The sequence below is a fragment of the Haloterrigena salifodinae genome (assembly GCF_003977755.1).
GTDB classification, from domain to species: Archaea; Halobacteriota; Halobacteria; order Halobacteriales; family Natrialbaceae; genus Haloterrigena; species Haloterrigena salifodinae.
Window position 1 is genome coordinate 285,893 of sequence record NZ_RQWN01000004.1, and the last position, 174,519, is coordinate 460,411.

Below are 174,519 nucleotides of genomic sequence, written 5' to 3' on the forward strand. Positions count from 1 at the left end.
ATCCGTCACCTGAACGACGGTCGATCGCGGCCGACCTCGGGTTCGACCACGTATATGACCCAACGGAGCAAGATCCCGTCGAGGTCATCGACAAAGTCACCGATGGTCGTGGTGCTGATGTCCACCTCGAAACTGCAGGTGCTGTTACTGAAACCTATCCAGTCATCCAGGAGACGCTGGCCGAGGAGGCTAACGTCGTCCACGTCAGCAATGCCAGCAGTGCGCCCAATCTCGCGACCAGGAAGTATCAGGGCAGCAGTGCACAACTATACGGCACGGAGGGACACACCGGACAACAGATTTACCCGCGAGTCATCCGTCTGATGAGCGCCGGACGACTCGATAATACGTCAATTATCACGTCGACGTATTCGCTATCGAATGCTGACAAGGCCATCGAACAGGCAGCAAAACGGGTCGACGGGAAGGTACTCATAGAGATATAATACGAACAGGTCCTCGAGAAGAGTCTCTACTGTACCGATTCGATTGGAACCGTCTTTGTTCTAGCTGAAGGTCGCTCCGCTCGACGATCGGCTTGTCCTTACGCGCCGGTCGCGTCGTTCCAGTGGTCGATGTTCCGCTTCGCGTGGACGAGCCTGTCGTCGCGTTCGTTCTCGATCTCGATCGTGATCTGCCCGTCGTAGCCGATTTCGTCGAGCGCCTCGTCGACGGCCTCGAAGTCGATGACGCCCGCGCCGAGGTCGACGAACGACGTCAGGAACACGAAGAGGCTATCGTACTGGACGTTCCCCGCCGAGAGGGTGTCGACGTGGTCCTGGAAGTCGACGGTCGGGTCGATGTCCTTGAGGTGGACGTACGCGATGTCGTCCGCGAACCGGTGGATGCCGTCGATGACGTCGCCGTAGGGCTGGTAGTGAGCCGTGTCGTACAGCAGTTCGAGGTTGTCGGGCGCGCGCTCGAGCCACTCCTCGATCTCTTCGGGGCTCTCGATCTTCGAGGCGCCGTGGTGGTGGATAACGGGCGTGACGCCGGCCTCGTCGGCGGCCGTACAGATCCGATCGAGCCACTCGTCGAACGTCGCGTCGTTGGTCTGGCCCCGCGGCGGCGGCAGAATGCCGAGGAAGCGCGCGTCGAGTTCGGCCGCGATGCCGGCGCCGTCGACCGCCGCTTCGACGTCCTCCTCGTCGTTGAGCCAGCCGGCCATGACGCAGTAGATGTCGAGGCCGTGTTCCTCGAGGGACTCCTGAAGTGAGTCGACGCCGATGTATTCCACTTTCCCGAGCCCGAGTTCGACGCCGTCGTACCGGCACGCGGCGAAGTCACCGAGACCCTCGGACAGTACCTCTGCTGGGTCGTACATGATGGTCGTGTATCCTACGCCCATACAGAGTGGAGGACCGTCCGAGATAATAAATCATGGGGATAGCTGTCGCGGCGGATGGACTCGAGCGCGACGGTCGACCGACCGTCGATAACGCGTTTCGTGAGTGCGGTCGATCCGACCCAGCGAAGTATGCGCCTTCACGGGGTGTGTGAACAGCAACAGATGATGACCCTTTCAGTAGCTTTGTATTACAGCGGCTCGGACTAGCTGGTATGACTGAGAACGTCGTCGTCCTCGGCGCCGGGTACGCCGGGGCCGGTGCTATCGCAACGCTCCAATCGAGACTCGAGACCGACGCTCGGCTGACGTGGATCGCCGACGTCGACTACCACCTCGTGCTCCACGAGGCCCACCGCGTCGTTCGGGATCCGGACGTCCGCTCGGACGTCACCTTCTCGGTCGACCTGATCGCCAATCCGTCGACCCAATTCATTAGAGACGAGGTAACCGGTCTCGACACCGACGAGCGGGTCGTCGAACTCGCCGATAGCCAGGGCGTCGAGTACGATTACGTCATCGTCGGTCTGGGCAGCCAGACCGCCTACTACGGTATCCCCGGTCTCGAGGAGCACTCGCTGACGCTGAAGAGTCTCGACGACGCCCTCGAGATCCACGACACGGTCGAAGACGCCAGTCTGGAGGCAACCCGCGAGGAGCCCGCACAGATCGTCATCGGCGGGGCCGGCCTCTCGGGCATCCAGACCGCCGGCGAAATCGCGGAGTTTCGCGACAACCACCGCGCGCCGATCGACATTCATCTCGTCGAGGCCTTGGAAGAGATCTTCCCAGGCAACGATCCCGAAATACAGCAGGCCCTGCGCGACCTACTCGAGGAGGCCGGCGTCCAGATCCACACGGACGACCCGATCACGGAAGCCACCGAGGATCACATCGAGTTCGACGAAGGCGAACCACTCGACCACGACATCCTCGTCTGGACCGGCGGCATCACCGGCCGCGACGCCTTCGACGACGCCGACCTCGAGGACGAGCACAATCGGATGACGACGGGGGCGAACTTCCGGACCACCGACGAGCGCGTCTTCGCGATCGGCGACTCGGCGCTCGTCGACCAGGGCGATCAGCCCGCACCGCCGACCGCACAGGCCGCCTGGCAGGCTGCGGAAGTGGTCGGCGAGAACGTCGCTCGCGCCATCGAGAACCGGCCGCTGAAGACCTGGGAGTACGAGGACAAGGGAACGGTCGTCTCCGTCGGCGAGGAGGCCGTCGCTCACGAGGTCACGCCGGCGTTCGGCGTCTCCCTCCCGGTCGACACGTTCGGCGGCGTTCCCGCGCAGACCCTCAAAAAGCTGATCGCGGCCCGCTGGATCGCGGACATCACCTCCTGGAACGAGGCCCGCAAGTCCTGGTCGTCGCTGTAAGCGGTTTCAGAATCGCTGTTTTCGATCGGTTGGCTGAGAGTTATCGGCGGGACGCCCGACTGTCCGTCGCGATGTGCTCCGGAGTTCGCGTCGAGCCTCGAGAAGCGCGTCGATAGTACGTCGCTCGCTCGCTGCGGGACTATATTTCGATCAGGACCTTCCCGTCGACGCGTTCGGCTGCCGTTCGAATCGCCTCGTCGGCGTTCGAGAGATCGAACGTCGACGTGATCAGCGGTCGGTTGTCGAGCTGGCCGGCGGCCATCAGCCTGATCACGCGCGGGTAGACCTGCTGTCCGGTGTGGCCCTCGGATCCGTAGAGCTGAGCGTTGTTGCCCTGGTACTTCCGGAGCGCGATGTCAGGATCGCTCGCGGCGTTGCTGATGTGGACGACGTTCGCGCCCTCCGCCAGCGAGTCCTCGATCGCGGGGTAGGTCTGGGAGACCGCGCCGGCGGTCTCGACGTGGACGTCGGCGCCCTCGCCGTCCGTGACCGACGCGATCGTCTCGACCGGATCGTCCTCGATCGGGTTGTAGACGTGTTCAAACCCAAGCGTGCGGGCGACCTCGCGGCGTTCGTCGGACGGTTCGAACGCGATCACCTTTCCGGCGCCCGCGGCCCGGGAGACGTTCATCCCGGTCAGGCCGATCGGGCCCGCGCCGTGGTAGACGTGGTAGTCGCCGGGGAGGACCCCGTCGGCTCGAGCGAACAGCCCGTGGTACGTGATGGTGCTGGGCTCGATCGTCGCGGCGGCCCGAAGCGCCTCGTCGTCCGTCTCGTAGGCGTCCCGGAGCGCCGAGACATCCCAGCAGAGCTTTTCCGGAACGGCGGCGTACTCCGCGAACGCGCCGGGGATCGTGAAGCCGAGCTGCTCGAAGTTCTCGCAGTGGCCCATAAATCCCTGCCGACACATGTTACAGCGGCCGCAGTAGCCGGTAACCTCCGCGGTGACGAGGTCGCCTTCCTCGAACAGTTGCGCGTCGTCGCCCGTCTCAACGACCTCGCCGACGAACTCGTGGCCGGTCACGTTCGGCAACCGGAGGTACGCCGAGTAGTGGACGTAGCCGTCCTCGTCCGTCTCGAGCATCGAGACGTCGCTCCCGCAGATGCCCGCGTAGCGAACGCGGACGAGCACTTCGTCGCCGTCCGGCGTCGGGCGCTCGCGTTCGGTGACGCGAAGGTCGGGATTTCGCCACACCTGCGAGGCGTTCATCGCCTTCTTTGATTCGCGTTCGGCGTTCGAAACGTCGTACTCCGCTCTGGGGTCCCACTCAGCATCCACCACAAGGGATTCCATACCACACCATTTGCCAGCATCCGGTATAAGGATTCGGAGCCGCTGCGGCCGTCGGCCATGAAGAAGAGAGCTCGGCCGGCGGGAACTCGACGGACGGGGGCGGCGCCGTCAGTCGTCCCGTTCGAGGTCGGCGAGGTCCCACTTGCCGGTGACGATCGCACCGGAGTCTTCGTTGTCCGGTTCGACGATGGCTTCGACGAGCGCGGGGCCGTCGTGGGCCAGGGCCTCCTCGAGCGTCTCGGTCAAGTTCTCGGGTTTGATGACGCGTTCGGTGAACTCGACGCCGAACGATTCCGCCATCTGAACGAAGTCGACGCCCTCTTCGAACGGCGTGTTGAGGACGCGGTCCCAGCCGTACTTGTCGACCTGCAGGTTCCGGATCGACTTCCAGCCGTCGTTGTTCACGACGAGCCAGGTGACGTCGACGTCGTGTTCGACCGCGCAGTTGACTTCCTGGTTACACATCATGAAGCTGCCGTCGCCCTCCACGTCGACGACCTGCCTGTCGGGCCGGGCGAGCTTCGCGCCGATGGCGGCGGAGACGCCGAAGCCCATCGTCGAGAAGCCGCCACAGGAGATGTTCGTCCGGGGCTCGTACACCGGGAACTGCGGATTCGTGACCTCCTGTGGCTGGCCAGCGCTTGAGACGACGATCCCGTCTCGTTCGAGCGCCTCGCGCAGGCTCGCCAGGGCGCGCGAGATTGACATCGGCACGTCGTCCGTCTGTCGCTCTTCGACGAGTTCCTGCCACTCGGCCCACAGCCGCTGGATCTCGTCGTAGTACTCGTTGTCTTCGGTACCGACGGGATCGACGCGGTCGGCGACTTCCTCGTGGAGCTGTCGCGTGACGACCTTCGAGTCGCCGAGGATGCCGACCTCGACGGGGTAGTTCTTGCCGATCTCCTCGTTGTCGATGTCGACGTGGATGAGCTTGCTCGGCGGGATCTCGAAGCTCACGCCCTGTTCGAACGAGGACGTGTGCATGTCCGTGAACCGACAGCCGATCGCGAGCACGACGTCCGCGTTGCTCGCGAGTTCGTTGCCGGCCGTCGAGCCGATCCAGCCCGCGTAGCCGACGAACAGCTCGTGGTCCTCGGGGATGATCCCCTTCGCCTGGAAGGTCGGAATGACGGGCGCCTTGAGGTGTTCCGCGAGGTCCTGGACCTCGTCCCAGGCCTCGCCGAGCATACAGCCGCCGCCGGGGACGATAACCGGCCGGTCGGCCTCCGCGAGCAGGTCGGCGGCCTCGGAGACGGACTCCGGATCGCCGCCGGGACGGCTGTGGGTTCGCGTCTCCGCCGGCTCCGGAATCTCGACGTCGGCGGCGCCGCCCTGGACGTCCATCGGCACGTCGACGTGAACCGGGCCCGGCCGGCCCGTCGTCGCGACCTGGAACGCCCGTCTGAGGACTCGAGGCAGGCGTTCGACGTCGTTCACGACGAAGCTCTTCTTCGTGACCGGCTCCATTACGCTCGGGAAGTCGCCGGGTTTCTGTCGTTCGATCTCCTGGAGGATCCCCTGGCCGTACTCGTGGGTCTGAGGCGCGCCCGTGAAGACGACCATCGGAATCGAGTCGACGTAGGCCGTCGCGACGCCGGTGACCGTGTTCGTCGCGCCGGGACCGATCGACGTGAACACGGCGAGCGGATCGCCGCTGGCACGCGCGTAGCCGTCCGCGAGGTGGGTCGCGCCCTCCTCGTGTCGCGGTTGGATGACCTCGACCTCGGAGTCGTTGAACGCGTCGAGGAGGTTCGTGCTCCCGTGTCCGGGAATGCCGACCAGGTACTCTACACCCTCTTTCTCCAGATACTCGGCGATAATCTCGCCTCCGGTAAGCGTGGGCATATGTAATGAATTACCCCGATGTGCCATAAATATTCGCCCTCACGTGTCGGTGGGCGAAGCCGGGCGACTGGAGGTGAGCGGTAGCCGTCTAGGCGCAGTCGTCGCCGCTCGCGTCTCGAGCCGGAATCCGCCGAAGCTGTGGCACCTGCCCACCACGCCGGCGGTCGAGTACGACCGGCTCGCGACCACGGACGCGCTCAGCTATTCGGTCCGGCGTTCGACGCTCACGGACTCCGAACCGTCGACCGTAATCAGATAGCCCTCATACTCGAACCGAAGCGCCAGTGACGACGGGCCCGCTGTGGCGGAATTCACTAGGGCGTCGAGTGCCCCCGGATCGATGGTGTCGTATAATGGCGGTAACTGACTGGCTTCCCGGTCCGAAGCCGTCGCGACGCGTTTGACGACTTTCATCGAGACGGATTCCGCCGGGTGTCCCGCTCCAAAGGGGTCGGTTTTGTTTCTGTGTCCCATCCCGTTGCTCACGATGACGTCGTGCGGGCACAAGAAGATTTTTCAGCGCAGAATGGCACTTCGACCAGCGGATATTTCGCGTTCGCCGGAACGCCGCACCGCTTCAGCGGTGGCAGTCTGTGTGCCTGCAATGTCCCCCGAGAAGCTCGGTAATCAGTGTCCTTCTCCGCCTTCCGCCGATAGCGGCCCGTCGACGCCCGCAGGGATTTCGCGCGGTGGTTCGAACCGGACGTCGTCCCGAACTCGGTCGCACGAATCGGTACGCTCTTGCCCGATTCCGCGCTCACGTGTACGTATGGGAATTCACAGCGACTGGAGCGATTGGCTTCCGCAGGCGATCGAGTCGGCCGAACCGGACGGCGTCGCCGTCTGGTACCTCGGCTGCAACGGGTTCGTCCTCAAGGGTCGCGAGGGAACGACGATCTTCGTCGATCCGTATCTGGGCCTCGGCGATCCGCCGCGGATCATCCGGATGATTCCGGTCCCGTTCGAGCCGAACGACGTTCGCAGCGCGGACGCGATCCTCGCGACCCACGAGCACGTCGATCACGTCCACGGGCCGTCGCAGGCGCCCATCCTCGAGAAGACGGGCGCGTCCTTCTACGGACCGGACGAGTCGGTCGCCGTCGCTCGAGACGACGAGGAGTGGGCAAACGACTACGACGTGACCGACGAGCAGCTGATCGAGGTCACAGAGGGTGACTCGTTCGGCGTCGGCGAGTTCGAGATCCACGTCGAGCCGGCCCACGACCCCGACGCGAGCCACCCGGTCTCGTACGTCGTCGAACACGAGGCAGGCACGTTCTTCCACGGCGGCGACTCGAAACCGGCCGCGGAATTCGACGCGATCGGATCGCGCTACGACATCGACCTCGGCGCATTGGCGTTCGGGACGGTCGGCGTGATGCCCCATCGCGAGACTGGGGCGCCGACCGTGACGAAGTGGTACAACGACGACAATCAGCTGCTCGAGGCCGCGAGCGATCTCCGGCTCGATCGGCTCCTGCCGAGCCACTGGGACATGTGGAAGCGGCTCACCGCGGATCCGACCGCACTACACCATCACGCGCGAAGCTTCGAGCACCCGCAGCGCCTCGAGATCGCCGAAATCGGCGACCGCCTCGACCTCTGAGCGGCGAGCGGCGTCGATCCGGTTCGAACGGCGACGCCGATTCGAGTTCGACTAACCAGCCCACGGCAGTCGGTGGAAACGGGAGCTACAGCGACGGGATGACCTCGTCGTTCATGACCTCGAACAGCTGCTCGGGTTCGGGGCTAGTGTTCCCGACCGCGATCCGATCGAAGCCCATCTCGGCGTACGCTTCGAGCTGGGCCGCGATCTCCGCGGGGTCGTCGGCGATCAGGAACTTCTCCTCGATCTCCTCGCGGGTCGCCTTCTCGCCCTCGGCCTCGATCTCGCGCGGGTCCGCCAGCGCCCGGTCGAAGACGTTCTGGGTCGTCGCGTGCCACGGTCGCGTCGCCTCAAGCGCCCGCTCGTAGTCGGGGTGATAGGATGCCGTCACGAGCAGCGTCGTCTCGATCGCGTCCGGGTCGTTGCCCTCCTCTTCGGCGTAGCGACGGATCGCGGGGTAGAGCCGGTCGGTGTACTCCTCGCCCTTCTTGACCGTGACGAACCCGTCGGCGTATCGCGCCGCGAGCCGGGCGGTGCTCGGTCCGTTGGCCGCGATATGGATCTCCGGCGACCGCTCGGCCATCGTATACAGTTTCGCCTCGTCGAGCTCGAACCGCTCCCCGTCGTAGGTGACGAATCCGTCCTCGTCGATGCGCTCGCGGACGTCGTCGCTGACCCACTCGTCGTCGCCCCAGAGGGCGCGGATGATCTCGAGGGCCTCCTCGAGTCGGTCCCGGCGTTCGGGGTACTCGGGCCAGTCGAACCCGAGCGGCGTCTCGTTCATCGCCTCGCCAGTGGAGAGCCCGAGCAGCACCCGGTCGTCGTGGAGTTGCTGGAGCGTCGTGAACGCCTGCGCGATCATGCCGGGGTGGTAGTGGCCCGTCGCGGGCGTTACGCACGTGCCGATCGGTCCGTCCAGTCGTTCCGTTGCGGCGCCGAGCCAGGACCACGCGAACGCCGACTCCGCGTCCGTGTGGAACCACGGGTGGAAGTGATCCGACGTCCAGACGGTCTCGTAGTCGCCGGCCGTGGCCTGTTCCCCGTAGTCCAGCAGCGCGGACGGATCGTACTGCTCCTGATGAGCCATGTAATCGATTTCGACCATCGTCGACTGACAGTACGGAGAAGAGCGCATTAGGCTTTGTGCTCGGCGACCGCGCGATCGCCGTCGGCGATCCGTTACCGACGGCTCGAGGGCGCGTGCAGTCAGTAGGGACGGGCGGCAAAACAGAGGGACAGTGACGGAAGCCCCGTCGGCGGATCGGCGCGTCGAGCCGACCGCTCCGCGAGGGACTACGAAGGCGGTGGTGCGTTAGGTACGCGGTTTCCGGTGTTCCTCGACGACGTCCCAGTCGAGTTTGATACCGAGTCCCGGTTCGTCGGGGACCTCGAGGCGCCCGTTCTGGATGAGCGGCTCGTCGCGCGCGACGAGGTCGTCCCACCACGAAACCTCTCGAGCGTGGTACTCGACGGCGACGAAGTTCGGCACCGTCGCACCGACGTGGGCGGTCGCGACCGTCGCGATCGGGCTGCCGATGTTGTGGGGGATGAGTGCCTGGTAGTAGGCCTCGGCCATGTCCGCGATCTTCTTCGTCTCGGCGATCCCGCCGGTTTTGGGCACGTCGGGGGCGAGGAAGTCGACGGCCTGCTCCTCAATCAGGTCGCGGAAACCGTGGCGACCGTAGCGGTTCTCGCCGGTCAGCAGCGTCGTCTCGACGCTGCGTTGCAGTTCTCGCATCGCGTCGGTGTTCTCCGGCGGCAGGGGATCCTCGACCCAGGCGAGGTCGTACGGCTCGATCGCCCGACAGAGCTTCTTGGCCGTCTCGGGGCTGAAGTTCCAGTGGAGGTCGACCGCGACCTCGGCCTCGTGGCCGATCTCGTCGGTGACGGCCTCGACGACCGAGCGCTTGTGCTCGACCTCCGGCGGGTCGAAGTGCCGCGAGAGGGTGTCGATGTCGCGGCCGGACGGAACGTCGAGGTCGAACTTGATCATATCGAACCCGTCGTCGACGGCCATGCGCGCGGCCTGGGCGTACGCTTCGGGTTCGTACGTCGTCTCCTCCTGGCCCTCCTCGGCCGAGGAGACCATCGCCTCGCCGGCGTGACAGTCGGCGTAGACGCGGACCTCCTCGCGAGTCTTCCCCCCGAGCAGCTGATAGATTGGCTGGTTGAGCAGCTTCCCAGCCGCGTCCCAGAGCGCGATCTCGACGCCGCTGATGGCGATCGTCCCGACGCCCCACTGGGAGCCCCGCCCCGAGAGGCTCTCGCGCATGAGGTTGTAGAGCCGCTCGACGTCGAGCGGGTTCTCCCCGACGAGCACCGGTTTGAGGTAGTCCGTGACGATCTCGTGGACGCCCGGCGAGGGGTAGGCCTCGCCGATCCCGGTCACGCCGCGATCGGTCTCGACGGTGACGATCGTCCACGGGAAGTTGCCGTCGATGACGAACGAGTCGATGTCGGTGATCTCGGCCGTCGGGCCGTCCCGTTCGGGCTGGTCGTCGAAGTCGGTCCACATCGTCGCCGCGAGCGTGGATGCAAAGTCCTCGTACATGGTCTGTGTCGTGTCGAATGTCAGCGTGTGCGTTTCGCAGTCGGTTCCGTCCGTCGTTCGGACGGTGCGATTCCGTCGCGGACGCGCTCCGCGACGAACCGGCCGTCTGACCGGACCGACGCGGTCTCGCGCGGCGCGTCGGTCTCGCTCCGCCCGGCCGACTCGGAGCGGCGCGACTCGCTTCGACCGTCGCCGGTCCCGCGACCCCGCGTCGGACCGCTCGAGTCCCAGGGGGTGATAGCGAGTCGCATTATCAAGTCGATTGCGGAGACGCCTGTTATAGTTTCCGGTGATCGGAGGCGAGTAACCGCGAGCGCCGCTTTACACGGCGACACCGCTGAGGGCTACGCGACGATCAGTTGCCGAGGCAGTACTGGCGAAAGAAACGCTCGCTCGAGCGCGTATCGCCGGTCACGGTGCTTCGCGGCTCGATGACGCCGGTATCAGCTGTACCAGCGTTCGATCTGGATGGTCTTCTCGGTGTAGAAGTTGACCGCGTCCTCGCCCTGGGCGTGGAGGTCGCCGAAGAACGACGCCTTCCGGCCGCCGAAGTGGAAGAAACCCATCGGGGCGCAGACGCCGACGTTGATCCCGATGTTGCCCGCGTCGACCTCGTACTTGTACTGGCGAGCCTCGCTGCCGGACTCGGTGTAGAGCGAGGAGGCGTTGCCGTACTTCGTCGAGTTGACCATCTCGATGGCCTCATCTAGGTCCTCGGCCTCGGCGAGACAGAGCACCGGCCCGAAGATCTCTTCCTGTGCGATCTCCATGTCGGTCGTGACGCCCTTGAGGAGCGTCGGACCGAGGAAGTTGCCGTCCAGTTCGGGGTGTTCGAAGTCCCGGCCGTCGAGGACGAGTTCGGCGCCTTCCTCGAGCGCGTTCTCGATCAGGCCGAGCACGCGCTCGCGCGAGTCGTCGGTAATCAGGGGGCCGACTTCGGTCTCCTCGTCGACGCCGGCGCCGACAGTGAGGTTCTCCGCGGCGTCGATCAACTGCTCGCGGAGGTTGTCGTAGACGTCGCCGACGCCGACGACGACGTCGTTGGCGAGACAGCGCTGCCCGGCGTTGCCGTAGACGGAGCCGATGATGTTCGGCACCGCGTCGTCGACTTCCGCGTTTTCGGTGACGACGGCGTAGTTCTTCGCTCCGCCCTGGGCCTGGACACGCTTGCCGTGCTGGGCGGCGGTTTCGTAGACGTGCTTGGCGACGGGCGAGCTTCCGACGAAGGAAACGCCGGCGATATCGTCGTGCTCGAGCAGCGTGTTGACGGTCTCGGCGCCGCCGTTGACGAGGTTGACGACGCCGTCGGGGAAGTCGACCGCGTCGACGGCCTCGAAGATGAGCTGGGAGCTCAGCGGGACCTTCTCGCTGGGCTTGAGGATGAACGTGTTCCCGGACGCGACCGCGTACGGCAGGAACCACAGCGGGATCATCGCCGGGAAGTTAAACGGCGTGATGGCGGTGAACACGCCCAGGGGTTGGCGGACGGCGTGCTCGTCCATGCCGGATGCGACGTCCTCGACGTTGCCGCTGCCCTCGCGCATCATGTTGGGCATTCCGCAGGCGACTTCGACGTTCTCGATACCGCGCTTGATCTCCCCGCGCGCCTCCGCGATGGTCTTCCCGTGCTCGCGGGAGAGGGCCGTCGCGATTTCGTCGAGCCGATTCTCGAGTTCGGTCTTCAGGTCGAAGAGGTACTGGACGCGCTCGACGACGGGCGTCTGTCGCCACTCCTCGAACGCTTCGTTTGCGGTCTGTACTGCGTCGTCGACGGTCTCGACGGTCGAGTGCTCGACCGTCGCGAGTTCGTCTCCCGTCGCGGGATCGACGACGGGCTGGGACGTCTCGCTCGCGGGCGTGGTCCACTCGCCGCCGACGTAGTTGTCGACGTGGTCACGAACGGCTGGTGAAACGGCTCGCTCTCTTTGCTCGGACATGCGAGTGAGTGGTTGTGGTACGCACACAAATACGTTACGCTCGAACCGATGTTATCGCGCGAGACACCCCCGACCGCTCCCGTCGAACGGGGCTCGGGACGAGTCAGATTCTCGATGACGCTCGAGAGCGCACGTTTGAATCGATCAAACAGTATTCTCGTTTGTCACACACAAACAATTTAGTGGCAGTGAGTGTTTGTCTGGCGCATGGCAAAGACGACGAAACCGAGAACGATTCAGGCGGTGGGGATTACGCTCGAGATTATCGACTACCTGCACGAGCACGATAGCGCCCGGATCACCGAGATCGCGAACGAACTCGGACGAGCGAAAGGCACCATCCATTGTCACCTGGCCACCCTGCTCGAGAAGGAACACGTCATCAAGAATGGGAACGAGTACCAGCTCAGTCTCCGCTACCTCGAACTCGGCGAGGGAGTGAAGGATCGGCTGGGGTTCTACGACGTCGTCACCGACGAACTGGACGAACTGGCCGAAGAGTCCGGCGAGTTGGTGCAGTTCGCGACGGAAGAACACGGCCGCGCGGTGTACCTGTACAAGACGGGCGGCGAGCGGGCCGTCCAGACCGCCTCGTCGGTCGGGAAACGGGAGTACCTCCACTGCCTCGCGCTCGGCAAGGCCATCCTCGCGTACACCCCGCGCGAGCGCGTCGAAGAGATCATCGATCAACACGGGTTGAAGCGGTACACGCCCCAGACCATCACCGACCGCGAGGAACTCTTCGACGAACTCGAGACGATCCGCGAGCGCGGGTACGCACTCGACAAGGAGGAGAAGATCGAGGGACTACACTGCGTCGCAGCGCCGGTCATGGCCGACGAGGACGACGTCCTCGGCGCCGTCAGTCTCTCCCGACCCTTGAGTCGGATGACGGGCGATCAGTTCCAGGAAGAAATTCCGAATATGGTCACCCGCTCCGCAAACGTTATCGAGATCAACGCGAAGTACTCCTGAACACTCCCTATTTGAAGCTGTCAAACGGTGCTTTACGATAGTGGAGTGTGAACAAGTCCCGCGGTTGTTCGAAACCGACCGGTCAGTAGCGGGCGTCTGAAGGCTAATTTCGGCCCTTTCAGGGAGTATTGTCCGTGACTGCTCGATCGGCTGATGGAGCACCGCTCCCCCTAGGAACTACCGAGATAGTGGGTCAGCGATCGTTGATCGATTCTATTTACAACTGTATGGGTGTAATATATAGGAGAGTAACTGGACTCGCGTTCGGAACAGACAGCGCGACCCGTGATCAGGGGAATTTGAACCTCTCAAACGACGGTTGTCGCTCCGTTGCAAACGGGATTCGAACGTCTATGTAACTCGAGTAGCCGATCAGCACGACGACGAGGCTAGCGAACGAGCACGGAGCGGCCTCATCGCAAAACCGTCGGGGAGACTATATGCAATCGCCGAAAAGAAGCGCACGTACCCATGCGCGCTGTCGCACTGTTTCCGGACGGCCCAGAACTGCGTGTCATCGAAAAACCGAGACCGACCCCCGAGAAGGGCGAGGCGCTGATCCGAACCGTCGCCGTCGGAATTGATGGCTCGGACAGGCGCATCGCGGCCGGCGAAATCGGCGGCGACGTTCCCGACGGCGAGGACCACCTCGTCATCGGCCACGAGGCGGTCGGCGTCGTCGAAGAGCCGAACGGAACCGACCTGACGAAAGGCGACGTCGTCGCCCCTCTCGTGCGACGACCCGTCGACGATGAGTCGAGATTCGCGGCCAACGGCGAACTCGACATGGCTCCACCCGAGAGCCTTCACGAGTGCGGAATCACGGGGGCACACGGGTACATGGCAGAGTTTTTCACCGCTCGTTCCGAGTATCTCGTTTCGGTCCCCGAATCGCGTGCGGCGTACGGGTTCTTCGTCGAACCGACGAGTCTCGTCGAGAAGGCGCTCAATCAGGCGGCCGCGGCGCGGTCCGGGTTCGAGTGGCGGCCGTCGAGCGCGTTCGTTCTCGGGAACGGCAACCTCGGACTGCTCGCACTGACGCGACTCGAGACCGGCGACGAGTTCGAGCGAACCTACTGCCTCGGCCGCCGGGACCGACCGGATCCGACGATCGACATCATCGAAGGCGTCGGCGGTACCTACGTCGACTCGAGGGAACTCTCGCTCGACGAGTTTCCCGCGGTTCACGAACCGGTCGATTTCGCCTTCGAAACGACGGGACACCCCGCCCACGCCGTCGAAGCGGTGGACGCGCTCGCTCCGAACGGCGTCGTGACGCTCCAGGGGATTCCGGGCTCGTCGTCGACGTTCGACATCGACGGGGGCGCATTCCACACGGAACTCGTCGTCACCAACAAGGCTATCCTCGGCGTCGTCAACTCACGACGGTCTCACTTCCGTGCCGCCGCCGAGTGGCTCCGCGACACGCCGGAGTCGGCGCTCGACGCACTCGTGACCGGCGTCTACGGACCGGACGAGATAGACGAGGCACTCGCTGACTCCGAGGAGACGATAAAGACGGTCGTCTCGTTCGATCGCCTAGATCGAACGAGTCGGTTCCGTCTCGAGTGACCCGATTCGCCACTGGCAGACACACTGTCGACGCGTTTCCGGCCGAGCGCCGCACAAACGACCCATGAACCGTCGGAAGCTATTTTTCCATGGAAGACATTCGCTATCGCATGGGAACCGGGTACACAACGATCATGTACGGCCCCGAGTCGATCGAGGACGCGCTCGGCGATATCGCCGCCTGCCGGTACGACGGCGTCGAAATCAGCCTCGAGAAGATCCGTGCGAACGACCCCGAGACCGTCGGTCGGTGGCTCGAGGAGTACGATCTGGAGTTCTACCTCGCGATGAGCGAGTGGATCGAAACCGAGGACGCGGTCCGGCGAGTGATCGACGACGTGCCGGTCGCGGCCGACCTCGGAGCCGAGTTCGTCGGGATACTCCCGCCCCAGCGGGCTCGCCACGACGGCGACACCGTCGAGGACTGGCTCTCTCGGATCAGTGACGCGGCCCTCGAGGCTGGACTGCGGCCGCTCGTCCACCACCACGGGGCCACGACAGTCGAGCAACCGGACGAAATACGGCACTATCTCGACGCCGTCGACGGGCTCGAGCTCCTGTTCGACACCGCTCACTACTACCCTTACGGCGACAACTTCCCCGACGGCAACGTGACCGACGGCATCGAGCGGTTCGCCGACGACATCGGCTACGTCCACCTCAAGGACGTGGACCCGGTCAAGGACTTCGCGGCGAACCGAGACGCGCTCACTGACGCCGACTTCCACCTCGACAACGTCATCAACTATTTCCGGTCGTTCACCGATCTCGGCGAGGGGATCCTCGACTTCGAGGCGATCTTCGAGACGCTCTCGGACGCGGGGTACGAGGGCAACTACACGATCGAGATCGAGAACCGGACCGAACGACCGCTCGTCCACGCCAAGCGGAACTACGATTACTGGGCCGCCGTCCGGGACGCCTGACCGGGAGGCGGTCGTCTTCCGACGCAATCGACGGACTACCCCAGTTGCATCAGCGTCGCACCGGCGATGATGACGGTGATGCCGCCGAGGAGCCGCGGCGATCGCGGCACCTGTCGGACCATCGCATAGGAGATGCCGACGATGACGAGGGGGTAGACGTTCGAGAGCGGAACGACGGTGATGACCGTTCCGCTCTGGAGCGCCGAGAACCAGGCGAGCCAGTTCGCCGCGACGAAGACGCCCGCAAGCGTAAACGCGCCGAGCGCGGTTCGGTCGCGAATTCGGACGCGCGAGCGGACGTCCGGCGAGACGCCGAAGAGCGCGACGAATGCGATGAGCGCGGCCGTTTGGCCGACCGCCGTCCCGACCAGCGGATCGGAGTACCCGTTCAGCCCGATCGCGACGAGCACGAACGACGCGCCCAGCATGACCATCGCGGCGACCGGAACGACCAGGTCCCGCGCCTCGAGTCGTGCGAACTCCGCGACGAGAAGGTCGTCACCCCAGTCACTCGTCGATCGCGAGATTTGCAACACGACACCGCCGGCGACGATGCACAACAATCCCACTCCGGAGGCGACGGTAAACGACTCCCCGAGGACCGGAACAGCGAGGAGCGCTGCGATGGCGGGGTTCGCGCCGACGACGGCGGCCGCGACTCGAGCGCCGACGCGGTCGATACCGCGGAAGTAGAGCAACCGAAACGCGGCCGGGTTGCCGAGACCCGCGAGCGCGAACGGCGCCAGCTGTCCGACGGTCACGCCGTCGAACGACACGCCGCGAACGAAGAGCAATCCCCAGAAAACGGCGACGCTGACGACGATGGTGACGACCGTCGCGGCGAGGGCCGGCGACGTGTGCTCGGTATCGGTGCCGTTTTTCAGTCCGTATTCGACCGAGACGGCCTGTAGTCCCGAGAACACCGACGCGAGCAGTGCGAGGACGGCACTCAGTTCCAGCAGCATCGTCGATTCAGATGGCTCCCGGTCGCGGATTCCATCGAGCCTCCCTCTCCGTCCGATCGGTACGACTCCGCCTCATTCCTGAACGAACGTGACGGGACAGGTGGCGTTCAGCAGGACGGTCTGGGCGGTACTGCCGAAGAGCGCCTTACCGGTCGGGCTGCGCGAGCGGCCTTGGATGAATACCAGATCGGCGTCGGCCGCGTCGGCCAGCGAAACGAATTCGGAACCGACCTCGCCGACCGCGCCGCGGACCTCGTGGGGGACGTCTACTGCCTCGAGTGCGGTCACGAGTTCGCGCACGGACTCGCTGCGCCGAGCGACGTCGTCCGGCACCGGTTGCGCGTCGAAATCGAGTTCCGCGAGCGTGTCTTCGAATTCCGATTTGGTGTAGACCCTCGCGAGAACGACGGTCGCCCCGGTCGGAACGGCGATGTCGCGGATGGCGTCGATCAGCGGCGTTCTGTCGTCGGATTCCGTCACGGCGACGGAAATCGTATCTACGGACATGATTCGAATGAGGGATACGTTATTGAATCACATATAAGTATTGTCTTAGTAGTGCGGCTAAGACGGCCGGCGACAAATGACGGCCGCGACGACCGTTCGAACGGGACGTGATGCGTCGCGTGCAAGCGGTGCGATGGCCGATCAGACTGCGGTGACGGAAACGGGTGCCCTCGAGTCAGTCCGACGTGGATTCGGCGTGCCGTTCCGTCGCCTTCGTTCGCGCGACGTTCCCGTCCGCGAGTCGCTCTCCGGTCCGGCTATCGAATCCGTGGACAAGCGGGTCGTCCACTGTGAGCCAGATCGCTTCGTTGCGCATGGCTTCGACGGTACTCGGCGCTTTTATGGTGAGTTCGACGTGGTCGTCGTCCTCGTCGCCGATGAGAACGTCGATGATCTGGTCGTCGCCTTGCGGCTCCGTCACTTTCACCTGGCCGCGGATCGCGTTGTCTACCGGCTCCGTGTGGGCGGTGAAGTACTGCGGTCGGATGCCCAGGGTCAGCTCCTCGTGGTCCACGTAGCGGTCGGCGACGTTCGGCTCCAGCCGGTATTCGAATCCCTCCGCGGCGTTCATCGGACGGACCGTTCCCGAGTCGTCGATCGTGACGTCGATGAAGTTCATCGACGGCGAGCCGATGAAGCCGGCGACGAACCTGTTCTTCGGTTCGTGGTACACCTCGTCGGGAGTGCCGATCTGTTGGATGTGCCCGTCGTTCATCACGATGAGCTTGTCGCCGAGCGACATCGCCTCCTCCTGATCGTGGGTTACATACAGCGTCGTGATGCCGAGCTCGCGCTGGAGCACCTTGATCCGACTGCGCATGCTCAGCTTCAGCTTCGCGTCCAGGTTCGCCAGGGGCTCGTCCATCAGGAAGACCGAGGGCCGGCGGATGATCGCCCGCCCGAGCGCAACGCGCTGTTGCTGGCCGCCACTGAGATTGTCGATATCCCGATCGAGTAGCTCCGGAATCTCGAGCATCTCCGCGACCTCCTGAACGCGCTCCGTGCGGATGTCGCCGTCGACCCCCTCAACTTTGAGCGGGTAGCCGATGTTCTCCCGGACGGTCATGTGCGGGTAGAGCGCGAAGTTCTGGAACACCATCGCGGCGTTCCGGTTCTTCGGGTGGACGTCGGTGACGTCGTAGTCGCCGAGTTTGATCGTCCCGCTGGTCGGTTCCGTGAGGCCGGCGAGACAGCGAAGCGTCGTCGTCTTGCCGCAGCCACTGGGACCCAGGAGGATGGCAAACTCGCCGTCCTCAACGGTGAGATTGATGTCCTCGACCGCGATCGTGTTTCCGTATCGCTTCTCGACCGAATCGTACGTGACGTTAACCATTGCTGTATACCTCCGTGAATCGCTGCGTGCGAGCCGCGTTGGTTCGAGTGCTGTGCGTCATTTGCCGACTGCCCCCATGCTGAATCCGCGAACGAGCTCCTGGCGCGCGATGAACGCGAACAGGAGCACCGGAACGAGCGCGATCGTTCCGGCGACGCTGACGTTGATCCACTGGACCGAGTACTTCGTGACGAACGACGAGAGGCCGACCGGCAGCGTCATCGCCGCGACGTCCTGGGTCAGGATGATCGCGAACAGGAGCTCGTTCCAGGTGATGATCGTCGTGAAGATCGCCGACGCGAGCAGGCCGGGCTTGACCAACGGGAGGACGATCTTGAAGAACGCCCCGATGTGGGTGTGACCGTCCAACATCGCGGATTCCACAAGGCTGGCCGGAACCTCCTCGAAGAATCCCTTCATCATCCAGACGGCGAAGGGGATGTTGAACATCACGTACACGCAGATCAGCCCGTACAGCGTGTTCACCAGCTGGAGATTCCGGAAGATGACGAACAGCGGGATGATCGTCACGATCGGCGGCATGAACCGCGTCGAGAGGATGTAAAACGGCAGGTGGAAGTCCAGGTTGTACGGGAAGTCGAAGGTGACGAACCCGTACGCCGCCGCCGCCCCGATGGTCGTCGCGATGATGGTCGTCACGACCGTGACGACGATGCTGTTGAAGACGTACTGGTAGAACTCCGGGCGCTGGGCGAACAGCTGGACGAAGTTGCTCACCTGGAACTCCGTCGGGATCCAGGCCGGCGGAAACGACAGCAGCGTCTGTCGCGATTTCAGTGCGCCCGAGACGAGCCAGTAGACCGGGAACAGCGTCCAGAGCAAGAAGAACCCCAGCACGCCGTAGATGACCGCTTTGCTGATGCCGTTCTCTGCGAGGGTCTCCTGTAGTCGTTCGATTCGCGACGGTTCCCTGAACGGAACGTCCGGTTGTTGTTCTGTTGCCATGGTTAGAACTCGATGTCCGCGATTTTGACGAAGCTCATCGCCAAGATCAACACGACGACGAGCAGCGAAATCGCCATCGCCGAGGCTTGGCCGAAGTTGCTAAACCGGAACGCGGTCCGGTACATTTCCATGCTGATCACGTTCGTCGCGTTCGACGGCCCGCCGCGGGTCAGGATGTACACCTTCGCGAAGACGCGCAGCGCGTCGACGACGCGGATGATCAGCACGAGCACGATCAGCGACTTCAGGTACGGGAACACGATGTCGACGAACCGTCGCCACCGCGGCGCCCCGTCCATGATCGCCGCCTCCTGAATGTCGTCGGGCACCGACTGCAGCCCCGCAAAGATCACCAACACGACCAGCGGGGTCCACTGCCAGACGTCGGTCGCGACGACGGCGTACAGCGCGACGTCGGGATCGCTGATCCAGCCGACGTTGCGCCCGATAAACGGCGCGGCCATGAAGTCAAGCAGCCCGTCGGGCGTGTACATGAGCCGCCAGATCAGGCCGATCACGGTCGGCGAGAGGATCATCGGAACGAGGATGAGCGTCTGCCACAGCCCGCGCATCTTGATCTTCTTGTTCAACACGAGCGCGATCCCGAAGCCGAGCACGAACTCGAGTCCCACCGCCAGTCCGATGAACTTGCCGGTCACCACGAGCGACTCGAGGAACGCGCCGTTGTTTAACAGATTGACGTAGTTCTCGATGCCGACGTAGGTCGTCCGCCCGCCGGGCAGGTACTGCTGGGTCGACATCCGGATCGCACGCAGGAGCGGGTAAAACGTCAGCGCGAACAGAAGGAACACGGCCGGAAGGGTCATCAGCCACTTCAGCCGCTCGTCGACCCACAGGAGCACGCGCTCCCGGGTCGATTGCTCCGCGCCCAGTTGCTCGTCGAGATCGGCCGTCGAACGGACGTCCGTTCCTGTTTCAGTTGCCATTGTTTGATCCCGTTGGCGTCATCTAGTAGTATCCCGCGTTCTCGAGGATCGACTCGGCCTCGTTCTTGGTTTGGCTCACGACATCGGACGGGCTCATGTCGCCGGTCAGCGCGCTGTTGAGGTACTCCCCTTGGGTCACGTCGATTTCGTTCCAGAGGGGCGTCCGCGGCCGCGGTTTGGCGTTTTGCAGGCTCTCGTACAGCGCTTCGTACCACGGCTCGGCGTCCATGTTGTCCTGGAAGGTGTCGTGGCGGAAGGGGACGCCGCCGAGGTCCACGTAGCGGTCCTGTGCCTCCTTGGAGATGATGGACTGGATGACCGTGCCGGCGTCTTCCTTCCGACTGTCGGAAACGTTCGAATTGATGCCGAGCAGCCAGTTGCCCTGCATCGGCGCCTGTTGCACCTCGCCTTCGGGGATCGGAATGAACTCCAGGTTATCGGCTTCCGCGGTGTCGTCGTCGAGCAGCGTCGACGCCGCGGCCGGCCACGCCATCCCCTGGGCGGCCGACCCCTCGCCGATCCGATTCAGCACCTGATCGCTGTTGAACGATCCGACGCCGTCCGGCGAAATCGATTTGAGATCATCGACGAAGAAACTGACTACGTCTTCGCCCTCGCTGGAGTCCCACTGGTACTTCCAGTCTTCGTCGAACATGTCTCCGAGGTTCGACCACCCGATGCTCATGAAGTTCGTGTTCGCCGGGTTGCCGCGCTGCCCGCGAATCACGTACCCGTTCGTATCGCTGATCCCCTCGTCGATGCTCTTTCCGGCGCGCAACACGTCGTCCCACGTTTCCGGTTCCTCTTCGCCGACCTCCTCGTAGTAGGCCGTGTTGTAGACGAACATCTGCGTGTTCCCCACGACGACTTGCCCGCGGATTTCCTCGTCCATCCCCTCAGCGGACGGAACCGTCGGGGCCCCGGGCGTCGGCCACGTGGTGATGTCGACCGTCGTGTCGATGAGTTGGTCAGTGGGCAGCCCGTCGGGAAGCCACTGCTCGAGCGGATCGAGGTACGTTGCGAACTGCGGGAACCACGTGTCGTCCATGAGGATGGCGTCGTACCCCGTCCCGCTGGTCGTGAGGACGCTGCTGACGCGCTCGTAGAGGTTCGCGTACGGGAACAGCGTAACGTCGATCGAGAGATCCGTCTCGTCCCTGACGTAGTCGTCGATCAGATTCTCCACGAGTCGCCCCTCGCCCTCGACGGCGATGATGCTGACGTCGCTGTCGTTACCGCTACCACCGAGACACCCGGCGAGGCCGGTTACGGCCGCCGCACCACCGACGCCGGCCAGAAACCGACGGCGTGACCTGCGCTTCGTGGTCGCTGCGGAACCGCTATTCTCGGACCTATCATTCCGATTCGTTGCCCTGCCACTGGTTGGCATATGGACAGTGTTATTCGCACCCAAGTATAAATCATGCGGTTAATGGGATCTCGGGAATATGTGGAATGAATATACTGTCACTCCGACCGGCGGTCGAGCGGGTACCGGCGTCATTCGACGAAATTCACCGGCGGCGGAACAGTTGCTGAGAGGTAACTCGAACGAAACCGCTTGACCACGCCCGGCCTCGATCGAATTCGTCAGCTTACAATCGCGTGCACACCGGGGGCGACGACAGCAGTAGCGACCGCGACATCCTCTGCGCTTACGTCGAGTCGCTCGTTGCACGGTCCGTCTCGAGGGAGCCCAAACGATGTCTCGACGACCACGACGGCAACGGCGACGCTGGCTCGAGCCGGAATATCCGTCGATGTGCGGACAGACGCGCAACCGGAGCGGCACAATCGGCGGTGAGTGCGACAACTGCCGAAGTAAGTATCTGAATTACCCGCACTCGGCCGGACAGTTCGTTACGGGGTTAAGTATTTATGTATGATTCACTAAGACTGGAGCACGCTGGTCAAGCACACGCTCTCGGGCTCCGTCAACGGATCCGAGTACCGATTGACCGTTCCGGAGAGCGAGCCGTCATGAACACACTATGAAGGACCTCAAGCAAAAATTCCACACGGAAACGGATATCGCCGGTGCATGGCTCTCGATCGGCCACCCCACCGTCGCAGAAGTAACGGCAACCGAAGGATTCGACTTCGTCCTCATCGACACCGAACACACGCCATTAACGCTGGAAACGGTCGAAAACATGTCGCGTGCCGTCGACGGCGCCGACGGAGAGACGGAGACGCTCGTTCGGGTCCCGTCGAACGATCCCGTCCGGATCAAGCGCGTCCTCGACATCGGCGTCGCCGGAATAATGGTCCCGATGATCGAAACGGCCGACGAAGCCCGCGATGTCGTGGACGCGGTCACCTATCCGCCAAACGGTATTCGCGGGGTTGCGTCGGGCCGTGCGTCGGCATATGGCGACGACTTCCAGGAGTACGTCGAGACAGCCAACGAGTCGATCGCGACTGTCGTCCAGATCGAGACCCAGACCGGTCTCGATAACGCTCGAGAAATCGCCGCGGTCGACGGCATCGACGCCGTGTTCGTCGGCCCGGCGGATCTGTCCGCGAACCTCGGCATCTTCGGCGAGTGGGAGAACGATCGGTTCGACGATGCAATCGAGCGCGTCGTCAGCGCCAGCGACGCCGCCGACGTCCCGGTCGGAACGTTCGTCGTCGATCCCGACGACATCGAAATGCGCGTCGAACAGGACTTCGACTTCCTCATCGTCGGGAAGGACACCAACCACCTGTCGTCCGGCAACGAACAGATCCGCCGGCGCTACACTGAAACGGTTTCACAGCAGGCGGCGCCGTCTATGAGCGAAGACTGACGCGCCGATTCTCCGCTCTTTTGCGAGACGACGTTACTCGAGCGACTGCGTGAACAGCGACGCGATAAGCTCGACGTCGTCGCGCGCCTCGCTCACGGGCGTGGGGACGTTTCGCTCGCCGCGAACGCACGCCATGAACCGCTCGAGTTCTCGCTTGAAGCTCTCTTCGCGCGTCGGGCTGTACTGGCAGTCGACCGTCTCCTCGGCGCCCTGTCGGACGGAGAGCGTCGCCGAGTTGTACTTGACGAAGGGGTGATCGAACTCGAGACGGAGGGTGCGATCCGGCGCGTCGATCCGGACGAACTGCTCGTGCCAGTGGCGTTCGGAATCCCCCGTCTGGAGGAGACACCGTTCACCGCTCTCAAACACGAGGTGTGCGATGCCGAAGTAGCCGTCCCGAACGAAGTCGACGTGATCGACGGCGGCGACGTCGCCGAATAATCCGCGGAGCGCGTTGATGTCGTGACAGACGTGCTCGAGCTGGAAGTCGTACGCCGCCGCAAGCTCGTCGTCGTCGGTCCCGATGGCCTGCTTGCACTGCTCGCGGCGGCGGTCGGTACTTCGCTCGATGAATGCCGCGTCGAGCTCCGGCTCGACCAGATCGTAGATTTCTGGGAGCGACTTCGAGAAATCCGCGTCGACGGCGTAGGCCGTGACGCTGTCGATGTGCCCGACGTCGGCGAGTTCGTCGGCCAGTCGCTCGTAAGCCAGTTCGAACCGGCGATTGTACGCGACCATGGCCGTCGCGTCGCTTTGCGCTGCGACGTCGGCCAGTCGGTCGGCGTCGGCCGGCGTGACCGCCAGCGGCTTCTCGACGAGGGTGTGCAACCCGGCCGTGAGCGTCCGTTCGACGACGTCGGCGTGCGTCTGCATCGGCGTCGTGACGATGACCGCGTCGAGGTCGGCCGCGGCTTCGTCGATCAGTCGCTCCGGATCGCTGTACCGTCGTTCGGAAGCCACGTTGTAGCGTTTCCCCAGCTCATCGGTGACGTTCTCGGCGGGATCGCACAGCGCCGCAAGTTCCGCGTCCGGCACCTCGAGGACATTCGGGATGTGCATGATCTGTGCGATCGTTCCGCAGCCGATAATTGCGAACTCCATGAGATCGAGTACCGTGGGGCGGCGACTAAAAGGTTTCTTTCGATCGGGTTGGTTTCGCTCGCCCATCGCGAGGGGTAGCGACCCGTGTCGGCCCAGTCCGTTCCGTTTGGAACAGTCAAACGGTTCGCGAAACAGGACGGCTCGGGCAGAACCGGGCTCGACCGCGGCTTCGCTTTCGCTACGTCGAGCGGAACGCTCAGCAAACTCGAGAGACTTGCTCTCGGAATTCCCAGCCCATTCACCCGGTCGGCTCGATCCGATAATCCGACGGACGGTCTCTCTCGAGTCCAAAAATCCGAAAAATGCTTGATAGTGGAGGAAGTGCCTCCGGTACGGATGACCGTACTCTGGTTAGACGAAATTAGCAGCGGCGACCTGGAGCGGGTCGGCGGCAAAGGAGCGTCACTGGGCGAACTTACGGGCGCCGGGCTGCCCGTGCCCCCGGGATTCGTCGTCACCGCCGGGGCCTACCGATCGTTCATCGAAGAAGCCGAAATCGACGAGGAGCTGTTCGCGGCCGTCGACATCGACGTCGACGACTCGTCGGCGCTGGCCGAGGCGGCCGACCGCGCTCAGGAACTCATCCTCGAGACGCCGTTCCCCGACGAACTGCGCGAGGAGATCCTCGAGTCCTACCGGCAGGTCGGCACGGACGGGGCGAGCCCGTCCGATCGCGGGACGTCGTCCCGCGCAGGCGAAGCGTTCGTCGCGGTGCGGTCGTCGGCGACGGCCGAGGACCTGCCGGACGCCTCCTTCGCGGGCCAACAGGAGACGTTCCTCAACGTCACCGCCGAGGACCTGTTAGACCGCGTTCGGGAGTGTTGGGCCTCGCTCTTTACGCAGCGAGCGATCTACTACCGCCAGGAGCAGGGCTTTGACCACTCGGCGGTCAACATCGCGGTCGTCGTCCAGCAGATGGTCGACGCAGAGAAGTCCGGCGTGATGTTCACGAGCCACCCCTCGACGGGCGATCCGACGATGATCATCGAGGCCGCCTGGGGACTAGGCGAAGCGGTCGTCTCGGGTGCGGTCTCCCCGGATAACTACGTCATCGAGCGCGAGGATCGGTCGATCGGCGTCACCGTCGCCGAGAAGAAGGTGATGCACGAAAAGGACGAGGAGACCGGCGAGACCGTCGAGCGTGAGGTCCCCCAAGACAAGCGGAACGAACGGGTCCTCTCCGACGACGAGATCAGCGCGCTGATAGACCTCGGCGAGCGCGTCGAGGACCACTACGATGAGCCCCAAGACGTCGAGTGGGCCATCGTCGACAGCGATGAGCAGAGCTCATCTGGCAGCCGGACGCAGTCCGGCGATGGCGAGGTCTACATGCTCCAGTCCCGGCCGATCACCACCATCGACGAGGCGGCCGAAACCGGCGATGTCGACGCCTCGAAGGGGCTGACCGACGGCAGCGGCGGCGTTCAGGCCGCCAGCAGCGGCGCCGGCACCAGCGGCGCGGACTCGAGTGGGTCTGGCGAGGTAATCGTCGACGGACTGGGCTCGAGTCCGGGGACGGTCAGCGGGCCGGCCCGGATCGTCACGAAGCTCGACGACCTCGCGAAGGTCGGCGAGGGAGATATCATCGTCACGGAGATGACGATGCCCGACATGGTGCCCGCGATGAAGCGGGCGTCGGGGATCATTACCGATGAGGGCGGCATGACTAGCCACGCCGCCATCATCTCCCGCGAACTCGGAGTCCCGGCTATCGTCGGTACTACCAACGCTACCTCCGTCCTCGAGGACGGCCAGGTCGTCACGCTCGACGGCAACAAGGGCGCGGTCCTCGAGGGGACGGAAGTCGAGCCCGACGAAGAGACCGAACCAGTCGAGGAGGTCCGCCCGCAGTCGCCAGTCAAGCCAATGACCGCGACGGAGGTCAAGGTCAACGTCTCCATTCCGGAGGCCGCCGAGCGCGCGGCCGCAACCGGCGCCGACGGCGTCGGCCTCCTCCGGACCGAGCACATGATCCTCTCGCTGAATCAGACGCCCGAGAAGTTCATCGAAGAAAACGGCACGGACACCTACACGCAGGAACTGATCGACGGCATCCGCGGCGTCGCCGACGAGTTCTACCCCCGGCCCGTCCGCGTGCGTACGCTGGACGCCCCGACCGACGAGTTCCGCCAGCTCGAGGGCGGTGCGGACGAGCCGAAGGAGCACAATCCAATGCTGGGCTATCGCGGCATCCGGCGCTCGCTCGACCGTCCCGACGTCTTCGCCCACGAACTCGAGGCGTTCCGGCGGCTCTACGAGCTGGGCTACGACAACGTCGAAATCATGTTCCCGCTGGTCAACGACGCCGAGGACATCTACCAGGCCAAGTCGCTCATGAAGGAGGCCGGCATCGATCCCGAGAAACGAAAGTGGGGCGCGATGATCGAGACGCCGGCCGCGGCGCTGGCGGTCGAGGAACTGGCCAAAGCGGGTATCGACTTCGCCTCGTTCGGCACGAACGACCTGACCCAGTACACGCTCGCGGTCGACCGGAACAACGAGCACGTCGCCGACCGCTTCGACGAACTCCATCCCGCCGTCCTGCGGCTGCTCGGCGACGTCATCGAGACCTGCCGCGAACACGACGTCGACACCAGCATCTGCGGCCAGGCCGGCTCCAAGCCGGAGATGGTCCGGTTCCTCGTCAACGAGGGTATCAGTTCGATCTCGGCTAATATCGACGCCGTCCGCGACGTCCAGCACGAGGTCAAACGCGTCGAGCAGAAGTTGCTGCTCGAGTCGCGGCGGGCGGAGTGAGTTCGATAGACCGGGTCTCGACTCCAGCTGGTGGACAGTGAGCGGATGAGTTCACGGACTGCAATCGTCCATCGGTCCACGAGAAATCACATCGGCTCACGAGACGGAGTCGATTCGGTCGCCGGAGCGATATTTTGTGCGAGCTTCGAGAATTAGCTTCCTCGAGACGCCCGCTTTGCGTGTGACCGAAAACGCCGGGCGCCGAGCGCCGCTCAACGACTGACTGTCGGCGTCCGTCCGTTTCGCAGTAACTGCCGGTCGGTTCTCAGCGATCGCAGGAGTACGGACTACTACGGGTCGGACGAGATGGGGCTAAACGAGTGCCCCTCGAAACGTCTACGGTACGCGGATATCGGATCGGTGGGCGGTTCAGTCGTTTGCGTGATCGGTCTGATCGACCTGCTCAGTCGGATCGACCTGCTCGGCCTGCTCGCTGAGCGCCAGATTATCGTCGGCGACGCCAGTTTCACGCAGATCGGCCTCGATCTCCTCGAGGGACCGGCCTTTTGTCTCTGGGACCAGCGCGTAGACGAAGACGAACCCGACCGCCGTGATTCCCGCGAACACGCCGAACGCGACCGTGGGACCGATCTCGAACAGCGACGGGAAGAACTGTGCGACGAGGAAGTTCGAGAACCAGAGGACCAGCGTCGTCACTCCCATCGCGGCCCCGCGGACGTTGAGCGGGAAAATCTCGGAGATTATCAGCCAGACGACCGAGCCGAGACTGACCGCGTGGAAGCCGACGAACAGCATGAGGCTCACGACCGTGATCGGGCCGAGGACCCCACCCATGCTAGGCAGCATGTAAGCTCCGGCGAGGATAGTCACCGAGATACACATCCCGACGAGACCGAAGAGCAACAGCGGCCGACGGCCGACGCGGTCGACCAGGAACAGCGCGACGATCGTCAGCAGCACGTTGATCGAGCCGATCCCGATCGTCCCGAAGAGGGACGCGATGTCGCTGTATCCGGACGACTCCAGTATCGTCGGCGCGTAGTAGACGACCGCGTTGATGCCCGAGACCTGCTGTAACATCGCGAGGCCGAGGCCCACGATCAGGACCGGGCGAAGCCACGGCTGGAGGAGATCGCGAAAGCTCCCCTGCTCGCGTTTGGACATCTGCATGATATCCTTCATTTCGGCCTCGATATTCGCGCCGTTCCTGACCCGGCTCAGGATGGATCGAGCCTCCTGCTCTCGGTTCTTTTCGACGAGCCACCGCGGACTCTCCGGCATGAAGATGATCCCGCCGAACAGGATCATGGCCGGAAGCATCCCGAGCCCGAGCATGATTCGCCACGAGAGGCCGGCGTCGAAGGCCATGTTCGCGATGAACTGGTTCGTGATGTAGGACACGAGGATCCCCCCCGTGATAGCGACGTTGTTGAGCGTAACGAGCGATCCGCGGATCTTCGCCGGCGCCATCTCCGAGATGTACAGCGGTCCGACGACGGATGCGAAGCCGATCCCGATTCCGTCGAGGAGCCGCCCGAGGATGAGCACCTCGACGGTAGGAGCAACCGCCATGATGAACGACCCAACGAAGAACAGGACGGCCCCGAGCAGGATGAGCCGGCGCCGACCGATCCGATCCGCGAGCCGGCCGCCGAAGGCCGCGCCGACGATCGCGCCGACCATCGCACCGCTGACGACGGTCCCCTGCAGGAACGCGTTCGCCTCGAGTTGCGGGAACGTCTCGGACATGTACAGCAACGCTCCCGAGATAACGCCGGTGTCGAACCCGAACAGTAATCCGTTCAGCGCAGCGAGCGCGGAGATGACGATAACGAACGGCCCGATATCATCGTCTTCGAGCGGCAACAGTCGGTGAATCAGACTCATCGTTTGACTCTATTGGTAGCGCACAACTCCGCGGCACTCGGAATTACACTATACATCGGGCTGTATGCCCATGCCTCGGCTTGGCACCTCATATCAAGATCGCACGGTGATATCGCTAATAAATCCTCCGATAAATAGATGAGGAATAGTGTCTTCGCCATCCGGACGACGGAACGCGACTGTACAGCGTCACCGAACACAGGGAAACCAACGCGACGAACCCGCCAGGGAAGCCGTAGGAGTTCAGTTCGTCGTTCGCTCGAATAGAACGGCGCATCGAGAGTCACGGTTCGCGTGCTCAGTTACGCGGGATCCGTTTGTGAAGTTCAAACAGCGACGGTCCAATCACCGGTGTCGCCGACGGATCCGAATCGCCGATCGCACCCGGAATCAGTGATCGGTTATCCCTGATCACGGACGAACGTCACCGGACAGGGCGCGTTGAGAAGCACTTTTTGGACCATGCTGCCGAAGATCGCTTTCCCCGTCGGACTCCGCTGTTGCCCGCCGATGATCACCCGATCGGCGTCTACCTCCGCGGAGATATCCACGATGCCCTGGCCCTTTCTGCCGGTGGTGGCGCGGACGTCACAGTCGATCGAGTTCTCCGCGAGTCGGTCGGTGATCTGTTGAACGACAGCCATCTGAGAGGCCAGTTCGTCGGGTTCGATATACTCGTCGCCCGTGTTGGAGATACTCTGGACGGTCTCGGTGTACGAGTCCTTGTCGAACACGTGGACGACGACCACTTTCGATCGTTCCGGCGTGGTAATTTGCAGCGCTACGTCGACGAGTCGCTTGACGCGATTCTCGTCGCGCCCGCCTACGGCGAGGACGACGGTCTCGAGTCCAAACGGGTCCGTGGAACCACGGTCATTTGACATCACAGTAGCACACTGACCGGTGAGATATAAATAATTATCTCCATTCGAACGCGATCGCGCCGTTAGCCGTCGGATTCGCGACGCGCGGGCCATCGTCTCCGTAGAAAGGACGGGACCACACCGCCGCGCGTTTGAAGTAGACGAACGAAAATTCCGATTCGGGCGAATTTTCCGGACTATCGACGGGCCCATCGGGAGGAATTCTCGCGCTATCGAGCGGCTACTGGCCAATCGGAGGACGGATACCAGCCGATCGCTGGGACGAGTACCTCAAGTGCCAGTCCGAAAACGCATCTCGAGTCTTACGAGACGGTGTTAGTAGTCGTCAAACGGAATCGACGCTCCGTGCGCGAGACACATCGACAGAAATCAGCTAGATCGGTCGAATTAGTGCGGACGGACTCAAGCGAGTTGCGGCTTATCCCGAGGGAACGAGCAGTGGCCGCACGGAACGATGCGACGCGTACTCGCGCTACCCGGTTCCTGTAGAAGTACGCGAAACGCGTTTTCAGACGGGTCAGACCCACACCGAAACCGGCGGTAGACTCTCAGCGAACTCCCTACGACGGCCGACCGATGAGCAAACAGCTGGCGCCCGAACACCCCGTCGACTGCGAAAGGCCCATTCAATCTGTTTGTAACTCTCAAACGATTGGTCGGGACGCTAGAGGTTGTGAGATGCCTCATCCCCTGCCTTAGAGTCTGCCAGAAGGTTTTACAGGAGTACATCTGTAAATATACACTCTTGTATGCTGCATTCGTTCTCATCCGTTCTCGTTCGTCATGGGATGAGATGCGCGACAACACTGAACTCGTAAGTTCCATCTCTCGACGGGTTCACTGAATCGAGACATCATCCTCTTTAGCGAGGTGCGAACCGAAATTCTATCCAGGTGACGGATAGGGTGCTTCCAACGGATTAGTGATCCCTTCGAGATGCCGTTCATAGAGTAAATACCGAGATTCTGTTTTCGATCTGGATAGAACGTCATGAAGTATCTTCGCGGTTAGGCGAATAGACAATCCAGCCTGTCTTCCCCGTCAGAGAATTAGCGAGAAACGAATTTCGATCGGGCTACTAATCCCGGCATCCTCGAGAGAGCGATCCGCAGTCCTCTCGAGCCACTGGTTCGAATAGACCTGGACAGTCACGACGGAGAAACAACTATAATAATGCGGGTTATGAGAACTGATTATGGTGATCGTTGCAGCAGTCGACCGTTCGAAGCGAGCGTCAGACGTCCTCAAGCAGGCGGCCGCCTTGGCCGACCAGCTCGGAGAAACCCTACACGTTGTCCACGTGATGACGAGATCGGAAGCCATCGATGCCGAAACCACGGGCATCAGCAAGGACGAGGGTGTCGAGATATCGGAGTTGCGTGCAGTTGCTGCGAGCGTGGTGACGGACCTACTCGAAGAACATCCCGTTGCGGTCGAAACGACGGAAATCGGACGGATCGGCGATCCGGCGGACGAAATCGTCGAGTACGCGGACGACCACGACGCGCGATACATCGTCGTTGGTCCGCGACGGCGGTCGCAAACGGGGAAGATGCTCTTTGGGAGCGTCGCTCAGTCTATCCTTCTCAACACGAATCGGCCGGTGGTGTCCGTGTTGGGCCAGTGAACGAGCCGAAGTACGGCCCGTAGCGGTCTCTCGTACACTTCGATACCAGTCAGCGATCGTGCGCCGCGGAGAACTACAAGCAGTGATGCGACACGAAGACAGCCGGTCCGCAATATCGCGACGTGTATCGCGGCAGATTGCAGGGTTCGACTGCTCGAGTGGACCCGTAGACCGGGTGGTACACGAGCGTCGCTAACCGGTGTTGACACCGTCTGGCTTCGCGAGATGCGAAGGCGGATAACCGGTACGGTGCGAACGGGTCCGTCTACCCCTTTCAGGTCATATTCGCTAGAGTGGTTATCGATACGCCTCCTCTCCGGCCAGTTTCTCGGCAAAGAACTCTGGAGCGCTCCATCGGAAGTGACTCCGAGCGCTGGTCGGCTACTGCCGTTCTACACGCGTATGGAAAGGAAAACTTAGGACCAAATCATCAGGATCCCTACCCTGTTCGACGGTACGCTCCATTCGTTACTCACCCGGTATTGATACGGATCTGAGCTCCTCACTGGCAGAGTGTGCAGCTGATCCCGACGCGCTTCGGTTGGTTCGGCTGTGCGACATATGCAACCTTCTAATGAATTAGAACCGGATAATCCCCCAATCTTTATGCATAATTAGCTGGTTGTGTAGTATGGGTTACCATGGCAGAACAAGGACGGCGACCGCTATTGAAAGCTATCGGTGGCACGGCAGCACTCGGTATCAGCACGCTTGCCGGCTGTATCGGCGACGGAACGTCGGGAGACAACTTCAAGATCGCTGCGACGTTCGGGCAAGACCACTCGCAAGTGCAACTCCTCGAGCGGTGGGGAGAGAACCTCTCGAACGAGACCGACGGAAGTCTGAGCATCGAGTACGTGAGCCTCGGCGGGGAGGAAGACCACATAAGCGCCACGTCCTCCGGGAGTATCGCCGGTCACGGCGTGGCGATGACGGCGCTCACCCAGTCGTACGGCACCGAGTACGGGTTCCTAGAAGCGCCGTTCGTCGCCGAGGACTGGGAGCACTTTCAGGCGCTCATGGACGAGTACGTCTACGGCGACGGCGGGTTCAACGATCAGCTGATCGAGGACGCCAACCAGCGAATCCTGGGGTCGGCGTTCCGCGGTCTTCGAGGAACGACCGCGAACAAAGAAGTGAGCGAGCCGTCCGATATCGAGGGCGTCAAGATGCGACTCCCCGAGTTCGAGACGTGGGTCAACAGCTGGGAAGAGATCGGCGCCGAGGCGACGCCGGTTCCGTACGACGAACTGTACCAGGCGCTTCAGACGGGCGTCGTTTCGTCCTCCGAGGGGCCAATCGCGCAGTTCGTGGATTCCAGCCTGTACGAGGTGCAGACGCACTTCTCGCAGACCGATCATCTTCTCCAGACGCAGAACTGGGTGATCAACGAGGATCGGTGGCAAGGGCTGGACGAAAGCGAACAAGAGGCGATGCAGACGGCGCTGGACGAAGCGATCGAGTGGGGTAACGAAGAGACCCGATCCCAAGCGGACGAACTCCTCCAGATGGTGCAAGACGAACACGACGTAACGGTCGTCTCCAGTGATGACGTCAACCAAGACGCGTTCCGGAGCGCCGCGGAACCGCAGTTAGAGGAGTTCTTCAGCGACCGCTGGAAGCCGAGCCTGGAAGACGTACAGTCGTTAGCCTAACGTGGATGGACGTGAATAGAGAACACCATGACTAGCATACGAGATATAGTCACCCTGAATTTCGCGATGTCCGTCCGACCCCTGCTGGACAGGATAGAACAGCTGCTGGGCGGCCTCGGGAAGCTCACCCTGGCGACGATGGGAGTTATCGTCGGACTACAGATCATCTTTCGATTCGTTCCGGTGAGTTTCCCGAGCGTTTGGACGACCGAGGTCGCTCGATACATGCTCGTGTTCATGACGCTAACCGGCGTTCCGTACGCGATGCGGCGCGACAATCACATCTCGGTACGGCCGCTGTTGCGGATGGTATCCGATTCGATCCGGAACCTCATGATCTCGCTTTCGAACGTCTTGGTCGTCGTGATGTGCTCGCTCATGATACTATCCGGTTTCAGCGTCCTGGAACGAACGATGTTGCAGTCGCTTCCGACGGTCGGCTGGCTGAAAGTCGGATACCTGACGGTCTACCTCATCGTCGTGTTCGGCCTCTGTATCGTGTTTATCTTCGAGCAGACGGCGCGGATTTGGACCGGCGAAGTCACGGAGCCGGACGCCCGGGTGGTCGATGATGACTGATCCGATACTGCTGGCCGTGCTGTTCGTCGTGCCGTTGCTAGTCATGTACGTGTTCGGCGTTCACGTCGCGTTCGCCCTCGGGTTAGTCTCCGCGCTGGTGATGCTGCTCGGCGTCGGTCCGATGTGGACCGTCAATACGTTTGCAAATCAGATGTACAGTTCGCTGAACAGCTTCACGCTGCTCGCGATCCCGTTTTTCCTGTTCGCGGGACGAATGATGAACTCCATCGGCCTGACGGACGACATCTTCGACTTCGCCGAAGCTCTGGTGCGTCCGCTCCCCGGCGGACTCGGCCACGTGAACGTCGTGGTGAGTATTATCTTCTCCGGGATGAGCGGCGCAGCGGTGGCCGACGCCGCCGGACTCGGATCCATCGAGTACGAGGCGATGACCAGCCGCGGGTACGACGGCTCGACCGCGGCCGGAATCACCGGCGCGTCCTCGACCATCGGACCGATCATCCCGCCGAGTATTCCGATCATCGTCTACGGCGTGACCGCGCAGGTCTCGATCGGGGCCCTCTTTCTCGCCGGGATCGTCCCCGGTCTGGTGATGGGCCTCGGCCTCATGGCGTTCATCACCGTCGGCGCGCTGAGGAGCGGCACGGCATCCGTGGAGTCGTTCAGCCTCCGCGAACTCTTCGAGTCGAGCGTGCGGGCGCTGCCCGGCCTCATCGCACCGGCAATCATCATTGGCGGCATCGCGACCGGCCTGTTCACGCCGACCGAGGCGGCCGCCGTCGCCGGAATCTACGCGGTAGCGCTGGGCGGGCTCTACTACCGGAACCTCGATCCGAGCACGCTCTGGTCCATCCTCGGCGACACGTTCGAGGACACCGCCGTGCTGACGCTCATCATCGCGTTCGCGAACGTCTACGGGTTCGTGCTCACCATCTCGGGCCTGCCGACGGTCCTCACCGAGCAGCTCCTGACCATCTCGTCGGAGCCGACGGTCCTGCTCCTCCTGTTCGCCCTGTTCTTCCTGATCCTCGGCACGTTCATGGAGACCATCGCGATCATCATGATCGTCGTCCCGATCGTCGCCCCGATACTCCCGCAGATCGGCATCGATCCGATCCACTTCGGCATCGTGATGATGGTCGCCCTGATGATCGGCCTCATCTCGCCGCCGTTCGGCGTCGTGCTCTTCGCGCTCGAACGCGTCACCGATCTGGATATCGAGGACATCATCAGAGGGATCATCCCGTACTACGTTCCGTTGCTCGGGGCCCTGGTGCTGCTGATCCTCTTCCCCTCGGCTGTCCTCGCCGTCCCTCGCTACTTCGGTCTCGTGTAGCGAGTTACCCCCTCTTCCGTCACCCCCTTCGCTTCAGCCGACGAGCCTGCGGCGCTACCGAATACGTCGCTCACCGATGGCTCGAGGAAAAAAGCACTCGAAAACGCGCGTGGATCGTGCGACCGGACGATCCGGACCGTAACTCCGATTAGTTGTCGACGAGGTCCTCGAACTCCGCTCGCGCCGCGTCGCTCCCCTCCGAAAGGTAGACGATGTCGGCGCCGGCTATCAGGAAGTCAACGTCCGCGTCGGTCCAGCGGTGGATACTCTCGCGGTCGGTGGCCAGCATCCCGACGGCCGTGTCGTAGTCCCGGGCCGTCGTCACGATCGAGTCCAATGCCGACTCGAACCGCTCGTTCTCCCACTCTCCGAAGACGCCCAGCGAGGCAGAGAGGTCTCCGTGACCGATTATGACCGCATCGACGCCGTCGACGGCGAGGATATCCGACGCGTTTTCCACGCCTCGTTCCGTTTCGATCTGGAGGATCGTAGTCAACTCGTCGTCGGCGGTCTCGAAGTACTCGCCGAAGGTCCGGCCGTAATCGGACGCGCGTGCGGGTGCCACTCCGCGCGTTCCCGCTGGCGGGTACTGCATCGCGTCGACAGCCTGCGCCGCCTGCTCGGCGGTTTCGATCATCGGAATCATGAGCCCCGCAACGCCGAGGTCGAGGACGCGCTTGATCCACCCCGGGTCATTCAGCGGGACGCGGACGATCGCCGCCGCGTCGTCGTCGACCGCCCGGAGCATATTCCCGATCGTCTCGAGGCCCATATCGGTGTGCTCCATATCGATAACGACGAAGTCGAATCCCTCGGAACAGATTTCCGCGACGGCCGGATGGCCGATCGAAATCCAGTTCCCCGTCGCAGACTCGCCTGGCTGGAACAGTTGCGCTGTGTCGTCCGTCATGAGTGTACGAAACACCACTGACGATTAAAAACTTGCTGTCCGAGGGGCCTCTCCGCGGGATCCTCGACCGTGTGATCGGACCGGAGAGACGAGACGGCCGGTACCGAAACGGACGGCTTCGACGGCTCGACTGCGGAGTTCGGATCGACCGCGAGTCGTTCGTCCGTGCTCGGTTCATCGTAGCGCCCTCCTCGAGCATTAGACTCATCTATAGCGAAACTGCACATCGAACCGCTCCTTTGCTATCAGCGCTACACTTATATAGGTGGGAGAAGAATTCCCACAGGAATCATGCCCGATTGGTTAGCGGATGATGTAGCGGTAGTTACTGGCGGCTCGAGCGGTAACGGACGAGCGATCAGCCTGACGTTGGCAGAACACGGCGCAAACGTCGTCGTCGCCGACCTGCAGTCGGACCCCCGCGGCGGGGGCGTTCCGACCCACGAGAAAATTCAGGAAGAGTACAGTCAGGAAGCGGCCTACGTCGAATGCAACGTCGCCAACGTTTCGGACCTCCGCGACGCGATCGACGTCGCCGACGAGTTCGGCGGCGTCTCGATCATGGTCAACAACGCCGGCATCACGCACAGCGACGAGTTCCTCGAGACGACCGAGGAGGACTTCGACCGAATCATGGATATCAACGTCAAGGGTGTCTTCTTCGGCGCCCAGGCGGCCGCCGAGAGCATGGTCGAAGCGGGGCGGAGCGGCTCGATCATCAACATGTCCAGCGTCACGTCGTTCATCGGCCGCGGCGACGGCGTGCGGTACTCCACGTCAAAGGGCGCGGTCGAATCGATGACGTACGCGCTGGCGGATCGACTCGGACACGAGGGTATTCGCGTGAACTCGATCCACCCGAGCATGATCGAGACGCCCATGACGGCGGACGACCTCGAGCTGATCGACAACGAGTCGTCCGAGGAACACGAGCAGGCGACGCCGCTCGGTCGGATCGGCCAGCCCCAGGACGTGGCGGACACCGCGCTGTACCTCGCCAGCCCGCTCGCGAGTTTCATCAACGGCGAGACGATGGTCGTCGACGGCGGCGTCACGACCACGATGGGCGGCGGCTACTGATCGAACCACCGTATGGCAGCGACGATTGCGTCACTAAAAGCGGATTCGCCCGGCGAGCACAGGTAGCCGCGGGGTACTACCTGAGACCGTCGCAGTGATCGTCTGGATCAGTTCGGCGCCACTCGCGTCGCCGTGCGATTGCTGTCGTTCTTCGGGCGGTTGAGGGTACTCGATGATAGTCTCGCCCACCGAGTAGAGCGACCTCGAACTCGTGATCCTCGAAGGAGGCCTTCTACGAGTTCGTTCACGTTCGAACGAAAATATTTATCATGATACATCCGTTATAATTGTCAAGTATGGTGCATTCCACCTGGGGAGATGCGTTCCTAAAGCGGGAAGTCGAAGCGAGCGAACCGGACCGGCTTACCGTCTGGTATATGGGCTGTAACGGGTTCGTACTTCGGTCGCCCGAAGCGACGGTTTACGTCGACCCGTATTTCGGGGACGGCGATCCGCCGACGTGGTACCGAATGATACCCGTCCCCCTCGATCCCGAGGACGTGACCGACTGTGACGCTGTCCTCATCACACACGAGCACTTCGACCACTTCCATCCCGATTCGTACGGTCCGATGGTGGAGAACCTTGATGCGGACCTGTACGCGTCCGAGACCTGTTTCGAGTCACCGCAGAAGGACTACGCTGAGTTACGCGCCCCGAAGCCCCGGCGCCGGATCGTCGAACCCAACACCTCGTACACCGTCGGCGATTTAGTGATCCACGTTCGCGAAAGCAACGATCCGGACGCGGTCGGCGATGTCTCCTACGTTATTGAGCACGAGACGGGCACTTTCTTTACGCCCGGAGACAGCCGATTCACCGAAGCGTTTCACGAAATCGGCACGGAGTTCGATATCGACTTGGGTTCCCTTGCGTTCGGCACTCACGCTCAGGTGTTCTACGGCGACGACTGGGCTTCGTTTACCGGAGCGGAGCGTCCGCACTCGTCGGCCGGAAAGCTCTACATGAACGAGAACGACGTGATCAAGTCGGCGAATGCTCTCCGACTCGACCGCTTACTCCCGTGCCATTATGATATGTGGAAGGGCGGATTAGCAGACCCGAAATCGCTGCACGAGCACAGGGCTTCGTTTCCGTTTCCACGGAGTATCGAAATCGCAGAAGTCGGAGACAGGATGAACGTCGAGGAACACGGCGTGACTCCAATGCGCGATCTCGTCAAGCACTGAGATCCGATTCTCAACCGAAGCCTGATATCTTCGATGAGGGGGCAGGCCGTACCGACCCGGCGCCTTCTCCGCTCTCGTTTCCGACGACGTTTCGTCGAGAACGGATGGCTTCTCGATAGGAAGTGTAACCCGAACCCTCTTTTTCCGTTACGCGCGCTCGTCGACGGGCCGCGGATCTTCGACGAGCTGCATGGGGAGCGGCGTGTCGTGATAATCGAGCGTGGTGATCTTCCAGTCGATCCCGTCTCGTATCTCGTCGACGAAGCCGTACCCCAGTTCCTCGAGTTCCGCCCGCCGCTGCTCGATATCGTCGACCTCGAACGCGATGTGGAAGAAGCCGGGGCCGTGCTCCTGGAGGTGTTCATAGTGCCAGCCGCGTTCGCCGGTCGGAGACGTGAACTCGATGATGGTCTCGCCGACCGAGTAGAGTGCGACCTCGCAGTGGTCGTCCTCGAAGTGGACCTTCTGAATCCGCTCCATGCCGAAGTCGTCCTCGAACACGGCCGTATATTCGTCTATCTCTCGCTCGACGCCGCCGATAAGTATCGCTATGTGGTGGATTCGTTCGAACACATCGAAGAGTGCGTTCCTCGGTCACAAATAACTTTTCCCGCGGTAACGCCGATCACACGAGACGTTTAGGGTGGAGGGAAACGTACCAGCAAATATTGCAACAAGCAAAGTATTCTTACAATTTCGGACCGGCGTATGAACCACGATGCCAAGAGACATTCGACTAGTCGATAGCATCACCCAGCCGAAAGAGTCGCGAGGGTCGGCCATCGTCGCCGGCAGTCACGGCGGCATCTCGTCGGGGCGATACGCGGCACAGCTCGGGCTCACCGGGATCGTCTTCAACAACGCCGGCGTCGGGAAAGACGACGCCGGCATCGAATCGCTCTCCTACCTTGAGGAGCTCGGCCTGCCGGCCGCGACGGTCGACAACCAGAGCGCGCGAATCGGCGACGGCGTGGATATGTCTCGCGGCGAGATCAGCCACGTCAATAGCGTCGCCGAAGACTGCGGTTGCGAAGTCGGCCAGTCCGCCCTCGAGTGCGCGGCGACGATGCACGACGCGGACGTCGAGCCCGTCGAAGAAGACGTCGGAAGCGAGATGACCCAGACGAGGGTCGAAGACGGCGAGGTGCCGGTCTGGACGCTGGATTCGATCGGGCTGATCTCCGAGGAACACGAGGGGGCGATCACGGTCACCGGCAGCCACGGCGAGCGCCTCGCCGGCGAGTTCGACTCCTACATCCAGGCCGACATCGCGGGAATCACGCTCTTCGACGCGGGCGTCGGCAAAGACGACGCCGGCATCGGTCGGCTTCGAACGATGAACGACCGAGGGATTCCCGCCGCGACCGTCGACGTCGAGTCGGCACGGATCGGCGATTCGAAGTCGGCACTGGACGGCGGCGTTCTCAGCCACGTCAACGATGTCGCCTCGGATCTCGGCATCGAACCCGGCGACAGCTGTTCGAGCTTTGTCGAAACCGTTCGCGCGTCCGTACAGCAGTGACGACGAGTTCGTGTGGAGACGGGCGAGCGGACGCCAAACGAGGATCGAGCGACCAGCAACCTACCAACTGAGTACATGTCACGGATACGCGCAACCTACCGAATCGAAACCCCCGACGAGCCCGAGCACGCGGCCGAGGCGATCGCAAACGAACAGTCCTCCGGGACCTTCGTCGAGGTCTCGACCGAAACGGACGGCCTCGCCGAACGACACGGTGCGACGGTCGAGTCGATCACCGAACTCGAGGTCGTTGACGAACCGTCCCTTCCGGGCTCCGCTCCGCCCGCCGGCGCCGCGGAGTCACCGACGTACACGCGAGCGGAGGTCGACCTCTCGTACCCCGTCGGGAACATCGGGACGTCGCTGCAGAATCTGATGACGCTGATCGCGGGGAACCTCTTCGTGCTGAAGGAGCTGTCCGGCGTTCGGCTCGTCGACCTCTCCCTGCCCGAGGAATTCGCGGCCGCCCAACCGGGACCGCAGTTCGGCATCGAGGGGACCCGCGAACTCCTCGGCGTCCAGGATCGACCGATCATCGGGAGCATCATCAAGCCCAGCGTTGGCCTCTCTCCGGAGGAGACCGGCGACGTCGTCGAGACGCTCGTCGAGGCGGGCGTCGACTTCATCAAGGACGACGAACTCATCGCCAGCCCGCCCTACTCTCGGGTCGAAGACCGCATCGCGGAAGTGATAGACCCCATCCGCCGCCACGAAGCGGAGACCGGGAAAAGGGTGCTGTACGCCTGTAACGTCACCGGCGACGTCGACGAAATGCTGGAGCGACACGACGCGGTGAAGGAAGCCGGCGGCAACTGCCTCATGGTGAGCCTCCGCAGCGTCGGTCTCGCTGGCGTCCAGAAACTCCGCGAGGAGTCGGACCTCCCGATCCACGGGCACCGAAACGGATGGGGCGCGCTCTCCCGGTGTCCCCAGCTGGGGTTCAGCTACGAAGCGTGGCAGAAGCTCTGGCGACTCGCCGGCGTCGACCACCTGCACGTGAGCGGCATCCGAAACAAGTTCACGGAATCGGACGAATCGGTCGTCTCCTCCGCCATAGAGTGCCAGACGCCGATCGCTTCCGACGACGACACGGTGATGCCCGTGTTTTCCTCGGCTCAGTGGGCCGGACAGGCGCACGACACCTACGAGTCCGTCGGGAACACCGACCTCATGTACCTGGCGGGCGGAGGCATCCACGGCCACCCCGACGGACCTCGAGCGGGCGTCGCTCACCTCAAGCAAGGGTGGGAAGCCGCGATGAAGGGCGTCCCGCTCGACGAATATGCAGAGACGCACGACGAACTGCGAACCGCGATCGAGTACTACGGAGACCATGACTGATACCGACCTACTGCTGACGTTCTACGGAGACGACTTCACGGGATCGACGGACGCGTTGGAGGGATTGGCCGACAACGGCGTTCGGGCAGTCCTCTTCACGAGACCGCCGACTACGGAAGACTTGGAACGCTTCGATGACCTCGACGCCGTCGGTGTCGCGGGCGTGAGTCGCACCATGACGCCGGAGGAGATGGAGTCGGAGCTCCCGTCGGTTTTCGACGCGCTCGGCGAACTGAACGCTCCGATTGTCCACTATAAGGTCTGTTCGACGTTCGATTCCTCGCCGGAGGTCGGGAGCATCGGGACCGCGATCGACGTCGCTCAAGACGCGTACGACTCGCCGTTCGTGCCCGTCTCTCAGGGAACAGAGGTCCCGCACGGGCGCTACGTCGCGTTCTCGAATCTCTTCGCAGAACGCGGCGGGGAGATGTACCGGATCGACCGCCACCCGACCATGCGCGACCATCCGGTCACCCCGATGCACGAGAGCGACCTCCGGCGCCACCTCGGAGAGCAGACGAGTCGTCCGATCGGCCGCGTCGACCAACGGTTCCTCGACGACTACGAGGCCGCCGAGGCGGAGCTCACGGGGACGATTCGCGAGAACGAGGACGAAATCGTCGTCCTCGACGCGCTGGACACGGACCACCTCGAGACGATCGGACGCCTCCTGTGGGACCGCGCGACCGACGCGTCGGGCCCGCTGTTCGCGGTCGGCTCCTCTGGTCTCGAGCATCACGCCCTCGTCAGTCACTGGGACGAGACCGGCGAGATCGATCGGGATGCGACGTACTTCGAGAAGCGAGAGCCGGCGGACAACATCGCCGTCATGTCCGGCAGCGCCTCCGAAGAGACGGCGGCGCAGATCGACTGGGCGAACGAACACGGGTTCCGCCTCGTTTCGATCGACACCGAGCGTCTGGTCGACCCCGACCAGAAGAGCGACGCGCGGGCCGCCGCAGTCGAGGAGGCCCTCGCCGCGCTGGACGACGGCGAGAGCGTCGTCCTCTACTCCGCCCGCGGTCCGGACGACCCCGCTATCGACGCCACACGAGCGGCGTTCGAGGAGCACGGGACGGCGGAGAACCTCGAATCGTATCTGGGGCACCAGCAGGGGGTCATGTTCCGCGAACTCCTCGAGCGATCGGACGTGACGCGCGCCTGCGTCGCCGGCGGGGACACGAGCAGCCACGTGATCTCCGAGCTGAACCTCGACGCGCTCGAGGCGATCGCCCCGGCCGCGCCCGGCGGGCCGCTGTGCCGAGCGCACTCGGCGACTACGGCGTTCGACGGCCTCGAGCTCGCGCTCAAAGGCGGGCAGGTCCATACGGAAAACGACGAGTTCGACTACTTCGGCGTCGTCGAGCAGGGCGGACTCGAAAACGCCGACTGACCGACTTCCCGTTCTCGTCTCGTACTGAGTACGCTGTGACGGCGACGGGCGTTCCGCTCTCGAAAGCGAGTCACCGGGCAACGAGATTTCGAGAGCGCTAGCCGGCGTTTCTACGCCACTTCGGACGCGATCTCCTCGAGCTTCTCCTCGGAAAATACTCGGTCTTTCCAGTCGGCCCTGAAGAGGTCCCGTTCGGTCTCGTCGATGATCTCCCGCGCGCCGTCGGAGAACGGGAAGTCAGTGAATCCGAACACGATCCCCAGTTCGACCCTGAAATGGCCGAAGAGGAAATCCCGTGCCGCCTGTTCGGGGACCCCCTGCTCGACCACGTGATCGTACGCTTCCCGGACGGCGTACAGACACGAACCGAGCACCATTTCGACGAGCGCCGGCTCCAGCAGGAACATCTGCTCTGTCGTCAGTTCGTGGGCGCGGCGGACCGGCGCATAGATGTCGCGTGCGAGGGCCTCGCCGCGCTCGTAGTCCTCGTCGGGGCCCTGATGAAGGGCACAGACGATGTCCTGTTCCTCTCGACCCCGGCCGCCGAACCAGTCCGGATCGTCGCGGCTCAAATCCGAACTCGCATCGATGATCGACGGGTGGGCGGGGTGGGTGATGAAGTAGGAGATATCGTCCCGCTCGGCGAGCGTGTCGGCGTACGCCGCCGCGGGGTCCAGGAGCACGACCATCGTTCCGCTGTCGATCTTCGGGACGATATCTTCGGAAATCGGCCCGATGAGGTCGTCCGGAACCGCCATGACGACGATCCCGGCGCCGTCGAGCGCCTGCGCTTCGTCGACCGCGGAGACGCCTCGATCGGCGAGTCTCTCCCGGCCCTCCTCGCTCGGTTCCACGTACCGCACGTCGTATCTGGCGTTATCCTTGAGGCGGTCGGTGATTCTGCAACCCATCTTTCCGCCGGCTCCCAGAAGAGCGACTCGAGTAGTCATGCTTACTGATCCATGTCCACCAATACCGTCCGGCGAGTTAAACATTGTTGCTACGGCGCGAATGCGGCAGATTCGCGAGAGACGATACCAGTGACTGAACGATATCGTCGAGGAGGTTCCTCGCAGAAGCTGACGGAAACTCCGTGAGACGACTTTTCGCGAGTGACAGAGAAAATATGCCGCGCAGTGTTCCAATGACGGATATGAAGGGTGATACAGACAAACATGTACACAGCAGTTCGTTTTCCTCCTCGCTAACCGACCTTCAGTCCGAGGCCGAATCTCAGACACTCCTCGCTTCGACGATGATAGTGGACCGAACGGTTTCGGGCGACTCGAGTCTGTAGTGTCGTCGATTTCGACCCGAAATGAAAACAACTCGAGCGAATAATAGGAATATCTGCAGCGAATTATCCGAAGTATTTTGCCGGTAGAAGCTAGAGGTCGACTATGGACGAAGATTTTAGCGAGATGCGAACGGTGCAGGCGACGGAGACGGCATTCGACATCGTGGAGTACCTCCAGACGGAAAACGGGGCGAAACTCCACGAGATCGCGGAAGCGCTGGGCCTGGCGAACAGCACGGTGTACCACCACTTGAATACCCTCCTCAAGCGGCGGTACGTCACCAGAGACGGCGACACGTACCATCCCGGCTTGGAGTTTCTCAACGTCGGGGGACTAGTTCGCGACCGACGGAGAGTGAACCGCCTCTCCGAGTCGTTCGTCGAAGCGCTCGCGGAGGAAACCGGCGAACAGGTGCAGTTCATCGTCGAGGAGAACGGGCTCGGCTACCACGTGTACACAGCGACCGGCGAACACGCGACGTCGATCGATAGCCGGCCGGGGAAGCGAATTTTCCTCCACGCGAACGCGGCGGGGAAGGCGATCGTCGCCTACGACTCCGAGGATCGCCTCGACGAAATCATCGATACGGTGGGGCTGCCCGCACTCACCGAACATACGATCACGGATCGAGAAGAACTGGTGGCCGAACTCGAGCAGGTCCGCGAACAAGGATACGCGTACAACTGGGAGGAGCACGTCGAAGGGTACTGTGGAATCGCGGTTCCCATCCGGCCGGAGGACGAGGTTCTCGGAGCGCTCGCGCTCGGCGGGCCGATCGAGCGAATCAAGAACGAACAGTCGAAGGAAGCGTTGACGCAGCGACTTCGCGAAACGGGTAACGAGTTCGAGCTGGAGCTCAAGTTCCCCGATTTATAGCCGGTTCTAACGGGCGATTTCGGCTATCGAGACTTGGGGCACTGATTGCTCTGGGGCCTTTACACGCATACATATGTAAATAAAAGATGCTAGGAAAGACAACTGTCCACCTGACGATCGGACATCCGAAACGGAGCGTATCGAGCCACTCGAAAATCCTCTCAGCACAGCGATTGCGGTTTCGTCGGGAAGTGGTGCCCTCTTCGCGTTTCGACTTCGGCTAGAGGAATGCCTCGATCGCGTTCGTTCAGAATTCGCGTGCGATCGGTCTCTCGAGGTCGTCTCCGCCCGAGGTTCATCGATTGCGATCCCCAGAGGGGACGTACCCACGCAAAATCACACTTGATTATCGAAGTAATCACGTGTGTTTCCTTCAAAGACGATTCGGCCGGTTTCGGCGATGAAGAGCCGTCAGTACCGCAAACTCATCATTCATAAATCCCATACTGCTATAGAAAATTCCGCCAGCAACACGATACGGCAGAATCCGGAGAGGGAGGTCGTCGTTCGCGAGCAATGGTGGTAGCCGTCTCGAGAAAGTGGTTCCGAGTGGCCCCGTACTGCTCGCCAACCGTCCCGTGGTGTATACCCACGACCACCGCATCACAGCGCGGATCGGTGACGAAGAACAATAAGATGACGGTTGTCCCTGACGCTTTTCACAGCACGGCGTGAGAGGCCAGTAACGAGTCCGATACACAATGGAAGACGTCCCCGAACTACAACCGATCGATATCGTAACGCAGCGCCTTCGTGACGGCGCTCACGAGAGCGTCAGCACGTCGTTCCGGGCATATCAGCGAGCGGAACCCAAACGACGGAAGGAACTGCTCCGATCGATGCGATCGGTCGCGGACGATCGCCCGGACGTTCTCGCTCCACACGTTCACGAACTGGTCCCATTTCTCACCGACGAGACGCGATCGGTTCGGCTGAACGCCGCGAAACTGTTCGTCGCCCTCTCGAGGGCGAATCCGGACACCGTGATCGACGACGTCGACGCGCTCGCCGGTCGACTCGCCGACGAGGAGGAGTTCTACTACGTTCGGGCGCGCTCCGCCGAGGCGCTCGGCTACATTGGAGCCGACTACCCCCAGGACGTCGCGACGCCGGATCTACTGGCGAACCTCGTGATCGGACTGTCGTTCGACGAACCGGAAGTGAGGGAGAAACTCGCCAAAGCGCTCGCGTATATCGCGCTGGGTGATCCGGGCCGGTTGCGTCACCGAGTCGCGGATCTCGCGGCACATCTCGACGCCGAGGAGGAACTCGTGCGCTATCACCTCTGTACGGCGCTCGTCGCGGTCGGCAGCGAGTATCCGGCTGCCCTGTCCGATGCGGTCGACGCCCTCTCGACGCGCCTCGAGGACGAGCGTCCGCACGTTCGCGGGCGCGCCGCCGAGGCGCTCGGGTTGGTCGCTCGGACCGCTCCGAACGGATCGCCACTCTCATCCGAACGACTCGCGACGCTCGCCGAGGAGAGCGACGAACCGTTCGTAACCGAACGCGCACGCTTTGCAACGGCTACGGGGAAGAACACGGCCGGCGATACCGACGAGATCGGGTCGCTCGGGTCGATTCGCGAACGGACGGACGAAATCGTCGACGAAATCACGTCTCCTGACCACGAATGTCCGCATTGCGGGGCGGCCGTGCCGGAAAACGGATCGCCGCTGTGTCCGCACTGCGGCGGCCCATACTGAGAGCTGGGCCACTCGTCGGTGCAGACGGGTCGATTCTCCGATGGCGCCCGCAGTTGCAGAACTGGGACCAGTTTTCCAGTAGGATCGCCGCTCGCCAGCCGCCTATCGCCTGATCGAACGGACCGATAAATCGGATGGAGACGAAGCGGAACCAGAACAAAATGTACCGTAGAGAGCCACAGCGTGATTACCGACCAGTGATTAGGCTTGCCTAAAACCAGAACGATTTTATATTTTAGGCTGGCCTAAATAGATATGAGACGCAAATTCGGGTGGCTGGGGACGTCGGTTCAGCAACGTCGTCTGCCGTCCGGCGGTGGAGTCAGCGGCGGCGTATCACTCGAACGGCGGCTGGAACCGTATGGAAACGGTGGCAACGCGCGCAACGAAACCGAGCGCACCGGAGAGCCGCTCTCGAGCGAACCGGCCGGAACGATTCGAGGATGAGCGAGAAGAAGTCGAACGTCGGAACGGGACGAACCGCGAGCTCGCGGCTAACCGAGTCGCGGCTCGGGTGGCTCCTGGATCCGAAACTCGCCACCGTGGTACTCGCCAGCGTCGCCGTCGTCTTCGTCGGCGGGCTGATACAGATCAGTTACGGCGCCTACTCGATGACGTTTTTCGAGGCGTGGCGTGCGCTGTTCAATCCGGACGTGGTGTTCAACCCGCAGGCCTGGGATGCGTTCTTGCTAGGCGAAACGATGCCCGAGATGAGTTCCGAGAGCCTCATTGTCTGGAACATCCGGCTGCCGCGGGTCTTCGTCGCAGCTCTCGTCGGCATGAACCTCGGCGTCTCGGGAACGATATTTCAGGCGGTGACCCGAAACGAACTCGCGAGCCCGTTCATTCTCGGCGTCTCCTCGGGTGCCGGGCTCATGATTCTGTTGACGCTCGTCGTCTTCGGGAGTCTGACGGCGTTTCTCCCGATAATCGCCGCGGTTGGCGGTGCCGTGGCGTTTCTGATCGTCTACGTAATCGCCTGGAAGAACGGAACCTCGCCGATTCGGCTGGTTCTCGCCGGCGTCATCGTCGGAACGGTCTTCGGGTCGCTCCAGACGGGGCTGTTCTTCTTCGCGGACGATATCGGAGTCGTGCAGTCGGCCATCGCGTGGACCACCGGGTCGCTCATCGGAACCGACTGGGATCAGGTGAGACTCATTCTCCCGTCGACAGCCGTAGTGGTCCTATTCGCTGTCGCCGGTTCGCGCCAGATGGACGTCCTCCTCTTGGGCGAACAGACCGCGCAGTCGCTCGGCATGTCGATCGAAAAAGCCCGATTCGCGCTGTCGGGCGTCGCCGTTCTCGCGGCGTCAGCGAGCATCGCCGTCGCCGGAATCGTCGGGTTCGTCGGGCTCATCGTGCCGCACATGGTGCGAAACCTCGTCGGCAGCGACTCCAAGAAGCTGATCGTCGGGTGCCTGTTCGTCGGGCCGGCGTTGATGGTCAGCGCCGACGTAGGCGCACGGCTGGCGTTGAGCCCGACCCAGATTCCCGTCGGAATCGTCACCGGTCTCCTCGGCGGCCCGTACTTCCTCTATCTGATGCGGAAACAGGAGGATATGGGTGAAATCTGAACCGAATCGACCGGTGTGGATGCACGCAGGACAAGCGACTCGAGGTACACAGCGGGCGCCGATATCGGCAATCCAGCCGAGACGTTCGCTACCTCGCCTTTCACAGACCGACTACCGGAAGATTTTAGGCTCACCTAACAATCGGAGGCTTTATTATATTTTAGGCTAGCCTAAATCCATGAGGAGAGACGAGATGAGACGCGTTCGCCGACGCGGAGACCAGCTGATAACGGAGGCAGCCAAATGAGAGATACTGACGACAGCACGACTGAGACGCCGACACGAAGAGACACGCTGAAATACGGCGGCGCGCTCGCGGCCGGTACCGCCCTCGCGGGCTGTTCGGAGTTGCTCGGACAGAGCGAAACGGACGAGACGCCCGCAGAGGGGACCTATTCGGTCTCGATGGAACCGATGGGGTCCGTCGCGTTCGACGAGGTACCCGAACGGTGGGCCGCGTACGACGGCGGCTACGCCGACATGGCCGTTGCGCTCGGACAGGCCGACGGGCTGGCGGGCGTCGGCGGCGCAGATCGTTACTACACGTACGTCTACGACGAACTCCCGGACGTGACCGTCGATCGAGACGTCATCGAGCAGTATCCGGAGGTTCGAACCAAGGAAGAGTTCTACGCGCTCGAGAGTGACGTACACCTGTACGACCCCCAGATGCTGATCAACTGGTTCGACTGGGACGAGGACGACGTCAACGAAATCGCGTCGACCGTCGCGCCGTTCGTCGGGAACCTGATCTTTCGGCGCTCCGACGACTGGCACGACTATCGCTACTACACGCTGTACGAGGCGTTCGAAAAAGTGGCCGAGGTGTTCCAAGCGCGAGCGCGCTACGAGGCGTTCAGCGAACTCCACACCGAGTTCATCGCGTCGATACAGGAGCGACTCCCGCCGACCGACGAACGGCCGGACGTCTTCCTCACGTTCGAAGGGGCCGACGAACCGGAGGCGTTCTCTCCGTACCGGCTCGACGATGCGGGGACGAGCAAGAAGCAGTGGCGGGATCTCGGCGTTCACGACGCCCTGACGGGGACGGGCACCGACAATCTCAGCACCACGAACCGCGGAAAGCTCGATTACGAGAACCTGCTCGAGATCGATCCCGACGTGCTTCTCATTCGGGGTCACGAGCGAAAGTCCGCGGCAGAGTTCCGCGATACCGTTCTCGACTACATGCAGAGCCACCCTGTGGGGAGCGAACTCACCGCCGTCCAGAACGGGCGCGTGTACCGCGGCGGCTACCTCAACCAGGGCCCGATTCACAACCTCTTCCTGACCGAGCGAGCGGCGAAGCAACTGTTCCCCGACGAGTTCGGGGCCGTGACCGGCGACGACCAACTGTTCGACCGCCAAGCCGTTGCGGACATTATCAACGGAGACCTCACCGATGACTGAGAACGCAGACCGGACGACCGGAGAACCGACGCGAAGAGACGCACTGAAGTACGGCGGGGCACTCGCAACCACCGTTTCCCTCGCAGGCTGTTCGGAACTGGTCGGACAGGGTGAGGACGGGAACGACCGCTCCGACGGGGCCTATTCGGTGACGATGGCCCCGATGGGCGAGGTGTCGTTCGATTCGCCGCCGGAGAGCATCTTCACGCGGCTGACCCACCACGCCGGCATGGCGTTCGCCCTCGGACGCGGCGACGACGTCAACGCGATGCACGCGCCCGAGTATTACGACCAACTGTGGAATCAGTTCACCGAACGGCTCCCCGGCGTCACGCTGGACTGGACGGGCCTGTACTCGTCCTGGGATCCGAGCAAGGAGAAACTCTACGAACTCGACAGCGACGTCCACCTCGCCGATCCGGCGAGCGTGAACGCTCTCGACAGCAAGGACGCGTCGGACGTCGAGGAGATCCGAGATACCGTCGCCCCGTGGTTCGGGAACAAGTTCAGCGACAGACACGACGAACCGCCGGCCGAGTGGGCCGACCGGTACGAGTATTACACGCTGTGGGAGATGTTCGAGAAGGTTGCCCGGGTGTTCCGCGAAGAGGAGCGGTACGAGGCGCTCGCGGAGATACACGGGAGGCTGCTCGAGACGATCGAGGAAAAGCTTCCGCCCGAACAGGAGCGCCCGACCGCAGTGCTGGCAGGGATGAGCGACATCGATAGCATCTACGTCTACACGCTGGACACGCCCGGATTTCTGACGGCGCACATGCGCCCGCTCAGTCCGGTCGGCGCTCTGAGCGACAATATCTCCTCCGGGGACACGATCGATATGGAAGTATTGCTCGAGGCCGATCCCGACGTGATCTTCTCGCTGGGCGGGCTACACCCCGAAACCGATATGGCCGGGATTCGATCGTCGCTGCGAGATCACGCCGCCGGACAGAAGCTTGCCGCGGTCCAAAACGAGCGCGTCTATTCGCAGGGCGCCCGCTACCAGGGGCCGATCCTGAACCTGTTCCAGTTGGAGATGACCGCGAAACAGCTCTACCCCGACGTCTTCGGCGAGTGGCCGACCTACACCGAGGGGCCGTATCCGGAGATACCTGACGGCGAGCAACTGTTCGACCGCCAGGCGGTCGCGGAGATCATCACGGGTGATCGGTGAATGCGCGCTCGAGAGTGGGCGATCGCCGGCGCCTTCCGCGAGCCGGAAGCGTACGACATCCCCGACCTGCCGTCGTGGCGCGTTTGTCGTACCGAGTGCGGCGGACTGGCCTTCGCCGACGGAGACGGTGAGCCGTTCATCGCTGCCGACCGCCCAATGAAGGTCAGACGCTGACGACAGCCCATGATCGGTACCACTACCGAGACGACACCGCGAGCGCCGTTCGAGAGACTGCAAGCGGCGGACGGCACAACGGAGGCGGTCACCAGTGAGTGAGAGAGATAGCACCCGAACGGAGGCAGCGTTCGATCACGACGTCGTCGTCGTTGGCGGCGGTCCAGCGGGTTGCGCGGCGGGCGTGTTCACCGCTCGCCACGGGCTGGATACGGTCATCTTCGATCGCGGCCGCTCGTCGATCCAGCGGTGTGCACACCTCGGGAACTACCTCGGCTTCCCCGGGGGGATCGACATCGAGACGCTGTACGGGTTGATGCACGACCATGCCGAGGAGGCGGGGTGCGAGATCGTTCCCGCCCTCGTCGAGTCGATCGAGCGCAATGACGGCGGTGAGGGATTCGTCATCGATCTGCAGGACGTGGTACCGGTCACCGCCCGTCGAGTGATCGCGGCCACGCGCTACGACGGCGAGTACATGCGGGGGCTCGACGACGAGGGTGCGATGTTCGAGACGCACGAACACGACGGCGAGGAACACGAGTACTTCGACAAGGACTACGCCGAGCGCGACGGGACGACGCCGGTCGACGACCTGTTCATTGCGTCGCCGTACGGGGATACCGGCTACCAGGCGCTGATGGCCGCCGGTCGCGGCGCTCGGACCGCAATCTCCGTCGTCGAGGCCGTCCGCCGAGAGCGGGGCTACCCCGACTCGCTGGCCAACTACTACGACTGGGTGCGCCGAGAGACGGAACTCGAGGACGAATCGGCCGCCCGGAACCGCTGGCGCGAGCACTTCGACGAGCGAGTGACCGAAGATCACGACCTCGAGGAAGACCGGCTCGCGGAGCTACGCGAGCGAAAGATCGATCGCAAGATCGGCATGTACATCTCGGATGACGAGATCGAGCGTCGGCGGGAGCGCGGGCAGGAGCGGCTGCTCGAGCACATCGACGACGACTTGATCCTCGACGCAGCGCGGGCGATCGAGGCCGAGAAACGGCCTACACAGCGACAGCAGGGAGCCGACGGCAAGTGATTCGCGTCGGGGGCATTCTGTAACTGTACCACCCTGCGACCGTTCTCCATGAAAGATCTATCTTACATCCATCACTAAGAATCTAATGTATGAATCATAGATTTAGATCTTAGGGGGAAGAAGGGGTCGCGATGGTATCGGAGTCGTCGTGACATGAGTTCAGCGGCTTTGTAGCACCCTACGTTCGCGACTAGTGGAACTTCCGCAGTCGTAGATACGACGTACGTTCGCGGAATTACACCACACGGGCTATCAGACGTGGTCCGACAACGCCGTCAAAATGAGAAGCCTCCTCGACGGGCGAATGCGAACGAACAAGTAAGGGGATACCAGCGTGAGCAGCCCCAAAGTGCCCGAATCCAACTTTCAATTACGCCCTACCGTCGAATTCTATCCGTAGCCGTAGCGACGTCACGGGACTACTGACGGTCTGTGCAATGCGAGCGCGCCAGACGTCGCGCGTCCCGTCGACCGTCTCGAGAGCGTCCGCAAGCCGTTCGACGCTACGTTTGGCGTCCGGATCGTCCGGCGTTACTCGCAGGCGACCGCGTTCGCCGTCGACAACGAGCCTCCGCTCGTCGATTCGAATCGGGAACGTGGAGATAAGCGTGGACTCGAACGTGTTGTCCCCGTTCGCGAACACCGCGTCGTCGTCGACCGAGACGACGCCGTCGGTTCGGTCGAGCGTTACGGTCCGGCGGAGCGACTCGAGTCCGGCGTCCTCGGGGTAGCAATCCGCGAGTTCCATCTCGAACGCGTCGACCGTTGACGAGGAGCGTCGGTCGAGTACCGTCGCGGCGAACTCGTCGCCGGCGGCCTGTTCGACGCCGTTCACGTACGGAACGGAGTGACCGAGAGAATGCGCAGCGACGTATTCGTAGCGAGCCGGACCGAAGTAGTCTCGGTCGTACTCGGGACGCCCCGGGTCGGTGAGGAGCGACTCGCCGTTCTCGTGAACGACGAACGAGCCGCAGTCGTTGTGGTTGTGTGGCTCGCCGTTGTGGCCGGCTTTCGCGGCGACAACGAGACCATCCGGGTCGGCCGGGTTCGACCGTGTAATCCACCACTCACAGCCTCCGAAGTATCGACGGGTCGGCGGGGTGGCACGCGTCCACGACGCGGGGACCGTCCGCGTCCAGTGGAGGTCGCGGACGATCTCAGGGAGCGACGCGACGTTCGGGCCGGCGAACGCGTCCGTACGGCGCGCCATCTCCCACCGTCCGCGAGCCGCCAGACCCGGCTTATCCAGGCGGCGTCCGAGCCACGCAGCCGCACGCGGCGCGACGGCGCTCTCCTCGTCCGAGTCCGAGAACGGAACGAAGTGTCCGGGGCTGAGTTCGATGGCGAGGGGATACGCGGCGAGGCGCTCGAGTTTCGGGGGCGAGCAGAGCGAGTACGAGCCGTCGGTCGCGCTCTCGAGGGCGTCCGCGAGCGCGACGTAGTTTCCCACGCCGTAATTCCAGTAGCCAACTCCTTCCGTCGTCCCGCCGTCGACGCCGAAGCCGTCGAGGTAGTAGCCGAGACCGTCGGCGACGCGTTCGACGATGCGCGCCTGTCGGTCAGCGTCGTCTATGAGGTGGAGCGCGGCGAGCGCGACGCCCGCGCTACAGACCGCGTTCCAGTTGTTCGTCGCCGTCGTCCACCAGAGATCGTCGCGTTTCTCGTAGGGGGTGAAGACGCGACGGTCGACTTCGGAACGGATGCGCTCGCGGAGCGCGGGATGGAGACGGTCGCCGAGAATCGCGTCGACCTCCGCGAGGAGGAGCGCCGCACCGACGGTGAAGAGCGCGACCGTCCGCTCTTCGTTCGGGACGGCACCCGGGAGCCCCTCCCGAGATTCGTCTCCGAGGTGTGCGGGCCACGTCCACGTCGCCTGCTCGCAGAGCGCCCACGCGTAGTCCAGAATCGGATCGAAGTCGTCGTCGCGCTCGACGCACGCGGCGATGACGAGCGCGGAGAGGCGACCCCGGCGTTCGCGGGCGGCGGCTTCGTAGCGTGTCCGGTCGCCCGTTCGCTCGTAGTCGAGATACTGGCTGGCCGTGAGCGACGGGATGTCGCCGTCGCGAGCCGATTCGGCGTCGTCGAGCAGCGCCTCGACCGGCTCGCGGGTCAGTTCGTCCGTGCGGAGGGCCGTCCACGCCGCTTCGTCGTCGTACGTCGGGAGCGTGAACGCCTCCCCGGGGCCCTCGAGGGCGTCCCGGAGGCCGCCAACCGTCCAGTCGCCCGGTGGATAGTCCTGATCGTGCGCCGTCGGCATACGCACTAGGACCGACGGTATGCCAATAAATCCCGAGGTAGTAACCGGACTCGATACCAGTCGGTACTGTTTCATAAAAGCCTACGTACGATTGGCGAGTTGTAGCGACCATGCAACTCGCACTGTCGACGCTCGGGTGCCCAGACTGGGACCTCGAGCGAATACTGTCCGTCGGTCGAGACGCCGGCTACGACGGCGTAGATTTCCGAGGCTACCGGGACGAGATCGACGTCACGCGCCATCCCCTGTTCACCGACCGAGCCGACGAAACACGGTCGAGACTCGAATCCGCCGGGCTGAGCATCAGTGCCCTCAGCTCGAGCATTACTCTCTGTGAAACCGACGACCGTGCGGCCCACGTGGCGGAGGCGCGCAGACTGGTCGAGGTTGGTGACACGTTCGACGTCGACCGTATCCGCGTGTTCGGCGGCGGCGACCCCGAGGACCGCTCGAGAGCCGAACTCGCGCGTGCCGGGGGCGAAACCATGCGGGAGATCCTCTCGATCGACGGCGCGGAAAACTTCCAGTGGGTCCTCGAAATGCACGATGCGTGGACCGCCTCAGATGACTGCCAGCAACTCTTAGACGAGCTTCCTGCCGACAACGTCGGCGTCCTGTGGGACGCCGCGCACACCATTCGCCTCGCCGACGAGACCCCACGGGAGACTCTCGACGCGCTCGGCGACCGGATCGAGTACGTCCACCTGAAAGACGCCGTCTACGAGCCGGATCACAACGACGCGACCGACGACGGCTACGTGTACGCGGTCCCCGGCGAGGGCGACCTGCCGATGGCCGATGTCGTCGCGGCGCTCCGCGAGCGGGGCTACGACGGCTGGCTCGTCTTCGAACACGAGAAACGATGGCACCCCTCTATCGCCGATCCTGACGTCGCCCTCCCGGCGTTCGTCGAGTGGTTCCGCGACCAGCGGTGAGCGGACATATCCTTGCGTTTATACTATCGGAGAAGTTACGAGGGATATGAACATTCTCGTCACGCTACCGGAAGGGGAACTTCGGGACGACTTCGTCCCGAACGAAGTTCAACACCGACTCGAGTCGCTGGGCGCTGTCTCCTGGAATCCGTCGACCGACGACCTCTCGGAGGACGCCCTCCGCGAGCGTATCGACGGCGTCGACGTACTGGTCACGGGGTGGGGCAGTCCGCAGGTCACCGCCGACGCCCTCGAGGCGGCCGACGACCTGCAACTGATCGCCCACACCGGCGGGAGCGTTGGAACGCTCGTCTCCGAGGCGGTCTACGACGCGGGGATCCGCGTCGTGAGCGCCAACGACGTGATGGCCGACTATACGGCGGAACACACGTTCGGCTCGATCGTCGCGAAACTGCGGGCCGTTCCGGAACTCGACGCGTCGATGAAAGCGGGCGAGTTCGGCGCCGACGACGTCGACATTCGGACGCTCTACGGGAAGGACGTCGGCCTCGTCGGACTGGGAACCATCGGTCGGAAATTGCTCAACCACATGGCCTCGTTCGACGTGTCCGCCAGTGTCTACGATCCCTACGTGGACGCGGAAGAGCTAGCGGAGTACCCGTTCGCGACGCTAACGGATCTGGAGACGGCGCTGGACGCGGAGATCGTCTCCGTCCACGCGGCCCGAACCGAGGAAACGATCGGCATGCTGGACGCGGATCGACTGGCACGGATCCCCGACGGGGCGCTGTTCGTCAACACCGCACGCGCCGAGATTGTCGACGAAGCGGCGCTCGTGGCGGAACTGCGGTCGGGTCGACTTTCCGGCGTTTTCGACGTCTACCATCGGGAGCCGCTTCCCGCCGACCACGAACTCCGAGAACTCGATAACGTCTTGCTCACTCCGCACGTCGGCGGCTCTCAGATCCGCGGGCCGCTAACCGAGGCCGTCATCGACGACATCGAGCGGTTCGAGCGGGACCAACCGCTCGAACACGAGATCCCGAGACGACAGTGGAAAACGATGACTCGATGAGACGGACGTAACGACCGGTTCCTCTCGGCCGGAATCGTCGAGTCGACACGTCTCACGCGTTCGATCAGGAGACGAGTTCGTCTCGAGCGGTACCGCTCTCAGTGTCCGCCACCGACGAAAAAAGACGACGACTAGGCGTAGTCAGGAGATCCCGCGCTTCGAAACTGGGATCGGCGCCCTCCGACAGACATGCGCAAACCGACGTCCGGTAATACCGGAAATTTCGCTGCTATCAGTGGACGCTCTTCGCACATATATTACAGGCATACATCTGTAAATACCTCCTGCTCTACCGACGGGGTGTCGTTCTACCGACCGAATTATAGTGGGAGAAGCGTTCGGAAGCGAAGTTCACTGCTGTCCGGCAGCACCGGACAGCCGTGACAATTTCTATCACGGTTCGGTCACCAGCAAGTCGACGATTGGCGCAATCGTCGATCCCGCCGAGAAGAAGGGCGGGCGTGGCGATCCGAAAGCGACCGGTTCGCACGATTTGTCGCGCCCGTCAGATCATTCGATACACCTCGTCCATCCACTGGTCGGCGTCGTCGTCGAGAATGATCCCGTCCATTTCCTCGTCCCAGCGGGCCTGTGCGTCGCTCGTCTCCATCACGTCTCGAATCGCGTCCGGATCGTCGAGTTCCATGAACCCGAAGACGTGTCCGTCCGACTCGAAGACGCTGTAGGTCTCGAGCCCGGCGTCGGAGTCGAGATACGCCTCCTCGAGCCACGTCGGGACGTCCTCGTGGGCCTCGCGGTACGCCTCGCGCTGTCCGTCGGCGAGTTCCAGATGGAACGCAATGCGTGCCATACGGGAGACGAATCGAGCGGGAGTCCCATAGCTATTCCCCTGACCCTCACCCACTCGAGCGGTACTCGCCGATATCGGATAGCCGGCAGCACCGGATGCCTCTCGGACGCGCCCAGAACGGACCGGCGGCGGCGGAGGAACAGCGAACCGCTGCAAAAACGAGACCGCGATCGACGATCGACGGCTGCAACGCGGCGCTACCGGAACTGCGGTATCACTTCGTCGGCGAACAGTTCCATCCCGCCGGTGTCGGGGAAGTCGACGAACCAGCACTGGAACTTCGTGACGCCGGCGTCGATCCGCCGCTGGATTCCTTCGGCACACTCCTCGGGCGTGCCCATGAGGAAGTAGTCGCTGGCGATCTCCTCGGTCGTGATATCGGCCTGATCGACGTACTCCTCCTCGAACTGGATCGGAATCATCAGATCGAGCAGGCGCTCGTATTTCTCGGGGTCGCGCGTGCAGATGACGTGGCCGTCCCAAGAGTACTCGATCTCGTCGGGGTCGCGGCCGACCGTCTCGCAGTGGTCCTCGATGACGTCGATCTTGTGCGCTACGGTCTCTGCCCTCCCGCTGAACACATCGGTGTTCCAGACGTCGGCGTGTTTGGCGACGAGTTTGAGCGTCACGTCTTCGCCCTGGCCGCCGACGAGGATCGGCGGATGCGGGTCCTGTACGGGACCGGGGTTGCAGTAGGCGCCGTCGATCTGGTAGCGATCGCCTGCGAAGGAGGCGCCGTCGCCCGAATCGGCGGTCCACATCGCTTTCATCAGCCGGATGCTCTCATCCAAGCGCATCAGTCGCTCGAAGCCGTCGCGGTACTCCCAGCCGTAGGCCTCGTACTCGGGTTCGTGCCAGCCCGCGCCGAGCCCGAGCTCGAGCCGGCCGTCGGAGATCACGTCGAACGTCGCCGCCATCTTCGCGACGAGCGCGGGGTTGCGGTAGTCGTTACAGAGGACGAGCGAACCGAGGTTGATCTCGTCGGTGAGCCCCGCCAGCGCGGACAGCAGCGTCCAGCACTCGTACTCGGCGTGATCGCGGCCGAGCATGATGTGGTCGGGCGCCCACGCGGCGTCGAAGCCCAGTTCCTCGGCCGTCAGGACGCCCTCCTTCGTGGTCTCCCAGTCGAGTTCCTCGTAGCACGGCGTGTCGCGGTGGGTGGGGTCCGTTCCCGACTCCGGCGCGCCCGCGAACACCGGTACGTTGAACTCGAAGGTGACGTCGGTCATGGATCACTCCACGCTGTAGTGCTCGAGGGCCTCGGGGTTGGTCGCCGAGCTCAGGCCGACGGTCTCGGGGAGCGGAACGGTGCCGCCCTCGGCCTGGGGCGGGTTGGCGTAGATAGCGTCGGCGTAGGTCGACTCCTGCTCGCCCTGGCGCTCCTTGTACCACTCCGGAATGGGGAAGTACTCCGCCATCGGCGCGTTGGTCGAGGCGGCGATGAAGTGCAGCGTCGGGTTCGTCCCGGAGTGGGGGATCACCGGCACGTCGCGGGCGCTGGCCATTGAATCGATCTTCAGCAACTCGGTGAGGCCGCCACAGCGGTGGATGTCGGGCTGGAGGATATCAACGGCCTCGCGCTCGAGCAGTTCCTTGTGGCCCCAGCGGGTGAACTCGTGTTCGCCGCCGGAGATCGGCACGTTCGAGGCCTCGCGAACCTCGGCGTAGCCGTCGATGTCGTCCGGGATGACCGGCTCCTCGACCCACTCCATGTCGTAGCGCTCGAGGCGCTTGAGCATCTTCTTCGCGTAGCGGACGTCCCAGCCCATGTAGGCGTCGCCGGCGATCGCGATCTCGTCGCCGACGGCGTCCCGGACCGTCTTCACGATCTGCTCGTTTTCCTTCATCCCCTTGCGGCCCGCTTCTGGCCCGTAGCGAAAGCGCAGCTTCATCGCGTCGAAGCCCTGCTCGGCGTAGTTCTGGGCCTCCCGCTCGAGTTTCTCGTGATCGACGGGGTGGAGATTGCTCGCGTAGCAGGGGATCTCGTCGGTGACCGGGCCGCCCAGCAGTTCGTAAACGGGCTTGTCGGCTTCCTTGCCGGCGATATCCCAGAGTGCGAGGTCGACCGCGCTGATGGCCTCGATGGCCGCCCCTTTCCGACCGAAGGGAATCGTCGCCCGGTACATCATGTCCCACAGTCGTTCGCGCTCGTGGGGATCCTCGCCGACGACGAGCTTCGAGAGCGTCTCGTCGACGATCGTCTCGATCGACCCCGTCGCCCAGTTGCCGACGCCGACGCCGGTGATTCCCGCATCCGTCTCGACCTCGACGACGACGTCGCCGACCGGCCCCATCCACTTCCGGCGGGCCTGCGGATTGTCGCCATCGGCGTTGTTGTACTCGTCGAACTTGCTCATGACGGTGACGAGCGGGAACTCGACGAACTCGCCCCAAGAATCGGTACTGACCTTCGTGACGGTAATGTTCGTGATCTCCATGGTAGTCAAGCCCAAGACTCGTATCGAGATGTGAGAAACAGCCATATAAGTGTTCGCGATATTGCCCGAACGCCCAACAGCACCGATCGGTCGAACGAAAGGAGGTGGCCTCCCAGCGGACTCGGTCGGCGAACTAGCCGACCGATCATAAGCGCCCCGCCCGGCGGAGGAGCACGAGACCGACGAGCACGTAGATCGTCCCGCTGATGAGGTTCATGGACGTGGGTCTCCACGGCGCGTCCGACGGCATGTCGGTAAACAGCGGCGTCACGAGGACGAGAACGCCCATGATCAGGATAATCGCACCCGCGTACAGGTCGATCGGGAGGTCGTACTCGTCGGTTCCGGACGCCGTCTGCTCCCGCGGGTCGTCGATCGGTTCGTCTTGCGTCTGCGTGAGTGAGTCATCTGACATGGTGTTACGCTTGGAAGATGATGATCGCGGAACCGAGTAACGCGAACGCGACGCCAATCGTTACGACGGCGATTCGCTTCACTCGCGGGGTCAGAGTGGCTGAATCGCCGGTAAGCGACGATTCGACGAAGTTGGTCGGCGTTTCGTGCGCTTTCGGGGTCGTCAGGAGGCTAACAGCCACGACGATGCCGATTACGAGGACGAAGGCGTACAGTGAGCGAGAGTACAACGCCTCGTGTCCGAGCGTGAACCCCATGTAGACGCTGACCGCCAACCCGATCGCGATACCGAGTATCGCACCCGTGCTCGTCGAACCGTCCCAGAGACCACCGACGATCGCCACGGCGGCGAACGTCGGCATTATCGTCGCGAGAATCGACTGCGCGACGAGGTACATCGAATCCTCCATCGAGAACAGGTACGCGACGCCGATACAGGCGACCATGAAGACGATCCCCGCGATCCGACCGACCCGAACGTAGTGGGACGGCTTTCGGTCCGACGCCACGTAGCGACGGTAGATCCGTTCCGTGAACAGCGTCTGGAAGTTGTTGAGTTGCGAGTCGACGCTCGAGAGGACGCCCGCGATCAGGCCGACGACGACGACGCCGTACAGACCCGGTGGCATGACGTCGCTGATGAGCATCGGCATCGCGTGATCCGCGACCTCGAGGTTCGGGTAGAGGACGGCGGCGACGAGCCCCGGGACGAGGATGAAAAGCGGGACGAGGATCGCGTACCAGATGCTCGTGTACAGGTAGCCGACCTGCGCGGATTCCGGATCTTCGGCGGAGAGCGGGCGCTGGAGGACCTGCGATTCGGCGCTCCAGTAGGAGATCGCCGACGCGAGAAAGCCGAAGTACAGCAAGAACACCGCAATCGGGCCGCCGACCGGGAATTCGGCTGCCAGCGGGTGATCCGACGGCGTCATCGACGCCTGATGCGTCGCCAGACCATCGATCAGGCCGGAGATGCCCCCCACCATGTACAGCGAAACCGGGAGCAAGAGGATCAGCGGAACGAACATGAGGACGAACTGGATGGTGTCCGAGCCGGCGACGGCGCCGAACCCGCCGAGAATCGTATAGGCCGTTCCGACGACGATGATCACGCCCATCGAGAGCCAGAGATTCCATCCGAGGAGCGTGTTCAGAACGAGCGAGCCAGCGTAGATGTACAGCCCCATGTTGACGAACATCCAGACGAACGTCCAGATGAAGTCGTACGCATCGCCGACCGGTCTCGAGAAGCGTCGCGTGAGCCACTCGCCCAGTGAGAACGCCTGTATCTGCCTGATGAACGGAATGATCGCGATGGTCGCGAGGACGATAGCGATCGCGTTCGTAATAGGGCCCAGCAAGACGATGATCCCGTACGCGTACGCGAACCCGGCGAGTCCGAGGAAGTCGTTCGCGTTCAGATTGGTCGCGACGGTCGAGAACGCCTGTACCGATGGCGGAAGCGACCGGTCCGCGAGGAACGTGCTCGCGGAGTCAGCGGTGTTCCGACGCATGTACGCGCCGAACACGACCAACCCGACGATGAACACGCAGATAGCGATCCATTCGGTCAGGACGAGCGTCTGTCCGCCGATACCCTGGAGCGGAGAGGGGCGTGCAGTGGTAAGTGCAATCATTGCACACACCGACGATCGATGCGCGTTGCATTAAATATTTGTATTAATAGTTAATAATAAGTGTGATCGCACGCTAGAAGATCGCTCGGAAGTTCGCGCCGCAGTGACGAGTCGGCGCTAGCGAACCGCGAACTCGTACGTGCCGGATCCGAGTTCGACGACGAGGGCATCACCGTCTTCGCGAACCGACTCGATTCCCGCGGTCTCCTCGGAGGATAGCGACGATCCAGACTCGGCCATGTCGGCCTCGGCGGCGTCCGGCAAGCGAACGGTCGCGTTCGTGTTCCAGGGAATGGTGACGGACAGCTCGTACGACCCGGCGTCGGCATCGCGGCGCCACTCGGTCGCTAACTCGCCGTTGCGCGTCTCGAGACTGGCGGTGACCCACGAGAGATCGTCGACGAGCGCGGGAGCGACGGTCACGCGGTCGGTGACGGGACGGTCGCCGATCCGAATGCCCGCGAGTACTTCGTAGAAGAACTCCGAGACGTGGGTGAACGGCGAGTGATTGAAGGAGTTCATCCCGTCGCCGACGCGGTCGTCGCTGTCCCAGCGTTCCCACATGGTCGTCGCCCCGTTACGAGCCATATACACCCATCCGGGTCGGTCGGGCTGACTGACGACGTCGTACGCGACGTCCGCGTGACCGTGTGCGGCGAGCGTGTGGAGGAGCGGCCTGGTCCCGAGGAATCCCGTTTTGAGCGTACAATCGTCGGCTTCGACTTTCTCGACGAGGTTGGCCACCACCGACTCGACCCTCGAGTCGGGAACCAGACCGAGAAAGAGCGGAACCGCGTACGACGACTGGGTTTCCGGCCCGTACGCGTCCTCGTCGACATCGAAGAATCGCTCGTTGAACGCGTCCGCGATCCGATCGGCGCGATTTCGATACGCTTCCGCGTCCGCATCGTTCTCCAAGACGGCGGCGATCTTCGCGAACGTATCCGTGACCTGGTAGAGGAACGCCGTGTTGTACAGGTCGTGTGGGAGTCCGCGTCGGTCGTCCACGTTCTCGAAGGCGAGCCAGTCGCCGAACTTCCCGTAGTCGTCCGTCAGAATGCCGTCCTCCGCGACCGAGAGCCAGTACTCGACGTATTCTCGCATCCCTTCGTACTGCTCCCGAAGGAGGCGCTCGTTCCCGTCGTGGCGGTAGAGATACCAGGGGATCATCACCCTCGTAATCGACCACGTCGGATCAGCGGGATCCTCGCTCGCCTTGTTCGGAATCACGTCCGGAACGTAGCCCATCTCCGAGGCGACGTCGTCGTGATCGCGGGCCCACTTCTCGTCGAACCGGGCGGCGTCGAAGTTGAACAGAAGCGACCGCGTGGAGATGTGAGCGTCGCCCGTCCACCCGAACCGTTCGTCGCGCTGGGGACAGTCCTCGGGAACGGAGTGCGTGTTGCCGCGAAGCCCCCACACGGCGTTGTGTTGGACCCGATCGAGATCCTCGTTAGAACACGAAAAGGTTCCCCGACGGTCCATCGCGGTGTGGACGACCTTCGCCGTGACGAGTTCCGGATCGAACTTGCCCGGATAGCCCGTGATCTGTGCGTACCGGAAGCCGTGGTAGGTGAATCGCGGCTCGTACCGCTCTCCCTCGGCGCCGGCGGCAACGTAGACGTCCGTCGCGTCCGCGCTCCGAAGGTCGGTCGTCGACAGCTCCCCGTCTTCGGTGAGTCGTTCGGCGTGGCGAAGGATGATCTCGTCACCCTCGTCCGGATCCCGGATCTCGATCTCGAGCCAGCCGGTCAGGTTCTGGCCGAAGTCGAGGATCGGGCCGTCCGGGTGCTCGTGAACCTCCGCCACGTCGAGCGTTTCGACGACGCGCATCGGTTCGACGCGCTGCGGTCGAAGCACCCCGCCGGGATCGGCGACGACGGATGCGGGATCCCAGTCCCCGTCGTCGAACCCGGGCGAACGCCACCCGTCCTCGGACAGTCGGGCGTCGAACAGTTCGCCGTCGTAGATATCGTTCTCCCGGATCGGACTCGCCGTCGCCCGCCAGTCACCGTCGGTCGCGATCGTCCGCGTCGAACCATCTTCGAACGTCGCAGTCAGTACGAGGCGGGCGCGCGGAGAGCCGTCGGGAACCCAGTAGGCACCTCCCTTCGAGAACCAGCCTCGACCGAGCCACACGCCGATCGCGTTCTCGCCGACCGCGACCCGATCGGTCAGATCGTAACTCGAGTAGCAGACGCGCTTCTCGTAGTCCGTCCAAGCGGGATTCAGCCGGTGATCGCAGACCCGTTCGCCGTTGACGTGGAGTTCGCCGTAGCCGACGGCGGCGAGGTGGGCGCGGACCGATTCGACCGGTTCCTCGATAGCGAACTCCGTCCGCAGCAGCGGCGACGTCGCCGCGAGTTCGGACTCGACGCGCCCGTTCGCGAAGTGATCGCGGCCCCACGCGTCGGTTTCGACGGACGACGAGGCCTCGACCGGTCGTCCGCGAGCCAGGTTTTCGTCCCCGTTTCGCACCTCGAGCGCCGCCAACGCGAAACACTGCCAGGCGTCGACGCGTTCGGTCCGCCGACCCGCACTCTGGGCGTGAGACGACTCCTCGGCGAGCGGTTCGAACGCGAAGCGGTCCGTCGCGGTGACCCGCACGTACCGACCGTCGACCTCGAATCCGTCGTGCGTGCGGACGGGTTCCGTCTCCTCAGGGACGCCGTCCGGGGGCTCGCCGTCGGCTTCGTCGGACGCGTCGACCTCGAGGACGGTCGTCGGGGATTCGAATCGCGGGTCGTCCGCGACCTCGATCCGATAGGCGTTCGGAAAGCCGAAGCCGTCGAGCGGGTTGTCGAACCAGGATCTCGTGACCGCCACGTCGTCTGGCGTTCGAACGACGGTGACCGGCGACGACGGGTGAAGATCGACGGCCGTGATCCGTCGGCTGGAGCCGAGGTCCACCTGGACCCACTCTTCGACCGATTCGTCCGCGCTCCGCCACCGGCTTCGCCACCCGTTGGTGTCTCCCGCTCCCGGCTGGTGGGTTATCCATTCGCCGCACCACCGCTCGGGGCGCAGCGCCGTGACGAAAGCGGACAGGTCCGCCCAATCGGTTTCACCCTCGTCGGTCCAGAGTTTCACCGACCAGTGATACCGCGTGTCGGAACCGAGGTCGGGACCGTCGTACGGAACGTTCGTCGACAGCGACGATTCGACGCGGCCGGAGTCCCAGAGCGAGCCCTGACCGGAGCCGACCGCACTCCTGTCGTGACCGATTACGATCCGATACGCCGTCTGGCGAGTTCCGCGAGCATCGGTCGAAACGCGCCATGAGAATCGAGGCGGTTCCGTCGGGTCGACGTTCGTCGGGGCCGGTTCGTACTCGACTCGAAGGTCCGTCGGGCGACGGTCACCCGCGGTATCGGCTACCGAAGACATGGCTCCGATGTCACCGGTTCCGCCCGTAAATGTTTGCCCGAACCCTCAAGAGACGGCGGTATAGCGTGACAGTTCCACGCGTTCGTAATCGAGGGGGAACGGTGAGTCGGCTGGTACCGCCCGCAATCAGTCGACGGCCGGTCGATTGCACCTAAAGTTATATATGTGAGAGTCCCCCACGTATTGATAGCTCGACCAGAGCGAGGTAACCCTAGATGAAGGCCATAGTACATACCGGTCCCAGAGCCATCGAGATTCGCGAGCGCGAGAAGGCCGTCCCCGACGACGACGAGGTGCTCGTTCGTGTTCACTCAGCGGGCCTCTGTGGTAGCGACGCCCACGCGTACAAGTACGAGGACGGCTACGAGTGGATTCCGATTCCCCGGACCATGGGCCACGAGTACTCCGGCGAGGTCGTCGAAGTCGGCGACGACGTCACCGACTTCGCGGTCGGCGACCACGTCGTCGAGGAGCCGATCCACGACTGCGGCTCGTGTTTTCAGTGCAAGAACGGCCAACCCAACGTCTGCCAGAACTTCGAGATCACGGGCATGCACAACGACGGCGCGTACACGGAGTACACGACGGTCCGGCCGCGCGATCTGCACCAGATCCCCGAGGACGTGCCGCTCGGCCACGCGAGCATCACCGAGCCGCTCAGTATCGCGACACGGGCGGTATTCGATCAGTCCGCGGTGACGCCGGGCGATACCGTCCTCGTCGAAGGACCCGGCCCGATCGGCGTGCTCGTCGCGGCCGTCGCGGACTCGCTGGGCGCCGACGTCGTCGTCTCGGGACTGGGCAAGGACACCGCGTACCGGCTGCCGCTGGTCGAAGACCTCGGGATCGAGACGATCGATGTCGAGGCGACCGATCTCGAAGCGATCGTCGACGAGCGGACCGACGGCGTCGGCTTCGACGCGGTGTTCGATACGACTGGCCACTCGAGCGGCGTCGAGATGGCCATCGACCACGTCCGGAAGGGCGGACAGGTCGTCGTCGTCGGCCTCCCCGGCTCACCCAGCGAAGTGTTCATGACGCCAGTCGTCCGCGGCGAGGTCGACGTGAACACCTCCTACGGTTCGACCTGGCGGAACTTCGAACAGGCCATTCGACTCCTCTCGGCCGGCGCGATCGACGCCGACGCGATCATCGATCGCTCGTACAGCGTCGACGAGCCGACCGCCGCGTTCGAGGCGTTCCTCGAGTCCGAAACCTGCAAGCCGGTCTTCTCGTTTGCGGACCACTGAGCGATCGACCCCCACTACAGGTGCGCCCGCTCGCCGGTCGCATCACCCATCATCGACGGCGTCCGACCGGGGTGGCGGCACAGTCCTTGCGTCTACGACACACAAGTCGATTCTTTGATGTTCGTGACTCGCGGACGGTGTGTATGGTTCAGGTTACGGATCCCGACGGGACCATCACGATCGACGTCGACCCGAACGGGGAGTTGCACGTAGATCGATCCAGAGAGACCGTTTTCGAACCGTCTCCCTACGGACTTCCGACGCCGTACGGCTCGTTTCCCGAAGAATTCGAACTCGACGACGTGCAAACCCGTACGATCGACGAATCGTACGAACTCGTTCACGGAAAGCAGTCGAATCCGCATCACCGAGCAGTCGAGAAAACGCTCTCGTTCGAGAGCGACGGCGGCTCGGTGGACCTCCAAGTCCGCGCCGCAGACGACGGCATCGCATACCGATACCGGTTGCGAGGCGAGCGGAACGAGTATCTTCACCCAGGCGACGAGTCCGGCTTCCGGTTCCCGCCAGGTGCCGTCGCGTGGCTCTCGGACTATCAGGCCAACCACGAGGGACACAGCCGGCAAGTACCGGTAACCGCCATCGACGGGGAGTACAATCTCCCCGGGCTCTTCCGCGTCGAGGACACTTGGGCACTCGTATGCGAGGCCGGCGTCGACGGCAATTGGATGGCCGGCCGACTCGTCGGAACGAACGACGACGCGCCGGGCGTCGACATCGGATTCCCCGACTCCCACCCGACGTCACACGTGTGGGCCGACGACCCCGTGACGACGCCGTGGCGCGTTGCGATCATCGGCGACCTCGCGACCGTGGTCGAGTCGACGCTCCCGACCGACCTCGTCGACGGGCCGCGGATCGACAGCGACTGGGTCGAACCCGGTCGCGTCGCGTGGTCGTGGTGGTCGAGTGACTCGAGCGTCCGGTCGCTCGAGGAGGAGCGCGCGTACGTCGACTACGCCGCGGAGCGGGGGTGGGAGTACGTGTTGGTCGACGCCGGCTGGGACGACGAGTGGCTCCCGGACCTCGTCGCGTACGCGAACGACGCCGGCGTCGACGTCGAACTCTGGTCGCACTTCATCGACCTGAACGCGGAGTCAAAGCGCGAGGAACGCCTTTCGAGGTGGGCCGAGTGGGGTGTCGCCGGCATCAAGGTCGACTTCATGGACAGCGATGACCAGGGGCGGATGCAGTTCTACGACGACCTCGCTCGCGCCGCCGCCGAATACGAACTGACCGTGGACTTCCACGGGTCGGCCGTCCCGACAGGGCTCCGCCGGCGCTGGCCCCACATTATGACGTACGAGGGCGTTCGCGGCGCCGAGTACTACAAGTGGACGACGAACACGCCCGAGCACAACGCGACGCTCCCCTTTACCCGCAACGTCGTCGGTCCGATGGACTACACGCCCGTGACATTTTCCGCCGATCGACGCGCGACATCGGCGGGTCACGAACTCGCGCTGTCGGTCGTCTACGAGTCCGGACTCCAGCATTACGCCGACGGCATCGAGACCTACGAGTCGTACCCGATCGCAGAGCGCGTCCTCGAGGCCGTTCCGGCGGCCTGGGACGAGACGAAGTTCCTCCGCGGCCGACCCGGATCGGAGGCCACGTTCGCGCGACGGAAAGGCGACGACTGGTTCGTCGGCTCGATCACCGCCGGTCCGGCGTGCTCGATCGCGGTGCCGCTCTCGTTTCTCGACGGGGAGACGACGGCCGTCGTCGCGACCGACGCCGACGAGGGTACCGGTCTCGAGGAGTACGAACGCGCGGTATCGCCGGACGAATCGCTTCGCGTGTCGACCGCGGGGAACGGCGGCTTCGTCGTTCGACTCTGAGGCCGACCGTCGGGGACCGCTCTCCTGGTCACGATGCGACTGTCGGTTTTCTCACAAAGTTTAGTAGCGTTGGATACGGTATCGTTTGTAAACGATGGTGCTTGACACGCATACTCACGCCTGGGCGCAACCGAACCGGAACCACCCCTGGGTCAACGGCCCGCTCGTCGAGACCGTCGACGAGTTTTCCGTCGACGCGGTCTACACCGCGGAGAAACTCCTCGAAGACATGGATTCCGTCGGTATCGATGAGGCGGTGGTCGTCGGCTACCCGATTTGCGAGTGGACTGACAACTGGTACACCGTCCGGTGCGTCGAGGAGCACGACGACCTCACCGGGATCGTGATGCTCGACCCATTCGCCGACGACGCGGCCGGCCGACTGCGTGAGGCGATGGCCGTCGACGGCGTGCTCGGCTTCCGGCTGGGCACGATCTGCCCGTACGACCGCATGTGGGAGATGTTCGATCCGACGGTGAGCTGGCTGCGCGACGCGATCGACGAGACCGAGTTCTGGGCGGCCGCTCGCGAGACCGACGCACTGGTCCAAATTCTGGCCCACGTGGACCAGCTCGAGCAGGTGCTCGACCTCGTTGAAACCTATCCCGAGCTCTCCTACGCGCTCGATCACTTCTGTCACGCCGGTCCCGACGTCCCGCCCGGCAAAGCGCTCGCCGCGCTCGAGCCCCTCGCCGGCGACGAGTACGACGTTGCCGTGAAAATCTCCGAGGTCGTCCACCGCTCCGAGAAGGAGTTCCCCTACCGCGATATGCACGACCACGTCCGCTGGCTGCTCGAGACCTTCGGGCGCGAGCGGGTCGTCTGGGGCTCGGACTTCCCGAACGTCAGCGATGAGGCGAGCTACGCGGAGAGTCTCGAGTGGCTCCAGCACGTCGACTGTCTCTCGAAGAACGACCGCAAGTGGCTCACCGAACGATCGATTCGGGAGTTGTACGGAATCTGAGCGCTACTGTTCGACGACGTGATTCTCGAGCGTGCCGATCCCCTCGACCTCGGCCTCGACCGTGTCGCCGGGCGAGAGCAGTTCCGGCGGCTCGCGGAAGATGCCGACGCCGCCCGGAGTACCGGTCGAGATGACGGTGCCGGGCTGGAGCGTCATTCGGTGGCTGAGGAACTCGATGGTGTCGCCAACGTCGAAGATGAACTCCGCCGTCGAGGACTCCTGTTTCACCTCGCCGTTGACCCGGAGTTCGACCTCGGCGTCGTTGGCATCGATCGCGTCGGGCGCGGTCAGAGCCGGCCCCATCGGCGCGAACGTGTCGTAGCTCTTGCCCCGGAAGAACTGGCCGTCTTCGAACTGGGCGTCGCGCGCGCTGACGTCGTTGACGACCGTGTAGCCGGCGACGTACTCCTCGGCCTCGTCGGCCGAGACGTCGCAGGCGGTTCGGCCGATGACGACGCCGAGTTCAACCTCGTAGTCGACCTGCTCGACGTCCTCGGGGTGGACGATCGGCGCGTCGGGCCCAGTGACGCTTCCGGGCGATTTCGCGAACAGCATCGGGGTGTCGGGGATCTCTTCGTCCTGCTCTTCGGCGTGGTCGTAGTAGTTCAGGCCGACGCAGATGATCTGCTCGACCGACGGGATCGGCACCAGCCGGTCCTCGTCGTCGGGGTCGTCGATTTCCGGGAGTTCCCCGGTCTCAACGGCGCGCCGGACGCGGCGACGGTAGCCGGGCGTGGCGAGGTCCTCGAGTGACGGTGCTCCGAAGCGGTCCAGCGCGTAGGTCCGGTCGTCGACGGAAACGCCCCAGCGGACGCCGCCATCGGTCGCGAATCGAACGAATTGCATCGTCTCGAAATTCCGGTCCTGGATCTTGAATCTTTCTCTCGACGGTGCGCGAACGAAACCATCCGCCCGATCGCGCGGACTCGCCGAGCGGACGCGGTCTCGTCAAACGGAAGCGGAACCGTCCGGAGATCACTCGGACCCGTCCGGAGCAACGAGAGAAATCGGATGTCGCGGTCGGCGGGCTAACAGTCCGTCCAGTTGCTCGAGACACGACGTCCCGCTGGCCACGACCGTTCGATCGGCGGCCTCGGGCATCTCGAACTGTTCTTTCAGTCGCTCGCCGACATCCACGCTCAACTCGTAGTACTCGCTCTTGTAGCCGAAGCTCCCAGCCATCCCGCAACACTCGACGTCGGAGGTGACGACATCGTACCCCAGCCGTTCGAGGACGTCCGTCGTGTACGCCTCGAGTTCGAGCGTGCGCTGCTGGCAGTGGGAGTGGTACGCGAGGGCGGAGCCGGCGCCGCCCGCGTCGTCGGCGCCGCTCAGCGACGCGGGATCGACCCCGTTCTCGAGCAGGCCGTAGACGTACTCGAACACCTCGTAGCTGCGCTCGGCGATCGTCTCGGAGCGCCGCTCGTCGAGCAGGCGCTCGTACTCGCCGCGGAACATCGCGAGGTCGCTGGGCTCGACGGCGACGACGTCGTAGCCGGCTTCGAGGTAGGGCTCGAGATTCGCGGAAACCTCGCGAGCGTGGTCTTCCGCGGTGGCGATCATCCCCTGCGAGAGCGGCGCGCGGCCCGAGGATGCGACCTCGGGGACTTCGACCGCGACGCCCAGCGCCTCGAGCGTTCGCACCGTCGCCTTCCCGCGGTCGGTCCGAATATAGTTCGTGTAGAGGTCGGGGTAGACGACGGCGTGGTAATCGGCGTCGACGGGACGGGGAACGTCCCGGTTCCGGAACCACTCCACGAACGTCTCGCGCTCGAATTCGGGCAGGTCGCGGCGGCGGTCGACGCCGAGTACTCGCTCCATAGCCAGCCGCGAGGGGAGCGTGTCCGCGACCCAGTTCGAAACGGGCGCGGTCGCGGAGCCGAGTTTGGCCAGCGTCGCAAAGTTACCGAAGAACCGTTTTTGCAGGTCCATCCCGGCCGGCTCTTCGTCAGGCGTGAGTCCCTCGACCAGAAAGTCGAGTTGACCGTCCTCAGCCCCGCGATTGCGCCGGTCGCGGACGACCGTGTTGATCCACGGGATATCGATCTTCACCGGACACTGATTGACACACCGCGAGCAGCCGGTACAGAGGTCGTTGAAGTCGTCGGCCGACTCCCGGCCGTGGACGCCGGCCTCCCAGCCGGTCGCGATGCCTCCGGAGTAGGTCTCGCCGCCGAAGGCGTGGCCGCCGACCGACTGGAAGTTCGCACACGAGTTCGAGCAGGCGCCGCAGCGGATGCAGTACAGGGTCTCCCGGAGCTGGTCGTCCTCGCGCATGTCCATCCGGCCGTTGTCCAGCAAGACGAGGTGAAAGTCTCGGTCGGCCGGGTCGTCGGCGATCGGACCGTCGTCGTCGAAGTCGACCGGCGGCGTCGCGACCGGCGGCGAGAACAGCGAGACGTAGGAGGTGATGTCCTGACCCGTCCCCGAGCGCGCGATCAATTCGACGAACGGCTGGAGGTCCTCGAACGTCGGCACGATCTTCTCGACGCCCGCCACCGCGACGTGGGTGTCGGGCACGGCGACGGTCTTGCGGGCGTTCCCCTCGCTGGTGACCAGCGCCATCGTCCCCGTGTCCGCGGTCACGAAGTTGGCGCCGGTGACGCCGATGTCCGCGTTCTCGATCCGGTCGCCGAGGTACTCCCGTGCGAACGCGGTCAACTCTTCGGCCGTCTCGAGTTCCATATCCGGGTCGAAGTACTCGTTGAACAGGGCGGCGATCTCCTCGCGCGACTGGTGGATCGCCGGCGCGACGAGATGACTGGGCGCCTCGTCGGCAACCTGCAGAACGAACTCGCCGAGGTCGGTCTCCCAGACGTCACAGCCCTCGGCGTCGAGGGCCTCGTTCAAATCGATCTCCTCGGTCGTCATCGACTTGGACTTGACGACGGTCTCGGCCGCCCGTTCACGGGCGAGTTCGCGGACGTACCGGTTCGCGTCGGCGGCGTCGTCGGCGAGGTAGACGGTCCCACCGTTTTCCTCGACCGTCTCGCGCACCCGCTCGATCAGTTCGGGGAGGCGCTCGATCGCGTCCTCCTTGATCGCCCGCGCCCGATCCTTGTACGCGTCGTACTCCTCGAGCCGGTCGACGGAGTCGTACCGGCCCTCATTGAACCCGCGGGTGTTGCGCTCGACGCTGTCGCCTTCCGCGGCCATGATCCGCCGGATCCGATCGGCCGTTCGAGAGCGGTCGGTCGCCATTATTCCGCCGCGTCCTCCACGATGACCGCGTGGGTCTCTCGCGGACCGTGCACGCCGTGGACGAGGTCGCCCATGTCGGCGGTCGCGCTCGGACCGGTCGCGAGCACGGCGTCGTCGTTGCCGTCGCGGAACCGCTCGCCCAAGCGCTCGAACGCCGCGGCCATGTCGGCGACGAGGTCCCGCTCGCGGACGACGACCACGTGTCGGTCGGGGAAGAGCCCGGCGAGTTCGGCGCCCGCCGGCGTTGACTCGAGGACGACCGTCCCGTAGTCGGCGACGCCGAGCGCGGCGGCCGTGACGCCACAGGTCGCCTCGCGGAGCTGGTCGGGTGTCGGCTCAAGGACGACGCCGGTCCCCTCGAGCGAGAGTTCCGCGAAGGGGATCGGCGCGCCGATGGCGGGCTCGTCGATAACGTCACCGAGCACGTCCTGAAACGCGGCCGGCGAGGTCCGGGTAACGCCGGTCCGGACGCTACCGAGGTTCGTCTCGAACGTCTCTAGCTGTGTCTGCATTGCGTAGTCGTGACTAACCGATGCCAGGGATTTGGATCTTGTCATTACCCACCATATCGCGTAACGAACGTACCGATCGGTCACACAGCGGCGGGTCCGCATCAGAGTCGGCGATCCCGGGTTGCAGTCACTCAGACTCGAGAATATCAGATAGATCCGTCCGGTGACACCGAAGAGACGCGATACGACAATAGGGCGGATGCTTCAATATCGGCACTCTCGGTGACGCTCGCACCGTCGGTTTCGACGGAAATACGGGGTCCCCAACTCGATCGGCGTTGTGGCGTCCTCAACTGAACCAGAGGCCGCCGGAACAGCAATATCCGGCGTGGCCGGACAAGTATTAAATATATCCTAGTTGTATGCGAGTGTATGTCGAGCAAACCACGCCAACCGGTGCAGGCCGCCGCGACGACGTTCAGGATCATCGAGACGCTGCACGAACTCAACGGAGCCGGCGTCTCCGAACTCGCGGACGAACTCGAGATGCCCAAAAGTACGGTCCACGACCACCTCCAGACGCTGAACGAGGCCGAGTATCTCGTTAAGCGGGACGGTGGCTATCACGTCGGGGCGCGGTTTCTCGAGTTAGGCGGGTTCGCTCGCAGTCAGATGAAACTGTACCAGATCGCCACCCCCGAAATCGAGAAGTTGGCAGAGGAAACCGGCGAACACGCGAACCTCATGATCGAGGAGCACGGCAAGGGGATCTTTCTCAACAAGGCGAAAGGACGGGACGCCGTGAACCTCGATACGCACATCGGCAAGCGCGTTCACCTCCACACCACCGCGTTAGGGAAGGCGATCCTCTCGAAACGCTCCGAAGCATTCGTCGACGAGATTATCGATCGCCACGGACTCCCCCGCGTGACCGAGAAGACGCTCACGGACGCCGACGAGCTCAAGAGCCAACTGGCGGAGATCCGCGAACGAGGGTATGCCATCGACGACGAGGAACGGGTCGCCGGAATGCGGTGTGTCGCAGCGCCGATCTGCGATAGCGACGAGACGCCCCTCGGAGCGATCAGCGTCTCGGGCCCGACGAACCGATTCAACGACGAGACGTTCAGAACCGAGATCCCGAAGACCGTTTTGAGCACCGCGAACGTCATCGAAGTGAATATGACCTACTCCTGATCCAGCCGCCACACCGGAATAGGGCGCTGATCGGTCGGCTTCGTGTTGGCTACCGAATGTACAGTCAGAGAGCTGTAGAACCGGGAGCGGCGACACGAGTCCGCAGTCAGTGGCTATTCAGGTCGCGCCGAAGCGCCGTGGGAACGAACGTCGGGCGCTACGAACCGTAGCGATACCAGATCCGGTACGCGACGACTCCGACGATGGTCGCGGCGAGGAGCGAAAGCCCCCACAGCCCGAGCACACCTGCCATCGGCCCGTCGAAGAGGAGCAACCCGGCGAGCAGCAGCAGGATCGAGACCCCGATCGATACCTGGACTCCCCGACTACCCGGGAGACGCACGGATCGGCGGCGGTTGGTGTTCGGTTCACTGGACGGTTCCGTCGTGGTAGTATCAGTTATATCGGACATTGCTGTGTTATCGGAACGGCCGCTCACGGTGAGTCAACCGGCGGCTCGTCGGCTATCTCGGGGCTATTCCAGTACTCGTGGGTATCGTCCGCTCGGAAGCAGCGGGCGAAGTTCTCTTCGTTGCCGTTCGCGTGAATCCGCCCCGGATGCTGGCGTTTACACACCTCTCGAGCGTTCGGACAGCGCGGGTGGAAGCTACAGCCGGAGGGGAGGTTCGTCGGATCGGGGACGTCGATTTTCCGCAGGGGGAACTCCTCGTCGTCCTCGTCCTCGTAGAGGTTCGCCGTCGCCCACTGCAACGCCTTCGTGTAGGGATGTTGCGGGTTCTCGACGATCTCCTCGACGGTGCCGATCTCGACGATCTCGCCGAGGTACATCACGGCGATCCGCCCACCGGACTTTTCGGCGATGTACCGCGCGTTCGAGAGATCGTGGGAGATGAACAGGTACGAGGTCTGGAACAGGTCCTGTAGCTCGAGCATGAGGTCCATCATCTCGACGCGCAGGGAGACGTCCAGCGCCGAGATGGCCTCGTCGGCCAGGATCAGATCGGGATTCAACAACAGCGCGCGAACGAGGACCGCGCGCTGAGTTTCCCCGCCGCTCAGCTGGTGGGGGTACCGATTCAGGTAATCGCTCGGTGGCGACATCCCGACGCGTTCGAACAGCGTGTGGATGCGCTCCTCTCGCTCCTCGCGGCTGAGTTCGGGGTACCACTTCTTCAGCGGGAGCATCAGCGAGGTGAGGATCCGCTGGTTCGGGTTGAGCGCGCTCCCCGGATCCTGGTGGATGATCTGGAGCGAGTGGCGGATCTCGTCGAATGGGATCGAGGCGTTACTAGAATCGTTTCGCGCCTCCCAGATGTCCTGGCCGCGGTAGCTGACCGTTCCGCTGGTCGGCTTCTGGGCGCCGATCGCCGTCTTTCCGAGCGTCGATTTCCCGCAGCCGCTCTCGCCGATCAGCGTGAGCGTCTCCTCTTCGCCGAGCTCGAGGGAGACGTCGTTGACCGCGCGGACCGTCTCCGAGTCGCCGAAGAGATCGAGCACGCCACCGTCGTCGGTGAACTCGACGGAGACGCCGTCCATCGAGAGCATCGGGTCGGACACCATCAGTTCTCACCCCCGTCGGTCGCGGCGCTTTGACCGCTCGCCGGGCGGGTCTCGGGCGCGGCGCTGATCGTCACGGCGTCGTCGGCCTCGTCGTAGTAGAAACACGCGGACTCGTGGGAGTTACTTACCGTCATCATCGGCGGGTCGTCGGATCGACATCGTTCGTCGGCCATCGGACACCGGGGGTGGTACGAACAGCCCGGAATGTGGTCGACCGGATCCGGCTTGCTCCCCTCGATGATGTTCATCTCCTCGACCGGCACGTTCAGATCCGGCGTCGTGTCGAGAAGCGCGCGCGTGTACGGGTGCGACGCGTTGTAGAGCAGATCGTCCGTCGTCCCGATCTCGACGATGTTGAACGCGTACATCACGGCGATGCGGTCGGCGAGCTTGGTCAACAGCGGGAGATCGTGCGTGATGAACACGAGCGTCAGATCGTACTCCTCCTGGAGGTCGCGCAGGAGCGTGACGATCGAGCGCTGCATCAACAGGTCCAGCGCGGCCGTCGGCTCGTCGAGAACGAGGACGTCCGGCTCGAGGACCAGCGAGAGCGCGATGAGCGCGCGCTGTTTCATCCCGCCGGAGAGTTCGTGGGCGTACGAGTCGAGGATCCGGTCCGGATCGAGGTAGACGCTCTCTAAGAGTTCACGCGCGCGATCCATGCCGGCGGGAATGTCCCGGTTGTGGTCCTGCAGGGTCTCCCTGAAGTGCGTCCGAATCGTCGTGACGGGGTTGAACGAACTCATCGCCCCCTGGAACACCATGGCGATCTCCTCCCAGCGGAACCGGTTCAGTTCGGATTCGGAGAGGTCCAGCACGGAGACCGGTTCGCCGTCGTCCGGATGGTAGGTGACCTCGCCAGTCGAGACGCCGGGTTCGACGACGGCGTTGAGAAACGACGAGGCGAGCATGGACTTTCCGCTCCCGCTTTCGCCGATGATGCCGAGCGTCTCGTTGCGAGCGACGTCGAGATCGGCGTCGCGGACGACGCGCGACTGCCCGCGATTCATCTCGAACGTGACGTTGAGGTCGCGGACCTCCACGATCGTGTCTGAGTTACTCATGCGTTGTCTTGTCAGTGTGAATTGCGGACAGTGATATAGTACTACCGTTATATCTATTCGTTGTTAGTTTCATGGTTCGGGACCTCCGTCGTCATCGATCGTCGACGAGTGTCGCGCCCTGAGTCGGACGTTGAACACGCTGTCCATCCCCTGGGAGAACAGCACGAGTCCGAACGACATCAGGAAGATCGTCAGTAACGGGAACGCGAGGAAGTGGTACATGCTCGGCTTACTCAGCGCGTTCCCTTCGTACGCGATGTTCATCATGACGCCCCAGTTGAACGTCGTGAACGGGAGGATCCCGAGGAAGTACAGCCCGACGGACTCGAAGATGATGCGTCGGGACGCCAGCGCCGCGTTCACCGTGATGTAGGGCATCAGCTGAGCGAGCACGTCTCGACGGAGGATCGTCCCCGTCGAAATCCCCATGATCTGCGAGGCCTCCACGTACGACTCCTCCCTGATGCTGAGCACCTGGGATCGCACAGTCCTTGCCAATCCGGGCCAGTTGTCGAGTCCGAGCAGGACGCCGATGACGTACGGGTCCTTTGGCTGGAAGATCGCGATCAGGACGATGACCAGCGGGAGCCCGGGGATCGTGATGATGATGTCGGTGATCGACATCAGAATCGTGTCGATCTTCGACCCCCGGAGGAACCCCGAGAGGACGCCGACCAGCGCCGCGAACCCGATGCTCACGACCGCGCCGGCGAACACCATCCGGAACATGTCCGGCGTCGCGTGAATGAGTTGCGCCCCGATCGGCTGGCCGAAGGTGTCCGTCCCGAGAATGTAGTTGGGGTTCTGGAACGGCGGTACGAGAACGGGCGCGACGTTACTCGTCGGTCTGTCGACGAGCCAGACGCCGACGGTCCCCATCAGGACGAACATCGCGATGATTGCCGTCCCAACGATGGCTCGCCAATCGGTCATCGCCACCCGGGCGGGCGCGACGACGTACAGGTCGAACTGTCGCTTGAGCCGCTGGGACCGCGGCGTCGGTTCACGGTCGATGTCCGCGTCGAAGAGCGTCTCGAGGTCGTCGTCGGGTCGTTCGTTACTCATTGTTTCCTCCGGACGAGATTCGGGGGTCGATGAAGCCGTACGTCAGATCCGCGATCAGGATCGCGACGATCGTCACGAGCGTGAAGACGATGAGCGATCCCATGAGGACGGGGTAGTTTCGCACTTGGATGGCGTCGTACACCAGCAGTCCCACGCCCGGGTAGGAGAAGATCTCCTCAACGATGACGGAGCTGCTGAGCACGCCGGCGATGCCGATCATGAACTGCGTGTACATCGGCAGGATGGCGTTTCGGCCCACGTACTGGGTCGCGATACGGGAGTTGCGCAGCCCGCGCAGTTCCGCGACGCGGAGGTAGTCCTCCCCGAGGACGCGGACGGAGTTCCCTCGCATCGTCAGCGCCGTGCCGAGTCCGAGCACGCTCATCGACAGTATCGGGAGCGCGGCGTAGAGCGCGATGCTCTGCATGAACGCCAGGTTGAATCCCGGTTCGATACCGAGGCCGTACCGGCCGCCCGTCGGGAAGAAATTGTTCCGAATGCTAAAGAAGAAGATGAACAGGATCCCCGCGACGTAGTACGGCGTGGAGTTGAGTCCGATAACGACGACGGACGACACCGAGTCGAATCGGGACTTCTCCTTGAAGGCCATCACTGCGCCGAGCACGATGCTCACGGAGTAGCCGATGACCATCGCGTAGACGCTGATGAGCATCGACCACGGGAGTCGCTCGGCGAGGAGCGACGTCACGGTGTCCTCCGAGTAGAGCGACTCGCCGAGATCGAACTCGAGGAAGACGCTGCTCATGTACTGGTAGTACTGCACGTAAATCGGCGCATCGCTCTCGAGATTCGTGTAGTTCTCGACTAGCTGTTCGATTTGCTCCGGATTGATCGTATTCGACGATCCCATCTGCTGGGAGAGGATCTGATTCCGAAGCGCCTGCTCAGGGCCGCCCGGCATCATCTGGTACAGAACGAACGTTAGCGTCACTGTCGCGAAAAACGTCAGTAGCGCCTGTCCAATGCGCTTCGCGAGGTAATTCCCTTGCATGTCCTATAGTCCTATATCCTATTATTACGGGTATTGTGATCGAGACGGTCTAATTCGTCGAAATGCGTCCTCGTAGTAGCGCGAACGGTCCCGGGTTCGGACGGTCCATCCGGAACTCGTCCTCGCTCGGGAAGTCGAAGTTCTCGACGTCGCCGGCGAAGCCGCGGTTCTCCTGTAAGTGGATAATCGCGGGCAGGTCGAAGTTAACCCACTGGACGAGCGTTCGCGTCAGTTCCTTCGTTTCTTCCTCGGACGATGCGCCCTCGAGGTCGACCATGAGCTGGGCCGGGTTGATCTCGACGCCGTTGCTCCCGACTTCCGTCGCGCCGACTTCCTCGGGGATCTCGAGCGAGAACGGCACGCCGGTCGGTCCCGTATCGCTATCGCTGGTGACGTCGCCGGCGAGGAGACCGTAGAAGTCGTTCGAGAAGTACGCCATGGGGTGCCAGTACGGCAGCGCGACGTGCCACATCCAGGCGATGTCGAACTCCCACTCCTGAACCCGCGAGTAGTAGTCCTGACCGACGGCCTCCATCTCCGCGTTCAGCCCGAACGCGTTGAGGTGATCGGTGAAGACTTTCGTCGGCTGGGACTGCGAAACGTCGGATTGCGTGATGACAGTGAAGTCGGTCGCGTTACCGTCAGGACTGATCCATTCGCCGTTTTCCCGCGAGTAGCCGGCGTCCTCCATGTAGGCGATCGCCGTCTCCTCGTCGGCCTCGACGGGGTACTCGATGAGCTGGTCGACGAAGTCCTCGCCGAGGTACTGGTCTTCGATGGTCTCCCTGATCCCCGTCTGGACCTGCGTCGGGCTCGCGAGCATTCCCGTCTGCGTCGCAGCGTCGATGATCGAGGGAATGTCGATCGCGGAGATGATCGCTCGGCGAACCGATCGGTTCGCGAGGTGCTCGTTACTCCAGTTCAACATGTACTTCTGGCAGTTGTAGTGACTCAGTTCGTAGATGTTCTCGATGTTGTCGGGATACTCCGAACGCTGACTCTCGGTGATGTACTGAGTCATGTCGAGCTCGTCGCTCTTCTCGAGTTGCTCGACCTGCGTCCCCGATTCGATGTTCGGAAGGACCCGAATCTGCTCGATATCCGTCTCGTCCGCCCACGGGTGGTCCTCCCACTTGGTCGCCAGCGTCTCCGAGGAATTGAAGTCCTCGATCTTGAAGAGCGAACTGCCGTATCCTTCGTCGACGAACTCCTCGGTATCGATCGTCAGCTGGAGGAGGTCCTCGGTAACCGACTGACGGCCGCTTTCTCCGCCTGCGTCCTCGTAGCGCTCGTAGTACTCTCGGAAGACCGATTTCGGGGCGCTCGTCCCGAGGCCCGCGTTCGATTTGGCGATAACCGGCGAAACCTCGTCCTTGTAAATTCGTTTGACGGTGTAGTCGTCGACCAATTCATGGCCTTCGAAGGGCGAGGCCTCCGGATCCTGGTAGCGCCAGAGCTCCGCCTCGATGAAGTAGTCTTCGGCGGTGATGTCGTTGCCGTTCCAGAAGTTCCACTGATCCGAGAACTCGATCGTGACCTCGCGGCCGTCGACGCTAATATCCTCGAAGAAATCCGTGGACACCGACCCGTCGGAATGCGTCGCGAGCGTTTCCTGTGTCCAGTAGATGCTGTAGGTCTGTCCGTAGTCCGAGGCGTTCCAGGGGTTGAAGTGGACCTCCGTCGGCGGGCGACCGCCTTCGAACGCCGTGACGAACTCCGCACTGTTATCGCCGCCACCGACACACCCAGCTAGCGTCGCTGCAAGCGTTCCGGCGCTTGCCCCGACAAAGTGACGTCTACTCAAATGACTGTGGTCCTTGATCATCTTTCCCACGGAGTATCCGTTACGAGCTATACTTATGTAACTTTTGGTAAGATATCATAGATATCATCGTACATAGTATGGGACTATTCAGCAGAGGATCGTCTCGTTTACTAGTGGTGAAGGGGGGAGCAGGAAGACTGTTCGCAGGGAGTACAGTCTTTCCTGTGTACGGGCGCGGCGTTATTTAGTTGGTCGAGATGTGGCCGTTCAGAAGCGCGTTCGGGCCCGGGTTGGAGCAATCCATGCGGAAGTCGTCCTCGCTCGGGAAGGTAAAGTTCTCCACGTCGCCGGCGAAGCCGCGGTTATCCTGGAGGTGAACGATCACGGGCAGATCGTAGTTGACCCACTGGGCGAGCGTTTGCGTGATCTCGATCGTTTCCTCCTCGGACGACGCGCCCTCGAGGTCGACCATGAGCTGGGCCGGGTTGATCTCGACGCCGTTGCTGTCGACCTCCGTGGCGCCGACCTCTTCGGGGATTTCCAGCGAGAACGGCACGCCGGTCGGTCCCGTATCGCTATCGCTGGTGATGTCGCCGGCGAGGAGGCCGTAGAAGTCGTTCGAGAAGTACGCCACGGGGTGCCAGTACGGGAGGGCGACGTGCCACATCCAGGCGATGTCGAACTCCCACTCCTGAACTCGCGAGTAGTAATCCTGTCCGACGGCCTCCATCTCCACGTTCAGTCCGAATTCGTTGAGGTGGTCGGTGAAGACCTTCGTCGGCTGGGACTTCTTGACGCCCGCCTGCGTGATGGCGGTGAAGTCGGTTGCGTCGCCGTCGGGACCGATCCACTCGCCGTTTTCCCGCGAGTAGCCGGCCTGCTGCATGTACTCGACGGCCGCCTCCTCGTCGGCCTCGACGGGGTACTCGATGAGCTGGTCGACGAAGTCTTCGCCGAGGTACTTCTCCTCGACGGACGATCGGATTCCCGTCTGAACCTGGGTCGGCGTCGCCATCACCCCGGTCTGGTTCGCGGCGTCGACGATCGAGGGAATGTCAATGGCGGAAATGATCGCTCGCCGGACCGGCCGCCTCGCGAGGTGCTTGTTGTTCCAGTTCAAGATGTATTTCCGACAGCTGTAATGGTCTAGCTTGTAAATGTTCTCGATGTTATCGGGGTACTCCGACCGCTGGTCCTCAGTGATGTACTGGGTCATGTCGAGGTCGTCGCTCTTCTCGAGTTGCTCGACCTGAGTCCCCTCGGTGGGCTTTACGCGGATCTGCTCGATATCCGTCCGGTCGGCCCACGGGTGGTCCTCCCACGTGGTCGCCAGCGTCTCCGAGGAGTTGAAGTCCTCGATCTTGAAGAGCGAACTGCCGTACCCTTCCTCGACGAACTCCTCGGTGTCGATCGTCAACTGGAGGAGATCCTCGCTAACGGCCTCCCGCTCGCTCTCCGTGGTGGCGTCCTCGTAGCGCTCGTAGTACTCCCGGAAGACCGACTTGGGCGCGGCCGTCCCGGCACCGGCTTCCGACCGCGCGATCGTCGGCGAGATCTCGTCCTTGTAGATCCGCTTGACGGTGTAATCGTCGACCAGTTCGTGGCCTTCGATCGGCGAGGCCTCCGGATCCTGATAGCGCCAGATCTCCTGTTCGATGAGATAGTCCTCGGCGGTGATGTCGTTGCCGTTCCAGAAGTTCCACTCGTCGGAAAACGTGACCGTGACCTCCCGACCGTCGACGCTGAGATCCTCGAAGAAATCGGTCGACACCGTCCCGTCGGCGTGCGTCGTAACCGTGCCCTGGAGCCAGTAGATGCTGTAGGTCTGCGCGTAGTCCGACGCGTTCCAGGGGTTGAAATGAACCTGCGTCGGCTGGCGCCCACCCGCGAACGCCGTGACGAACTCCGTCGCGTCGCTGCCGCTACCGAGACAGCCCGCGAGCGTGGCCGCGACCGTGCCGGCGCTGGCACCGATAAACTCCCGTCTGTTCACCCGAGTGCGATTATGTCTCATGGCTACAAGTAGTCATTAATTATCGACCCTTATGTAGATTGGGACTAGTAATCGGTCGTCGGTGCACACGGGATTCGATCGCCCGGCGCAGTCGCCGTTAGTCCGCGCGTCGCCCGCAGACGACCATCATCGCAAACGAGAAGGCACCGATCACGGCGAACGTCGCGAGTTGGACGATCGTAATAATGTGCGTTCCGGTCCCTCGCTCGATAGCCGGCAGCGCGGCGCCGAGAACGATCAGCGCCAACACCGAGACCATAAACAGCAGTCGGAAATGATGCCGGAACCGGCAGAACGCGCCGACGAGGGTTTCCTCCGTCATGCCGTCATCGTTTTCGCTCAGCCATCACAAGTGTTACTGTGTGAGTCAGTGGCACGATTATCACGTTCGACCGAGAAACGAGTCCGTCGAACAGCACCTTCGAAGTGATTCGGTTCCCGCGAACGCGTGTGATCGGACGGCGACTCGGACGGTCCGCCACGCGCTCGAGTAAGGCGACCTCGAGTACGTTCTCCAGTGGAGAACGCTCTTCTCATCGTGACTGATTCGGTGTTGTGAGTGTCGCTACCCAAAAATTCTAATAAGATGTCATAAATTGAGAGATCGAGGTGTGGAATTCGATGACAGACGCAAACACGAATAGGAGACGGTATCGACGCGACGTGCTAGGCGGAATCGCAATCGGGACGACAGCAATCACAACCAGTGGTGTCGGCGCAGCGATCCCCGGCAGTCAGTCCCACCGGTCTGCCCGCGGAAACAGGAGTGATACTGAGACGCCGGAGGGAACACGGCAGATGGAGTCACTCGGTCGAGGTCTCGTGGCCGTTCCGGTCGACAACGGAGTGCTCGTCCGCTGGCGACTGCTCGGGACCGACCCAGCTGATCTGGGTTTCCACGTGTTCCGCGACGGCGAGCGGGTGAACAACAAGCCGATCACCGAGAGCACGAACTTCCTCGACCCCGAGGGGACGACCGATTCGACCTACGCTGTTCGACCGGTCGGCGTCGGTCGAGCCGGTGGCGGAAAACACAACGGACGGAAACACGGCAGAGGGAAACACGGTGAGGACGGCAGTGACCGCAAACCCGGCATGTCGGAGTCCGTCAAGGTGTGGGAGAATCAGTACAAGGAGATCCCGCTGAACAAACCCGATCCGGTCGAGGGCGAGGACGGTGAGACGATTACGTACCACGCCAACGACGCCAGCGTCGGCGATCTCACCGGGAACGGCACGCTCGACATCGTCCAGAAGTGGACTCCATCGGACGCAGGGGACAACTTGCCGGGTCATAGAAGCGACGTCCTGCTCGACGGCTACACGATAGAGGGCGAGCACCTCTGGCGGATGAACCTCGGACAGAACATCCGGGCTGGACCACACTACACGCCGTTCGCCGTCTACGACTTCGACGGCGACGGGAAAGCCGAACTGGCCGTGCGGACGTCCGACGGCGCCACGGACGGGACCGGCACGGTCATCGGCGACCCGGACGCCGACTACACGAACGAGGACGGATTCGTCCTCGAGGGACCGGAGTACCTCACCGTCTTCGACGGCGAAACCGGCGAGGCACTCGCAACAGAAGACTTCGAGCCCGCGCGCGGCGACGTCTGCGACTGGGGCGACTGCTACGGCAACCGCGTCGATCGATTCCTCGCCGGCGCCGCCTACCTCGACGGCGAGCGTCCGAGCATCCTCATGACGCGGGGCTACTACGAGAAGACCATGCTGGCCGCGTGGGACTTCCGCGACGGCGAACTCACCACCCGCTGGATCTTTGACAGCACCGACGGCAATCAGGAGTACGAGGGCCAGGGTAACCACCAGCTCGCCATCGCCGACGTCGACGGTGACGGGAAGGACGAGATCGTTTACGGCGCCTGTGTCATCGATCACGACGGCACCGGGCTCTACTCGACCGGGTGGCACCACGGGGACGCCCTCCACGTCGGTGACTTCGACCCTAGTCGGGACGGACTCGAGGTCTTCCAGCCACACGAGTACGGGGAGTATGGAGCGTCGTTCCGGGATGCCGAAACGGGCGAGCTCCTGTGGGGGATCGGAGACGGAAGCAGCGACGTCGGTCGGGGCATGATCGCAGACATCGATCCGAACTACGACGGCGCGGAAGCGTGGGCGGGCGTTCCCCTGTCCGATGGCGGACTCGGCACGTGGTCCGCCAGCGGCGAGCAAATCAACGAAAATACCGTCAACTCGATCAACTTCGGGATCTGGTGGACCGGAGACCTGCACCGGGAGCTGCTGGACCACGACTTCCTCGGCTGGGAGGAAGGATACGGCGTCGGCTGGATCAAGAAGTGGAACCCCGAAACCGAGGAGCTCGACCTGCTGAAGTCCTTCGAGGGAACTCGGTCGAATAACTCGTCGAAGGGGACGCCGTGTCTCTCGGGAGACATCCTCGGCGACTGGCGCGAAGAGGTGATCTGGCGGACCGAAGACAGCGAGACGCTGCGGCTGTACGCGACGCCGTACGAGACTGATCACCGACTGCACACACTGTTGCACGACTCGCAATATCGAACCGCGCTCGCATGGCAGAACGCCGGCTACAATCAGCCGCCGTGGCCGAGTTACTTCCTCGGACACGGGATGGACGACCCGCCGAAACCCGACATCGAACTCGTCTCCAGCGATAACGGCTGAACGGCGTGTCCCGCCGTGGCGCCGTTTAGTTACGGTAGAATTACCCCAAACAGTTATATTAATAGATAATATACCAAATTTCGGAGTATGAGGGAAGATGACTAGTCCAGACGCCAACACTACGGAGTATCGAGGGTATCGACGCGAACTGCTGAGCGGGATTGCGGCCGGAACAACGGTGTTCGCAACCAGCGGGGCGGCGGCTGCCACGAGTCGAAACGACCGATCCGCCGTCGGAAACGACGGGGCTGGATCGCCGCGTCAGATGGAGGCGCTCGACCGCGGCCTCGTGGCGGTTCCGGTCGAAAACGGGGTCCTCGTCCGCTGGCGACTGCTCGGGACGGAGCCCGCCGATCTGGGATTCCACGTGTTCCGCGACGGCGAGCGGGTGAACAACAAGCCGATCACCGAGAGCACGAACTTCCTCGACCCCGAAGGGACGACCGATTCGACCTACGCCGTTCGACCGGTCGGTAACGGACGGGCCGGCGGCAGAAAACACAACGGACGGAAACACGCCAGAGGGAAACGCGGCGAGAACGGCAGTGACCGCAAACCCGGCATGTCGAAGTCCGTCGAGGTGTGGGACGAACAGTACAAGGAAATCCCGTTGAACAAGCCCGACCCGGTCGAGGGGGAAGACGGCGAGACGGTCACGTACCACGCCAACGACGCGAGCGTGGGCGACCTCACGGGCGACGGCACGCTCGATATCGTCCTCAAATGGACCCCATCGGATGCGAAGAACAACGCCTTCGAGGGGCAGACGAGCGACGTCTTACTCGACGGGTACACGATCGAGGGCGACCACCTTTGGCGAATCAACCTCGGGCAGAACATCCGCGCCGGCGCGGCCTACACGTCGTTCGCCGTCTACGACTTCGACGGCGACGGAACGGCGGAAGTAGCGATGCGGACGTCCGACGGCACTACGGACGGCACCGGGGCGGTCATCGGTGATCCGGACGCCGATTACACGAACGACGCGGGACGCATCCTCGAGGGGCCGGAGTATCTGACCGTCTTCGACGGCGAGACGGGTGAAGCACTCGCGACGGAAGACTTCGAGCCCGCGCGTGGAGACGCCTGTGATTGGGGCGACTGCTATGGCCATCGCGTCGATCACTTCCTCCCGACGCCCGCCTACCTCGACGGCGAACGACCGAGCATCGTCATGGGTCGGGGCTACTACGAGAAGACGATGGTGGCGGCGTGGGACTTCTGCGACGGCGAACTCGACGTCCGCTGGATTTTCGATAGCGACGACGGCAACCAGGAGTACGAGGGGCAGGGCAATCACCAACTCTCCATCGCTGACGTCGACGGCGACGGCAAGGACGAGATCGTCTACGGCGCGATGGTCGTTGACCACGACGGCACCGGGCTCTACTCGACCGGCTGGGGCCACGGCGACGCCCTCCACGTCGGCGATTTCGATCCCAGCAGGGAGGGCCTCGAAGTCTTCCAGCCTCACGAGTACGGGACCTACGGTGCGACGTTCCGCGACGCCGGAACTGGCGAGTTGCTGTGGGGGAAGGGAGACGGGGAGAATGACATCGGCAGAGGAATGATCGCGGACATCGATCCGAACTACGAGGGCGCTGAAGCGTGGGCAGGGATTCCTCTCTCCGACGGCGGACTCAATACATGGACCGCCAGCGGTGAACGGATCCGCGAGACGCCAATCGGTTCGGCCAATTCGGCGATCTGGTGGACGGGAGACCTCCACCGCGAGCTGCTGGACCACGACTTCCTCGGCTACGACGAGGGAGGGTACGGTCACGGCTGGATCAAGAAGTGGAACCCTGAGACCGAAGAACTAGAGCGCCTGAAGACCTTCGACGGCACGCGATCGAACAATGGCTCGAAGGGGAATCCGTGTTTCTCGGGCGACATCCTCGGCGACTGGCGCGAAGAGGTAATCTGGCGGACCGACGACAGCGAAGCGCTGCGGCTGTACGCGACGCCCTACGAGACCGATCACCGGCTGTACACGCTATTGCACGACCCGCAGTACCGGACCGCGCTCGCGTGGCAGAACGTGATATATAACCAACCGCCGTGGCCGAGTTACTTCATCGGACACGGGATGGACGACCCGCCGAAACCCGATATCGAACTCGTCTCCGCTGACGGCGAGTGAACGTCACGCGTCTCGTCACGTCACGATCCGCTACCGGTCGACTGCACGGACCTGAGTAGCCAGTTGGTACGCGAGGTATGGGACCGTCGTCTCGGTCCCCTTCAGTCGTCGGCGATTCGAGACCGAACTGTCTGTTCAGTATTAGATGTACTATTCATATCCCATAGTGACAAATATTTATATGACGTGATATGGACGGAGGAACTGCGGTGTGAAAGAGAATGACTAATTCGAGTACGAACGAGAGACGACTGCGACAATACCGACGCGAACTGCTGAGTGGAATAGCGGCCGGAACGACGGTGTTCGCAACCGGTGCTGCGGCGACTCCGACGGACGGGAACGGCCGATCCGGGGGCAGGAATAGAAATGGCGCCAAGAAGAACAGATCGGCGCGCCAGATGGAATCACTCAATCGGGGCCTCGTGGCCGTTCCGGTAGACGACGGGGTACTCGTCCGGTGGCGCCTGCTCGGAACCGAGCCCGCCAATTTGGGTTTCCACGTGTTCCGCGACGGCGAGCGGGTGAACAATAAGCCGATCACCGAGAGCACGAACTTCCTCGACCCCGAAGGGACGACCGATTCAACCTATGCGGTTCGACCGGTCGGCAACGGTCGGGCCGGAGGAAGGCGGAAAACCGGCGGGAGCGACCGCAAACCCGGCATGTCGAAGTCCGTCGAGGTGTGGGACGAACAGTACAAGGAAATCCCGTTGAACAAGCCCGACCCGGTCGAAGGCGAGGACGGCGAGACGGTCACGTACCACGCCAACGACGCGAGCGTGGGCGACCTCACTGGGAACGGCACACTCGATATCGTCCTGAAGTGGTCCCCATCGGACTCGAAGGTAAACCCGCTCGACGGATATACGAGCGACGTCCTGCTCGACGGCTACACGATCGAGGGCGAACACCTCTGGCGAATCAATCTCGGACGGAACATCCAGGCCGGCCCGGCGTACACGTCGTTCGCGGTCTACGACTTCGACGGCGACGGGACGGCGGAAGTGACGATGCGGACGTCCGACGGCACCACGGACGGGACTGGAACGGTCATCGGTGATCCTGACGCCGACCACTCAACCGAGGACGGACGGATCCTCGAGGGGCCGGAGTATCTGACCGTCTTCGACGGCGAAACGGGTGAAGCACTCGCAACAGAGGACTTCGAACCCGCGCGTGGTGACGTCTGCGACTGGGGCGACTGCTACGGTCACCGCGTTAATCATTTCCTCCCGGCGCCCGCCTACCTCGACGGCGAGCGCCCGAGCATCGTCATGGGTCGCGGCTACTACGAGAAGACCATGCTGGCCGCCTGGGACTTCCGCGACGGCGAACTCGAAACCCGCTGGATCTTCGACAGCACCGACGGCAACGAGGAGTACGAGGGACAGGGCAACCACCAACTCTCCATCGCCGACGTCGACGGCGACGGGAGGGACGAGATCGTCTACGGCGCAATGGTCGTCGACCACGACGGCACCGGCCTGTACTCGACCGGCTGGGGCCACGGCGATGCCCTTCACGTGAGCGATTTCGTCCCGGATCGAGAGGGACTCGAGGTCTTCCAGCCCCACGAGTACGGGACGTACGGCGTGACGTTCCGCGACGCCGGAACGGGCGAGTTACTGTGGGGGAAGGGAGACGGGGAGAAAGACATCGGCAGAGGAATGATTGCGGACATCGATCCGAACTACGACGGTGCGGAAGCGTGGGCGGGGATACCCCTCTCCGATGACGGACTCAGTACGTGGACCGCCAGTGGTGAACGGATCCGCGAGACACCAATCGGTTCGGCCAATTCGGCGATCTGGTGGACGGGAGACCTCCACCGCGAGCTGCTGGACCATGACTTCCTCGGCTACGACGAGGGAGGGTACGGTCACGGCTGGATCAAGAAGTGGAACCCCGAGACCGAAGAACTAGAGCGTCTGAAGACCTTCGACGGCACGCGGTCGAACAATGGCTCGAAGGGGAATCCGTGTTTCTCGGGCGACATCCTCGGCGACTGGCGCGAAGAGGTGATCTGGCGGACCGACGACAGCGAAGCACTGCGGCTGTACGCGACGCCGTACGAGACCGATCACCGGCTGTACACGCTGTTGCACGACTCGCAGTACCGGACCGCGCTCGCGTGGCAGAACGTGATATATAACCAACCGCCGTGGCCGAGTTTCTTCATCGGACACGGGATGGACGAGCCGCCGCAACCCGACATCAAACCCGTCTCCGCCGATGATTGAGCGGGCACGTCGATCATAGCGTCACGATTCGCTAACAGTCGACTGCACGCGCCCGGGTAGCCGGGACAGCATGCGAGGCGCGGGACCGTCGTCTCGGTCCCCTTCAGTCGTCGGCGATTCAGAAACGAACTGTCGGTTCAGTATTGGTTGTACGATTCACACGTACAGTCACAAATGTTTATATAACGGGATATGGACGGAGGAACTGCGGTGTGAAAGAGAATGACTAATTCGAGCACGGACGAGACGCGACTGCGACAGTATCGACGCGAACTGCTAAGTGGAATCGCGGCCGGAACGACGGCGTTCGCAACCAGCGCTGCGGCGACGGCGACGGATGGAAACGGCCGATCCGGTGCCAGGAGGAGAACCGGTACCGAGGAGAACGGATCGACGCGCCAAATGGAATCGCTCGACCGAGGCCTCGTGGCCGTTCCAGTAGACGAGGGGGTCCTCGTCCGCTGGCGACTGCTCGGGACCGAGCCAGCCGATCTGGGGTTCCACGTGTTCCGCGACGGTGACCGAGTGAACGACGAGCCGATCACCGAGAGTACGAATTACCTCGACTCCGAGGGGACGACCGATTCGACCTACGCGGTTCGACCGGTCGGCAACGGTCGGGCCGGCGGAACTCGGAAGACCGGCGGAAGTGACCGAAAGCCCGGGATGTCGGAGTCCGTCGAGGTGTGGGACGAACAGTACAAGGAAATCCCGCTGAACAAACCCGATCCGGTCGAAGGCGAGGACGGCGAGACGGTCACGTACCACGCCAACGACGCGAGCGTAGCCGACCTCACGGGCGACGGTACGCTCGACATCGTCCAGAAGTGGTCGCCGTCGAACGCGAAGGACAACGCCCACGAGGGGCAGACGAGCGACGTTCTGCTCGACGGCTACACAATGGAGGGCGAACACCTCTGGCGAATCAACCTCGGACAGAACGTTCGCGCCGGCGCACACTACACGCCGTTCGCCGTCTACGACTTCGACGGCGACGGGAAGGCCGAACTGGCCGTGCGAACGTCCGACGGCGCCACGGACGGGACCGGGACGGTCATCGGTGACCCGGACGCCGATTACACGAACGAGGTGGGACGCATCCTCGAGGGACCGGAGTACCTCACCGTCTTCGACGGCGAAACGGGCGAGGAACTCGCGACAGCGGACTTCGAACCCGCGCGCGGCGACATCTGTGACTGGGGCGACTGCTACGGCAACCGCGCCGATCGGTTCCTCGCCGGCGTCGGGTACTTCGACGGCGAGCGCCCGAGTATCCTCATGACGCGGGGCTACTACGAGAAGTCGATGCTGGCCGCCTGGGACTTCCGCGACGGCGAACTCGAGACTCGCTGGATCTTCGATAGCGACGACGGAAACCAGGAGTACGAGGGCCAGGGTAACCACCAACTCGCCACCGCCGACGTCGACGGTGACGGAAAAGACGAGGTCGTCTACGGCTCGTGTGTCATCGATCACGACGGCACCGGGCTCTACTCGACCGGCTGGAACCACGGCGACGCCCTGCACGTGAGCAACTTCGATCCCAGTCGGGACGGGCTCGAGGTCTTCATGCCCCACGAGTGGGGGCCGTACGGTGCGACGTTCCGCGACGCCGGAACGGGCGAGTTACTGTGGGGCGTCGAAGCGGAGGGCGACATCGGCAGAGGCATGATCGCGGACATCGATCCGAACTACGACGGTGCGGAAGCGTGGGCAGGCATCCCTCTGTCCGACAACGATATCGGCTTGTGGTCCGCTCAGGGCGAGCAGATCAATGAGAACTCCGTCAACTCGATGAACTTCGGAATCTGGTGGACCGGCGACCTGCATCGAGAGCTGCTGGACCACGACTTCCTCGGCTACGACGAGGGAGGGTACGGTCATGGCTGGATCAAGAAGTGGAACCCCGAAACCGAAGAGCTGGAGCTCCTGCGGTCCTTCGACGGCACACGCTCGAATAACGGCTCGAAGGGGACGCCGTGTCTCTCAGGCGACATTCTCGGCGACTGGCGCGAGGAAGTGATCTGGCGCAGGGAAGACGACGAAGCGCTTCGTCTGTACGCGACGCCCCACGAGACCGATCACCGACTGTACACGCTGTTGCACGACCCGCAGTACCGGACTGCACTCGCGTGGCAGAACGCCGGCTACAACCAGCCGCCGTGGCCGAGTTACTTCCTCGGTCACGGGATGGACGACCCGCCGAAGCCCGATATCGACCCCGTCTCAGCAGACCACGACTAATCGGTAGTTCCGTTGTGAGACCGCTACAGCGCCGTTCAACGTAGCGTCCGACGGAACGAGGCAGTGGAGTTCGTGGTCTCGACCCCGGACTTCTCGGACGATCCACCGCCTGCAGCGATTCTAGCACGGATATTCGAGTAGCGGTGTGGGCCGTGAGACGAGACCGCGAGCGGTGTTACAGTTCGGTACTCGGCTAGCTGAATCGTGAGGGTGAGAGCAAACGGCTGCTACCAGAGATAACGTCGCACCCTGCATGACAACGTTTACAACGGTCGGTGCGAACGGTGACCTATGTCAATCGGAGTCTGTTACTTCCCGGAGCATTGGCCGCACGAACAGTGGGAGACGGATATTCGGCAGATGGCCGACGCCGGGATCGAGTACGTCCGCATGGCGGAGTTCTCGTGGGGGGTCCTCGAGCCCGAACGCGGCGCGTTCGACTTCGAGTGGCTCGACGAGATCGTCGGGTTGGTCGGCGAGTACGGGATGGAGGCCGTCCTGTGTACGCCGACGGCGGCGCCGCCGCGGTGGCTCATCGAGGAACGCCCCGAGATCCGCCAGCGCGACCGCGACGGGACGGTCAAGGACGTCGGGAGCCGACGACACTACTGCTTCAACTCCGACGCGTATCGCGAGGAGACCGAACGCGTTGTCCGGGCGATGGCGGAGCGCTACGCCGACGATCCGCGCGTCGTCGGCTGGCAGACCGACAACGAGTACGGCTGTCACGGCACGACGCGGTGTTACTGCGACGACTGCGCCGACGCGTTCCGGAACTGGGTCCGCGAGGAGTACGAGACCGTCGACGCGCTCAACGAAGCGTGGGGAACGACGTTCTGGAGCCAACAATACGACGACTTCGAACAGGTCGATCTCCCCCGTCCAACGCCTGCACAGGATCACCCGTCAATGCTGCTCGACTTCGCCCGGTTTGCGAGCGACAGCGTCGTCGAGTACAACCGGCTGCAGGCGGACCTGCTTCGCGAGGCGAATGAGGAGTGGTTCGTCACGCACAACTTCATGAACCTGTTCGAGTCGGTGGACGCCTACGAGTTCGACGAGGACCTCGATCTGATCGCGTGGGACTCGTACCCGACAGGCCACGCCCAGCAGGCCGGCGGCGAGACGACGACCGACGAACTTCGCGCGGGGAATCCCGATCTGCTCTCGTTCAACCACGACCTCTACCGGAGCGTGCTCGACCGGCCGTTCTGGGTGATGGAACAGCAACCGGGCGACGTCAACTGGCCGCCCCACTCCGCACAGCCCGCCGAGGGCGCGATGCGCCTCTGGGCCCACCACGCGACCGCCCACGGCGCCGACACCGTCGTCTACTTCCGTTGGCGGCGCTGCCTCGAGGGCCAGGAACAGTACCACGCCGGCCTTCGAAAGCAGGACGGGACGGCGGATCGAGGCTACGCGGACGCGACGCGGGCCGCCGAGGAGCTGTTCGACCTCGACCACGTCGACGCGCCCGTTGCCCTGCTGCACGACTACGAGAACGCGTGGGCGCTCGGCGAACAGCCCCACGCGCCCGATTTCGACTACTGGCAGCTGTTGCAGTCGTTCTACGCGTCGCTGCGGGCCCACGGCGTGCAGGTCGACATCGTGCATCCCGAGAACGACCTCGAGTCGTACGACGCGGTCGTCGCGCCGACACTCCACCTGGCGACCGAGTCGCTGGCCGACCACCTAACCGCGTACGTCGAATCCGGCGGCGAGCTGCTGCTCGGCCCGCGGACGGGCGTGAAGGACGCGAACAATAAGCTTCGATCCGAACTCCAGCCCGGGCCGCTGTCAGCCCTCGTCGGCGCGAGCGTCGACCAGCACGAGTCGCTCCTGACGCGGTTCGAGCCGACCGTCACTCGAACCGACGAGACGAGCGCCGAGTACGCGTTCCGAACGTGGGCCGAGTGGCTCGAGGCCGACGCGGGCGAGCCGCTCCTCGAGTACGCGGGCGACGACATCGAGGGGGGACGGACGGCGGCCGTTCGAAACGCGGTCGGCGAGGGAAGCGTCGTCTACTGCGGCGTCTGGCCAGAGTCCGAACTCGCCAACGACCTCGTCGGATCGCTTCTCGACCGCGCCGGCGTCCCGCAGACGGACGTGCTTCCGGACGGCGTTCGCGTCGCCTCGCGCGACGGCCACACCTGGGTGATGAACTTCCGGAGCGATCCGGTCGCGGTGACGGTTGCGGAGGACGCGTCGTGGCGACTCGGCGGTCCGGAAATCGATTCGTTCGATCTCGCGATCGCCGAGATCGACGCGGTCGACGAGCTCTCGGTGCAGATTCGAGAGTAGCGCGATGGCGTAGCGTGCACGGAGTCATTCCCGTTCTGCCGTCGCGCCTCCGTGCTCGCGCGGTTCGGCGATGCGAGCCTGCAGTCGGGAACTCGAGACCGTGCGACGACCGCCGGGCCGTCGATCGCCGCGGAGGAACCGAACCCGCGATCAGTCCATTTTCAGCGTGACGGTGCCGTCGAAGTTGAGCAAGATCCGCTGGGCGACGTCGCCGAACACCGCTTTACCGGTCGGAGAGCGCCGCCGGCCGACGACGAAGACGTGGTCGCAGCCGAGGCGCTCCGCGGTCTCGATGATCGCGTTGGCGCGGTCGGCCTCCTTGCTGACGAGTCCGTCGGCAGTGAACTCGATCGACTCGTCGAACGACTCGAAGACGCCCTCGGCGAACTGGCGGGCGAACTGCGTCGCGGTGGCGGCCGGATCGGGCTCGCTGTACGACGTTCCCTCCACTTGCTCGATCGCCTCGAGGTTCGCCGCCGTTTCGTCGACCTGATCCGGCGTGATCCACCCGAGAACGGTCAGTTTCGCGCCGGTATCGTGTGCGAGGCGGCCGGCTTCCGCGAGCAGTTTGCGGTGCGTCTCGGTGTCGTCGACGACGACGAGTGCGTCATCCATGCCATCGTATTGATCAGTCATCGAAATAAGTGTACGGTCTATCGCGTCGGTCGACCGCTGGGGGACCCGAATCGGTACGAGACGGTACTCGAGGCCGGTACGAGACGAGAGGCGAGAGCGGGATGCTACAGGGCGAACGCGCCCGCGATCCCGCAATCACTAAATGAGCCGGAGGGAAAGAGGACTACTATGACAGAAATCGTCGACTACGAACTGTTCGAGGTCCCGCCGCGATGGCTATTCCTGCGTCTCGAGACGGCCGACGGAACGGTCGGCTGGGGCGAACCGGTCGTGGAAGGGCGCTCGAAGACCGTTCGGACTGCGGTAGAGGAACTCCTCGACAACTATCTGCTAGGGGAGGACCCGGACCGGATCGAGGACCACTGGCAGGCGATGTACCGCGGCGGCTTCTATCGCGGCGGCCCGGTGCTAATGAGCGCCATCGCCGGGATCGATCAGGCCCTCTGGGACATCAAGGGCAAGCGGCTGGGCGTCCCGGTCCACGAACTGCTTGGCGGTGCGACCCGAGATCGGATCCGGGTCTACCAGTGGATCGGCGGGGATCGTCCCTCCGACGTAGCCGAACAGGCTCGAGCGCAGGTCGAGGCGGGCTTTACGGCACTCAAGATGAACGCGACGGAGGAGATCGAGCGCGTCGACGATCCCGCAACGATCGAGGCCGCCGTCACTCGGCTCCGCGAGGTTCGCGAGGCCGTCGGTGACGAGGTCGACATCGGCGTCGACTTCCACGGTCGCGTCTCGAAGCCGATGGCGAAGCGACTCGTCGAAAAGCTGGAACCCCACGAGCCGATGTTCGTCGAGGAGCCGGTCCTGCCCGAGCACAACGACGCGCTGCCGGAGATCGCGTCCCACACCACGATTCCGATCGCCACCGGCGAGCGGATGTTCTCCCGGTGGGACTTCAAGCAGGTGTTCGAGAACGGGGCCGTCGACGTGATTCAGCCGGACCTCAGCCACGCCGGTGGGATCACGGAGGTCAAGAAGATCGCGTCAATGGCCGAAGCCTACGACGTGGCGATGGCCCCCCACTGCCCGCTCGGGCCGATCGCGCTCGCCTCCTGTCTCCAGGTCGACGCCTGCTCGCACAACGCGTTCATCCAGGAACAGAGCCTGAACATCCACTACAACGAGACCAGCGACGTGCTCGAGTACCTGGCCGATCCGTCCGTCTTCGACTACGACGACGGCTACGTCCAGATCCCGGACGAGCCGGGGCTCGGCATCGATATCGACGAGGACCACGTGCGCGCCCAGGCCGACGTCAGCCACGACTGGCACAACCCCGTCTGGCGGCATGACGACGGCAGCGTCGCCGAGTGGTAACGGACGGCTGATAGTACAACGGATATTCTTTCGATACGCTCACGGCGTGAGTGCTATCGCTCGGCCTCAGCGGCGCCTCTCGAGGGTGGGCATGTACCGCGCTCGATCGTGAATTCTCGCTTCGGACACGATCCGAACGCCCGAGCGATTCCGCCCTCCGTCCGCTCTCGCCGGAAATAACTGTGGGAGCGATACAGACCGACGATAGGGGACGCTAGAGAGTTCTGTGCATCTCGTTTCGCTCAGTATCCAGATATAGGCGTCCGCCAGGGCCGGACAGAATACCGTGTCGATCGACTGTCTTCGGGTCCGGTGTTACGTCCATACAGTTGTAAATTTCTGCAGTTGCTCGATCCGAATTCGATCAGGAAACTGCATTCACCCGATAGAAGGGAGGAGCACCGAGTTTTGAGAACGTCCGGTCTCACCGAACGCACCGTGCGGATCACTGCCACAGTGGGAGTAAGTCCGAAGCGGACGATCCGATCACGCCGTCGGTATCGGACGACGAACGGCGCAACTACTTTATATTTCGATCGCCGTACGGAACGTATGCATCGACTTGAGGAGAGAGTGCCGTCGCAGTCGCGTTCGTCGGTAAAGATCGGCTACGTCGGCGGCGGCAGTCACGGCTGGGCGCACACGCTCATCAACGACCTGCTCCAGTGCGACGATCTCGCGGGAACGGTATCGCTCTACGACGTCGACTACGACGCGGCCGAGCAGAACGCGAGGCTGGCGAACGACCTCGCGGACCGGCCGGACGCTAACGGTGCGTGGACGTTCGAAGCGCGTCGGGACGTCGACGACGCGCTCGCGGACGCCGACTACGTGATCTGCTCGATTCAGGATCCGGTCGACGAGACGTTCGTCCACGACATCGACGTCCCCCAGGAGTACGGCATTTACCAGACCGTCGCGGATACGGTCGGTCCCGGCGGCGTCCTGCGCTCGCTGCGAGCGATCCCCCAGTACCGCGAGATTGCAGCGACGGTCCGCGAGCAGTGTCCCGACGCGTGGGTCGTCAACTACACGAACCCGATGACCGTCTGCACGCGGACGCTCTACGAGGAGTTCCCCGACATCAACGCGATCGGGCTCTGCCACGAAGTGTTCGAGACCCAGCGGCTGCTGGCCGACATCGCCGAGCGGTACATCGACGACGCCGAGGACGTCGCGGCCGACGAGATCGAGGTGAACGTGAAGGGGGTCAATCACTTCACGTGGGTCGACGAGGCGTACTGGAACGGACGCGACGTCTTCCAGTATCTGGATCGCGAACTCAAGGAGCGAAAACCGATTCCGGGGTTCGAGCCCAGCGAACTCGACGACGAGTCCTACTGGACGAACCACCACCAGATCGCCTTCGATCTGTACGACCGGTTCGGGTTGCTCGGCGCGGCGGGCGACCGCCACCTCGCCGAGTTCGTCCCCTGGTATCTCGACATCGACGAACCCGAGGAGATCCAGCGGTGGGGAATCCGGCTGACGCCCAGTTCCGCCCGGACCGGCGACGACGAGGGGCCGGCGAAGATGGAACAGTATTTGTCCGGCGACGAGGCGTTCGAATTCACCGAGTCCGGCGAGGAAGTCGTCGATATCGTGCGCGCGCTCGAGGGACTCGAGCCGATCAAGACGCACGTCAACTACCCGAACCGGGGCCAGACGCCTGACCTACCGACGGGAGCCGTCGTCGAGACCAACGCCGTCATCACCGGCGGCGGCGTCGCGCCGATCACCGCCGGCGACCTCCCCCGCGAAGTGCGGTCAATGGTGTTGACGGCAGTGAACAACCAGGAGACGCTCATCGAGGCCGGTTTCGCCGGCAATCTGGACCTTGCTTTCCAGGCGTTCCTCAACGACCCGCTGGTCACCGTCCAGCGCGACGAGGCCCGCGACCTGTTCGCCGATCTTGTCGACCTCGAGCGCGACTACCTTCAGGACTACGACCTCGAGGGCGCCGCCGTCCTCGAAGGCTGAAGGCGAGATGGGAGCGACAACACAGAAACCACAGCAGGCGGGTCCGCGCGGCGAAAACGACGGCGTCGACACGCCGTAACGTTCGACCGCAGAACGGGACCGCCGACTACCGTTCGATTCGCGGTTCGATTTTCTCGGGGGCGATGAGCACTGGCTAGTACTCGTTCGACTAACCGGAGGAAACCGAACTCTCGCTCGGGTTGGGGTTTGAGTACCGATCGCGGCTACGCAGATTTTACTTTAGATATAATAATTATATTCTAGAAATAAACCTTAACAATACTGTCCACGATAGCTACGGATGCGACCATGTCACAAGACGACACACGAGAGCGGAGCAGCGAAGAGGCCGAGTGCACCGACTCGAACACGACGACTCCGAGCGTAACGCGCCGCCGTACGTTATCGCTCGCAGCCACGGGGCTGGCAGCGGGTGCGATCGGGACCGCGCAGGCGGACAATCACGACGCCGAGGTCTGGCAGACCGACGGCACCTGGTACGCCGCGAACGACGGGACGGTGTACGAGGGGCCGGACCACCTCGACGCGATCCAGGCGGCCGTCGATAGCCTCACCGCCGGTCGGACCTCGAAGGAGACGGTCCTGATCAAAAACTCCGGGACGGTCGGTCCCCACTCGTGGGACGGCGACGTCAAGGCCGTCGATCTGCCTAGCTACACCGTCATCGATCACAACGGGACGATCTCCGTCGAAGACACCGGCGAGGATCTGATCGTGCCGTTTCGTGCACAGAGCGTCGAGTCAATCGAGATACAAAACGTCACCATCGAGGGCAACCCCCGCTACGGCATCTAGGTCCAGAGCTGTTCAGACGTGCAGCTGGGGACGATCAACATGTCGCTGTGGGACACTGAAACCATCGGGATCGGGATCCGTATCGACGACAGCGACGGCGGCCGCAGCCAGAATGTCTCGCTCGACTATGCCTTCGTCGAAGGATCCCAACACCACGGGGTGGAGACGTACGGCGTCGACGACCTCACGATCGGCACCGTGGAGACCGTCGATACGGGCGGCTGCGGGCTGTTGTTGAACGACACGGCCTACGCGACGGTCGACCACGTCGACGCCACCCGTGCGGATCAGGGCGGCGGCTACGCTGGGTTCCGGTGTGCGAACAGCGCCGGTCCGGAGATCGTCGTCAATCGGGTCGACGCGGTCGACTGCGGCCGCGGGATCTTCACCGTCTCCGGGAGCGAGGGCATCGAGATCTACAACATCTATCTCGACGGAAACGGCGGGAACCTCGTCCAGGACACCCGGTATTTACTCATCGACAGCGGTACCGTCACGAACACCGGCAGCAGCGGTATTCGCATCGACTCGCGGGACAGTGCCGACTATCCGCACACGAGCGACATCACGATCCGAAACCTCGATATCACGGGCAACGCCGAGTACGGCGTCTACGAGACCGGTCCCGACACGGAATCGAACGCGATTGTCAATAACTACTTCTGTAACAATGCCAGCGGAGCGATCGAGACGTACGCGAACAGTACGGAGGTCAGCGGAAACTCCTATTGCGGCTAGGACGGATCGGGCTCCACAAGCGCGGGTCCCAATCGTGCTGGGAGCCGAGTCACCAAATATTTGATATAGTGATCGGGAGAACGTGTCCGCTATGCACCACGACGGCGTCCAATTTCACAACGTCGACGACGTGCGCTCGCTCGAGGACCGTGGCGGGAAACTGTTACAACGGGTTCCCGAATCGGTGCGGACCGAACTCAACGACGGTGCGCAGTCGCGGATGCGCCACCCAGCAGGCGTCGAACTCCGTTTCGTTCCCGACGGCGCCGCGACAGTGACGCTCTCGACGGTGCCCGGCGGAAACGTCGAGGAGAGTACCGTCCGCGTCTTCTGGGGGCCGATTCAGGGTTCGACAGAGGTTGTTGTTGACTCTGAGCCGACCGAGATCGAGGTCTCGCTGCCAGAGAAACTCGCCGACCTCGAGCCGTCGGCCGTCGAGGATCTTACCTTCGATCCCCGCGTCTGTCGGATCCGGCTTCCGGGCGAGCACCGCGGCGGGCCGATAGCGTATCACGGTCTCGAGGGCGAGGTCCGTCCGCCCCACGAAGACGAACTGCCGGATAGACGCTACCTCGCCTACGGCACCTCGATCACCGAAGGCGCAATGCCGCTGGGCGAGCACCTGACCTACGTCAGCCAGACGGCCCGCCGACTCGACGCCGATCCGATCAACCTCGGCTCCTGTGGCACCGCCTACTGCGACGCTGCGATGGCCGACCACATCGCCGAGCGCGGCGACTGGGACGTCGCAACGCTCTCGATCTCGGTGAACATGGTCGGCACGTTCGAGCCCGCGGAGTTCCGCGAGCGGGCCGAACGGCTGATCGACCGCGTGGCCAGCGCTCATCCCGAGAAGCCGGTCGTCGCAATCACCAACTTCCGCAATGCCATGGACGTCTGCCAGAGCGCCGATCCCAAGGGGCTGTGCGATCGGTTCCGCGAAGAACTTCGCGAAATCGTCGCCAAGACGCCCCACGAGAACGTGTCGCTCCTCGAGGGGCCCGATCTGCTGCCGACAATCGGCGGGCTCACCACCGATCTGGTTCATCCCGGCGACAACGCGATGATCACGATGAGCGAGACTCTCGCCGCCGAACTCGAGCCGCTGCTCGAGGACTGATGAGAAAACGGGCACCGAGTCGCCGGGTCCGTCGCATTACTCGAGTCCGAACTCGTACGTTCCCGATTCGACATCGATGTCGAGTCGGTCGCCGTCTCGAACGGCCGAGACGCCGTCGGGAAGCGTCGCCGCTTCGTCGCCGTCCCGAACCGGCTCGCCGTCGACGGTCGCGACGGCGTCTTCGGTACTCGTCGGGAGGACGACCGTCGCTGACGCGTTCCACGGGATCGTCGCCTCGAGACGGAACGACTCGCTGCCGTCCGTCTCGGGGTCCGCGTGCTCGCCGCACGTCCACGAGACCGCGATGGTTCCTCGCTCGGTCGGCACCCGACCGGACGCCGACTCGAGTCCCGTCTCGGGCGGGCGGATCTCGACGCGTTCGCCCGCGACGCCGTCGGGGCGAACGCCCAGGAGCGTCCGCAAAATGTACACCAGCACCGTCGCGCCCATGGCGTGGGACTCGCTGCGGTTGTGCCGCTGATCGTCCGGCAGCGAGGAGTCGCGGCAGTGCCAGGTCTCCCAGGTGAACGTACCGCCCTGTGCTATGATGTTCGCCCAGCCGTCGTCCTCGGCGTTCGTCAGCAGGTCGACGACCGCGTCGGGACGACCCGCTGACTCGAGGGCCTCGAGCAGCCACGGCACCATCATCGGCCCCATCGCCATCCCCCCGGCCACGCGCTCGGCGACGGCGTCGACGCGCTCGTCGGGAACGAGACCGAACGCCAGCGGCAGCGCGTTGGCGTGCTGGGAGGCGGAGTCGCTCGCGTCGGTCGCGGTACAGCCGTCGACGTAGCGGTCGCCCTGACGGAGACGGTCGTTGATCGCCGCCTCGAGCGCGCGCTGGCGGTCGCGGTAGTGCGCCCGCTCGTGGTCCGGTCGGTCGAGTTCGGCCGCGATGTCGGCCGCCCGCCCGAGCGCGCTCGTACAGAGGACGTTGACCGTCGTCCTGGCGGGCCAATCCCGGTCGTAGCCGTAACGCATCTCCGGCGGCCAGTCGACGATCCCCTCCTCGTAGGGGCCGCCCTCGCCGCCCGAGAGATTCGCGACGAGTCCAGTCTCGCCGTCGACGTGACGCTCGACGTAGGCCACGATCGACGTAATGACGGGATAGGCGCGCTCGAGCGTCGCTCGGTCGCCGGTCGTGCGGTAGTACCGCCAGACCCACTCGGGGAAGGAGACCGTGAAATCAGGGATGTCGCGCTTGCCGTCGCCGTTCGGGTAGACGGCGTTCAGCCGGCCCTCGCCGGCCCAGTACCGGTAGTGCGACCGGAGAAACTCCTCGATCGCCTGCCGGCTCAGCGCGCGCTCCGCGAAGGCTCGCGTCGTCGTCCGCGAGACGTTGAAGCCGTCCATCAGGAACTGGCCCTTCTCGCGGGTCGGCGTGTCGACGAACTGCCCCTGACAGCCGTACAGCGCCGAGTGGCGCGCGAGGTCGAAGATCGCGTCGACCGTCTCGTCGTCGGACTCGAACGTCGCCGCTCGCTCGTCGGGGACGGCATTGCGCGTCGCCAGCAGCCGCACCCGTTCGGGCTCGAGTTCCTCGCCCGGATCGTCGATCTGCAGGTAGCGGACGCCGAGGTAGTTGAACGGGCGGAACGTCCCCTCGCCCTCGCGCTGAACGTACTCGTAGCGCATGTCCGTCCACTGGGTACCCTCCGTCTCGGCGACCGAGCCGTCCGCTGCGAGCCGGTAACCCGTTCTGAGCGCGACCCGGTGGCCGTCGGTGCCGTCGGTAAAGCGCACCTCGGGGAGCCCGGCGTAGACGCGCCCGAAGTCGACCACGTACGAGCCGTCCTCGAGTCGGTCCATCGAGACCGGCTCGAGCGGCGACCGGACGACCTCGCTGCGCTGGGCGACGAGCCGTTCCCACGGCTCGGTCGGGTGGGTGCCGACGACGGTTGCGTGATCCCACGCTCCTGCGTCGAATCCAGGCTCGCTCCAGCTGCGCGGGGCCCGACGGGCGTCGACGATCTCGACCGGCTCCGCGATCTCGTCGTTTCGTAGCGGCGCGTCTTCCCGCCACTCGGCCTCGCGGACGCGCCACGACCCGTCGGTGACGACGGTGCGCTCGGTCCCGTCGGCGAACGTCACCTCGAGCTGGCAGACGAACCCGGGTTCGGCGGCGGGTCGCCCCTGTCCGGCGCCGTTCCAGTTACACAGCGCGCCGATCGCGTTCGCTCCCGACGCGAGGTCGTCTGTGAGGTCGACGGTCTTGTAGTACTGGAAGTCCGGATAGGACGCCGACGGGCCGCAGTCGACCGCGCGCCCGTTGACCGACAGCTCGTACCGGTGGCTCGCGGAGACGTACGCACGGGCGCGTTCGATCTCTCCGTCGAGGGAGACCTCGCGACGCAGGTAGGTGAATCGACCGCGCTCGAACGCGCCGTCGTCCGGGCGACGGATCCAGGACGCCTCCCAGTCTGCTGGCTCGAGAAGCCCCGTTTCCCACCGGGACGGATCGCTCCACGCGCTCGGTTCGTCGGCCTCGTCCCACACACGAACCGCCCAGTGGTATTCGGTTCCGGACTCGAGCGGCTCGCCGTCGTAGGTCACCGCCGGCCGATCCGACGACCGCTTGCCGGTGTCCCAGCAGTCCGCCTCGCCGGGCGAGAGTCGGTCGGGCGTCGACGCGACGAGCACTCTGAACGCGGTCTGTCGGGCCCCGCGGCGGTCAGCGTCGACCCGCCAGCGCAGGTCGGGTCTCGCGGCGTCGAGCCCGATCGGAGTCGACGCGTACTCGGTTCGAAGGGCTACTGGCTGGTTCCCTGACATCGTCGTGTTCGTGTGCTATCCCTTTCGGCGGCCGTAAAAACGTACCGACACGAGGGGGCCGGCGCGAGCCGACGGCGGCCGGGCCGACGGACAGCACGGCGAGTCGGGCCCGACGCGCAAGTGGAATCAGGATATCGACGCGCAGGGATACTATCTCTCGAATCTGGGGCCACTCGAGGTCGATGACGGATAGCATCGGTCCGATTCGACTCGAAACCGCTCGTTCGGTCGCGTCGATCGGCGATGGCCGGAAAATAGTGGGATGTTGTAACAACCCAAATATTGATACTCGTCGCTCGCGTATATCAATTCGCGCACTGAAACGTGCGCGGCAAACGGAATAGCCTCTGGCAAGCCTATTCTGGTGTATCTCCCAGTGGGGGATTCCCCCAACCCCACTGGCGGGAGAGCTTTCGAGACGAGCGAGACGAATGCGACGGACGAGTCGCTACAGCCGTGAGTTCGGTACGCGCTCGAGAACCGCAGCATGGACCCTCGAGCCCGTAAAACTATTGCGGGCTGTTGTGGCCACTGTAGATAGCCTACTCCGCGACACCGTCGAATCTCGGAAGTTCGTCGAGGTCGGCGGGAACGTCGACGAGGTAGACGTCGCTGCCGTCGCCGTCGCGGGCACGGGAGCTGTCGAAGACGACGCTGTTTCCGTCGGGACTCAGCCGCGAGTGCGGATGGACGTCGTCGTCGCCGCTCCAACCGTGCGAGGCCAGTTTTCGCGGCGTCCGGTATCCGCCGGTGTCGTCCCACTCCCAGAGCAGATCGAACGGCGCGCCGCGGTACGTGCCGTCGCCGACGACCAGTTCGCGCGAATTGCTGTGGAAGTGCGTATAGATGTCCGGCGCCGGCCACTCGCGCCGATCCGTGTCATCGTACCGAACGTGCCCGAAGAACGCCGCTGGGTCGTCGCGGCTGCCCCGCCAGCCGTGGTAGCCAATGGTCTCGCCGTCGGCGAGCCAGTACTCGTGGCCGACGGCCTCGTCTTCATCGGTCGGCCGGACAGACCACGTCTCGTCCGTCTCGAGGTTCAGCACTCGGATCCGATCGACGTCCTCCCACGTCCCCTCTTCACAGTACGTGACGAGTTCCGGCCAGGTCGGCGACGCGTTGACGTGGTTGAGCCACCGATCCGCCTCGACGTGGACCGTCGGCTCGCCGCCCTCGAGCGGGACCGAGAGCACCATCGAGTGGGGGCCGGCGTCCATCCGATCAGCGATCCACTGCTCCCGATCCTCGTCCCGTCCCTCGATGCCGAGTTCCGCCGAGAGCGCGACGACGGCTCGCTCCCCGTCGGCCGTCCCCGCGGCGATGCTTCCCGCGTAGCCGTCTGGGCGTTCGTACAGCGACGTCGCCTCGAGGGACTCGAGATCGAGCGCGACGAGCCGAGTATCACACCAGAACAGCGCCGTCGGTTGGGTCGCGACGCGGGTGACGCCGCTGATCGCCGCGGGGAGGTCGGTTAGCTGTGTGATCTCGCCGGACTCGAGGGCGATCGAGTAGAGCTGCTGCGTTCCGTCGCGGTCCGAGCGGACGAGCAGCTTCCGGCCGCCGTCGTACCACCCCGGTTCTGTGAAGTACAGATGTCGGCTGTCGGCGTCTGAATCGTTCGTCACCCGCGTGACCCGAGCACCGGTCTCCGGATCCGCGTATCGCTCGCGCTCGGGCGGGAGCGTTCGACCGGCGTTCGGCCCCTGTCGTAACTCGTCTGCCATTCGACCAATGAGACGACCCCGCAGGGCAAAAAGGTACCCGACACCGCGGTCGGTTTCAGTTGGCGTGCGGTTACTCCGCTCGATTCGCGTTCGCGATCTCGCCGGCCGTGCACTCGAGGAGTCGGTCGCCGTCGGCCGTCTCGAGCGCGACGCGGTCGTCGCTGTCGGCCGTCACGAGTTCCGGCGTCCGATCGAAATCGGTCGGCCCCTCGGGCGTCGCTCGGACGGCAGTGGCCAGCCAGTGTTCACCGGCGTCGTACCGCTCTTGGAGCGTCGGGACGACCGTGCGCGGGTGCATGAGGTTCGTGTTTGGTTCCTCCGGGACGATCTCCGGCTGTCGATCGCCGCGCAGGTCGGTGACGAGGCTCGTCCCGTTCGGATACGCGGCGCGGGCGGTCGCTCCCTCGGTTTCGTGGGAGAACTGCGTCGGGTCGTCGTCACCCGTCCGATCGAGCGCGAATCCGCCCTCCTCGCTGTGGAGCGGGCGCGACGTCTCGAGGTGGTGGACTCGAACGTGCCAGGGAAGCGCCGGCGCCAGCCAGGTTTCGACGCTGACGTCGTCCCACGGGGTCCACAGCGATTTGAGGGTCGTCCCGTCGACTTCGGTCGCGGCGACCGACTCGGGGGCGGGGGACTTGTACAGGTCGCCGTCCAGGCTGAGCGCGAGCGTGCTGTCGTGTCCCGCTTCCCCGAGACCCGCGTTCTGCCCGGCCATGGAGAACCCGAAGGTCGCGGAGTAGGCGAACTTCCCGTACTTCTCCGCCCCGTAGATGCTGTCCTGGGCGAGCGAGAGCGCGAACAGGTGGTCGTCGTCCCGGCAGATGACCTTCCGAGGTTCGGACTGGACGACCGTCTCGGAGCGGTCGGGTAGCGGTTCCTCGTCGGCCTGCCAGAACGGGTGTGTCGGCTCGAGCGCGAGCGGCAGGAACGCCTTCGTCGCCCAGTACGGTGAGTTGGGCGAGTTGTATGCCTCCGATGTTTTGAGCGTCGGATACCGGTATCCGACCGACAGCAGGCCGCCGTCCGTGAATATCGGCTGGTTCAGCCACCAGCGGATATTACGCGCCCAGAGCCCTCTGAGCACGCCCCACGGGAGCGGATTCAGGTCGGCGAACGCGAGCGCACCCCAGAACCCGGCCTGCGCGAAGCGGTAGGTGAGGCTCCGTCCGTAAGGGAGCGCGCGTCCCTCGTCGTCGAACCAGTGAACGTGCTCGGTCGCGAACTCGGCGGCCCGCTCGCGAAACCGGCGGGCCCGCTCCGGATCCTCGTCGCCGCAGACGGCGGCGTAGACGAGCCCGTAGAAGTGCATCGCCCACGGCAGGTAGTAGTCGATCGGACTCCCGTCGCCTACCGGGCCGTCGGTGTACCAGCCCTCGCCCTGATAGAACGACTCGAGTCGGTCCAGCGACGCCTGCGTGCCCTCCCAGTCGTGGGCCGCCCCGACCGACCGAAGCCCCATGTTGACCATGACCCGGAAGAACAGCCAGTTGCAGTCGTGGAGTTCGGCGTCGTTGATCTGGTTCAGCCAGCGGACGAGCCGTTCCCGCTCCGGTTCGGAGAGCGGCTCCCAGATTCGTTCGGGAGTCAGCGCGAGTCCGAGCCCGATCGCGGCCATCTCGACGTGTTTCTGGGCGTAGTCGTCCGCCTCGCCCCAGTACTCCTCGTGGTCCGGATCCGTCCCGTTGACGAGGCCGCGTCGAACGAGATCCCACTGCTCGGACGAGCCGTGGACGCTCAGCGGAACGAGCCCCCACAGCGGTCGCGCGAACCCCTCGAGTTCGGCGGCGACGGGGGGAAAGTGAGCGCCGGACGTCATCGGCCGCACTCGTGCACCGCCAGGGCTGGCGTGCTCGTACAGCGGTTCGACGAGGTCCTCGACGGCCCGTTCGAAATCGGCTCGCGTCTGGAGCGGATTTTCCGCGGTTGGGTTCATGACTGACGTATGTTGACAGGGGCCCAAAATGATTTCCCTATTGACCCGTTTCGCCTCGAACCTGTTTCACCCCAGACCCATTTTACGCTCGAGTCGACGAGTACAATCCATCGCGTCCGAGGATTGATGATGGTTCGTCGAACACTAGGGAGCGATGACTCGAGACTGGGCCGACCCAGAGACGGTCGGTCGAAATCGGATCGATCCGCACGCGTACGTTCTCCCGTACGCCGAGACGAGCGACGCGACCGCGGGAAACCGGACGGCCTCGCCCTGGATCGCGTCGCTGAACGGCGAGTGGCGGTTCCAGTTAGCGGAGACGCCGACCGCCGCGCCCGACGGGTTCCACGAGCCGGAGGCCGACGTCGGTGACTGGGACCGTATCGAGGTTCCCCAGCACTGGCAGACGGCCGGCTACGGCGATCCCCACTATACGAACGTAGTCTACCCGTTCCCCCTCGATCCGCCACACGTCCCGACCGAGAACCCCACCGCGTCGTACCGCCGGACGTTCTACGTCCCCGAGGAGTGGGACGAGCGCCAGCTCCGACTCCGGTTCGGCGGCGTCGACTCCGCGTTCCACCTCTGGATCAACGGCGAAGAAGTCGGCTACGGCGAGGGTAGCCGGCTCCCGTCGGCGTTCGACGTAACTGACTACGTCACGCCGGGCGAGAACACGATCGCCGTCCGCGTCTACAAGTGGTCGACCGGCAGCTACCTCGAGGACCAGGACATGTGGTGGTTAAGCGGGATCTTCCGCGACGTCACCCTGTCGGCCCACCCGAGGGTGCAGGTCGCGGACGTCGACGTCCGGACCGAACTCGACGAGCGGTACGAGGACGCCGTCCTGCGGGCGTCCGTCGACGTGCGCAACGTCGGTGACGACGCCGGGACGGCCCAAATCGAACCGACGCTGCGCGATGCGGATGGCGCACCGGTCTCGACGACGCTCGAGGCCCGCTCCGTCTCGCTCGAGGCCGGCGAGGTGACGACCCTCGAGTTCGAGACGACCGTCGAGGAACCTCGCAAGTGGACCGCAGAGACGCCCGACTGCTACGATTTCGTGCTCGGCGTCGCTCAGGGTGAAGGTGAGGGCGACGACGAAACGATCGTCTCGCAGACGATCGGCTTCCGCGAAGTCGAAATCGCCGACGGGCAGTTGCTGGTCAACGGCCGACCCGTGATGATCCGCGGCGTCAACCGCCACGACTTCCACCCCGACCGCGGCCGCGCCGTCCCGCTCGAGGCGATGCGAGAGGACGTCAAGCTGATGAAGCGACACAACATCAACGCGGTGCGGACGGCCCACTACCCGAACGATCCGCGATTTTACGAACTCTGCGACGAGTACGGGCTCTACGTGCTCGACGAGACCGACCTCGAGTGCCACGGGATGATCCAGGCGGAGACGACCGAGCATCTCAGCGACGACCCGCGCTGGGAGAACGCGTACGTCGATCGAATGGTCCGGATGGTCGAACGCGACAAGAACCACCCCAGCGTTATCTGCTGGTCGCTGGGTAACGAATCCGGCTTCGGGGCCCATCACGAGCGGATGGCGGCAGTGACTCGCGAGCGAGATCCGACGCGGCCGATCCACTACGAGCCCGACACGGAACAGACGGTCTCCGACATCATCGGGCCGATGTACCCGCCCTTCGAGCAACTCGAGGGGTGGGCCGATACCGACCTCGAGCACCCGGTCATCCTCTGCGAGTACGCCCACGCGATGGGGAATGGGCCGGGGAACCTCCGGAAGTTCTGGGAGCTGTTCTACGAGCACGACGGGCTGCAGGGCGGCTTCGTCTGGGACTGGATCGATCAGGGACTCCGGCAGACGGCCGACGACGGGAGCGAGTGGTTCGCCTACGGCGGCGACTTCGGCGACGAACCGAACGACGGGAACTTCAATATCAACGGGCTCGTCTTCCCCGATCGAGAGCCCTCGCCCGGCCTCACCGAGTACAAGAAGGTCATCGAGCCGGTCGTCCTACGCGAGGCGAGCCTCGAGCGCGGCGAACTCACGGTCGAGAACCGCTACGATTTCCGGTCGCTCGAGCACCTCCGGGCCTCCTGGCGCGTGCTGTCCGACGGCCGGGTCGTCGAGAGCGGGCGGCTCCCGCTGCCCTCGGTCGCCGCCGGTGAGGCTGCGACGGTCGCGGTTCCCGTGGATACTGACGATCTGAACGGTCCCGACGCGGACGCCGAACGCGTCCTCACCGTCGACATCTCGCTCGCTGCCGAAACGGCGTGGGCGCCGCGAGGGCACACGGTTGCAACCGGCCAGTTCGTGCTTCCGGAGAGCGAGGACGGGCGTTCCTCGAGTCCGGTCGCGACCGACGCCGTCGCGGCGCCGGTAACCTGCGAGGCGGACGAGGCCGAGATCGTTGTCTCGAACGACCGGTTCGAACTGGTCTTCGACCGGACGTTCGGCGCGATCGACTCGCTGACCTACCAGAACCGGTCGCTGCTGGAGGACGGTCCCTCCGTTGGAATCTGGCGTGCGCCGACGGACAACGACGAAGGACTCCCGCTCTCGCGGACGTTCCTCTCGCGGATGACCGACCGTTACGAGCGCGGCGAACCGCTCGAGGCGGGCGACCTCGCGACCGTCGGGTTCGCGCAGCTCTGGCGCGAACACGGGCTCGATCAGCTACAGTTCCGCGCCGACGAGGTCGCGTGTGCCGAGGGTGGGGAAGACGCCAACGGCGTCGCGATCACCGTCAAGGGGCGCCTTGCGCCGCCGATATACGACCACGGGTTCGCCGTCGAGCAGACCTATACCGTCGAGCCCACCGGCGCGATAACGGTCGATACCAGTCTCGAGCCCGAAGGCAACCTGTCGGTACTTCCCTCGCTCCCCCGGGTCGGGCTCGATCTCACCCTCGAGGACGATCTCGATCGGGTCGCGTGGTACGGCCGCGGGCCGGGCGAGTCGTACGTCGACAGCAAGGAGGCCACCTTGCTCGGCCGGTACAGTCGCTCGGTTGCCGACCTCCACACGCCCTACGTGCGGCCCCAGGAGAGCGGAAATCGGACGGATACCCGCTGGGTGACGTTCACCGACTCGAGCGGAATCGGGCTCCGCGTGACCGGCGACGCGCTGTTCGATTTCGGCGCCCGCCGCTTCGACGTCAACGATCTCGAGGAGGCCGCACACGACCACGAACTGCCGGAGCGCGAGGGGATCAGAGTGTCCTTCGACGACCGACACTGCGGGCTCGGCACGGGAAGTTGTGGCCCGGCGACGCTCGAGGAGTACCGGATCGACCCGCAGCAGCCGGTCTCGTTCAGCCTCGAGTTCCAGCCGATCGACGCGAACGGCGGCCCGTCGGTCGACGGCCGCTGACGGCGGCCGTCCATCGTCTCGACGAGAGGCGGGTAGATCGACTACGACGAGTGTTGCGTCTGGGCGATTACTGCTACGTCGGGGGACTCGTTCGAGCGACCGAGCACTAATCCCAATACCGGTGACGGACAGAGGATTTTTACCGGCCCGTTCCGAGTATCGAATCACGTGCTATGATAACTCACGATCCGTCAGACGGCAACGTGCCGATCGTCGCTGGAGAGTCGGTCGCGGATATCTACGTCGACGGGGACGATCACGAGGTCGCGACCATCGCGGCGACCGACCTCGGCGACGATATCGAACGGGTTACGGGACGCCGGCCCGCGGTCACCGATTCGCTCGCCGAACTCTCCGAGACCGCCGTGATCGTCGGGACGATCGGTCGCTCCGCGGGCGTCGAGCGGTGTCTGCAAGCGAGCGACGTCAGCGCCGCGGCGCTGACGGATGAGCGGGAGAGTTTCGTCGTCGGAACGGTCGACGAACCACTTCCGGGACTCGAGTCGTGCGTGCTGATCGCCGGGAGCGATCGCCGCGGGACGGCCTACGGAGCGTACGAGTTGTCGAAGCGGATCGGCGTCTCGCCGTGGTACTGGTGGGCCGACGTGCCGACGCCCGACCGGGACGCCCTCTACGCGACGGAAGGATTCGAGCGAGCGGGCCCGCCATCGGTTCGGTACCGCGGCGTGTTCATCAACGACGAGGACTTCGGGTTCCGCGAGTGGGCGCAGCAAACGCACGATCCGGCCACACCGGACGGCATCGGTCCGACAACCTACGAACGGCTGTTCGAACTCCTCCTGCGACTCAGGGCGAACACGATCTGGCCGGCGATGCACGAGGGAACGACGGCGTTCTACCGGTGTGCGGGAAATCTCGAGGCCGCCGAGCGGTACGGCATCGTCGTCGGCACCTCTCACTGCGAGCCGATGCACCGCAACAACGTCGACGAGTGGGACCCGGAGACGGACGGCGAGTGGAACTACGCGACCAACGCGGAGCGGATCCGCGAGTACTGGACCGACCGCGTCGCGGAGATTGCCGGTCAGGAGAACCTCTTCACGGTCGGCATGCGCGGGATCCACGACTCGGGAATGCCCGGCGGCGACACCCTCGAGGAACGCGTCGATCTGCTCCAGCGGGTGATCGATGACCAGCGCGAGATCCTCGGCGAACACCACGAGTCGCCGGTCGAGACCGTCCCGCAGCTATTCTGTCCGTACAAGGAGACGCTCGAACTCTACCGGAACGGGCTCGAGGTGCCCGAGGATGTCTGTCTCGTCTGGCCCGACGACAACTTCGGCTACCTCCGGCGGCTGCCGACCGGCGAGGAGCGAGCGCGGTCCGGCAGCCACGGCGTCTACTATCACCTCTCATACTGGGGGCGTCCGCACGACCACCAGTGGCTGTGTTCGGTCCCGCCGGCGCTGATCCGCGAGGAACTGCACCGAGCGTATCGCCACGGCGTCGACACGCTTTGGATGGCGAACGTCGGCGACCTCAAGCCGGCGGAGACGGAGACGGAGTACTTCTTCGAGTTGGCCTGGGACGTCGACGGCGTCGCGGAGCGATCGACGAGCGACTGGCTCGCCGAGTGGGCCGCCCGCAAATTTGGCTCTGCCTACGCGGACGAAATCGCCGACGTCCTCGCCGAGTACTACCGCCTCGCGCTCGCACGCAAACCGGAACACGTCGGCTGGAACGCGGTGTACCCGAACACCGAGAAGAACGAACCGACGTTCAGCGCGGTCGATCACGGCGACGAAGCCCGGCGACGGCTCGAGGCCTACGAGCGGATCGACGAGGCGGCCGCGGTGATCCACGAGGAACTACCAGAGGAATACAGAACGGCGTTCTTCCACCTCGTCGAGTACCAAATCCGGTGTGCGCGGGCGATGAACGAGGGGGCCCTCGAGGCGATGCGGAGCCGGCTCTACGCAGGTCAGGGGCGGACGAGCACAGCAGCATACGCGGATCAATCGCGGGCGGCGCTCGACCGTATCGACGCGGCGACGGAGCGGTACAACGCCTCGTCGAACGGCAAGTGGCGCGAGATGATGTCCGCGAGCCCGCGAGATCTGCCGGTGTTCGACCAGCCCGCGACCGGGCGCGTGACCGACGAGCAGGGTCCGACCCTCGAGATTGCCGTCGAGGGAACGGCGGGCGTCGCCGGAACTGGTCCGCGAACCCGCCGACTGCCGACGATCGTGCAGGGCGTCGATCGGCCGCGGTTCGTCGACTGCTACAACCGCGGCGGGGGAGCGATCGCGTGGACGGCGACGGCCGCCGACGACTGGATCGATCTCGAACGAACGTCGGGAACGTTCGAGACGGACAAGCGGCTGTGGGTCGGTGTTGATTGGGACGCCGCGCCGGACTCGCGGACGACCGGCCGCATTCGGATCGCGGGCGCCGGTCTGGAACTCGAGGTCGCGGTGCCGATCCGGCCGCGAGAGCGACCGACTGCGGGCGGGGTCGACGGCGATTCCGAGCCAGGTCCCGATCGAACGCCGCTCTTCGTCGAATCGAACGGCCGCGTCGCGATCGAGGCCGACCATCCGACGGCAATCTGGCAGGCGAAGACGCGCTGGGAGCCCGTCGACGGCCTCAGTCGAACGACCGGGACCGCGATGGCCAGTCGGCCGGTCGACGGCCTACGCGTCGACGCCGATGCAGTGTGCGAGCGAGCGGCGCGCCTCGAGTATGACTTCGAGGCCGATGCCGACGATGTTCGCGTCGAGGTCCAGTTGCTGCCGACGCACGCGCCGACTGAGTCGACACCCCACCGGTACGCGGTCGCGATCGACGGCGCCGCGCCGACGGTCGTCGACTTCGACGCGAACGGCGGCGAGCACGACCCGCAGTGGCAGCGGAACGTGCTCCGCTCGAGCGTCCGCTCGACGACCGACCACGAACTCGATCAGGGCGGTCGCCACACGCTGTCGCTGTACGCGATGGATCCGAGCGTCATCGTCGATCGAGCAGTCATCTACACTGATGACGATTCCCGTCGGTCGTACCTCGGGCCACGAGAGATGCGGGATCAGCGACTCGAGTGACTCCCGCTCGCGATGTCGATGGAAGAACCGTACTACTCTGATAGTGGAACGAGATCACCGTGATCAGGACCGTTGAGACGCGTGGCCGGCAGTCGACGACTGCGTACGGGAACTACAAATTCGGCCATAGCGAACAGTATTGGTCATACGTAGCACAGAACGTTCCCGAGAGGGAGAGACGAAGCTGATGTCTTTACAGCCGTACATTCGTATATTGAGGATCGAATACGTCGACCCTGATTCAGCGCAACAGAACGTAGTGAATTGGACGCTCCAACTCGCAAACGGAAACCGCTGTATCGGACCGCTGCGTATCGGTTTCGAGAGTCCGTCGTGGGAAACGTTCGGCGAGAGCGGACGAAAGTGTGGGAAGAGAAGCATCGACCCCGTCCGTGACCGGAGTAGCAACGTTGAAGAGAACAGACGACCGACGAGATTGATATTCAATCTATCGCGACCGTTCGGAGCTACCGAACGAAGTTCAGTCGTCAGGAGCGCGAAATGTTACTCGAGGATGAGACAGACCAATCTCAGCCTATCGACTAATGAGAACCCGTGCTATATGAACACACACATTGAACAAACCCGTTAGGTTACGATTCCTGTCCAGTGTCGGTAATTCTGTAATCGGGTTAATAAATAAAAGAAATAAAATACCATTATATACCATTATGTTTGTTGTCGCGAGACAACGACAGTTGTTATCGGAGAAAAGATAGTGGGCAGGCCATAGCGATAGATTTCGATCGCACGGAGAAGAATCGAACCGCGAAGACGGACACAGCCAACGCCACACCGCTCTCCACGGGGCGGTGCGCTGGCGATGCTCGGCGCGACCGGATTCGGGAGACTCCTCTCGAGCACAGCGAGCGGTCGTCGCGGGTCCGGCGACGAGTCGGCGACCGACACCACCGTCTCGAGTACCCCGTCGAGAATCCCCAAAGTTATGTTCGTCGCCGGGAACTCCAAACTGACCAGTATGACGGATTCCACCGATGGGACGACGACCGAGATTACGACGTTCGGTGAGACGATGCTCCGGCTGGCGCCGGAACGCGGAGAGCGACTGGAAACGGCGGAGTCGCTCGACTTCCGGACGGCGGGCGCCGAGAGCAACGTTGCGATCGCGGCGAGTCGACTCGGCGCCGACGCGGTCTGGATCTCGAAGCTCCCGGAGACGTCGCTCGGTCGTCGCGTGACGACCGAAGTACGGTCGCACGGAGTGACGCCGGCGGTCGCCTGGAGCGACGAGGGGAGACAGGGTGCGTACTATATCGAAGAGGGCGGGGAGCCGCGGGGAACGAACGTCATTTACGACCGGCACGACGCGGCGATAACGACGGCAGAACCCGACGACGTGCCGATCGACACGATCCGTTCGTCGGACGTGTTCTTTACCACGGGCATCACGCCGGCGCTGTCCGAAACGCTGTACGAGACGACCGCCGAACTCCTGGACGTCGACACCACGACCGCATTCGATCTCAACTACCGGAGTAAGCTCTGGTCGCAATCGACGGCGCAGTCGGGGTACGAGGAACTCCTTCCGAAGGTCGATCTACTGTTCGCCCCCGAGCGCGACGCGCAGTCGATCCTCGACGTCGACGGGACGGGCGAAGCGGTCGCCGACGAACTCCGCACGCGGTTCGACTGCAAGACGGTCGTCGTAACGCGGGGCGCGGACGGTGCGGTCGCGAGCACTGCCGAGGGAAGCGCAAGCCAATCGGCGTTTGACACCGAGACGCTCGACCCGATCGGGACCGGCGACGCGTTCGTCGGCGCGTTCCTCTCCAGGTACGTCCGCGACGCGTCCGTTTCGGAGGCGTTGACGTGGGCGGCGGCGACGGCGGCGTTGAAACGAACGATCAAGGGCGATCTGGCGGTGATCACTGAAGACGAAGTCGAAGCGGTCATCGCCGACGACGGGGCCGGGATCGACAGATAGCAAGCCGGACACCAACCGGACGCTATCGGGACAGTTCGTTATCGGTACGATTTATTAGGTCTCGCACACGGAGTATCGATATGAGTACTCGAAAGAGAGAGCAGATCGTTGACAGTGGCGTGATCGGGATCCTTCGCGGCGTCGACCCGGACGCGGCGGTCGACGTCGCTTCCGCCGTCGTCGACGGCGGCGTCACGGCGCTCGAGGTGACCGCAGACACGGAGAACGTCGTGGAAACGATCGATACGCTCTCGAGTCAGTTCGACGACGTACTCGTCGGTGCGGGGACCGTTCTAGACGCGGAAACGGCGCGGGCCGTGCAGTTAGCCGGTGCGGAGTTTCTGGTGACGCCGACCGTCGACACCGACGTCATCGAGGTGAGCAATCGCTACGGGACGCCCATCGCGTCGGGCGCGTTCACGCCGACTGAGGCGCTACGAGCCTACGAGGCCGGCGCCGACTTCGTGAAGGTGTTCCCGGCGAAAACCGGCGGGCCGGAACACGTCGCGGCGATCGGCGGCCCGCTCTCGCAGATCCCGCTCGTCCCGACCGGCGGCGTCGGTCCGTCGAATACAGAAGCGTACATCAAGGCGGGAGCCGTCGCGGTCGGCGCCGGCAGTGCGATCGTCGAGGATAAAGCCGTCGCGACCGAAGACTACGCGAGGATTACCGAGAACGCGCGTCAAATGGTCGACGCCGTCGAATCGGCCCGGAACTGAAATCTCGCGCAGCCGCCTGATCCGACTCGAGTTTCGAGGACCGCGAAGAAACACCGCGATAGATACTATCGCTCAGTCTCCGGAATTATCGTGCTCGAGTCTATATTTGGCATACTATTCGTTTGGACGACACGTTCGGTGTGAGCAGACTCGAGCAACCGGGCGGGAACGAGTTCACAGCGCTGATCAATCGCCTCTTACTGGCCAAGGCTGAGGCCCGTTCTGGGAGACGGATTCGGGAGTCTCCCTCGAGACTGGACAGTATTTCGTTCCGCTACCGCTCATAATTCGAACGTATAATTCTCGGAAGAGGAATAAAGTGTACATAGATCAAATGGACAGAGTATTGTCCAGGTTTTTCGAATAATACCCCAACAATACGTATTTATTCAACCACATCTATAGTAAATATGGTCTTAGCATCCGGTTCGAGAACCACGGAATCAGCGCAACAGATGAATTGTCTATAGGAGAATAATTCCGTGTATTTACTCGCTATCAAATATATTATCGCTGCCGAGGAAGCGACTAGTACTCGGAGACCTCGGCCGATCTACCGGCCTCCATTATCTAAGTTTCTAAGATATGAAGCATAGGTTTCGATCGTAGATAATCTGATCGAACGCGGAATTGTCTCAGGGCAAATCACGCGCTCAATTCTGGTGGACGACCGGGGACGACTCGGCTACCGGACGATCGATGTGACGACGTAGTGTCGCCCGGACAGCGTGAACAGCGTCGCCCTGAGGGTGCCGTGCGAAGCGGTGTTCCCACTATCCAAGCCCCGAACCGAATCGACGTGCCTTCGCGATGACTGCCCACGAGACGGCTGGACGCTCCCAACGCACACGCTCGCGTTCGGATCTCGCTAGAGCCGTTCGAGGGCCGCGATACACTCGAGCAGCGCTCGACCGTTGTGGTATGCCGCCTTGTAGACCGCGCCCTTTCGTCCGACGGGCTCGAGATCATTGTTGACGCCGGAGTGCCACTCGCCATGTTCGCGGTCGATCTGATGCTCGTCGAGGAACTCCCACGTGTCAGCGAAGACGTCAAGATACCGGTCGTCGCCGGTACACTCGTAGGTTCGAAGGGCGCTGGTCATACACTCGGCTTGCACCCACCAGGCTTTGACGCGGAAGCTCGCGGGCTCGTCGAAGCCGCCATAGAAGTAGAATCCGCCGCGATCCTTGTCGTACCCGTACTCGAGCGAGTAGTCCCACAGCGTCTCGAAGTAGTCCCGGAACAGGTCCTGCGAGACGCCAAGCGCGTCGGCGGCCTCCATGACGAGCCAGACGGTCTCCAGGTCGTGCCCGTACGAGACGACCCGAAATTCCTCGTCGTCGAGCTTCGGCGACCAGTCGGGATCATACTTGTCCGTACAGAAGCCGCGCTTCTTCCGGTAAACCGTGTTGGTGAGAATGTCCAGTAGTTCGTGGAGGCGCTCCCGTCCGCTATCAGTGCCGAACGTCTCGTAGTAGGTCGTGAACGCCTCCATGAGGTGGAGATGCGTGTTCATCAGCTTCAGCGTCGGATCGAGGACGCTGTCGCCCGACTCCTTGGGTGACCAGTCCGGTTCGATGTTTTCGAGGTACGTCTGTCCCTCCGTAATCGGTTCCCAGTCGGGCGTGAAGTACTCGACGTATCCCCCGTGCTCGCCGTCTCTTGCGTATTCGTCCATCAGTTCGACCAGTTCGTGGGCGTAGTCTGCCGCTTCGTCGTCCCCGGTCGCGCGGTAGTACTCGGAAAGCGCGTAGAGGCCGAACGACTGTCCGTACAGGTGTTTGTTGGGTTTGGTCGTGGTTCCGTCGCGCTGAACTTCCCACACGAACCCGCCGTTAGGTTCGTCCCACATCTCGTCGACCAGAAATTCGACCCCGTGATCGGCGATCTCGCGGTACTCGTCGCCGTACCCTTCGCGGACGAGCCGCGCCGTTAACCAGACCATGCGCGCCTGAGTGACGACCTGCTTGGAGTCGGTCCCTGCGAACTCGCTGTCCTCGTCGTAGCTGGTGATGAAGCCTCCGTGTTCATCGTCGATACTGCGAGGGAACCAGAAGTCAAGGACGTTGTCCGTCAGCGTTTGCTCGAGCGACGAGAGATACTCTTCTTTGAGCGTGGCTACGTCTGCCATTGCGGATGGATGATTGTCTACGTGGTGGATAATAATACCGGTACCGGACGGTTCCTCGCCGAAAGGGTAGTAGCCCGTCGGAGATCGGTCAAACAGGACGAGTGACGTGAACCTGGAGGGAAATACATTTACCGCGGATGATACAACAGAAGAGCGAAGTCTATGAGTGCTTACACAGTCGCAGTTATCGGAACGGGACCCGACCCGGATACTCCGACCGTAGACGGGTTCGCGATGGGGTATCGACACGCCGAAGCGTTCGAATCCGACGACCGCTGCGAACTCATCGGTTGCGCGGATGTCGTTGAAGAGAATCGTCTCGCGTTCGCCGACGCGTTCGGACTACCGGCGGAGAACATCTTCGAGAAGTACAAGGAACTGCTCTCGACGCTCGAACCGGACATCGTGAGCGTCGCGGTTCCGCCGGCGATACACAGAGAGATCGTCGTGGGATGTGCCAAAAGCAGCGTTGTCGACGCCGTCCATTGCGAGAAGCCGATGGCGAACACGTGGGTGGACGCCCGACAGATGGCACAGGAGTGTTGGCGTCACGACGTGCAGTTGACGCTGAACCGGCAGCGTCGGTTCGGACGGCCGTTCACCGAAGCCAAACGCCTGCTCGACGACGGGGAGATCGGCTCGCTCCGACGAATCGAGATCGGATGGGGAGACTTCTTCGACACTGGCGCACACACGGTCGACCTCGCCGGAATGTTTACCGACGACCGCGCCGCCGAGTGGGTACTCGCGGGACTCGATTACCGCGAGGAGGATATCAGATTCGGGGCCCATCAGGAGAATCAGATGTGGGCCCAGTGGCGGTACGAGAACGGCGTCTACGGCGTTATATCGACCGGCAAAGGCAGTGATTTCACCGACGCCGCAATCGTGCTCCGGGGAACGAACGGGGTCATCCGTATCGACAAGACGGACGGCCCGATGCTCGAACTCGACCGCGGCGGTGACCGCCGATCGATCGACGTGGACGGCGAGACGATGCACGCGACGAACGACGAAGGCGACGGCCGCTACGGGTCGCACTTCCACGATCGGGCGGTCGCCGCGGTCGTCGACGGGTTGGAGACCGGAGCGGAACCCGTAATCAGCGCGCGAATGGGGCTGACCACAGCCGAGATCCTGTTCGCCGGCTACGAGTCCGTCCGCCGCCGCGGACGCGTCGACCTCCCGCTCGACGTGGCGGAGAATCCGCTGCAGTCGATGGTCGACACCGGTGCGCTCTCCCCGTCACCGGCGGCGGCCGACAAGAAGTAGACGCCCGGTCGGTAGTTAGCTCAGTGAATGTGCGGTTCTCGGCCGCTCAGCGCCGTCGCTAACCTTCTCCGCGATCCCGTCCGCAATCGACCGCATTCCGGTGTCTCCAGGATGAAGCAGATCCGTGGTTAATCCGGTCGCGTCCGCGACGGTCGGCCCGTCGATCAGTGACACGTTGTCTGGCGCCCGCTCGGCGGTTCGCCGGACGACCGTTCGAAAGGCTTCGGCCCGCTTCGCGTCGCCGTCTCGGCGCGCGTCCGCATGATACGGGAAGAGCGTGACGCACGCGATCGGACGCTCTGGCTTCGACGACGCGATGACGTTCACGAACTCCGTCACGCGGTCCTCGAACTGCTCGACGGTGAAACCCCTATTCGCCATGTTGACCGATAGCGCGAGCGTGGCGACGTCCCAGTCGTCTCGCCGCGCGACGTGTTCGGCAATTGCCGGCTCGCAGAACGCCGACCCGGCGGTACCGAGGTTCACCGCGTCGACGCCCAGTTCCCGCGCGACCTGCGAGACGTACGTGAGATGACAGCCCGTCGCCGACGCGCCCTCGGTGATCGACGTGCCGTACGCCAGATAGCGTCGCGTCGGCAGTTCGGTCTCGTCCGGCGGCCGACACCGACCGGAGACACCGTGGAACGCGACCGGTTCCCACGCGTCGAACCGGAGACGACACGCGCGGGGGTCGAAAGCGCCCGTCGCGGCGACACCCGGCTCGAGACGGGCGATGCCATCGGGCCTCGAGAGTTCCAGCGTCCGCGGAGTCGGACCGAGTTCGTACGTCTCGGCCCCCTGAAACTCGCCCCAGAACGGGCGGACGACGGTCTCGGACGCTGCCGAGAGCGTCACCGACACGGTCGCCTCGTCGTCCGCGGGGACGAATCTGAGTTCGCAACCCGACGGGTGACGGAACCGATCGCGAGCCGCTACGCTGACCTCGGCGGCGACCGACTCGGGAACGCGACGGAGCAGACGCCCCTCGTCCACCCAGCCCGCGGTCTCCGTGGCTGCAACGTTGTGAAAGCTAACGGATTGAATCTCGTCGTCGATCATACGAATACGCGTCCCATTGGACCGTTGATAAGATAATTCTGGCGGGGGACGCTCCCGATTCCGGCGCAGTCCACATCGCGACTTCGGAGGACGAGGGGTCGCGATAGCGACACCGGCGAGCACGGAAGGGGCAACTGTTGACTGTTGGTTCACACTTACGGTACCGGCATCGGTAGGCAACGTGCATGACGTCGTTTGGATTCCAACTGTACAGCCTGCACGCAGTCGACGATCAGCTCCCGGCCGTAATCGAACGCGTCGGCGAAACGGGGTTCGAGGGCGTCGAGTTCGCCGGCCTCGGCGACGCCGATGTCGAGTCGGTGAACGCGGCGCTGGATCGGAGCGGACTGGGTGTCGCGGGCGCCCACGTCGGCATCGAGGAGATCGAGGCCGACGCCGAAGGCGTCGCCGAGACGTACCGTACGCTCGGCTGTGGTACCGTTGCCGCCCCGTGGCTCGATCCGGAGCACTTCGCCTCCGAACCGGCCGTCGAAGAAACGGCGGAGCGACTCTCGAACGCCGCCGAATCGCTTGCGAATCACGGACTCGATCTGCACTACCACAACCACGATCAGGAGTTCACCGAACTGGACGGCCGTCCCGCGCTGGAGCACCTGTTCGAGGCGACTGACGATATCGGCCTCGAACTCGATCTCGGGTGGGCCGGCGCGGCGGGGTACGAACCGCTCTCGTTCCTCGAAACGCATGCCGAACGGAGCGATCTCGTACACTTGAAAGATTACGACGCCGATGCGGGCGAGACAGTCAGGGTCGGCGAGGGCGACTTAGACATCGAGGCGACCGTGGAGTTGGTCAGAGATTTGGAATTCGAGTGGCTCGTCTACGAGGCCGAAGAACGACCGGACTCCTACGAGACGCTCGAGCACGCCGCGGACATCGTCGACGCGCACTGGTAACGGGGGCTGGCTACCGGTCGAGACGGTCCCCGCCGACCGCCAGCGGGGCGTCACGGAACTCGGAGTGTTTCTTCGCGGTACCTTCGGTTGTGTGTTAGCGCACTCCCGCGCAAATGTTCGGGGTTCTCGGCGACGAGCTCCGATCGAACCGCGCCGTCGCGTCGTTACCGACGAGCGGTCGCCGCGGGAACAGCGGAATTCCGCCGGTGAGACGGATTCCTCGTTCGGCCAAGCGGCGAGTACCGTCCCCTCAGCGAGAGATATCTCGGCGGACGCTCATCCAGAAGATGGTGCTAACGATCGCTCCGAAGCCGAGTACGATCACGAGGTTGACCACTGCGAGCGTGTACGACTCCGTTCCACGCTCGCCGAACAGAAGGGTAATCGATGTGAGTACCAGCATGAACACGAGGAATAGCCAAAGCATCCCTAACTGCGTCTGGTAGTCACGGACGAGCGACCAGAACGATTCCTTCCAGGACATACGACGTATCTGAGACCGTCATCCGAATAAGCTTTTTCACCGTGTTACGGCCCGTTCGACGAACGGGCAACAGCGCCCGCAAAGGCAGAGTGACCGCGACGCGAGGACGGTCGACTCGAGGTTAGTCCGTGAGTTCGGGGCTGTCCCAGTACTCGTGGTTCTCGTCTTCGCGGAAGCAGGCAACCGTCTGGTCCCCGTGTTGGTACCCGGGCGGTGTCTCCCGACGGCAGGCCTCGGTCGCCTTCGGACAGCGCGTGTGGAACCGACAGCCGGTCGGCGGGTCTACCGGGTCGGGGACGTCGATCTTTCGCATTGGCAACTCGCCGGTCTCGCGCAGCGCCAGATCGGGCGTCGCCCAGCGTAGCACGTTCGTGTAGGGGTGTTGGGGGTCGTTGATCATGTCCTCGGCTGGCCCGACCTCGACGAGTTCGCCGAGGTACATGACACCGATCTTTCCGTCGCCGTGGGCGGAGAAGTACCGCGCATTCGAGAGATCGTGGGAAATGAAGATGTAGGACGTATCGAACTCGTCCTGCAAGTCGAGCATGAGGTCCATCATCTCGACGCGTAGGGACACGTCCAGCGCGCTGATCGCCTCGTCGGCGAGGATGACGTCGGGGTTCATCAACAGCGCGCGACACAGCGCGACGCGTTGCTGTTCGCCGCCCGACAGCTGGTGGGGATAACGCTCCGCGAAGTCCGCCGGCGGATTCATGCCGACGCGCTCCAGCAACGAGTAGATACGGCTTCGTTTTTCCGAGCGGCTGAGTTCCGGATTGACTTGTCGAAGCGGTTCGGACAGGATCGAGATGATCCGCCGATTGGGGTTAAGCGAGGCGCCGGGGTCCTGGTGGATGATCTGGAGCGACGTCCGAACGTCCGCCCACTCCGTGTCGGTGTCGACGTCGCCGTCGCGGATGGCCCAGATATCCTCGCCGCGGTACTTCACCGAGCCGCCGGTGGGTCGCTGGAGGCCGATCGCCGTCTTCCCGAGCGTCGTCTTGCCGCAGCCGCTTTCTCCGACGAGCGAGACGACGTCGTTCTCCTCGATATCGAGCGAGACGCCGTCGACTGCGCGGACCGTCTCGGAGCCGCCAAAGTCCAAGAGACTCTTGTTAGTGAAGTGAACCTCGAGGTCTTCGAGCGAGATGAGGGCGTCACTCATTAGCGTTCACCTCCTTCAGCGTCGCCCAGGGAGTCTTCGTAGACGAGTGGCACCTCGTCGTACGACTCTCGCCAGTGGTAGCAGGCCGAGCCGTGGTCAGGACCGACATCGTGATACTCGGGCACGTCCGTCCGACACTCCTCGCTCGCGAGCGGACAGCGCGGATGATACGCGCACCCAGAGGGCATATTGATCGGGGCGGGGCTCTGTCCTCCGATCGGTCGCATCTCCGACAGCGGCGCGTCGAGGTTCGGAGTTGAGTTGAGTAACGCGCGCGTGTAAGGATGGGCCGCGTTCTCTACGATGTCGCGTGTTTCGCCGATCTCGACGAGCCTGAACGCGTACATGATGGCCATTCGATCGGCCAGTGCGGCGACAAGCGGCAGGTCGTGCGTGATGAACATCATCGTGAGGTCGTACTTCTCTTGGAGGTCCGACAGCAGCATCAGGATGGATCGCTGCATCAGGAGATCGAGCGCTGCCGTCGGCTCGTCCATCACCAGCACGTCAGGCTCGAGGACGAGGCTGAGCGCGATCAGGGCGCGCTGTTGCATCCCGCCGCTCAGTTCGTGCGGATAGGAATCGAGAATGCGCCCCGGTTCAAGATGCAGGTCCTCGAGCAGTTCTTCGGCCCGTTCTATCCCCTCCCGGACGTCTGCGTCGTGGGATTTCAGCGTCTCCTCGAAGTGCGTTCGGATTGGCATCGTCGGGTTAAACGAGTTCATCGCCCCCTGGAACACCATCGATATTTGCTCCCAGCGGAGGGACCGTAGCTCGTCTTTCTCTAGCTCGAGAACGTCGACCGGTTCTTCGCCGTCGGGACGATAGGTGATCTCACCCGTCAAGCGACCCGGAGACGGGACCGCATCGAGTAATGACGAGGCAAGCATCGACTTGCCCGAACCGCTCTCTCCGACGACGCCGAGTATCTCACCGCGGTCGAGATCGATCGAGACGTGATCGAGGACGTACGACGTTCCGTCGTCGTAGGTCACGGCTGCGTCGCGGACTTCGACGACCGGATCGTCGGTGCTGTACGTCTGTTCGTCGGAAGTCTGGTCGAGTGCCATCAGGTCATCACCTCCGTGGGCGCAGCGGCGTCTTCGTCGTCTTCAGTCTCCGATTCGGACTCACCGGCGAGTCGGGTCCGAACACGGGGGTTGAACACTCGATCCATCCCCTGCGCGAGCAGGATGAGACCGAGGGCGAGAAACATGATCGCGATCATGGGGACCGCGAGCTGGTACATCGTTCCGCCGCCGCTGAGCGCGCCAGCCTGGCTGTACGCGTTGTCTAGCTGGATCCCCCAGTTAGCGACTGACGTGGGGAGGATACCCAGATAGTACAGTCCGACCGACGCGAAGACGACGTACCGCGCGGCGTTGGCGAAGTTGACGAGCACGTACGGCATGATATTCGGGATGACGTCCTTGAGCAGAATCCGAGGCGTACTAACGCCCATCGTTCTGGACGCCTCTACGTAGGAGTGTTCTCGGATCGTCAGCACTTGCGATCGAATGGAGCGAGCGAGCCCCGCCCAGTAGTTGATCGTGATGAGGATACCGATCACGACGGCGCGCTCCGGCGATACGACGACCGCCAGCACCATGATGAGGGGGAGCCCGGGGATCGACATCGCGACGTCCGAGAACGTCGTCAGGACGCGGTCGGTCGTCCCGCCCTTGTACCCCGCGACCGTTCCGATCAGGACCGCGAGCGCCGTCGCAAAGATACCACCCGATAGGATCATGATGAGCATCTCGGGCGTCGCGTGAATCGCCATGGCCAGAACGTCCTCGCCGGAACTCGTCGTCCCGAGCGGCGCCTCCATAGTCTGGAACGGTTGCAGACTACGCTCCGACTGGTTCGTACTCGGCGACCGGTAGAGCCACGTGCCGACGGTACCGACGAAGACGTATACAGCCAAGATGGTCGCACCGATACGCGTCCGGTTGTCCTCCCACGCGACGAGCCCCGGTTTGTAGATAAACTCCCGGTAGAAGTCTCGCAGTCGGTCCGCCGTCGTGACTTCGACGTCGGACTGCGCGGCACCGAACGAGAACTCGTCCTCCGACTCAGTTTTGGACTCAGTATGCTTCACTGGAATCACCGGATTTGACGCGAGGGTCGACGAGGCCGTACGTCAGGTCAGCGATGTAAACCGACACCACGAGCGCGGTCGTGATGACGAGGAAGATTCCCATCATGAGCGGGTAATCCCTGTTGATGAGAGCCTCGAACATGTAGTAACCGATCCCCGTGTACGTGAAGATTTCCTCCAGAATCACCGATCCGCCGAGATTGAACCCGATAAGCGTCAGGAAACCGGTGTACATCGGCAGAATCGCGTTTCGGCCGACGTATCTGACGGCGATCCGGCGGTCAGACAGTCCCCGCAGTCGCGCAACCCGGACGAAGTCCTCACCGAGTACCTGGATGCTGTTGCCACGCATCGCAAGCGTTTGCAGACCGACCTGCGTGATCACGATCGATGCGATCGGAAGCGCCGCGTGGTACAACGCATTCCCCACGAACGTGATCGACAGGTCGGGGGAGACGCCCGGACTCGTTCGATACCGCGCGGGGAAGACACCGAACTTGTACGAGAACACGACCACGAACAGGATGCCGAGCACGTAGAAGGGGATAGACGACAGCAGGATCGCCACGCCGCTCGAGACCGTGTCGAACTTGGACCCCTCCTTGTAGGCAATGAGCGCGCCCCAGACGACGGCGATCGCGAACAGGATGATCGTCGCCGTTACCATGATGAACACCGTCCACGGGAGCGCGTCGGTGATTATCTTGGAGACGGGTTCTCTGAAGTAGAACGACTCTCCCAAGTTCCCTGACAGGAGAGACGACATGTACTCGTAGTACTCGACATAGATCGGTTGGCTCTGCTGTTGTCGAGACTGGATGATGGAATCGATGCGTGCGGGATCGACGCCCTGTCGGACTAATCGCGCCCTGAGCATCTCCAGCGGGCCGCCCGGAATCGCCCGTATCAGACCGAACGTGAGTGTAACAGTGACCCACAACGTGAGCACTGCACGCCCAGTTCGTTTGACATAGTAATTATTCATGAGTGGGATTGTGTCGTTCTATCAAATAAGGATTTTGGTCGGCATCGTTCTCGTTTACTTATCCGTCGTACTGCAGTTCACCTTGGCGGATGAGCCACAGATGGGGCCATCGAACCTGCGAAACGTCGGAACCCTGCTCGGGAACGGACCACTCGTCGGTGGCGAGGAACGCCTGTTCCTGCTTCTCCATGACGGGAATCACGGGAAGGTCCACGTTGGTCACCCACGCTTGTTCGATCGAGATCTCGCGAGTCGTCGCCTCGTCGGACGTTTCGGACAGTTCTTCGAGTCGGTCGTTGGGATTGACTGTCATCGTTCCCGAGCCGGTCCGGGAGGGGACGGTGACATCACCGTTACTCCCACCGCGGTTTTCGTTGGCCGGGGTGTAGTTGTACGTGAAACCGCGGTAGTGCTCGAGGAGCTGATGGTGAAGCGAGAAGTACGGGAAGGACGCCCGACCGCCGCCGGGAAGCCACCCGCCGGCCGAGAGAATGAAGTCGCCGTTGGGCCAGACCGTCCCGTTCAGCGCACTGAAGTTCCGCGAGTCGACCTGAGACTCGAACCCGAAGTCGTTCAGTTGATCGACGATCGTCTGGGTCGCGGTGACCCAGTCGGTCCATCCGGACGGGACAGTGATGGGGAGTTCGACGACGTTCCCGCTACCGTCGACCCACGTGTCACCGTCCTTCGAGTAGCCGGCGTCGAGAAGTATCTGTTCGGCATCGTCGGTCTGACGTTCGTTCACGCCGTAGTCCTCGAACGAATCGTAGGCGTCGCCGAGCCACCGTTCCTGGTCGTCCGAGGGGATTCCCACGGGCAGTGGCGGCGCTTGCTTCAGCGTCTCGCCGACGTTCTTGACGATGGTTTCCCGGTCTAGCACGTGGGCGATCGCCTGGCGGACGGCCCTGTCGCCCGTGTGCTCGTGGTCATGCTGCGGAATCAACCCGTATCCGACCTTCCCCGGAATGGTCTCCATCCGGATATGGTCGGGGAAGTTATTCACGACGTTCGGCGGGGCGAACACCATCACGGAGTCAAGTTCGTTCGCGCCGATCGCTTGGTGAACGGCCGTGTTCCCGTCGAGGTAGCGGAACGCAACCTGATCGAAGTTGATATTTCCGGAGTCGGGGTGATCGTCCCGCTTCTCGAGGAGGATCTGTTGATTCCCCCGCTCCGCGACCGTGAACGGGCCGTTGGCGGTAACGTCCTTGTAGGCGTGGCTCTGGATCTCGCTCTGGGCCTTCTCGGCATCGTCCTCGAACATCTCGACGTACTTCCCGAACTCGCTCTCCTTGAGGGTCATGAACCGCTGGCCCAGCGCGTTGAACTCGACGATTCGTGGGTTCACGTCTCCGGCAAGTTCGAGAACGACGGTCCGGTCGTCCGCCACTTCGACGCTATCGGTGAACTGGTCGATCGTTCCGCCGGTCAACCTCGCGAGACGCAGTTGCGTCGCGACGTCGCCGGCCGTGACGTCGTCGCCGTCCTCCCAGGTGACGCCGTCGCGAACGGTCATCTCGAACGTACCGTCGCCGAACTCCCAGTTCTGAATGAGATAGGGAATGAACTCGCCCTTCGCGAAGTTGAAATTCGCAAACCGATCGAAGAGCAGGTAGTGGGAGTACTGTGAGTAACTCGTCGGATTGAGGGGATTGTACTGAATCTTCGTCGGAACCTGGTTCGTATAGCTGACATGGGTCCCGTCTCCAGTTCCGTTTCCACCCGTACAGCCCGCCAGTGCGACGGCGCTCGAGGCGCCTGCGACTTGCAGGAACGCACGGCGATCGATATGACTAGCACAGCCACGGTTATTGTTCGTCATTGTCTAACCAGAGGGTAAAGCTCAAAGGTAATAAAAGTATGTAGTTTTCGGGGAAGTGTCGATATCGCGGGATACAACCGCAGTATTCGGAGTTTTGCCGGCACAGCGGTCGGTTGCGCGAGGTGAGCACGCCGAGTTCCGTGACGGTCACACGAGCGATCGACGACTGTCAGTTTCTGTGGGGAGCAGTGAACGCCGTCCGCCGAGGCTTGGACCAGTCTCCGTAACAGAACCCTCTGGGACTCCATTCGTCCGTCGAGACTCCGTTTCACCAGATCAAACGAATCGGCGACTGATACCGGCGGAATCACGCTACGGAATATCAAGGCCGCATAGCGACGCAGGCGAGCACACGAATACCCATCTAGCGTCTCCGCGCGTGCTATTATCCAAGTGATTCGAGTGTCTGCTCACAGATCTCCAACCGAGGGCACGTGTTTGACTACGGGAAACAACTCGCGCCGCTCCGACGAGGGGTTACAGCAGTACTCTCGTACTGCTGGACTGGCAGCGCACGATCACGTTCGCTCGAGGTCGGTGGAACCGGCGGCCGACGATCGGAAACGAGTACGATATAGTAATATAATCGATCGTAAGTGATTTATCGAGCGGAGGTGAGGAAATATAGCAAACATGAGGGATACAACGCTGACGGTCGGTCTGGTCGGATTAGGAACGCACGGAGCGAATCACGTGAAAATACTCAAAGAACTGGGACACAATGTCCTCGGTGTGGACGCGGATACGGCGGCGAGACAGGCGTTTCAGGAGCGCCACGACGCAACGACGTTCGAGAGTCTCGAGGAATTGTACGAACAGGATCCGGATGCGATCATTATCTCAGCGCCGAATAAATTCCACGAGACAGCCGCCACCGACGCACTCCTGGCGGGCCACGACGTCCTGCTCGAAAAACCGCTCGCGCACAATTTGGAGAGCGCAGAGCGTATCGCCGACGCAGCGAACCGGACCGGCAATATCTGCATGGTCGGCTACCACCACCGCTATCGAAACATCTGCCAGGTCGCCAAATCCTACGTCGAGGACGGCTACCTGGGCGAGGTCACTCACATCGACGCCCAGTTCGTGCGACGGCGCGGCGTTCCCGGTCGAGGGACGTGGTACACGTCGAAGGATATCGCCGGGGGCGGCGCACTGATGGACGTCGGCGCACACCTGCTCGACCTGCTCTTTTTCTGGACCGACTGGCCGACGATCACCGACGCGATGGCGACGGCCCGATCGAACTTCGGACAGCACGACGACTACACGTATCTCCACATGTGGGGAGAAGACGACCGGGGCAAGATGTACGACGTAGAGGATTCCGTTACGGCGTTTTGCGAGTTCGACTCCGGGATGACCGCGGACATTCAGGTCGCGTGGGCAGCGAACATGGAATCGTCGCACAGCTATCGAATTCAAGGAACGGACGCAGGTATGACGATCGATATTACGAACACGCTCCGCGAAGTCGAGCCGGAGGTCGATCAACGAAACGATCTCCGACTGTACGAGGTACGGTCGGGACGGCGTGACCATTTCGTCGACAGTGAAGTCATCGTCTCACTGAACGATCCGTACCGTGACGAGTTGGAGACGTTTCTGGACGCGGTCCGATCCGGCGAGCGGCCGGAGATGACGAACGTCGACCAGGCGCTCCACGTGCAGCGCGCCGTCGATCGGCTCTACCAGACGACCCGGTGATCTACCGCGTTCGTCACCGTGTCGTCAATTCGATGTTTCCTCGCCGAACCGCCCACGATCGAGAGGTGAGCACGTTTAACTGTCCGTGGACACTGATAACGGGTATGACAGAGGAAACCCCCGATGGATACGGAAAAACGATCCAGTCTATCGAGTCAGCGCTCGAGGTCGTCGAAGTCATCCGCCAGAAGGAACGAGCGGGCGTGACGGAGATAGCGAACGAACTCGATCGCTCCAAGAGTACGATCCACCACTACGTGACGACGTTGACCAAACACGACTATCTCGACAAAGTTGACGGAGAGTACCAGCTCAGTCTGCGGTTTCTCACGCTCGGTGGCCAAGTTCGCGAGCGAGAACAGCTCTATCATCTCGGAAAAGACAACGTCGAAGAACTCGCACAGGAAACCGGCGAACAGGTGCGTCTCATCGTCGAACGCAACGGGTCCGGCATTACGCTCTATCAAGCGACTGGAGACCGCGTCACCAAGCCGATAACGCACGTGGGCAGTATCGAAGAGCTCTACTGCACTGCGGCCGGCAAGGTGTTTCTGGCCGAACTATCGGATGAGGAACTGGACTCGTACCTCGACGAGGTTTCATTCACGCCGTACACCGAGAAGACAATCACCGACGGCGACGCGCTCCGAGCGGAACTCGAAGAGATCCGCGATCGAGGAGTGGCGTTTGACGATGAAGAACGGTATGAGGGATATCGGTGTGTAGCCGCTGCGATCAGCACCGAGAAACGAGAACTGTTCGGTGCGCTCAGCGTCTCCGCGCCGGTCAAGCGCATGGGAGAAGAGCGGTTCCGAACCGACGTGCCGAACCAACTACAGAACGTTGCCGGCGTCGTCGAGATTAACACTACGTATTCCGAGTGGACGGACGTGCTCTGAGGCAGTCGAGACGCCGTTCGGCGCAGGCGGTTTTACATTGGTACTTTCGTAAAAAGTGATGTGGGTGCCACGTAGACCCATCGGTTACAGAAGTATGTCTGTAAATAATGCTCGATCTGGTACCCGCCCGAGGCGCCATTCTGGTTGACAGTGGGAAACGGAGGGATGGAGAGCTCTGTCCTGTTCCACTTGATCAAACAATCGGACCCATCCCTCCGACCGTAACTTCACGAATCGCGGCAGTAGATTCTTGTAGAGTCAGTTCGTGGGCCTCTCTATGCAACGCGGATTGGTACTCGCAGAAGATACCGAGAACGGTCGAAAACTACTCGCTGAAGCGGCCGCAACCGCACGCGGTAGCGAGTGCGGGTTGGTCGTCTTGTCCATCATCCGTCCCGAGTCGTTCGCAGCGGACGTTGAGACGCTGGAAGCGATGGGCGATGTCGAAGACGCTCACTACGACGAAAGCAATGTTCTCGACGCTGAGCGAAACGCCGTTCAGTCCTTCGTTGACGCTGCCATCAACAGCGAAGACGTGGAGATCGCATACCGAGTGAGCGTCGCGTCGAACGACGACAACGTCGACACGGTCCTTCAGACTGCTCGAGAGACCGCTTGTGATCACCTGTTCGTGTCCGGCAGTCAACGCTCCCCGACCGGAAAAGCGATCTTCGGCGATAGGACACAGCAACTCCTTCTGGAGTTCCCCGGAGCCGTGACGGTGGATCTCAACTGAGATACCGGATCGGCACCCCCGCGTTCGGATGTGGTAACCGCCTCGATCGGCCCTTCGTTTTCCATCGAGGCTGTACCGAAAACGTGTCACGTGACCACATATCAAATACCGGTAGCGTTATTACGCTCTGTTAATACAGTTCGGATATGCGGGTAGAGTCTCTCAACGGCAGTTGGAAGTTACGTCAGTCGGATACCGATCGCTGGCTCAACGCGACGGTTCCTGGCGGAGTCTACACGGATCTCCTCAACGCGGGCGAAATCCCCGATCCGTACGACAACGACAATGAACTCGATCTTCAGTGGGTCGGAACGTCCGACTGGGTGTATCGACGCACGGTGACACTCGATAGCGACTTCCTCGACGAGGAGCGGATACGCCTGCGCTGTGCCGGGCTCGATACCATCGCGACGGTACGCATCAACGGGGAGGTCGTGGGCGAAGCCGCGAACATGCACCGTAAGTACGAGTTCGATGTCGCCGGCGTCCTCACACCCGGGGAGAATCAGGTGGAAATCACGTTCCACTCTCCGATCGAGTACAGCACTCGTCGCTCGGAGAATCACGAGTACGAAGTTCCAACGCTTCGATATCCTATCGACCAGCCGGGACGGAACTTCATCCGAAAGGCCCAGTGCCACTACGGATGGGACTGGGGGCCGTGTCTTCCAACCTCCGGTATCTGGCGAGATATCGACCTTCTCGCGTACTCCGAGCCCCGAATCGAGTATACGAAGACCGTACAGGACCACGACGGCGACAGCGTCAGCCTCGATGTGATCGTCGGCCTCGACGTACCGGCCGATGGCGAAGTATTGCTCGCTGCCGAGGTTGCGGATACGGCGACGCACGAAGTCCGAGACGTCGCCGAGGGACGCAGCGAGGTCACGGTCGGTCTCGAGGTTTCGGACCCTGATCTCTGGTGGCCGAACGGGTACGGTGATCAACCGCTTTACGACCTCACCGTAGCCGTCGGCGCAAAAACCGAGTCAGTATCGGACAACACGGACGTGGTGACAGCCGACGGCGGCGTGACGACGGCAAACTCGTCGTTCCCGCCCGACGCGGCACACGAGACGACCACTCGTATCGGGTTTCGAGACCTCAATCTCATCCGCGAACCGGACCAAGAGGGCAACGGCGAGTCGTTCGCGTTCGAGGTCAACGGAGTACCGGTGTTCGCGAAGGGCGCCAACTGGATCCCGGCGGACGCGCTGTACGGACGGATCACGCGCGATCGATACGAATCGCTACTCGACAGCGCTGTCGACGCCAACATGAACATGATTCGCGTCTGGGGCGGCGGGTACTACGAGCGAGACAGCTTCTACGAGGCGTGCGACGAACGGGGATTACTCGTCTGGCAAGACTTCATGTTCGCCTGCGCGCTGTACCCCAGCGACGAGGACTATCTGGAGTCCGTCGAAGAAGAGGTCCGGTACCAAGTTCGCCGGCTAGCCGACCACCCATCGCTCGCGCTCTGGTGTGGCAACAACGAAGTCGAGATGGGACTCGAGAGCTGGTTCGACGACGCTGCCGAACTGGAGCAATTGAAGGAGGGCTACGAGACGCTGTTCTACGACGTGATCGGCGATACCGTCGCTGAAGAGGATGAAACCCGGACGTACTGGCCAGGATCGCCGTCTAGCGGCACCGGGATGCAGGATCCGTACCAGACCGACAAAGGGGACATCCACTACTGGGACGTCTGGCACGACGGCGCGAACTTCGAGGAGTACGAGACGGTCGAACCGCGGTTCGTCTCCGAGTTCGGATACCAGTCGTTCCCCTCGGTCGACGCGCTCTCGTCGGTGCTCCCCGACGACGAGCTCAATCCGACCGCGCCGTTGATGGAACACCACCAGCGAAGCGAGGGAGGCAATCGGACGATCCTCCAGCGAATGGCGTCGTCGTTCCGTATTCCGTTTAGCTTCACTGACTTCGTCTATCTCAGTCAGGTGCAACAGGGGCTGGCGATGAAGACCGCCATCGAGCACTGGCGGCGGCTGAAGCCCGACTGTATGGGGACGCTCTACTGGCAGTTAAACGACCTCTGGCCCTGCGCGTCGTGGTCGTCCATCGAGTACGGCGGCGACTGGAAGGCGCTCCAGCACGTCGTACGCCGCATCTACGCGCCGGCTCTGCTCTCGACAACGACGACAGACGGCGGCGACGAAGTCGAGATCTGGCTCACGAACGACGAACGCGACCCCCTCGAAGGGGAGATCACCGTCGAAGCGAATACGTTCGACGGAGAACGCGTAGACGAGACCGGCGAGACCGTCTCAGTCGCGGCGCTCGACAGCGCCTGCGTTGCGACCGTCGACCCGGGTCGATTACTCGGTGACGTTCCACAAGAGGAGGCGTACCTCCGCGTCTCCTTCGACGGGAGCGACGAGACGTATCCGGCATTCGCGTTTTTCGAGGAGTACAAGCACCTCGAACTCCCGGATCCAAAGTTCGACATCACCGTTGTCGGGAACGAGGTGACGATCGAGGCGGACGCCGCCGCCCTGTTCGTCGAACTGAACGTTCCGCTCGACGGCCGGTTCTCGGACAACTACTTCCATCTGACGCCCGACGAAGAGCGAACGGTCGCGTTCGACGCCGCGGACCCCCCTAACGATATCGAGCGGCGACTCGCCGAAGAATTGTCGCTAACCCACCTCCGTGCGACCTACTGACGACGGCACTGCGTCGAACTGAGGGCACTGTTTGCGACCGAACGAAAGCGCTTACGTTGGAATTCGTCGTTCGTCGTGCTGCGTCGGTAGCGAGCAGTGACCGTGAAGCCGACGACGGCGTCTCAATCGGTCGCATCGAGCAGGCCGCGGATATATCCGCTGGCGAACAGTTTTCCGGAGAGGTGATATCCAGGGATCGAATTGTCCTCGCCGGCCATCGTCGGAACGTGATCCGGTCGAATCGGACCGTCGAAGCCGATGTCGCGATACGCCTCGATCGCGGCGGCCATGTCGGTTAGCCCGTCGTCGTGCCACGTCTCGACGAAGCCGTCGGCGCCGCCCTCGACGTCGCGGAAGTGGACGAAGCTAATCCGATCGCCGAACCGCCGGATCGTCGCCGGAACGTCGACGCTCATCGCCGCGAAGTTTCCCTGGCAGAACGTGATGCCGTTGTACGGCGAGTCGACGACGTCGAGTGCGCGCTCGTAGGCCTCCGGCGAGTTGACGATCCGCGGCATTCCGCGGACATCCCCGATCGGCGGATCGTCGGGGTGCAGTCCGAGTTTGACGTCCGCCTCCTCGGCGACCGGAACAACGCGTTCGAGGAAGTACTCCAGGTTCGCCCAGAGGTCGTCCGCCGTCGTCGAGCGGGCCGCGGCGGGCGCGGGTCCGCGGCGCATCTGCTCGTCGCTGTAGGAGGTGGTAAGCGAGGCGACCCGACTCGGCGTCGTGACCGAGGTCCGGGCCCACCGGAGCCCCGCCATCCAGTCGTAACAGACGACGTCGACGCCGAGTTTCCCGAGATTCCGAAGGAACCGACAGAACTCGTCAATCTCGTCGTCCCGACCGTCCGTCGCGAGGCGCGTGGTGTCGGTCAGCGGGACGCTCCCCTCGAACGCGGCGGGTTCGAGCCCGTGATCGCGGTACCGGTTGACGGCCCGGAGCAATTCGTCGTACTGCGACGGACGCCGCCCGTCGCCGAGTTCGAGCGAATGATACACGGCGTGGTCGACGCCGATCTGCTTTGCCTTCTCCCACCGTTCGTCGGGTTCCGGCGGAAGGACGAGCAAAAGTTGCATGCGAGTACTCCGGCGGAAGGGCTTTGCCCGAACCCTTAGCTCTTGTCCTATCGTTGTGTCCGACCGGTATCCGTACCGTTAGTTCCCTTTGAAAAAATTTATTACAGATGTCGGTGAATTCGAAACGCACCATCCATGGTACGAAGACGCACGATCCTCCGCAGCGGCGGTGCGGTCGCCGGCGGACTCACTCTCCCCGGGTTCGCGGCGGCGGCGTCCGACGAAGCGTCGAACCGACCGAACGGCTTCCTCGCGACCGACGGAACGTCGTTTTCGGTGGACGGCGAGTCGCAGTATCTCGCCGGAACGAACAACTTCTGGCTCGCGGACGTCCGGACGACTAGAGACGAAGTCGACGCCATGCTCGACCGGGCGGCCGATCTGGGGCTCAACACCGTCCGAACGTGGGCGTTCTGCGCCGGACGCAACGGCCACTGTTTCCAGCCGTCCGAGGGCGAGTACGATGAGTCTGCCTTCGAGCATCTCGATTACGTGATTGAGGCCGCAGCGGACCGGGGGCTCCGTCTGCTCCTCCCGCTCGCGAACAACTGGGGAGCGTACGGCGGCATGGAACAATACGTCGAGTGGTCCGAGACGGCCGAGGAGCACGACGACTTCTACACCGACCTCGAGACGCGGCGGCTGTACCGCGACTTCGTCGAAATGATCGTGACGCGCACGAACTCCATCTCTGGAGTCCCGTACGCCGAAGATCCGACTATCGCGATGTGGGAACTCGGAAACGAGCCGCGCGCCCAGACGAAGGGCGTCGACGTACTCGGAGACTGGATCGAGGAGGTGTCGGGGTTCATCAAGTGCCTCGATCCGAACCACCTCGTGTCGACCGGCATAGAAGGGTTCTACGACGGCGACGGTGACGACTGGCTCCGCGACGGCTCTCAGGGAACCGCGTATGTGGATCACCACCGGATCGACACCGTCGACGCGTGCTCGTTCCACCTCTACCCCGACCACTGGGGTGTCAGCCCCGAGTACGGTACCGAATGGATCGAGGACCACGTCAGAGACGGCCACGAACGGGTCGGGAAGCCCGTCTACCTGGGCGAGTTCGGCATCCAGGTGGATCGGAACGCGAACGATACGCGACAGCAGATCGCCCGTCGGAACAGCATTTACGACACTTGGTACGATAGACTCGACGAACTGGACGCCGACGGGGGCGTCGTCTGGCAACTTACTCTAAAAAAGCGAGCCCAGTACGACGATGGCTTCTACGTGTTCCCCGGAGACGACCGCACGATACGGCTGATAGAGCGGTTCGCGAACCGGATGGATGCCGAATCCGGTCGTCCGCTCTACGCGGATCGGAAGCGACGTCGCGCGGGACGCGATTGACGGCGTGATTGAAGCGGTGGAGACCGAACATCCTCAGCCGGTCCGCAACCGGTTTCGTAACGTCCGCTTTGACTCAATTTCCCTAAGATTTAATAATGATATTATTGAATCTCCTTTCGGAGCTAGAAAAATGTACGAACGACGTGATGTACTCAAGTCCACTGCGATCGGAACGACGATCGGTCTAGGCGTACTGGCGAGCAGCACAACGACGACTGCGGCGGGCGCATCGTTCGGTGACGGCGTCAACCTCCAACCCGCGTACTACTGCGGCGGCGACCAGAATCTGGGGTGGGACCTGATGGACGACCATCCCGATATCGAGACCGTCCGGATCGAGATCGAACCGCCGAGCGGCGGCGAGACGGGCGCGGATCTGTCCGACGTCCGTCGCTGGATCGACGAGGCAAACGCCAACGGCTACCAAGTCATCGCGACCTATCACCACTGGCTGAACAACGGCTCCGGAGACCCGCAGGACCTGCAGGACGCCGCGGATTGGTGGGTGGAAAACTACGACTACCTCTCGCAGAACTCCTCGTTCGTGATCAACCTCCACAACGAGTGGGGGCCCCACGACGTATCGGCGTCGGAGTACGGCAACGCGTACGACAGCGCGCTCGGTAGACTGCGCGACAGCGCCTACGACGGGACGGTAATCTGCGACGTACCCGGGTACGGGCAGGAGCCCCAGATCGCTGCCGAGAGCGTCGATTATATTGGCGACGACGACATCGCGTTCTCCGTGCACGTGTACGCAAAGGCGTGGAACCAGTATGCCGGGGAGCCGCTGCAGGCGTCGCACCTCGATTACCTCAATACGAACCAGACCCATCCGTGCCTGATCGGCGAGTTCGGACCGCTCGGCCCGGACGATCGGACAGACTGGTCCGCCGTCGTCGACCACGCCAAGTCGCTGGGCTGGCCGGTGCTCGGGTGGGCCTGGAACGGCGATGGCGAGTCCGATCCCATGAATATGACCGCCCCGTTCTGGGGCGACGACTGCGGTGCAACGTCCTACTCGAAAACCTCGTACTTCAGCACTGTGTACGATAAGCTGGGCGGTGAAAGCTCTGGCGGCGGTGGAGAGACGACGGCTCACTACCTGAACGCCGAGTACTACTCGCTCGACGGCGTCTCGACGTCGACGAGCCGATCGGGGTATTGGGGCAACGCGTACGTCACCGGCTTCGACAGCTCGGGCGACTCCGTCACGGTGGACTTCGACGCGGCGGCGAGCGGGCAACGAACTGTCAAGATCCGATACGCCGCGCCACACGACGACAAAGAGTGTAACCTGTACGTCAACGGACAGTCCGTCGGGCAGGCGTCGCTCCCGTACACGACCTCGTTCCAGCAGACGACTGTAGGGAGCTATCAGTTCGACGCGGGCTACAACGAGATCACGATAGAGAACGGCTGGGGATACTACGATATCGATGCGGTCGTCATTGAGTGAGAAACAGCCCTGAGACCGCCTGTGCGGACCGACAAAATATCGGGTGACGCCGGACGGAAGACCTAACGAGCGTTGCCGTCCGTTCACGACGGTATTCAGCGGTGGAAAGAGGTGAGACGTGACGGTTTCAACGTGTTCTGGGCCCGAAATCGCACGTCTTCGTCCCAGTATCGGCTACTTCGATCCGAGTTTCTCGAGACATCCGGTGTCGGACGGGCTCGATTGATCGTTCGTAGCTGGGTGCACGAAGTCGAGCGACAGCCCGATACCGAAACCGGCCACAGACAACGCTTGAACCGGCAAGGACTACCATCGTTGCACGGTCATGCTTCCAGGACTGCTCGAGGAGGCCGCGGCTCGCCTTCGCGACCGGTGTGCGAAATACTATCGTCGGAACGCTGATCTACGTGTCTCTGACCGTCGAATGGTATACATCGGCACGCCCTTTCATAACACATTACACAAAGCTTAAGTGAGCGGTTGTGATTGGGAATTATACGAGTGTGTTACAGCCACTCAAATAGAGAGATGAAATCATGAACGAAAGAAATAAATACGAAACTGAAAGTGCAGCGGAGAGAGTAGGCAGCGATGATTCAATTACACCGCCGATAACGCGACGGTCCGCGATGAAAGTGGCAGCGGCGACGGGAGCCAGTAGTCTCCTCGCGAACTCGACGGTTACCGCCGACGACGACAGCGAACGGAGCGAGAGCGCAGACGAGACGTTGGCGGAATCCCCGCCGATGGGATGGAACAGCTGGAACACGTTCTACTGCGACATTGACGAGGGGTTGATCAAGGACGCCGCCGATGCAATGGTCGAAAGCGGGATGACGGAAGCGGGCTACGAGTACGTCTGTATCGACGATTGCTGGATGGCTCCCGAACGCGACGCGAACGGGAACCTCCAGCCGGATCCCGAGACGTTTCCGAACGGCATCAGTGCTCTCGCCGATTACGTTCATGACAAAGGCCTAAAACTCGGTATCTACGAATCAGCGGGGACGACGACGTGTCAGGGCCTTCCCGGCAGCCTCGGTTACGAAGAAACCGATGCACAGACGTTCGCTGACTGGGGAGTCGACTTGCTCAAATACGATAACTGCGGAGACCATTACGGCCTGTCGGCGGTTGAGCGCTATACGCGAATGCACAACGCGCTCGAAGCCGTCGATCGGGATATCGTTCTCAGCATCTGCGAATGGGGAGACAACGATCCGTGGATGTGGGCCCCAGAGATAGGTGGCGACCTCTGGCGGACAACTGGCGATATTAAACCCCTCTGGAGCGCCCAAGAGGAGCTGTGGGGGAACGGCATTATCGACATCATCGATCAGAACGAGCCGCTCGCCGAATACGCGGGTCCCGGTCGCTGGAACGATCCGGACATGCTCGTAGTCGGCGTGGACCTGCCGGAGTATCCAAACCTAACCGAAGCGGAAGATCGAACGCACTTCGGCATGTGGGCGATGATGGCCGCGCCGCTCATGGCCGGCAACGACATTCGAAATATGTCCGACGAGACTCGCGATATTCTCACTAACGACGAGGTGATCGCGATCGATCAGGATCCGGCGGGCAATCAGGCGACGCGGATTCAACACATCAGGGGTGAGGACGGTCTCCCACGTTCTGTTTGGGCGAAAACACTTGAGAACGGGGATCGGGCAGTCGGATTACTGAATCGTAGCGATAGGAGAACGACGGTTACGACCAGCGCCCAGGCGGTCGGACTCGAAGCTGCCTCCTGCTACGTTGCTCGCGATCTCTGGAACGGAACCGACTGGCAGACCGCCGGTCTGATCAGTGCATCGGTTCCGTCACACGGGCTCGCATTATTCCGGGTCAGTAGCGGCAGCCCGGACGGTACCAACCCATTCGCAACGGTTTCACTCGGCGATACTGAAGCGACAGTCGCACCGGGTGAGGCAATCACTCGATCGCTTACATTCACTAATTATTCGCCAATGACAATCGATAGCGTTCACGTCACCTGTGATGCGCCCGACGGCTGGGAATCCGAGCCGACCTCAACGACGTTTACCGATATCACGGCCGGACCAGCGATTTCGGGTGCGTCTGGTCCGCAAAACGACGCCGAAACCGACTGGATGGTACGCCCCCCGAGAGATGCACCGCCCAAGGACTACGAACTCGGCGTAACCGCAAAATACGCAAATGGAGTCTCCATTGCGGAGTTATTTACCGTAACTGTCGAGAATAACGCTGGCAACGACTCTGGCGCCGACTAATCGACCAATGGGCTTCCAAACCGAATCCGATCGCAGCTTCCGACCGGCCAGATCAGGATACTCGAGGTACAACGGGGGCGGAGCCGACTCGAAGTCGAGCAGAATCGACCGGAGAATGGAAAGAACTCGGCGACGTTGAAGCGGAACGAGGAAGGTGAATCGGAGCTAGTGAGCGAGACGATCTCGAACGGTAGCCCGAGAAAATCGCCCGAGAGCAAGCCCTCGAGGAGCGTACTACTCAGATGAATGCGGTCTTCGAGCGACTCGGCTACGAAAAACCTTGAACGGGCCAGAGACGAGGGACGAGAAGGACGTCGTAAGGTCACGACCGGCTCCGACTTCGTACCGTTCGCAGTAATGAGTCGGGAGTTGACGAGGACGCCGTGGACCTTTCGATCGAAATACGATTGCATATCGATCTCTGTCGGAAGGAGCTACCACTTATAGATAATTTTCTGTGAACAGAGAAGTTTGGGATAGGTGGTCGTAATCAGGCGATCAGACGTACTCCAGAAGCCGAGTTACAGTCGAGAAAGAGGACGCAGGCAGATACTATTACCGACGTATATATCTGCTCTGAAGAACATTTGAGCTATTAGCATACCTATTTCACCATATATGTTTGGAAACCGTCTTGAAATATCTCAATAAGTGTCCAGAGCAGAACGGAGGTTATCGTGAGTGGGTCCGATCCACAGAGAGGGGCGTTGGTAGAGCATTCTGGTATAGTTTTCGATAGAAAGGACAACCAATCATTTCTCATATTATTGAGAAAGGGTGTACCCGTGACGTAGTATTCAAGTCCCATATCTGATGGTAACTCATAACCGAGAGCGAAATCGGATCTTCGATCATCATCCGGCATTTTATCATGGATCCTTCTTCAGGGACCGTTTACCTAAGATCTTAGTCTAAGAACCGAAGATCAGTTCATGGGCTTTTATCGGAGACTACTCCGGTCAAAAGCGTAGCGACGCCCCCGGAACTTGACACAGTCGTACTTGCGGCGGAATTACCACAGTATCGATCCCGTAGCGGTGTCGTTTGAGTACAACGGACTGCAATTACTCTTTCGACAGGCCGACCCGGTTTTAGCGCTCACACGAATACGCTATCCGTTCGCAAGTTGCAACCCCAGCGATGGAGACGGTGTCCATCGTCTCCTTGCCGAGATAACAATCGACGACGGAGTGACAAGAGAGGGGGACAATATTTTAAGACCGAACCGGTACATGCTACCAGAATGGTCTATAATCTGGATGGCAACGATCGATAGCTCATGAAGAGGTTTCCATCGATACCGCCGATCGCCGACGTTGCTGACGGCTGCTTCGAGGACGGGCATCTCTGGCTGATAGAGAAAGTCGACGGGGCGCATTTCCGCTTTCAACTCCAGGAGTCGGGATTGATTCGATTCGGCGATCGGAATCGCGTCTACGACGATCCGGATGCCGTTCCGGAACCGTACCGACACGCCGTCCGTCACGTGCGAACGAACCTCGAGCGAGAAGCGCTTCGCGACGCCGTCGACGACGTCGAGGCGCTCGTTTTCTTCGGGGAGGCAATGCATCGGCACACGATCGACTATGACTGGGAACGGACGCCGTCGTTCCTCGGCTTCGACGTCTGGTCGGCCCAGAAGGAACGGTTCTACTCGGTCGATACCGTCGAGCGGATCTTCAATCAGCTCGGTCTCCACACGGTGAACGTCTTCGAGCGCGAACGGCGCGCTCGAGACTTCGATCCCGACTCGTATTCCGTCCCCCAGTCCGCGTGGTATGACGGACCCGCCGAAGGAGTGATCGTCCAGAACAAACGGGGCCAGCGAGCAACGCTCCTGCATCCGTCGTTTCGCGAGATCGAGGCGACAGCGCCAGTCGACGCCTCCGCGGCGGAGGTAGCCGAAACGTACGCGACGCAACGACGGTTCGAAACGCTCTCGAGCGAACTCGAAGAACGGGGCCGTCCCGTAACGTTCGACACGCTTTACGAGCGCGTCCTCGAGGATATCGGTCGCGAAGAACACGACCGACTCTACCACGAAAGCGAACCGGTCGACATGAAGGCGTTCCGATCCGAAGTCAGTGCGCTAACGCGCCGATTCCTTGAGGAGTGACGGAATCCCCAATAGAGACCCGCCTCGGTCCAGCGTGTGCTCGAGAAGACCGGATCGCTCTGCTAACAGTTCCCACACCCGTTCCACACCCCTGATTTCCGTCGTAGGTTTCGACCCCCCACGTTTCCGTCGTTTCCGTACGCCCCACCCCGAATTTCCGTCGTTTCCGTCGTAGTTCGAACACACCCCGTCGCACCCCGGGTTTCCGTCGTCCATTCGGACCCCCCACGTTTCCGTCGTTTCCGTACGCCCCACCCCGGATTTCCGTCGTATATTCTTGTTCGATGTTCTGGAAATTTAGTCGTCATCCCAGTTCTGCATTCGGCTATCCTCCAGAATGGTCTCGCGGACGACTTGCGGATCCTCGATGAGCCGATTTTGCAGATGGATCCCTCCCGCACTCCCCTTATTGATCTTCTCGATCTCGACGACGCCGAGGAACGCCTGTTCTTTCAGGATGTCTCGGAACCGGCGAACCGAGAGAATATCCATATCGAGGTGTTCGCAGATGCGCTCATACTGGTCGTACACGCGACTCGTGAGGAACGCGTCGTCGTCAGAGTTGACGCTGAGTTCGGTCAACGCGAGCAGCGCGGCCTTCGCCTGGGTGGGCGCACCGTTGACGAGTTCCCGGAAGCGGTCCTTTTCGGCGTGTTGTTGGGCCTGCCGGACGTGTTTCTCTCGGACTTTCTCGGCGCCGTCCTCGTAGGCGACCTCGCCGGCGTGGCGTAGGATATCGATGGCCTTCCGCGCGTCGCCGTGTTCCTGGGCGGCGAACGCAGCGGACAGCGGAATCACGTCGTCGGAAAGAACCCCGCCCTGAAACGCGTCCGCACGATTGAGCATGATCTCGCGGAGCTGGTTCGCGTCGTAGGGTTTGAAGAACAGTTCCTTGTGTTGGAAGCTGCTCTTGACGCGTTCGTTCGTATTGTCGACGTACTGGATTTTGTTGCTGATCGCGATGACGCCGATACTACAGTCGATCTTCCCCGCCTCCTCGGCCCGCGAGAGTTTCATGAGGAGACTGTCGTCGTTCATCAGATCGATCTCGTCGAGGATGATGATGGCGGAGTCAAACTGCGCGTCGAGCGTTTTCCAAAGCAGTTTGTAGTATTTTGACGTGCTGAGACCGGTGTGCGGGACGGTGATCTCGGTAACGGATTCGTCATTTAACTTCGCAGCGAGAGAAGAGATCGCCTGCGTTTCCGTATTATCTTCAGCGCAGTCGATATACGCCGTCCCGATCGTGACACCCTCCTGAGCCGCACTTTGGGCGCGTTGACAGACGTGCCTCGAGACCAATGACTTCCCCGTTCCCGTCTTCCCGTAGATCATCACGTTTTCCGGAGAGTATCCGTGAACTGCGCCGTTCAGACGTTTCGCTAGCTTCGAAATCTCCTCATCGCGCCCGACGATTCGGTCGGCTTCGGGAACGTGGCCGATTTTCAAGAGATCCTTGTTCGAGAAGATCCGATGCCCCGATTCGAAGAGCGGATCATCGACGGAATCGGACGAGGAGTCGGGTGTCATTCGATAGAAAACGATGTGAGCGGTAGGAGTATAAAACTAGTGGGGAAGCCCACCCCGAATTTCCGTCGTAATTCTACTGAATACCTGGTTTAGAGAGTTTGGAAAGAGGGAATAAGACAGCTGATAGTATGACCGCATTTCCGACGTAGATCGGAATACCGCCGATAACGGGACGGTAAAGACGATAGAGAGAGAAGAGTCTGCTCACCCCCACACCCCACGTTTCCGTCGTAACTTGATGAGAGTGGGTGGGTGGAGTTGAAGCGATCGTTCGGAGGGTGTTTTTTCACGGATTATTCGTTCGATACTGGTGTTATCCACCAAGGACAGCTACGGAAAGGAGAAGATAGTCGACCTCCATTTCGACCGACGAAACGAATAACCATTGTTTCGTCAGTAAACGAAGTTAGCTTAGTGGACTATAGTCAACCTAACCACTTCAGTCTAGCTATTAGGAGTAGCTTCCGGCATCCAAGATCCGGTAACATAGACCGCTATCTGCATACCCCCGCCTCCGTTCTTGGAGAAACGACGGAAACGTGGGGTGTGGGGGTTCACCTCCGTTCTTCATTTTTGGTTCCCAGCACTCCTTCGGTCCCTCTCGATACGTCGGAAACGTGGGGTGGGTGTCTCCTCCCATCTTGCTCTCCTTTCCGAGTCGCATTCACATACGAGCATACTCTCAGTAGTCTCGACATCAGTTGATTTTCGAGTCGATGAGTTTCATCGCAGTAGCGAACTCACTTCCGGGAGCACTCCCGTTGCTAACCAAGAGATCGGAGACGATTACTTTTGCTCGAGGATAGTCAGTTCGCCTTCCCGACACTTGAGGTCGAGATTATTTCCCTGTAGGAGGTTGCTGTTCTGGTCGCGAGTCGTACAGAAGAGCGTCACCTGGAATAGGCCATGCTCGTAACGAAGTGACTTCAGAGTACGATACTTCAAAGTATCATATTTGATCCGAGCTATTCAGCTCCCAGTCTGCTTAGGAGCCAGATGAGAACTACTGAAACGGACGTCACCGACGACGCGTCCGAATCGCATCGATACCGACTTCCTTCCGACCGGCGAGTGATCGGGTATGACCGATTCCGGTACCGCGCTTCGAGAGCGTCTCGACCGCGACGAACTACTGGTCTGTCCCGGTGTTCACGATCCGCTCACCGCCGGCGTCGCCGACGCCGTCGGCTTCGACGCGATCTACATGACCGGGTACGGAACGTCGCTATCGAAGACCGGCTATCCCGACGCCGGGTTCATCACGATGCCGGAGATGATCGACAACGCCGCGACCATTCAAGAGCGCATCGACGTTCCGCTTATCGCCGATGCCGACAACGGGTACGGAAACGCGACGAACGTGATCCGGACCGTCCGAGAGTACATCAACGCCGGCGTCGGTGCGATCCACATCGAGGACCAGACCTTCCCGAAACGCTGTGGCCACACGAAAGGACGCCAAGTCATCCCGCGAGAAGAGGCGGTCGGAAAGATCGAAGCCGCGGCCGACGTTCGCGACGACCGCGCCGAAGACTTCGTTCTCATCGCTCGAACCGATGCCCGCGGAACGGGGGACGGCTCCCTCGACGAAGCGATCGGGCGCGCGAACGATTTTCTGGAGGCCGGCGCCGACATCGCGTTTATCGAGGGACCGACCGACGAATCGGAACTCGAGCGAATCGGCCGGGAGGTCTCGGGTCCGCTCGTCTACAACTTCGTCGGTGATCTCGGCTCCTCGCCGTACGTCGACCTCTCGTCGCTCGACGAGTGGGGATTTGATCTCGTGATATTCCCGATCGCGTCGACGCTGTCGACAATCGCGAACGTTCATGCCGACCTCAGCGCCTTCGCGGACGATCCCGTTGGGGCGATGCGGGCCATCGACGACGAGTTCAACGCCCAATCCGTCGGGAGTCTCCACGAGTTCGCCGGCTTTCCGGAGGTCGTCGACTGGGAACGGCAGTACCTCCCCGACGAGGAACAGGACAAATACGCGGGCTCGCTCGGCGACGATCCCGAAGCAGAATGAGCTGAGACGGACGCGACCCTCGTATTTCACAACGCGCACGCGTTGGAGATGCTGTGTAACTGGTGTTCGGCGGCCTGGAATCTCGCTCCCTCGTTTCCCACGAGCGGGTCGGTTCAGAAACTGGAAATCGTAATCCCAATACTCGGACGTCCACGGCACGAATGAACGTCGCGGCGGATATCAAACACGCTTACGGAGGGTGGCCGGCGTCGGCGAGTTGCTCGAGGAAGTCTTTGAGGAGTTTCCGCGCGGTATCGTCATCGCTGTCGGAATTGCGGTGACTGTCGACGGGGAGGTCGTAGACCGTTATCTCCGCACTGGTGAGGTTCGTTAGCGTCCCCGTCCGACACTCGAGGTTGAGAATCGCACCGGCGAAGATGACGATCGCCCGACGGTCGTCGACGTCGAGGAACTGGATCTCGAGTCGCTCGAGGATCGTCGTGACGTCGATCGCCGACGCGAACGTACACTGTTTGGAGACGTCGACAGCCGTGCTCATCATGACCGTCTTCGAGACGCAGTCTATTAGAACCTCACCTCGTTTCGAAATCTGTTCGGCGAGGTCGCAGACGGAAGGTCGCTTTGAGACGTTTTGCTCCGGCGGCTCAGCAGCGCTTCGTTTTCCTCCCGTCTCAGCGGGACTGTTCTTTTTCGCGACCGCCGGTCCGATCGTACTGGTGAACGTGTCTGAATACGAGAGCAACGCCGGTTTCAACGCAGTACTAAGCCGCTAGAGGGCGTCGTTGGACGCGATTCCCTGCGATTGCTCGTACTTGGCGATCTCCACCTCGGCGAGGACGGATTCGACGCTGAACCGCATTTCTCGTGGGATCGATTCGACGCGATCCTCACCGTCGGCGACGTCGCTCACTCCTGCGTGACCGTAACGGACGGAAAACCACAGCAGGGGGAACTGGTCGGTCTCGAGGAAGCGCGAGTGTTCTTTCAGCAGTTGAACGATCTCGGCGTCCCGGTCTTACCCGTCCCGGCAACCACGATTACCGACGACACGCGGAAGTGGTCCGCGAGCCGACGCGAGTGCGGAACCTCCATCGCGAGACGTATCCGATCGAGGGATACCGCGCGTTCGGACTTGGAAGCGAGACGTTCGATGCCGGCCAGGAGGTTCGATACGATCCCGACGCGGTGACCGAACCGGACGATCCGGACGCATGGCTCGAGCGGGCGCTCGACTGTGCCGGTCGCGGCGAGGCGGACGCGACCCTCCCCGAGTTGCGCGAGCGAATCGACGCGTTCGACGACTAGTTTGCTACTTACACCGGTCGGTACGAGACGCTCCGGTCGCTCACGACCGAGCGCGAAAGCGAAGCGAACGCCAGGCGGATCGCCTTGACTCACCTCCCGCCGTTCGATACGCCGCTGGACCGCGCCGCGGAGTCGGTCCCACGTATCGGTGGCCGCCACTGGGGATCGATCACGCTCAAGAACGGGCTCACCGAGTGCGATATCTCGTTCGTCGCGTGCGGCCACATTCACGAACGGGAAGGCGTCGCTACTGTCGCTGATACGCCCTGTCTCAATGCGGGCTTCCGGAGCGCCTACAACGTAACGCTCGAGGGTGACGATGTTTCGATTGCCGATGTCGAACCGCTCGAGTGGTGACGGTCGATTCGGAACGCAAGTGGATGTTCCAGTCCGTCTCTGTTAGTCTCCTCAGATTCTAATCTAAGTATCTTAGACTCATTTCTTAGGAAAGTTATGTGGGCAACAGTAGCAGATAACTTCGAAGCGAGGGTACCGATCCTGGCTGTCCAAGACCGTCAGTCTCCGGTCACGGGACCCTGCGGACGGCAAAGATATGTTGTGTTTCGGGTACCTCCCGCAATGGCTCTTGAGTTGGAATATCCGCTGAGTCCCTTACAATCGCACCTCTCACGAGGAGGCCGCCTATATCATTGCTGAGTCGAAGCAAGCGGAGATGTCTAAGATACATGTCTATGTTTCTTAGATATCTTATTTTGATGACTGGGTTCGATAACGTCTCCTTCGCCGTTATAATCCATGTTGTCTCTCGAACGTCAGCGAGAGAGTAGTATAATCAATGGACCTGGGGATTCCAGGTAAGTTTCTTAGATATGTTTCTTAGATATGGTCTATTGGGATCTTACTTAGGCATCATATTTGTATGGCTTATTTGGAGAACATTCATATCAACGTAGACCATCAGGGTTTCTTATGCTCTCGTACACCGTTTACAGCGAAGCTGGAGGCGTCGGGAAATCGTCTCTCACGGCGAATCTCGCTGCCGCGCACGCTCGAGCGGGGCTCGACGTCCTCATCGTCCCGCTGGATCCCCAGGACGGCGACCTCAGCCGACTACTCGGCGTCGACGACGAGCGCGCCGATCACGAAGCCGACAACCTCGTCCGTCACATGGTCGGCAGTCCTCGCGGATCGTTCGACGATTTGATCCAGTCTGCCGAAGGGATCGACGTCATTCCGGAACACAACCTGCTCTCGGACCTCTCCGATTTTCTCACGCGCGAAAAACAGCAAGCCGAGAAGCTCGGTGACGCGTACAACATCTACGCTCAACTCCAGCGCGTTCTCCAGGAGGGCGGCATCGCCGAGCAGTACGACGTCCTGATCTGTGACCCGCCGGCGACCGAATCGGATCACCTCTACAATGCGATTTACGCCACGCGGAACCTCGTAATCCCGGTCGAGCCCTCCGCGAAGGGCGAAGCCTCCGTCGACGGCCTTCAGCAACTCGCGACGAACTTCGCCGATCAGATGGGTATCGAGGTCGGCGTCCTCGCTGCGGTGCCGAACGGATTCAAGGGAACGAACGATCAGGCGGAACTCCTCGAGGAAATCTCGTTCCCGACGCCCGAGGTAATCGGCGACCGAACGTCGCTGATGGAAGGCTGCTGGAAGCAGCAGTGCTCGGCGTTCACGTACCAGCGCGAGCACCGCGACTACCCGCGAGATCACGAACTCGAGACGCTCGCCCAGTTCGATCGTCTCGCCCGTTATCTCGAGGAACAACGCGGAATCGAAGCGCCGAATCCGCCCGAACCCGGCGCGATCGAGGACGAGGTGACAGCATGACCGGGTTCAAGAGCGGTGCGAGCGCTGACGATCCGTTCGGCGACGCTGACGAGACGGATGACGAACCCGAGACCGAGTCAGGGTCGGCGACCGAGTCGACCGACTCAGCGTCTCGAGATGAGTCCGAATCACTGGAGTCCGCTGGTCGCGACCAGCGCCAAGAGACGGACAGCGAATCGACGGCTGATAGCGAACCGACGACGGACGACGACTCGGCGACCGATAGCCGCGGCTTGCCGTGGATCTACGAGCGCAACAGCATCACGGACGGCCGGAAGAAGACCGTCCAACTGCACCTACAGAAGTCCTCCCTCGACCGCGAGCGCGATACGCGGTTGGAGATCGAGGACGTGCTCGACGAGTCGGTCAAGAAGGCCGATCTCCGCGAAGCCGCGTTGCTCGTCGGCCTCGAGCACATCGATCAAGTCGCCGATCAGCTTCGCGAGTGGGGGTACGACTTCGACTAGCCTCGCTGTTTGCCCCGTTTTAACAGCGAATTAGCTGTACTCCCTTTGCGCTAGTCATCAAGTGCGTCCAAGAATCCTCTTCGTCTATCTGATCGCCAAATCACTATTCGTGCATAATCCTTTTCAGACACTACATAACTGAAACCGGAGTGACGCTGACACCCCTCAACGGTCGCGAGAGAGGCCAGCCGACCGTCCGATCTTCATCCGTAGTGAGACTCGAGTGCGTTCCGAACGCGATTCAGGCGGGAACTGAATCGCTCGAGTCGACGGTCGATTGAATATACCGTCGACCCACGAGCGTAGCAACGACGACGACCAGCATGATGCCGAGCGAGAGCGGAAGCGGTTGGCTCCCGACCAGCCAGTCCCCCGCCGGAGTTTGGTAGAGAATTGTCGCCGGGGCTGCTCCGCCGAGTGCGACGGCGGCGAGTCCGACCAGACTCTGGAGAACGTACTGCTCCGGTTCGACATACAGGTAGACGCCAATCAGGACCGGCAGGCTACCGAGTACGAGTCCCAACACCTCTCCGGTTAGCGGGTCGATGTACAGGATCCAGTACAGTGCGAGAACGGCACCGATAACGATCGAGAGATCGAATTTTTGGTCAGTAGATATCGTTGATACCATACGATTTCAGACGGGAGAGTGATGTATAGCTCTTCGCGTGGTTCAAAGAGGGATTGTAGTTTATCTGGATTGAGGCGCTAAGACCCCTTCCTCAGTGAGCGCCGAAGACGCGAGCAGGGAGGGGATACAGCGCCGCTCGTGTTTCTTACACTGTTCTACCACCCTCAAGCGCGAGCCGAAAGACGAGCGGTAGGGTGGGGTAGTTCACCAGCGCGTTCTCCTTACTTCACACGTTTCGCCTTCAGCAGCCGGCCGAGTACCACTCAATATCGCCGAAATTTCACCGACAAGCTCCTTCGCGACCATACCAACTCTCGAGTCGTGACCAACTAGAAGACTGGCTCAAGACGCCCCAGGTGAAGAACAGGTACCTTCAATACACAGTTCAGACGACTACTACTATGCCTGATGTTATTGTTATTATTACATTATCGCTTGGCGCACTCGTGATCCAGTTTCCGATAGGAATCCTACTGTACCTCGATGCGAAACGGCTCGATCTCAAAAATCCGGAAATGTACGGGCTGGGTGTAATCGTCCCCGCAGGAGGTTTTGCGGTGATCCTGTACTACCTCTCAGAACGAAAAACCTTCCGAAGAACGAACCCGAGACGTCATAGACGCCTTCGATCGTCCGTGAGAGGGACGATCCGAGCGGCTCGCTGGGAATCGTTCACGCGGCCGGAAGCGTAAAGGTGAACGTGGTCCCCTTCCCGGGTTCGGAGTCGACGCGGATCTCGCCGTTGTGGCGCTCGACGATCCGTTGGCAAAGCGAGAGTCCGATACCAGTTCCCGGATGTTCATCGCGGCCGTGAAGCCGCTGAAACACCTCGAAGATCCGCTCTTGATCGTCGGGGTCGATCCCGATCCCCTCGTCGCGGACCGAAACTTTCCACCTCGAGCCCCGTCGGTCGGCCGAGATCCGAACCCGCGGCGGCTCGTCGCCGCTGTACTCGAGCGCGTTGCTCACTAGGTTCTGGAAGACCTGCTGAAGCTGGCTCTCGTCGCCGCGGACCCGTGGGAGCGATTCCGTCTCGATAGAGGCGCTGGTCTCCTCGATCCTCACCTGCAGGTTCCCGATTGCGTCGTCGACCACCTCGTCGAGATCGATCGGTTCGAGCGGTTCGCCCTGTGTTTCGACGCGGGAGTACTCGAGCAGCCCGTCGATCATCTTGCGCATGCGCTCGGCGCCGTCGACGGCGAACTCGATGAACTCCTCTGCGTCCCCGTCGAGCTCGTCGGCGTAGCGACTCTCGAGCAGTTGCAGGTAGCTCGTGACCATCCGGAGCGGTTCCTGCAGGTCGTGGCTCGCCGCATAGGCGAACTGCTCTAAGCGCTCGTTTGACTCTTCGAGTTTGCGCTGGTACTCCTTTCGCTCGCTCACGTCGCGGAAGTAGACCGAGAGCCCCGTCTCGGAGGGGTAGACGTTGAACTCGAACCAGACGTCATTGCTTTCTTCATAAATCTCGAAGGTGACGGGCTCTTGGGTCTCTAAGGCCCGTTCGAACTCCGCTCGATGGCGGTCTTTCGTTCCGTCGGGAACGACATCCCAGACCTTCAGATCGAGGAGTTCGTCTTTCGGCCGTCCGACGAGTTCCGCGGCGTGATCGTTGAGGTGGGTGAATCGGAACTCGTCGTCCAGCGCGTAGAAGGCGTCGGAGATCCGGCCGAGGATCTCGCTCAGTTCGGTCTCGAGTTCACTCTTTCGTTGTTCGAGCTGTCGCTCTCGCTCTTTCAGTTCGGTGATGTCCTTGCTGCCCGTGATGATGCGTTCGATCTCGCCGTCGGGTCCGAAGACCGGCGCCGTATTGACCCGGAAGTACAGTCGCTCGCCGTCCGGCGGTTCGAATATCAGTTCCTCGTCGAAGATCGGCTCACCCGTCCGCAAGACGCGGCCCGACGTCGTCTCCTCGGGCTCGAGGAGTTCGCCGTCGGCGTCGTAGATCTTCCACCCGCCGGTGTCCACCGGATTGTCGGTGAACTCCGACTCCGAAAGTCCGAATGTCTCCTGGGCCCGCCGGTTGGCCAGTATCGTCTCGCGATCGGCGTTCTGGACCGCGATCCCCACCGGCGCCGTTCGCAGGAGCTTTTCGGTCTGCTCGTACTCGCGGCGGAGTTCCCGTTCCCGTTCCTTCTGCTCGGTGATGTCGTCCACCGCGAGGACGACCCTCGATTCGTCGTCCTCGGTGTGCTCGAGCGGCACGGCGGTAATCGAGAGCCACCGGGAGCCGACCTCCGGCACGTCGACCTGACACTGGTAGTTCTCTATCGGGCGCCCGGTCTCGAGGACCCGCGTCCAGGGCCGCTCGTCGGCCGGAATCGGCTCCCCGTCGACGTCGTAGAGGTCCCACGAGTCGATCGATGATGACTCGGACGCCCTCGGCTCGATATCGAATCGGTCGGCCAGCCGCTGGTTCGCCCGAACGATGTCGCCCGACGGCGTGAGCAGGCCGATACCGACCGGGACTGTCTCGAGGATCTGCTCGGTGAAGTCGCGCTCCCGCTGCAGTTGCTGCTCGTAGGCCCGCCGCTCGGTCATATCGCGAGTGACCTTCGTAAAGCCCTGCAGCGTTCCCTCCTCGTCGCGGACGGCCGTGATGGTGACGGTCGCCCAGAACCGGGAGCCGTCGGCGCGGACGCGCCATCCTTCGTCCTCGACCCGGCCGTCGTCCCGCGCAATGTCGAGATTTCGCTCGGGCGCTCCGTCGGCGATCGCCGCGTCGGTGTAGAACGTCGAGACGTGCTCGCCGATGATCTCGTTCGTCTCGTAGCCCTTGATTCGGTTCGCCCCCTCGTTCCAGCTGGCGACGGTGCCGTCGGGATCGAGCGTGATGATCGCGTAGTCCGTGACGGCGCTCACGAAGGCCTCGAACTCCGCGCCGTCGTCTCGCTTGTTGGTCGACTGCTCGGATCGCCACCACACTGGAGTCCCTGGCTCGAGTTCCCTCGTCTGCAGTTCGTCGCGTTCCGCGAGTTCCTCGAGGACTCGGTGTGCGGTCTGTGGCGTACACGCTACCCGGTCGGCGACTTCGGGTGCTGTGATCGGCGTGGACGGCTGGTCCAACCCCGCAAATACGCTCCGGACGTCCTCGCGGGTCACGTCCTGAGCGGAATCGGGACGGTCCATGAATATGTGCTGCGTACGAGTCGGATCCGTAAATCCTTGACGTGAGCGATGATTGCGGAGTGAGCCGTGTGCCTTCGTCCGAGCTACCGTACTTGCAATGCCATCGCAGTAACGCTGGTAACGGGTGCCGATCGCTGATCGATGCGGCGTCGAGATCGTCCGGGATAGTAACGAGATCGCCCAGCTGCCGCCGGCTGACAGGCACGTCGACACCAGCGGGGTGATCACGGTGCCGCCAGCCTTGAGCAATACTCTCCTCGCCGAGGAACTGTCGAGGTTCTGGACGTCGCGCCGGACGCTCTCCGAAGTCGTGACGCCGATCGTCCGTCGACTAGCGATGACTGTCCATCCTGACAGCGCCGACCCCAACGTCGAGAAGTACAAGTGGATCAAGAAAGCTAAGGAGGCAATGCTAAACGACTGATGAGGACCTCCATGGCCTCGGACGGGTCGCTGGTGCGAATAGTTCTCACCGGTACGTTCGGAATACCATAGCTCGAGATAATCATCTAATCACATATATTCGGAAGTGGATCAAAGCGGCTTGAATGATGTGCGCCCGGATGAATAACGGGCAGACATCACTCGATGAGAAGAAGTTAGAACTCTAGGAGGCCTTAGCGATAGTGACAGGTCTAGATCAGCAACTCCCCAAGTCTCTGTCTCTGAATGCTTCGATCAATGAACTCAAATGACGATTCTTATCTGCGATTGGATCGACTCGGGACTTGAATGAGGCGTATTTACTCCTCGATAGTAAATGATCACCTCCGGATCAAATGTTCCTTCGACAACTAAACAGATGTGTCCCGATGTCACTCCGTGAGAGTACGGCCGATTAGTTCGAACGGATTCAAAACCATCTCGTGAACTAGCGTGGTCACGAACTTTCACGGCCGACCGCTGGGACCTTCATGGCGGATTTCGAGCAGGACCTCGAGGAATTCGAAACGGTTCCGTTCGACGACGTAGCGTGCCGTGAACTAACGGTCTCCGAACTAGTGATCTGGCCTTCTCTCGAGAATGTCGAAAATGTCGATCGCTTTGTACTCTTGATTCCGCTGTTTGCCAGTCGCCTCAACGAGAACACCGTCGGATACTAACTCCTCGATGGCGTTATATGCGGTTTGCCGACTGACATCGAACTCGTCTTGGACATCGGTAGCAGTGAAGTACGGCATGTCGAAGACGCCCCGCGCAAGGCGATGACTCGTTTTCTGGTGTGGATACCGTTGCTCGTAGTCACGCCGAAGTTCCATCAGCCGCTGTGTCCGCTCGTACGAGTCCCGTGCCTGCACCTCGATTCCGTCGATGAAAAACGCGATCCAGTCGTGCCAGTCCCCGGTTTCGCTCACAGCACGCATCTTCTCGACGTATTCCTGCTTGTTGCGATTGAAGTAGGCACTCGGATAGAGATACGGCTCGCTCAGATATCCTTCAGCGCAGAGCTGTAATACGATGAGAATGCGACCAAGCCGACCGTTCCCGTCCGCACAGGGATGAACCGTCTCGAACTGATAATGCGTAACCGCGAGATCAACGAGCGGGTGATATTGGCCGCCCATTTGGATATACGTCTCTAGAGAGTCCATCAGCTCGGGAACCGATTGGTGCGGCGGGGGAACGAACGGCGGTTGACTGGCGTACGGAGAAGGGAGGTGGACATCAGTCGTCCGCCATTCTCCGACGACTTCACCTTCGTTTCGAACGTTTTCGAGGAGCAATTTGTGGAGCGACTGGAGGAGTTCGAGCGTTATCGGCTCGCCCTCTTTGATCGCGTTGAATCCTTTTTGAAGGGCGCGTTCGGCATTCAGGACCTCCTGTAAGTCCCGACTCACATCGACGTTCTCGTTTCCGCTGGTCCGCGTGTGATGGGCGTATACTTCGTCCACGTCGACATCGGCCCCTTCTATTTCGGCGGTTTCGACGGCCTCGAGTCGAACGAGGGACGTATAGAGGACCGGCGAGAAATCGACGGTTGGACTGATTCCGTCGATTCGGCCGAGCTGAAAGGACGCCTCGGCGATACGTTCCGTGAGTTCGTCGTCGATATCGATTCGTGTCGAGAGGGGGAGCTTTTCCGGAATGTAGTATGGATATGGATGAGATTCGCGATAGTGTCCGGGTGCCTCTTCCGGAAGTTCTCGAGTCCGCATTTGACTATACCACGAACTCTGGCCTGTTAATCATATCGCCCTTAAATCGACTTGACTACTGGTGTCTGAGACGGCCCTACTCAAAATACAAGACGAGAGTTTGGAGAACGGGTCCTCTTGCGACAGCGATTGACTGCAGATCAGGCCACACAGGTCCCTTTGGCGGATCGGCAGCTCGAGGTCTTTTTGACCGCTCTCGACGCGGGGTACTACGGTGTTCCTCGCGAAGCGACGCGAACGGACGTCGTGTCGGAGCTCGGCGTGACCAAACCACCTGTAGCGACATCCTGAATCGCACGGAGAGCACGATTACCCGCTGGTTCGCAGACGAATACGTCGACGATTGTGCACGAGACCTATGAGCCCCGGAGTGGGGCGAGTCGGTTTCGGCTCGCCGCCGTCAGGTCATTCGTTCCGCCGGAACGAGCATGATGTTCCCGTTCGCCCGTGCGACGACGTCTTCGGAGACGCTCCCGAGTAACAATCAGCGGAGCCTGCTGTGACCGCGCGAGCCGACGAGAATTGCCGTCGGCTTGTACTCGGCTTCCGCGGCGAGGATTTCGTCCGCCGGATCACCCTGGCTGACTGCGGTCCGCGTCTCGATACCCCACTCCTCGAGTCGGGTCGCCAGCTCCGCTAGTCGCGCTTCCGGATCGGCGCCCTCTGGGAGCACCGGGTCCTTCGGCGTCTCGACGTGGACCAGCGTCGCTTCCCGCGTCGCGTGACGAAGGTACGAGAACGCCTCGAACGCCCGCTCAGCGTTCTCCGAGAAGTCCGTCGCGTACAGCATCCGCTGGAACAGATGTTCGCGGACGACGGACGGCTCGTTCGCCCCGCGTTCGATCCGGTTGACCAGCAGCGGCACGACCGTCGTCTGCGCGAGGTTGCGCGCGGTCGACCCGATGACGCGGTTCTCGAGCGGGCTCTTTCCCCGCGAGCCGACGACCGTGAGGCTGGCGCCGATTGCCTCGGCGACGCTGTTGATTCGCCAGTGGGGCGTGCCGCGGACGACGTGCGCCTCGACGTCGAAACCGGCGTCTTCGATGACGCGATGGTAGCGTCCTAGTGCCTGCTCGCGCCGTTCCTCGAAGTCGATCCCGGGCATCCCCTCGTGGACGTTCGACGGGATTACGGTCACGAGGTGGATCTCCTCGACGCCGATTCGACCCAGGCACTCAAGGCAAGTCTCGCTCTCGATCGTCGCACCCTTGCTCGTGGGGAGTGCACTCGGTGCTCGCATTGGATCGGCCGCGACCGGTATCGTCGACGAGGGCGACATCAAGATCTACTTCGGGCCGATGCTGCTCGGTGGATCGATCGCCGTCGCGTTCCGCCAGGTCGGCGACTACCTCGGAATGGAAGTCCTGAGTACGATCAGCTTCGCGCTGATCCTGCTCTCGGCGTTCATGGTCAGCGGGGCTGTGATCTACAGCACGATCGCGACGATGCGATCGGAGTCGAAGGCGTCTGCGGCGTCCGCGGACTAACGTCAGAGACGCCGCACACCGCGTTTGACCGCGGCGCATTAAGATTGCGCAATATTCACACAACCCTTATACCGGTGCGGTCCTTATCAGCGGATAGTAAAATGGCTAATTCGATGGCGGAACAACTGCAGCAGGATATGGAGTGTGAAGGGCTGTTGGAGTGTATCCACGGGCTCAAGCAACTCGACAAGGAGTGCTTTCGCGTGCTGGTCGAGAGCGAAGAAGCGCTGACGATCGACGAGGTCGCCGACCAGGTCGACCGGGAGCGCTCGACCGCGTACCGCTCGATCCAGCGACTGCTCCAGAGCGGGTTTATCCAGAAAGAGCAGATCAACTACGATCAAGGTGGCTACTACCACGTCTACTATCCGACGGACCCGACCCAGATCGCGAGCGACATGCAGCGGATGTTAAACGACTGGTACGCGAAAATGGGCCAGCTCATCCAGGAGTTCGAGGACAAGTACGAACACACCGACGCCGGCACCGAAATCCCAGCCCAGAGCTAACGAGAGCGGCTACAAGACACGTTTACGATCCTCGAACGGAAACTACTCACCGCAGATGCGGTGCCGTTCACAGTTGTGACGTTCTTTTTCGATTTTTCTTCGAAACCCTATCCCCGTATCGAATGCGACCAGAGCCATGGACGCATCATCAACAGAAACGAAAACAGTCTAATCGGACGTAAAATTAAGTTTATTTATCCGTTCGATCTGACCGACGGATTTAACAATGCGTGTTGTGTAGTATTGGGTGTAATGAGCAATACCAATCTCGATCCAGCCGACGTCGCTCGACGCATCGAGGAGGACGATGCGGCGGACCTCTTCGTCCTGGACGTCAGAAACGAAGACGACTACGAGGAATGGCGGATCGACGGGAGTACGAACGTCCCGATCTACGACGAGTTGCTGGAGTACGACTACTCCGGGCTCGAGGAGCGTCTGGACGACCTCCCGAAAGACACGGAGATCGCGGTCGTCTGCGTCGCCGGCATCACGTCCGCACGGGCCGCGGAGTTCCTCCGCGAGCACGGGTTCGACGCAACAACGATCGACGACGGGATGAACGGCTGGGGACGCGTCCATCGCCAGTACGACCTCGAGGACGCGACTGATGTCGAGGGCGTCGTTCAGGTCGTCCGTCCTGGAACGGGTTGCGTCTCGTATCTCGCTTACGACGGTGACGAAGCGATCGTCGTCGACCCGAGCCAGTACATGGATCAGTACCTGAACGCGGCCGACGAGCGCGACCTCGAAATCGTCGGCGTCGCAGACACGCACGCCCACGCCGACCACGTCTCGGGAGCTCGCCGACTCGCGGGCGAACTGGACGTGCCGTACTACCTCCACGGGGACGACGCCGGCGACCTCGAGAACGTGACGGAACTCGAGGACAGCGAGACGATTCTCGTCGGCGAACGCAAACTCGAGATACTCCACACGCCAGGTCACACGCCCGGCAGCGTCTCGTTCCGATTCGGCGACGCGCTGCTCTCCGGCGACACGCTGTTCCTCCGCAGCGTCGGCCGTCCCGACCTCGAGGACGGCGCAGAGGAGGCCGTTCGGGAAGCCTCCGGTCAGTTGTTCGACAGCCTCGAGCGGCTGACGGCTCTCGAGGACGACACCGTTGTGCTGCCCGGTCACTTCAGCGACGAATCGGTACGCCCCCTCGCGACCGAACTCGGTGACCTCCGGGCGGAGGCCACCAACGAACTCCTGAGTTACGTCGGGGACGGTGACGAGCAGGCGTTCGTCGAGACCATCGTCGAGAGCCTCGCGGACGAACCGGCCAACTACAACGAGATCAAGCAGATCAACTGGGGCAAGGAGCAGCCCGGCAGCGACGTTGAGGCGCTCGAACTCGGGCCGAACAACTGCGCAGCCAACTAACATCCACATCGAATCCCGACACTGATCGCACCTGGTTCGGTTCGCGAGCAGGGACACGGTTCGATTCGGCGTGACGCTCCTAATTCGATCGACGCGAGCAATGGACCGGAGGCGACCACTGATAGATCGTTTCGCCACTCTGGTTTAGGCAAGCCAAAATAAATTTTCTATTTTAGAAAAACTCTTTGCCACCACGTTCATACATTGCATATGGCACTCGCGGAAAACCTCGTCGTCGTATTCGTCGCGGGCTTTATCACCGCGTTAGCGACGGGAATCGGCGCGTTGCCGTTCTTCTTCGTCGACGACTTCAGCGATCGCTGGAACGTGGGGCTGTGGGGGATCGCGTCGGGAATCATGGTGACGGTCTCCGTGTTCGGTCTCGTCGACGAGGGACTCGCATACGCTTCGGGCGGGTTTCCGACGCTGATGGTCGGCGGCCTGCTCGCGGGCGTCGCGCTGGTTGAACTCTCCGACAGGGTCCTCGACGGGGTTGACCTCCACGGGAACGGGGAACACGAGCACGACCGTGAACGAACCCGCAACGACGAACACGGATCCGATCTCGAGGCGACGGACTCGAGCGAGGTCCGAGCGAACGGCGCCGGTCACGGACACGGTCACGGGAGTGCGCCAATCGAGGCGACGGCGTTCGCCGAGGGAGACCTAAAGAAACTCGTCCTTATCCTCGGCATTCTAACGGTCCATAGCTTCCCCGAGGGCGTGGCGATCGGCGTCTCGTTCGCCGAACTTGGACTCGAGGGCGGCGTCTCGATACTCGGATTTTCGATCCCGCTGCTCGCGGTGTTCATGACGATCGCCATCTCGATCCACAACGTTCCGGAGGGAACCGCCATCGCCATTCCGATGCGGACGATGGGACTGTCTAACTGGCGGATGGTCGGTGCGGCGGTCTTCTCGAGCCTTCCCCAACCAATCGGCGCGGTCATCGCGTTCGTGTTCGTCTCGTGGGCCGAGGCGTTCCTGCCGTTCGGTTTCGGATTCGCCGCCGGCGCGATGGTCTATCTGGTCGCGACGGAGTTCATTCCCGAGGCGCTCGAGACCGGCGCGGACCTCCCGAACGGCGGTCGTCGAGAGTTGCTCATCGGGTTCGGTGCGGGTGTCGTGGCGATGGCACCAGTCACGCTCGTGTGACGTCCTCGCCTACCTAACTGGCGGGGCTTCCGACAAGACGTACGAGACCGGCATTCGCTCGGCGACTCAGCGCTTCTCGTCGGATCCGAGACCGGAACGCGCTCGCTCGAGTAGTTCGAGGCAGCCACGTCGAGCATCGTCGAGGATATCCGCCCGATACGCACGGTTTTAGGTGTGTAGCGGCGATGGGGTGCTGTTGTCCGGAGTCGCCCGTCATCCGCACGGCGATATATTCGACGATTTGCTGGGTCAGCAAATCGTCACTGCCGTTTTGCTGTCGTCTGAGTTTGGGTAGAGTACGGTTACTTTCACGAGCCATGACTGACTATCGACTCGCGTTCAAACCCGCAATCGGACTCTACGGCCAGCACGATCCGAGCGCCGTCCTCTTCGAAGACGGCACGCCAGTCTTCGGCGTCGAGGAAGAGCGATACACGCGGGAGAAACACGCGACGAACACCTTTCCGGAGCGCGCGATTCGAGCCTGTCTCGACCACCGCGATCTGACGCTCCCGAACGTCGATCGAATACTCCTCCCGTACGAGCCGCGGCTCCGGGGCAAAATCGCCTCGCACTACGTCACCGACGCGGTCCGAGCACCCGGCGGCGCACGGAAACTCTCCGCGCTCGAGGAGACGCTCGTCACGCAGGCCCGGAGTCGGTTCGTCCCGACCCGACAGATCGAGAACCGCCTCGAGTCCATCGGCGCGCCGGTGCCGCCGATCGAGACAATCTCTCACCACCGCTGTCACGCCGCGAGCGCGTTCCACCCGTCGGGATTCGACGAGGGCGTCGTCCTCACGATCGACGCGAAAGGCGAGTACGACTCGACGGTCGTTTGGCACGCTGACGGGGACGGATTGACGCGCGCCTACACCTACGAACATCCGAACAGTCTCGGTCTCTTCTTCGCGATCGTGACGGAGTATCTCGGCTACCGGATGTTCAACGGGGAGGGGAAAGTGATGGGACTCGCCCCGTACGGAAACGACAATCCGGAAATCGAAGGCGTGCTGCGCGACCTGATCGACACCGGCGCCGATTACGACGTCACCGCGCTGACGAAACGGTGGGGGACCGGCCACGGCGTCGAGGTGCTCGAGGACGCGTTCGACCGTCCGCGTAACGAGACGCCCGGCGAGTTCGATCAGTGGGAGAAAGACCTCGCACATACCGCCCAGAAACTGCTCGAGGAGACGGTCGTAGCTATCGCGGAGACGGCCATCGAGAAGACGGGGACGGACAACGTCGCGATCGCTGGCGGCGTCGCACTGAACTGCAAGCTGAACAAGCGCGTGCGCGAGTCGCCGCTGGTCGACGACGTCTTCGTCCAGCCGGTCGCCCACGACGCGGGCCTCGCGCTCGGCGCGGGCTGGTCCCAGCAGCCGCCGTCGGCCGTCGACCGCCAGACCGATGTCTACCTCGGACCCGAGTACGACACGGCGGCGATCCGATCGATCCTCGAGACGAACAAGCTCGCGTACGCGGAGCCGGACGACGTAGAGCGGTACGTCGCCGAACGGCTCGCGGACGGCGATCTCGTCGGCTGGTTCCAGGGACGGATGGAACTGGGGCCGCGGGCGCTGGGTGCCAGAAGCATTCTCGCCGATCCCCGCACCGCCGCGTCTCGCGACCGAGTGAATCGGTTCGTCAAACACCGCGAGGAGTGGCGCCCGTTCGCGCCGTCGATACTCGAGTCGGCCGCCGAGGAGTACCTCATCGACGGCGGTCCGGCGCCGTTCATGATCGACGCTTACGACGTCCGGCCCGAGAAGACGGACGACCTCGAGGCAGTCCTGCATCCAGCCGACGACTCGACGCGCCCGCAGACCGTCCGCGAGGACCAGCACCAGCGCTATCACCGGCTCATCTCCGAGTTCGCCGACATCACCGGCGTGCCGGTCGTGCTGAACACCTCATTCAACGACCACGCCGAACCGGTCGTCCGGACGCCGACGCAGGCCATCAAGGATTTCTACGGGATGGGGCTCGACGTGCTCGTCCTCGAGGACTTCGTGATCGAAAAGAGAACGTCGAAAGCGGATCGGGACTCGGAGCTCTTGTTCGAGGAGAGCGACGGATCAACTCCGATCCCGGAACAGTAGCGAAACCGCTCCTCGAGGTCGGTTAGCGCAGATTTAGTGTGCTGCGTGCGTTTCGAGCAGGTCGACGATCGTGTCGGCACTCTGGAAACCGTCGTCGAGGCGAGCGACTTCCTCGCCGTCTTTCAGGACGACGAGCGTCGGGACGCGCTGGACGCCGAATTCGGCGGTAAGGGCCGGAACGAGGCCAGCGTTCACCGTCGCCACAGCACCCGGCGCGCTGCGTGCGACTGCGCCGAGGACCGGTTCCATCGACGCGCAGATTCCGCATCCGGACGTGACGAACTCGAGCAGGACGAGGTCGTGTTCCTCGAGCTGGTCCTCGTAGTCGGCTACGTCGTTCAATTGGACGGGTTTTTGCGCCGGCCGGCCGTCGTCGGTGGGCTCCGAAGCTGTCGGCTCAGTCATTACCGCTGTTAGGGACCGGAGGTATTTTAGTGTTATGTGGGTGTTGTACAATACTATTGCGTCGATCGACGAACGACGGTCAGTCGACGATAGCGTTCTGCCGATCGCGTGTCTGCGGAACATATTGCTTCTATCTGAGACGATCAGATTTCGCGATACGACCCCGAGAATACGCTCTAGTGTGTCCGCTTCGCCGCTTTGGCGAACGATCGATGATCTCGAACCGGAATAATTCTCGCCGTATTGCACAGTGGAATATGTTCGGGCCACCGAGGGGCTAACAACTGCGACTTCGTGTCGTCTTCCCTCGTCTTCGAACTAGTATGAGTGCTCCCGAATCCAGAGTCGACGTCGAACAGTTCCTGACTAACCTCCTCGAGTTCCGCTATCGCGAAGTGACGATGTTCGGCGCGGCACTGACCGTTCTCGTCGCCTCGATCGCATTCTTTCCTGGATTCGAGAACGTCGAGCAGGGCGTCCAGTCCGACCTCTCGGTCGGCTTGCTCGCCGGGCTGGTCCTGGTGGCGATCGTCGCCGGCGCCGTCAAGGGAATGACCGGGTTCGGCTACTCGCTCATCATGACGCCGATCTTCGCGTCGGTGATCGATCCGACCGTCGCTGTCGTCGTCCTGGCGATTCCGCCGTGGATGCTCAATATGTTCCAAATCGCTGAGACCGGTACCGGGCGGTCGTTCGTTCGCGAGGAGTGGGCGCTGCTGGTGCTCGCTATCGTCGGGACCGTCATCGGCGTCGCGGCGCTGGCGACGTTCAGCGTCGGACCGGTCGTCTCGTTCGTCATCGGCCTCGTCCTTCTGGGCTACGTCGCCTTTCAGGCCGTCCAGAATTTCGTCACGGTCGAGGAGGCCCACCACCCGTTCGCTCTCGGTACAGCCGGCTTCTCCCAGGGCTTCCTGCTCGCCTTCGCGAACCTCGGGCCGCTACTGCCGGCGTACTTCCACACCTTCGAGCGGGATGCCGAGCGCTACATCGGCGGGCTGTCGATGGTACTCGGGACGATTTTCACGGTTCGGATCGTCCAGATGGTGCTGTTCACCGACCTGCTCACGACCTACCGGCTCTGGCTCGGTTCGGTGATCGCCGTCGTCACGATCGTTGGCCTCCTGCTGGGCACGTATCTCCGGCGCCTCGAGTTCGACGAGCGGACGTTCAACTGGTTCGTCGTCGGACTCCTGTTCGTGATCTCGCTCAATATCTTCCGGAACACCGTGCCGGTGCTGTTCTTCTGATCAATAGACGACCAGCGCCAGGTAGAGTTGGCCGATTCCTGCGACGATCATGATGGCGCCCGCGAGTTGCTTCAGTCGCTCCGAGTACGCCGCGAACCGGCTCGCGCTCGCTACCAGTCCCATCCCGGTCGCGACCGTCACCGCGATCATCAGGGCGACGACGCTGCCGACGTAGGTCGCGAGGACGAGCGCCGCGGCATCGGTCGGCAGGGACAGCGAACGGGCGACGACCGCGAGGAAGACGGGCGCGACGCATCCAGCCCCTGCGAGCGCGTATCCCGCACCGAAGACCCCGAATCCGAGGACGCTCGAGCGCCGTTTCGGAAGCGGAATCGACAGCGAGGGGGCGCGACCGGCGACGACGAGCGCGCCGAAGACCACCAGCAGTCCGCCGACGAGCGACTCGAAGATCGTGAGATTCGACAGCGTCGACCGACCGAGCCAGAACGTCACGCCGATGAGGGCCGCGAACGTCCCCAGGACGCCAATACCGGCGACGACGCCACGGAGGGTCGCACCGCCGAGCGACGCGTCATCCCCGTCCGTTCGACTCACGTAGAACCCGACGTATCCCGGTAACAGCGGATACGCGCAGGGGCTGAAGAAGGTCGCAACGCCGGCGGTGAGCGCGAAGCCGACCGCCGACAGGTCCGTCGCCTCGATCACGCGTCGGCCTCCGCCTTGAGCGCTCGTTTGATCCCCGCTACGAGCTCGTCGGCAGTCTTGACCCCGGAATCGGACCACTGGACGCGCCCGTCCGCGTCGATCGCGACGGCGGAGGGATAGCCGCCGGCGAGGTACCGCGCGGTCAGTTCAGCGGTCGGATCGAGCCCGAGGAGCCAGTTACCGTCGTGGTTCTCCCACCAGTCGATCAGTTCGTCCTCCGTCACGGACGAGCCGACCGCCTCGCTCGTGACCGAGAGGAACAGCACGTCGTCACCGAGTCGGTCGTTCGCCTCGGCGAGGGCAGGCATCTGTTCGATACACGGCGGACACCACGTGCCGAAGAAATCGACGAACGTCGCCCGGTCGGCCGCCGGGACGCGGACCTCACCGGCCTCACTCCCCGGTGCGTCGACCGTTTCGATCGTGATCGAATCGGTAGCTACCGATGCCGAGCCGTTCGCGTTCTCCGGGTCGTCGGTCCCGTCGAACGACGGCGGGCCGCGAATCGCCAGCGTGCCCGCGGTCCCGATGACGCTCAGGCTTCCGATGCCGGCGAGGACGTCCCGTCGCCGCATCTATGCGGTCACCACCGTTTCGAAGTCCTCGACTAGCTTCGACGTCGCGATGGTTGCTCCGTCCGGATAGACGCGTTCGACCAGCCCGCGCTCGTTGACGAGGAAGATGTACGAGAAGTGCGGGAACATGTACTCCAAGTTCTCGTACTCGTCGGCGTCGCGCTTCTCGAGTGGGAGTCCGTAGCGGCCGTCGACGATCGATTTCGCGTCCTCGTAGCGCTCCGGGCGCAGGAAGTGCCAGTTTCCGGCCTCGAGGTCGACGCCCTGCTGGTCGGCGTACGTTTGCAACACGCCTTCGGTGTCGCGTTCGGGGTCGAACGTCATCGCGAGGAACGCGGCGTCGTCGCCGTATCCGCCCTCGGCCGCGACCGCCTGTGCGCGTCGCAACCGCAGCATGAGCGCGGGACAGACGCCGTCGGGACACGACGTGTAGAAGAACGTCACCAGCATCGCCCGCTCGCCCTCGAACTGATCGGTCGAAACGGTTTCTCCGGACAGGGGATCGGGGACGCTCGTCGTGGGAAATTCGTCGCCGTAACTCGGATGCGACGCCTCGCTCAGATCCCGTTCCGGCGGCTCGAGGATCGTCCCGTCGACGGGCTCTCGCTTACTACTGTTACTGTTGTTCGCACCCTCGTCGCCGCTCGAGAGAGTATTTAGACAGCCCGCAGCGGCGCCGATACTCGAGGCGGCGATCGACCGGAGATACAGCCGTCGGTTCATAGGTCGGCGTTTCGGTGCCATACCTAAATCTGAGACGGCGATTCCTCGAGTCGGAAAAAGTACCAGCGGAGGAAAATACGGGACGGCGGTGCGCTCGAGGGGCCGCGGAATCACTTCGTCAATGAAATGAGGACGAGCACCATCCCGCTCGAGACGATGACCGCCTGCACGAGGGCGGCGGACGCGATGGTCGTCCCGAACAACTGGTAGATGAGTCCCTCACAGATCGCGCCGGCACCGATGAAGACGAACCCGCTGGAGACGTACAGCATCGGTGTCTGTCCGCTCCGGCGATAGCCGTGGTACGCCAGATACGCGACGACGAGACTTAAGACGAACGTAATCAGTTTGGCGAGCAGGAAGGACGCTTCCATCACTCGTCACCTCGGAGTCCGCTCCAGAGCGCCGTGAAGTTGTCCGCGAGTTCGTCGCGGGTCTCCATCGTCAGCGAGAGCTGACCGTCAGTGATGTCGACGTGGAGTTCCTCGAGCGCCGTCTGGAACTCGCTCCGGTGGGAGCCGTCCGAGTCGACGGATCGCCGTTCCTCGATGAGACCGTGTTCCTGCAGCGTCGAGACGCGGCGGTAGATCGTCGTGAGCGAGGCGTCACACTCCTCGCTGAGGGTTTTCGCGGTCTTCGGCCCGTCTCGATCCGCGGCGAGAAGGATCTTCCGCGCGTAGTCGTCGGCGAGGATCTGGAAGATTTCCGCCGAGTCCGGAGAGCCACCGTGTTGCACAGGATAAACCCCGTCGTTCAGCGGCAAATAGGCCACGATTCGCCGACCCAGCAAATCACCGTCACTGTCTTGTATCCTTCTCAGGGAGCCATACTACTATCGTTTGTCGTTCGGTTCGTCTCTCGGCGGTACCCAGGCAACGTCGAACCAGAACTTCCCGAGTGTGCGGACGACGTCGACGAACCTGTCTCGATTGTCCGGCTTCCGGACATACGCGTTTGCGTGATTCGCGTACGACTGTGCGATAGATTTTCGCTCGTCCACTGCAGTGAAGACGACGACGGGAACGTCCGTCCACTCGGGGTCGGCATCGAACTTCTCGAGAAGCGTTCGCCGGTCCATCTCCGGGAGGTCGATATCGAGCACCACGAGGTTCGGACGGGAACGGTCGGGATCTGAGTTACACTGCCGAACGAATTCAAGCCCTTCGGCGCCGCTGGCAGCGGTCGAAACGGTGTTCGCGTTCGCTTCGTCCTCGAGTGCTTCGAGAAGGAGCCGAACGTCCTCACTGTTCGGATCGATGACGAGTGCCTCGACGGGTTGTCGGTCAATCATTGGCTAGCAACAGTAGCTCGCTGAATATTGCGATAATGTAGACCATCTATACAATAGTATGATCGTTTCGATGGTGACCGGCGGTGGAACCCATCACGTTGCGCAAGTCGGACACGACCGACTGTGGCGAACGTATATCAATCCCGCAAGAAGCGCCACGGAGACCGCCCCGAGAGCGGGTCGTAACGGATCGAAGTACGTCATGAGCGCGGACGAACTGAACAGCGCGAGCAGGATGACATTACAGATCGGACAGCCGACCGCTAGGAACCCACCGACGAGACCGCCGAGTACCCAGCGGTCCTCGCTCCGTGAGTCGCCGGTTCCGCTCCTGTCGGTGTCCCTGCAATCGGATTCGACTACCTCTGTCGCCAACCGCTGTGCGGCGTAGATGCCCGCCAGCAGTGCGGTCAGCACCAGAAACAGGTAGTCGACGGGCGTCCGCGGGACCATTCGAACGTAAAGCGGGTTCGGGACGAGCCCGGTGACAAGTCCGAACAGCAGGAACACGCCGATTCCGGCGGCCGTTCCCCATGCCATCGCTCGCCGGTCCGATCGGATCGATCGGAGGAAGTCCTGTGCCGTCATTTCGCTCTCTCTGTTGCGATCGCACACCGTTTGGGATGGCCCGCCCGTCCGAGGAAGAACAGTAACAACAGGAGACCGCCGAAACGAAGCAACGCGCCGTCGTACGGTAGTGCCGAGAGTCCCCCGGCGAACCCGAGAAAACCGAGGAGGCCGGCACCGCAGCTCGCACAACCTGACGCGAGGAGCCCGGGAACGACGCCGGAGAGGTCGGTGAGACTCGAGAGACCGACGATCTGCAGTTGGGCGACGGCATTGACGACCGCGATTCCCGAGAGCAGGGCGTAGAGGACGATGACCGTAAGTCCGGTCCAGCCGTCGGTGCGGTACACCGTCTCCGTGAGCGAGACGACGACGTACTCGAACCAGTGGAGGCCATCGCCGAGCATCTGGAGCGAGAACCCCGGCATCGTACTCAGGATCAGGAGGATGTAGGTGGCGAATGCAACGACGACGAGTCCAATCGTCCCTCGCCACGTCTCGAATGGGTACGAGACCGCTTCGGAGAGGTTCATCAGGTGCCCATTGACTGAATCGCTCGTGAACATCTATCTGCACTGATGCAGGACTGACTGAAATTTTCGGCTCCGATTTGCTGGGTCAGCAAATCACCGGTTCCGTTTACGCTGTCGGAGAGAACGTAACAATGAGTAACCTATCGACAATGGCTCACGAACGTGACGAAAACGACGGTTCGTCTCGGCGGCGAATGCTCACCGCACTCGGTGCCGCATCGACTACTCTCGCTGGCTGTATGGACGCGCTATCAGACGGCGAATCCGAAGCGAACGGCAATGGAGTCGGCAAGCGGGAGATGGCTTCCGGCCCCTCGCACTGGCCCGCTATCGAGGCGGGGCAGGGGCTCTCTGACTTCGAGGATCTCGACGAGTGGTCCCCCCGGACTGGCGAACTCTCGGCCGCTCCTGACGAGGCGCGACTCGGATCGCAAGCGGCGGTCATCGAGAGCGATGAGGCGACGGCCGGCCTAGAGATTCGGTTCGATAACGGAATCGATTTCGAGGGCTGGGACGCCTCACTGGCGGTCAAACCGGAATCCGCCGATCGAATCATCGTCGAGTTCCTCGCACCGACGCGGAGCGAGCGCCTCACCAGTATTCGAATCGTCCCGGACGGGTACGACGGCTGGTTCCGAATGGACTGTGGCTACCAGCAGAAGCCGGGGGAAGATCCGGACCTATCGAACGTCACCGGTCTCAATATTACCGCGGACGGGCCGGACGGTGGACCGACTAAGTTGCTGGTCGACGACCTCCGCCGAACCGAGTCGGCCGCCAACGGCGCGGTGATTCTCGCCTTCTACGGCGGGCACGAGTCCCATTACGACGTCGCGGCCGAGATGCTCGCGGAGCGCGACTGGACGGCGGCGGTTCCGGTCTCCCCCGAGCAGATCGGCGAGGCGGGACGGATGGGACTCGACGAACTCCGGGACCTCCGTGATCGCGGATGGGACGTCTGTTCGCTCCCGCAGGTATCGACGCCACTTCCGGAACAGCCCGCGGATCGCCAGCGGCAGGTTCTCGAGCACGCTCGAGACGCGCTCGCGAGCGAGGGCTTCGAGGACGGAGCACGCCACCTGTTCGTTCCGGACGGAGGGATGGACGCGGAGACCTATGACGTCGCCCGTGACGTCCACGAATCGGCGTTCCTGTACAGCTCCGGGACGACCGGCGTGCCGCCGACCGAGATGCACATGATTCCGTACATCTGGGGGCCCGCGCTCCACACCGGCGTTCGCCGCCACGCCAACCTCTCCGATCAGTACGGCCTGCTGACCGTCCTGCGCGTTCCGCGGATCGTCGACGAGGACGACGTGGGCGTCGACGAGAACCGGATGTCGCTGGACGACTTCGGACTGCTCCTCGATCACCTCGAGCACCGCGGGCTCGACGTCGTCACGCCCTCCGATCTCGTCGACGGAGATTTCGAGCGTGCCGACGGCGAGAACGAGACGACGAGCCCGAAGCGTCCGAGCGGCGTCGTCCTCGAGGCGGGCCAGTCCCACGCGTTCGAGGGATCCGGATCGACCGACTCGCAGACGGTCGGCCTCGACGGCGGCATCCTCGTCGCGAACGTCTCTCACGACGGGTCGGCGATCGCTGTCGACGTGACCGGCGTTGACGGAAGCGGCCGCAGCGAGAACCTGCTGACGACGGCGGAGAACGCTATCGGCGAGTCGATCATGGCCGTCGAGGGAGGATCGTATGGACTTGAGGTCGACGCCGACGGCGCGTGGTCGATCGAACTCTCCCAGCCGGCGGTCCGGGCCGACGACCTCGCCGACCTCCCCGTGCAGGCGTCCGGGACGGGATCGGCGTTCGTCGGGCCGCTGTGGACCGAGGGCGACGTTAGGGTCGTCGCGACCCACGACGGCGACGGGCAGTTCGTCGTCGACGGCCACGGCGCCGACGGCAGTCGCGAGATACTCGTCCACCGGACCGGGTCGTTCGACAACTCGCGGTCGTACAAGGCGGGCGGGGTCGTCTGGCTCGACGTCGAGGCCGACGGCGACTGGACGCTCGAGGTCGTCGACTCGTAGCGACGCCGTTCGGCACCGTTTTGCTGACCCAGCAAATCCACGGACCGGTTTTGGCCCGGCGGTGTGAACGTGATCACGAATTCGATCAATGGCACTTGATCAACCATCCCGTCGCGCCTTCCTCGCCGGCTCGGTCGTAACAGTCGGTGCCGGCGGCGCCTACTATCTCTCGCGATCCGACGACGCGGCTCACGACCTCTCCCCGTCGTTTCACTCGAGCGACGAGACATCCGCGTTCGGCGTTGACCTCGCCGGAAAGCCGATCATGGGGTCGCCCGAGGCGCCGATCGAGATCTACTACTGGACGGACTTCCAGTGCCCGTTCTGCGAGCGGTTCGAACGCGAAACGCTCCCCGATCTGGTCCGGAACCACGTCGGCCCCGGCGACGTTCGCGTCGTATTGATCGCGTTGCCGTATTTCGGCGCGGACTCGATGACCGCCGCGGTCGCCAGCAAGTGCGTCTGGGATCGGGTCCGCGACAAAGAGCCGTCCGCCTACTGGGACTGGCACGCGACGATATTCGAGAAACAGGAAGGGAAGAATTCGGGATGGGCGTCGGCCGAGAACCTCCTCGAGTACACCCGTTCGGTCGACGCCGTCGACGCGGACGCCCTCGAGTCGTGTCTCGAGGATCGACGATCGGAACTCGAGGACGCGGTCGAGACCGATGCAGATCGGGCGACCAAACTCGGTGTGTCGGGCACGCCGACGTTCGTCGTCTTCGATCCGAAGTCCGAGGCAGCCGGGTCGCTCGTCGGCGCACAGCCGCTGGAACGCTTCGAGGAGGCGATCGAACGGATCGAGGACGCGTGAGTCGGTCACTGCTCCGGGCCGGCGACTTGCAACGGCATGCGCGACCTTGATTGAATCGCGTGACGGAGGTAATATTGTAATGTCATTACAAGATCTTGCACACGCGGACGAGGAAATGCACGAGTGCATCGACAACTGTCTCGAGGCCGCACAGGCCTGCGAGTGGTGTGCGGATGCCTGCGCCGACCACGGCGAGGAGATGGCCGAGTGCATTCGGCTCTGCCGCGACGTGGCGGATCTGGCGACGCTGCACGCGCGACTGATGGCTCGCGACTCGGACTATCACGGCGACCTGGCGGCGGTCTGTGCCGAGGCGTGCGAGGCGTGCGCCGAGGAGTGCGAGCAGTTCGATCACGAGCACTGTCAGGTGTGTGCAGACGTCCTGCCGGAGTGCGCGGAGTCGTGCCGCAACATGGCCAGCTAGGGCGAACCGACCCAGCGGTTTCGGTTTCAGGCAGGTCTCATTTCGTGCAGTCCGAATCACGCTTGCAGTAGACAGCAGTGTACGCTTTTCCCTCAACCACAATTATTCGATATGGCCAGTGACGGAGAGACGTGGTTCGGGTTACACGAACGAGTGAAACCGCTCGTTCGAGCGGGCATCGTCCTCGGAATCGGGCTGGGCGGCTTCTTCGACGGGATTGTCCTCCACCAGCTCCTGCAGTGGCACCACATGCTGTCGGCCCGGACGGATCCGACGGTCCTCAGCGATCTGCGACTGAACGTAGTCGCCGACGGCCTCTTCCACGTCGGCACCTACCTCTTCACGATCGCGGGGATCGCCCTCTTGGTTCGCGCGTGGCGACGGTCGGACGTTCCGCCGTCGAGACGAGCGCTCCTCGGGGCGACGATCGTTGGTTGGGGCGTCTTCAATCTCCTCGAGGGGCTCGTGAACCATCAGCTCCTCGGGATTCACCACGTCTGGCCGGCCGGGCCGGGGAGCGTCCTCCTCTGGGACGTCGGCTTCCTGCTGTCGGGCGTAGTCTTCGTCGTCGGCGGGTACGCCGTGATCCGCCTCGACGGGCGGATCGTCTCTGGGACTCGAGGCGAGCGAACCACGGATGACCGCCCCACGTGATCGGGTGACCGCGCTACCGATCGCGCCGGCGGCGCCGCTCACTCGTATTCGAACACGCGGGCCATCCCTCGCTCGAGATGGTAGACGTTGTGACAGTGGAACAGCCAGTCGCCGGGGTTGTCCGCACAGAAGTCGAACATCACTTGGTCGCCGTGAGGCGCGACGAGAACGGTGTCCTTGACCGCGTCGCCGACCTGGAAAAAGTGGCCGTGGAGGTGCATCGGGTGGATCGCCGGACTGCGGTTTACCATTCGCACGCGGACGTGGTCGCCCTCGCTGATCTCGAGCGGGTCAGCGTCGGGAAACGTCTCGCCGTCGATAGTCCATGCGTCGGCGTCTGCGCCACCCATCATCCCGCCCGACAGCGTGAAGTCGAACGTTCGGTCCGGCTCTCCGTCGAGTTCCAGTGGCTCGAGCGCCTGGAGGTCGTCGTACTCGAGTTCCCGCCCGTCGAACCCCGGCCCTTCGGCGGATCTGCTCTCAGGCGCGTCCTCGTACCGCAGTATCGCCTCTGCGGGATCCTCGGTTCCCGCGACGGGTTCCGCGACGACGGCCCACTCGCCGGGAGAGTCGGCCTCAAGGACCGCGTCGTAGCGCTCGCCCATGCTCATTACGAACGAGTCCACGTCGACGGGTTCGACCGGTCGCCCGTCGGCGTGCGTGACGGTCAGCGAGTGGCCACCGACGCCGACGCGATAGGTCGTGGCGCTGCTCGGATTGATGAACCGCAGTCGAACGCGTTCACTCTCTTCGACCTCGAACACCGGCGGTTCCGACGGGAGGCGTCCGTTAGCGAGCAGTCCCTCGTACGGCGGTCGCTGACTCATCATCTGACTACCTGGTCCCATGCCGTCGCCGGGTCCGCCAGGTCCGCCATCAGGTCCCATTCCATTGCCGTCTCCGTTAGGTCCGCCACTGGGACCCATGCCGTCGCCGCTGGGACCGCGACCGTTGCCCGGGCCACCACCTCCACCGCTGGGGCCCATCCTGTCGCCATCTCCCTCCGGTCCGCCGCCAGGCCCCATTCCGTCACCGCCACCCGGTGGGACTTCGATCGAGTCCAGCGCCGGCTCCGCCGGGAGGTAATCGTCGAACTGTAGCGTATACTCGCGGTCGTACTCGACGTGCGGTGACTCCTCCTCGACGATCAACGGCCCGTAGAGACCCCTGTCGAGTTGCAGCCCGACGTGGCTGTGGTAGACGTACGTGCCTGCCGGTAACGCCTCGAACTCGTACTCGAACGTCTCGTCGGACGAGACTGAGTCCTGCGTGACGTCTGGAACGCCGTCCATCGGGTTCGGAACGGGAACGCCGTGCCAGTGAATCGTCGTCCCCTCGGGTAATTGGTTCTCGAGCGACACGCGCAGCGTCTCCCCCTCGTCGACCCGGAGTTCCGGGCCGGGGAACTGCTCGTCGTACACCCACGTCTCGAGGCTCTCGTCCGCTCCGACGTCGGCCTCTCCGCTCGAGGCGACCAGCGTTTCTTCGAGTCCGCCGCCGTCGTCTCCAGCCTCGTCGTCCTCGTTCTCCTGTGCGGTCCGCTCGAGTGCGGCCGCTCCGATTCCGATCCCGTTCGGTAGTCCCACGAGTCCGAACAGCGTCGCGCCGCCGCCGCGCAGCGCCTGCCGTCGCGGGACAGGTCGCTCGTTATCGTACATCACAGAACCGTCCACGACTGCGATGAAAAATGAGGGGCATGCCAGCGCATATCGGTCTCGGTCTGCGTCTGCGAAACGTGACCTCGGGACCGTCCGGGAGGCGCTCCCGCGCGGGCCGCTTGCGTTCTCACCCGAGCGTCGCGATCAGCAGGAAGGTCTCCGGTCGGACGGCCTCATGTTCAATAACGAATCCGGCGTTACGGAGGGCATTCGTCGTCTCCTCGGCGCTGTATCGCTCGTCGACCGGCGGACCATCCTCGCCGGAGCCAGTCGACGCCCAGTCGACGACGACGAGTCGGCCGTCGGGCGCGAGGACTCGTTGAATCTCCGCGAGTGCGTCGTCGCTCGCGAACTCGTGGTAGGTCATCGTCGAGAACGCGGCGTCGAGTGCGCCGTCGTCGAACGGGAGGTCGCTCACGTCGCTGGTCGCGAGGGCGACATTCTCCGGGACGCCTTTCTCTCGGTAGTACTCGCGCATCGCCTCCTGAACGTCGACCGCGTGGACCTCCCCGGCGTGGGGTGCGACGTCGTCGGTGAAGAAGCCGGTGCCGCTTCCGAGGTCGGCGACGGTGTCGTCCGGCGACAGCGAGAGCGCCCACAGCAGTTCCTCGGCCGACACGAAGCGGTATCGCCGTCCGGCCCGTTCCAGCTCGTCCGCTCGCTCTGCGTCGAACGTGTGGTAGCCCACGGTTACAGTTCCTCGAATGCGTTATCGACGAGCTCGCCGGTCTCGGCGACGATATCCGCCATCTCCTCGTCGTCCGGTGCCACGCCGACGAGCCGTGCGATCCGCATGATCGAGACGTGGTAGACGCGCTGTCGTCCCGGCTCTTCCTCCCAGATGACGACGTTACACGGGAACAGCGCGCCGAGTTTTCCGTCGGTGGCCTCGAGCGCTCGGTCGGCCACCGCCGGGTTACACGCGCCGAGGACGTAGTAGGGATCGCGGTCTGCGTCCACCTTTTCGTTGAGCAGTTCCGAAGGGGAGAACTCGACCGGAACGCCGAACCCTACGTCGGTGAACACCTCACGGACGTGCTCGATCGCCTCCTCGTGGTCCATCTCGAGGATCATCTGTTTCGCACCGATGTCGTCTGGATCGATCTGGGCGGGGTCGATAGGTAGCGCCATCATGTATAGTATTGGGTCCATAACGAAAACCTCTTCCGGTTTCGCCGCCGACGCTTCGCGGTACCGTCGCACGACTCGTCGACGAGTCGCGGCGGTGGTTCGCTTGCGAGCGCCCCGTCGTCGAACGACGGTGGGCGGCGGAACTGGAAGCCAGGGGCGTCGAGTTCAGAACCGGACGATCGGTCTCGCCCGACGAGTACGCCGGCATTCTGGATGCGTACGACTACGTCGTCGACGCGTCGGGCCAGCCGTCTCTGACGCTCAAAGCGAACGGAGACACGCACGAGTACACCGGCGACATGGTCACTCTCAATGCGACGGTCGAGGGCGATTTCTCGGCGTATCGGAATCGGCCGCGGATCTTCTTCGAGGGATACGTTGGCTACGCCTGGGCGTTTCCGAAGTCGGACAGCCACGCGAACGTCGGCATCGGCTGGGCGGGCGACCGGCGGCCCGACGACTACTTCGGCGCGCTCGAGGCCGCGGCTGAGCGGAACTCGTTTCCTGTCCCGGACCGGGCGGACGTGAATATCGCCA

At 62.8% G+C, this 174,519-nt stretch carries 139 protein-coding genes and 3 pseudogenes (1 of these 142 running past the window's edge); 72 read left to right on the forward strand and 70 right to left on the reverse strand.

Annotation, left to right across the window (positions count from 1 at the left end; translation table 11 throughout):
- Positions 1-446 carry the 3' end of a scyllo-inosose 3-dehydrogenase gene (iolM, locus tag EH209_RS19480; RefSeq protein ID WP_126664477.1) on the forward strand. It extends 709 nt beyond the left edge of the window, so only the last 446 of its 1,155 coding nucleotides appear in the window; its start codon lies beyond the left edge, outside the window; the stop codon is at positions 444-446.
- Positions 447-544: 98 nt separating this feature from the next.
- On the opposite strand, the gene EH209_RS19485 is transcribed toward iolM (EH209_RS19480), so the two are convergent.
- Positions 545-1,348, reverse strand: a complete 804-nt coding sequence (locus EH209_RS19485) for a sugar phosphate isomerase/epimerase family protein (RefSeq protein WP_126664478.1) — start codon at positions 1,346-1,348, stop codon at positions 545-547.
- Positions 1,349-1,560: 212 nt separating this feature from the next.
- Between EH209_RS19485 and EH209_RS19490 the strand changes: the two genes are divergently transcribed.
- On the forward strand, positions 1,561-2,730 hold the full coding sequence (locus tag EH209_RS19490; RefSeq protein ID WP_126664479.1) for an NAD(P)/FAD-dependent oxidoreductase: 1,170 nt from the start codon (positions 1,561-1,563) through the stop codon (positions 2,728-2,730).
- Positions 2,731-2,869: 139 nt separating this feature from the next.
- Here the strand turns inward: EH209_RS19490 and iolM (EH209_RS19495) are convergent, their stop codons facing one another.
- From iolM (EH209_RS19495) to EH209_RS19505, 3 genes are all read right to left on the reverse strand, one after another.
- Positions 2,870-4,024: a scyllo-inosose 3-dehydrogenase gene (gene iolM, locus EH209_RS19495; RefSeq protein ID WP_126664480.1), complete on the reverse strand. Its 1,155-nt coding sequence runs from the start codon at positions 4,022-4,024 to the stop codon at positions 2,870-2,872.
- A 108-nt stretch (positions 4,025-4,132) separates the two neighbouring features.
- Complete coding sequence (locus tag EH209_RS19500; RefSeq protein WP_126664481.1) at positions 4,133-5,869, reverse strand: thiamine pyrophosphate-binding protein; 1,737 nt, start codon at positions 5,867-5,869, stop codon at positions 4,133-4,135.
- Between the two features lie 201 nt (positions 5,870-6,070).
- Complete coding sequence (locus tag EH209_RS19505) at positions 6,071-6,343, reverse strand: HalOD1 output domain-containing protein (RefSeq protein WP_126664482.1); 273 nt, start codon at positions 6,341-6,343, stop codon at positions 6,071-6,073.
- A gap of 295 nt (positions 6,344-6,638) precedes the next feature.
- On the opposite strand from EH209_RS19505, the gene EH209_RS19510 reads away from it, so the two are divergent.
- Positions 6,639-7,475 carry an MBL fold metallo-hydrolase gene (locus EH209_RS19510; protein ID WP_126664483.1) on the forward strand — a complete coding sequence of 279 codons (837 nt, stop codon included), beginning with the start codon at positions 6,639-6,641 and terminating at the stop codon, positions 7,473-7,475.
- 85 nt (positions 7,476-7,560) lie between these two features.
- Here the strand turns inward: EH209_RS19510 and EH209_RS19515 are convergent, their stop codons facing one another.
- The 4 genes from EH209_RS19515 to EH209_RS19530 form a co-directional block, all read right to left on the reverse strand.
- A complete protein-coding gene (locus EH209_RS19515; protein ID WP_126664484.1) occupies positions 7,561-8,580 on the reverse strand; it encodes an LLM class flavin-dependent oxidoreductase in 1,020 nt (339 codons plus the stop codon).
- 207 nt (positions 8,581-8,787) lie between these two features.
- Positions 8,788-10,026, reverse strand: a complete 1,239-nt coding sequence (locus EH209_RS19520; protein ID WP_126664485.1) for a mandelate racemase/muconate lactonizing enzyme family protein — start codon at positions 10,024-10,026, stop codon at positions 8,788-8,790.
- A gap of 20 nt (positions 10,027-10,046) precedes the next feature.
- A complete protein-coding gene (locus EH209_RS19525) occupies positions 10,047-10,277 on the reverse strand; it encodes a hypothetical protein (RefSeq protein ID WP_126664486.1) in 231 nt (76 codons plus the stop codon).
- Positions 10,278-10,469: 192 nt separating this feature from the next.
- Entirely contained in the window at positions 10,470-11,963 is a 1,494-nt protein-coding gene (locus tag EH209_RS19530; RefSeq protein ID WP_126664487.1) for a CoA-acylating methylmalonate-semialdehyde dehydrogenase, read from the reverse strand.
- 207 nt (positions 11,964-12,170) lie between these two features.
- Here EH209_RS19530 and EH209_RS19535 point away from each other — a divergent pair, with 207 nt between their 5' ends.
- The 3 genes from EH209_RS19535 to EH209_RS19545 all read left to right on the forward strand — a co-directional run bounded on the left by EH209_RS19535 (position 12,171) and on the right by EH209_RS19545 (position 15,436).
- The gene (locus EH209_RS19535; RefSeq protein ID WP_126664488.1) at positions 12,171-12,938 is read left to right on the forward strand and encodes an IclR family transcriptional regulator; all 768 of its coding nucleotides are present in this window, start codon (positions 12,171-12,173) and stop codon (positions 12,936-12,938) included.
- Between the two features lie 471 nt (positions 12,939-13,409).
- Complete coding sequence (locus EH209_RS19540) at positions 13,410-14,510, forward strand: glucose 1-dehydrogenase (protein ID WP_126664489.1); 1,101 nt, start codon at positions 13,410-13,412, stop codon at positions 14,508-14,510.
- 110 nt (positions 14,511-14,620) lie between these two features.
- Positions 14,621-15,436 carry a sugar phosphate isomerase/epimerase family protein gene (locus EH209_RS19545; RefSeq protein ID WP_126664490.1) on the forward strand — a complete coding sequence of 272 codons (816 nt, stop codon included), beginning with the start codon at positions 14,621-14,623 and terminating at the stop codon, positions 15,434-15,436.
- Positions 15,437-15,471: 35 nt separating this feature from the next.
- On the opposite strand, the gene EH209_RS19550 is transcribed toward EH209_RS19545, so the two are convergent.
- The 6 genes from EH209_RS19550 to EH209_RS19575 all read right to left on the reverse strand — a co-directional run bounded on the left by EH209_RS19550 (position 15,472) and on the right by EH209_RS19575 (position 21,544).
- Positions 15,472-16,401 carry an EamA family transporter gene (locus EH209_RS19550; RefSeq protein WP_126664491.1) on the reverse strand — a complete coding sequence of 310 codons (930 nt, stop codon included), beginning with the start codon at positions 16,399-16,401 and terminating at the stop codon, positions 15,472-15,474.
- 72 nt (positions 16,402-16,473) lie between these two features.
- Positions 16,474-16,908 (reverse strand): universal stress protein, encoded by a 435-nt coding sequence (locus tag EH209_RS19555; RefSeq protein ID WP_126664492.1) that lies wholly within the window; start codon positions 16,906-16,908, stop codon positions 16,474-16,476.
- A 175-nt stretch (positions 16,909-17,083) separates the two neighbouring features.
- The gene (locus EH209_RS19560; RefSeq protein WP_126664493.1) at positions 17,084-18,241 is read right to left on the reverse strand and encodes an ABC transporter ATP-binding protein; all 1,158 of its coding nucleotides are present in this window, start codon (positions 18,239-18,241) and stop codon (positions 17,084-17,086) included.
- 57 nt (positions 18,242-18,298) lie between these two features.
- Complete coding sequence (locus EH209_RS19565) at positions 18,299-19,207, reverse strand: carbohydrate ABC transporter permease (RefSeq protein WP_126664494.1); 909 nt, start codon at positions 19,205-19,207, stop codon at positions 18,299-18,301.
- 2 nt (positions 19,208-19,209) lie between these two features.
- Positions 19,210-20,154, reverse strand: coding sequence for a carbohydrate ABC transporter permease (locus EH209_RS19570; protein WP_126664495.1), 945 nt, complete (start codon positions 20,152-20,154; stop codon positions 19,210-19,212).
- 22 nt (positions 20,155-20,176) lie between these two features.
- Entirely contained in the window at positions 20,177-21,544 is a 1,368-nt protein-coding gene (locus EH209_RS19575; protein ID WP_126664496.1) for a substrate-binding domain-containing protein, read from the reverse strand.
- Between the two features lie 601 nt (positions 21,545-22,145).
- Between EH209_RS19575 and EH209_RS19580 the strand changes: the two genes are divergently transcribed.
- A complete protein-coding gene (locus EH209_RS19580) occupies positions 22,146-22,943 on the forward strand; it encodes an HpcH/HpaI aldolase family protein (protein WP_126664497.1) in 798 nt (265 codons plus the stop codon).
- A 33-nt stretch (positions 22,944-22,976) separates the two neighbouring features.
- Here EH209_RS19580 and EH209_RS19585 read toward each other — a convergent pair whose 3' ends face one another.
- Entirely contained in the window at positions 22,977-24,044 is a 1,068-nt protein-coding gene (locus EH209_RS19585; RefSeq protein WP_126664498.1) for a Gfo/Idh/MocA family protein, read from the reverse strand.
- A gap of 336 nt (positions 24,045-24,380) precedes the next feature.
- On the opposite strand from EH209_RS19585, the gene ppsA reads away from it, so the two are divergent.
- Positions 24,381-26,801: a phosphoenolpyruvate synthase gene (gene ppsA / locus EH209_RS19590; protein WP_126664499.1), complete on the forward strand. Its 2,421-nt coding sequence runs from the start codon at positions 24,381-24,383 to the stop codon at positions 26,799-26,801.
- A gap of 369 nt (positions 26,802-27,170) precedes the next feature.
- Here the strand turns inward: ppsA and EH209_RS19595 are convergent, their stop codons facing one another.
- Both EH209_RS19595 and EH209_RS19600 read right to left on the reverse strand, forming a co-directional pair.
- Complete coding sequence (locus tag EH209_RS19595; protein ID WP_126664500.1) at positions 27,171-28,649, reverse strand: sugar porter family MFS transporter; 1,479 nt, start codon at positions 28,647-28,649, stop codon at positions 27,171-27,173.
- A 401-nt stretch (positions 28,650-29,050) separates the two neighbouring features.
- Positions 29,051-29,533, reverse strand: a complete 483-nt coding sequence (locus EH209_RS19600) for a universal stress protein (RefSeq protein ID WP_126664501.1) — start codon at positions 29,531-29,533, stop codon at positions 29,051-29,053.
- A 1,195-nt stretch (positions 29,534-30,728) separates the two neighbouring features.
- Here EH209_RS19600 and EH209_RS19605 point away from each other — a divergent pair.
- From EH209_RS19605 to EH209_RS19620, 4 genes are all read left to right on the forward strand, one after another.
- A complete protein-coding gene (locus EH209_RS19605) occupies positions 30,729-31,160 on the forward strand; it encodes a universal stress protein (RefSeq protein WP_126664502.1) in 432 nt (143 codons plus the stop codon).
- Positions 31,161-31,801: 641 nt separating this feature from the next.
- Positions 31,802-32,815, forward strand: coding sequence for a TRAP transporter substrate-binding protein (locus EH209_RS19610; RefSeq protein ID WP_126664503.1), 1,014 nt, complete (start codon positions 31,802-31,804; stop codon positions 32,813-32,815).
- A 66-nt stretch (positions 32,816-32,881) separates the two neighbouring features.
- Positions 32,882-33,394, forward strand: coding sequence for a TRAP transporter small permease (locus EH209_RS19615; protein WP_164722086.1), 513 nt, complete (start codon positions 32,882-32,884; stop codon positions 33,392-33,394).
- Entirely contained in the window at positions 33,387-34,691 is a 1,305-nt protein-coding gene (locus EH209_RS19620) for a TRAP transporter large permease (RefSeq protein WP_126664505.1), read from the forward strand. The genes EH209_RS19615 and EH209_RS19620 overlap by 8 nt, the downstream gene beginning before the upstream one ends.
- Positions 34,692-34,839: 148 nt before the next feature.
- On the opposite strand, the gene EH209_RS19625 is transcribed toward EH209_RS19620, so the two are convergent.
- Positions 34,840-35,601 (reverse strand): HpcH/HpaI aldolase family protein, encoded by a 762-nt coding sequence (locus EH209_RS19625; protein ID WP_126664506.1) that lies wholly within the window; start codon positions 35,599-35,601, stop codon positions 34,840-34,842.
- Between the two features lie 291 nt (positions 35,602-35,892).
- Between EH209_RS19625 and EH209_RS19630 the strand changes: the two genes are divergently transcribed.
- Both EH209_RS19630 and EH209_RS19635 read left to right on the forward strand, forming a co-directional pair.
- Complete coding sequence (locus EH209_RS19630) at positions 35,893-36,681, forward strand: SDR family oxidoreductase (RefSeq protein WP_126664507.1); 789 nt, start codon at positions 35,893-35,895, stop codon at positions 36,679-36,681.
- A gap of 296 nt (positions 36,682-36,977) precedes the next feature.
- A complete protein-coding gene (locus EH209_RS19635) occupies positions 36,978-37,871 on the forward strand; it encodes an MBL fold metallo-hydrolase (RefSeq protein ID WP_126664508.1) in 894 nt (297 codons plus the stop codon).
- A gap of 147 nt (positions 37,872-38,018) precedes the next feature.
- Here EH209_RS19635 and EH209_RS19640 read toward each other — a convergent pair whose 3' ends face one another.
- Positions 38,019-38,444: a VOC family protein gene (locus EH209_RS19640; protein ID WP_126664509.1), complete on the reverse strand. Its 426-nt coding sequence runs from the start codon at positions 38,442-38,444 to the stop codon at positions 38,019-38,021.
- A gap of 145 nt (positions 38,445-38,589) precedes the next feature.
- On the opposite strand from EH209_RS19640, the gene EH209_RS19645 reads away from it, so the two are divergent.
- The 3 genes from EH209_RS19645 to EH209_RS19655 all read left to right on the forward strand — a co-directional run bounded on the left by EH209_RS19645 (position 38,590) and on the right by EH209_RS19655 (position 42,127).
- Positions 38,590-39,393 (forward strand): hypothetical protein, encoded by an 804-nt coding sequence (locus EH209_RS19645; protein ID WP_126664510.1) that lies wholly within the window; start codon positions 38,590-38,592, stop codon positions 39,391-39,393.
- A 75-nt stretch (positions 39,394-39,468) separates the two neighbouring features.
- The gene (locus EH209_RS19650) at positions 39,469-40,734 is read left to right on the forward strand and encodes a ribulose-bisphosphate carboxylase large subunit family protein (RefSeq protein ID WP_126664511.1); all 1,266 of its coding nucleotides are present in this window, start codon (positions 39,469-39,471) and stop codon (positions 40,732-40,734) included.
- A complete protein-coding gene (locus EH209_RS19655) occupies positions 40,727-42,127 on the forward strand; it encodes a four-carbon acid sugar kinase family protein (RefSeq protein WP_164722087.1) in 1,401 nt (466 codons plus the stop codon). Before EH209_RS19650 ends, EH209_RS19655 begins: the two co-directional genes overlap by 8 nt.
- Positions 42,128-42,237: 110 nt before the next feature.
- On the opposite strand, the gene EH209_RS19660 is transcribed toward EH209_RS19655, so the two are convergent.
- Positions 42,238-43,038, reverse strand: coding sequence for a phosphogluconate dehydrogenase C-terminal domain-containing protein (locus EH209_RS19660; protein ID WP_211338393.1), 801 nt, complete (start codon positions 43,036-43,038; stop codon positions 42,238-42,240).
- A gap of 489 nt (positions 43,039-43,527) precedes the next feature.
- Between EH209_RS19660 and EH209_RS19665 the strand changes: the two genes are divergently transcribed.
- The 7 genes from EH209_RS19665 to EH209_RS19690 all read left to right on the forward strand — a co-directional run bounded on the left by EH209_RS19665 (position 43,528) and on the right by EH209_RS19690 (position 51,378).
- Positions 43,528-44,301, forward strand: coding sequence for an IclR family transcriptional regulator (locus EH209_RS19665; protein WP_126664514.1), 774 nt, complete (start codon positions 43,528-43,530; stop codon positions 44,299-44,301).
- A gap of 701 nt (positions 44,302-45,002) precedes the next feature.
- Positions 45,003-46,004 carry a HEAT repeat domain-containing protein gene (locus EH209_RS19670; protein WP_126664515.1) on the forward strand — a complete coding sequence of 334 codons (1,002 nt, stop codon included), beginning with the start codon at positions 45,003-45,005 and terminating at the stop codon, positions 46,002-46,004.
- Positions 46,005-46,447: 443 nt separating this feature from the next.
- Positions 46,448-47,578, forward strand: coding sequence for a FecCD family ABC transporter permease (locus EH209_RS19675; protein ID WP_126664516.1), 1,131 nt, complete (start codon positions 46,448-46,450; stop codon positions 47,576-47,578).
- Positions 47,579-47,821: 243 nt separating this feature from the next.
- The gene (locus EH209_RS19680) at positions 47,822-48,988 is read left to right on the forward strand and encodes an ABC transporter substrate-binding protein (protein WP_126664517.1); all 1,167 of its coding nucleotides are present in this window, start codon (positions 47,822-47,824) and stop codon (positions 48,986-48,988) included.
- Positions 48,981-50,162: an ABC transporter substrate-binding protein gene (locus EH209_RS19685; protein WP_126664518.1), complete on the forward strand. Its 1,182-nt coding sequence runs from the start codon at positions 48,981-48,983 to the stop codon at positions 50,160-50,162. The genes EH209_RS19680 and EH209_RS19685 overlap by 8 nt, the downstream gene beginning before the upstream one ends.
- Positions 50,163-50,336, forward strand: a complete 174-nt coding sequence (locus tag EH209_RS24255) for a hypothetical protein (RefSeq protein WP_164722088.1) — start codon at positions 50,163-50,165, stop codon at positions 50,334-50,336.
- 94 nt (positions 50,337-50,430) lie between these two features.
- The gene (locus EH209_RS19690; protein WP_126664519.1) at positions 50,431-51,378 is read left to right on the forward strand and encodes an FAD-dependent oxidoreductase; all 948 of its coding nucleotides are present in this window, start codon (positions 50,431-50,433) and stop codon (positions 51,376-51,378) included.
- Positions 51,379-51,748: 370 nt separating this feature from the next.
- Here EH209_RS19690 and EH209_RS19695 read toward each other — a convergent pair whose 3' ends face one another.
- Positions 51,749-53,635: a heparinase II/III domain-containing protein gene (locus EH209_RS19695; protein ID WP_126664520.1), complete on the reverse strand. Its 1,887-nt coding sequence runs from the start codon at positions 53,633-53,635 to the stop codon at positions 51,749-51,751.
- A gap of 110 nt (positions 53,636-53,745) precedes the next feature.
- Between EH209_RS19695 and EH209_RS19700 the strand changes: the two genes are divergently transcribed.
- A complete protein-coding gene (locus tag EH209_RS19700) occupies positions 53,746-54,570 on the forward strand; it encodes a sugar phosphate isomerase/epimerase family protein (RefSeq protein ID WP_126664521.1) in 825 nt (274 codons plus the stop codon).
- A 46-nt stretch (positions 54,571-54,616) separates the two neighbouring features.
- A complete protein-coding gene (locus EH209_RS19705) occupies positions 54,617-55,606 on the forward strand; it encodes a hydroxyacid dehydrogenase (RefSeq protein ID WP_126664522.1) in 990 nt (329 codons plus the stop codon).
- Positions 55,607-56,111: 505 nt separating this feature from the next.
- Here the strand turns inward: EH209_RS19705 and EH209_RS19710 are convergent.
- The 6 genes from EH209_RS19710 to EH209_RS19735 form a co-directional block, all read right to left on the reverse strand.
- Positions 56,112-56,417 (reverse strand): L-rhamnose mutarotase, encoded by a 306-nt coding sequence (locus tag EH209_RS19710; RefSeq protein ID WP_126664523.1) that lies wholly within the window; start codon positions 56,415-56,417, stop codon positions 56,112-56,114.
- A gap of 197 nt (positions 56,418-56,614) precedes the next feature.
- Positions 56,615-57,646, reverse strand: a complete 1,032-nt coding sequence (locus tag EH209_RS19715) for an LLM class flavin-dependent oxidoreductase (RefSeq protein ID WP_126664524.1) — start codon at positions 57,644-57,646, stop codon at positions 56,615-56,617.
- A 3-nt stretch (positions 57,647-57,649) separates the two neighbouring features.
- Positions 57,650-58,855, reverse strand: a complete 1,206-nt coding sequence (locus EH209_RS19720; protein WP_126664614.1) for an enolase C-terminal domain-like protein — start codon at positions 58,853-58,855, stop codon at positions 57,650-57,652.
- A 145-nt stretch (positions 58,856-59,000) separates the two neighbouring features.
- Complete coding sequence (locus tag EH209_RS19725; protein WP_126664525.1) at positions 59,001-59,270, reverse strand: hypothetical protein; 270 nt, start codon at positions 59,268-59,270, stop codon at positions 59,001-59,003.
- Positions 59,271-59,274: 4 nt separating this feature from the next.
- Positions 59,275-60,906: a sodium:solute symporter family transporter gene (locus EH209_RS19730; protein ID WP_126664526.1), complete on the reverse strand. Its 1,632-nt coding sequence runs from the start codon at positions 60,904-60,906 to the stop codon at positions 59,275-59,277.
- Positions 60,907-61,023: 117 nt separating this feature from the next.
- Complete coding sequence (locus tag EH209_RS19735) at positions 61,024-64,293, reverse strand: family 78 glycoside hydrolase catalytic domain (protein WP_126664527.1); 3,270 nt, start codon at positions 64,291-64,293, stop codon at positions 61,024-61,026.
- A gap of 215 nt (positions 64,294-64,508) precedes the next feature.
- Between EH209_RS19735 and EH209_RS19740 the strand changes: the two genes are divergently transcribed.
- The 3 genes from EH209_RS19740 to EH209_RS19750 all read left to right on the forward strand — a co-directional run bounded on the left by EH209_RS19740 (position 64,509) and on the right by EH209_RS19750 (position 68,366).
- Positions 64,509-65,543, forward strand: coding sequence for a zinc-dependent alcohol dehydrogenase (locus EH209_RS19740; protein ID WP_126664528.1), 1,035 nt, complete (start codon positions 64,509-64,511; stop codon positions 65,541-65,543).
- Between the two features lie 143 nt (positions 65,544-65,686).
- Entirely contained in the window at positions 65,687-67,402 is a 1,716-nt protein-coding gene (locus EH209_RS19745; RefSeq protein WP_126664529.1) for a glycoside hydrolase family 97 protein, read from the forward strand.
- 97 nt (positions 67,403-67,499) lie between these two features.
- Positions 67,500-68,366, forward strand: a complete 867-nt coding sequence (locus EH209_RS19750; RefSeq protein WP_126664615.1) for an amidohydrolase family protein — start codon at positions 67,500-67,502, stop codon at positions 68,364-68,366.
- 3 nt (positions 68,367-68,369) lie between these two features.
- Here EH209_RS19750 and EH209_RS19755 read toward each other — a convergent pair whose 3' ends face one another.
- From EH209_RS19755 to EH209_RS19765, 3 genes are all read right to left on the reverse strand, one after another.
- Complete coding sequence (locus EH209_RS19755) at positions 68,370-69,212, reverse strand: fumarylacetoacetate hydrolase family protein (RefSeq protein WP_126664530.1); 843 nt, start codon at positions 69,210-69,212, stop codon at positions 68,370-68,372.
- Between the two features lie 129 nt (positions 69,213-69,341).
- Positions 69,342-71,567 carry an LUD domain-containing protein gene (locus EH209_RS19760; protein ID WP_126664531.1) on the reverse strand — a complete coding sequence of 742 codons (2,226 nt, stop codon included), beginning with the start codon at positions 71,565-71,567 and terminating at the stop codon, positions 69,342-69,344.
- Positions 71,567-72,079, reverse strand: a complete 513-nt coding sequence (locus EH209_RS19765) for a LutC/YkgG family protein (RefSeq protein WP_126664532.1) — start codon at positions 72,077-72,079, stop codon at positions 71,567-71,569. The genes EH209_RS19760 and EH209_RS19765 overlap by 1 nt, the downstream gene beginning before the upstream one ends.
- 372 nt (positions 72,080-72,451) lie before the next feature.
- Here EH209_RS19765 and EH209_RS19770 point away from each other — a divergent pair, with 372 nt between their 5' ends.
- Positions 72,452-73,216 (forward strand): IclR family transcriptional regulator, encoded by a 765-nt coding sequence (locus tag EH209_RS19770; RefSeq protein WP_126664533.1) that lies wholly within the window; start codon positions 72,452-72,454, stop codon positions 73,214-73,216.
- 157 nt (positions 73,217-73,373) lie between these two features.
- Here EH209_RS19770 and EH209_RS19775 read toward each other — a convergent pair whose 3' ends face one another.
- From EH209_RS19775 to EH209_RS19810, 8 genes are all read right to left on the reverse strand, one after another.
- Positions 73,374-73,628, reverse strand: coding sequence for a hypothetical protein (locus EH209_RS19775; protein ID WP_126664534.1), 255 nt, complete (start codon positions 73,626-73,628; stop codon positions 73,374-73,376).
- Between the two features lie 23 nt (positions 73,629-73,651).
- On the reverse strand, positions 73,652-74,740 hold the full coding sequence (locus tag EH209_RS19780) for an ABC transporter ATP-binding protein (RefSeq protein WP_126664535.1): 1,089 nt from the start codon (positions 74,738-74,740) through the stop codon (positions 73,652-73,654).
- On the reverse strand, positions 74,737-75,801 hold the full coding sequence (locus EH209_RS19785) for an ABC transporter ATP-binding protein (RefSeq protein ID WP_126664536.1): 1,065 nt from the start codon (positions 75,799-75,801) through the stop codon (positions 74,737-74,739). Before EH209_RS19785 ends, EH209_RS19780 begins: the two co-directional genes overlap by 4 nt.
- A gap of 69 nt (positions 75,802-75,870) precedes the next feature.
- A complete protein-coding gene (locus EH209_RS19790; RefSeq protein ID WP_126664537.1) occupies positions 75,871-76,866 on the reverse strand; it encodes an ABC transporter permease in 996 nt (331 codons plus the stop codon).
- Complete coding sequence (locus EH209_RS19795; protein ID WP_204749744.1) at positions 76,859-77,878, reverse strand: ABC transporter permease; 1,020 nt, start codon at positions 77,876-77,878, stop codon at positions 76,859-76,861. Before EH209_RS19795 ends, EH209_RS19790 begins: the two co-directional genes overlap by 8 nt.
- 49 nt (positions 77,879-77,927) lie before the next feature.
- A complete protein-coding gene (locus EH209_RS19800; protein ID WP_229380300.1) occupies positions 77,928-79,682 on the reverse strand; it encodes an ABC transporter substrate-binding protein in 1,755 nt (584 codons plus the stop codon).
- A 205-nt stretch (positions 79,683-79,887) separates the two neighbouring features.
- Positions 79,888-81,636 (reverse strand): ABC transporter substrate-binding protein, encoded by a 1,749-nt coding sequence (locus EH209_RS19805; protein WP_249038859.1) that lies wholly within the window; start codon positions 81,634-81,636, stop codon positions 79,888-79,890.
- Between the two features lie 118 nt (positions 81,637-81,754).
- Positions 81,755-81,979: a hypothetical protein gene (locus EH209_RS19810; RefSeq protein ID WP_126664539.1), complete on the reverse strand. Its 225-nt coding sequence runs from the start codon at positions 81,977-81,979 to the stop codon at positions 81,755-81,757.
- 476 nt (positions 81,980-82,455) lie between these two features.
- Between EH209_RS19810 and EH209_RS19815 the strand changes: the two genes are divergently transcribed.
- The 5 genes from EH209_RS19815 to EH209_RS19835 all read left to right on the forward strand — a co-directional run bounded on the left by EH209_RS19815 (position 82,456) and on the right by EH209_RS19835 (position 93,258).
- On the forward strand, positions 82,456-84,327 hold the full coding sequence (locus EH209_RS19815; RefSeq protein ID WP_126664540.1) for a rhamnogalacturonan lyase: 1,872 nt from the start codon (positions 82,456-82,458) through the stop codon (positions 84,325-84,327).
- Positions 84,328-84,592: 265 nt separating this feature from the next.
- The gene (locus tag EH209_RS19820) at positions 84,593-86,470 is read left to right on the forward strand and encodes a rhamnogalacturonan lyase (protein ID WP_126664618.1); all 1,878 of its coding nucleotides are present in this window, start codon (positions 84,593-84,595) and stop codon (positions 86,468-86,470) included.
- 401 nt (positions 86,471-86,871) lie between these two features.
- Complete coding sequence (locus EH209_RS19825; protein WP_126664541.1) at positions 86,872-88,713, forward strand: rhamnogalacturonan lyase; 1,842 nt, start codon at positions 86,872-86,874, stop codon at positions 88,711-88,713.
- Positions 88,714-89,115: 402 nt separating this feature from the next.
- Positions 89,116-90,957: a rhamnogalacturonan lyase gene (locus tag EH209_RS19830; RefSeq protein ID WP_126664619.1), complete on the forward strand. Its 1,842-nt coding sequence runs from the start codon at positions 89,116-89,118 to the stop codon at positions 90,955-90,957.
- 291 nt (positions 90,958-91,248) lie between these two features.
- Positions 91,249-93,258, forward strand: coding sequence for a beta-galactosidase (locus EH209_RS19835; protein WP_126664542.1), 2,010 nt, complete (start codon positions 91,249-91,251; stop codon positions 93,256-93,258).
- Positions 93,259-93,408: 150 nt separating this feature from the next.
- On the opposite strand, the gene EH209_RS19840 is transcribed toward EH209_RS19835, so the two are convergent.
- A complete protein-coding gene (locus tag EH209_RS19840) occupies positions 93,409-93,873 on the reverse strand; it encodes a universal stress protein (protein ID WP_126664543.1) in 465 nt (154 codons plus the stop codon).
- Between the two features lie 189 nt (positions 93,874-94,062).
- Here EH209_RS19840 and dgoD point away from each other — a divergent pair, with 189 nt between their 5' ends.
- The 5 genes from dgoD (at position 94,063) to EH209_RS19860 (ending at position 99,871) form a co-directional block, all read left to right on the forward strand.
- Complete coding sequence (gene dgoD, locus EH209_RS19845) at positions 94,063-95,217, forward strand: galactonate dehydratase (protein WP_126664544.1); 1,155 nt, start codon at positions 94,063-94,065, stop codon at positions 95,215-95,217.
- 552 nt (positions 95,218-95,769) lie between these two features.
- Positions 95,770-97,197: a family 4 glycosyl hydrolase gene (locus EH209_RS19850; protein WP_126664545.1), complete on the forward strand. Its 1,428-nt coding sequence runs from the start codon at positions 95,770-95,772 to the stop codon at positions 97,195-97,197.
- A gap of 309 nt (positions 97,198-97,506) precedes the next feature.
- Entirely contained in the window at positions 97,507-98,013 is a 507-nt protein-coding gene (locus EH209_RS24795) for a hypothetical protein (protein WP_249038860.1), read from the forward strand.
- A gap of 18 nt (positions 98,014-98,031) precedes the next feature.
- Entirely contained in the window at positions 98,032-98,751 is a 720-nt protein-coding gene (locus EH209_RS24800; RefSeq protein ID WP_249038861.1) for a NosD domain-containing protein, read from the forward strand.
- A gap of 91 nt (positions 98,752-98,842) precedes the next feature.
- On the forward strand, positions 98,843-99,871 hold the full coding sequence (locus EH209_RS19860; RefSeq protein ID WP_126664546.1) for an SGNH/GDSL hydrolase family protein: 1,029 nt from the start codon (positions 98,843-98,845) through the stop codon (positions 99,869-99,871).
- Between the two features lie 36 nt (positions 99,872-99,907).
- Here EH209_RS19860 and EH209_RS19865 read toward each other — a convergent pair whose 3' ends face one another.
- The 3 genes from EH209_RS19865 to EH209_RS19875 form a co-directional block, all read right to left on the reverse strand.
- A complete protein-coding gene (locus tag EH209_RS19865; protein WP_126664547.1) occupies positions 99,908-102,643 on the reverse strand; it encodes a family 78 glycoside hydrolase catalytic domain in 2,736 nt (911 codons plus the stop codon).
- Positions 102,644-103,185: 542 nt separating this feature from the next.
- The gene (locus tag EH209_RS19870; protein WP_126664548.1) at positions 103,186-104,367 is read right to left on the reverse strand and encodes an oligogalacturonate lyase family protein; all 1,182 of its coding nucleotides are present in this window, start codon (positions 104,365-104,367) and stop codon (positions 103,186-103,188) included.
- A 70-nt stretch (positions 104,368-104,437) separates the two neighbouring features.
- Positions 104,438-106,300, reverse strand: a complete 1,863-nt coding sequence (locus EH209_RS19875) for a DUF2264 domain-containing protein (protein WP_126664549.1) — start codon at positions 106,298-106,300, stop codon at positions 104,438-104,440.
- A 154-nt stretch (positions 106,301-106,454) separates the two neighbouring features.
- Here EH209_RS19875 and EH209_RS19880 point away from each other — a divergent pair, with 154 nt between their 5' ends.
- The 4 genes from EH209_RS19880 to EH209_RS19895 all read left to right on the forward strand — a co-directional run bounded on the left by EH209_RS19880 (position 106,455) and on the right by EH209_RS19895 (position 115,372).
- Positions 106,455-109,649, forward strand: coding sequence for a glycoside hydrolase family 2 TIM barrel-domain containing protein (locus EH209_RS19880; RefSeq protein WP_126664550.1), 3,195 nt, complete (start codon positions 106,455-106,457; stop codon positions 109,647-109,649).
- Between the two features lie 173 nt (positions 109,650-109,822).
- Positions 109,823-112,708, forward strand: a complete 2,886-nt coding sequence (locus EH209_RS19885) for a glycosyl hydrolase 115 family protein (RefSeq protein WP_126664551.1) — start codon at positions 109,823-109,825, stop codon at positions 112,706-112,708.
- A gap of 979 nt (positions 112,709-113,687) precedes the next feature.
- Positions 113,688-114,653, forward strand: a complete 966-nt coding sequence (gene kdgK1 / locus EH209_RS19890; protein WP_126664552.1) for a bifunctional 2-dehydro-3-deoxygluconokinase/2-dehydro-3-deoxygalactonokinase — start codon at positions 113,688-113,690, stop codon at positions 114,651-114,653.
- Positions 114,654-114,733: 80 nt separating this feature from the next.
- Entirely contained in the window at positions 114,734-115,372 is a 639-nt protein-coding gene (locus EH209_RS19895; protein ID WP_126664553.1) for a bifunctional 4-hydroxy-2-oxoglutarate aldolase/2-dehydro-3-deoxy-phosphogluconate aldolase, read from the forward strand.
- Positions 115,373-116,240: 868 nt separating this feature from the next.
- Here the strand turns inward: EH209_RS19895 and EH209_RS19900 are convergent.
- On the reverse strand, positions 116,241-117,503 hold the full coding sequence (locus EH209_RS19900) for an AGE family epimerase/isomerase (RefSeq protein WP_126664554.1): 1,263 nt from the start codon (positions 117,501-117,503) through the stop codon (positions 116,241-116,243).
- Positions 117,504-117,665: 162 nt separating this feature from the next.
- Between EH209_RS19900 and EH209_RS19905 the strand changes: the two genes are divergently transcribed.
- Positions 117,666-118,775 carry a Gfo/Idh/MocA family protein gene (locus tag EH209_RS19905; protein WP_126664555.1) on the forward strand — a complete coding sequence of 370 codons (1,110 nt, stop codon included), beginning with the start codon at positions 117,666-117,668 and terminating at the stop codon, positions 118,773-118,775.
- A 15-nt stretch (positions 118,776-118,790) separates the two neighbouring features.
- Here the strand turns inward: EH209_RS19905 and EH209_RS19910 are convergent, their stop codons facing one another.
- Positions 118,791-119,834, reverse strand: a complete 1,044-nt coding sequence (locus tag EH209_RS19910) for an SGNH/GDSL hydrolase family protein (protein WP_126664556.1) — start codon at positions 119,832-119,834, stop codon at positions 118,791-118,793.
- 185 nt (positions 119,835-120,019) lie between these two features.
- On the opposite strand from EH209_RS19910, the gene EH209_RS19915 reads away from it, so the two are divergent.
- Positions 120,020-120,751, forward strand: coding sequence for a sugar phosphate isomerase/epimerase family protein (locus EH209_RS19915; protein ID WP_126664557.1), 732 nt, complete (start codon positions 120,020-120,022; stop codon positions 120,749-120,751).
- Positions 120,752-121,001: 250 nt separating this feature from the next.
- Here the strand turns inward: EH209_RS19915 and EH209_RS19920 are convergent, their stop codons facing one another.
- From EH209_RS19920 to EH209_RS19945, 6 genes are all read right to left on the reverse strand, one after another.
- On the reverse strand, positions 121,002-121,235 hold the full coding sequence (locus EH209_RS19920) for a hypothetical protein (protein WP_126664558.1): 234 nt from the start codon (positions 121,233-121,235) through the stop codon (positions 121,002-121,004).
- A 121-nt stretch (positions 121,236-121,356) separates the two neighbouring features.
- Entirely contained in the window at positions 121,357-122,400 is a 1,044-nt protein-coding gene (locus EH209_RS19925; protein WP_126664559.1) for an ABC transporter ATP-binding protein, read from the reverse strand.
- Positions 122,400-123,470 carry an ABC transporter ATP-binding protein gene (locus tag EH209_RS19930; protein ID WP_126664560.1) on the reverse strand — a complete coding sequence of 357 codons (1,071 nt, stop codon included), beginning with the start codon at positions 123,468-123,470 and terminating at the stop codon, positions 122,400-122,402. Before EH209_RS19930 ends, EH209_RS19925 begins: the two co-directional genes overlap by 1 nt.
- Positions 123,470-124,501, reverse strand: coding sequence for an ABC transporter permease (locus EH209_RS19935; protein WP_126664561.1), 1,032 nt, complete (start codon positions 124,499-124,501; stop codon positions 123,470-123,472). Before EH209_RS19935 ends, EH209_RS19930 begins: the two co-directional genes overlap by 1 nt.
- Positions 124,488-125,486, reverse strand: a complete 999-nt coding sequence (locus EH209_RS19940; RefSeq protein ID WP_126664562.1) for an ABC transporter permease — start codon at positions 125,484-125,486, stop codon at positions 124,488-124,490. The genes EH209_RS19935 and EH209_RS19940 overlap by 14 nt, the downstream gene beginning before the upstream one ends.
- A 58-nt stretch (positions 125,487-125,544) precedes the next feature.
- Positions 125,545-127,308: an ABC transporter substrate-binding protein gene (locus EH209_RS19945; RefSeq protein WP_249038862.1), complete on the reverse strand. Its 1,764-nt coding sequence runs from the start codon at positions 127,306-127,308 to the stop codon at positions 125,545-125,547.
- 633 nt (positions 127,309-127,941) lie between these two features.
- On the opposite strand from EH209_RS19945, the gene EH209_RS19950 reads away from it, so the two are divergent.
- The 4 genes from EH209_RS19950 (at position 127,942) to EH209_RS19965 (ending at position 133,334) form a co-directional block, all read left to right on the forward strand.
- The gene (locus EH209_RS19950; protein WP_126664563.1) at positions 127,942-129,015 is read left to right on the forward strand and encodes a Gfo/Idh/MocA family protein; all 1,074 of its coding nucleotides are present in this window, start codon (positions 127,942-127,944) and stop codon (positions 129,013-129,015) included.
- 104 nt (positions 129,016-129,119) lie between these two features.
- Positions 129,120-129,914 carry an IclR family transcriptional regulator gene (locus EH209_RS19955; RefSeq protein WP_126664564.1) on the forward strand — a complete coding sequence of 265 codons (795 nt, stop codon included), beginning with the start codon at positions 129,120-129,122 and terminating at the stop codon, positions 129,912-129,914.
- 265 nt (positions 129,915-130,179) lie between these two features.
- Positions 130,180-130,650, forward strand: a complete 471-nt coding sequence (locus EH209_RS19960; protein WP_249038863.1) for a universal stress protein — start codon at positions 130,180-130,182, stop codon at positions 130,648-130,650.
- 146 nt (positions 130,651-130,796) lie between these two features.
- Complete coding sequence (locus EH209_RS19965) at positions 130,797-133,334, forward strand: beta-mannosidase (RefSeq protein WP_126664565.1); 2,538 nt, start codon at positions 130,797-130,799, stop codon at positions 133,332-133,334.
- Between the two features lie 122 nt (positions 133,335-133,456).
- Here the strand turns inward: EH209_RS19965 and EH209_RS19970 are convergent, their stop codons facing one another.
- Positions 133,457-134,413 (reverse strand): mannonate dehydratase, encoded by a 957-nt coding sequence (locus tag EH209_RS19970; protein ID WP_126664566.1) that lies wholly within the window; start codon positions 134,411-134,413, stop codon positions 133,457-133,459.
- A gap of 135 nt (positions 134,414-134,548) precedes the next feature.
- Here EH209_RS19970 and EH209_RS19975 point away from each other — a divergent pair, with 135 nt between their 5' ends.
- The 4 genes from EH209_RS19975 to EH209_RS19990 all read left to right on the forward strand — a co-directional run bounded on the left by EH209_RS19975 (position 134,549) and on the right by EH209_RS19990 (position 141,599).
- The gene (locus EH209_RS19975) at positions 134,549-135,769 is read left to right on the forward strand and encodes a glycoside hydrolase 5 family protein (RefSeq protein ID WP_126664567.1); all 1,221 of its coding nucleotides are present in this window, start codon (positions 134,549-134,551) and stop codon (positions 135,767-135,769) included.
- Between the two features lie 130 nt (positions 135,770-135,899).
- A complete protein-coding gene (locus tag EH209_RS19980; protein WP_126664568.1) occupies positions 135,900-137,228 on the forward strand; it encodes a CBM35 domain-containing protein in 1,329 nt (442 codons plus the stop codon).
- A 746-nt stretch (positions 137,229-137,974) separates the two neighbouring features.
- The gene (locus tag EH209_RS19985) at positions 137,975-139,483 is read left to right on the forward strand and encodes an NEW3 domain-containing protein (protein WP_249038864.1); all 1,509 of its coding nucleotides are present in this window, start codon (positions 137,975-137,977) and stop codon (positions 139,481-139,483) included.
- 1,279 nt (positions 139,484-140,762) lie between these two features.
- Positions 140,763-141,599: an RNA ligase family protein gene (locus tag EH209_RS19990; protein WP_126664570.1), complete on the forward strand. Its 837-nt coding sequence runs from the start codon at positions 140,763-140,765 to the stop codon at positions 141,597-141,599.
- A 297-nt stretch (positions 141,600-141,896) separates the two neighbouring features.
- On the opposite strand, the gene EH209_RS19995 is transcribed toward EH209_RS19990, so the two are convergent.
- On the reverse strand, positions 141,897-143,129 hold the full coding sequence (locus EH209_RS19995; protein WP_126664571.1) for an orc1/cdc6 family replication initiation protein: 1,233 nt from the start codon (positions 143,127-143,129) through the stop codon (positions 141,897-141,899).
- A gap of 1,081 nt (positions 143,130-144,210) precedes the next feature.
- Here EH209_RS19995 and EH209_RS20000 point away from each other — a divergent pair.
- The gene (locus tag EH209_RS20000) at positions 144,211-145,158 is read left to right on the forward strand and encodes an isocitrate lyase/PEP mutase family protein (protein WP_126664572.1); all 948 of its coding nucleotides are present in this window, start codon (positions 144,211-144,213) and stop codon (positions 145,156-145,158) included.
- Between the two features lie 190 nt (positions 145,159-145,348).
- Here the strand turns inward: EH209_RS20000 and EH209_RS20005 are convergent, their stop codons facing one another.
- Both EH209_RS20005 and EH209_RS24805 read right to left on the reverse strand, forming a co-directional pair.
- Entirely contained in the window at positions 145,349-145,657 is a 309-nt protein-coding gene (locus EH209_RS20005) for a hypothetical protein (RefSeq protein WP_126664573.1), read from the reverse strand.
- A gap of 231 nt (positions 145,658-145,888) precedes the next feature.
- Complete coding sequence (locus EH209_RS24805; protein WP_229380297.1) at positions 145,889-146,029, reverse strand: hypothetical protein; 141 nt, start codon at positions 146,027-146,029, stop codon at positions 145,889-145,891.
- A 146-nt stretch (positions 146,030-146,175) separates the two neighbouring features.
- On the opposite strand from EH209_RS24805, the gene EH209_RS24810 reads away from it, so the two are divergent.
- From EH209_RS24810 to EH209_RS20020, 4 genes are all read left to right on the forward strand, one after another.
- Positions 146,176-146,424, forward strand: a complete 249-nt coding sequence (locus EH209_RS24810) for a hypothetical protein (protein ID WP_229380296.1) — start codon at positions 146,176-146,178, stop codon at positions 146,422-146,424.
- Between the two features lie 84 nt (positions 146,425-146,508).
- On the forward strand, positions 146,509-146,781 hold the full coding sequence (locus EH209_RS24815) for a hypothetical protein (protein WP_249038865.1): 273 nt from the start codon (positions 146,509-146,511) through the stop codon (positions 146,779-146,781).
- Between the two features lie 573 nt (positions 146,782-147,354).
- Positions 147,355-148,230 carry a ParA family protein gene (locus EH209_RS20015; RefSeq protein ID WP_126664574.1) on the forward strand — a complete coding sequence of 292 codons (876 nt, stop codon included), beginning with the start codon at positions 147,355-147,357 and terminating at the stop codon, positions 148,228-148,230.
- A complete protein-coding gene (locus EH209_RS20020; RefSeq protein WP_126664575.1) occupies positions 148,227-148,697 on the forward strand; it encodes a hypothetical protein in 471 nt (156 codons plus the stop codon). The genes EH209_RS20015 and EH209_RS20020 overlap by 4 nt, the downstream gene beginning before the upstream one ends.
- 241 nt (positions 148,698-148,938) lie before the next feature.
- Here the strand turns inward: EH209_RS20020 and EH209_RS20025 are convergent, their stop codons facing one another.
- Both EH209_RS20025 and EH209_RS20035 read right to left on the reverse strand, forming a co-directional pair.
- On the reverse strand, positions 148,939-149,328 hold the full coding sequence (locus EH209_RS20025; RefSeq protein WP_126664576.1) for a hypothetical protein: 390 nt from the start codon (positions 149,326-149,328) through the stop codon (positions 148,939-148,941).
- A gap of 672 nt (positions 149,329-150,000) precedes the next feature.
- Positions 150,001-152,454 (reverse strand): PAS domain-containing sensor histidine kinase, encoded by a 2,454-nt coding sequence (locus tag EH209_RS20035; RefSeq protein WP_126664577.1) that lies wholly within the window; start codon positions 152,452-152,454, stop codon positions 150,001-150,003.
- A gap of 124 nt (positions 152,455-152,578) precedes the next feature.
- Here EH209_RS20035 and EH209_RS20040 point away from each other — a divergent pair, with 124 nt between their 5' ends.
- Positions 152,579-152,878 (forward strand): hypothetical protein, encoded by a 300-nt coding sequence (locus EH209_RS20040; RefSeq protein ID WP_126664578.1) that lies wholly within the window; start codon positions 152,579-152,581, stop codon positions 152,876-152,878.
- Positions 152,879-153,452: 574 nt separating this feature from the next.
- Here EH209_RS20040 and EH209_RS20045 read toward each other — a convergent pair.
- Positions 153,453-154,610, reverse strand: a complete 1,158-nt coding sequence (locus EH209_RS20045) for a Fic family protein (RefSeq protein ID WP_126664579.1) — start codon at positions 154,608-154,610, stop codon at positions 153,453-153,455.
- A 186-nt stretch (positions 154,611-154,796) separates the two neighbouring features.
- On the opposite strand from EH209_RS20045, the gene EH209_RS25060 reads away from it, so the two are divergent.
- Positions 154,797-154,901 carry a helix-turn-helix domain-containing protein gene (locus EH209_RS25060; RefSeq protein WP_343132696.1) on the forward strand — a complete coding sequence of 35 codons (105 nt, stop codon included), beginning with the start codon at positions 154,797-154,799 and terminating at the stop codon, positions 154,899-154,901.
- A gap of 109 nt (positions 154,902-155,010) precedes the next feature.
- Here the strand turns inward: EH209_RS25060 and EH209_RS20055 are convergent.
- Positions 155,011-155,850: pseudogene (locus EH209_RS20055) on the reverse strand (universal stress protein).
- On the opposite strand from EH209_RS20055, the pseudogene EH209_RS20060 reads away from it, so the two are divergent.
- From EH209_RS20060 to EH209_RS20080, 5 genes and pseudogenes are all read left to right on the forward strand, one after another.
- Positions 155,795-156,097 (forward strand): annotated as a pseudogene (locus EH209_RS20060) (sulfite exporter TauE/SafE family protein); the annotation flags it as partial. The pseudogenes EH209_RS20055 and EH209_RS20060 sit on opposite strands and share 56 nt — an antisense overlap.
- Positions 156,098-156,198: 101 nt before the next feature.
- Positions 156,199-156,606 carry a helix-turn-helix domain-containing protein gene (locus EH209_RS20065; RefSeq protein ID WP_126664580.1) on the forward strand — a complete coding sequence of 136 codons (408 nt, stop codon included), beginning with the start codon at positions 156,199-156,201 and terminating at the stop codon, positions 156,604-156,606.
- A gap of 252 nt (positions 156,607-156,858) precedes the next feature.
- Positions 156,859-157,992 carry an MBL fold metallo-hydrolase gene (locus EH209_RS20070; protein WP_126664581.1) on the forward strand — a complete coding sequence of 378 codons (1,134 nt, stop codon included), beginning with the start codon at positions 156,859-156,861 and terminating at the stop codon, positions 157,990-157,992.
- Between the two features lie 210 nt (positions 157,993-158,202).
- Complete coding sequence (locus EH209_RS20075) at positions 158,203-159,147, forward strand: ZIP family metal transporter (RefSeq protein WP_126664582.1); 945 nt, start codon at positions 158,203-158,205, stop codon at positions 159,145-159,147.
- A gap of 317 nt (positions 159,148-159,464) precedes the next feature.
- Complete coding sequence (locus tag EH209_RS20080) at positions 159,465-161,252, forward strand: carbamoyltransferase family protein (protein WP_126664583.1); 1,788 nt, start codon at positions 159,465-159,467, stop codon at positions 161,250-161,252.
- A gap of 33 nt (positions 161,253-161,285) precedes the next feature.
- Here the strand turns inward: EH209_RS20080 and EH209_RS20085 are convergent, their stop codons facing one another.
- Positions 161,286-161,657, reverse strand: a complete 372-nt coding sequence (locus EH209_RS20085; RefSeq protein ID WP_126664584.1) for a thioredoxin family protein — start codon at positions 161,655-161,657, stop codon at positions 161,286-161,288.
- 323 nt (positions 161,658-161,980) lie between these two features.
- On the opposite strand from EH209_RS20085, the gene EH209_RS20090 reads away from it, so the two are divergent.
- Complete coding sequence (locus EH209_RS20090; protein WP_126664585.1) at positions 161,981-162,904, forward strand: sulfite exporter TauE/SafE family protein; 924 nt, start codon at positions 161,981-161,983, stop codon at positions 162,902-162,904.
- Here the strand turns inward: EH209_RS20090 and EH209_RS20095 are convergent, their stop codons facing one another.
- The 8 genes from EH209_RS20095 to EH209_RS20130 form a co-directional block, all read right to left on the reverse strand.
- Positions 162,905-163,570, reverse strand: a complete 666-nt coding sequence (locus EH209_RS20095; RefSeq protein WP_126664586.1) for a cytochrome c biogenesis CcdA family protein — start codon at positions 163,568-163,570, stop codon at positions 162,905-162,907.
- Positions 163,567-164,145: a TlpA family protein disulfide reductase gene (locus EH209_RS20100; RefSeq protein WP_126664587.1), complete on the reverse strand. Its 579-nt coding sequence runs from the start codon at positions 164,143-164,145 to the stop codon at positions 163,567-163,569. Before EH209_RS20100 ends, EH209_RS20095 begins: the two co-directional genes overlap by 4 nt.
- Positions 164,146-164,868, reverse strand: coding sequence for an SCO family protein (locus tag EH209_RS20105; RefSeq protein ID WP_126664588.1), 723 nt, complete (start codon positions 164,866-164,868; stop codon positions 164,146-164,148).
- A 110-nt stretch (positions 164,869-164,978) separates the two neighbouring features.
- Positions 164,979-165,242, reverse strand: coding sequence for a DUF7521 family protein (locus EH209_RS20110; RefSeq protein WP_126664589.1), 264 nt, complete (start codon positions 165,240-165,242; stop codon positions 164,979-164,981).
- Complete coding sequence (locus tag EH209_RS20115) at positions 165,242-165,604, reverse strand: winged helix-turn-helix domain-containing protein (RefSeq protein WP_126664590.1); 363 nt, start codon at positions 165,602-165,604, stop codon at positions 165,242-165,244. Before EH209_RS20115 ends, EH209_RS20110 begins: the two co-directional genes overlap by 1 nt.
- Before the next feature lie 96 nt (positions 165,605-165,700).
- Positions 165,701-166,159, reverse strand: a complete 459-nt coding sequence (locus tag EH209_RS20120; RefSeq protein WP_126664591.1) for a response regulator — start codon at positions 166,157-166,159, stop codon at positions 165,701-165,703.
- 93 nt (positions 166,160-166,252) lie between these two features.
- Positions 166,253-166,747, reverse strand: a complete 495-nt coding sequence (locus tag EH209_RS20125; protein ID WP_126664592.1) for a hypothetical protein — start codon at positions 166,745-166,747, stop codon at positions 166,253-166,255.
- Entirely contained in the window at positions 166,744-167,292 is a 549-nt protein-coding gene (locus EH209_RS20130; protein ID WP_126664593.1) for a hypothetical protein, read from the reverse strand. Before EH209_RS20130 ends, EH209_RS20125 begins: the two co-directional genes overlap by 4 nt.
- Positions 167,293-167,498: 206 nt before the next feature.
- Here EH209_RS20130 and EH209_RS20135 point away from each other — a divergent pair, with 206 nt between their 5' ends.
- The 4 genes from EH209_RS20135 (at position 167,499) to EH209_RS20150 (ending at position 171,193) form a co-directional block, all read left to right on the forward strand.
- Positions 167,499-169,301 carry a polysaccharide deacetylase family protein gene (locus tag EH209_RS20135; protein ID WP_249038866.1) on the forward strand — a complete coding sequence of 601 codons (1,803 nt, stop codon included), beginning with the start codon at positions 167,499-167,501 and terminating at the stop codon, positions 169,299-169,301.
- Positions 169,302-169,389: 88 nt separating this feature from the next.
- Positions 169,390-170,115: a DsbA family protein gene (locus EH209_RS20140; protein ID WP_126664594.1), complete on the forward strand. Its 726-nt coding sequence runs from the start codon at positions 169,390-169,392 to the stop codon at positions 170,113-170,115.
- 79 nt (positions 170,116-170,194) lie between these two features.
- Positions 170,195-170,539 (forward strand): four-helix bundle copper-binding protein, encoded by a 345-nt coding sequence (locus tag EH209_RS20145; RefSeq protein WP_126664595.1) that lies wholly within the window; start codon positions 170,195-170,197, stop codon positions 170,537-170,539.
- A 111-nt stretch (positions 170,540-170,650) separates the two neighbouring features.
- Entirely contained in the window at positions 170,651-171,193 is a 543-nt protein-coding gene (locus EH209_RS20150) for a DUF2243 domain-containing protein (protein WP_126664596.1), read from the forward strand.
- A gap of 38 nt (positions 171,194-171,231) precedes the next feature.
- On the opposite strand, the gene EH209_RS20155 is transcribed toward EH209_RS20150, so the two are convergent.
- The 3 genes from EH209_RS20155 to EH209_RS20165 form a co-directional block, all read right to left on the reverse strand.
- Positions 171,232-172,851 (reverse strand): multicopper oxidase family protein, encoded by a 1,620-nt coding sequence (locus tag EH209_RS20155; protein ID WP_126664597.1) that lies wholly within the window; start codon positions 172,849-172,851, stop codon positions 171,232-171,234.
- A 127-nt stretch (positions 172,852-172,978) separates the two neighbouring features.
- Entirely contained in the window at positions 172,979-173,539 is a 561-nt protein-coding gene (locus EH209_RS20160; RefSeq protein WP_126664598.1) for a class I SAM-dependent methyltransferase, read from the reverse strand.
- Between the two features lie 2 nt (positions 173,540-173,541).
- Positions 173,542-173,982, reverse strand: coding sequence for a DUF302 domain-containing protein (locus EH209_RS20165; protein ID WP_126664599.1), 441 nt, complete (start codon positions 173,980-173,982; stop codon positions 173,542-173,544).
- A gap of 299 nt (positions 173,983-174,281) precedes the next feature.
- On the opposite strand from EH209_RS20165, the pseudogene EH209_RS20170 reads away from it, so the two are divergent.
- Positions 174,282-174,519 (forward strand): annotated as a pseudogene (locus EH209_RS20170) (NAD(P)/FAD-dependent oxidoreductase); the annotation flags it as partial.

Bases quoted from the DNA above. Each gene is read 5' to 3' on its own strand.
- EH209_RS19940 (WP_126664562.1), bottom strand. From the start codon at position 125,486: ATGAATAATTACTATGTCAAACGAACTGGGCGTGCAGTGCTCACGTTG.
- EH209_RS19730 (WP_126664526.1), bottom strand. From the start codon at position 60,906: ATGATTGCACTTACCACTGCACGCCCCTCTCCGCTCCAGGGTATCGGC.
- EH209_RS19775 (WP_126664534.1), bottom strand. From the start codon at position 73,628: ATGTCCGATATAACTGATACTACCACGACGGAACCGTCCAGTGAACCG.
- EH209_RS19615 (WP_164722086.1), top strand. From the start codon at position 32,882: ATGTCCGTCCGACCCCTGCTGGACAGGATAGAACAGCTGCTGGGCGGC.
- ppsA (WP_126664499.1), top strand. From the start codon at position 24,381: ATGACCGTACTCTGGTTAGACGAAATTAGCAGCGGCGACCTGGAGCGG.
- EH209_RS19510 (WP_126664483.1), top strand. From the start codon at position 6,639: ATGGGAATTCACAGCGACTGGAGCGATTGGCTTCCGCAGGCGATCGAG.
- EH209_RS20120 (WP_126664591.1), bottom strand. From the start codon at position 166,159: ATGATTGACCGACAACCCGTCGAGGCACTCGTCATCGATCCGAACAGT.
- EH209_RS19585 (WP_126664498.1), bottom strand. From the start codon at position 24,044: ATGGAGTTCGCAATTATCGGCTGCGGAACGATCGCACAGATCATGCAC.
- EH209_RS19600 (WP_126664501.1), bottom strand. From the start codon at position 29,533: ATGTCAAATGACCGTGGTTCCACGGACCCGTTTGGACTCGAGACCGTC.
- EH209_RS19760 (WP_126664531.1), bottom strand. From the start codon at position 71,567: ATGGCGACCGACCGCTCTCGAACGGCCGATCGGATCCGGCGGATCATG.
- EH209_RS19840 (WP_126664543.1), bottom strand. From the start codon at position 93,873: ATGGATGACGCACTCGTCGTCGTCGACGACACCGAGACGCACCGCAAA.
- EH209_RS19645 (WP_126664510.1), top strand. From the start codon at position 38,590: ATGCCAAGAGACATTCGACTAGTCGATAGCATCACCCAGCCGAAAGAG.
- EH209_RS20150 (WP_126664596.1), top strand. From the start codon at position 170,651: ATGGCCAGTGACGGAGAGACGTGGTTCGGGTTACACGAACGAGTGAAA.
- EH209_RS19520 (WP_126664485.1), bottom strand. From the start codon at position 10,026: ATGTACGAGGACTTTGCATCCACGCTCGCGGCGACGATGTGGACCGAC.
- EH209_RS20135 (WP_249038866.1), top strand. From the start codon at position 167,499: ATGGACGCGCTATCAGACGGCGAATCCGAAGCGAACGGCAATGGAGTC.
- EH209_RS20155 (WP_126664597.1), bottom strand. From the start codon at position 172,851: ATGTACGATAACGAGCGACCTGTCCCGCGACGGCAGGCGCTGCGCGGC.
- EH209_RS19870 (WP_126664548.1), bottom strand. From the start codon at position 104,367: ATGGCAGACGAGTTACGACAGGGGCCGAACGCCGGTCGAACGCTCCCG.
- EH209_RS19530 (WP_126664487.1), bottom strand. From the start codon at position 11,963: ATGTCCGAGCAAAGAGAGCGAGCCGTTTCACCAGCCGTTCGTGACCAC.
- EH209_RS20065 (WP_126664580.1), top strand. From the start codon at position 156,199: ATGGCTAATTCGATGGCGGAACAACTGCAGCAGGATATGGAGTGTGAA.
- EH209_RS19680 (WP_126664517.1), top strand. From the start codon at position 47,822: ATGAGAGATACTGACGACAGCACGACTGAGACGCCGACACGAAGAGAC.
- EH209_RS20015 (WP_126664574.1), top strand. From the start codon at position 147,355: ATGCTCTCGTACACCGTTTACAGCGAAGCTGGAGGCGTCGGGAAATCG.
- EH209_RS19610 (WP_126664503.1), top strand. From the start codon at position 31,802: ATGGCAGAACAAGGACGGCGACCGCTATTGAAAGCTATCGGTGGCACG.
- EH209_RS19515 (WP_126664484.1), bottom strand. From the start codon at position 8,580: ATGGTCGAAATCGATTACATGGCTCATCAGGAGCAGTACGATCCGTCC.
- EH209_RS19830 (WP_126664619.1), top strand. From the start codon at position 89,116: ATGGAATCGCTCGACCGAGGCCTCGTGGCCGTTCCAGTAGACGAGGGG.
- EH209_RS19765 (WP_126664532.1), bottom strand. From the start codon at position 72,079: ATGCAGACACAGCTAGAGACGTTCGAGACGAACCTCGGTAGCGTCCGG.
- EH209_RS19695 (WP_126664520.1), bottom strand. From the start codon at position 53,635: ATGCCGACGGCGCACGATCAGGACTATCCACCGGGCGACTGGACGGTT.
- EH209_RS19795 (WP_204749744.1), bottom strand. From the start codon at position 77,878: ATGCAAGGGAATTACCTCGCGAAGCGCATTGGACAGGCGCTACTGACG.
- EH209_RS20045 (WP_126664579.1), bottom strand. From the start codon at position 154,610: ATGCGGACTCGAGAACTTCCGGAAGAGGCACCCGGACACTATCGCGAA.
- EH209_RS19665 (WP_126664514.1), top strand. From the start codon at position 43,528: ATGGACGAAGATTTTAGCGAGATGCGAACGGTGCAGGCGACGGAGACG.
- EH209_RS19660 (WP_211338393.1), bottom strand. From the start codon at position 43,038: ATGGGTTGCAGAATCACCGACCGCCTCAAGGATAACGCCAGATACGAC.
- kdgK1 (WP_126664552.1), top strand. From the start codon at position 113,688: ATGACGGATTCCACCGATGGGACGACGACCGAGATTACGACGTTCGGT.
- EH209_RS19670 (WP_126664515.1), top strand. From the start codon at position 45,003: ATGGAAGACGTCCCCGAACTACAACCGATCGATATCGTAACGCAGCGC.
- EH209_RS19985 (WP_249038864.1), top strand. From the start codon at position 137,975: ATGGGATGGAACAGCTGGAACACGTTCTACTGCGACATTGACGAGGGG.
- EH209_RS19605 (WP_126664502.1), top strand. From the start codon at position 30,729: ATGGTGATCGTTGCAGCAGTCGACCGTTCGAAGCGAGCGTCAGACGTC.
- EH209_RS19550 (WP_126664491.1), bottom strand. From the start codon at position 16,401: ATGCTGCTGGAACTGAGTGCCGTCCTCGCACTGCTCGCGTCGGTGTTC.
- EH209_RS19875 (WP_126664549.1), bottom strand. From the start codon at position 106,300: ATGAACCCAACCGCGGAAAATCCGCTCCAGACGCGAGCCGATTTCGAA.
- EH209_RS19965 (WP_126664565.1), top strand. From the start codon at position 130,797: ATGCGGGTAGAGTCTCTCAACGGCAGTTGGAAGTTACGTCAGTCGGAT.
- EH209_RS19575 (WP_126664496.1), bottom strand. From the start codon at position 21,544: ATGCCAACCAGTGGCAGGGCAACGAATCGGAATGATAGGTCCGAGAAT.
- EH209_RS19850 (WP_126664545.1), top strand. From the start codon at position 95,770: ATGCATCGACTTGAGGAGAGAGTGCCGTCGCAGTCGCGTTCGTCGGTA.
- EH209_RS19570 (WP_126664495.1), bottom strand. From the start codon at position 20,154: ATGGCAACTGAAACAGGAACGGACGTCCGTTCGACGGCCGATCTCGAC.
- EH209_RS19620 (WP_126664505.1), top strand. From the start codon at position 33,387: ATGACTGATCCGATACTGCTGGCCGTGCTGTTCGTCGTGCCGTTGCTA.
- EH209_RS20020 (WP_126664575.1), top strand. From the start codon at position 148,227: ATGACCGGGTTCAAGAGCGGTGCGAGCGCTGACGATCCGTTCGGCGAC.
- EH209_RS19490 (WP_126664479.1), top strand. From the start codon at position 1,561: ATGACTGAGAACGTCGTCGTCCTCGGCGCCGGGTACGCCGGGGCCGGT.
- EH209_RS19945 (WP_249038862.1), bottom strand. From the start codon at position 127,308: ATGACGAACAATAACCGTGGCTGTGCTAGTCATATCGATCGCCGTGCG.
- EH209_RS20025 (WP_126664576.1), bottom strand. From the start codon at position 149,328: ATGGTATCAACGATATCTACTGACCAAAAATTCGATCTCTCGATCGTT.
- EH209_RS20005 (WP_126664573.1), bottom strand. From the start codon at position 145,657: ATGAGCACGGCTGTCGACGTCTCCAAACAGTGTACGTTCGCGTCGGCG.
- EH209_RS19545 (WP_126664490.1), top strand. From the start codon at position 14,621: ATGGGAACCGGGTACACAACGATCATGTACGGCCCCGAGTCGATCGAG.
- EH209_RS19990 (WP_126664570.1), top strand. From the start codon at position 140,763: ATGAAGAGGTTTCCATCGATACCGCCGATCGCCGACGTTGCTGACGGC.
- EH209_RS19825 (WP_126664541.1), top strand. From the start codon at position 86,872: ATGGAATCACTCAATCGGGGCCTCGTGGCCGTTCCGGTAGACGACGGG.
- EH209_RS19595 (WP_126664500.1), bottom strand. From the start codon at position 28,649: ATGAGTCTGATTCACCGACTGTTGCCGCTCGAAGACGATGATATCGGG.
- EH209_RS19905 (WP_126664555.1), top strand. From the start codon at position 117,666: ATGAGTGCTTACACAGTCGCAGTTATCGGAACGGGACCCGACCCGGAT.
- EH209_RS20085 (WP_126664584.1), bottom strand. From the start codon at position 161,657: ATGACTGAGCCGACAGCTTCGGAGCCCACCGACGACGGCCGGCCGGCG.
- EH209_RS19770 (WP_126664533.1), top strand. From the start codon at position 72,452: ATGTCGAGCAAACCACGCCAACCGGTGCAGGCCGCCGCGACGACGTTC.
- EH209_RS20140 (WP_126664594.1), top strand. From the start codon at position 169,390: ATGGCACTTGATCAACCATCCCGTCGCGCCTTCCTCGCCGGCTCGGTC.
- EH209_RS19980 (WP_126664568.1), top strand. From the start codon at position 135,900: ATGTACGAACGACGTGATGTACTCAAGTCCACTGCGATCGGAACGACG.
- EH209_RS19555 (WP_126664492.1), bottom strand. From the start codon at position 16,908: ATGTCCGTAGATACGATTTCCGTCGCCGTGACGGAATCCGACGACAGA.
- EH209_RS19865 (WP_126664547.1), bottom strand. From the start codon at position 102,643: ATGTCAGGGAACCAGCCAGTAGCCCTTCGAACCGAGTACGCGTCGACT.
- EH209_RS19930 (WP_126664560.1), bottom strand. From the start codon at position 123,470: ATGGCACTCGACCAGACTTCCGACGAACAGACGTACAGCACCGACGAT.
- iolM (WP_126664480.1), bottom strand. From the start codon at position 4,024: ATGGAATCCCTTGTGGTGGATGCTGAGTGGGACCCCAGAGCGGAGTAC.
- EH209_RS19755 (WP_126664530.1), bottom strand. From the start codon at position 69,212: ATGCAATTCGTTCGATTCGCGACCGATGGCGGCGTCCGCTGGGGCGTT.
- EH209_RS19880 (WP_126664550.1), top strand. From the start codon at position 106,455: ATGACTCGAGACTGGGCCGACCCAGAGACGGTCGGTCGAAATCGGATC.
- EH209_RS19975 (WP_126664567.1), top strand. From the start codon at position 134,549: ATGGTACGAAGACGCACGATCCTCCGCAGCGGCGGTGCGGTCGCCGGC.
- EH209_RS20110 (WP_126664589.1), bottom strand. From the start codon at position 165,242: ATGGAAGCGTCCTTCCTGCTCGCCAAACTGATTACGTTCGTCTTAAGT.
- EH209_RS19675 (WP_126664516.1), top strand. From the start codon at position 46,448: ATGAGCGAGAAGAAGTCGAACGTCGGAACGGGACGAACCGCGAGCTCG.
- EH209_RS19950 (WP_126664563.1), top strand. From the start codon at position 127,942: ATGAGGGATACAACGCTGACGGTCGGTCTGGTCGGATTAGGAACGCAC.
- EH209_RS19710 (WP_126664523.1), bottom strand. From the start codon at position 56,417: ATGGCACGCATTGCGTTCCATCTGGAACTCGCCGACGGACAGCGCGAG.
- EH209_RS19740 (WP_126664528.1), top strand. From the start codon at position 64,509: ATGAAGGCCATAGTACATACCGGTCCCAGAGCCATCGAGATTCGCGAG.
- EH209_RS19565 (WP_126664494.1), bottom strand. From the start codon at position 19,207: ATGGCAACAGAACAACAACCGGACGTTCCGTTCAGGGAACCGTCGCGA.
- EH209_RS20035 (WP_126664577.1), bottom strand. From the start codon at position 152,454: ATGGACCGTCCCGATTCCGCTCAGGACGTGACCCGCGAGGACGTCCGG.
- EH209_RS19910 (WP_126664556.1), bottom strand. From the start codon at position 119,834: ATGATCGACGACGAGATTCAATCCGTTAGCTTTCACAACGTTGCAGCC.
- EH209_RS19655 (WP_164722087.1), top strand. From the start codon at position 40,727: ATGACTGATACCGACCTACTGCTGACGTTCTACGGAGACGACTTCACG.
- EH209_RS19705 (WP_126664522.1), top strand. From the start codon at position 54,617: ATGAACATTCTCGTCACGCTACCGGAAGGGGAACTTCGGGACGACTTC.
- EH209_RS19735 (WP_126664527.1), bottom strand. From the start codon at position 64,293: ATGTCTTCGGTAGCCGATACCGCGGGTGACCGTCGCCCGACGGACCTT.
- EH209_RS20000 (WP_126664572.1), top strand. From the start codon at position 144,211: ATGACCGATTCCGGTACCGCGCTTCGAGAGCGTCTCGACCGCGACGAA.
- EH209_RS19560 (WP_126664493.1), bottom strand. From the start codon at position 18,241: ATGGTTAACGTCACGTACGATTCGGTCGAGAAGCGATACGGAAACACG.
- EH209_RS19925 (WP_126664559.1), bottom strand. From the start codon at position 122,400: ATGAGTGACGCCCTCATCTCGCTCGAAGACCTCGAGGTTCACTTCACT.
- EH209_RS19525 (WP_126664486.1), bottom strand. From the start codon at position 10,277: ATGCGACTCGCTATCACCCCCTGGGACTCGAGCGGTCCGACGCGGGGT.
- EH209_RS19625 (WP_126664506.1), bottom strand. From the start codon at position 35,601: ATGACGGACGACACAGCGCAACTGTTCCAGCCAGGCGAGTCTGCGACG.
- EH209_RS20105 (WP_126664588.1), bottom strand. From the start codon at position 164,868: ATGAACCGACGGCTGTATCTCCGGTCGATCGCCGCCTCGAGTATCGGC.
- EH209_RS19820 (WP_126664618.1), top strand. From the start codon at position 84,593: ATGGAGGCGCTCGACCGCGGCCTCGTGGCGGTTCCGGTCGAAAACGGG.
- EH209_RS19895 (WP_126664553.1), top strand. From the start codon at position 114,734: ATGAGTACTCGAAAGAGAGAGCAGATCGTTGACAGTGGCGTGATCGGG.
- EH209_RS19835 (WP_126664542.1), top strand. From the start codon at position 91,249: ATGTCAATCGGAGTCTGTTACTTCCCGGAGCATTGGCCGCACGAACAG.
- EH209_RS19745 (WP_126664529.1), top strand. From the start codon at position 65,687: ATGGTTCAGGTTACGGATCCCGACGGGACCATCACGATCGACGTCGAC.
- EH209_RS19860 (WP_126664546.1), top strand. From the start codon at position 98,843: ATGCACCACGACGGCGTCCAATTTCACAACGTCGACGACGTGCGCTCG.
- EH209_RS19955 (WP_126664564.1), top strand. From the start codon at position 129,120: ATGACAGAGGAAACCCCCGATGGATACGGAAAAACGATCCAGTCTATC.
- EH209_RS20080 (WP_126664583.1), top strand. From the start codon at position 159,465: ATGACTGACTATCGACTCGCGTTCAAACCCGCAATCGGACTCTACGGC.
- EH209_RS20075 (WP_126664582.1), top strand. From the start codon at position 158,203: ATGGCACTCGCGGAAAACCTCGTCGTCGTATTCGTCGCGGGCTTTATC.
- EH209_RS19535 (WP_126664488.1), top strand. From the start codon at position 12,171: ATGGCAAAGACGACGAAACCGAGAACGATTCAGGCGGTGGGGATTACG.
- EH209_RS19635 (WP_126664508.1), top strand. From the start codon at position 36,978: ATGGTGCATTCCACCTGGGGAGATGCGTTCCTAAAGCGGGAAGTCGAA.
- EH209_RS19815 (WP_126664540.1), top strand. From the start codon at position 82,456: ATGGAGTCACTCGGTCGAGGTCTCGTGGCCGTTCCGGTCGACAACGGA.
- EH209_RS19900 (WP_126664554.1), bottom strand. From the start codon at position 117,503: ATGGCAGACGTAGCCACGCTCAAAGAAGAGTATCTCTCGTCGCTCGAG.
- EH209_RS19970 (WP_126664566.1), bottom strand. From the start codon at position 134,413: ATGCAACTTTTGCTCGTCCTTCCGCCGGAACCCGACGAACGGTGGGAG.
- EH209_RS20125 (WP_126664592.1), bottom strand. From the start codon at position 166,747: ATGACGGCACAGGACTTCCTCCGATCGATCCGATCGGACCGGCGAGCG.
- EH209_RS19650 (WP_126664511.1), top strand. From the start codon at position 39,469: ATGTCACGGATACGCGCAACCTACCGAATCGAAACCCCCGACGAGCCC.
- EH209_RS19995 (WP_126664571.1), bottom strand. From the start codon at position 143,129: ATGACACCCGACTCCTCGTCCGATTCCGTCGATGATCCGCTCTTCGAA.
- dgoD (WP_126664544.1), top strand. From the start codon at position 94,063: ATGACAGAAATCGTCGACTACGAACTGTTCGAGGTCCCGCCGCGATGG.
- EH209_RS19920 (WP_126664558.1), bottom strand. From the start codon at position 121,235: ATGTCCTGGAAGGAATCGTTCTGGTCGCTCGTCCGTGACTACCAGACG.
- EH209_RS20165 (WP_126664599.1), bottom strand. From the start codon at position 173,982: ATGGCGCTACCTATCGACCCCGCCCAGATCGATCCAGACGACATCGGT.
- EH209_RS19720 (WP_126664614.1), bottom strand. From the start codon at position 58,855: ATGGAGATCACGAACATTACCGTCACGAAGGTCAGTACCGATTCTTGG.
- EH209_RS19630 (WP_126664507.1), top strand. From the start codon at position 35,893: ATGCCCGATTGGTTAGCGGATGATGTAGCGGTAGTTACTGGCGGCTCG.
- EH209_RS19500 (WP_126664481.1), bottom strand. From the start codon at position 5,869: ATGCCCACGCTTACCGGAGGCGAGATTATCGCCGAGTATCTGGAGAAA.
- EH209_RS19540 (WP_126664489.1), top strand. From the start codon at position 13,410: ATGCGCGCTGTCGCACTGTTTCCGGACGGCCCAGAACTGCGTGTCATC.
- EH209_RS20145 (WP_126664595.1), top strand. From the start codon at position 170,195: ATGTCATTACAAGATCTTGCACACGCGGACGAGGAAATGCACGAGTGC.
- EH209_RS20070 (WP_126664581.1), top strand. From the start codon at position 156,859: ATGAGCAATACCAATCTCGATCCAGCCGACGTCGCTCGACGCATCGAG.
- EH209_RS19725 (WP_126664525.1), bottom strand. From the start codon at position 59,270: ATGTCAGATGACTCACTCACGCAGACGCAAGACGAACCGATCGACGAC.
- EH209_RS24255 (WP_164722088.1), top strand. From the start codon at position 50,163: ATGCGCGCTCGAGAGTGGGCGATCGCCGGCGCCTTCCGCGAGCCGGAA.
- EH209_RS19790 (WP_126664537.1), bottom strand. From the start codon at position 76,866: ATGAGTAACGAACGACCCGACGACGACCTCGAGACGCTCTTCGACGCG.
- EH209_RS19685 (WP_126664518.1), top strand. From the start codon at position 48,981: ATGACTGAGAACGCAGACCGGACGACCGGAGAACCGACGCGAAGAGAC.
- EH209_RS19715 (WP_126664524.1), bottom strand. From the start codon at position 57,646: ATGACCGACGTCACCTTCGAGTTCAACGTACCGGTGTTCGCGGGCGCG.
- EH209_RS19785 (WP_126664536.1), bottom strand. From the start codon at position 75,801: ATGAGTAACTCAGACACGATCGTGGAGGTCCGCGACCTCAACGTCACG.
- EH209_RS20130 (WP_126664593.1), bottom strand. From the start codon at position 167,292: ATGTTCACGAGCGATTCAGTCAATGGGCACCTGATGAACCTCTCCGAA.
- EH209_RS19810 (WP_126664539.1), bottom strand. From the start codon at position 81,979: ATGACGGAGGAAACCCTCGTCGGCGCGTTCTGCCGGTTCCGGCATCAT.
- EH209_RS24795 (WP_249038860.1), top strand. From the start codon at position 97,507: ATGTCACAAGACGACACACGAGAGCGGAGCAGCGAAGAGGCCGAGTGC.
- EH209_RS19885 (WP_126664551.1), top strand. From the start codon at position 109,823: ATGATAACTCACGATCCGTCAGACGGCAACGTGCCGATCGTCGCTGGA.
- EH209_RS19485 (WP_126664478.1), bottom strand. From the start codon at position 1,348: ATGGGCGTAGGATACACGACCATCATGTACGACCCAGCAGAGGTACTG.
- EH209_RS20090 (WP_126664585.1), top strand. From the start codon at position 161,981: ATGAGTGCTCCCGAATCCAGAGTCGACGTCGAACAGTTCCTGACTAAC.
- EH209_RS19700 (WP_126664521.1), top strand. From the start codon at position 53,746: ATGCAACTCGCACTGTCGACGCTCGGGTGCCCAGACTGGGACCTCGAG.
- EH209_RS19505 (WP_126664482.1), bottom strand. From the start codon at position 6,343: ATGGGACACAGAAACAAAACCGACCCCTTTGGAGCGGGACACCCGGCG.
- EH209_RS20100 (WP_126664587.1), bottom strand. From the start codon at position 164,145: ATGCGGCGACGGGACGTCCTCGCCGGCATCGGAAGCCTGAGCGTCATC.
- EH209_RS19915 (WP_126664557.1), top strand. From the start codon at position 120,020: ATGACGTCGTTTGGATTCCAACTGTACAGCCTGCACGCAGTCGACGAT.
- EH209_RS19580 (WP_126664497.1), top strand. From the start codon at position 22,146: ATGAAGGACCTCAAGCAAAAATTCCACACGGAAACGGATATCGCCGGT.